198 protein-coding genes, 2 pseudogenes, 3 riboswitches and 2 other annotated features are annotated in these 218,824 nt (G+C 43.6%); of the genes and pseudogenes, 157 read left to right on the forward strand and 43 right to left on the reverse strand.

Annotation, left to right across the window (positions count from 1 at the left end):
- Positions 1–617: 617 nt before the first annotated feature.
- From ACFQ0C_RS20450 to ACFQ0C_RS20460, 3 genes are all read left to right on the forward strand, one after another.
- Positions 618–1,757 (forward strand): VanZ family protein, encoded by a 1,140-nt coding sequence (locus tag ACFQ0C_RS20450; protein WP_379369021.1) that lies wholly within the window; start codon positions 618–620, stop codon positions 1,755–1,757.
- A gap of 95 nt (positions 1,758–1,852) precedes the next feature.
- A complete protein-coding gene (locus ACFQ0C_RS20455; protein ID WP_379369023.1) occupies positions 1,853–2,053 on the forward strand; it encodes a copper ion binding protein in 201 nt (66 codons plus the stop codon).
- Positions 2,054–2,201: 148 nt separating this feature from the next.
- Positions 2,202–2,900 (forward strand): PIG-L deacetylase family protein, encoded by a 699-nt coding sequence (locus tag ACFQ0C_RS20460; RefSeq protein ID WP_379369025.1) that lies wholly within the window; start codon positions 2,202–2,204, stop codon positions 2,898–2,900.
- Positions 2,901–2,955: 55 nt separating this feature from the next.
- Here ACFQ0C_RS20460 and ant(6) read toward each other — a convergent pair whose 3' ends face one another.
- Positions 2,956–3,813: an aminoglycoside 6-adenylyltransferase gene (gene ant(6), locus ACFQ0C_RS20465; protein ID WP_379369027.1), complete on the reverse strand. Its 858-nt coding sequence runs from the start codon at positions 3,811–3,813 to the stop codon at positions 2,956–2,958.
- 273 nt (positions 3,814–4,086) lie between these two features.
- On the reverse strand, positions 4,087–5,154 hold the full coding sequence (locus ACFQ0C_RS20470) for a LacI family DNA-binding transcriptional regulator (RefSeq protein WP_379369029.1): 1,068 nt from the start codon (positions 5,152–5,154) through the stop codon (positions 4,087–4,089).
- Between the two features lie 447 nt (positions 5,155–5,601).
- On the opposite strand from ACFQ0C_RS20470, the gene ACFQ0C_RS20475 reads away from it, so the two are divergent.
- From ACFQ0C_RS20475 to ACFQ0C_RS20525, 11 genes are all read left to right on the forward strand, one after another.
- Positions 5,602–6,945: an ABC transporter substrate-binding protein gene (locus tag ACFQ0C_RS20475; RefSeq protein ID WP_258212133.1), complete on the forward strand. Its 1,344-nt coding sequence runs from the start codon at positions 5,602–5,604 to the stop codon at positions 6,943–6,945.
- Positions 6,946–7,007: 62 nt separating this feature from the next.
- Entirely contained in the window at positions 7,008–7,919 is a 912-nt protein-coding gene (locus tag ACFQ0C_RS20480; RefSeq protein ID WP_379369384.1) for a carbohydrate ABC transporter permease, read from the forward strand.
- A 1-nt stretch (position 7,920) separates the two neighbouring features.
- Positions 7,921–8,763, forward strand: a complete 843-nt coding sequence (locus tag ACFQ0C_RS20485; RefSeq protein WP_258212132.1) for a carbohydrate ABC transporter permease — start codon at positions 7,921–7,923, stop codon at positions 8,761–8,763.
- 23 nt (positions 8,764–8,786) lie between these two features.
- Positions 8,787–10,277: a DUF5605 domain-containing protein gene (locus ACFQ0C_RS20490; RefSeq protein WP_379369032.1), complete on the forward strand. Its 1,491-nt coding sequence runs from the start codon at positions 8,787–8,789 to the stop codon at positions 10,275–10,277.
- A gap of 4 nt (positions 10,278–10,281) precedes the next feature.
- Positions 10,282–11,721 (forward strand): L-fucose/L-arabinose isomerase family protein, encoded by a 1,440-nt coding sequence (locus ACFQ0C_RS20495; protein ID WP_379369034.1) that lies wholly within the window; start codon positions 10,282–10,284, stop codon positions 11,719–11,721.
- Between the two features lie 55 nt (positions 11,722–11,776).
- On the forward strand, positions 11,777–12,616 hold the full coding sequence (locus ACFQ0C_RS20500; RefSeq protein ID WP_379369036.1) for a transketolase: 840 nt from the start codon (positions 11,777–11,779) through the stop codon (positions 12,614–12,616).
- Positions 12,609–13,547 carry a transketolase family protein gene (locus ACFQ0C_RS20505; protein ID WP_379369038.1) on the forward strand — a complete coding sequence of 313 codons (939 nt, stop codon included), beginning with the start codon at positions 12,609–12,611 and terminating at the stop codon, positions 13,545–13,547. Before ACFQ0C_RS20500 ends, ACFQ0C_RS20505 begins: the two co-directional genes overlap by 8 nt.
- Before the next feature lie 12 nt (positions 13,548–13,559).
- On the forward strand, positions 13,560–15,050 hold the full coding sequence (gene glpK / locus ACFQ0C_RS20510; protein WP_379369041.1) for a glycerol kinase GlpK: 1,491 nt from the start codon (positions 13,560–13,562) through the stop codon (positions 15,048–15,050).
- A gap of 52 nt (positions 15,051–15,102) precedes the next feature.
- Positions 15,103–16,560, forward strand: coding sequence for a DUF5605 domain-containing protein (locus tag ACFQ0C_RS20515; protein ID WP_379369043.1), 1,458 nt, complete (start codon positions 15,103–15,105; stop codon positions 16,558–16,560).
- Positions 16,557–18,002 (forward strand): DUF5060 domain-containing protein, encoded by a 1,446-nt coding sequence (locus tag ACFQ0C_RS20520; RefSeq protein ID WP_379369045.1) that lies wholly within the window; start codon positions 16,557–16,559, stop codon positions 18,000–18,002. Before ACFQ0C_RS20515 ends, ACFQ0C_RS20520 begins: the two co-directional genes overlap by 4 nt.
- 50 nt (positions 18,003–18,052) lie before the next feature.
- The gene (locus ACFQ0C_RS20525; RefSeq protein ID WP_379369047.1) at positions 18,053–20,722 is read left to right on the forward strand and encodes a family 78 glycoside hydrolase catalytic domain; all 2,670 of its coding nucleotides are present in this window, start codon (positions 18,053–18,055) and stop codon (positions 20,720–20,722) included.
- A 165-nt stretch (positions 20,723–20,887) separates the two neighbouring features.
- Here the strand turns inward: ACFQ0C_RS20525 and ACFQ0C_RS20530 are convergent, their stop codons facing one another.
- Positions 20,888–21,184, reverse strand: a complete 297-nt coding sequence (locus tag ACFQ0C_RS20530; RefSeq protein ID WP_258212123.1) for a hypothetical protein — start codon at positions 21,182–21,184, stop codon at positions 20,888–20,890.
- 265 nt (positions 21,185–21,449) lie between these two features.
- On the opposite strand from ACFQ0C_RS20530, the gene ACFQ0C_RS20535 reads away from it, so the two are divergent.
- From ACFQ0C_RS20535 to ACFQ0C_RS20640, 22 genes are all read left to right on the forward strand, one after another.
- The gene (locus tag ACFQ0C_RS20535; RefSeq protein WP_379369050.1) at positions 21,450–21,746 is read left to right on the forward strand and encodes a Rieske (2Fe-2S) protein; all 297 of its coding nucleotides are present in this window, start codon (positions 21,450–21,452) and stop codon (positions 21,744–21,746) included.
- A gap of 35 nt (positions 21,747–21,781) precedes the next feature.
- Complete coding sequence (locus ACFQ0C_RS20540; RefSeq protein WP_379369052.1) at positions 21,782–22,996, forward strand: MFS transporter; 1,215 nt, start codon at positions 21,782–21,784, stop codon at positions 22,994–22,996.
- 81 nt (positions 22,997–23,077) lie between these two features.
- Complete coding sequence (locus ACFQ0C_RS20545; RefSeq protein WP_379369054.1) at positions 23,078–23,473, forward strand: ArsR/SmtB family transcription factor; 396 nt, start codon at positions 23,078–23,080, stop codon at positions 23,471–23,473.
- Between the two features lie 162 nt (positions 23,474–23,635).
- A complete protein-coding gene (locus tag ACFQ0C_RS20550) occupies positions 23,636–24,391 on the forward strand; it encodes a DUF2087 domain-containing protein (RefSeq protein WP_379369056.1) in 756 nt (251 codons plus the stop codon).
- Positions 24,392–24,437: 46 nt separating this feature from the next.
- The gene (locus tag ACFQ0C_RS20555) at positions 24,438–24,779 is read left to right on the forward strand and encodes a GIY-YIG nuclease family protein (protein ID WP_379369058.1); all 342 of its coding nucleotides are present in this window, start codon (positions 24,438–24,440) and stop codon (positions 24,777–24,779) included.
- A 203-nt stretch (positions 24,780–24,982) separates the two neighbouring features.
- The gene (locus ACFQ0C_RS20560) at positions 24,983–26,101 is read left to right on the forward strand and encodes a DNA alkylation repair protein (RefSeq protein ID WP_379369060.1); all 1,119 of its coding nucleotides are present in this window, start codon (positions 24,983–24,985) and stop codon (positions 26,099–26,101) included.
- A gap of 212 nt (positions 26,102–26,313) precedes the next feature.
- Positions 26,314–26,760: an NUDIX hydrolase gene (locus tag ACFQ0C_RS20565; protein WP_379369062.1), complete on the forward strand. Its 447-nt coding sequence runs from the start codon at positions 26,314–26,316 to the stop codon at positions 26,758–26,760.
- 147 nt (positions 26,761–26,907) lie between these two features.
- Positions 26,908–28,239 carry an ABC transporter substrate-binding protein gene (locus ACFQ0C_RS20570; protein ID WP_379369064.1) on the forward strand — a complete coding sequence of 444 codons (1,332 nt, stop codon included), beginning with the start codon at positions 26,908–26,910 and terminating at the stop codon, positions 28,237–28,239.
- An 86-nt stretch (positions 28,240–28,325) separates the two neighbouring features.
- The gene (locus tag ACFQ0C_RS20575) at positions 28,326–29,261 is read left to right on the forward strand and encodes a carbohydrate ABC transporter permease (protein ID WP_379369066.1); all 936 of its coding nucleotides are present in this window, start codon (positions 28,326–28,328) and stop codon (positions 29,259–29,261) included.
- A gap of 32 nt (positions 29,262–29,293) precedes the next feature.
- On the forward strand, positions 29,294–30,079 hold the full coding sequence (locus ACFQ0C_RS20580) for a carbohydrate ABC transporter permease (protein WP_379369386.1): 786 nt from the start codon (positions 29,294–29,296) through the stop codon (positions 30,077–30,079).
- Between the two features lie 131 nt (positions 30,080–30,210).
- Positions 30,211–31,944 carry a sensor histidine kinase gene (locus ACFQ0C_RS20585; protein ID WP_379369068.1) on the forward strand — a complete coding sequence of 578 codons (1,734 nt, stop codon included), beginning with the start codon at positions 30,211–30,213 and terminating at the stop codon, positions 31,942–31,944.
- A complete protein-coding gene (locus ACFQ0C_RS20590) occupies positions 31,941–33,434 on the forward strand; it encodes a response regulator transcription factor (RefSeq protein WP_379369070.1) in 1,494 nt (497 codons plus the stop codon). Before ACFQ0C_RS20585 ends, ACFQ0C_RS20590 begins: the two co-directional genes overlap by 4 nt.
- Before the next feature lie 189 nt (positions 33,435–33,623).
- The gene (locus ACFQ0C_RS20595; protein ID WP_258212110.1) at positions 33,624–34,121 is read left to right on the forward strand and encodes a PCYCGC domain-containing protein; all 498 of its coding nucleotides are present in this window, start codon (positions 33,624–33,626) and stop codon (positions 34,119–34,121) included.
- 182 nt (positions 34,122–34,303) lie between these two features.
- Positions 34,304–34,894: a TVP38/TMEM64 family protein gene (locus ACFQ0C_RS20600; protein WP_379369072.1), complete on the forward strand. Its 591-nt coding sequence runs from the start codon at positions 34,304–34,306 to the stop codon at positions 34,892–34,894.
- A gap of 44 nt (positions 34,895–34,938) precedes the next feature.
- Positions 34,939–36,828, forward strand: a complete 1,890-nt coding sequence (locus ACFQ0C_RS20605; protein WP_379369074.1) for an FAD-dependent oxidoreductase — start codon at positions 34,939–34,941, stop codon at positions 36,826–36,828.
- 13 nt (positions 36,829–36,841) lie between these two features.
- Entirely contained in the window at positions 36,842–37,648 is an 807-nt protein-coding gene (locus ACFQ0C_RS20610; RefSeq protein ID WP_379369076.1) for a GNAT family N-acetyltransferase, read from the forward strand.
- A gap of 4 nt (positions 37,649–37,652) precedes the next feature.
- Positions 37,653–38,069, forward strand: coding sequence for a GNAT family N-acetyltransferase (locus tag ACFQ0C_RS20615; RefSeq protein ID WP_379369078.1), 417 nt, complete (start codon positions 37,653–37,655; stop codon positions 38,067–38,069).
- Positions 38,070–38,128: 59 nt separating this feature from the next.
- Positions 38,129–38,209: riboswitch (ZMP/ZTP riboswitch) on the forward strand.
- 879 nt (positions 38,210–39,088) lie between these two features.
- Entirely contained in the window at positions 39,089–39,328 is a 240-nt protein-coding gene (locus ACFQ0C_RS20620) for an HAD family hydrolase (protein ID WP_379369388.1), read from the forward strand.
- A gap of 79 nt (positions 39,329–39,407) precedes the next feature.
- Positions 39,408–39,866 (forward strand): GNAT family N-acetyltransferase, encoded by a 459-nt coding sequence (locus ACFQ0C_RS20625; protein ID WP_379369080.1) that lies wholly within the window; start codon positions 39,408–39,410, stop codon positions 39,864–39,866.
- 26 nt (positions 39,867–39,892) lie between these two features.
- The gene (locus ACFQ0C_RS20630; RefSeq protein WP_379369082.1) at positions 39,893–40,333 is read left to right on the forward strand and encodes an NUDIX domain-containing protein; all 441 of its coding nucleotides are present in this window, start codon (positions 39,893–39,895) and stop codon (positions 40,331–40,333) included.
- 44 nt (positions 40,334–40,377) lie between these two features.
- Entirely contained in the window at positions 40,378–40,839 is a 462-nt protein-coding gene (locus ACFQ0C_RS20635) for a GNAT family N-acetyltransferase (protein ID WP_379369084.1), read from the forward strand.
- Between the two features lie 31 nt (positions 40,840–40,870).
- The gene (locus ACFQ0C_RS20640; protein ID WP_379369391.1) at positions 40,871–41,140 is read left to right on the forward strand and encodes a GNAT family N-acetyltransferase; all 270 of its coding nucleotides are present in this window, start codon (positions 40,871–40,873) and stop codon (positions 41,138–41,140) included.
- Positions 41,141–41,145: 5 nt separating this feature from the next.
- Here the strand turns inward: ACFQ0C_RS20640 and ACFQ0C_RS20645 are convergent, their stop codons facing one another.
- Both ACFQ0C_RS20645 and ACFQ0C_RS20650 read right to left on the reverse strand, forming a co-directional pair.
- The gene (locus ACFQ0C_RS20645; protein WP_379369086.1) at positions 41,146–42,603 is read right to left on the reverse strand and encodes an amidase family protein; all 1,458 of its coding nucleotides are present in this window, start codon (positions 42,601–42,603) and stop codon (positions 41,146–41,148) included.
- A gap of 179 nt (positions 42,604–42,782) precedes the next feature.
- Positions 42,783–44,162: an MFS transporter gene (locus tag ACFQ0C_RS20650; RefSeq protein WP_379369088.1), complete on the reverse strand. Its 1,380-nt coding sequence runs from the start codon at positions 44,160–44,162 to the stop codon at positions 42,783–42,785.
- 109 nt (positions 44,163–44,271) lie between these two features.
- On the opposite strand from ACFQ0C_RS20650, the gene ACFQ0C_RS20655 reads away from it, so the two are divergent.
- The 4 genes from ACFQ0C_RS20655 (at position 44,272) to ACFQ0C_RS20670 (ending at position 47,871) form a co-directional block, all read left to right on the forward strand.
- Positions 44,272–44,601 (forward strand): ArsR/SmtB family transcription factor, encoded by a 330-nt coding sequence (locus tag ACFQ0C_RS20655; RefSeq protein ID WP_258212098.1) that lies wholly within the window; start codon positions 44,272–44,274, stop codon positions 44,599–44,601.
- A 372-nt stretch (positions 44,602–44,973) separates the two neighbouring features.
- Positions 44,974–45,762 carry a squalene/phytoene synthase family protein gene (locus tag ACFQ0C_RS20660; protein ID WP_379369393.1) on the forward strand — a complete coding sequence of 263 codons (789 nt, stop codon included), beginning with the start codon at positions 44,974–44,976 and terminating at the stop codon, positions 45,760–45,762.
- A 246-nt stretch (positions 45,763–46,008) separates the two neighbouring features.
- The gene (locus ACFQ0C_RS20665; RefSeq protein ID WP_379369090.1) at positions 46,009–47,424 is read left to right on the forward strand and encodes a HEAT repeat domain-containing protein; all 1,416 of its coding nucleotides are present in this window, start codon (positions 46,009–46,011) and stop codon (positions 47,422–47,424) included.
- 174 nt (positions 47,425–47,598) lie between these two features.
- Complete coding sequence (locus tag ACFQ0C_RS20670; RefSeq protein WP_379369092.1) at positions 47,599–47,871, forward strand: hypothetical protein; 273 nt, start codon at positions 47,599–47,601, stop codon at positions 47,869–47,871.
- Between the two features lie 115 nt (positions 47,872–47,986).
- Here the strand turns inward: ACFQ0C_RS20670 and greA are convergent, their stop codons facing one another.
- Together greA and ACFQ0C_RS20680 are read right to left on the reverse strand one after the other, a co-directional pair.
- Positions 47,987–48,466, reverse strand: coding sequence for a transcription elongation factor GreA (greA, locus tag ACFQ0C_RS20675; protein ID WP_258212095.1), 480 nt, complete (start codon positions 48,464–48,466; stop codon positions 47,987–47,989).
- Between the two features lie 208 nt (positions 48,467–48,674).
- Positions 48,675–49,082, reverse strand: a complete 408-nt coding sequence (locus tag ACFQ0C_RS20680; RefSeq protein ID WP_379369095.1) for a hypothetical protein — start codon at positions 49,080–49,082, stop codon at positions 48,675–48,677.
- 362 nt (positions 49,083–49,444) lie between these two features.
- Here ACFQ0C_RS20680 and ACFQ0C_RS20685 point away from each other — a divergent pair, with 362 nt between their 5' ends.
- The gene (locus tag ACFQ0C_RS20685) at positions 49,445–50,053 is read left to right on the forward strand and encodes a zinc dependent phospholipase C family protein (protein ID WP_379369097.1); all 609 of its coding nucleotides are present in this window, start codon (positions 49,445–49,447) and stop codon (positions 50,051–50,053) included.
- A 133-nt stretch (positions 50,054–50,186) separates the two neighbouring features.
- Here the strand turns inward: ACFQ0C_RS20685 and ACFQ0C_RS20690 are convergent, their stop codons facing one another.
- Positions 50,187–50,492, reverse strand: coding sequence for a hypothetical protein (locus ACFQ0C_RS20690; protein WP_379369099.1), 306 nt, complete (start codon positions 50,490–50,492; stop codon positions 50,187–50,189).
- Positions 50,493–50,780: 288 nt separating this feature from the next.
- Here ACFQ0C_RS20690 and ACFQ0C_RS20695 point away from each other — a divergent pair, with 288 nt between their 5' ends.
- The 3 genes from ACFQ0C_RS20695 to ACFQ0C_RS20705 all read left to right on the forward strand — a co-directional run bounded on the left by ACFQ0C_RS20695 (position 50,781) and on the right by ACFQ0C_RS20705 (position 55,115).
- Positions 50,781–54,113, forward strand: coding sequence for a DEAD/DEAH box helicase (locus tag ACFQ0C_RS20695; RefSeq protein WP_379369101.1), 3,333 nt, complete (start codon positions 50,781–50,783; stop codon positions 54,111–54,113).
- Positions 54,114–54,189: 76 nt separating this feature from the next.
- Positions 54,190–54,333: riboswitch (cyclic di-AMP (ydaO/yuaA leader) on the forward strand.
- Positions 54,334–54,440: 107 nt separating this feature from the next.
- Positions 54,441–54,611 (forward strand): hypothetical protein, encoded by a 171-nt coding sequence (locus ACFQ0C_RS20700; protein WP_258212089.1) that lies wholly within the window; start codon positions 54,441–54,443, stop codon positions 54,609–54,611.
- Positions 54,612–54,746: 135 nt separating this feature from the next.
- The gene (locus tag ACFQ0C_RS20705; RefSeq protein ID WP_379369103.1) at positions 54,747–55,115 is read left to right on the forward strand and encodes a VOC family protein; all 369 of its coding nucleotides are present in this window, start codon (positions 54,747–54,749) and stop codon (positions 55,113–55,115) included.
- 97 nt (positions 55,116–55,212) lie between these two features.
- Here the strand turns inward: ACFQ0C_RS20705 and ACFQ0C_RS20710 are convergent, their stop codons facing one another.
- On the reverse strand, positions 55,213–55,458 hold the full coding sequence (locus tag ACFQ0C_RS20710) for a hypothetical protein (RefSeq protein ID WP_379369105.1): 246 nt from the start codon (positions 55,456–55,458) through the stop codon (positions 55,213–55,215).
- A gap of 117 nt (positions 55,459–55,575) precedes the next feature.
- On the opposite strand from ACFQ0C_RS20710, the gene ACFQ0C_RS20715 reads away from it, so the two are divergent.
- From ACFQ0C_RS20715 to ACFQ0C_RS20725, 3 genes are all read left to right on the forward strand, one after another.
- A complete protein-coding gene (locus tag ACFQ0C_RS20715; protein WP_379369107.1) occupies positions 55,576–56,553 on the forward strand; it encodes an aldo/keto reductase in 978 nt (325 codons plus the stop codon).
- Between the two features lie 434 nt (positions 56,554–56,987).
- Positions 56,988–57,218: a binding site (T-box leader), on the forward strand.
- Positions 57,219–57,268: 50 nt separating this feature from the next.
- Positions 57,269–59,185, forward strand: coding sequence for a threonine--tRNA ligase (gene thrS / locus ACFQ0C_RS20720; RefSeq protein ID WP_379369109.1), 1,917 nt, complete (start codon positions 57,269–57,271; stop codon positions 59,183–59,185).
- Between the two features lie 92 nt (positions 59,186–59,277).
- Positions 59,278–59,514: a binding site (T-box leader), on the forward strand.
- A 46-nt stretch (positions 59,515–59,560) separates the two neighbouring features.
- Positions 59,561–60,733: an aminotransferase class I/II-fold pyridoxal phosphate-dependent enzyme gene (locus tag ACFQ0C_RS20725; protein ID WP_379369111.1), complete on the forward strand. Its 1,173-nt coding sequence runs from the start codon at positions 59,561–59,563 to the stop codon at positions 60,731–60,733.
- A 70-nt stretch (positions 60,734–60,803) separates the two neighbouring features.
- Here the strand turns inward: ACFQ0C_RS20725 and ACFQ0C_RS20730 are convergent, their stop codons facing one another.
- A complete protein-coding gene (locus ACFQ0C_RS20730) occupies positions 60,804–61,115 on the reverse strand; it encodes a hypothetical protein (protein ID WP_379369113.1) in 312 nt (103 codons plus the stop codon).
- A 339-nt stretch (positions 61,116–61,454) separates the two neighbouring features.
- Here ACFQ0C_RS20730 and ACFQ0C_RS20735 point away from each other — a divergent pair, with 339 nt between their 5' ends.
- Positions 61,455–63,068, forward strand: a complete 1,614-nt coding sequence (locus tag ACFQ0C_RS20735) for a sensor histidine kinase (RefSeq protein WP_379369115.1) — start codon at positions 61,455–61,457, stop codon at positions 63,066–63,068.
- 42 nt (positions 63,069–63,110) lie between these two features.
- On the opposite strand, the gene ACFQ0C_RS20740 is transcribed toward ACFQ0C_RS20735, so the two are convergent.
- Positions 63,111–63,620: a C40 family peptidase gene (locus ACFQ0C_RS20740; RefSeq protein ID WP_379369117.1), complete on the reverse strand. Its 510-nt coding sequence runs from the start codon at positions 63,618–63,620 to the stop codon at positions 63,111–63,113.
- 319 nt (positions 63,621–63,939) lie between these two features.
- Here ACFQ0C_RS20740 and ACFQ0C_RS20745 point away from each other — a divergent pair, with 319 nt between their 5' ends.
- Both ACFQ0C_RS20745 and ACFQ0C_RS20750 read left to right on the forward strand, forming a co-directional pair.
- Positions 63,940–65,358, forward strand: coding sequence for a HAMP domain-containing sensor histidine kinase (locus ACFQ0C_RS20745; RefSeq protein ID WP_379369119.1), 1,419 nt, complete (start codon positions 63,940–63,942; stop codon positions 65,356–65,358).
- A gap of 20 nt (positions 65,359–65,378) precedes the next feature.
- On the forward strand, positions 65,379–66,026 hold the full coding sequence (locus tag ACFQ0C_RS20750) for a phosphatase PAP2 family protein (RefSeq protein ID WP_379369121.1): 648 nt from the start codon (positions 65,379–65,381) through the stop codon (positions 66,024–66,026).
- Positions 66,027–66,073: 47 nt separating this feature from the next.
- On the opposite strand, the gene ACFQ0C_RS20755 is transcribed toward ACFQ0C_RS20750, so the two are convergent.
- Both ACFQ0C_RS20755 and panD read right to left on the reverse strand, forming a co-directional pair.
- Complete coding sequence (locus tag ACFQ0C_RS20755; RefSeq protein WP_379369124.1) at positions 66,074–66,817, reverse strand: YheC/YheD family protein; 744 nt, start codon at positions 66,815–66,817, stop codon at positions 66,074–66,076.
- A 49-nt stretch (positions 66,818–66,866) separates the two neighbouring features.
- Complete coding sequence (gene panD / locus ACFQ0C_RS20760) at positions 66,867–67,280, reverse strand: aspartate 1-decarboxylase (RefSeq protein ID WP_379369126.1); 414 nt, start codon at positions 67,278–67,280, stop codon at positions 66,867–66,869.
- A gap of 179 nt (positions 67,281–67,459) precedes the next feature.
- Here panD and ACFQ0C_RS20765 point away from each other — a divergent pair, with 179 nt between their 5' ends.
- The 3 genes from ACFQ0C_RS20765 (at position 67,460) to ACFQ0C_RS20775 (ending at position 69,404) form a co-directional block, all read left to right on the forward strand.
- On the forward strand, positions 67,460–68,674 hold the full coding sequence (locus ACFQ0C_RS20765) for a threonine synthase (RefSeq protein WP_379369128.1): 1,215 nt from the start codon (positions 67,460–67,462) through the stop codon (positions 68,672–68,674).
- Positions 68,675–68,717: 43 nt separating this feature from the next.
- Complete coding sequence (locus ACFQ0C_RS20770) at positions 68,718–68,870, forward strand: hypothetical protein (RefSeq protein ID WP_379369130.1); 153 nt, start codon at positions 68,718–68,720, stop codon at positions 68,868–68,870.
- Positions 68,871–68,987: 117 nt separating this feature from the next.
- Positions 68,988–69,404 carry a VOC family protein gene (locus ACFQ0C_RS20775; RefSeq protein ID WP_379369132.1) on the forward strand — a complete coding sequence of 139 codons (417 nt, stop codon included), beginning with the start codon at positions 68,988–68,990 and terminating at the stop codon, positions 69,402–69,404.
- Between the two features lie 78 nt (positions 69,405–69,482).
- Here ACFQ0C_RS20775 and ACFQ0C_RS20780 read toward each other — a convergent pair whose 3' ends face one another.
- The gene (locus ACFQ0C_RS20780; protein ID WP_379369134.1) at positions 69,483–69,866 is read right to left on the reverse strand and encodes a DoxX family protein; all 384 of its coding nucleotides are present in this window, start codon (positions 69,864–69,866) and stop codon (positions 69,483–69,485) included.
- Positions 69,867–70,192: 326 nt separating this feature from the next.
- On the opposite strand from ACFQ0C_RS20780, the gene ACFQ0C_RS20785 reads away from it, so the two are divergent.
- From ACFQ0C_RS20785 to ACFQ0C_RS20825, 9 genes are all read left to right on the forward strand, one after another.
- Positions 70,193–70,954: a DeoR/GlpR family DNA-binding transcription regulator gene (locus ACFQ0C_RS20785; RefSeq protein ID WP_258212073.1), complete on the forward strand. Its 762-nt coding sequence runs from the start codon at positions 70,193–70,195 to the stop codon at positions 70,952–70,954.
- A gap of 85 nt (positions 70,955–71,039) precedes the next feature.
- Entirely contained in the window at positions 71,040–72,134 is a 1,095-nt protein-coding gene (locus tag ACFQ0C_RS20790; protein ID WP_379369136.1) for an alcohol dehydrogenase catalytic domain-containing protein, read from the forward strand.
- Positions 72,135–72,266: 132 nt separating this feature from the next.
- Positions 72,267–73,319 (forward strand): ABC transporter ATP-binding protein, encoded by a 1,053-nt coding sequence (locus ACFQ0C_RS20795; RefSeq protein ID WP_258212071.1) that lies wholly within the window; start codon positions 72,267–72,269, stop codon positions 73,317–73,319.
- A complete protein-coding gene (locus ACFQ0C_RS20800; RefSeq protein ID WP_379369138.1) occupies positions 73,312–74,190 on the forward strand; it encodes a carbohydrate ABC transporter permease in 879 nt (292 codons plus the stop codon). The genes ACFQ0C_RS20795 and ACFQ0C_RS20800 overlap by 8 nt, the downstream gene beginning before the upstream one ends.
- A 106-nt stretch (positions 74,191–74,296) precedes the next feature.
- Entirely contained in the window at positions 74,297–75,064 is a 768-nt protein-coding gene (locus ACFQ0C_RS20805) for a carbohydrate ABC transporter permease (protein WP_379369395.1), read from the forward strand.
- Between the two features lie 50 nt (positions 75,065–75,114).
- Positions 75,115–76,437 (forward strand): ABC transporter substrate-binding protein, encoded by a 1,323-nt coding sequence (locus tag ACFQ0C_RS20810; protein ID WP_379369140.1) that lies wholly within the window; start codon positions 75,115–75,117, stop codon positions 76,435–76,437.
- A 22-nt stretch (positions 76,438–76,459) separates the two neighbouring features.
- A complete protein-coding gene (locus ACFQ0C_RS20815) occupies positions 76,460–77,230 on the forward strand; it encodes a glycerophosphodiester phosphodiesterase family protein (protein ID WP_379369142.1) in 771 nt (256 codons plus the stop codon).
- Between the two features lie 3 nt (positions 77,231–77,233).
- Entirely contained in the window at positions 77,234–78,313 is a 1,080-nt protein-coding gene (locus tag ACFQ0C_RS20820) for a phage baseplate protein (protein WP_379369144.1), read from the forward strand.
- A gap of 214 nt (positions 78,314–78,527) precedes the next feature.
- On the forward strand, positions 78,528–79,049 hold the full coding sequence (locus tag ACFQ0C_RS20825; protein ID WP_379369146.1) for a GrpB family protein: 522 nt from the start codon (positions 78,528–78,530) through the stop codon (positions 79,047–79,049).
- A gap of 34 nt (positions 79,050–79,083) precedes the next feature.
- On the opposite strand, the gene ACFQ0C_RS20830 is transcribed toward ACFQ0C_RS20825, so the two are convergent.
- Positions 79,084–79,344: a sensor histidine kinase gene (locus ACFQ0C_RS20830; RefSeq protein WP_379369148.1), complete on the reverse strand. Its 261-nt coding sequence runs from the start codon at positions 79,342–79,344 to the stop codon at positions 79,084–79,086.
- Positions 79,345–79,382: 38 nt separating this feature from the next.
- Between ACFQ0C_RS20830 and ACFQ0C_RS20835 the strand changes: the two genes are divergently transcribed.
- The 3 genes from ACFQ0C_RS20835 to ACFQ0C_RS20845 are packed head-to-tail and all read left to right on the forward strand — an operon-like array spanning position 79,383 to position 80,504.
- The gene (locus ACFQ0C_RS20835; RefSeq protein ID WP_379369150.1) at positions 79,383–79,865 is read left to right on the forward strand and encodes an NUDIX domain-containing protein; all 483 of its coding nucleotides are present in this window, start codon (positions 79,383–79,385) and stop codon (positions 79,863–79,865) included.
- Positions 79,866–79,903: 38 nt separating this feature from the next.
- Complete coding sequence (locus tag ACFQ0C_RS20840; RefSeq protein ID WP_379369152.1) at positions 79,904–80,365, forward strand: GNAT family N-acetyltransferase; 462 nt, start codon at positions 79,904–79,906, stop codon at positions 80,363–80,365.
- Positions 80,349–80,504 (forward strand): hypothetical protein, encoded by a 156-nt coding sequence (locus ACFQ0C_RS20845; protein ID WP_379369155.1) that lies wholly within the window; start codon positions 80,349–80,351, stop codon positions 80,502–80,504. Before ACFQ0C_RS20840 ends, ACFQ0C_RS20845 begins: the two co-directional genes overlap by 17 nt.
- Positions 80,505–80,541: 37 nt before the next feature.
- Here ACFQ0C_RS20845 and ACFQ0C_RS20850 read toward each other — a convergent pair whose 3' ends face one another.
- Positions 80,542–82,047 (reverse strand): response regulator transcription factor, encoded by a 1,506-nt coding sequence (locus tag ACFQ0C_RS20850; RefSeq protein ID WP_379369157.1) that lies wholly within the window; start codon positions 82,045–82,047, stop codon positions 80,542–80,544.
- Positions 82,025–83,791 (reverse strand): cache domain-containing sensor histidine kinase, encoded by a 1,767-nt coding sequence (locus ACFQ0C_RS20855; protein ID WP_379369159.1) that lies wholly within the window; start codon positions 83,789–83,791, stop codon positions 82,025–82,027. Before ACFQ0C_RS20855 ends, ACFQ0C_RS20850 begins: the two co-directional genes overlap by 23 nt.
- Positions 83,792–84,014: 223 nt before the next feature.
- On the opposite strand from ACFQ0C_RS20855, the gene ACFQ0C_RS20860 reads away from it, so the two are divergent.
- From ACFQ0C_RS20860 to ACFQ0C_RS20875, 4 genes are read left to right on the forward strand one after another with little or no spacing between them, the layout of a single operon-like run.
- Complete coding sequence (locus ACFQ0C_RS20860) at positions 84,015–85,316, forward strand: ABC transporter substrate-binding protein (protein ID WP_379369161.1); 1,302 nt, start codon at positions 84,015–84,017, stop codon at positions 85,314–85,316.
- Between the two features lie 40 nt (positions 85,317–85,356).
- Positions 85,357–86,247: a carbohydrate ABC transporter permease gene (locus tag ACFQ0C_RS20865; RefSeq protein WP_379369163.1), complete on the forward strand. Its 891-nt coding sequence runs from the start codon at positions 85,357–85,359 to the stop codon at positions 86,245–86,247.
- Complete coding sequence (locus ACFQ0C_RS20870; protein WP_379369165.1) at positions 86,247–87,062, forward strand: carbohydrate ABC transporter permease; 816 nt, start codon at positions 86,247–86,249, stop codon at positions 87,060–87,062. The genes ACFQ0C_RS20865 and ACFQ0C_RS20870 overlap by 1 nt, the downstream gene beginning before the upstream one ends.
- Positions 87,063–87,119: 57 nt before the next feature.
- Positions 87,120–87,869, forward strand: coding sequence for a DUF1868 domain-containing protein (locus ACFQ0C_RS20875; RefSeq protein ID WP_379369167.1), 750 nt, complete (start codon positions 87,120–87,122; stop codon positions 87,867–87,869).
- A gap of 494 nt (positions 87,870–88,363) precedes the next feature.
- Here the strand turns inward: ACFQ0C_RS20875 and ACFQ0C_RS20880 are convergent, their stop codons facing one another.
- Positions 88,364–89,416 (reverse strand): LLM class flavin-dependent oxidoreductase, encoded by a 1,053-nt coding sequence (locus ACFQ0C_RS20880; protein WP_379369397.1) that lies wholly within the window; start codon positions 89,414–89,416, stop codon positions 88,364–88,366.
- A 592-nt stretch (positions 89,417–90,008) separates the two neighbouring features.
- On the opposite strand from ACFQ0C_RS20880, the gene ACFQ0C_RS20885 reads away from it, so the two are divergent.
- Entirely contained in the window at positions 90,009–90,734 is a 726-nt protein-coding gene (locus ACFQ0C_RS20885) for a sulfite exporter TauE/SafE family protein (protein ID WP_379369169.1), read from the forward strand.
- 107 nt (positions 90,735–90,841) lie between these two features.
- Here ACFQ0C_RS20885 and ACFQ0C_RS20890 read toward each other — a convergent pair whose 3' ends face one another.
- Positions 90,842–91,144 carry a putative quinol monooxygenase gene (locus ACFQ0C_RS20890; RefSeq protein WP_379369171.1) on the reverse strand — a complete coding sequence of 101 codons (303 nt, stop codon included), beginning with the start codon at positions 91,142–91,144 and terminating at the stop codon, positions 90,842–90,844.
- Between the two features lie 671 nt (positions 91,145–91,815).
- Between ACFQ0C_RS20890 and ACFQ0C_RS20895 the strand changes: the two genes are divergently transcribed.
- Positions 91,816–93,417 carry a glycosyl hydrolase family 18 protein gene (locus ACFQ0C_RS20895; RefSeq protein ID WP_379369173.1) on the forward strand — a complete coding sequence of 534 codons (1,602 nt, stop codon included), beginning with the start codon at positions 91,816–91,818 and terminating at the stop codon, positions 93,415–93,417.
- Positions 93,418–93,478: 61 nt separating this feature from the next.
- Here ACFQ0C_RS20895 and ACFQ0C_RS20900 read toward each other — a convergent pair whose 3' ends face one another.
- Positions 93,479–94,702: an MFS transporter gene (locus ACFQ0C_RS20900; RefSeq protein ID WP_379369175.1), complete on the reverse strand. Its 1,224-nt coding sequence runs from the start codon at positions 94,700–94,702 to the stop codon at positions 93,479–93,481.
- Between the two features lie 197 nt (positions 94,703–94,899).
- On the opposite strand from ACFQ0C_RS20900, the gene ACFQ0C_RS20905 reads away from it, so the two are divergent.
- Positions 94,900–95,481 carry a TetR/AcrR family transcriptional regulator gene (locus ACFQ0C_RS20905; RefSeq protein WP_379369177.1) on the forward strand — a complete coding sequence of 194 codons (582 nt, stop codon included), beginning with the start codon at positions 94,900–94,902 and terminating at the stop codon, positions 95,479–95,481.
- A gap of 272 nt (positions 95,482–95,753) precedes the next feature.
- A complete protein-coding gene (mle, locus tag ACFQ0C_RS20910; protein ID WP_379369179.1) occupies positions 95,754–96,608 on the forward strand; it encodes an alpha/beta fold macrolide esterase in 855 nt (284 codons plus the stop codon).
- A gap of 171 nt (positions 96,609–96,779) precedes the next feature.
- On the opposite strand, the gene ACFQ0C_RS20915 is transcribed toward mle, so the two are convergent.
- Positions 96,780–97,613 (reverse strand): DUF2935 domain-containing protein, encoded by an 834-nt coding sequence (locus ACFQ0C_RS20915; protein WP_379369181.1) that lies wholly within the window; start codon positions 97,611–97,613, stop codon positions 96,780–96,782.
- A gap of 141 nt (positions 97,614–97,754) precedes the next feature.
- Positions 97,755–98,537, reverse strand: a complete 783-nt coding sequence (locus ACFQ0C_RS20920) for a class I SAM-dependent methyltransferase (protein ID WP_379369183.1) — start codon at positions 98,535–98,537, stop codon at positions 97,755–97,757.
- 300 nt (positions 98,538–98,837) lie between these two features.
- Here ACFQ0C_RS20920 and ACFQ0C_RS20925 point away from each other — a divergent pair.
- The 9 genes and pseudogenes from ACFQ0C_RS20925 (at position 98,838) to ACFQ0C_RS20965 (ending at position 105,431) form a co-directional block, all read left to right on the forward strand.
- A pseudogene (locus ACFQ0C_RS20925) lies at positions 98,838–99,475 on the forward strand (HD domain-containing protein).
- Between the two features lie 73 nt (positions 99,476–99,548).
- Positions 99,549–100,439, forward strand: coding sequence for a LysR family transcriptional regulator (locus tag ACFQ0C_RS20930; protein WP_379369186.1), 891 nt, complete (start codon positions 99,549–99,551; stop codon positions 100,437–100,439).
- A 34-nt stretch (positions 100,440–100,473) separates the two neighbouring features.
- Positions 100,474–100,695, forward strand: coding sequence for a cyclase family protein (locus ACFQ0C_RS20935; RefSeq protein WP_379369188.1), 222 nt, complete (start codon positions 100,474–100,476; stop codon positions 100,693–100,695).
- Between the two features lie 9 nt (positions 100,696–100,704).
- Positions 100,705–101,160: a cyclase family protein gene (locus ACFQ0C_RS20940; protein WP_379369190.1), complete on the forward strand. Its 456-nt coding sequence runs from the start codon at positions 100,705–100,707 to the stop codon at positions 101,158–101,160.
- 224 nt (positions 101,161–101,384) lie between these two features.
- A complete protein-coding gene (locus ACFQ0C_RS20945) occupies positions 101,385–102,272 on the forward strand; it encodes a DUF6597 domain-containing transcriptional factor (RefSeq protein ID WP_379369192.1) in 888 nt (295 codons plus the stop codon).
- Positions 102,273–102,325: 53 nt separating this feature from the next.
- Positions 102,326–102,745: a VOC family protein gene (locus ACFQ0C_RS20950; RefSeq protein WP_379369194.1), complete on the forward strand. Its 420-nt coding sequence runs from the start codon at positions 102,326–102,328 to the stop codon at positions 102,743–102,745.
- Positions 102,746–102,984: 239 nt separating this feature from the next.
- Positions 102,985–103,818: an NAD-dependent epimerase/dehydratase family protein gene (locus tag ACFQ0C_RS20955; RefSeq protein WP_379369196.1), complete on the forward strand. Its 834-nt coding sequence runs from the start codon at positions 102,985–102,987 to the stop codon at positions 103,816–103,818.
- Between the two features lie 82 nt (positions 103,819–103,900).
- Positions 103,901–104,815, forward strand: a complete 915-nt coding sequence (locus ACFQ0C_RS20960) for a phosphotriesterase family protein (RefSeq protein ID WP_379369198.1) — start codon at positions 103,901–103,903, stop codon at positions 104,813–104,815.
- Positions 104,816–104,855: 40 nt separating this feature from the next.
- Positions 104,856–105,431, forward strand: coding sequence for a MepB family protein (locus ACFQ0C_RS20965; RefSeq protein ID WP_379369200.1), 576 nt, complete (start codon positions 104,856–104,858; stop codon positions 105,429–105,431).
- Positions 105,432–105,543: 112 nt separating this feature from the next.
- On the opposite strand, the gene ACFQ0C_RS20970 is transcribed toward ACFQ0C_RS20965, so the two are convergent.
- Positions 105,544–106,416 carry an AraC family transcriptional regulator gene (locus ACFQ0C_RS20970; protein ID WP_379369202.1) on the reverse strand — a complete coding sequence of 291 codons (873 nt, stop codon included), beginning with the start codon at positions 106,414–106,416 and terminating at the stop codon, positions 105,544–105,546.
- An 85-nt stretch (positions 106,417–106,501) separates the two neighbouring features.
- The gene (locus tag ACFQ0C_RS20975) at positions 106,502–106,828 is read right to left on the reverse strand and encodes a YnfA family protein (RefSeq protein ID WP_379369204.1); all 327 of its coding nucleotides are present in this window, start codon (positions 106,826–106,828) and stop codon (positions 106,502–106,504) included.
- 195 nt (positions 106,829–107,023) lie between these two features.
- Here ACFQ0C_RS20975 and ACFQ0C_RS20980 point away from each other — a divergent pair, with 195 nt between their 5' ends.
- From ACFQ0C_RS20980 to ACFQ0C_RS20990, 3 genes are read left to right on the forward strand one after another with little or no spacing between them, the layout of a single operon-like run.
- On the forward strand, positions 107,024–107,605 hold the full coding sequence (locus ACFQ0C_RS20980) for a bifunctional transcriptional activator/DNA repair enzyme AdaA (RefSeq protein WP_379369206.1): 582 nt from the start codon (positions 107,024–107,026) through the stop codon (positions 107,603–107,605).
- Positions 107,595–108,131, forward strand: coding sequence for a methylated-DNA--[protein]-cysteine S-methyltransferase (locus tag ACFQ0C_RS20985; protein ID WP_379369208.1), 537 nt, complete (start codon positions 107,595–107,597; stop codon positions 108,129–108,131). Before ACFQ0C_RS20980 ends, ACFQ0C_RS20985 begins: the two co-directional genes overlap by 11 nt.
- Positions 108,112–109,011: a DNA-3-methyladenine glycosylase 2 gene (locus ACFQ0C_RS20990; RefSeq protein ID WP_379369210.1), complete on the forward strand. Its 900-nt coding sequence runs from the start codon at positions 108,112–108,114 to the stop codon at positions 109,009–109,011. Before ACFQ0C_RS20985 ends, ACFQ0C_RS20990 begins: the two co-directional genes overlap by 20 nt.
- Positions 109,012–109,053: 42 nt before the next feature.
- Here the strand turns inward: ACFQ0C_RS20990 and ACFQ0C_RS20995 are convergent, their stop codons facing one another.
- Genes ACFQ0C_RS20995 through ACFQ0C_RS21010 form a run of 4 tightly spaced genes read right to left on the reverse strand, consistent with a single transcriptional unit; the run spans position 109,054 to position 114,702 of the window.
- Complete coding sequence (locus tag ACFQ0C_RS20995; protein ID WP_379369212.1) at positions 109,054–109,431, reverse strand: hypothetical protein; 378 nt, start codon at positions 109,429–109,431, stop codon at positions 109,054–109,056.
- A 38-nt stretch (positions 109,432–109,469) separates the two neighbouring features.
- Positions 109,470–109,697, reverse strand: coding sequence for a hypothetical protein (locus tag ACFQ0C_RS21000; protein ID WP_379369214.1), 228 nt, complete (start codon positions 109,695–109,697; stop codon positions 109,470–109,472).
- 13 nt (positions 109,698–109,710) lie between these two features.
- The gene (locus tag ACFQ0C_RS21005; protein ID WP_379369216.1) at positions 109,711–109,974 is read right to left on the reverse strand and encodes a DUF5132 domain-containing protein; all 264 of its coding nucleotides are present in this window, start codon (positions 109,972–109,974) and stop codon (positions 109,711–109,713) included.
- A gap of 39 nt (positions 109,975–110,013) precedes the next feature.
- Positions 110,014–114,702 (reverse strand): cation-translocating P-type ATPase, encoded by a 4,689-nt coding sequence (locus tag ACFQ0C_RS21010; RefSeq protein ID WP_379369218.1) that lies wholly within the window; start codon positions 114,700–114,702, stop codon positions 110,014–110,016.
- Positions 114,703–114,866: 164 nt separating this feature from the next.
- On the opposite strand from ACFQ0C_RS21010, the gene ACFQ0C_RS21015 reads away from it, so the two are divergent.
- From ACFQ0C_RS21015 to ppk1, 3 genes are all read left to right on the forward strand, one after another.
- Positions 114,867–115,076: a hypothetical protein gene (locus ACFQ0C_RS21015; protein WP_379369220.1), complete on the forward strand. Its 210-nt coding sequence runs from the start codon at positions 114,867–114,869 to the stop codon at positions 115,074–115,076.
- 103 nt (positions 115,077–115,179) lie between these two features.
- Positions 115,180–115,641 (forward strand): hypothetical protein, encoded by a 462-nt coding sequence (locus tag ACFQ0C_RS21020; RefSeq protein WP_379369222.1) that lies wholly within the window; start codon positions 115,180–115,182, stop codon positions 115,639–115,641.
- Positions 115,642–115,859: 218 nt separating this feature from the next.
- Positions 115,860–118,028, forward strand: coding sequence for a polyphosphate kinase 1 (gene ppk1, locus ACFQ0C_RS21025; RefSeq protein WP_379369224.1), 2,169 nt, complete (start codon positions 115,860–115,862; stop codon positions 118,026–118,028).
- On the opposite strand, the gene ytfJ is transcribed toward ppk1, so the two are convergent.
- Entirely contained in the window at positions 118,022–118,426 is a 405-nt protein-coding gene (ytfJ, locus tag ACFQ0C_RS21030) for a GerW family sporulation protein (protein WP_379369226.1), read from the reverse strand. The two genes, ppk1 and ytfJ, sit on opposite strands and share 7 nt — an antisense overlap.
- A 227-nt stretch (positions 118,427–118,653) precedes the next feature.
- Between ytfJ and ACFQ0C_RS21035 the strand changes: the two genes are divergently transcribed.
- Positions 118,654–120,348: a methyl-accepting chemotaxis protein gene (locus ACFQ0C_RS21035; RefSeq protein ID WP_379369228.1), complete on the forward strand. Its 1,695-nt coding sequence runs from the start codon at positions 118,654–118,656 to the stop codon at positions 120,346–120,348.
- A 95-nt stretch (positions 120,349–120,443) separates the two neighbouring features.
- Here ACFQ0C_RS21035 and ACFQ0C_RS21040 read toward each other — a convergent pair whose 3' ends face one another.
- Together ACFQ0C_RS21040 and ACFQ0C_RS21045 are read right to left on the reverse strand one after the other, a co-directional pair.
- The gene (locus tag ACFQ0C_RS21040; RefSeq protein WP_379369230.1) at positions 120,444–123,377 is read right to left on the reverse strand and encodes a DEAD/DEAH box helicase; all 2,934 of its coding nucleotides are present in this window, start codon (positions 123,375–123,377) and stop codon (positions 120,444–120,446) included.
- Positions 123,374–124,939, reverse strand: a complete 1,566-nt coding sequence (locus ACFQ0C_RS21045) for an SWIM zinc finger family protein (RefSeq protein ID WP_379369232.1) — start codon at positions 124,937–124,939, stop codon at positions 123,374–123,376. The genes ACFQ0C_RS21040 and ACFQ0C_RS21045 overlap by 4 nt, the downstream gene beginning before the upstream one ends.
- A gap of 167 nt (positions 124,940–125,106) precedes the next feature.
- On the opposite strand from ACFQ0C_RS21045, the gene ACFQ0C_RS21050 reads away from it, so the two are divergent.
- From ACFQ0C_RS21050 to ACFQ0C_RS21070, 5 genes are all read left to right on the forward strand, one after another.
- On the forward strand, positions 125,107–126,894 hold the full coding sequence (locus ACFQ0C_RS21050) for a hypothetical protein (protein WP_379369234.1): 1,788 nt from the start codon (positions 125,107–125,109) through the stop codon (positions 126,892–126,894).
- Between the two features lie 27 nt (positions 126,895–126,921).
- Complete coding sequence (locus tag ACFQ0C_RS21055; protein ID WP_379369236.1) at positions 126,922–127,425, forward strand: type III secretion system chaperone family protein; 504 nt, start codon at positions 126,922–126,924, stop codon at positions 127,423–127,425.
- A 136-nt stretch (positions 127,426–127,561) separates the two neighbouring features.
- Positions 127,562–127,984, forward strand: a complete 423-nt coding sequence (locus ACFQ0C_RS21060) for a VOC family protein (RefSeq protein ID WP_379369238.1) — start codon at positions 127,562–127,564, stop codon at positions 127,982–127,984.
- Between the two features lie 151 nt (positions 127,985–128,135).
- A complete protein-coding gene (locus ACFQ0C_RS21065) occupies positions 128,136–128,636 on the forward strand; it encodes a sigma-70 family RNA polymerase sigma factor (protein WP_379369240.1) in 501 nt (166 codons plus the stop codon).
- On the forward strand, positions 128,633–129,799 hold the full coding sequence (locus ACFQ0C_RS21070; protein ID WP_379369242.1) for an anti-sigma factor: 1,167 nt from the start codon (positions 128,633–128,635) through the stop codon (positions 129,797–129,799). Before ACFQ0C_RS21065 ends, ACFQ0C_RS21070 begins: the two co-directional genes overlap by 4 nt.
- A 12-nt stretch (positions 129,800–129,811) precedes the next feature.
- On the opposite strand, the gene ACFQ0C_RS21075 is transcribed toward ACFQ0C_RS21070, so the two are convergent.
- Positions 129,812–130,390, reverse strand: coding sequence for a P-loop nucleotide/nucleoside kinase family protein (locus ACFQ0C_RS21075; RefSeq protein WP_379369244.1), 579 nt, complete (start codon positions 130,388–130,390; stop codon positions 129,812–129,814).
- An 89-nt stretch (positions 130,391–130,479) separates the two neighbouring features.
- Here ACFQ0C_RS21075 and ACFQ0C_RS21080 point away from each other — a divergent pair, with 89 nt between their 5' ends.
- The 5 genes from ACFQ0C_RS21080 (at position 130,480) to ACFQ0C_RS21100 (ending at position 133,879) form a co-directional block, all read left to right on the forward strand.
- Positions 130,480–131,271, forward strand: a complete 792-nt coding sequence (locus ACFQ0C_RS21080; protein ID WP_379369246.1) for a sugar phosphate isomerase/epimerase family protein — start codon at positions 130,480–130,482, stop codon at positions 131,269–131,271.
- A 32-nt stretch (positions 131,272–131,303) separates the two neighbouring features.
- The gene (locus ACFQ0C_RS21085) at positions 131,304–131,855 is read left to right on the forward strand and encodes an ATP-binding protein (RefSeq protein WP_379369248.1); all 552 of its coding nucleotides are present in this window, start codon (positions 131,304–131,306) and stop codon (positions 131,853–131,855) included.
- 48 nt (positions 131,856–131,903) lie between these two features.
- Positions 131,904–132,206 carry a MazG nucleotide pyrophosphohydrolase domain-containing protein gene (locus ACFQ0C_RS21090; RefSeq protein ID WP_258212011.1) on the forward strand — a complete coding sequence of 101 codons (303 nt, stop codon included), beginning with the start codon at positions 131,904–131,906 and terminating at the stop codon, positions 132,204–132,206.
- Between the two features lie 64 nt (positions 132,207–132,270).
- Entirely contained in the window at positions 132,271–132,729 is a 459-nt protein-coding gene (locus ACFQ0C_RS21095; protein ID WP_379369251.1) for an acetyltransferase, read from the forward strand.
- A gap of 199 nt (positions 132,730–132,928) precedes the next feature.
- A complete protein-coding gene (locus tag ACFQ0C_RS21100) occupies positions 132,929–133,879 on the forward strand; it encodes an aldo/keto reductase (RefSeq protein ID WP_258212009.1) in 951 nt (316 codons plus the stop codon).
- 86 nt (positions 133,880–133,965) lie between these two features.
- On the opposite strand, the gene ACFQ0C_RS21105 is transcribed toward ACFQ0C_RS21100, so the two are convergent.
- Entirely contained in the window at positions 133,966–134,565 is a 600-nt protein-coding gene (locus ACFQ0C_RS21105; protein WP_258212008.1) for a DedA family protein, read from the reverse strand.
- Positions 134,566–135,382: 817 nt separating this feature from the next.
- Here ACFQ0C_RS21105 and ACFQ0C_RS21110 point away from each other — a divergent pair.
- From ACFQ0C_RS21110 to ACFQ0C_RS21190, 17 genes are all read left to right on the forward strand, one after another.
- A complete protein-coding gene (locus tag ACFQ0C_RS21110; RefSeq protein ID WP_379369254.1) occupies positions 135,383–136,747 on the forward strand; it encodes an amidohydrolase in 1,365 nt (454 codons plus the stop codon).
- A 29-nt stretch (positions 136,748–136,776) separates the two neighbouring features.
- Entirely contained in the window at positions 136,777–138,012 is a 1,236-nt protein-coding gene (locus ACFQ0C_RS21115; RefSeq protein WP_379369256.1) for an aromatic ring-hydroxylating oxygenase subunit alpha, read from the forward strand.
- Positions 137,981–138,820, forward strand: a complete 840-nt coding sequence (locus ACFQ0C_RS21120; protein ID WP_379369258.1) for an alpha/beta fold hydrolase — start codon at positions 137,981–137,983, stop codon at positions 138,818–138,820. Before ACFQ0C_RS21115 ends, ACFQ0C_RS21120 begins: the two co-directional genes overlap by 32 nt.
- The gene (locus ACFQ0C_RS21125) at positions 138,817–140,181 is read left to right on the forward strand and encodes a RidA family protein (protein WP_379369260.1); all 1,365 of its coding nucleotides are present in this window, start codon (positions 138,817–138,819) and stop codon (positions 140,179–140,181) included. Before ACFQ0C_RS21120 ends, ACFQ0C_RS21125 begins: the two co-directional genes overlap by 4 nt.
- A 24-nt stretch (positions 140,182–140,205) precedes the next feature.
- Positions 140,206–140,925, forward strand: coding sequence for a maleate cis-trans isomerase family protein (locus ACFQ0C_RS21130; protein ID WP_379369262.1), 720 nt, complete (start codon positions 140,206–140,208; stop codon positions 140,923–140,925).
- Positions 140,926–141,001: 76 nt separating this feature from the next.
- A complete protein-coding gene (locus ACFQ0C_RS21135; protein ID WP_379369264.1) occupies positions 141,002–141,883 on the forward strand; it encodes a hypothetical protein in 882 nt (293 codons plus the stop codon).
- A gap of 53 nt (positions 141,884–141,936) precedes the next feature.
- Entirely contained in the window at positions 141,937–142,338 is a 402-nt protein-coding gene (locus tag ACFQ0C_RS21140) for an NUDIX hydrolase (protein ID WP_379369266.1), read from the forward strand.
- Positions 142,339–142,425: 87 nt separating this feature from the next.
- Positions 142,426–144,402: an S-layer homology domain-containing protein gene (locus ACFQ0C_RS21145; RefSeq protein ID WP_379369268.1), complete on the forward strand. Its 1,977-nt coding sequence runs from the start codon at positions 142,426–142,428 to the stop codon at positions 144,400–144,402.
- A 195-nt stretch (positions 144,403–144,597) separates the two neighbouring features.
- Complete coding sequence (locus tag ACFQ0C_RS21150) at positions 144,598–145,974, forward strand: MFS transporter (RefSeq protein ID WP_379369270.1); 1,377 nt, start codon at positions 144,598–144,600, stop codon at positions 145,972–145,974.
- A gap of 95 nt (positions 145,975–146,069) precedes the next feature.
- Positions 146,070–146,489 (forward strand): NUDIX hydrolase, encoded by a 420-nt coding sequence (locus ACFQ0C_RS21155; RefSeq protein ID WP_379369272.1) that lies wholly within the window; start codon positions 146,070–146,072, stop codon positions 146,487–146,489.
- A gap of 107 nt (positions 146,490–146,596) precedes the next feature.
- The gene (locus tag ACFQ0C_RS21160) at positions 146,597–147,028 is read left to right on the forward strand and encodes a hypothetical protein (RefSeq protein ID WP_379369274.1); all 432 of its coding nucleotides are present in this window, start codon (positions 146,597–146,599) and stop codon (positions 147,026–147,028) included.
- A gap of 283 nt (positions 147,029–147,311) precedes the next feature.
- Entirely contained in the window at positions 147,312–149,984 is a 2,673-nt protein-coding gene (locus ACFQ0C_RS21165) for an S-layer homology domain-containing protein (RefSeq protein ID WP_379369276.1), read from the forward strand.
- A 296-nt stretch (positions 149,985–150,280) separates the two neighbouring features.
- Positions 150,281–150,907, forward strand: a complete 627-nt coding sequence (locus ACFQ0C_RS21170; RefSeq protein WP_379369278.1) for a kinase — start codon at positions 150,281–150,283, stop codon at positions 150,905–150,907.
- 191 nt (positions 150,908–151,098) lie between these two features.
- The gene (locus tag ACFQ0C_RS21175; protein ID WP_379369280.1) at positions 151,099–152,280 is read left to right on the forward strand and encodes an NAD(P)/FAD-dependent oxidoreductase; all 1,182 of its coding nucleotides are present in this window, start codon (positions 151,099–151,101) and stop codon (positions 152,278–152,280) included.
- 42 nt (positions 152,281–152,322) lie between these two features.
- A complete protein-coding gene (gene sigJ, locus ACFQ0C_RS21180; protein WP_379369282.1) occupies positions 152,323–153,186 on the forward strand; it encodes an RNA polymerase sigma factor SigJ in 864 nt (287 codons plus the stop codon).
- Positions 153,187–153,237: 51 nt separating this feature from the next.
- The gene (locus ACFQ0C_RS21185) at positions 153,238–153,549 is read left to right on the forward strand and encodes an ACT domain-containing protein (RefSeq protein WP_379369284.1); all 312 of its coding nucleotides are present in this window, start codon (positions 153,238–153,240) and stop codon (positions 153,547–153,549) included.
- Between the two features lie 314 nt (positions 153,550–153,863).
- Positions 153,864–160,712 (forward strand): InlB B-repeat-containing protein, encoded by a 6,849-nt coding sequence (locus ACFQ0C_RS21190; protein WP_445324360.1) that lies wholly within the window; start codon positions 153,864–153,866, stop codon positions 160,710–160,712.
- Positions 160,713–160,928: 216 nt separating this feature from the next.
- On the opposite strand, the gene ACFQ0C_RS21205 is transcribed toward ACFQ0C_RS21190, so the two are convergent.
- Entirely contained in the window at positions 160,929–161,798 is an 870-nt protein-coding gene (locus ACFQ0C_RS21205) for a helix-turn-helix domain-containing protein (RefSeq protein ID WP_379369286.1), read from the reverse strand.
- A 138-nt stretch (positions 161,799–161,936) separates the two neighbouring features.
- Between ACFQ0C_RS21205 and ACFQ0C_RS21210 the strand changes: the two genes are divergently transcribed.
- From ACFQ0C_RS21210 to ACFQ0C_RS21230, 5 genes are all read left to right on the forward strand, one after another.
- Entirely contained in the window at positions 161,937–163,358 is a 1,422-nt protein-coding gene (locus ACFQ0C_RS21210; RefSeq protein WP_379369288.1) for a family 4 glycosyl hydrolase, read from the forward strand.
- Positions 163,355–164,590: an oligogalacturonate lyase family protein gene (locus ACFQ0C_RS21215; protein ID WP_379369290.1), complete on the forward strand. Its 1,236-nt coding sequence runs from the start codon at positions 163,355–163,357 to the stop codon at positions 164,588–164,590. The genes ACFQ0C_RS21210 and ACFQ0C_RS21215 overlap by 4 nt, the downstream gene beginning before the upstream one ends.
- 307 nt (positions 164,591–164,897) lie before the next feature.
- Positions 164,898–165,800: a LysR family transcriptional regulator gene (locus ACFQ0C_RS21220; RefSeq protein WP_379369292.1), complete on the forward strand. Its 903-nt coding sequence runs from the start codon at positions 164,898–164,900 to the stop codon at positions 165,798–165,800.
- Positions 165,801–166,282: 482 nt separating this feature from the next.
- A complete protein-coding gene (locus ACFQ0C_RS21225; RefSeq protein WP_379369295.1) occupies positions 166,283–167,086 on the forward strand; it encodes a putative protein N(5)-glutamine methyltransferase in 804 nt (267 codons plus the stop codon).
- Between the two features lie 45 nt (positions 167,087–167,131).
- Positions 167,132–168,619 carry an MDR family MFS transporter gene (locus tag ACFQ0C_RS21230; RefSeq protein ID WP_379369297.1) on the forward strand — a complete coding sequence of 496 codons (1,488 nt, stop codon included), beginning with the start codon at positions 167,132–167,134 and terminating at the stop codon, positions 168,617–168,619.
- A gap of 110 nt (positions 168,620–168,729) precedes the next feature.
- Here the strand turns inward: ACFQ0C_RS21230 and ACFQ0C_RS21235 are convergent, their stop codons facing one another.
- Positions 168,730–170,469: an ABC transporter ATP-binding protein gene (locus ACFQ0C_RS21235; protein ID WP_379369299.1), complete on the reverse strand. Its 1,740-nt coding sequence runs from the start codon at positions 170,467–170,469 to the stop codon at positions 168,730–168,732.
- A gap of 458 nt (positions 170,470–170,927) precedes the next feature.
- On the opposite strand from ACFQ0C_RS21235, the gene ACFQ0C_RS21240 reads away from it, so the two are divergent.
- The 6 genes from ACFQ0C_RS21240 (at position 170,928) to ACFQ0C_RS21265 (ending at position 178,149) form a co-directional block, all read left to right on the forward strand.
- The gene (locus tag ACFQ0C_RS21240; RefSeq protein ID WP_379369301.1) at positions 170,928–172,223 is read left to right on the forward strand and encodes a stalk domain-containing protein; all 1,296 of its coding nucleotides are present in this window, start codon (positions 170,928–170,930) and stop codon (positions 172,221–172,223) included.
- Positions 172,224–172,451: 228 nt separating this feature from the next.
- Positions 172,452–174,395: a PAS domain S-box protein gene (locus ACFQ0C_RS21245; RefSeq protein WP_379369304.1), complete on the forward strand. Its 1,944-nt coding sequence runs from the start codon at positions 172,452–172,454 to the stop codon at positions 174,393–174,395.
- A 35-nt stretch (positions 174,396–174,430) separates the two neighbouring features.
- Positions 174,431–175,006 carry an HD domain-containing protein gene (locus ACFQ0C_RS21250; protein WP_379369306.1) on the forward strand — a complete coding sequence of 192 codons (576 nt, stop codon included), beginning with the start codon at positions 174,431–174,433 and terminating at the stop codon, positions 175,004–175,006.
- A 21-nt stretch (positions 175,007–175,027) separates the two neighbouring features.
- Positions 175,028–175,816, forward strand: coding sequence for a class I SAM-dependent methyltransferase (locus ACFQ0C_RS21255; protein ID WP_379369308.1), 789 nt, complete (start codon positions 175,028–175,030; stop codon positions 175,814–175,816).
- Between the two features lie 139 nt (positions 175,817–175,955).
- The gene (locus tag ACFQ0C_RS21260; protein WP_379369310.1) at positions 175,956–177,431 is read left to right on the forward strand and encodes a protein adenylyltransferase SelO; all 1,476 of its coding nucleotides are present in this window, start codon (positions 175,956–175,958) and stop codon (positions 177,429–177,431) included.
- Positions 177,432–177,717: 286 nt separating this feature from the next.
- Positions 177,718–178,149, forward strand: a complete 432-nt coding sequence (locus ACFQ0C_RS21265; RefSeq protein ID WP_379369312.1) for an NUDIX domain-containing protein — start codon at positions 177,718–177,720, stop codon at positions 178,147–178,149.
- A 67-nt stretch (positions 178,150–178,216) separates the two neighbouring features.
- Here the strand turns inward: ACFQ0C_RS21265 and ACFQ0C_RS21270 are convergent, their stop codons facing one another.
- Entirely contained in the window at positions 178,217–179,059 is an 843-nt protein-coding gene (locus tag ACFQ0C_RS21270; RefSeq protein ID WP_379369314.1) for a C40 family peptidase, read from the reverse strand.
- A 2-nt stretch (positions 179,060–179,061) separates the two neighbouring features.
- Positions 179,062–179,211, reverse strand: a riboswitch (cyclic di-AMP (ydaO/yuaA leader).
- Positions 179,212–179,360: 149 nt separating this feature from the next.
- Here ACFQ0C_RS21270 and ACFQ0C_RS21275 point away from each other — a divergent pair.
- The 5 genes from ACFQ0C_RS21275 (at position 179,361) to ACFQ0C_RS21295 (ending at position 182,393) form a co-directional block, all read left to right on the forward strand.
- Entirely contained in the window at positions 179,361–179,669 is a 309-nt protein-coding gene (locus tag ACFQ0C_RS21275; RefSeq protein WP_379369316.1) for a hypothetical protein, read from the forward strand.
- Positions 179,670–179,809: 140 nt separating this feature from the next.
- Complete coding sequence (locus ACFQ0C_RS21280; protein WP_379369318.1) at positions 179,810–180,754, forward strand: aminoglycoside phosphotransferase family protein; 945 nt, start codon at positions 179,810–179,812, stop codon at positions 180,752–180,754.
- Positions 180,755–180,993: 239 nt separating this feature from the next.
- On the forward strand, positions 180,994–181,305 hold the full coding sequence (locus tag ACFQ0C_RS21285) for a PadR family transcriptional regulator (protein WP_379369320.1): 312 nt from the start codon (positions 180,994–180,996) through the stop codon (positions 181,303–181,305).
- Positions 181,306–181,322: 17 nt separating this feature from the next.
- The gene (locus tag ACFQ0C_RS21290; protein WP_379369322.1) at positions 181,323–181,949 is read left to right on the forward strand and encodes a DUF2812 domain-containing protein; all 627 of its coding nucleotides are present in this window, start codon (positions 181,323–181,325) and stop codon (positions 181,947–181,949) included.
- A 225-nt stretch (positions 181,950–182,174) separates the two neighbouring features.
- The gene (locus ACFQ0C_RS21295; protein ID WP_379369324.1) at positions 182,175–182,393 is read left to right on the forward strand and encodes a hypothetical protein; all 219 of its coding nucleotides are present in this window, start codon (positions 182,175–182,177) and stop codon (positions 182,391–182,393) included.
- A gap of 99 nt (positions 182,394–182,492) precedes the next feature.
- Here the strand turns inward: ACFQ0C_RS21295 and qoxD are convergent, their stop codons facing one another.
- The 5 genes from qoxD to ACFQ0C_RS21320 form a co-directional block, all read right to left on the reverse strand.
- On the reverse strand, positions 182,493–182,777 hold the full coding sequence (qoxD, locus tag ACFQ0C_RS21300) for a cytochrome aa3 quinol oxidase subunit IV (RefSeq protein ID WP_379369326.1): 285 nt from the start codon (positions 182,775–182,777) through the stop codon (positions 182,493–182,495).
- A gap of 1 nt (position 182,778) precedes the next feature.
- The gene (gene qoxC, locus ACFQ0C_RS21305; RefSeq protein ID WP_258211969.1) at positions 182,779–183,375 is read right to left on the reverse strand and encodes a cytochrome aa3 quinol oxidase subunit III; all 597 of its coding nucleotides are present in this window, start codon (positions 183,373–183,375) and stop codon (positions 182,779–182,781) included.
- Positions 183,372–185,321, reverse strand: coding sequence for a cytochrome aa3 quinol oxidase subunit I (qoxB, locus tag ACFQ0C_RS21310; RefSeq protein ID WP_258211968.1), 1,950 nt, complete (start codon positions 185,319–185,321; stop codon positions 183,372–183,374). The genes qoxC and qoxB overlap by 4 nt, the downstream gene beginning before the upstream one ends.
- Before the next feature lie 3 nt (positions 185,322–185,324).
- Positions 185,325–186,251 (reverse strand): cytochrome aa3 quinol oxidase subunit II, encoded by a 927-nt coding sequence (qoxA, locus tag ACFQ0C_RS21315; RefSeq protein ID WP_379369329.1) that lies wholly within the window; start codon positions 186,249–186,251, stop codon positions 185,325–185,327.
- Between the two features lie 333 nt (positions 186,252–186,584).
- Positions 186,585–187,898, reverse strand: coding sequence for an MFS transporter (locus ACFQ0C_RS21320; protein ID WP_379369331.1), 1,314 nt, complete (start codon positions 187,896–187,898; stop codon positions 186,585–186,587).
- A 315-nt stretch (positions 187,899–188,213) separates the two neighbouring features.
- On the opposite strand from ACFQ0C_RS21320, the gene ACFQ0C_RS21325 reads away from it, so the two are divergent.
- From ACFQ0C_RS21325 to ACFQ0C_RS21340, 4 genes and pseudogenes are all read left to right on the forward strand, one after another.
- Entirely contained in the window at positions 188,214–188,948 is a 735-nt protein-coding gene (locus ACFQ0C_RS21325; protein ID WP_379369333.1) for an AAA family ATPase, read from the forward strand.
- A 316-nt stretch (positions 188,949–189,264) separates the two neighbouring features.
- A pseudogene (locus ACFQ0C_RS39150) lies at positions 189,265–189,447 on the forward strand (WecB/TagA/CpsF family glycosyltransferase); the annotation flags it as partial.
- Positions 189,448–189,630: 183 nt separating this feature from the next.
- Entirely contained in the window at positions 189,631–190,134 is a 504-nt protein-coding gene (locus ACFQ0C_RS21335) for a DinB family protein (RefSeq protein ID WP_379369337.1), read from the forward strand.
- Between the two features lie 21 nt (positions 190,135–190,155).
- Positions 190,156–190,539: a VOC family protein gene (locus ACFQ0C_RS21340; RefSeq protein ID WP_379369339.1), complete on the forward strand. Its 384-nt coding sequence runs from the start codon at positions 190,156–190,158 to the stop codon at positions 190,537–190,539.
- Between the two features lie 186 nt (positions 190,540–190,725).
- On the opposite strand, the gene ACFQ0C_RS21345 is transcribed toward ACFQ0C_RS21340, so the two are convergent.
- Positions 190,726–192,528 (reverse strand): stalk domain-containing protein, encoded by a 1,803-nt coding sequence (locus tag ACFQ0C_RS21345; protein WP_379369341.1) that lies wholly within the window; start codon positions 192,526–192,528, stop codon positions 190,726–190,728.
- 430 nt (positions 192,529–192,958) lie between these two features.
- Between ACFQ0C_RS21345 and ACFQ0C_RS21350 the strand changes: the two genes are divergently transcribed.
- Both ACFQ0C_RS21350 and ACFQ0C_RS21355 read left to right on the forward strand, forming a co-directional pair.
- Positions 192,959–193,432: a VOC family protein gene (locus ACFQ0C_RS21350; protein WP_379369343.1), complete on the forward strand. Its 474-nt coding sequence runs from the start codon at positions 192,959–192,961 to the stop codon at positions 193,430–193,432.
- Between the two features lie 183 nt (positions 193,433–193,615).
- Entirely contained in the window at positions 193,616–193,846 is a 231-nt protein-coding gene (locus ACFQ0C_RS21355) for a hypothetical protein (RefSeq protein ID WP_379369345.1), read from the forward strand.
- Positions 193,847–193,978: 132 nt separating this feature from the next.
- Here the strand turns inward: ACFQ0C_RS21355 and ACFQ0C_RS21360 are convergent, their stop codons facing one another.
- Complete coding sequence (locus ACFQ0C_RS21360) at positions 193,979–195,493, reverse strand: hypothetical protein (protein ID WP_379369347.1); 1,515 nt, start codon at positions 195,491–195,493, stop codon at positions 193,979–193,981.
- Between the two features lie 175 nt (positions 195,494–195,668).
- Here ACFQ0C_RS21360 and ACFQ0C_RS21365 point away from each other — a divergent pair, with 175 nt between their 5' ends.
- The 19 genes from ACFQ0C_RS21365 to ACFQ0C_RS21455 all read left to right on the forward strand — a co-directional run bounded on the left by ACFQ0C_RS21365 (position 195,669) and on the right by ACFQ0C_RS21455 (position 218,536).
- On the forward strand, positions 195,669–196,574 hold the full coding sequence (locus ACFQ0C_RS21365) for a GNAT family N-acetyltransferase (RefSeq protein ID WP_379369349.1): 906 nt from the start codon (positions 195,669–195,671) through the stop codon (positions 196,572–196,574).
- Between the two features lie 243 nt (positions 196,575–196,817).
- Positions 196,818–197,501, forward strand: coding sequence for a TetR/AcrR family transcriptional regulator (locus ACFQ0C_RS21370; protein ID WP_379369351.1), 684 nt, complete (start codon positions 196,818–196,820; stop codon positions 197,499–197,501).
- Positions 197,498–199,225 carry an ABC transporter ATP-binding protein gene (locus ACFQ0C_RS21375; RefSeq protein WP_379369353.1) on the forward strand — a complete coding sequence of 576 codons (1,728 nt, stop codon included), beginning with the start codon at positions 197,498–197,500 and terminating at the stop codon, positions 199,223–199,225. The genes ACFQ0C_RS21370 and ACFQ0C_RS21375 overlap by 4 nt, the downstream gene beginning before the upstream one ends.
- Entirely contained in the window at positions 199,222–201,126 is a 1,905-nt protein-coding gene (locus tag ACFQ0C_RS21380; RefSeq protein WP_379369355.1) for an ABC transporter ATP-binding protein, read from the forward strand. The genes ACFQ0C_RS21375 and ACFQ0C_RS21380 overlap by 4 nt, the downstream gene beginning before the upstream one ends.
- Before the next feature lie 363 nt (positions 201,127–201,489).
- The gene (locus ACFQ0C_RS21385) at positions 201,490–202,089 is read left to right on the forward strand and encodes a stalk domain-containing protein (protein WP_379369357.1); all 600 of its coding nucleotides are present in this window, start codon (positions 201,490–201,492) and stop codon (positions 202,087–202,089) included.
- Between the two features lie 146 nt (positions 202,090–202,235).
- Positions 202,236–203,387, forward strand: coding sequence for a serine hydrolase domain-containing protein (locus tag ACFQ0C_RS21390; RefSeq protein WP_379369359.1), 1,152 nt, complete (start codon positions 202,236–202,238; stop codon positions 203,385–203,387).
- 401 nt (positions 203,388–203,788) lie between these two features.
- Entirely contained in the window at positions 203,789–204,898 is a 1,110-nt protein-coding gene (locus ACFQ0C_RS21395) for a Gfo/Idh/MocA family protein (protein ID WP_379369361.1), read from the forward strand.
- Positions 204,899–204,950: 52 nt separating this feature from the next.
- The gene (locus ACFQ0C_RS21400; RefSeq protein ID WP_379369363.1) at positions 204,951–205,700 is read left to right on the forward strand and encodes a sugar phosphate isomerase/epimerase family protein; all 750 of its coding nucleotides are present in this window, start codon (positions 204,951–204,953) and stop codon (positions 205,698–205,700) included.
- Positions 205,697–206,752 (forward strand): oxidoreductase, encoded by a 1,056-nt coding sequence (locus ACFQ0C_RS21405; RefSeq protein WP_379369365.1) that lies wholly within the window; start codon positions 205,697–205,699, stop codon positions 206,750–206,752. The genes ACFQ0C_RS21400 and ACFQ0C_RS21405 overlap by 4 nt, the downstream gene beginning before the upstream one ends.
- A gap of 35 nt (positions 206,753–206,787) precedes the next feature.
- Positions 206,788–207,612 carry a sugar phosphate isomerase/epimerase family protein gene (locus ACFQ0C_RS21410; RefSeq protein WP_379369367.1) on the forward strand — a complete coding sequence of 275 codons (825 nt, stop codon included), beginning with the start codon at positions 206,788–206,790 and terminating at the stop codon, positions 207,610–207,612.
- Between the two features lie 207 nt (positions 207,613–207,819).
- Positions 207,820–208,590 (forward strand): SDR family NAD(P)-dependent oxidoreductase, encoded by a 771-nt coding sequence (locus ACFQ0C_RS21415; protein WP_379369369.1) that lies wholly within the window; start codon positions 207,820–207,822, stop codon positions 208,588–208,590.
- 49 nt (positions 208,591–208,639) lie between these two features.
- Complete coding sequence (locus ACFQ0C_RS21420; RefSeq protein WP_379369371.1) at positions 208,640–209,644, forward strand: sugar phosphate isomerase/epimerase family protein; 1,005 nt, start codon at positions 208,640–208,642, stop codon at positions 209,642–209,644.
- Positions 209,645–209,654: 10 nt separating this feature from the next.
- Complete coding sequence (locus tag ACFQ0C_RS21425; RefSeq protein ID WP_258211943.1) at positions 209,655–210,440, forward strand: SDR family NAD(P)-dependent oxidoreductase; 786 nt, start codon at positions 209,655–209,657, stop codon at positions 210,438–210,440.
- 90 nt (positions 210,441–210,530) lie between these two features.
- Entirely contained in the window at positions 210,531–211,388 is an 858-nt protein-coding gene (locus ACFQ0C_RS21430) for an MBL fold metallo-hydrolase (RefSeq protein ID WP_379369374.1), read from the forward strand.
- Positions 211,389–211,536: 148 nt separating this feature from the next.
- Positions 211,537–213,909, forward strand: coding sequence for an AraC family transcriptional regulator (locus tag ACFQ0C_RS21435; RefSeq protein ID WP_379369376.1), 2,373 nt, complete (start codon positions 211,537–211,539; stop codon positions 213,907–213,909).
- A 306-nt stretch (positions 213,910–214,215) separates the two neighbouring features.
- Complete coding sequence (locus ACFQ0C_RS21440) at positions 214,216–215,085, forward strand: ABC transporter permease subunit (protein ID WP_258212146.1); 870 nt, start codon at positions 214,216–214,218, stop codon at positions 215,083–215,085.
- A gap of 18 nt (positions 215,086–215,103) precedes the next feature.
- Positions 215,104–215,988: a carbohydrate ABC transporter permease gene (locus tag ACFQ0C_RS21445; protein WP_379369378.1), complete on the forward strand. Its 885-nt coding sequence runs from the start codon at positions 215,104–215,106 to the stop codon at positions 215,986–215,988.
- Between the two features lie 31 nt (positions 215,989–216,019).
- Positions 216,020–217,546, forward strand: coding sequence for an ABC transporter substrate-binding protein (locus ACFQ0C_RS21450; RefSeq protein ID WP_379369380.1), 1,527 nt, complete (start codon positions 216,020–216,022; stop codon positions 217,544–217,546).
- Positions 217,547–217,756: 210 nt separating this feature from the next.
- Positions 217,757–218,536 (forward strand): hypothetical protein, encoded by a 780-nt coding sequence (locus ACFQ0C_RS21455; protein ID WP_379369382.1) that lies wholly within the window; start codon positions 217,757–217,759, stop codon positions 218,534–218,536.
- Positions 218,537–218,824: the final 288 nt, after the last annotated feature.

The following is a 218,824-nucleotide window of genomic DNA, read 5'->3' on the forward strand; positions in this document are numbered from 1 at the left end:
TTTAACACCTAGATTGAGCTTTGCGAGAACACTATTGAGAAATAGGGTGTATGGATTAAAATTTGAGAGATATTGAAAGCGCTTAATTCGACAGCCTGAATTTCTGGAGCTAATTCTATTCATTTACCCTCTTGGTGAGCATATAACTGGAAAATGTACCGCTAAAATAGCTAATATTTAGAATATTGCTTATTTCCGTCGAAACTAACTGGAAGATTTCCTGTTAATTGGATCTAAAGACTTCAAAAGCTTGAATTAACAGGACGTTTTCCATCTAAACATAAAAGGGGTTATATGGCCGTCTGTTTTCATTAAAATGGTGTAGCGCCAATCACTATACTTAAATATTTACAGCACATAATAGAGCCTCCGCGTGGGGTTTGACCGACCGCCTCCATGTAACGCCATAACGCACAATCGGGATTACTTTACTTACTAGCGACTAGCAGTCACCTAGTGGGGATCAGAGCAACAAAAAGAGCCATCCGCTGATCGGATGGTTCTTTTTGTTGCTCCAATTCAATGAGTAGCTCTCATTGCGTTTGCGACATAATTCCCATAAAAAGATGAAATACTTAATAAGAACCTTATATTCCATAATGAGGAGGGAGCAAGTCTTGGGATCTCATCTGTTTCCCATCAAAGCCGCGCTGGTTACATTTCCACTAATTGCGCTGCTGCTGACCGTCCCTTTCTTAATATACAATTACCGATGTTATGGTTACGTGAATGTGTTCCGGATGATTCTCATGTATTCTTTCGTATTATTTATGATAACAGCCTACTATTTAGTCATTCTGCCTTTGCCTGAAACAAGAGATACGTGTTCGCAGCAGTTGCCTGGAACGAAGTATTATACGCTGCTTTTGTTCACATTTGTATTTGATTTTATAAAAGAGACCCACGTCGTCTGGGGGGATCCGTCCACTTATAGTAAGGCATTGCATGAAAGAGCCTTTCAGCAAGTTGTGTTTAACTTTATCCTGCTTCTGCCGCTGGGTGTCTACATACGTTATTATTTTAGAAAAAAGTGGCTGGTTGCTATTGGAGCGGGTTTTGTAGTTTCTTTGTTTTTTGAAGTTACGCAGCTTACGGGTCTATATGGCATATACAACTGCCCTTACCGGATTTTTGACGTGAATGATTTACTATTGAATACTTCCGGCGTGCTAGTCGGTTATTGGATAGCTCCCATGCTGCTATTCCTTTTTCCTCAGAAGGAAGCATTGGACCAAAAAATAGATTTGGGCATCAAGCCTGTAGGATATATTCATCGCTTGCTTGCTTTCTTGATCGACGTTTGGTTGGTTATGTGGATCGTTGTATTTATATCGCTGCCGCAATTCAGACCGGGTAAATTGGCTTTGCTTCTGGAATGTCCTCTTACGATGTTGGTTGTGGTTCTAGGCTACTTTATTGTTCTGCCATATATAACAAATGGACGCACGTTCGGATTATGGCTGCTGCAGCTTCGTATATCTGGCAGTCAACCGCAGCTGCGGTTCAAGGAGATTATCCTACGCAACGGTTCGCTGTTTTATGGATACGGTGGACTCAGCTATCTTATTGTTAGCGCGGCGATAACCGAGATGGCGATGAATCGTTATGCTGCCTATATTTTATTTCTATGCTTTGCTATAGTGCAGATTGTGTTCGTATCTCATTTTGTGTTGGTTGTTTTTCGAAGGAAACGGCACTTTTTTTATGAGAGGCTTAGTGAAACGTTTATCGTTCGAACCCTTGGCATAGATGTGTGAAATGGATAATATTAATTGATTATGAACATATAGATCTTGGAGTTAATGGATGTTTTGTATTAGTATTGCGTACGAATTAATAGGAGGAATCCACCGTGCAAAATATAACTCTAAAAGTAGCGGGGATGACATGCAGCCATTGCGCACAATCGGTTGAAGGAGCTGTTAAGCAAGTAGGGGCTTCCGCAAAAGTAGATCTTCACCGTAATTCGGTCACGGTTGCCTTTGATGAGAGTAAGCTATCACTGGAAACCATTAAAGAAGCAATCGAAGACCAAGGCTATGATGTCAAATAATATTTGAGTGAGTAAAACATATCATAAGTTAAGCTGACTTTCTTAGGAAGTCAGCTTTTTCTTGGTCGGACACTTTTAGGTGAAGGATGATGTAATATCGATCGACAGTATGCTACTATTAGGAAAACCTCGTAAGGAGACGAATCCATTGACACCTACCATCGGTTTTATTTATGCGCATCCAGATGATGAAACCTTTCTAAGTGCTTGTTTGATAAAGCAGCTTGTCCATGAAGGAGAGCAGCCGGTTCTTCTGCTAGCCACCAAAGGTGACGCGGGTAAGAAGAATGGTGATGTCTCTCGTTTGTCTAATGAGGAGCTCGCTGCATTGCGTGTTCAGGAAATGGAGGATGCTGCTCAAATATTAGGATTGACGGTTATTGAGCATTTGGGTCACCCGGACGGTAAATTGAATCAAGTGAACGAGACCCTCTTCATCGAACAAGTAGCTGAATTTATTAATAAATATCAGCTCAAGGTTATATTCAGCTTCCCGGAGGACGGCGGCAACTTTCATCCCGATCATATGGCTATTTCGAAAATGGCTACTTTAGCGGTACTCAGCGGTAAATGCCCATCTGTGCAAAAGTTATATTACTGCATCTCCAATACATTGCTTCAGCAAGGGCGTGAGCCTTCAATCAGCGTTGACACAATGCCTCAATGGGAAATAAAAGCAAAAGCATTACGGGCACACGCCTCACAAATATTGGCTATCGAACGTTACTTTGGTGATTTATCCTCATGTCCTGAGAACCGAAGATACGAATCATTTGTATTAGGGTGGGAAAGAGGAGTGCTGTGGCCGCAAAAGCGGGAATTGTCCGTGTTGGACGATTTAATCTGAAAGTAAATGCTGGGAATTCAATTGGCAAATATGATCTTCTGAATGAATGGCTATGTTAAGCCTTATAGGAATTATAAATATTTTCAGTATACTTAGTGATGGTTTCATCATAAACGGGATACTGAAATCCGAGGCTTTCTGCCACAGCTTTAGAGTATTTTCTGAATAATTTATAACAAGTTAATAGAGACTGCCACATGTTTGGGTAGCCATTCTCAGAATAAGTTAATAGCAAATCTTCCCAATCTTCATTTGGAAGGTAACGATCTATAAATTTATAGTTTTTTCCCACACTAAAGGAATAGCCTTGCTCTGATCCGATTTGCCAAGCCATCATTCTTAGCAAATTGGGTCGGGCAATCTCATTTAAGTGGTCAATAGCAAAGAGGATTTCTTTTCTCGCTAATCCTTTTACTACGTAAGTTGAAACCATCCAAAATTCATTACAACAATCATTGAATTCTCTTGCAGTTGGCTTTTTGATCCAATATTGACGGTCGTCTGCGATCACTTCGTTTTTCATTAGAGCGTCCTTATCGAGCAAGACTTCAACTAAACCGTCACAATCGGTGAAATAATCCTCTACCTCATTAATTGGAATAAGTGTCAGGTCTAATTTATTGCCATCTTCAAATAGAATTATATAGGAAAACCAATTCCCTAATTCTGACGGAAAAAGCTCCATATCCTCCGGTTTTTGCATCATAGAACGACTCCCGAAAATATGGAGCCATTGATCGTTTTCCTTGAAAGAATCCATATCTGTCACAAAATAAGAAATATCAAAATCTTGGTATGTATCAGGGATAATATTTTTGTTTGTACGTGATCCTTCCAAAGTTACCAATCGGATTCTATTATCGTTCATAGCAAAATCTACAAGCATATTCATCATTTCTTTCTCGTTTCTCAATGTGATAGTCCTCCATTCTAACCTTTGTCTTTGTGAAATTTAAAATAGGGCGGTTACAGTTGTTGTGTTTTTCATGCTCCTTGCTGTCTAAGTAACGGAACCGAGCCAAATAATGTTGCAAATACTTGTTTGCAGCACCATTAAAACGGTGAATCCAACGTTGAATATCAGTCGTGTATTTTAACAAAGTCAAATAAATAAAAGCTTGGCGGATATTCATTCCGTCAAGCTTTTTTCATGGTATGACCTTGTGGTGTTGAATGAAATTCGGTCTCAAAGACTAGGCAATGCTGGCTGAGCTTCAGCAGGCGCACCTACAGCTCGGCAGGATTGGCGTACAACCAATTGCGTATCGATGAACGATTTCATTTTAACCGTGTCCCCGTTTTCAATCATATCGAACAGCTTCGTTACAGCAAGCTCCGCTATTTTACCTTTTTCTACGTGAACGGTAGTTAATTCCGGTGTGATAATCGTCGATTCCTGAATATTATCGAAGCCGATTATGGAGATGTCCTGAGGGACACGGATTCCTAGTTCAATTAATGATTTGATAGTACTGATTGCTATATAGTCGCATTCGCAAAAGAGGGCGGTCGGAAGAGGAGTCTTCAGCGCCTTTATTTTCTGCATAAATTCATCCTGAGAGGACACTATGGTGGGAGCAACCGAGAAGAAGTGCTCGTCATCTACTGACAAGTGTTCCTCTGCCAACGCTTGCAAAAAGCCTTTCTTGCGGGAGTTGAAGTTGTACATGCGGGAATGCGACTGTACATACCCGATTTGCCGATGTCCAAGGTCGAGCAGATGACGTCCTGCTTGGTATGCACCCATTACGTTGTTCATGACGATGAAATTTGCATTGAATGTTTCCAGACATGTATCCAGGACAACCAAATTAATCTGTTTCTGGGCAATGAGCCGGATCTGCTCCTGGGTGAGATTCGTGCCTAGCAGAATAATCCCATTGGATTCATGCTCGGTTTCCATAGTATCGATGGCATCTTCAAGATTGTCGGTCTGGATTGAGGAGAAGAAGAGTGAGTAGCCGCGTGCGCGGCATTGTTCTTCAATATCATGAATTAACTCCATGAAAAACGGCTGCTTGTAATATTGCTCAAGTACGATCCCGGAATTGGTGCAAGCGACGAAACGAAGCGTTTTGGTCAGTCCATATACTTTGTCGGCTTTAATCATCGATCTTGGTAAATAACCACTTTCCTTAACAATCTTCAATATTTTAAAGCGGGTTTCCTCGCTAATACCCGGCTTGCCGCTAAGCGCCAAGGAAACAGCTGATTTAGAAACGTTGGCTAACTTCGCAATATCCTCCATCTTCATGATGCAAGTACACTCCTTTACCAAACACAAGATAAACGTACTAAACATATTTAGTTTACTATGGCCTTGTCTATTATTCAAGCGGATGTAAGCAAAATGAATGAATACACCCTAAATGACTGGAAACATGCGTCAATAGACCAGTTTTATAGGGGGATGAGATTAGTGAAAAGTAGATTAGTTTAGTTAAAATACAGTTTTTTATAAATTAATTTACTAAACTTGTTGACGTCTTCTGAATCATGATGATATGATTTAAACGAGCAATGAGCCTAAGTCTAAAGGTAATTGCATGGCGAAAACTATCGATTTTACATGAAAAAAGGGCGATTATGTTTTTCGGGGGGGGGTAATTTCGGCAGACGATGATAGCGTTTACATATTTTCATCATAATCAAAATGACAAATAAACAATTTTAGTAAACTAAATTATAGGAGGTTATTGCTATGAAAATGAACAAGAACTGGTCCTTGCTCGTTACATTTGCAACCGTAGCATCCATGTTGGCTGCTTGTACGCCTGGTGGAGGCGGATCATCACCGGCAGCAAGCACACCTGCTCCTGGCGGTGCGTCAGCGACCACTACTACACCGGCAGCAAGCAATCAGAAGGTCGAGCTTCGTATGACATGGTGGGGGTCGCAGGTGAGGCACGACGCTACCCTCAAAGTCATCGAGCTGTTCGAGAAGAAAAATCCTACTATCAAAATTAACGGAGAATACTTGGGAAGCGATGGGTACTGGGATAAATTAAATACACAAATCGCCGGAGGTAATGCTCCTGATTTAATCCAGCTAGGAAATAACTATCCGGACTATGTGGCGCGCAATGCACTTTTGGATATTAACCCTTACCTGGGCAAAGAAATTAATGTAGCTGATTTCGATAAAGCAACTGTCGAATCGGGAGCTATGGATGGGAAGTTATATGGAATTAATTTAGGCTCTAACGCATTTGGTATTGCTTATAATACAGAGCTGATTAAAAAATCGGGCTTGCAGCCTCCAACAGGCAACTGGACCTGGGATGAATTTGGCAAGTATGCTCAGGATCTTACGAAGGCATTGGGGAAAGGCTTTTATGGCGCTGTTGATGAATCGAAAGTTCCTTTGTACTTGAATTATATGGCAAGGCAAAGCAACAAGACGCTTTATAAGGATGGTAAGGTAGGGCTCGGCAAAGAAGAAATCGCCAAATGGTTTACTACCTGGGATAACTACCGCAAGCAGGGCAGCACGCCTCCCGCGGAAATTACTACCGCTTACACGGAAAATCCGGATAACTCAACCTTTGTAGAAGGAAAAACAGTAATGCATTTGATTTGGTCCAACCAAGTGAATGCTTACCAAAAAAGCATGAAGGATGAAATTAACATTGTGCTTCCACCGAACGGAGGAGCAGGTGCAGCGCAAGGTCTATGGCTGCAGCCGAGCCAATTCATGTCGGTGAATGCCAAGACCAAAAATCCGAAGGAAGCGGCTATGTTTATTAGCTTCATGGTTAACGACCCAGAAGCTACCATGATTCTGGGAAGTGAGCGCGGTGTACCAGGCTCGTCCAAGGTTCGTGAAGCGTTGAAAGCGCAAGCAACGCCTGTGGACAAGAAAGTATATGACTACATCGATCTGGCTGCTAAAAATTCACGGGTTTTGGACCGGGAAATTCCTAACGGCAAAGAATTCGAAACAACCATAGTGAACTTAAGTCAAAAAATCCTTTTTGGCAAAGAAACTGTCCCAAATGCTGCCCAAGAGCTGTTAAATGCTGCTGAGAAGGTTATCAAAAAGTAAGACGAACAGAAAGGGTTGTGCTTATGAACCGAATAGCATTGGAGAACAAGCGTACATCCAGAATGACGTTAGGCATTTACTTAGCCAAGCTTTGGAAGAAAAATGCTGTTGCTTACTTATTTCTGCTGCCTTGGTTTGTTGGTTTGCTTGCCCTGACGATCGGTCCGATGATTAATTCGTTCTATTATTCATTAACCAAGTTTGATGTTATTTCTCCTCCCAAGTATATCGGATTTGAAAACTACAAAACGATGTTCACTGGAGATCCAAGATTTTTTGCTTCATTAAAAGTGACCATTATCTATGTTTTTACCTCGGTGCCTTTGAAGCTGACGGCCGCATTAATGATTGCTACGCTCATGAATCGGGGATTGCGAGGGGTAAGCCTTTACAGGACGCTGTATTATTTGCCAACTCTTCTTGGTGGAAGTGTGGCAATTGCAGTACTGTGGCGCAAAATTTTCGGAGGCTCCGGTGTTGTAAATCAGTTTCTGCTTAATTTCGGCATACATGCTCCGGACTGGGTTGCTAATCCCGACTATGCCTTATATTCCATTGTGGCGCTGTCCGTATGGCAGTTTGGCTCGTCTATGATCATTTTTTTGGCAGGGCTTAAACAAATTCCGCAAGATTATTACGAGGCATCTCAAGTGGACGGTGCCAGCAAAATCAAGCAATTTTTCCATATCACCATTCCGCTGCTAACGCCTGTTATTTTCTTTAATTTAGTTATTCAATTGATAGGCGCTTTCCAGGCCTTTACTCAATCCTTCATTATAAGCGGAGGTACAGGAGGTCCTATGGATTCGACCCTGTTCTACACCTTGTACCTGTACATGAAAGGCTTCTCATTCTATGAGATGGGCTATGCATCGGCAATGGCTTGGGTACTGTTAGTTATTATAGGCATATTTACGGCCATCATTTTCGGTTCATCCAGATATTGGGTACATTATGCGGACGGGGGGAAGTAAGATGGCGCAGGCAAAAGGAGTCAATCGGCTGCTGCTTCATGTCTTGATCCTTGGAGTCGGGATGTTCATGTTGTACCCTATTATGTGGCTGGTTTCCAGCTCCTTCAAACCATCGAATCTGATATTCAGCGATTTGAGCCTTTGGCCCAAGGAAGTGACATTGGATAACTATTTGAAAGGCTGGTCGGGTATTGCACGAGTCAAGTTCTCAACCTTTTTCACGAATTCCTTTATCGTCTCTGCATTTTGTGTTGCTGGAAATTTGTTGTCCTGCTCAATGGCTGCCTACTCGTTCGGCCGGTTGGATTTTTCCTGGAAAAAGGTTTGGTTTGCTCTGATGCTGGTAACGATCATGCTGCCTCATCATGTCACGATCATACCTCAGTACATTTTATTTAAACAACTGAATTGGATTGATACGTATTATCCGTTGACTATTCCAAAGTGGCTTGCTACAGACGCGTTTTTCATTTTTCTAATGGTTCAATTTATTCGGGGATTGCCTAAAGAGCTGGATGAATCGGCAACTATTGACGGCTGCGGTAAAGCGCAGATTTACTGGCGGATTATTTTGCCGCTGGCGGTTCCGGCCCTCATTACGACGGCTATCTTCACCTTTATATGGACTTGGGATGACTTCTTCAGTCAACTGCTTTATATCAATACTGCCAAGCTTTATACGATTCCACTCGGGTTGAGGTTATTTATGGATTCATCGGGTGACTCGGCATGGGGCGTTATGTTTGCCATGTCTGTCCTGTCTTTAATACCAAGCTTAGTTATTTTCTTCAGCTGTCAGAAATATTTTGTCGAAGGAATTTCGACCTCAGGAATAAAAGGATAAATATAGATAAGGAGTGATTTTCAATGAGGGAAGCCATACAGAATGTTAATGAAGTAGAGCGTTGGGGATTATTTGAGCTTTCATTAAGAGGATCGGTTGAAGGGAATCCGTTCCAGGACGTTCAATTGGCAGCACAGTTTCAGCATAAACACCGGATCGTAAAAGTGGAAGGCTTCTATGACGGAAATGATATGTATAAGATTCGATTCATGCCTGATACCGAAGGAGTATGGACCTACTCAGTTAGCAGCAGCTCTGCTGAGCTTGATGGCGCGGCAGGAAGCTTCTCCTGTAAACCTGCTTCTTCCGGGAATCACGGTCCGGTGCGGATTAGGGATGCTTCCCACTTCGTATATGAGGATGGGACGGCCTACCGGCCTTTCGGCACTACCTGCTATGCATGGACTCATCAGGACGAGGAGTTGCAGCAGCAAACGTTGCAATCCTTAAGCGCCTCGCCATTTAACAAAATCCGGATGTGTGTATTTCCGAAAAATTACAGCTTCAATCTGAATGAGCCGGATTGTTTTCCGTTTGCTGGTTCTAGCGCCGAAGGTTTCGATTGGACTCGCTTTAACCCCGATTACTTTGCCAACCTGGAGCAAAAAATTACGGAGCTGCAGCAGCTAGGGATCGAAGCGGATTTAATTCTTTTTCATCCTTACGATAAAGGCCGTTGGGGATTTGACCGTATGGATGCGGAGACGGATGCATATTATTTGCGGTATATCATAGCCCGACTTGGAGCCTTCCGTAATATTTGGTGGTCCTTGGCGAATGAATTTGATTTTATGACGGAGAAAACAATGGATGACTGGGATCGTTCTTTCCGCATTGTACAGGAAAGTGACCCTTACCAGCACCTGAGATCGATACATAATGGTACGAAAATGTATGATCCCACAACGCTGATCGTCTACGATCACACCAAACCATGGGTAACGCATGTGAGCATGCAGTATTGGGAGCTAACCCCGACGAATACATGGCGCAAGTTATACGGCAAACCTGTTGTGGTTGATGAATGCTGCTATGAGGGCAATTTGCCGCAGCGCTGGGGGAATATTACCGGAGAGGATATGACGGCACGTTTCTGGGACGGATTTACCCGTGGCGGGTATGTCGGGCATGGAGAAACCTTTTTGCATCCAGATGAGGTGGTCTGGTGGTCCAAGGGTGGGCTGTTGTATGGGGAGAGCCCTGCACGAATTGCCTTTCTGCAGGAAATTCTTAATGAAGCTCCGGATTGTACGGAGCCGATTGACAGGCTGCGGGATGCACCGACTATTGGAGTTGAGGGAGAGTATTACCTCCAGTATTTTGGTATCCATCGTCCAGCTTACCGCGAACTCCCGCTGCCGGAAAATCGCAGCTTTCAGATTGATGTAATCGATACTTGGCGTATGACGGTCACTTCGCTGGAAGGAACCTTTAGCGGTATGACACGCATTGATATGCCGGGAACGCCTTATATTGCAATTAGAGCACGTGCAACAGAACAAGGGGAGGTTTGAAGCGATGGGAAAGCTAAAGCTCGGCTATGCGCCGACTAGACGATTTGTTTTCAGTGCAGAGGATGCATTTAAGTATAAGGTGCTAATTCGTGAAAAAATGGATAGCTTTGGGCTCGACATTGATATCGTTGATTTGGAAGGCTTGAACAAGGAGGGGCTGCTCTACGACGATTTGTATAATGCAGAAGAAATTGTCAAGCATTTTGCGCATCATGAGGTGGATGCCGTATTCTTCCCTCACTGTAATTTTGGAACGGAGGACATGGTCGGCCGTGTCGCCAAAGCGTTAGGAAAGCCGGTTCTTCTCTGGGGACCGCGAGATGAAGCGCCTCTGGAAGATGGCACGCGCTTGCGCGATACGCAGTGTGGATTGTTCGCTACCGGCAAGGTGCTCCGCCGTTTTAATGTGCCTTTTACTTATATCACAAACAGCCGCGTTGATGATCCCGTGTTTGAACGAGGCTTCCGTAACTTTGTAGCGGCTGCCAATGTAGTGAAGGAATTCCGCCGACTGCGCATTTTACAAATTGCTCCAAGACCCGCTTCTTTTTGGACCATGATGTGTAATGAAGGGGAACTTTTGGAAAAGTTCGGTATCGAAATTTACCCGATTACGTTGGAAGATATCAAGACGGCTGCGAAAAAGGTTGGTGCCAAAGGCGGACCTGAATTTGATGAAGCTGTTAACTATATAAAGGAGCATCTGGATTACTCGGAGGTTGGGGAAGAAGCCGTTAACAAAATTGCGGCGCTCAAAGTTGCGATGAAGCAATATGCCGAGAAAACGGCAAGTACTGCCATTGCCATTCAATGCTGGTCTTCGCTGCAGGATGCGATGGGCATCATGCCATGTTTAGCTAACGCGATTCTGACGGATGAGCAGATTCCGGTTACCTGCGAAACGGATATTCATGGTGCTATCACCTCTATCATGGTGCAAGCTGCGTCACTGAATACGAAGCCGACTTTCTTCGCTGATTTGACAATTCGTCATCCGGAAAATCCGAACGGCGAGCTGCTGTTCCATTGCGGGAATTTCCCGGTTTCATTAAGCGTAGAAGAAAAGCCTCAGCTGCGTAAGCATTTCCTGTTCGACGATCATTCACCAGGGACTCATGAAGGTGAGATACGCGGTGGGGAGATGACACTTGCCCGCTTTGACGGGGATCACGGGGAATATTCGATTTTTCTAGGCCGTGCCAAAGGCATCCAGGGACCTTATACAAGAGGCTCCTATGTTTGGGTTGAAGTTAATGATTGGCCATTATGGGAGGAAAAGCTGGTTAAAGGCCCTTATGTGCATCATTCCGTTGGTATTCATCAGGATGTCATTCCAGCCCTATATGAAGCCTGTACTTACATTCCAGGGCTTAAACCCGATCCTGTAGACCCGACGGAAAGTGAAATTCAAGCATGGCTAAGGGGGAAGGATTGGCAACGTTAAAACATTCTAGAGAGAAGCTCTGACAATAGAGCATTTAGATTAGGAGGAACCAGAGATGAACACTCATGCGAATGAGCTTAAACGTAAGGCTGCACAAATCAGAATGGACTTATTGCAAATGATACATCATGCGAAGACCGGCCATACAGGCTCTTCACTAAGCAATACCGACATACTGACCACTTTGTACTACGATGTAATGAAGCTGGATGTGAACAATCCCAAGTGGGTGGAACGAGATCGCTTTATTGCGAGTAAAGGTCATGCGGTGGAATCGCTATATTGCATACTGGCGGACAAAGGCTTCTTTCCGAAGGAAGAGCTGCAAACGTTCAGCCAATTTGGTTCGCGTTTAATCGGGCATCCGAATAACAAAATCCCTGGTGTCGAGATGAATACAGGTGCGCTTGGTCATGGTCTTTCTGTGGCTGTAGGCATGGGGCTTGCCGGGAAGATGGACGGTAAAAGCTATCGTGTATTCACATTAATGGGTGACGGAGAGCAAGCAGAGGGATCGATATGGGAAGCGGCGATGGCCGCCTCCCATTATAAGCTGGACAATGTTGTTGGTATCATTGACCGTAATAAGCTGCAAATTAGCGGCAGCACCGAAGATGTGATGGGGCTGGAGCCCTTGGAAGATAAATGGAGCAGCTTCGGTTGGCATGTTGTTCCTGTGAACGGTAACGATGTTGTTGAATTATCCGCTGCACTTCATTCAGCACCCGAAGTGTCCGGCAAGCCGACCTTGCTGATGGCCTATACAACAAAAGGAAAAGGTGTTTCCTTCGCAGAGAATGTTCCGCACTGGCACCATCATGTACCTAGTGACGCAGAGTTGGCTCAGGCTATTGAGGAATTATCGAAGGAAGCGCAGGTGATCATTCATGAATAAAATCGCCAACCGTCAAGTTCTTTGCGATACGTTGTTGGATTTAGCCAAAGAAGACAGCAGCATCCTGGTGCTGGCCAGTGATTCGAGAGGCTCGGCATCGATGCTGCCGTTTGTTAAGGAGCTACCGGAGCAATTCGTTGAAACAGGTATTGCTGAACAGAATATCGTTGGTATTGCAGCAGGCTTGGCTTCTTGCGGGAAAAAACCGTGGGTTACTTCACCGGCTTGCTTTCTAAGCATGCGTGCCATAGAGCAGGTTAAAGTAGATGTGGCTTATTCGGCCACTAATGTGAAACTTGTTGGCATCAGCGGAGGTGTAAGCTATGGTGCATTAGGAATGTCTCATCATTCCTTGCAGGACATAGCCGTTACTAGAGCAATCCCCGGCTTAACGGTTATATTGCCGGCAGACCGGCATGAGACGAAACGGATGACGGAAGCTCTGGTTGGGCATGAAGGTGGCGTCTATGTGCGAATCGGTCGAAATCCGGTCAGAGATGTATACCCGTCTGACGATTATCCGTTCGAAATTGGAAAAGCGGTCACTCTACGCGAGGGAACTGACCTTACGATTATAGCCGCAGGTGAAACGGTCCGAGTTGCACTGGATACAGCAGATGCATTGGAGCAGGATGGAATTCACTGCAGAGTGCTCAACATGCACACGATCAAGCCGTTGGACAATGAAGCGATTATTCGTGCTGCTGTTGAAACGGGCCATATCATTACTGTGGAGGAACACAGTATCCATGGGGGGCTTGGAGCCGCCGTAGCTGAGGTCATTATCCAAAGTCATCCGGTTCCGATGCGTATCGTTGGGATTCCGGATGAACCGGCCATCACTGGAAATTCAAGTGAAGTTTTTAATCATTATGGATTAAATGTAGAAAATATCCGCTCCATTGCTAATACCATGACAAGGTCATCGTGAGGAGCAGTCAATATGGAAACCAGTTATATTTTGGCAGTGGACCAGAGTACTTCCGGAACAAAAGCATTATTGATCGACAAGCTAGGTCAAATTAAGGGCCGCTACTCCATTGAACATCCACAAATATATCCGAAACCGGGATGGGTGGAGCATGATCCATTAGTCATCTACCGTAATGTAGTCCAAGCGATTCAACAGGTGCTTCGGACTACTGATACATCCCCTGGGCAAGTTGCGGTCATTACAATAACGAATCAAAGGGAAACGGCGGTTGTCTGGGACAAAGAGACCGGGCAGCCGGTATACAACGCCATTGTTTGGCAATGCCGCAGAACCGCGGAGCAATGTGCGGACTTGAAGGCCAAGGGATATGAATCCATAGTGAAGGATAAAACGGGACTCGTGCTGGACCCGTATTTCTCTGCGAGTAAGATTCGCTGGATTCTTGAACATATGGAGAGCGATACCGTGAACAATGGCGGACAAAATCAACTGCTGGCAGGCACAATAGATAGCTGGTTGATCTGGAAGCTGACTGGTGGTGCGGTGCACGCTACCGACTATACGAATGCAAGCCGGACTTCACTGTTTAACATTCACACCTTACAGTGGGATTCGGAATTAATCGAGATGTTCGGAGTTGATCGTGTAACCTTGCCGGAAGTTAAATCGAGTAATGACTTATTTGGCTATACTAATGAGCCGGCTTTGTTTTCGGAGCAAATTCCGATCTCAGGGGTTATTGGAGATTCCCAAGCGGCGTTGTTCGGACAGTTATGCCATCGGCCAGGTATGGCTAAAGCAACTTATGGCACCGGTACCTCCGTAATGATGAACATTGGCAGCAAGGCAGCGAAACCGGCTAATGGTTTAGTTACTGCAATTGCATGGGGGATTGACGGCAAAGTCGATTATGCGCTTGAAGGAATTATCCACTGTACAGGAGATTGTTTAAAATGGGTCCGGGATCAATTGGGGTTATTTAACGATTACTCTGAGGCGGAAGCACAAGCTAATGCTCTTCCCGATAACGAGGGCGTTTACTTGATTCCTGCATTTGTTGGTTTAGGAGCTCCTTACTGGGAGCCTAATGCCAAAGCGGCGGTTATTGGTTTGAGCCGAAGCAGCGATAAAAGGCATATTATCCGTGCGGCGTTGGAAAGTATAGCCTATCAAGTACGGGATACAGCGGAACTGATGGTATCCGAATCGGGTATTCGTATTCAAGGACTGCGGGTAGATGGAGGAGCCACTGAAAATCGGTTTCTAATGCAATTTCAAGCGGATATGCTGCAAATAGATGTAGTTAAACCTTCAATTTCAGAGTTATCTGCTGTTGGCTCGGCTTTTCTGGGAGGACTCTGTATTGGAACGTGGAATAACATAGAAGAACTATACGAACTGTTCTCATCTGAGATGGTTTACAGCCATCGGGCGGATGCCAATAGAATTGACGAGTATTACGAGGGATGGAAAAAAGCAGTCCATTCTATCATTTCCTGATTCAATTATTAAATGACTGGATTGGAATTAATAAAAGAAGGTGAAGGCTTCTATGAATAATCTGCATGAGGTTGAGCGATGGGGGACTTTCGAACTTGCTTTGACTTGTACGCATAAAGAAGGAGTTGCTATCGAGAATTATCCACTGGGAAATGCTCTGTTTAGAAAAGGAAGCCGCAAGATAGCAGCTGGATTCTTCCGAGATATCAACGGTATAACACGAGTACGCTTTATGCCTGATGAAGAGGGTGAATGGCATTACGAATTATATGGCGGCTTCATCGACACTATTACGGGCCAATCCAATGGTCGAATTCATTGCACCGCACCTGGCCCTAATAACCATGGACCTGTAGGCGTTGGCGGAAGCAAGCAGGATTTCTGTTATGCTGACGGCACAGCCTTTTTTCCATTTGGTACAGCCTGTTTGCAAGGCTATGCGGGGGATCAAGCTGAGCAAACTTTGTCTGCACTTGCTGGTTCCCCCTTTAACAAGGTCCGATTTTCTATGAGTTCAAGAGGTAATTCAACAGACTTTGCTTCTCTTGAACAAATGATTCTCAAGCTTATGAAGCTTGGTATAGAGGTCGACTTGCTGCTAAACCTTGGGAATGGGGAGTTCGATGAGGCGTTCTCCAATCTCTTCAGCCAAACCATTGCCCGCTTGGCGGCTTACCGCAATGTGTGGTGGTCTTTGCCCACTGAAGGAGACTGTTATAGATTTAACAAGGATGAAGTGCTGCGGCTTGTCCAGCAAAATGATCCATATGGCCATCTACTGACGGTGCATAGCTCGGATCCGTTATTCAATTTTGGACATAAAGCTATCACACATGTGAGCCTGCAGTGCAGTGATCCAAGTCAATTGGCTTATTTTGCGGGACTTCATCATAAACCGATTATTGTTGAAGAATGCGGCTGTGAAGGCGATTGGCCGACCCTGTGGGGAAGCTTGCCAGGTGAAGAGGTGGTCAATCGTATGTGGGCAAGCGCGTGCAGAAAAGGATTTGCAAGTTATGGTGAAATGTATATGCGAGATGGAGAGGGAACATGGCAGACGCATGGAGGCGCTTTAATTGGGTCTACTGTTCCAAGGATTGCATTTCTAAGAAGTATTCTGGAGGATGCACCGGCGGGCTTGCGTTTCATGCCTGAATACTATGATGCGGCAACGATCGGACTTGATGGTGAGTATTATCTTCAATTTTATGGGATCCACCGTTTTCCATCGAAGCAGCTTTTGCTGCCTGACGGAAGTTATGAAATTGATATTATAGATACATGGAACATGACAATAAACACGCTGCCTGGAACTTATAAAGGAGATGTTATCGTCATTCTGCCGTCTCTCATGTATCACGCTTTGCGGGTACGCCGGCTGGATAAGCAGCCATTTTCACAGGAACGGACTTCTAATATTCCATACTTGATCAGAAGTGCCGAAGCAGATGACAATTTTATAAGAAAAGCAGAAAAGCCCGGGGGCAGGAATGGAGGGGAAGCACAATGAGAGATAATGCTGCTTACGCCTCTCCGTATACTGTGGAGCTATGGGGCCGGTTTGAAAGAAGCTTTGAAGGTCCAAAGTCCGGTAATCCTTATGAGGACGTTACGTTTGGAGCTAAGTTCCGTTACCATAACAGGATAGTGGAGGCTGAAGGTTTTTATGATGGGAATGGAATTTATAAGATCCGCTTTATGCCTGATGTAGAGGGACACTGGTCCTACGTAACTTCTAGTAATTGTAAGGAGCTTGATGCTCTAGAAGGGGAATTTGAGGTTATTAGCCCAGCATCCGGGAATCATGGGCCTGTGCATGTCAAGGATAAATATCGGTTTAGATATGCGGATGGTACTGCTTATTTACCTTTCGGTACAACGTTATACCATTGGATACATCATGGAGACGAGGCAGAGGAACAGCTTACACTTGCTATGCTGGCTGCTTCTTCCTTCAATAAAGTTCGCATGTGTATTTTACCGACAGGAGATATGGATCCTTCCATGCTGGCTTTTGCAGGCAGCAGAGCGGAAGGAGTGGATCTACATCGATTTAATCCTGATTTCTTCGCGCATCTTGAGAGGCGGATTGATGATTTACAGAAGTTAGGTATTGAGGCTGATATCATTTTGTTTCATCCTTACGATCAAAATGTGTGGGGCTTCGAAAAACTCGAGCCTGAGGTGGAGGATGCCTATCTAAGATATACTGTGGCGAGACTCGCTTCCTTTAGAAACGTTTGGTGGTCGATTTCAAATGAGTACGATTTCAATATTTATAAATCAACCGAGGATTGGGACCGATTATGCCAAATTGTTCAGGAGTATGATCCGTACGGTCATTTATTATCTATACATAATGGAACCAAGATGTACGATTACAGTCGAACGTCCATGTATGATTATTCCAAGCCTTGGATCACCCATCAAAGTATTCAGCATTGGGAGCCTGCTCTAACATCAAGCTGGTTGAACAAGTGTAATAAACCGGTTGTTATCGATGAATGCTGCTACGAAGGAAACGCGGCTCGAAGATGGGGCAACATTTCTGGGGAGGAAATGTTGCGTCGATTCTGGGAATGCATGGTAAGGGGCGGCTATGCTGCTCACGGAGAAGTGTTTGAAGATCGCAGCTCCTGGATATCTCGCGGTGGTAATCTGGTTGGCGAAAGTCCGCAGCGGATTTCTTTTCTAAGGAGCCTCATGGAGCAAGGGCAGGCTGACTTGTGGAAGGATGAAGCTGACCGAAGCTGTTATTGGTTATATTTTGGCATAAGCCGTCCTGCATTCTGGGAATTGGATTTATCGAATGAACGAGATTATAACGTGGATCTTATAGATACATGGGAAATGACTGTTGAACGGCTGCCTGGAACATACAGGGGATCTTGCAAAGTTCTTTTGAACAGTAAATCGTATGTAGCGCTTCGAATTACTACAGCCGAGCTATAGCATCGGGTGAAACATGTGGAGCAAATAAAAGTGCACAAGGAGGATGAGTCATGGGTATTGTTATAAAAAGGCTGCGTGTTGAATCCTTGGATCAACCTTTAGGGCTAGAAACTAAACAGCCCCGATTTAGCTGGTTGCTGGATTCTGAAGAACAGGCGCAACAGCAAAGTGCTTATCGAATTCTAGTAGCATCGAATGCGGATCTGCTTCAGCAGGATATAGGTGATTGTTGGGATAGCGGAGAGGTTGTTTCTGATCGTTCCGTACAGGTTTCCTATCTTGGAAGTCTTCTGCAATCAGGACTACGTTATTATTGGAAAGTCCAAGTATGGGATGCCAAGGGAGCAGCTTCCGAATGGAGCTCTATTGGATATTGGACCATGGGCATCCTAGATCCCAATGAATGGAAAGGTGAATGGATAGGACAGGAGCTGGACCCCGCAATCGAATTTCCACCCGGCTTGTATCTGCGAAAGGAGTTTGTGATCGATCGGCCAGTTAGACAAGCCACTCTATATGCTACAGCATTAGGCGTCTATGAGCTGCATTTGAACGGTAGCCGGGTAGGTGATGAATATTTTGCTCCGGGCTGGACTGATTATGCTATAAGGACTCAGTATCAAACGTATGATATTACTGCTTCTCTACAAGCAGGAGGGAATGCGTTCGGAGCCATTCTAGGCACTGGATGGTATGCAGGGCAAGTAGGGATGATGGGTAGAGAAATATATGGAACAAGTCCCGCCTTGCTCTTGCAGCTGGACATTCAGTTTGAGGATGGCACCAATAGCCTCTTAATTACTGATGAGACATGGGCCATGAATACCGGTCCTATTCAATATTCGGATATGTTAAAAGGCGAAGCTTATGACGCTCGTAAAGAATTGCCGGATTGGGATCGAACAGGTTTTGATGATAGCGACTGGAAAAAAGTGAATCGATTCGAGCCGTACACAGGTAAGCTTGTTTCTCAGATCGATCCTCCTGTAAGGATAACTGAATCGATTAATCCAGTAAAAATGTGGCTTACGAAACAAGGGACTCATTTATTCGATATGGGGCAAAATATGGTCGGCTGGGTAAAGCTGCAGGTACAGGGGCAGTTGGGTACGCATATAACGGTTAGGCATGCGGAGATGCTTCAGGATGAAGATACGCTTTATATTGAAAACCTGCGCAGAGCAGACCAAAAGGAAATATATATATTAAAGGGCGAAGGATTAGAAACATTCGAGCCGCATTTCACATTTCATGGCTTTCGTTATGTAGAAATAGAGGGCGTAGCTGCTGGAGAATTAACTCTTGAAAGCATTATTGGGAGAGTTGTGCATTCAGACACGCCTGGCACAGGATCGCTGGAAACTTCAGATGATATGGTTAATCGTCTTATAAGCAATATTCGCTGGGGTCAACGCGGAAATTATTTGAGTGTTCCTACGGATTGTCCACAGCGGGATGAGCGGCTCGGATGGACCGGAGATGCTCAAATATTTATTCGCACGGCCTCGTATAATATGGATGTATCGCGCTTTTTTGCCAAATTCATGGAAGACATGACGGACGGCCAAACGCCGGATGGCGCGTTTCCTGATGTAGCACCTGATGCTGGGTGGTTCGAATTTAAACAAGAAGTCGTCAAATGGTTCGCACCTGATAATGCAGGTTGGGGCGATGCAGGAGTTATCATCCCTTGGACACTGTATTTGATGTATGAGGATAGAACCATACTTGAAACCAACTATGATGCTATGAAGCGTTGGGTGGAATATTTAAAAACCAATAGCACGGACAGGATTCGGCCCGACTATGCCAACTATGGAGATTGGTTGTCCATAAACGCAGATACACCGAAAGACGTGCTAGCCACGGCATATTTCGCTTATAGCACCGCCTTATTCGTCCGAATTGCTCGTGTTCTGGGATACACGGACGATGTAAGCGAATATAGTGCATTGTTCGAAGAAATCCGCACAGCCTTTGTCCATACTTATATGGATAAGAATGGTATCATCCAAGGGGATACTCAAACTGTATATGTGTTAGCTCTATATTTCGGGCTATTGTCTGAAGAGCAGAAGCCGCTTGCTGTTAAACGTCTCGAAGAGCTTATTAGGGAGAATGGAAATCATCTGTCTACCGGATTCTTGGGAGTAGGGTATTTGCTTCCAGTGCTGACGGAGAATGGGCTGGACGAGCTGGCATACTCACTTCTGCATCAAGATACGTTCCCTTCATGGCTGTACTCAGTCAAGCAAGGCGCGACTACAATCTGGGAGAGATGGGATGGTTGGACGGAGGAGGCTGGATTTCAAAACCCGGGCATGAATTCATTCAATCATTATTCGCTTGGATCGGTCGGGGAATGGATGTATCGATATATGGCAGGTATAGATGTCGATACTGAGCAGCCGGGATTCAAGCATATAGTCATTCATCCCCGTCCCGGAGGAAAGCTAACTTATGTCAAGGCAACTGTGGAGAGCAGCTATGGCGCTATTTCTTCCTCGTGGCAGCTTAATGGCGAACGCTTCTCGCTGCAGGTATCTATTCCTGTGAATACAACAGCAACAATTTACCTTGACGGAACAAATGTTCTTATACCGGACGGTGCCGTAGAAATCGGTCTGGAAAATGGTAAACATAAATATCGGATTGGATCCGGAAATTATGAATTTATTAGTCAAATTGAAGGAGCCGTTAAGGCGACGCAGCTTACTTAAAAGCTTTGATTCCTAATGCCTAATGCTATAACACTGCTAGTTCTTTCAACGGAAATGGTGGTGACAACAACAAAAAGCCGTTCTATTGTTAATTATGGCAATAGGGCGGTTTTGTTGTTTAAATACAGTCCCGCAAGCAGGTATATAGATTGATTTCCTAATAAATTATGCGCTTTGCAGAATTTTGGCTTCCAAATTTTCTCTGATCATTCTGATTCTTTGTTTAACATAGAAATCATAGGCTGCTCCTTTAAGATCATGTAGGGGAACTTGTAGCTCGGTGTGGTTATCAATGACAATCATCGACCCGTTATCAAAGCATTTAAAGGTTAAATCTAGCCAGTAATTGTCAGCTGTATCAAGAATTTTCTCAATTTGACTGTCAGTAATGAACTCGCTGTTCGTTACCATTAAATTTTTATAATAATCGCGTTCAATAAATCTTACATTCTTCACCTTCATCGTCTACACCCCTCTCAAAATAGGAACATTTGTTCTATGAATCTATTATACCAAACATTTGTTCGTAGTCAAGCGTTTGGCTGAATATTCTATCAATTCAAATTATTATTTGAAATTATGGACTCGTTTTGCATTCGATCAAAATACTAAGCAAGCCACTGATCTTCTTAAAAGAAGTCACTGGCTTTATTGATATAAACTTGTTATTCTGGATAAGACAATTTCTGGCAAGCAAATGCCATTACATGAATTGGAGGTATATCAGATGAAAGAGGTCTCACTTGGATTGGAAAAAGACTGGACTGACCTGCCCAGAGAGATTCATTTTGAACAAAAACTCTATTATTTGCTGAAGGATGGGAATACCTATCATCTGGTATCCCGGGTTTGCCCACATTCAGGGGGCTTAATTGAATTTGAAGATGGAGAATTGGTCTGCTTCGTGCATGGCTGGTCCTTTGACAAACATACAGGTGCCTGTATAAATATACCTGGCAAGCAATTGGCAGAGCATTCGGTTATTGCCAGGAACGGGGAATTAATTGTTCAGATATATAATTGATTGTTTACTCAAATGAATCGGTTGGAGGAAGTTGCATGAGCAGTAAGTCAGCAGTAGAGAGCAGCCTGCATATAAAGGCGGGGCAAAGCTTGTCTAAAGGTTTAATATTATTAATGGCAATTGCATGCGGTATGACAGTAGCAAATCTATATTATAATCAACCGCTTCTAGCGGATATAGGGCGAAGCTTTCATGTGAGCGATAATCAAATCGGAATCATTTCTATGTTAACTCAGATCGGATATGCAGTAGGTTTATTCCTATTTGTCCCTTTAGGCGATATGCGGGAAAGGAGACAGCTGCTATGCCTGCTGCTCATTGCCGTTTCCCTTTCGCTTGTCGGGATCGCCACGGCACAATCATTAATTTGGATTAGTATAGCAAGTCTGCTGGTTGGAGTTACAACGGTTATCCCGCAGATGATGGTTCCGCTTGCCGCCCAGCTTGCCGCTCCATCTGAAAGAGGCAAAGTAATAGGTACGGTTATGAGTGGTTTATTGATCGGCATCCTGTTGGCCAGAACGGTTTCCGGAATCGTCGGCGGAGCTTTAGGATGGCGTACGATGTTTGGAATAGCTGCAGTAATGATGCTTCTACTTGCGGTTATACTAAGATTATATTTGCCTAAAAGCTATCCGGAATCCAAAATAACATACCGTCAGTTAATGCTCTCGATCGGACAGTTAATTATCAAGCACCGCACTCTTCGAGAAGCCTCTCTAATTGCTGCAATGCTGTTCGGCAGCTTCAGTGTCTTTTGGACCACGCTTGTTTTTTACATAGAAGGTGCTCCATACAATTATGGCAGTGAAATTGCCGGCTTGTTCGGGCTGGTAGGGGTGGCCGGTGCTCTCGCAGCTCCTCTTGCAGGACGTTTGTCAGACCGTTATAACACCAAATACATTGTAGGCTTCGCTATTCTTATTACTTTACTCTCTTTTGTATTCTTTTGGCAGTTCGGCGACCACTTATGGGGTCTTGTTATCGGTGTAATTTTACTGGATTTGGGAGTTCAGGGGGGGCAAATCGCCAACCAATCGCGCATATACAGCTTAGCTCCGGAGGCCCGCGGCAGGCTGAATACCGTTTATATGGTATCTACTTTTTTGTTTGGTTCAGTAGGGTCTGCACTGGGAAGCTATGCATGGAGCTTGTGGCGTTGGAATGGTGTGAGCGCTGTGGGCGGCTGTATGGTCCTAATAGCTTTTGCTGTTTGGGGATGGCATCGAATGAAGGAGCGCCAGGGCTAGAGCCCTTTTAATGTATGAAATGCGGGTGGAAACTACCTAGTGATCCTCTTTCTGTTATAATATTTATATAAGTTGGACTTGATGCAGCTGTACATAGAGAAGGTGGTGCTTGATTTGGAAAAGGTGCTTCAGGATCAATGTGATGAGACATGTGAAGGTACTGTTAATGTTGTTACGCTAAAGCAAAATTTAATACCCGAAACAACAGCGGTAGGATTGGCCGATGTGTTTAAAGCGCTCGGGGACCCGACACGTGTCAAAATTATATACACTTTATTGCAAACAGAGTTATGCGTACATGATTTGACTGTCGTTTTGGACATGGGACAATCCGCTATATCTCATCAGCTTAGGTATTTGCGTAATTTGCGAATTGTTAAGCGCCGTAAAGTAGGGAAGACAGTATTTTATTCGCTGGATGACGAACATATCGAACAAATTTTTGTCCAAATGCTGCAGCATATTAAGCACGGATAATCGTTGTTTACCAATCAATTCAGAAGCGTTGAATGAAGGCAGAGTAAAGATTCTCTGTCTTTTTTTGTTGTATCCATACCTAGGTGTTGGAGATTGACTAAATATAAACGGTAATGTATTATGTCTGTTGTATGGTAAACATTATAAGGATGTGTTTGTTAATTGGAAGTATCGGAACGATTTTGGAATGCGACTCTTGAGGAGCTTAAAAGCGGCTGCTATGAAGAGGGAGAGCAGGTAATATGTTTATTATGCGGGAAGAAGCTTGAGAAGGGGATCATTTATCCTGACGATGGCATTTTATATGAGGCTAAGAGATTTATGCGTGTTCACATTGAGAAAGCTCATCATTCTGTGTTTGAGTACCTGATCCAGCTGGATAAAAAACTGACGGGTCTTACCGATCATCAAAATAATCTGCTAAAGCTGTTCCATCAGGGGAAAAGTGATGCGGAGGTTCAGAAGGAAATGGGGATCGGCAGCGCCTCAACCATACGGAATCATCGTTTTGCCTTGAAGGAGAAGGAGAGGCAGTCGAAAGTATTTTTGGCTATGATGGAGCTGCTGAAGGAAAAGGATAGTCATGCGCCTGCCTTCGTCGAGCTTCATAAATCAGCAAAAATGGTTGATGAGAGATACAATATTACGCATGACGAGAATGAAGCCATTTTGAAAAAATATTTTCCTGATGGAACAGACGGGCCTATAAAAGCCTTCTCCAAAAAGGAAAAGGATAAGCTTGTTGTGCTTCGTGAAGTAACCAAACGATTTAAAAGTGAGCAAATCTATACAGAAAAAGAGATAAATCACATACTTCAGGCTGTGTATCCTGATTATGTCACGTTGAGAAGATATTTAATCGAATATGGCTTCTTGGAGCGGAAGTCCGATGGCAGCGAGTATTGGATCAAGGAGTAATCGGAAAAAGTGGAAGATAAGATGAAAAAGTAAGGAGAGACTTTTTATGGATCGCAGAAAAGAACTCGTACAGCAATATAAAGAGATCAAAACAGAGGCTGGAATTTATCAAATTAAAAACAACATCAATCAGAAGATTCTTGTTGCCAGCACTAACAATTTAAGATCCTTGAATGGAAAAACGCTTATGCTGAAATTGGGCTCACACCGAAATCAACAGCTCCAAAAAGAATGGAATGAATTTGGTGAAGCCGCGTTTATGATTGAAGTATTAGAGGTTCTTGTTAAAAAAGAGGGATATTTTGACGAAAAGGATGAATTGAAAAAATTAGAAGAAAAGTGGCTCCAAGAGCTTAAACCCTATGGCGATAGAGGCTACAATAAATAAAAAGAAGGGGGAGTGAGTTTATTAAGTTGGTTGTGTGGATTTCCACTTTATCATTAGTTTTACTGTTATCGGGCTGCTTTCAAGCTGCAAATCCAAATGCAAGCGGGACCCCCGTGGTGACTATGAATTCCGAATCTTCTCCACCCCTAGCACAAACAAATTCTAACCTGCCTATAATCAGTCGGAAAAGAGGAGATTAACAGATGGCAGAGCCATTGAAAGCCATATATAGTGAGAAGTTCCTGCACCTGTTCGCACAGAGAGTTCATGAGGCATATGCCCCTTTCGACATGGAAGGATTCATTGCCAAGACGATGGATGAGAGTTGGGAGATTCTTGAGCTGAAGGCTCGTATGCGGCGTATTACTCAAACCCTTGGGGACTATTTGCCTGCTCAATATGAAGAAGCAATAGAGATTTTGTTTATGATTGATGAGGCCTGCACGGGCTTCCCATACTTGTTCTTTCCAGATTTCATCGAGGTATTCGGTCAGGAGGATAGGCACTGGTCGCTTTCCATGAAAGCATTGGAACGCTTTACACAAAGGTCCTCTGCTGAATTTGCTGTTAGACCATTTCTTCTTCGTGACCCCGAAAGAATGATGAGTCAGATGTTGGAATGGTCCAAGCATCCGAATGAACATGTCAGGCGGCTTGCAAGTGAAGGCAGCCGGCCGCGTCTTCCTTGGGGACAGGCGCTTCCCATGTTCAAGCGAGATCCTTCTCCGATTCTTCCATTGCTGGAGCAATTGAAGGAAGACCCTGCTCTATATGTACGTAAGAGCGTAGCTAACAATCTGAATGATATCGCAAAGGATCATCCTTCAGTTGTTCTTGACATCGCTCGTCGATGGAAAGGCACGCATCCCGACACTGACTGGATTGTACGTCATGGTTGCCGAACATTGATTAGAAAGGCCGATCCTGAGATTCTTGCGTTGTTTGGTTATGCGGAATCTGCAGAAGAGACTCCGCTAATAACCGCGGCTTCATTATCAATAGAACCCACGGTGCTGTCCATTGGTGAGAAATCCGAACTTCATTATGAGCTTCAAGTCCGTGAAGGAGAGCCGGTACGCATTCGGATAGAATATGGAATCGATTTTGTGAAAAGTAAACGGAATACATCACGCAAATTATTCCTGCTATCTGACAAAACAGTGTCCGGCGGCACTATGCTTAACGGCACACGCAACCACAGCTGGGCTAATCTGACTACTCGCCGCCATTATCCGGGTGAGCACAGGATTGCACTAGTGGTAAATGGACAAGAAGTTGCTAATACAGTTGTCAATCTTGCAGTCACTGATAGGATAGAATAGGTAAAAATAAAAACCGTACAGATGATCCTCAAGGCATTGCTGTTCCTTGCAGGATCTTTTTTTTTGTGCAACCATGTAAAATTAAGTAAATAATTTCTAAGACGATGATGATATAATGAGGAAATTCAAGTTTGGATATTATTGGAATGGGAAACAAACCAGAATCTACTCATTACAGGTACAAAGATAACTTAATTCGGGGGAGCATGAAAATGAACAATTTGCTGCAAGTACGTGTCACTGGAATATTAGTTGAGAACGAACAAATTCTGCTGGTAAAACAACAGGTGTCCAATTCCAGAGGATGGTCATTGCCTGGTGGAAGGGTAGAGCAAGGAGAGACGTTGGAAGATTCGATAGTGAGGGAACTGCTCGAAGAGACAGGATTACATACGAAAGTGGTCAAGCTGCTTTATCTCTGCGATGTTCCTCAGGCTAATCCATCATTAATACATATTTCGTTCTTAATGCAGCGAATTGATGGACAGCTTACTCTGCCTTCCAACGAATTTGATAAAAACCCGATTACGGATGTACGAATGATACCTTTTGAGGAATTAAGCGAGCTGGGGTTTTCAGATACTTTTGTTCATATCCTGAGAAATAACTTCCCGGAAAGTGGAGCCTACAAGGGGCTTAAAAGCAATATAGGACTGTAGCACATTAATAATGAGCGCGCCGAGTGTAGTTTTACTGTATATGAAAGTACAGTGATTTCGGCTATGATTTTCATGTAAGCGCAAACATCCAGACATTTCCATTATACAGGCAAGCGCTTTATAAAACATTATGGGAGGAATATGTAAATGAAAAGGTGGTTTATCAACTCACTCTCGTTTCTCCTCATGGCGATGCTCGTTGTATCCGGCTGTTCCAGCCGTACTGGCACAACGGCAACACCTGCGCCTGCCAATCCCGCACCTCCGGAGAAAAAGGACACAGCGAGCCCCGCACCCGCACCCGCTACAGGAACAGCGAAGATGAAGATCACCGTTTACAGCACAGTAAATGATCCGCCAATCCAAAACGTGTATAAAGAGATTGTCGAGGGGTTTAAGAAAGAAAACGCAGGCGTAGATGTGGAGCTTCAGTTCCCTGGCTCTGAATATGAAAATATTCTGAAGGTCAAGATGGCAGCGAATGATATGCCTGATGTGTTCGACACCCATGGCTGGGCACAAATCCGCTATGGTAAATATTTGGCTGATCTGCGCGACGAAAGCTGGGCATCGCAGCAGACCGATACGATCAAAAATGTAGTGACGGATAAAGATGGAAAGGTTCATGCTCTTGTCATGAGCGAAGCGAAGGACGGTATCACCTACAGTGAGGATATTCTGGCGAAATATAACATTGAACCTCCCAAGACCTATGACGCTCTAATTGCAGCTGCAGAAAAAATCAAAAATGAGAGTAAAGGGGATATCGTGCCTTTCTATTTCTCTGGCATTGATTCATGGATGTTCGGCAGCTACCTGGATATTTTTGCTACTTCCTTGTTCATCAGTCCAAAGGATAATCAAGCGGACGCATTCCTGAATAACACATTCGATTGGAATAAGTGGGGAGATCTTGCCCAGAAAATGCTCGACTTGCAGAAAAAAGGATTGATCAACAAGGATGCGCTAACAGCCAAATACAGTGATTTACCGAAAATGTTTGCGAACGGGAAATTGGCTTTTGCTCTTGGAAGTCCTTCTTTTGCAGATGAGGTTCACAAAATCACGCCTAACCTCAAGATCGGTTACATGCCAGTTCCTTCTATGGTAGCTGGAGATGAGCCCAACTTCTCCGGAGGCGAGCGCTACACAATGGGAGCCTGGAAAGACTCGAAGCACTTGCCTGAAGCGAAGAAGCTGATCGCCTATTTTGCCAAAAAAGAAAGCATGGAAAAGATCGCAAATGCAACCAAGCTTCCTCCCGGCTTGAAGGGTATAAGCTCTAATCATGAGTTCTCGGACTATTACAAAAAATACGAAAGCATCCGCGTGTTCCCATACTTCGATCGTGTCTATTTGCCAAATGGAATGTGGGACGTCATGTGTAAACAAGGCACCGAGCTGATAGCGGGTAGGATTACAACCCAGCAATTCTCTCAGATTATGAAGCAAGAAGTGGAACGGCTGCGCAAAAAATAAATGCCAGCAGGGGGGATTAACCGTTTCGTGTTGTCCCCCCTTTCTTCGATATAGGTTAACCGATCCAAGAGAATGGAGGAAAGGATATGCCGTTCACCGCCCCCGAAAAGACGAAGCCATATCAGAATGTGAAGCCAACGGCCATACGTAAGCTGCTAAATTCTCCTGCTATCCTGAATGTGATGTATATTCCAGCCTTAGTGCTTTTCGCCATCTTTATTTTCTTTCCTTTTATTGAAGGGATTAAGATCTCCTATACGAATTGGGACGGCTATAATCAGGATTACTCCTGGGTACAATGGGATAATTACAGACGGATGTTTTCGGACCCGCAAATTTTGAATGTAATCAAAAACACCTTTATTTATGGCATAGGCAGTACTGTTCTACAAAATATGATGGGGCTGCTCTACGCGCTGCTATTGAATCAGAGCTTTCGAAGCAAAGGGATTACAAGAACCATTATTTATTTACCTGTTATCATCAGTCCGTTAATTATGGGATATATTTGGTATTTTATTTTCCAATATTATGGTGGAGCTTTTAACGATATTATTCTTCTCTTCAGAGATGAGCCCATTAACCTTCTTGCCAACCCGGAAATTAATGTATGGCTGATTACGCTGGTGAACACCTACCAATACTTGGGGATTGCGATGATTATTTATTTGGCAGGATTGCAGGTTATTCCGAAGGACTATTATGAGGCGGCGCAAATCGACGGTGCAAGTAAGCTTTCTCAATTCCTGCATGTCACCTGGCCATTGCTTGCGCCTTCCGTAACGATAAATATTGTGTTGAATCTAATTGGAGGTCTTAAGCTGTTCGATGTCATTACATCATTGACGGGTGGAGGGCCAGGATACGCCTCTGCATCTTTATCCACCTTGATGTACCAGCTTTACTTTGCCAGACAGGATGCCGGCTATGCAGCAGCGCTTGGAAATCTGATGTTTGTAATTATATCAGTGATCAGCATAACCTCGTTGTATTTGTTGCGGCGGAAGGAAGTGGCACATTGAACCGTAACCGTCATTCGAAATGGCCGGTAGTGATGTCTATTGTGATTGCGCTCATTCACGTCATCCCTTTTTATATATTGATCACTACTTCATTAAAAGCAATCGACGACCCCAGCTCCAAATGGATTTTACCGGGGTATCTTTATCTGGACAATTTCCTGAATGCATGGAATCAAGCACGATTGAGCACTTCATTCAAGAACAATATTATCATCACTTTGGCCTCAGTAATTCTGGTTATTGTACTAGGCTCGATTTCGGCATACCCGCTGGCCAGATTCAGAACAGTGTGGAATAAATTGATGTATACGGTCTTTATATCCGCGCTTATCGTGCCTCCATTGACTATTCTCGTACCTTTGTACAAGGTATATGTAGATTTAGGCGCGCTGAACACACTGTGGGGAATTGTCCTGCTGCACGTTACCTTTAATCTTCCGATTACCATCTTCTTATACACCGGCTTTATTAGTACAATCCCAAGAGAGCTTGACGAGGCGGCTATGATGGACGGTTCATCGCGGCTCGGGCTTTTTTTTCGCATTATTTTACCTTTGTTAAAGCCTGCTACGGCCACAGTTATTATTCTTTCTGGCGTCGCGGTTTGGAATGACTACCAATTTTCTGTATTTTTCCTGCAAAAGACGGAGGTTCATACGATTACTGTTGCGTTAGCCGCATTTTTTGGACAATTCAATAATAATGTAGGCTGGGTTGCCGCAGGCTCCTTAATGGCAGCATTGCCTATCACGTTAGTTTACCTCTTTTTGCAAAAGTACTTTATTGAAGGTATGGCTGCTGGAGCTATTAAAGCTTGAGGATACCACATTTTACCAACTTATATTATAATAGAATATGACTTGCTCAGGGTGGCAACCAGATGGTCTGCTTTATTCGTAAAGGGTTGTGCCGAGGATGTGATGCCAGCAGATAGAGAAGGTGACTTCCGTTGAAATTATCCTATTCTCTGCGAATGAGGCTGTCGATCTTATTCTTCCTGACACTCATCGTGCCTCTGATTATTATCGTTTTTGTAATGCCCTCCTATTATCAAAAGCTCATCACAACCGATACGACAACATTGACTGAGAGCAGTTTAACTTCTTTAACACATAATATCGAAACGTATTTGGAGGATCTGGAGCGCCTCACCGTTACTCCTTATTGGAGTGAAGAGGTTATGCGTGCATTGAAAGCAAAGGCGAATGTTTCCTATGAGTCAACCGACGCTTATTCGCAGTTTTTAACGGATAAAGCACTGAATGTGACATTGCCTAATTTTTTGAAAAACCCCCGCAACGATATCTTAGGCACGATTTTACTTTCCTATGACGGTTCCGTATATGTCACTTCTGCTTTCAAAAATGAACCGGTGGACAATTATCCATTTACAGAACAGGGCTGGTATAAGCAGGCTGTAGAGGCTGACGGCAAGGTCAGCTTTATAAGTGCTCACGCACAGGACTATTTAAAAAAGCCTACTATTACCCAAGTGTTTTCCGTTGCTAGACTGATTAAGGATCCCGATTCTAAACAGCCGCTAGCAGTCATGAAGGCCGATGCGGATACGGTCATTCTCGAAAAAATTGCCAATGACATTAAATTTAATGTGAGGTCGATCGTTGCAATTTTTGATGAGCAGCATCATTTGATTTATTCCACAGCCAGCCTGCCGCAGGAGCTTCAGCAAAAGCTGCTTTTCCCAGCGCTGAACGGTCAAACCATAGATGAATACGTAGTCGTTTCGAAGAAGGTCACTCAAGCTAACTGGAATATTGTTGTGCTACTAGACAATTCAGAGCTCAAAGCCAAGCTGGAGGGCATTTATATTGTTGGCTTGCTGCTTGCTGGAGGCGGTATTGTTCTGACATTGCTTGTCTTTTTCACTTTGTCCCGATGGATTATTAAGCCTTTTAGAGAGATGACCTTTGTTATGAAAAGGGTGCAAAAAGGAGAGCTTCTTACTCGTGTTGCCGTTCGGGGAAAAGATGAGGTTGCGGAGCTTGGAAAAGCGCTTAATACGATGATCGACCAGCTTAAGGAATTAATAGAGAGTGAATATAAGGCGGTTTTAAATCAAAGGGATGCTGAGTACAGGGCATTGCAGTCACAAATTCAGCCCCATTTTCTATACAATACATTAAATGGCTTTATTGGATTAAACCGGGTGGGGGACCGGCGTTTGTTAGAAAAATCCATATTATCACTCAGCAGCATGCTTAGATATATATTGGAGCATAATGATTGGTCAACCGTCGCTGAAGAAATGCTATTTATAAAAAAATACGGTGAGCTTCAACAGCTTCGCTTTCAAGACCGCTTGACCTTGGATTTATATACGGACCCAGCTGCAACCGCATATCTTCTTCCCAAATTGCTGCTTCAGCCACTTGTTGAGAACGCAATCATTCATGGTATTGAGCCGTTAAATCGTTCATGTACGCTAACAGTGTCATGTCTCATAGATAATACTCAGAATGAAGAAGCACTTGTAATTACGATTAGGGATGATGGTGCGGGATTTGCCCCAGATAAGGTAGATGATTCAGTGGCTATAGGTCTAGCGAATGTAAGAAACCGGCTTCTGATTGCTTACGAGCATGCGGATATTCACATATGGAGTGAAAGCGACCAAGGTACCCTTGTTACGATCACCATACCATTACGGGAAGTGAGACTATGAGAATTGTCATTGCTGACGATGAAGTGCTGGTTCGTATAAGCTTGCGAAGTATGATCGAGGATATGGGCTCGACATGGACGGTTACCGGTGAGGCAACCAATGGGGTGGAGCTGCTGGAATTATTGAAAAGCGACGCTCCCGATATTGTGCTTATTGATATACGTATGCCCTTGATGAACGGTCTGCAAGCGATCCAACAAGCACATACGGTTTCTCCTCATACTTCCTTCATTGTTATCAGCGGCTATTCCGATTTCAGCTTCGCTCAGGAAGCTTTGAAGCTAGGCGCAGAGGATTACCTGTTAAAGCCGGTAAGTCCGGATGATCTGGAGTCTTCGTTGATCAAAGTAAGCAGAAGCGTAAGAGAGCAGCGTATTCTTCATAACAGGCAATTTGAGTCAACAATGCATTCTTTATTGCTTGGAATGACGACACTTGAATCTGAACCGTCCGGAGCTTTATTCTCAGAGTCTTGCTTTCAAGCCGTAATAGTATATACGGACAGCAGTTTATCCGCTGCTTCAAGAGCAAGCAAGCAGCGTGATATAGGTTCAATTATAAGAGACATAGTCGATGAGCAGACGCATGGAGGACTTCGCAAGGCTAAATTGGTTTTACCTCAAGGTGAACTCGCCTTTATTTGTTCTTGGAATTCGGATAATTATGAACGAGGGGCTGCAGAATCCTCTAACATAATTTATCAAATCAATAATTCGATTCAACAGTTCAAAACGGGGCAATATGCAATTACATCGGTTATTTTGGAGCCTTGCAGCAGTATCGCTGCTTTTCAAAGCAAGTGGATTTCACTTCATGAGCTTTCGGCACTGCGCTGCTTATATGAGCACGGAAAAACATTGGAGCTCCATTTTTTAGAGGAACTGGAACATAAGGGTTCATTAGCCGGGCTGGCGCGAAAAGCCTTCGAATTACTGGATCATTATACGAAGCAAGATCACACGGAATACATGAAAGTAGTGGCTATGTTCAAAATGCAGGTCGGAAGTCTCAATGAGACTTTGGCATCATCGCATAAAGCTCAGCTAAGCCACTTTCTGAACGTGTCTATGGATTGTCATCTGGATGCCTGTCAGCCGTTTCACGAATGGTATGAGGCGCTTGTTAAAAAGGGAGAAGAGCTGTTGTCCAAACATCAAGGAACTGACAATGCCACCTGCCTGGTTCAAGCTACGATAGCATTTATAGAACAAAACTATGACCAAGACATTAGTATTTCGCAAATAGCTGAACAATTGGATGTCACGCACAATTACTTAAGCACGCTCTTCCATAAGCGGATGGGAACGACGTTCATGAAATATTTAACCGAATATCGAATGATCCGGGCCAAGGAATGGCTGGCAATGCCGAGCATTCAGGTGCAGCAGGCTGCTGAGAGGGTTGGCTATTACAGCACAAGGCACTTCACGAAGCTGTTTACCGAATTTGTCGGTTGTTATCCATCTGAATATAAGAAACGGTTCAGTTAATTATTGCACTTACATGTATCGGTTGGATTGAGGATGCTATTCTGTTGAGAAAGACTAACAGAATAACATCCTTATTTGCGATTATGTGACTCATGTAAGGGTTACCTTCTTCTCAGATGGGAAAGATGAAATAATACTCTAAGCGTTATATAATACAAGTACTTACTATACATAAATTTGAGGTGGGCTATGAAGCTGTTATCAAAGTCATTGATTATTGGCGTTTCCTTGGCAGCCATGGTGGCCTGCAGCTCCAATAAAGAGGCTGCAACTAAAGTACACGAAGGTCATGAGGCTGCTGGGCATGTGGAAAAGGATTTACAGGAGAAAACATCTTCCCTGCAGGTTTTGCCTAAATTTTTGGCGAATCAGCGCGAAGAGATACGGATGATTTATCAAATAGCTGCCGCTAACGCCGACTTGCTGCAATGGATGCCTTGCTACTGCGGCTGCGGAGAGAGTGTCGGCCACCAAAGCAATAAGAATTGTTTTATTAAAGAGGTAAATAAAGACGGGTCCGTCGTATGGGATGATCATGGCACCAGATGTGGTGTATGTCTTAACATTGCTTTGGAATCTGCCAAGCTCAAGAAAGACGGTCTAGCTGATAAGGATATTCGTGCCTATATCGATGGAAAGTACAAAAGCGGGTTTGCCAAACCAACTTCAACACCTATGCCTTTATAAAATGATGTAGAGCTAAACAAAAATTTTAGATAGGCTGTATAGCAACCACAAACGATATTGTACGTATTACTAATTCAGTTTGGGAGAACATGATTAGTCTTGAGCCCGAATATGATTTTACTATGGCCAAGCAGCACGATCATTTAACTATAAAGAGCCGCTAAGAAAGGTGACTACTTCAAATGAGCTGGATAGACAAGCTTGCCGGTTTGACTTGGGAGGATATAGAACTTATTTTATTCCGGTACGAAGCACTCGGTCCAGTGCCGGGTATTCTTGCGACGTTTATCGAATCGTTTGTACCCATATTGCCTTTAATCGCAATTATCATTGCTAATGTGAATGCTTATGGGATTTGGGAAGGCGCTTTGTATTCGTGGATCGGTGTTGTTAGCGGTGCCGTATGTGTATTTCTGTTTTTCAGAAAATTCGGTGGACGTTTTCGCGGCTATATTGAACGTAAATATCCAAAGGCGCAGAAGTTCATTGTTTGGGTAGAACAGCACGGATTCACGCCGATTTTTGTATTGGCTTGTTTCCCGTTTACACCCTCTGCGTTTGTAAATATTGTAGCTGGAATTTCTAAGCTGCCTAAGAGAGTTTTTCTGATCGCTACTTCAATGGGGAAGGCTGTAATGATCCTAATTGTATCAATTGCGGGGCATGATCTTGGCAACCTGCTTAACCAGCCGTGGAAAATGATCGCTATCGTCATTCTCCTGGTATCAATCTGGTTCATGGGCCGTAAGCTGGAATCGAGATATACGAGATAACAACAAAGCATGGCCAATATCAGGAGAATGAACGGTGAGCAGAAGTGAACATAAATAATTGGTTACCCAGAACGTTCAATAGCATTTTATTAACCAGCACACTCCTTGCTGCTTCGGCAATTACTGCAGGTGTGTTTGGCTATTATGGCCTCCACCGTGACAGCGACGGCAGTTATACACTATATCCTAATTTCGCTCACGACCCGGATGTCGTTGTAATTGGCACTGAGCTTGAAGGGATGTATTTGGCTCAAAAGGCTAAGCAGGAAGGGCTTAATGTCCTCATTCTGGAACCGAAAAGCAGCTTGGGAGGACAGCTTCTTCAAGGTGAAATGCTCTATTTGGATGGAACCTATGATGATCAGGGCAACTCATTAGTACAAGGGGGCATGAAGGAGCTCTTTCATCAATATGAAACTGGAGCCATTCGGAATAAACCGCAGTTTGCCCAATATTTTCATCATTTGATCGATAGAATCCCGCTTGAAAAGAAGGTTGAATTGAAGAACGTGTATTCAGACGGGGGACAGGTTGTTTCCATCCAATATGTAAATCGGTTTGGAAAAACAAGAACCGTATATCCACATTATGTGGTCGATAATTCCGATGATGCCGCTCTGATCCGAAAGCTGAATTTGGAGCCGCTTCAAGGATTGGAAGCGCTTTACGGAGCTAGGGAAAAGGAATATATGAGCGCTACCTATATGATGCGGTTCAAGGGTGTCGATTGGCATAAATTTTACAGTCACTTCTGGAAAATGGATAAGGTGGAGCGGGCTCATAAGTACGGACCGGAAACGTATGTGGATTCCAATATCTCGTATGGCTTTCCTCCAGTGGTGTCAGCTTACAAGCTGAACAACAAGGAATGGCTTAATCTGCGTGGACTTAATATATTAAATCAAGGCAACGGTGAGATTGTCATTAACGCACTCCAGGTGTATGGGGTGGATCCCAGCAGAGAAGAAACGATTGATAGGGGAATGAGATTAGCCAAGGAGGAAATGGCTTCCATTAGGGATCATTTGCGCAAGCAGATCATCGGCTTCGAAGGCTTGGAGCTTAATGGGGATCCTAATTATTTGTATATCCGTGAATATAATCATTATCCTACCGAGTATGTGATGCAGGCGTCTGATCTGATGAGTGGCAGGATGTTCTGGGATAATGTCAGTATTGGCGGATATTTTCTGGACATTCAGGGATCTCGATCCAATAGGGAAGGCCTTGCAATTGGACGCCCTGATAAATATGGAATTCCGTTGCGCAGTTATTTATTGCAAGGCACTAGTAATGTTGTGACAGCGGGCAAATTGGTTGGCTCAACGGCGGTCGCTTATGGAAGTACGCGCATCCAACCGAATGGCGCGATTGCGGCCGAATCCATAGGAGTACTGATGGCGCAAATGCAGGGAAGAAGCTTAAGGACTGCAAGCAAGGAAGAGCTGGACCGGCTTCATCGGTATATGGAGAAAAAATATCATATCAAACTCCAGCCGCGGGAATCTAATAATAAAGTCGCACATCTTTCTGAGAGGGAAAAGACTCAACTGGATCAGGGAATCCTGACGCTCCTATCTGGGGAAACCGTAGCTCAGCATTTGCCGTTTATTCGTATGGTGGTTGATGGACGGGAGCTATCTTTTAGCGGAATCAAACCCATTCTCATTCAAGGGATACCCTGGGTGCCACTAAATCAGACATTTGAAATGCTGGGAGCCCAAAATGTACGATATGATGCTGAAAATAAGCGGATTTCCTTTACGTATGCGGGCATGAAGGAGACTATCGAATCGCCTCTAGTCCATGTATTGAATAATTTTGTTATGGTGGATTGGGAAACAGCAGTGAAGGCGCTTGGCTATCATTGGCAGTGGAGTGAAGCAGAGCGGGTAGTTACAGCACATAAGACACATCATTCGGATTATAATTAAAAGGGGCTGTCCTATGTCATTTCAAATACAAACGCATGAGTTTGCTGAGATTATGGAAAAAACAGAAATTGATTATATGATCGATCGAATGAATGCAATAAAAGAACGTCCTGGTAATCCGATGGGTATCGAAATCGTAAAGTTTGGCAGGGCAACAGCCTTTTACAGTAAAGAAATGCCCTGGCCTCAATTTAATACGGTGAAAGGAATTAGCCTTGATGATCTTCATGTCTTGGATGATATCCTGGAATTTTATAAGAGCAAAGGCAGCCGATTGCAATTTGAAATTATCCCAACCAAGGCCAAAAAAGAACTAATGAAGGCTCTGTTCGAGAGAGCTTACTATCAATCTGATTTTCACGCCACATTATATGGGCACCCTGCAGAAAAGAGCATCTCTGATGGCCCAGTTACAGTTCGCGAACTAGAAGCTGATGAGATTGATTTGTATGCAGAAATACATTGTCTCGGAACAGGCCTATCATTGTCTGGTAAAAGTCATGTTGCCGATAATAATAGGGTTCTTTTTAATAGAGAAGGCTGGAAATTTTTTGGCGGATTTGTTGACGGTACTCCTGCTGGCGTTGGGGTCATGTACATAAAAGATGGACTAGCCTCTCTAACCTTTGCAACAACTCTGCAGGAATTCAGAAATAAAGGGGTTCAAAAAGCTTTAATAGAAAGAAGAATAGGGGAAGCTTGCAAAAACAACTGTAATTTGGTCATTAGCCAAGCGGCGTATGCTTCAACAAGCTTCAGGAATATGGAAAGAGCAGGAATGAGACTGGGATATACAAGAGGGACATGGATAAGGGGATAACGAAATGTATGCATTAAGAGAAATGAACATACAAGATTATGATATGGCAATCGAACTATGGAAAAGAACGGAAGGAATGGCTCTAAGTAACGCTGATTCAAGGGAGTCCATCCACAATTATTTGATTAGAAATGCTGGAATGAGTTTTGTTTGTGTAGATAATCAACAAGTCATTGGAACGATACTATGCGGGCATGACGGACGAAGAGGCTACATTTATCATGTTGCTGTGGATCCGGAATATCGGGGGAATTCCATTGGTAAGCAATTAGTAGCTAGCAGTTTAGCTAAGCTTAGATTGGAAGGGATAGACAAATGCCATATCATGGTGATCGAAGATAATGAAATTGGAAATCATTTCTGGAACCGCTCGGGCTGGATGAAGAGAGACGGCATTTTATTGTACTCAAGTCATACATAAGAACTTATGGAATAAAAATATTGATTTTTCTAAATATTCAGATATGATTATAGTAAATATTTGACATGTGTAACTGGCGATAACGTAGATAACTACGAGGAAACACATGGATTATACAGCCGTTCGCCTGGGCAAAGTGTTTGGTCATTGATCAAATGCTTTTTATTATTTTAGGGAGATGATTAGATGGCTCGGGCGAGAAATGAAATGTTCGAAATCGAAGCAATAGGGAGGCTATATGATACCATTTCAAGTTTTCAGCACCTCTCTGTATAGAAATGCAAAAAGCGCCGACTAATTGTCAGCGCTCATTCTAAATCCATATTAACTACACGTGATAATTAATCTTTCCCCTAGTCTTAAATGAATGCGTCGGCGTGTAACAAACGAATGACAAGCAACAATTATTGTTCTTGGGCTTGCGTCACATGTTACGGTGACAAATTCTCCAGGTCTGAGCCTTATTCGACGAGTAACTAAGGCGATCCCGCAAAAAAGCGCTATTGACTGACCACGACGCAAAGTAATTGTGCGGTTACGTGAAAAAGTGAATCTGCGCATATTATCACCTCCTCTCATACTTATAAACTATGAGGAGGGGACATGTTTCGTGTCGGCGCTTATACTTATCCATCTATAGATGCAGCAGATCCCCAAGCACGTCCATAATTTGGAAAGTGAACACGCCACCTGTCGCTGCAGAGAGAATGTTCGTAAACATTTGGCTCCGCAGGGAAGTTTCCAGGAATAATTTATACCTGCACTAAAAGAGACTTTGAAATTTTCGGTGAGATTTTAGATAGCTGGGGACAGGATAAGTTGTGTTTAAGTAAAGCGATTGATTCGTTTTTTGGCTTCTTTCAACAAGGGACTGAACTATACAAGGATTCATTACCCATTCTCAAAAGTCTCAAAGAAAAGCAAATAAAAATTGGGATATTGACCGATGTCCCTTAAGGATTGAATAAGAATTTAGTTTTAAGAGATGTAGATCTAATAAGAGATTATATAGATGTCGTATTACTTCGGTTGATGTTGGCTATAGGAAGCCACGAACCGAAAGTTATATTAGGCTAGCAAATGAATTAGGTACTGATCCGAGTCGCATGATGTTCGTTGGTAATGAATTGAAAGATATAACGGGGGCTAACCAAAGTAAAATGAAGTCAGTTTTGATTAATAGAAGTGGAGCAGAGCGGAATTGGAATCAACAAGTAACCATCAGCGATTTGAATGAAATAGTAAGCCTTTTGAAGTGAAAAAGTAGAACTTTGTATAAGTATCAGATTTTTAAAACATAGTAACGGTTTCCTAGAGAACGAAGTGAGGAGAAATTTAATGATGAACAATTTCACGTATGCGCAAGCGACAATCCACGATTTAGAGGATGCAGTACCCTTGTTTGATCAATACAGAACTTTTTATGGACAAGAATCCGATGAGACAAGTGCAAGAGCATTTTTATTTGAAAGACTAGTTGCTAGGGAGTCAGTTATTTTTATTGCGAAGGATAGAACACACGAAAAAGCGGTAGGGTTTATGCAGCTATACCCTTCATTTTCTTCCATCTCCCTCAAACGTTCCTGGATACTCAATGATTTATATGTAGTTGAGGCATATAGGGGGAATGGGATCGCTCAGCAATTATTAGAGGAAGCGAGGAATTATGCTGGAGCTTGCGCTGTTAAAGGCATAGAGCTGGCAACGGCGCAAGATAATGTAAAAGCTCAAAGATTATATGAACGGAATGGATACAAGAAGGATGAGCAGTTTTATCATTATTATTTGACTCTATAAATGCAATCAGAAGGGGGAGAGTTGTTGTGCTAACCTTTATCCAGGAAATACCTGTCGATAAGCCAGTCAGTGGAGTTCACTGCATACCTGTTTTAGATAATGGAAACCTGATTATGGTTTGGGATAAGGAGGAACGAGTATTAACAACAATTGGTGGTAGGCTCGAAAAAAATGAATCATTAATAGAAGCATTGAGACGAGAAGCTGTTGAAGAAGCAGGAATACAAATAGAAGACGAGGTAATTCCTTTTGCTTGCTGGTATTGGGAAGAGTTTGGCTCCTACAGGCTGTATTTTTTGACAAAAGTTAAGAAATTCATTGAAATGCCTCAACAGTATGAAACGACGGGATATGTAATAACGAATTTTGAAACGGCAATAGACATGATACAAAAAATCGAGGGACGAGAAGAACGAATTGCAATCATTAGGAAAGCTGGTATCCTAGCAGGTCAATTGAAGGAGTAGGGGATCAGCAAGCCAAAAATAAAAGAAAAGGGATGGAAGCTGACATGCAAATCTTTCAAACCAAGGATTTTGAAGCTATCGCTCATTTGAATAAGACTGTGCAGGACGTGCATGTGGAGTTATATCCAGACCACTTTAAGGAATACAATTACGAGACGATCAAGGAGTTTTTCAAATCAATCATAGATAGACCTAATTACATATTTCTAATACTGGAGAATGATCAACAAAATATTGGATATGCTTGGATAGAAATCAAGGAATATGCGGAGAACCCATTTAAAAAGGCATATAAATCGATAAATATTCATCAACTGAGCATAAATTCAAGCGAGCAAAACAAAGGCTATGGAAGTCAAATAATGGCGAAGATAAACGAAATAGCGGAATTATATAAGATTGGAAAAATAGAGCTGGATTACTGGAATAATAATGGTGCTGCAAAAGATTTTTATAGAAAACATGGGTACAAAACTTATCGTGAATTCGTTTTTAAGGACTTATAAATAAAATGATTAACATCATGCGGACGAAATCATTACGGCAAGAGCCGATGGGAAAATCGTTGGTTTCTTAAGGGCCATTACGGATTATGCTTATTGCTGCTACATCTCAGATATTGCTGTCGATAAAGAGTATCAGGGATTAGGAATTGGAAAACAATTAATTAAAATGCTAAGGCACCGAGTAGGAGAAGAAGAAATTCAATATATACTCACCTCGGCGCCCAAAGCTGTAGGATTTTATGAGAAAATAGGGTTTGAAAGGGCAGATAAAGCTTTTGTAATTAAGAGAAAGATTCATTAGTTGAATTAAAGGAAGCTTTTTAAAGAAGGAGCTTTACGAAATTGGGAATGCTGTTCGAATGAATATGCGAGCTTAATGAGCATGGGTTCACAGTAGGCCCGGGCTGAGAAGGTGACACCAAAGGGTACGCCTGCCGCAGTGTAACCTGCCGGGACAACTATAGATGGATAACCGGCTCTTGAAGTAATTCTTGCTCCAAAATCAGCTGGAAAGAGCAGCGCATCCAAAATATGTTCTTTCATAACGGCGTCGATTCCATCCTGCTGACATAGCTTTAAATCCAAAGCACGATCATGAATATAATTGGGTTCGGTTAATGTACCTGAGGTGTTGTATTCGGCTTGGACCAGTAATGTTTGTCCGTATTTTAAAGTTTCCATTGGATGGTTGTTATTAAAATCAATAATGTCTTTTAGAGAGCGAATGGATGCATTAGGACCTAACTGGGATAAATATGCATTAAGAGAAGCTTTAAATTCATTGAGTATGACGGAGGAATACTTAATTTCACGAGCTGTTTTGATATTGGCAGGATCTACTATCACAGCGCCATGCTGCTTCATGATGTCAACGGCATTATTAAAGAGGTTGAGCTGCTCCTCCGTTAATTCTTCAAAATAATAATCCCTTGGAATGCCTATTCGGGCGCCCCGTAAACCATCCTTGTTCAAAAAATCTGTGTAGTCTGCACATTGCTTCCCTAAGCCGGTACCCATTGCGGGATCGCTCTCATCCACCCCTACAAGAACATTCAGCAGTAAAACAGCATCGGTAACTGTTCTAGCCATAGGTCCAGCCGTATCTTGACTACTGGAGAGAGGAAGAATGCCCGAGCGGCTGATTAATCCGACAGTAGGTTTGATACCAATTGTTAAGCTCAAATTCCCTGGATTCAGAATAGAGCCCGACGTTTCCGTACCAACAGAGACCGTACAAAAGTTACAAGCCACCGCTACACCGGACCCAGCACTAGAGCCGCCAGTCGGAGTTGAAATATTATAGGGATTCAGAACCTGTCCCCCGCGAGAGCTGTATCCAGAAGGCATATTATTGGTCATAAAATTGGCGAATTCCGTCATATTGGCTTTTCCTAAAATAATTGCCCCGGCCTCTCGCAGCTTTTGCACGATAAAAGCATCTTTCGTCGCATAAGAGTTGGCGAGAGCAAGGGAACCAGCACTTGTGTGCATTTTATCACCGGTGTTGATATTGTCCTTCAGCAAAACAGGGATTCCATGCATCGGACCTCTTGGACCTTGAACTGCCCGCTCTACATCTAACGACTCTGCGATAAATAAGGCATCCGGGTTTATTTCAAGCACGGAGTTGATAGTGAGTCCGAGCTTGTCAATATTAGCTATTCTATCGAGATACATAAGTACTAGACCCTTCGAAGTCATTTCACCTGAATCGAGAGCGGCCTGAATGTCAGGGATCGTTGCTTCTACTATTTCAAAACTCACAATATAATTCCTCCCTTTCAATCCAGCTTATGGATTTATCTACTTTAGTATAAACGGATTCACTAATATTTACATGACATGAGACTTATTCATCAAAAAAATAAATTAGCAGAATCAAAGATTATACGATGATGAGAATAATCAAGTAAGCTGGATAGGGAGGGTCCTTTGTAGAAATATTAAGCTTGCTGAACTGTCCTTGAAGTATAACGGAGATACAGATGGGAACAGCCTATTGAGGCTATAACGATGATTGCGAGTCCCCAATAAATATTCGCATAGGCTTGTGTAAGAGGCAGCTTTTGTTGCCACACAAGGGCGCTTGCCGTTGCTGCTACTCCGAACGCTCCACTGAAGAACTGCAGCAGCTGGAATAGACCTAGTCCGGAGCCGATTTGGGCTTTGGGCAGAATGCGGGACATTTCATTAGAGATACTGCTGGTAAGAAACGTAAATCCTACACTTAATATCATATAAATGAACAATATAGCTATATAAGAAGTGCCGGCAAACAGAGCAAACAGCAACACGGATGCGAGTACTAGCAGCGGAATATATCGAATGATAGAACCGTTGCCATACCGATCGATAGTTCTGCCTACTTTACGTGAGACAAACATAGCCAGTAAAGACCCTGGGAATATGATAAGTCCAGATGCGCTTGCGCTCAATCCATATTGATGTACGAGAATTTGAGGCATTAGGAATAATGTAGCGAAGCTGCATAAATAGGCTGCAATTCCAACGGAGCCTAGCGTTAAGTAGGAACGATTGCGGAACAGGGCAGGCTGCACGAATGGATCAGCTGCTCGGTGAATCCGAATCACAAACAGGATAAGAGATACCAATCCCGCTGCCAGGGCAATCCAGTATTGGTTTGTTAAGAAAAGTAGGATCCCCGTTGTTCCGATACCGGCTAATAGTGCTCCAAGTGCATCGAAAGAGCCTTTGGCAGGTGTTTCTTTAGGGATAAGTGCTGTATAGAAGGGTACCAGCAATAATGTTACTGCGGTTACGGCAAATAAATAATGCCAGCCCAAATATTCAACGATAACGCCACCTACAACAGGTCCGAGACCTAATCCGAGTGAAGCAGCCGACATAACCGTGGCCATGGCTTTACCACGCCGTTCCAGAGGTACATAACGGGTAATTAGCACAAGCGACAATGCAGGAATGGAGCCGGCTCCCGATGCTTGCAGAATACGAGCGATCAGCAGTGGTACGAAGCTATTGCTAAAGAAGCCGCCAATAGCGGCGATGCCAAGCGAGAGAATTCCAATAATGAATAGCCGGCGAATAGGAACAAAATCGGATAATCGGCTATACGTAATGGATGAGATCGCGAATACGATGGAGTAGCCAGTTACTACCCAGGAAGTAGATGAAGCTGACATACTGAATGCGCGAGATACGTCTGGGAGCGCCAGATTAAACATCATCGTATTCATAATTACCAATACAACTGAGATTCCCAGGAGGATAGCGACTCTTCCTTCGCGCAAGTTGGTCGGCTGTGGTTTACCGTCGGATTTGTGACTATCTAGCTTTGACATCATTTACACCTCACATATTTCTATTGTTCGATTATAATCGAACAATAGAAATATAACATGCAATATGGTAAAATGCAATCATAAGCTTTAACGTATGAAGGAGGCTTTTTTCATGAAAGTCCTACACCATCCAGACCGAGCGGATATCCAGTTGTCCTCCGTGCTGTATGCCCTAAGCGATCCCATTCGCTTGTATCTTGTTTCCGAGCTGTACAAAGCAGGAGAGCGAGCATGCGGCGAATTCGAAGTCCCCGTTGTTAAATCAACCGTTTCCCATCATGCTCGTACACTTAGGGAAGCGGGTGTTGTTAATGTTAGGATACACGGAACCATGAGATTCCTTTCTATTCGCATTGATGATCTCGAGGCTCGTTTTCCAGGATTGCTGATGTCGGTTTTGCAAGCTTATGATTCCTCAGGCGAACCAGCTTTTCCTTCATAATTTAAATAGAAAACCGCCGCTATGGCGGTTTTTTCTTCTCTCTTGAGACCTCTAAACAACGTACATGGTAAATACAACTTCACAAACCTATAATAAATGATATGCTTTTGGTAATAATAGGTTAATTCAAGTCAAAATAAAGCCGAATTTTACGTATTTAAATAATGAAATGCTTAATTTCATAAATATGTTATACTTAAAAGCTTTTTTTCTGTGTTTTTTTTTGCATATTGCGATAGAGGACAGTAAAATAAGAAAAGAACTAATAAAATAATTCCTGTTTTATGAAATTATATTTATGTTTACAAAAGAGAATCGATTTATGTTGGAGGGCATTTGGTGAATAAGACAAATGATTTATTAAGCGATGCGATGGATATGTTGGCGGAAACAAGCCGAACCTTTTTAATTCCGATTAGCCGTTTGGTACCTGGAATAAAGGAAGCGGTAGCGTCTGCATATCTTTGTATGCGTGCTATTGATGAGATCGAGGACCACACTGAACTACCTGCCGAGATAAAAGTTAAGCTGTTATTAGGGGTAAGCAAGCTCATCCAAGAGCCGTCAAGAGAAACGGAGCTGCGTACGCTGTTTCAACCCTATCAAGGTACGCTTTGTGATGTAACAGTACGTCTTAATGATTGGGTTAATCTTTGTCCTGCTTCAATTGCGCCTCGAGTCATTCAAAGTACGGCAACAATGGCTGAACAAATGGCTGAATGGGTTGAACGGGATTGGAAGATTAATACGGAAGAGGATCTTGATTATTACACCTATTGCGTTGCAGGGGCCGTTGGAGAACTTCTCTCCGACCTTTGGAAATGGTTTGATGGTACGGAAACCGATCGAGTCAAGGCGGTGGCCTTTGGGCGTGGTCTTCAAGCTGTAAATATTGTTCGCAACCGTATTGAGGATTCCACCAGAGGAGTTGATTTTTTCCCGCCTCATTGGGGGCTTGAAGAAATGTTTGCATACACCGAGCGCAATCTGGAGATGGCTACTGAATATATTGCGGATATTAAGTCTGGGCCAATTCTTGATTTCTGCAGTATTCCTCTGGCTTTGGCACATGGTACCCTTTATGCTTTGTCGAACGGTGAAAGCAAACTCAATAGAGATGCCGTGCTTGAAATTGTAAGTAGAATTACCGGTGAAGATTAAGTGTGATTGTGACTGGCAACAGGGACTAACCTGAGTTTGTGTACGTAATGCAATAGTCCTTTATATAAAAATGCAATTAACTGTTAAACAACCCATTATCTCTTAGGTATGGGTTATTTATTTGTTCAGCCTAATCATTTGATCGAAACACCTTACTTTTGTGCAAACTTGAATTAGCATTCTGCATATGATCTTACCTCCTGAATTATTATAATTTGAATCAAGTTCACATTAGGAGGTAGAGGCATGGGTCGCGAAGTTCCAGTATTATTAAATGATGAACAAATGAGAAAGTTTGTAACAGAAGGCTTTTTAATACTTCAAACTGATTTCTCGGAACAATTTCATCAAAAGCTTATGGAGCAATTAAATCAGGTATATGAGCAAGAAGGCAATCCAGGTAACAATTTGCTTCCACGTATTAGAGATTTGCAAAAGGTTTTTGATAATCCAATCATTACCGGTGCATTGACTAGTGTCCTGGGACCTAACTATTTAATGCATACTCATAGACATGGTCATTTTAATGCCTCTCCAAAAGCGGGAGGGTGGCATAAGGACAGCTATTGGGGTTACAAAAAAATGCGCAATCATCATCCATGGTGGGCGATGATCATGTATTTCCCGCAGGATACACCGGTAGAACTCGGCCCAACAGGCGTTATGCCTGGCACGCAAAACTATGAGAGCAGGACTTTCGAATCGGATGAGACGGAGGGAGAAGCAGTAGCCAGCGGCAATGCGGGAACCTTCGCATTAATTCATTATGATATATGGCATCGTTCAACACCTAATGTGCTGGGCCAGCCTAGATACATGCTGAAATTTGAATTCATGCGAACCGAAGCTCCTACAGCACCTAGCTGGGATTGCTTGGATCGGGAATGGAAACAGCCGGCAGCCTTCAGCACCAACATTAATGAGCATGAAATGATGTGGAAGGAAACCTGGAACTGGCTTTCTGGTCAAATAGGCAGTTTGGCTGATAGCGAGAAGGTTGATACGGCTAAGGTGCAAGAAGCCGCGGCGCAGCTCGAAGATAGTTTCGAGCCTAACGCATTGAATGCTGCATACAACCTCGCAGCAATGGGTGAAGCGGGTATACAGGCGCTGCTGCAAGGACTTCGTCACGAAAGCATTAAGGTTTCTCGTACTTCGGCTTATGGGCTAGTGGCAGCGGGTTCGGGAGCTGTGGCCGGTCTGGAAGCAGCACTTGCAGCAGAACGGGTTGAAACCGTGGTTCATGCAGTTTTTGCATTAGGCGAATTGAGGCATTTGGCTGCTTCGGCAATTCCGCAGCTATTAGAGCTGCTTGACCCGTCAACGGATGTAGTTATCCGACAAACTGTTGCAGAGGCTCTGGCGTTGATCGGAGCGCCAGTAGATCAGGTTGTTGAGGGACTTATCCGCTGTCTTAAGGACGAGGATGTACAGGTTCGTTTCATAGCTGGCCTTTCTCTGTGCCGAATGGGAGCTGCTGCCGATGAGGCGGTGCCGGCGCTTGAAATTGCGCTGGAGGATGATAATCGTTATGTTCGCGGGCATGCCGCGGAAGCGCTTCATTATATTGGCACAGATTCAGCCAAAAATGTGCTTATCGAGTTTCTGCTGAACTCACGTTGGTGCCCATCGACCACGCCTCAAAGTACATTTTATCCTTAAACTACGAATAATGAGAAAACCTCGTTCCTTGGAGAATTGCAAGGGATGAGGTTTTTTCTTAGGTTCTGGAATCATTCGCGTTAGTGTGATATGGTTAAGTGATATTTCGTTTACACGTTATTGCTGTCTTTAGAGTTCATTCACACCAAATAAACATAATAATGGAGTGTTAAGATGAGTAAAGGAAGAGTCTGGAACAAGGGCAAACGCAATGGTGGGGGAGGACCGCCAGGGGGAAGTAAGAATAAAGCAGCGACCTCTAAGGAGAATCCTCATCAGCAAGCTGGAGCAGTTCCTACTGAAAGCCACATAGTGGATATGGATAATCCGATAAATCGGGTAACTCGGATGAACCGCGAGAACTGGGTAGTCCGACCTGCTCGAATAATTCGCAAGGAATCTGGTATCGATGAAAGTAATGTGAAAGATGAAAAGGATGAAAGCTAAAATTACAGCTGTGTGATGCGCTAGATAGCAGATAAAGCTTGCATAAGTTGAAGTTAATAATGAGGGAAGCCAAGTCATTGGCTTCTCTTCTTAATTGAATACAGATTGTGTTAATTCACATCGCCTTAATTTCAAGCAACTCATATTTGATAAGCCCAACGGGCGCATTTACACTAATGATATCGCCAACTGATTTTCCCATGAGGGACTTTCCCAAAGGACTTTCATATGAAATTTTATTTTCCAGAACATCAGCTTCAGCCGCGCCTACGATCCTATATTCCAGCTTTTCCGAAACTTCTACATCATTCAGTATAACAATGGAACCAACACTGACGGTTGTTATGTCTAAGCTATCCAGATCAGCAACACGTACCTTATTTAACATTTTTTCTAATGTAAGGATCCTTGTTTCCATAAAAGACTGATCGTTTTTGGCAGAATGATATTCGCTATTTTCTTTCAAATCACCATAACTAATAGCTGTTTTAATGCGAGCGGCTATTTCTTTGCGCTTTACTGTTTTAAGATCTTCCAATTCAAGCTCTAATTTAGTTAATCCCTCTCGTGTTAAAACAATTTCATCTTTTGACATTTTGACAACTCCTAATTATGTGTACAATTTTTATGTGACATCCTATCCTGTATTTCTCTATTCTACACTATATCAGGGAATCATGCGAAAATGAGATGAAAGTAACCGAACATTTAGGATTTTACAATGAAGATTTGGCGTTACAGAAATGGAGTGAGTCTTTCTACAGCCCAAGTAGCACATAAACTTACAAGGACTCAAACCGTTTCTATGTATTTTTGTCTCCATAAACACTTCTCTTAATGATATCTGCGAACTCCTTTTTTTGCGATTGGTATACGGATGGAGGAATGCTTCCATTAGCGAATCGTATGTCCAATTGTTTGGTCAATTCAGTGATTTGCAGATTAATAATATGATTCACATCTTCATTATTGTTAACTGCAATATCCGCCAATGATTTACCTTCCAACAAAGAATGATAAACCTCCTCATTAGAAGAAGCGCCGAGCATTTGTAAAAAATCATCTTTCGCAGCAACTTGCAAGTTCTGAGCTTCATATTTCTCCGGTTGACCGTGTGAAGCTTTAGCACTCGTTTCCTCGCTCCACAACCCTCCGCTAATGGTTATGCCAAGCGTCATGGTGCTGATCATTAGAATTCGTTTTGGATTCATTGAGAACGTCCTCTTTTCATAAAAAATGCATGTCAAAATAATGAAATCTAGTAATCTAGTATTAGTTACATTCAGTTTAACATGGGTAAACAAATATAGCCTTGGACTCAAGCAGAGTTTTCCCCCCGTCTCAAGTCTAGTTTTATTGAAGAATAACCGTTGTTGTGGACAAAAAGACTCTCTAAATTGCTGGACCATCCATCTATAAACGGTATTGTATTTACTTTTAATGATATCTATATGAGATCAATTCGATCTTTTTTACATATTTTACATATTAAACGTCTGATTAGTACTATTAGAGTATTCCTTAATTGAAGTCCTCTTCAGCTACATAACAAATAGCAAAGGACGTGATAGTTTTGCCGTGGTCTATGATTCATCTCTCAATAGCTAATCAGATATATGGCGCTGAAGCAAATCCAAGTTTTCTACTAGGAAGCATTGCTCCGGACGCAGTACTTGTAAGAGAAAAAGGTAAAGTGAGCAAATCCAAATCCCATTTATTGAATAAAGCTACGGGTCAAACGGAAGATTTCGTTACCTTCTATGAATCGCAAAGTAAATTATCGACTGATGTAAATTTCAAGCCGTTTCTTTTGGGCTATATAAGTCATATCGTCGCCGATATTAATTGGGGAATGATTAAGAAAGCCATTTCTCAAATGCAGTCTAATCCAATAAACGACTTATTGTGGGATGAAGAGAACCAGAACGATTTTAATTTATTTCGTACAGTACCGTGGAAAGACAGTGTTATAGATCAAATTATGCATGCACCTATCTACGAATTAACAAGCCTATACACTTCGAATGAACTTCATAGATGGCGGAAGCAGGTTTTTGATTGGTTTGATGTGCCAAGTAACGAACCTCAAGTTCCTATAACCTATCTTACTAAGGACGTTGTAGAAGCCTTTATAGTAAATACAGCCGATGAGCTTAAGGAATTATTTATAAAGTTAAAATGATAGGTTCTGCTTTTGCGGACAAAAAAAGCCATCCCGCATAGATCGATGTCAAATAAAATGTGCATCTAAAGACCCTTTTAGGATCTGTAGATGCACATCAAATTTACTTCGATGAGTGGTTACGATGTGCTTTTTATTTTACATAATAAGCTCCAACGGGTAGGGCTATTGATTTATCGACAACAACCAAGCCTACGCCGCCTGGAATAAAGGCTACTTTTGAGTCTTTGCCGATCAAATAGTTGCCAGGAACATATGTACCATTAACCATGGTTTGGCCTACGGACCAGAAGATTAGAGGTGGAGGTGTGACATGGATCGTTGTGGGTGTTGGTGTTGATGTTGTTGAATCGGCTGCTGCCGCAACGCCAGCCGCGCTTGTAAGCATCAAAGCTGAACAGACCACAAGTGCAGAAAACTTCGTTTTTAGCAAATTCATTTGAACCACTCCTTTTATTTTATTGTTATGTAACTTTCAGATTCTGGTATAAATATCCAGCTGGCACTTATTACCCATCTTTTTTTTAAACGAAACATAAGCAGGGGGAATACCAGCATAGCTGTCATTACCGTAAAAGGTATGAATATATAGGGCTGATTATTCATATCTCTGATATATTTTCTTTATGTGGCTCCATTTATTTATTAGTATTTTTTCTGCTATCATTAAGGAATAAAACAAATCCGATATATTGAATGGATTGAACCAAGGAAGGATTGTAAGGCAATGAGCTTTCAGTTGACTCAGCGTGTCATTAAGTTGTTATGCGGCTCGTTTTCTTATGAAAAAGGAGAAGCTTATTATCGCGCACATAAAGTAACTTCAATAAATAATAATCCGAATTCATCACTATATGAAGCCATTGTCCAAGGTGGCAGCAGCTACCAGGTTACTGTTGAAATTGATCGAAACGGGGATGTGGATGCGGAATGCACTTGTCCTGCTTATTTAGCAAGTGACAAGTACTGTAAGCATATCGCCGCTGTACTACTGAACATCCATGATCTACAGCAGGAAGGTGAAGTACCGATTCGCTCTTACACTTCAATGCTGCAGCCGGAATACGAATCGCGAAACAGGCTCGGGCATGTCGAACCCCGTTTCGGAGGTTCCAGAGGTGGTCGATCTGCTGATCCGGCAGGAGATATTCAACTGACCAACGGAATTCTGAAGCTATTTGACCTCAGACCACAGCGTTCAAGCGGCACCCGTCCTCTATTCGATGCAAGAACTCCTCTTGAGGTGGAGTTTATTTGTAAAACCTTTCCCTATGGCTATCGGAAGTATTTGTTCGGCATTGAGATCAAGATTGGTCCCAAGCGACTATATATTGTTCAGAAAATAAGAGATTTTCTTGATCGATTCGACCACAGAGAATCCTATGTATTTTCTAAAAATTTCTCCTATGATCCGGAGCTCCATAGTTTTCAGAAGGAGAATGATGATGTAATTCGGCAGTTAGCCCAAATTTATAACAATGAGCAGATGTATCGTGAAACCTCTAATCCTTATTCTAGTCATGGCAATGGTATGAGCGGCGATAGAATGCTTCTGATTCCATCGTATTCATGGGAAGCGCTGCTTCCTTTGCTTATCAAGGCGCCATCCATACAGCTGGTGCATGAAGACCGGACATTCGATGGGCTTCATCTATCCGATGAATCGATCCCGCTTCTCTTTAAATTTGACGAGTCCTCACATTCTGCTGGGTATCAATTGGATGTTCAAGGTCTGGAGCAGATTACTATAATGGAATCTTATGGGATAGCCCTTTTTGAAGGAAGGCTTCTTAAGCTGCAGCCAGAACAATGTAAGCGATTAGTGGAGCTTAAGCAAATGCTGGAATCTTCACGCAAGCATCAAATCCAGATACCGCAGGAACAAATGGAGCCTTTTATGGAAAAGGTAGTACCCGGTTTGATGAAGCTGGGTAGCGTTAGTATCGCTCAATCCGTCTCAGAACGCATTGAGCATACTCCATTAAAGGCTAAGCTTTATTTGGATAGAGTAAGGGATCGTTTGCTGGCGGGATTAGAATTTCAATACGGCGATATTGTCATCAATCCATTGGAAGGAAACAGTCAAAAGCGCGGCAGCGATCGCATCCTCATGCGTGATGGTGACCAGGAACGACAAATCATGGAGCTAATGGAGCAAAGTCTCTTCACCAAAACAGAAGGTGGATACTTCATGGATGACGAAGAAGCGGAATACGATTTTCTGTATCATGTCGTACCTCAGCTGGAAAAGCTTCTAAAGGTATACGCCACATCGGCTGTTAAAGCAAGACTTTATATTGGCCATACACCTCCTAAAATATCCGTTGATGTGGATGAACGAACCGATTGGCTCGAATTCCAGTTTGATATGGAAGGTATTCCGGAATCGGAAATCCGCAATCTGTTGAAATCCCTTGAAGAGAAGCGCAACTATCATCGGATGCCTAACGGAGCTTTTTTACCACTAGAAGGTGCAGAGTTTCTAGAGATTATCCGCTTCATGAATGAAATGGGAATCAGTAAAGGAGATCTAAAAGGGACGAAATTTCATATTCCAGTAGTTCGCGGCCTCCATCTGATGGATTCTCAGAGACAAGGCAATGCGGTTAAATTAGGCAAATCGTTCCGAAGGCTATTGGAAAATATAAGAAATCCAGATAATCTGGATTTTGCAGTACCTGAAAGTCTTATACCTATTCTACGGGACTATCAGAAGTATGGCTTCCAATGGATGAAGACACTGGCGCATTACCATTTTGGCGGTATACTGGCCGATGATATGGGTCTTGGCAAAACATTGCAGAGCATCGCCTTCATCGTTTCGGAACTACCGGAGATAAGAAATCGAGAGCAGCCGGCGATTATCGTATCACCAGCTTCACTTGTTTACAATTGGCGGAATGAGCTGAAGAAATTTGCGCCGCAGATCCGGTCTATCATCGCCGATGGCAGTAGAGCGGAGCGCAGCAGTGCTCTGAAGAATCTATCTCAAGTCGATGTAATTATTACTTCATACCCGCTATTGCGCAGGGATATCGATCTATATGTTACGCAATCGTTCCACACCCTTATTTTGGATGAAGCTCAGGTTTTTAAGAATCACGCTACTCAGACAGCACAGGCTGTAAAGTTGCTGCAGGCCCAGTATCGATTTGCCCTTACCGGAACACCGGTAGAAAACAGGCTGGAGGAATTATGGTCTATATTCGATGCGGTGTTCCCTGAGTTGTTCCCAGGTAGAAAGGCATTTAATGATTTATCTCGCGAAATCGTTGCCAAACGATTACGTCCGTTTCTACTTCGTCGCCTGAAGACAGAAGTACTAAAGGAGCTGCCGGAGAAGATCGAATCGCTGCAAGCCTCCGAGCTGCTGCCTGATCAGAAGAAGCTGTATGTGGCTTATTTGGCCAAACTCCAGAAGGAAACATTGAAGCATCTGAATGAGGAGGGCTTTCAGAAAAACCGGATCAAAATATTGGCCGGCTTGACTCGACTTCGCCAGCTGTGCTGCCATCCTGTGCTGTTCGTTGAAGACTATACTGGAAGCTCGGCTAAATTTGAGCAGTTAATGGAGATTATCGATGAATGCAGAAGTGCAGGTAAACGGATGCTGATTTTCTCACAATTTACTGAAATGTTAGGCCTGATTGGAAGAGAGCTCGGCTATCAAGGTGTACCTCACTTTTATTTGGATGGGAATACCCCAACTTCCGAGCGTGTTGAGCTATGCAGCCGATTTAATGATGGTGAAAGAGACTTATTCCTTATCTCGCTTAAGGCGGGCGGGACCGGGTTGAACTTGACTGGGGCGGACACGGTTATCCTGTATGACTTATGGTGGAACCCCGCAGTGGAGCAGCAGGCAGCCGATCGGGCACACCGAATTGGACAGAAGAATGTAGTGCAAGTGATCCGGCTTGTAACCCAAGGGACCGTTGAAGATAAAATGTACGAGCTTCAGCAAAAAAAGAAGAACCTGATCGATGAAGTGATCCAGCCCGGACAGGAAGCATTAACGGCTCTGACGGAGCATGAAATTCGAGAAATTCTAATGATTTAGTAATATTGCCTTATTTTTAATAAATGGGGTTTACAAAATATGCAATTAGGGGTTAGAATATAGTACAACTTAATATCACTTTAGCACGCTGAGTTTTCTTTAAGAAAAACGGGGGAACCAAGTTTATTGGGGTGAATCGACGTATCTCATATACGTTGTAGGGCGAATTCTCACCGCCCAAATCCGACAGCTAACCTCGTAAGCGCAAGTGGGAAGGATAGATTTGCTTTTTTTAAGCACAAGGTCTAGCCTTGTGTTTATTGTGTTTTAAGGAGCAAAAAAATCTTTCCGTCTCTACTTTTTTTAATTTGAGAGGAGGATTTATTTATGGTCAGCAAAGAAAAATTATTTAACCTGTTGGACGGATTAAACGAACTTGATCAAAGAGCAGCTTATGATTTCATTCAGTATCTGGCTCATCGGAATGGCGGCAATAAATTAAAGTCTGAAGATGTAGTCGATTTATTTGGTAGAAATTATTTCATAGTGCCAGATTAATCATTCAATAGAGTTAACTTCAAGCAACGATAGGGACAGCTGTTTCATTACAGCTAGTCCCTTTTTTGTTTGAAGAAAAAAGAGGGAAATATCGATTCCAGATCGAATTTTACTTTTAATGGCATATGGGGAGGGATGACGCTGGAGACACAGCTTATTAAGAGTAAAGTCGGAGCTATTTTTATACCTGTAAATGACATTGAAAAAGCAAGAAATTGGTATTGCTTATTACTTGGTCTTAAACCTGACTTTGATATTATTGCGGGTCATCTGTGTTGTATTCCGATGGATAATAACGGTTTGAACGTTGTTTTGGACAGCAAAATCTATACGGAGGATGCGTATTTTAGAACACCGATGTTTCATTTTAATACGGATGATATACAAAAATCTTTTGACTTCATGAAGGGTCTAGGGGTTGAATTGGTTACGGATATTGAGCATGGTCACTGGTTTAACTTTAAAGATCCAGATGGGAATATGTTAATGATTTGCAAGTGTTAGAACTTGGTAATAGAAATGCAAAAGAGGTTCGATAAGCCATTCAAGAGACTAAAAGACCAATCTTATGACTGGTCTTTCAATCGGGGCTTGATTTTTGCTATTGTTGTTGTTGTTGTTGTTGCTGCTTCTGATCCTCTGAATTTTCTGAATCTTGCAAGGTTTTCTGGAGCTCCTGAAGCTGCTGAGAGCTTTCTTCGACTTGTTGTTGGATTTGCTGCAATTGCTGCTCGTTAACTTGTTGAGCTATTTTCTCGGTTTGTTGGGCGAGCTGCTGCGCCTCTTGTGCTGCCTGCTCGATTTGCTGCTGTACTTGCTTTTGCTTGGATGCTTCTTGCTCAGCCATGTCGTCACACCTTTCTAAATAAGTCCTCCTTCAAAGGATTTGTAAAATACCTTACAGGTATACCTTTACAATGAATAAAATGAACTAAAATTTTTATTACGAATGGAGAGGGTAAGAATGGAATACGGTAAATTGGGTAAAAGTGGTTTGAAAATTTCGAAAATTAGCTTAGGCTGCTGGAATTTCGGCAGCTCGAACCCTGCTTTTGGTATTCCGGGTCGAGTGTCGCCTGAGGATTCGATTCGCCTTATTCACCAAGCTTATGACCTAGGTATTAATCTGATCGATAATGCTAACCGGTATACAGGTGGAGAAGCGGAAGAAATCCAAGGCCGCGCCATGAAAGGTCGTCGTTCTGATTTCGTGGTTGCAACCAAGCTGATGAAAAGAGTAGGCAACCGCCCCAATGACGAGGGTTTATCCCGCATACATATTATGCAAGAGGTTGATAATATTTTAAGACGGCTTGATACGGACTATATTGATTTATTGCAAGCACATGATGTTGATTGGGGGACGCCTCTTGAGGAAACGCTTCGTGCTTTTGATGATCTGATTCGTCAAGGCAAGATTAGATATATTGGCAGTTCCAATTTCCCTGCTTGGCTGCTCACAAAGTCGCTATGGATCAGTGATGTTAAAAACCTGGTCAGCTTCAGCTCCGCACAACCCAAATATAATTTGATCAGCCGTGAGGTAGAGAAGGAGCTTCAGCCATTATGCGTTGACCAAGGGATTGGAATGATAATTTACAGTCCGTTGGAAGGCGGTATTTTAACGGGGAAATATGATCAAGGAATACCTACGGATAGCCGTGTTGGCGATAATAACCCACTAACGCTTGATAGAGCAGTCCGGATGAAATCACAAGTTGAGAGGGTTCAACATGGACTTTCAGTACTAAGAGAGGTAGCTCAGGAGCTTGGAAAAACACCGTCCCAGGTTAGCTTGAATTGGCTCATTAACCGTCCAGCTGTTTCTTCGGCTATTATTGGTGCAACACGTCCGGAACAAATAGTAGAAAATGCCGGAGCGACGGGGTGGAAATTGTCTGATGAGCTAGTGCTTAAGCTGGAGCAGGCATTTGCCTTGTAAAAAACAACGGGATAACCCCTACCTGCTCTAACACTCACGCAATCTCATTGATACCCCGGCTCTATAATCGAATGTTCGAGGCAAATTCCTCATTCAAAAATTTTATGCTGCTTGACAAGTAATATTCATTTAGTTATTATAATCTACAAATAATAGCTACTATCAAGGACATGAATACTTATAGATACCGAGCAGAGAGAGGGGCCACCGGCTGAAAACCCCTTCGGAAAGTGTAAGCTGTTTACCCCCTTGTAGCTGCGATATCGAAATCGTCATGAGAAATTCGTGATGACTGTAAACTTCGCCGGGAATTCCCGTTACAGAAATCAATGAGGACCCGTCATTAATGAGGGTCAGAATCAGGGTGGAACCACGAGCCAAGCGCACTCGTCCCTTTTAGGACTTGTGTGCTTTTTTGCGTCTATATTCATACATTAAAAGCTACAACCAAGGACATGAACGCTTATAGATACCGGACAGAGAGAGGGGTCACCGGCTGAAAGCCCCTTCGGAGATCGTAAGCTGTTTACCCCCTTGCAGCTGCGATATTGAAATCGTCATGAGAGTAAACTTCGCCGGGAATTCCCGTTACAGAAAATTAATGAGGACCCTCTCTTTTTGGGGGTCAAAATTAGGGTGGAACCACGAGCACATTCGTCCCTTTGGATGAACTGTGCTTTTTGTGTTTCAAAAATTTAATTTTGGAGGAATGGACATGGAAATCAAGATCAAACTGCCTGATGGATCTATACGGAATTATGGTTATGGTGTGACAGTTGAGATGGTGGCAGAATCCATTAGCAGCGGATTAAAGAAAACGGCAGTGGCAGGGAAAATTAATGGGGAAATGGTTGATTTAAGCCGAAGAATCGTGGAGGATTGTGAAGTTGAAATTGTAACGCTTGAAAGCAAGGATGGCGTACAAGTTTACCGTCATAGTACAGCGCATTTGATGGCTCAGGCCATTAAGCGCATTTATGGGCAGCAAGCCGTCAAGCTCGGTATCGGACCTGTCATTGAAGACGGCTTTTACTACGATATCGATATTGAAAAGCCTTTTTCAAGTGATGACCTGGCTGCTATTGAAAAAGAAATGGAGAGGATAGTTCAAGAGAACATTCCCATAGTACGACGTGAAGTAAGCCGCGAAGAAGCCATAAAGATTTTTGAGAGGCTGGGAGACACGCTTAAACTGGAGCTAATCAATGATCTGCCGGAGAATGCTGTAATTTCGATATATGATCAGGGAGAGTTTCTTGATCTATGTCGCGGACCGCATCTTCCATCAACAGGGAGGATTAAGGTATTCAAGCTTTTGAATGTAGCGGGTGCCTATTGGCGCGGCAATTCAAACAATAAGATGCTGCAGCGCATATACGGAACTTCCTTCCCGAAGAAGGCTCAGCTTGATGAGCATTTGCTGTTAATGGAGGAGGCCAAGAAACGGGATCATCGTAAGCTCGGCAAAGAGCTTGGGCTGTTCATGTTTTCAGAAGAAGCTCCAGGTATGCCGTTCTACCTGCCTAAGGGGATGTCGATACGTACAGAGCTCGTGAACTTTTCCCGTGAGCAGCAGATAAAGCAAAGCTATCAAGAAGTGCTCACTCCTCTTATGATGAACCAGAGAGTATGGGAACAGTCCGGACATTGGGGGCATTATCATGAAAACATGTACTTTACAGATGTGGATGAAACTAAATATGCGCTTAAACCAATGAATTGTCCGGGACATATGCTTATATTCAAAAGCACCCTCCGCTCTTACCGGGAGCTTCCAATTCGTATATCCGAATTAGGCCAAGTACACCGTCATGAATTTTCTGGCGCTTTAAACGGAATGATGCGTGTACGGACATTTTGTCAGGACGATGCTCATCTATTTGTGAGACCTGATCAGATACAAGAGGAGATTGGTCGAGTTATTGATTTTATCGATCAGATATACAGCGTATTTGGATTTAAATATACAATCGAGCTATCTACACGACCCGAAGATTCAATGGGCACTGAAGAGCTATGGGACCAAGCAGAAGCGGCTCTTCAGAATGTATTGGAAGTGAGGGGGATTAAATACCGCATAAATGAAGGGGATGGGGCATTCTACGGACCTAAAATCGATTTCCATATTCTTGATGCACTTAAACGCAGCTGGCAGTGTGGGACTATTCAGCTTGATTTTCAAATGCCCGAAAAATTTGACCTGTCCTACATCGGAGAAGATAACCAAAAGCACCGTCCTGTCGTTATTCATCGCGCAGCCTATGGGTCTATAGACCGCTTTATAGGGATATTAACAGAGCATTTCAGTGGAGCTTTCCCCGTCTGGCTTGCACCTGTGCAAGCCAAAGTATTGCCGGTATCTGATAATTACATCGACTACGCACTTCAAGTGAAACAAACATTAGAGGATGCAGGTATCCGCGTGGAGGTCGATATAAGGAGCGAGAAGCTTGGCTATAAAATCCGTGAGGCGCAGCTAGAAAAAGTACCTTACATGCTGGTAGTAGGCGAAAATGAAAAAAATACAAGCACGGTAGCTGTCCGCAATCGGGGGGATGGTGACCTCGGTACTATCGGTCTAAATGAGATAACAGAGCAAATCGCTCACGAAATTCGTGTTAAAAGAAAATGATAAGGAACCAGAATCCGCAGCATTATTTTGAAATTTCTATTGACAGAATTTTAAAGTATGTTTATCATTACCTTTAATTTCATATTAGTACCATAAATTCATTGAAGAGAAAAAGTAGGTTGCAGGTCTGATCTTACAGAGAGTTGGGGTAGCTGAAAACCAACGTTCAGATGATAACCGAAAGCCGTCTCCGAGAAGCGAGCTGAAATGAAGTAAGCCCCGCCGCATTTCCTGCGTTAGAAGGAACACGTATTGATGGATACGTGAGCAGAGTGTCACTTTTTTAAGTGAAACTAGGGTGGTAACACGGGTTAAAACTCGTCCCTTGACAAGGGGCGGGTTTTTTTGTTTTTTCAAAAAGAGGAGGAATTGTTTATGACACATCATTCAATAGCTGATTTTATTTCGCCATCCGTACGTGAAATGCCGCCATCCGGAATTCGAAAGTTCTTTGATTTAACCAATGGAAGGGCGGATATTATATCACTTGGGATAGGAGAGCCGGATTTCGTTACTCCCATGAATGTTAGAGAAGCGTGTATACAAGCGCTGAAGAAAGGAAAAACAACCTATACTCCGAATTCAGGACTTCTTGAGCTTAGAGAGGGGATTGCCGAGTATCTGTTCACTAACTTTAATGTCAAATATGAGCCATCCAATGAAGTGCTGGTCACGGTCGGAAGCAGTGAAGCTATTGATCTTGCATTGCGTACAATTATTACAGCCGATGACGAGATATTAGTGCCAGTTCCTTGCTACATTTCATATTCCCCTCTTACTTTTCTTGGCGGCGGAAAGCCTGTGGAGATTGAAACATTTGCCCAAGATGATTTCAAGCTCACTGCAGAGGCTCTGATCAATAAATTAACACCCCGCTCAAAGGTGCTTATGCTTTGCTATCCGAACAATCCGACTGGGGGCATCATGACCTATGAGGACTGGCTTCCAATCGCCAAAATAGTAGAGGAAAGAAATCTTATTGTCATTTCCGATGAAATTTATGCAGAGCTTACGTATAAGGGCAAACATGTCAGCTTCGCTTCTCTGCCTGGAATGAAGGAAAGGACCTTGCTGGTCAGCGGTTTTTCCAAAGGATTTGCAATGACTGGATGGAGAGTGGGCTATGTATGCGGCCATCCGGAACTAATTGCGGCTATGCTGAAAATTCATCAATATACCGTGATGTGTGCGCCTATTTTGGGACAGATAGCAGCTTTTGAATCATTGAAAAACGGAATGGAAGAAAAGGACTCCATGATGGAGTCGTACAATCAACGCCGGCGAATGATAGTACAGAATCTACGCCAGATTGGCTTGCCTTGTCACGAACCTCTTGGCTCCTTTTATGTATTTCCGTCTATCTCGCACACGGGTTTAAGCTCTGAACAATTTGCTCAGAGGCTGCTTGATGAGGCGAAAGTGGCTACGGTTCCAGGCAATGTCTTCGGGGCTGGTGGCGAAGGATTTGTCCGATGCTCGTATGCTACATCGTTAACACAGCTTGATAAGGCATTGGATAGAATTCAAACCTTTTTGAAAAACATTTGAATCATCTCAATCCATAAAGGTACACTAAACCAAGTCGTTGGAGAGCTATTTTTCACACTGCAGCGACTGGTTAGTCATACTTTTCGTCGTCGATTCTATGCCTATTTTCAATAATAAGCTCGGCTTCGGTTTCAAAATTCAAATACAAAGGACCAGGAAGCCTGTCGATAATATCTTTGACCACGGATAATTCTATGAACTCCTCCAATGTTTGCGGCCGCTGATCTAGCTCTTGGTACCATTCGCGAACCGCATCAATGAACAAGTAAAATGAAGCTTCAAATCCATTCGCAACTTCTTCTGCCTCAGCATTTTCCGCTCCCGACATAGACTTCCAGTTTTTTAGAGTGGTGATTAAAGCCTGCTCAACCTTATCATTCATGTTAAACCTCCCGAATTGGAAATGACTTTTTTCTGCTTTTTCTACAAAGTTACATTATAACAGTATTGCGTAAAAACAGCAGATTTTCAGCAAAATTGGGTCTTTTTTACTTTATTATTTGCTGTATTCATTTCTTATTTTCGACAAAATAATACAATTATTTCAAATCCTTGCTATAATGAAAATAAGAATGAGAATGAAGAAAAGGTGATCCATATGGGTTTGTTAAAACATATACCTCTAAAAACATCTCTATTGTTTATAATAATACTAATTTTGTTGAATACATCCTATTATATGCATTATAAGGAGCTGCTCATAGAGAACCAGAAGGGAGTGATGAATCTTCTATATAAAAGCATTAAATCGAACCTTGAACATACTGTGGATGGAGAGTCGGTTGTCGAGGAATTGCTGGGGAAAAATCTTAGAACGGTTGCGATTGCAGCCAAGCAAAAGTTAGATCCCGATTACAATAAAATCGATAATAATGAACTAAAGGCATTGGCGGGCGATCTTGGAGTTGATGAGATTACGTTATTCGCCAAAACCAATGACGATATTATAGGAGTGAGATCGTCAGATCCGAAAGAGATCAATGTTAGCTCCAAAGGCTGGGATACGATCTACATTGCTTTTAATCAATTGTTTAAGCTGCAGGATGTTAATGTGGGCATGGGCCAAACTTTACCACATTATTGGAGCTATCCCATCGACACTGCCACGACAAGCCCTAATGAAATCAATAAATGGGGGTACTATTACGATGGTACTACTAATTATATAATTAATCCCTTTTTGCATAAAAAGAGTTTTCGTGAATATCAAGAAATTACAAGAATAGAAGATGCGATTCAAATATTAATGAAGGAAAATAGCCCTACTATAATGGAAGTGTGCGTCTTAAACTCCAATACATTTCTTGATCGCAAGCTTCCGGGCGATAATCCGACCCCTAGCAGTTGGTTTTCAGAAAGAGAAGTTTTTTTTGGAACTTATCAGCTTAGAGACCCTCGTGAGAAGCAGCATGCTGCATTGTCTATGGTAACAAATGAAATGGTTTTCTATACTACAGAAATAAACGGTAAATCTGTGATGAAAAGCTTCGCTCCTATCCCGACGGATTACTTAAAATATAATCCTTCCGGAAGTGCACCGTTAATAGCAATTACATCCGACTATGCCGAAATCAATAGGGTGCTTAACAAACAATTGATGAACACCGTGTGGTTTATGGGACTATGTACCTTACTAGCGATAGTTATTGTGAGTTCCATTTTGTGGATATTTAGACGAAATAAGAAGCTTGCGCTTCAAAATGTTCAAGAAGCTTATGTTGGAAATATTGAAATGCTGTTTCAATCGGTTAGAGAGCAGAGGCATGATTTTATAAACCATATACAAACCATTCATGCATTCCTAACTTTAAAACGTTATGATGACTTGCAGAAATACACCAATTCTCTCGTGGGAGAGATACGAATTATTAATGATCTAATAAATATTAATGATCCCGCTCTTATAGCGCTAATGCAGGCAAAAATAACGCAAGCGGAGTCTTTGCATATCCTGTGTGAGTACGATTTCAAACATATGGATCAATTGAAGTTAAGCCCGATTAAAGCTACGGATGTCGTGAAAATACTAAGCAACTTAATAGATAATGCTTTTGACGCAACGATGGAGCTCGAAAAAAAATATCGCCATGTCAAAGTTAAAGGGGATATAGTGAACAACCAGTTGCATTTTACAATAAGCAATACAGGCCCAGCTATTCCCGAGCAATTACATACCCGAATATTCGAATCCGGCTTTTCTTCCAAAGTCAGCGGTAAAAATTGCGGACTAGGGCTGCATATAGTGAAGCAGCTAATTATTCGTTATAAAGGATCGATTCAAGTGAAAAGCAACGAAGGCTTTACCGAATTTGTAGTAGTAATCTCCTTATCCTGATGTTAAAGAGAAAAGCCCCGAATTTGGGGCTTTTTTGACGTGCTACTTAATGACGCGGCGGGCTGTCACGAATGTCCGATCCCATGTGCTTCCGGCAAAATTGGAAATCGTAACGCCAATTCCGACTCTATAGGTATGAAGTATTTTCCCATTGCCCATATAAATACCTACATGATTAATAACGCCATCACGGTTAGTGTCAGAGAAAATTAAATCTCCCGGCTGCAGCTTGCTTTTGGATACAGGGGTACCGACTCCAGCTTGCTGTCTGGAGGAACGTGGCAGGTTGATTCCATTTTGTTTAAAAACATATTGGGTGAACGATGAACAATCAAAAACATTCGTTTTTCCTGAAGGAGCTCCAAATTGATAACGGACGCCAAGAAAATGTTTTCCCGTTGCAATAACATTATTTGCCACAGACGTACTGGACACAGTAGCCGCGTGAGCGGATTGAGGTGCCACCAGCGTACTTCCTGTAAAAGCAACCGCTAGGGTGAGGCTGATTCCCACTACAGCTTTACCAAGATGGTTTTTCTTCGTGTTGTTCATAACTCTTCCTCCTATGGTTTTGTCTGGTGTAGGCTTTGGCCTAACAACAACATACCACAAGAAAAATAGCCACTATTTACCTGAGGAGGGGAAAACCCTTACGCCGTTTGATTTTGACCGGTGTTATTAGAAATTCATTAGAAATAATTAATGTAAATAGTCTTGACATGAAAGAGCAATTAAGTAAAACATTCTCATTAATGATGAATTTGTGAGAGAAGTGGAATACTTATAAAGAAATAAACAACTTATGCTATGAATTTGAGGGATTCGGGATGGTAATAATTTTTATCGTTGAGGATGTAATGAGCATGATACCATGGGGATAAAATATTCTAGAATCCCGATAAAATGGAAATTAATGCTCTGGTCGTTTATACTGTTATTTATCATATTTTTCGTTTATAACACGGCCCAATACATAGTTATTTACCATTGGCATATGAACCAAACCTATGAAGAAATTCGCAAGGACATGAATTCCATACAAGATTATTTTATTGCAGAGAAGTCAGATCAAGAGCAGATAGCAGACGCGACCCTTATTGTTGAAAAAATCGTCAAAAACAATCAGTTAATACGTGTTATAAACAATAGTGGTGACCCAGTTCTAATAGTTAGCAATGATTTGCCTGAGCAGGGGGTAGCCCCTAAGCCTGTAACAAAGCCGGAAATGGAAACAAAATGGTACCTTGAAGATCATTTGCTTATTATACGAAGTCCATTAAATACGGGCAGTTTTACTGGAACTGTTGAGATCATTAACAATCTGGAGTCATTGGATAACCTCAACCAAACCCTTATAGTTATCATGCTATCAGGAGCGGGGATTGCTGTTATTCTTAGTGGTTTAGGTGGATTGCTCATATCCCGTCAGCTTCTCAAGCCTATACAATCCATTACAGAAACGATGAAGAAAATAATGGAAAATGGTTTGCAGGAACGTGTCCCCTTTCATGATAATAAGGATGAGTTGTCTTACTTGGCTATAATGTTCAATGAAATGATGGAGCAGCTTGAGAAATCGTTCCGGCAGCAGAAGCAGTTCGTTGAGGACGCATCACATGAGCTTCGTACACCTATTTCTATAATTGAGGGGCATCTGTCCTTACTGAACCGTTGGGGGAAAACTAATACAGACATATTGGATGAATCGCTGACATCCTCATTAGAGGAAATTGTCCGACTTAAAGAGCTTGTACAAGAATTATTGGAGCTTTCACGAGCGGAATCCATCCATGAGAATGCAATTGAAGATTGGGCCGATGCGCGATCGATTATTCAACAGGTCGTTAATGATCTCTCCGTGCTTCATCCGGATGTTGAATTTATCGTACGATTGGCCAAAGAAGAATGCCTGCTGCAAATTTCTACGCATCATTTGAAACAAATTATTTTGATCATACTTGATAATGCCGTTAAATACTCACTTAATCAGAAAACGATAGAGATTAATATGGATCTAGTTCAACCCAATACAGCAAGTATTCAAATTATGGACCATGGTGTAGGTATTCCCAAAGAAGACATTCCGTTTGTATTTGACCGGTTTTACAGAGTGGATAAGGCTCGGAATCGAAAGCTGGGGGGCAGCGGCTTAGGACTTGCAATTGCCAAACGTATTATAAATAAATATCACGGCGATATTCTAATCGAAAGCAATGAAAATGAAGGTACAAGCGTGACTATATGGCTTCCTTGCAGAGAGGAGTACATAGACCGTGGTTCTAAAAGCTAGAGTAGCAAGGAGGCTGCGTGTTGAATCTTAAGCTACGGTTAATCCCGGCTTTCATTATTAGCTTTATTTGTGTAAGTGGCTTCGGTGTTATAGCCATGTTAATTCATGAAACTACGATTGATCATTTTGATCAATCCATTATCCATTTTGTTCAAAATTTGGAATCTCCCTTGATGACAATGATTATGAATGGCTTCTCATTTATTGGGTCGAGCAAAGTCATTGCCATACTCATCCCAATCATTGCTGTTTACTTATATAAAGTTTTAGGGCATCGCAGGGAGCTTGTTCTATTTATTGGGGTTAACATTGGGTCAGGCTTTTTGAACTTAGGACTTAAAACTTTATTTAGGCGGGCTCGTCCAACGATTCACCAGATCGTACAAGAAACCGGGTTTAGCTTTCCCAGCGGTCATTCTATGGCAGCCTTTACTTTATATGGAGTGACAGCTTTTTTACTATGGCGACATACCTCTCATGCAATAAATAGAATGATATTAATTGCTATAAGTATTGGAATGATCATTGCGATCGGGGGAAGCAGGATCTATCTGGGCGTTCATTATCCCAGTGATGTGTTAGGCGGTTATTTAGCAAGCGGCTTTTGGCTGGCAGTTGCCATATGGTTATTTCAGAGATTTGGGCAGCAGAAGCAGCAAATCAAGTAATATAGCCTGAGCCCCTGCTTAGATAGAGGAGCTTGGGCTTAGTTTTGTTATGGTCTGCGTTTTTTGGCATAAGACATAATTTGCCGGTATATGGATTTATCCTTCAAATGTAAAAATAGAGCTTTGGATGGCTCGAAATTCGCTTCAATAATCCAAACATTTCCTTTGCTATCCAACCCAATATCCAATCCCACCATTCGGATCCATCGATATGAGGAATGCAGCTGTCTAACTGCTTTTAGTGCAATTCGATCTATTTCTTGCTGAATCTTTTCTTCAGAAATACCAGAAATAGTCGAATTCCGGATGGCTGTTGAAATAGGAACGACCTTGCCTTTGCTGCGAGCCGTGTTGGTAATAATGTAGCCGGAACCGGCTATTTTTGCCAATTTACCTGTAATCGTCCAATTCGACTTAATAGTCCTTTGAACCATAACACGAACGTCAAACGGTTTCCCGTTTACTTGGGCAAGCGGGATTTTCTGTTGAACAATCTTCAAAGTTCGCTTGGATTGGCTGCGTACGAAGTTGTAAGTAGATCGAAGTCCTACAATCGTTTTTTTGCTTTTCCCATAATGAACCTCGTATTGCCTATCTCCCTTCGAAGAAACCTGGATTACTCCCAATCCTCCACAAGCCCCTGATGGTTTGACTATGACTTTGTTATACTGATCTAAGAGAGTGGAAAAAGATTGATATCCCAAAACACGTGTAGCAGGAAGTGCGGACGCCAGTTCAGAGGATTCGATCATGATCTTATGTTTGGTCCATTTATCCAAATGATAAGCCATATTTTATTGTTCCCCCCTCTATCGTATTAGTGAACCATAATCCTGCACTTTACTCTGGCTGTAAGTCACGCCAATTCACATCCCCGGCATCATTAAATAATGGATGCTCTTCACAGCTTGTAAGTTGATTATTTTTATCCACAAAAACGACTCTCGGTGCCAGTGCCTGCAGCTCGGCTTCGTTAAATAATCCGAGACTGAGTATAATAACCAAATCTCCAGGTTGAAAGAGATGAGCAGGCGGTCCGTTTAAGCATATTTGGCCTGAGCCTTCTTGTCCTGGCAGTGCATAGGTCTTCCAACGGGTTGCGTTGCGTAAACTGGTGATTTGAACCATTTCATATGGGTGAATATTGGTGGCTTTCAGAAGGAGAGCGTCTATCGTTATGCTTCCTACGTAGTCCAAATTCGCTTCGGTTACGGTGGCTCTATGAATTTTCCCTTTACACATCAATCTTTGCATGGAGCATCATTCCTCTTTCCTTATTGGAAAAAAAGACTCTCATTCACCTTATGAGCGAAATTAAAAAAAGGATTGGACGTTGGTGTAAAATAAAACAGGCTCCCTATAGATGCCCTTGCGGAATAAGCAAATCCTCATATGCTGTTAAAGAAACCTGACGACAGGAGGGCGAACAGCTTATGAGATTTTGGTTAGAGTGCAGAAAATGCGGGAAACAAATCTCTTTTCATATAAATGCTGGAGCATGCTCATGCGGAGGCGCATTGCGGGTCGAATATGATTTGGAGCTTGTTAAACATACCTTGTCAAAGGAAAGCTTAAATAATCGTATAGCATCGATGTGGCGATATGCTGAGCTTCTGCCCATTGAGAAGAAAGAAAGTATTATCACAATGGGTGAAGGCTTTACGCCACTAGTTCCATTGACAAAAGCTGAACAAGCTCTCCCTCTTGGAAAGCTTTGGGTCAAGAGAGAGGAACAGAATCCTACAGGAAGCTTCAAGGCCAGAGGATTTTCAGTCGCATTGTCTATTGCTAATGAATATGGGATCCACAAGGTGGCGGTTAATTCTAATGGCAACGCTGCCTCTGCATTAGCGGCCTATGCAGGCTACGCGGGAATGGAGGCGTATGTGTTCCTTCCCAAGGATTGTCCATGGCTGATTATAGAAGAATGCATTCAATATGGAGCTCATACTTACTTGGTAGATGGGTTAATACAGGATGCGGGCAAATTGATCAGAGAAGGAGAGCAAGAACAGAATTGGTACAATGTCGGTACCATGAAGGAGCCGGGGAGAGCGGAGGGCAAGAAGACCATGGGGCTGGAAATTGCCGAGCAGTTACATTGGAAGCTGCCTGAAGTTATTATTTACCCGACAGGTGGTGGCTCTGGAGTTATCGGCATGTGGACTGCATTTCAGCAGTTGAAGCAACTAGGTTTTATTCAAGGAGAACTCCCTCGCATAGTTTGCATACAAGAGACAGGCTGCCAACCATTAGTCACAGCTCTGCAGAACAATGACTTATTTTCACCTCAGAGTGAAGATGTGAATTCAAGCCCTACGGGCATGAGAGTGCCGTATCCGCCTGACGGTCAGCTCCTCGTTTCGATAATACGTCAATCGGGAGGCACCGCTTTGGCTGTATCACAGGAAGAAATACGCCAAGCGCAGCTCGCTTTGGGTAAGCTGGGAATATCCTCATCACCAGAAGGCGCGGCCACATGGGCCGGCTTAATTCGTTTGCTTGATCAAGGGGGGATTGGCCGGCATGACGAGGTAGTTTTATTTAATACTTCCCATGCGATGAAATATAGGCAATTCAGCCACCGCATACTGCCTGTTGTGAAATCATATAAGGAGTGGGTTGGCTTAAATCCATCCTATATGTAATGATAGGCTGCCATCTGGTAACATATCTTGGGAGGTTGTGAATATGCAGGAGCTTGTTGGTCATTGTATAAAATGTAACAAACCGATTATGTGCGAGGATGGATTTCTTAACGGTATCGTAGTTGAGGATAAAACATTGATCTGCTTCGAATGTTCAGAAGAGGAGCAGTCGCAGTCGACATTTGCTCTTGAATAGCATGTTGCAATTCGATGCAATCAGCCAAAACAGCAATCCATAAGAAATCACTGATCTTGCTCTCTGCTATAATAGGGAGAGTGTACAAGTTAAAACTAGAAGAAGAGGTGTTAGTTTATGGGAGTTAAGGCTGACAAAATTTTTGTTAATTTACCGGTCAAAGATCTAAACAAAACCGTCGATTTTTTTACTACTATAGGCTTTGAATTTAACCCCCAATTTACCGATGAAAATGCTACATGTATGGTTATCAGTGAACACATATTTGTCATGCTGCTAGTTGAACCCTTTTTCAAAACATTTACCCAAAAAGATATTATTGATGCAACAAAAAGTACAGAAGCTATTATAGCTTTATCTGCTGACAGCAGGGAAAAAGTTGACGAGATTGTAAATAAAGCTTTGGCAGCTGGAGGAACACCTTCCAAAGAACCTATGGACCATGGGTTTATGTATTCATGGAGTTTTCAGGATATAGACGGTCATCTTTGGGAATTAGTATATATGGATGAAAGTGCGGTTAATCAAAATTAATTGCTAGGATAACAAGCTAAAAGCCATCGCATTGTTCAATGCGATGGCTTTTAGCTTGTTAATGAACTGCATTTATTTTCATTGGCCCGATAGCTTGCGGCTGGGCGGACGCAAAGCCCACGACGCGATGACTAGTGCAAGGAAGACTACCGGCTGGGAGATTAATGCCAGGCTATCCCCCGAGAAAGCGTGAGATGCTGCCGCCCCTGTGAGTTCAAAGAAAAATCCCGCGTAGGCCCATTCCTTTAGGAGCGGAAAACGAGGTATTACGATAGCTACCACGCCTAGTAACTTCCACAAACCTAGAATAGTAAGGAGGTAAGAAGGATAGCCAAGATGGTTCATTACTTCCACTTGCTGCTCTCCGTGAGTGAAGAAGAGGAAGCCGCCTATAACGAAGCTTGCCGGACCTAATAGGGTGGTTACCCAGTATGCGATTGTTTTAATTCTATTGGTTTTCATGTCAGATCTCCTATCTTTAGTTCATGCTTTCACTTCAATTACAGGGTATATTCTAGCATATAACCGGTTCTGGGAATTCTTATAGATTGCTATTCTAAAGTTAATAACAACAATAATAATAACATGTTTAAACATATCATTGAAATAAAATAATCATTAATGAACATATATAAACATTTATATTCCCATTTCTATATTGAAAGATAAAGGATTATCTAATAAAGTATTGACAGAAATGTTTACCAATGATAATTTAAAAGAGCAAATATAAACATTAATAAACAATTTAGTGCAAAACCGTGTTTGTCTGAGAGGGAGCGTAAACCATGTTGGCTGCGGAAAGAAAAATGAGAATCGTAGAATATGTAAGACAGCATCGTGTTGCTTCAGTCGCGGCATTAGCCTTGGAATTTGATGTTCATGAGGCAACTATTCGCAGGGATTTGGCGGAGGTTGAACAGGAAGGCTTGCTAAAGAGAACTCACGGTGGAGTCATAGTGGAGCAATTGACTCACAATGAGCCCTCTTTTAACGACAGGTTCAATGTGCAGCTTGAACAGAAAATGCGCATCGGTAAGATGGCCGCAAGTATGGTGGAAGACGGGGATCATATCATTATTGATTCGGGTACAACTACACTTCACATTGCGAAGAACTTGCTCTACCATTCGAACATTACTGTAGTGACGAATGATATTAATATTGCTGCCGAGCTGAGAGATGCCCCAGGTGTGAAGGTTACAGTAACCGGTGGAGATCTGTATCCATCAAGCTTTATGCTTAATGGTATGTTTACGGATCAAGCGCTTCGTTCCCTTCATGTGTCCAAAGCTTTCATTGGTACACCTGCCATTCATCCCAAACATGGATTGATGCATCCGGAGGCGCAGCTGGTACTCGCAAAACAAGGTATGATTAATGCGGCACAGGAAGTGATTGTGGTTGCTGATGATACCAAAATAGGCAAGTTGTCTCTTCATACGGTCGCTCCAAACTCAGCCATTCAAACTTTAATTACGGCTAAGGAGATTACAGAATACGATAAAAAGCAATTTCAGGATTCTGGTGTGAACGTAATTCTTGTTTAATTCACGATGATATTTTCATGGATGCTTCATGCTTCCTTGAAATTTCATATAGATTGAATAGGTTTAAACGGAGGTGTTCTTATTAGTGGACAGAAGTAAAGCCGGCACAGTCAAATCACGTACTCTACGCTTAACTAAGCCGAGTGAAATTCAAGAGCTGGAAGTAGCCAGGGAGCTTCGGAAGGATGAAGTTGCAGTTGAACCAACTATTGCCAGTATTTGTCACGCTGATCTGCGTTACTTCAGCGGTCAGAGAAAACCTGAGGTATTAGCCAAAAAACTGCCGATGGCCTTACTGCATGAGGGAATCGGTATCGTGGTCGAGAGCAGCTCATCTAAGCTCTCTGAAGGTCAGCGAGTGCTCATTGTTCCGAACTTACCGGGGTACCTGCTTCGGGGAATCGAACCTGAGCTTTGTTGTCCCGCTTGCAGAAATGAAATTGAAGATAACTATTGTTATCATTCCAAGTTTTTGGGAAGCGGTACCGATGGGATAGCTCAAAGCAGGCTGGTGCTACCTGATATGTGTGCGATTCCGATTCCTGAATCAATACCTGATGAGATCGCCGTTTTAGCGGAATTATGCAGTGTTTCGTACAGAGCAATAAGAGGAATAAGTCATTTATTGGATCGGTCTCGGATCGCAGTATTTGGAGATGGACCTGTCGGATACTTGACCGCAGCTATGTTGCATCACGGATATAAGATTGGCAGGGATCGTTTAATTGTCTTCGGTGCAATAAAAGAGAAGCTGGATCAATTCACCTTTGCAACAACTGAACTGGTGCAGAATTACGATTTCTTAGCTAGTGAGAAGGTTGATATCGTGATGGAATGTACAGGAGGGCGGTTTAGTGAAAGTGCTATCAATCAAGGGATTGATATTCTAAAACCCGGAGGCCATCTTATTGCAATGGGGGTAAGTGAGGATCTGGTGCCGATCAATACGCGCGATGTGTTGGAGAAAGGGATCACACTCCATGGAAGCAGCCGCAGCTCGGCAAAGGATTTCCAACAAGTGTTGAAGGTTATGGAAAGCACAGATTGTCAGGACACATTAAGAAAATTACTTCCCGAGAAATATACGGTTGTGAGCACGGCAGAAGACCTCGCTGGCGCTATGGAATCTGCCATGACTCACAGGGACTGGAAAAAAACAATCCTGGACTTTCACTGGTGACACAGTGAAAGTCGTAAATGGATTGTACCATAAATCCATTCAATTGTTAATAACCGCGAATTGTACAGCTGCACGAAAATGTAAACGCAATCATTTAAGGATTCTGGGAATAATTGGTGAGGAGGGTTGCTCTTGGCATCCATTGAATTCGTTCAAGTAACACAATCATTTGATAAAAACATAATAATTGAAGGCTTGGATTTAAAGATAGAGGACGGCAAATTCACGGTATTGGTAGGTCCATCAGGCTGCGGGAAGACTACGCTCCTCAGAATGATCGCCGGGCTTGATCCACATACTTCAGGCTCGGTTCTTATTAACGGGAAAGATGTGACACGAGTAGCTCCCGGTCAAAGAGGGGTTGCCATGGTTTTTCAAAACTATGCGATTTACCCGACCATGTCTGTAAGAGAAAACATTGAATTTGGGTTGAAAAATAATAAAGTAGCCAAGGAAGAAAGAACCCGTCTGGTAGAGGGAATTAGTGAAACAGTCGGATTATTTGAATACCTGGATCGTAAACCCTCCACATTATCCGGAGGCCAACGTCAACGTGTAGCATTGGCCCGTGCCATGGTGAAGAAACCGTCCGTATTTCTAATGGATGAGCCGCTGTCCAATCTCGATGCAAAGCTCAGGGTACAGATGCGCATTGAACTCATTGAAATGCACAAAAAACTCGGAACGACATTTGTATATGTCACACATGATCAGGTAGAAGCGATGTCGATGGCGGACACTATTGTTCTTATGAATCGTGGACGGATTCAACAGGAGGCGCCCCCTGAGGTCATCTACCGTCAACCGAATAATCTTTTTGCGGCTCAGTTTATCGGAGTACCGCCAATGAATGTCGGTGAATTAGGGGCAGACGGGGTGAAATTCGGTTTCCGCCCAGAGAGTGCAGTACTGTCTGCCGAACCTAACAATTGTCATTTTTCCATGCGCGGAGTGATCGCCACAAGAGAAATGCTAGGTTCTGAAACGATTTATCAGGTGAGATCCGGCGAGCATGCGTTTATGATCAAATGCACCGAAGATTTATTTTCCTTCGATCAGGAGGTTTATGTTGGAGTGGAAGCGGCTAAAATCTTTTTCTTTGGTGCGGATGAGAACCGAATAAGTCAGGAAGACGAACGATTTGGAACTTATTTAAGAATGCTGAAAGGGCAGCAGTATGGATAAAAAACGACTGTGGGAAGCGATTCGACCCTATATTATGGTCTTACCTGCTATGACGGGCATTTTTCTTTTTGTCATATATCCAGTTATCTATTTAATTAAATTAAGCTTTTATAAATACAACCTGATGAATAAGGATAAAAGCAAGTTCATTGGATTTGATAATTACACAGAAATTTTTACCCGTGAGGATTTCTACGGCGCTCTGACCAATACGGTTGTTTACACGATAGGGGTAGTTGTACTCACTATGCTGCTATCTCTGTTGATTGCCATTTGGCTTAATAAAAAGACACGCTTCAATGCGGTTGTGCAAGCAGGCATCTTTACTCCACACATTATTTCCATTGTGTCTGTTGCGCTCGTCTGGATGTGGCTTATGGAGCCCAACCACGGCATGCTTAATTTTCTGCTTAAGGCAATTGGACTTCCATCCTCACCATGGCTGCAGAGCTCTAGTACTGCAATGGTCTCAGTCATCATCGTTTCGGTATGGCAAAATATTGGCTACTACACTTTAATCATTGTAGCTGCACTTCAAAGCGTACCGCCAAACATCTATGAGGCTGCCGCACTGGATAACGCAAGCCGGTTTAAGATGTTTTACAAGATCACTTTGCCGCTAATTTCACCGCAGTTGTTTTTCATATTGATCATTATGACGATCGGTTCGTTCAAAGTATTTGATACTGTAAAAATCATGACCGCAGGTGGGCCTAATAACGCAACGACTACTCTTGTTTACTATATTTATGAATTCAGAACCAATAGCATTGGGTATGCTTCAGCGACTGGAGTGGTTTTGATGGGGATCATCGCGATCCTGACGTTTATTTACTTCCGATTGCTGTCCAAAAAAGTACATTATCAATGATCTGTCGAGACGAGATGACTCACATAGAGGGGGTGTGAAAAAGGTGACATTCGATTTAAAATCCATCAAGAATACATTAGGATTTTTATGCAAAGCGGCTATTTTGATGGTGTTTGTATTCCCGTTTTTATGGATGATTTCAACCTCGCTGCAGACCTTTCAGGAAACATTGGCGTTTCCGCCTACGTGGATTCCCGCATGGCCGCAATGGATTAACTTTGTGGCGGCTATGAGAGCAGGTCCCTTTTTGACCTATGCCGGGAACTCGCTTATCGTTACATTTTCCGTTATCATTCTGCAAATAATTGTGATGATTCCAGCAGCATATGCCTTTGCCAAGTACAGGTTTGTGGGGAAAGAAATATTGTTTTCATTGGTTTTGCTCGCATTCATGATTCCTGGACAGGTGACCTTCATTCCAGTCTACTTAATGCTTGCGGATTGGGGAGTGATCAACTCACTGCTTCCCCAAATCATTCCATTCATGGCAAATGCATTCGGTATATTTCTGCTGCGCCAATATTTTATGCAAATTCCGCAGGAAATTATAGAATCAGGGAGATTGGATAATGCCAGTGAATTAAAAATTATTATGAAAATCATGGTACCAATGTCCATGCCGGCTTTAGCAACCATCGCATTATTTAGTTTTGTCAGCCATTGGAACGACTATTTCTGGCCGCTTGTTATGACCGATTCCGCTCAGGTCCGACCTTTAACAATGGGAATTGCCATGCTAAGGGAGACCGAGGGGATAAGCAACTGGCACATTATCATGGCCGGTAATGTTGTATTAGTTGTCCCCATCTTGATTGTATATCTTTTTACTTCAAAACAAATCGTCAAAGCTTTCGTTTATTCCGGAATTAAATAAATCCGGGTGTCTTACCAGAAAAACTATAATCTATTTGGAGGTCATCGAATATGAAGAAAACGCTTTCAGTTACAGTGTTGTCAGCGACTTTGCTATCCACTCTGCTCGCAGGGTGCTCGGGCGGTCAGTCCCAACAGACTGTAGATCCAAAAACCAATCCTCAATCTACTGCAACTCCAGCGCCAGCTAGCTCGGGAGGGAAAACTACCGTACAATTTTGGCATTCTCTGGGAGGCAAGAATGGCGAATATACAGACGCCATGATCAAACGCTTCAACGCATCTCAAAATAAAATTGAAGTGGTCGGCACCTTCCAGGGGACTTACGATGAAACGGTTACGAAGGTGCAGCAAGCGGTTGCTGCTAAAACCGGGCCGGATGTAGCAATGCTGGAGCGCGCCTATGTACAGCTGTTTGCTGATTCGGATGTATTGGAGGACATGAACCCTTTTCTCAAGAAATCAGGGTTAAGCATCAATGACTTTACGCAAGGTCTTTTGGGTCACTCTACCTTCGATAATAAATTGGTATCCTTGCCATTGAACCGCTCTACTCCAATTTTACATGTAAACAAGACGATGCTGGACGAGAAAGGGCTCGCTATTCCGAAAACATGGGATGAATTGAGTAAAGTAGCCAATGCACTTGTGATTAAGGAGAATGGCGAATACAAGCGCTACGGGTACAGTATGCCCTATGACACCTGGTATCCTATTGCCATGATCACACAAGCAAAGGGTAAGTTTTTTAATGATGCCACTACTTCAATTGGATTTAATAACGGTGAAGGTGTGAAAACCTTTAAATTCCTGAAGGATATGCAGAGCACAGGCGCCTTGTATTATCCTCCAGCTCAGGACTCTGGAAATATAGTCAACCAGATGTTTACAAGCGGTAAGATCGGTATGATGTACCAGTCCACCGGCGTCATCGGAAGTCTTATGGACACGGTTAAATTCGATTATGTTACAGCCTATTTGCCAATGGACCAAGTATATGCAAACCCTACAGGAGGGGCGAATGTTTCTTTGATGGCCAATTCGAAAAATAAAGAAGCGGCGTGGGAGTTTATTCGTTGGACGATGACGGACCCTCAGGGCGGCTTGCAATTCATTCTCGATACAGGGTATCTTCCGTTTACTAAAAAAATGGTTGAGTCCCAACAGATGAAGGATCTTTGGGCCAAACAACCGAATCGTAAAGTAGCCTATTATCAGCTTCAATATGCAGTTGACACGAATAAGCATGTAGCTTGGACACAAGTTATGCAAGAATTTAACAAAGCAATACAAGCGATTATGTATGACAACAAAAATATTGAAACCACACTGGACACGTTTAAGAAAGAAACGGAGCGAATTATTAAAAAATAAATGGAAAGGAAGGTAGGACTACATGATAGGACGTCTTGAAAACAATAACTCGATCGTTGTTGCAGCACATAGAGGTTTAAAATGCGATTATCCGGAAAACACTCTGCTTGCTTTTCAAAAAGCTATGGAGTCAAAGGTGGATATGCTAGAGCTCGACCTTCGGCTGTCCAAGGATGGCGTGGTCATGGTCATCCATGATGAGACATTGGAGCGTACGACGAATGGTTCCGGTAAGGTGATGGACCATACTTTGGCAGAGCTTAAACAATTGGATGCGGGAGGTTGGTTTGACCCTGTTTTTGAGGGATTGAAAATCCCGACCTTTGAGGAGCTGTGCAGCTTGATTGCCTCTTACCCCGAGATGCTGTTAAATGTAGAAATTAAGCCTAGCCCTCATGCGAAATGGGTCGTGGATAAGGCTGTCGCCATGCTTGACGAATTCGGCTATCTTCCACGCTGCGTATTCACCAGCTTTGATGCGGTCATAATCGCCTATATCCATGATACTTATCAGCTAAAGACGCAGGGTTTCCCGGCAGAGCTGATGCATAATTTTGATTCAGGCCCCGAAGGTACTTATTCTAAGATGTGGGCTGTAGGCATCAGTATGAAGCTGTTGACACCGAAGCTGGTTCAGGAGTTTCGGGATAAGGATATTCTGCCTTGGTGTTATTGCCCGGATGTCGATCAGCAAGTCTATTATGCGCTTGGATGCGGCTCTACTCTAATGACCTGCAACAATCCGAGGCCGGCTCAAGAAATTCGATATGTGATCGAGCATAATGGGAGGTGAAGTATGAGTATGTTTCAAATAAGACGGAAGAAGACGATCCGGCAGTCATTTGGCCGAAGTCAATTATTGAAAATTGTAATTGGGGCAGCCATTATTAGTCTTCTCCCATGGTCAGCTGCTCCTATCCAAGCCAAACGCGATGTTTTGAAATCCAAGATGTTTGCCCTTTCGGAGCCGGCTGCTGAACTGATTAATGAAAAAGCGCTGCAAAATGGGACGGTATTGCAATCATTCGCTTTCGATAATGTGAATCAACACATTTATGTGGTTCAATTGATGGCAGGCGGACAGCAGCTGCCAGGGGAGGCAGGGACAGTTAGCGGAGCAAGCAGGGATCTCAACGGCGATCTGGCATTAACCCAGCTTGATATGTCGGGAAATAAGCTCGGCTACATGTACCTGAAAGGGTTTGGCCATGGTGTCCAGATCGGTGTGGAAACAGTGGGAGAAACAGCCTATTTATGGACGGAAACGGATTCCGTCACGGAGGGGAGCAGTGGCTGGGGAACGCAGCTTGCAAGATTTCCGTTTGAAAATGGTAAAATTTTGACCCCCGAGTCGCCTGAGCTTGAAAAATACCGTCTTGTGGAAGGTGCAGATCGAACGACTGTCAATATTGATGCAGCGAACGGCTTGTTAACTATGCGTTACCGTTTAGACGGTGCATTCCGTTTCGGCGTATATTCGCTGGAAGAAGTTAAGCAGAATAATTACACACCATTGGCTGACGTGCCTCAACCTACAGTTGGTACTTTTCAAGGCTTCGCTTCCTATGGAGGTTATTTATACCTGTTGGAAGGTACCGCTTACGGCACGAACGGATCCGTTGCACCCGTAGGAAATACTTATATCACTGCTGTAGAATTAAAAACCGGTGAAGTTATAGATAAGCAGCTGATGACCGCAGGAGATACGCTCACTTTCAGAGAACCGGAAGGGTTAGCTATTCATTTGCCGGATAGTAAACATCCGCATAAAGCTCAGTTAAGCTTCGGCTTTGCATCGAATTTCACCCCCAACAGGTTGGCGAATATTTATTACCTGGATCGATTGCTTCCATCAAAGGCTATTGAAGCGGATTGATGGATGTCCAGCCTTAAGCGCTTTGAAACTAAGGCTTGCTGATAAAAAGTGCATAAAGCAATTGAAAAATACAACATCAGGTTTAACATCTTGATGTTGTATTTTGTTGTAAAAACTTGGTAGTATTACAAAGCAGGCCTTACATAGGAGAGAAGCTTATGAAAAATAGGCCCAATCTATTTAAATCATAATTACTGAAAGGGCTGAGCTGCTGATGGAAGAAGTTGTTGTTTGCGAATACAATCCGGAGTGGGTTACTGAGTATAATATTGAAAAGGTAAAAATAGTCCAGCTCCTGCAGGACTTGATTCAAGGAATAGAGCATATTGGAAGCACAGCTATTCCTGGTCTGGCAGCCAAGCCTGTAATTGACATGATGGTTGGAATAAATAACTTGCAAGACTTGACTAAGCTGCATTGTGAACAATTAAAAACGATCGGCTATGAGTTTGTTGATCATCCCCATTTTCCCGAAAGAAGGTTTTTTCGAAAGGGGCAGTGGCGTGCAGGAACTCATCATTTGCATATATACGAGCACAAGGCGGATAATTGGAATTCCAACTTATTATTTAGAGACTATTTAATTAATCACCCTGATTTACTGAGGGAATATAACGTTTTAAAGAAAGAACTTGAAATTGTTTATAAGAATGATAGAGTTGCGTATACGAAGGCAAAAGCTCCATTTATTGAATCCGTGATAAGGAAAGCAAAAGGAGCAGCCACAACTAAATAGATGATTTCGTAGCTATGCGGCTGTCTCTGTTGGACTAATTAGGGATATTCAGATCGATAACAGTTCCAAATCCTGGCTTGCTGCGAATTTGAATGCCGTATGCTTCCCCATATGTAAGGGTCATCCGTTTATTCGTATTAAATAATCCGATGTGGTCATGGATCTCAGTATTTTGACGGAAATGCTTACTAATCCTCTCCAGCTGTTCTTTGTTCATACCTACCCCGTTATCTGTCACCGTAATCCTCATACAGGAGGGATGGCAACGCAGCACCTTGATTTTGATACAGCCCAATAAGAATAATTAATACGACAATAAATGGAGGCGATACTTTGTCACATATTAGGATAAGACCAACAGCGCTAATTATAAAAGATAATTCAATCTTGCTTGTAGAATATGAAGACAATGGAATCCATTATAATCTTCCTGGCGGAGGTGCAGAGCCGGGTGAGACCGTTATTGATGGAGTAATCAGAGAGGTGTACGAAGAAACTGCCGCAGAAGTTGAAGTTGGACCGTTAGCATTAGTGTATGAATTTGCTCCGCACAAACAATCAGGTGAATACTTACCGACTGATAAACATGGAATTCATTTAATTTTCGAATGTACGTTAAAGGATCATTCAAAGCCTCAAATGCCTCAGCATCCAGACCCGAATCAATCTGCAGTAAAATGGATCGCATTAGATGAGTTGGATTCGATTTTGCTGATTCCTAATATTAAGGAACAAATCAAAACGTATGTAAAACACAAAAAAAATATAGAATTAATAGAGGATTACCGTCTCGACAGATTTACCACAATGCTTTAAGAGAAAGAAAATTAGGCTATATTGAAAGGGGAAATAAAATGTCTATACGAATCAGACAGTATCAACCAAGCGATCATGAATTTGTTATGAAGCTGCACGTGGAAGGACTAAATCAATTCAACGCAAGTATAGGGAACCCCGGTTTAGATATAGACATGGAGCGGATCGAGGAGATTTACCTAAATAATAACGGAGAATTTATAGTTGGATTAATTAATGATCAAATAGTTAGCATGGGTGCTTATAGAAAGTATGATAGTGAAACAGCAGAAATAAAGAGAATTAGAATTGATCAGAACTATCAGAAAAGAGGAATAGGTCAGTTGATTTTAACGGCTCTAGAGAGCTCGGCAAAAGATAAAGGCTACCAAAAACTCATTCTAGATACAACCGTCAAACAATTGCCGGCCCAAAAATTATTCGAGCGGAATGGATATATAGAAATAAATCGAAGGCTGTATAAAGAGATGGAGATTATCTACTATGAGAAGATATTATAACCGGCTGTCGGATCGACCGACAGCCTTATTTTATAATATTAGCCTTTATAAGTTTTCAGCGGAGCTGAAGAAGTCTGATATTGCAAGAAAAGCTACCTTTAAGACACGAATGTATCTTCATCTAATGGGCTTCGAATAGAAGCTTTTCTTATAGTTTTACGATGATAAAGACAAATTTACTCAGGTAAAGCAGGGGGCTGCGAACGATTAGAGCCCGCATTTCTTTTATATTCTTGGGGGGAGACACTGTAATGTTTGGTGAACAGTTTACTGAAATGGCTTGTGCTATAAAGTCCGACTTTCCTTGTAATCTCATGTATGGATAAATCAGTCTCCAGAAGCAGTTTTCGCGCCTCCTTCATCCTCAACTCCGCTATATACTCAACAAATCGATTTCCCGTTTCTTTATGAAATAATGTGCTTAAATAATTGGGGCTAATATCGAACAGGTCAGCCACCTTGGCGACGCTTATTTCATCTGCGTAATGGGAATTGGCGTAAGCGACGATAGACCGAATGATGTGACTCCGATCCGTTTGGGAACCTATTAAACGTTTGCTATAGTCCAACAGCTCACTTTTCAAGCTAGAATACCCGCCATCAGCCTCCACAGACAGCCCAATCGAACAACGTAAAAACAATCCTATGGCGGAAATCACTCGAATGTTTTCATGCAGTCGTTGATCTTCTACAAGAGGGATGAGCCGCTGCTCGATCGCGCTGCCGAATTCAATAGGGCTTTGAAGCTCCTTATACCTTGCCAACTCGACAAGTAAAGTGCAAACAGTGAGATAATGAGGTTTATCCTGAATAACTGCTTTTAGAAACGACTGGGAATAATCAACGGAAATACCGAGTAAAGCTCTCAGGCAGGTCATCTGCAGAAGCTCCCCATATGTGGATAAGAACAACCTGAAGGGGATGGTGTTGCTCGTAATCTGGGTTAGGTCACCCTGCTCCTTGCGCCAGGCTGCCGTCATGTGTCGGATCTCCGACAGGCAAGACAACAGTTTCTCATTGCCGGTTTCCCAGGTCTTCTCGATGCCAAGCACAAGAATCCATTCATTATCGCGCGGCTTCATGATGGTCATGTGAAATTGTCGGCTCATGTATGGCTTGGCGCAGCTTCTGGCTCGATCTAGCCATGCTTCGGCGCTCGAACGATTCGTTTCTTTCAATCCGTCAAAACATAGGGCAACCAGCTTGAAGTTCATTCCATCCAGTGGTAAACGGCTATCCTCTGCAGGCTTCGTTGTAGTAATGATTTCAGCGATCTGCAGGCTGAACAGCCGGTTTCTTTCCTCAGCTTTGCGTTCAAGAAGCTCCATTATGTTGTGGATGACCGCTTTCAGCTGGTCAAGGCTGGCTGGCTTCAACAAATATTCGTTGATCCGAAGAGCGATTGCCTTGCGGGCATAGTCAAATTCAGAGAATCCGGTCAGAATGATGAACTCCGTGTGTGGTGAAACCAGCTTGCCTTGCTCGATGGCTTCCAAACCGCCAAGCGAAGGCATTTTGATATCTACAAAAGCAACATCGGGCTGCAGTCGTTCCAACTCGTGAAGGAGCTCGCAGCCATCGGTTGCTTCGTGAATACTTAGCGCAGGAATATTCAGTTTGTCCAGGTTATGCCGGATTGACAGCCGAATCAGATGTTCATCATCCGCTATTAGGATTTTCATGGAAATTGGCCTCCGGTATCATGATAGTAATTTGTGTTCCTTCACCAATAGAGCTCTTCAGCTGAAACAGACTGTCAGGAAAGCACAGCCGCAACCGTTCAATGGTATTGGTCAGGCCTATTTTGCCATGTTCTTCCGGAAACTCCGGGTCGAAGCCGGTGCCGTCATCCTCGATACGGATACGTACATACATGACTTCATTCTCAACCACCATATCGGCTGCAATCACAAGGCTGCAAGGAGCGTTCATGGGTTCGATTCCGTGGATGATTGCATTCTCAACCAAGGGCTGGAGCAGCAGCTTGGGCACCTTGTAAGAACGAACACCATCTTCGTACGACACGTGGACTTGCAGGCGTTGGCCGAAGCGCAGCTGCTGGAGGGAACCATATTTTTGTATAAGCTGCAGTTCTTCCTCGAGAGTAGTCATATCCGGATGATTCAAAATATACCGCAGCAGCAGAGTAAGATCGATAATCGATGTTTCCAGCAGTTCCCGCTCACCTAGTTGGTTAAGCGCGACAAAACCGTTCAGCATGTTGAATAAAAAATGCGGCTGAATCTGCGACTGAAGCGCTTTGTACTCGGAATTACGCTGCTTCAGCACCAGTACATATTCCATCTCGATTTTCTGCTTCAGCTCATCGATCATGGAATTGAGTGATTGCCCGATCACATCGAATTCGTCTTTTGAATGGGAACGATAGCGGGCTGTAAAATCACCTTGCTCGACCTTGCGCATCGTCTTAATGATCTCCTTGACCGGACCCATCACTTTACGAGATAGTATTTGATAGAACAAGAAAGCCACGACAAGACAAACGATATAGAGCAGAGCGGAGTTTAGGTAGATCCATAGTGTTTTTTGCTCCAGATGCTTGTAGGAGAGAAGCACGACTAGCTCCCAGTTGTACGGGGCCACCGTTCTTCTCACCACCAGATAGGAATTGCTGCCATCGCGTATAACGGAACGATTTTCGGGCATCGGCCTGAACAATGTCGGAGATAGCTCGTGATTTGAATAAACGAAATTACGTTCCTCATCGAGGAGTGCGATATAGGAAGGGACATGGAAATCGATGTCCTGAAACATTTTTTGTAAAACAACGGTATTAGCATCAGCGATAATGACGCTGATTGGTCGTTGGGATGGGATTTCCCGGATCGTGCGTGCAACAGAGAACACCGTTTCATTTTTAGTGCGAGTAAAATAGTCCTGCTTGTGTGGATTAATGAAAACGGCGTTTCCGCCTGCGAGCAGAGCTTTGCGGTACCAATCTGTTTCAGAAAACTCATAATCGGATGCCACATCATTTAGCGGGTTGTTGGTTGAATAAAACAATGGCTTATTGTCCGAAACGATCAGGGTACTCATAATATCCTTGCGTGTATTCCTAACAAACCTTAGCTGTGAATCCAACATATTAGTAATGCTCAGGACCTGGTATTTGCTCATGCTTTCGTAAGATTCGGAGGCTTTAACCTTAAGTGCATAAATAAAGTCATCGTTGTAGTAAGGAATAAGCGTAAGCTGGTCCAACTCGTTGAGGTAGCTGGATAAGCTCTTGGACAGAGAGATCAATGTGTTGTCAATCAGTATTCCTGTATCGTTGCTGTTCTTATCGATATAAACTCGTGCGACTATATAGGTGGTAAGCAGCATCGGCATCAGCGTGCTGATCATGAAAATAAGGACAAGCTTCTTATTAAGCGGCCGATACAGTTTGATCCCGAAGCCTTTCATGAGTGAATCAACCTTTCCTGCCCTGATGGGATTCTTCTTGAGACAACGTATTCGACATGCTCAAGGATCTTCCTTCCTTCAGAACGATCAACCCTGACTCTAAAAAGCAGTATCATAGAAAGCAGCACGGTTAGTGTAGTTTTGAGCGGATTTGAGACCGTTTTATTCCGTTATACTGACGATGTGACACACCAATTAACCGATGAAGGGGATAAAACGATTCATGAGAAAAATGACGAAGCTTTGTACAATCGGCCTATCGGCACTGATCATGGCAACAGGATGCTCGAACGGTGGAAACAGCAATACGTCAGTGGGAGCAAGTAACGGAGCAAACACAGGCACGCTTCCTACTAAGGAGGCAAAGGCGGTCAAGCTTACGATGATGACTAACGCAACAGGTATGACATTTGATGCAATACAGACGATAATAGACGGATTTACAAAGGAAAATCCAGGCATTCAGGTCGATTTCAGCACACAGGGAAAGGACTATGAGCAGCTGATGAAGGCTAAGATGGCTTCCAATGATCTGCCGGACCTGTTTGCAACGCATGGCTGGTCCGTGAATCGGTACAGCGAATATTTGCGTCCTCTTAACGATCAGCCATGGTTTGGCAACCTTACGGATACGATCAAACCGACCATTTCCGATAAAAAAGGCAATGTTTATGTGCTGCCGTTAAATATCGACCAATCCGGTATCGTGTACAACAAAAAAGTACTCAAGGATTTGAACCTGGAAATTCCGAAGACATGGGAAGAGCTGATGGCAGCCTGCAAGGTGATCAAAAACGCCAACATCACTCCGATCCACATCGGGGGCAAAGACACGACAAAACTGGCAGGCTTTTTCAACAAGCTGGCTCCAACCGTTCTTGTATCGGATAAATCGCATAATTACGGAGATTCACTGAAAGACGGTACTTTTGACTGGAGCGGGTGGAATTTGGTTTCGCAGCAGTTGGTAAATTTGAAGAAGGAAGGCTACTTGAACAAGGATGTCGTCACAGCCGACCCGTTAAGTGCAGCCGAGAAGATTGCCACCGGTAAAGCGGCTTTCTTGTTTGAAAACAATGCTATTGTTGCCGAAGTGATGAAGATCAATCCTGATGCGCAGGTTGGGATGATGCCTGTGCCCGCCTTTTACAAAGGGGATGAACCGATACTGAATGGCGGAGAACGGGAGGCGTTCGGCGTATGGAATAAATCGAAAAACATAGATGCAGCGCTGCTGCTCTTGAGTTATTTGGCTAAAAGCGACAATATCGCTAAAGTGGCTGCGGCTACAGGGATGCCTGCCGGACTTAAGAACGTCAAATATGATTTGGGCGGTTTGACCGCAGACTTTAGTAAGTACGGAAGCCTGCGGACGATTCCGGTTTTCGACCGGGAATATTTGCCCAATGGCATGTGGAGCACATTAAAGATAATCGGACCTGCGCTGCTGACTGGCGATATGACGGTGGAAGAATCCTCGCGGATGATGAACGATGATTATAAAAAACTCCGTTCGCAAAAATAACGGTGGAGCACGACCGTAATTTCTTCGAGGAGAGAGCGCAATGAGACGGAAAATAGCAATAATGATTAACTCAGACAAGGGGTTATCCTTGATGTATGCGCCTGCTTTATGTTTGTTTTTACTGTTCGTGGCTTACCCCCTTGTCTCGGGCATTCAAATTTCATTCACAAACTGGAACGGCTATTCGCAAAAGTACAGCTATATCGGCTTTGATAATTACAGTAAGCTGATGACAGATGTACGCTTTACAAAGTCGCTGTTGAATACGCTTATATATGGTTTCGGAAGCGCGATTCTGCAAAACTTTTTCGGAATTTTGTATGCACTGCTGCTCAATATGAAGTTTCGAAGTCGGATACTGGTGCGTACCATCGTCTACATGCCGGTCATCGTGGCTCAGCTGATTATGGGCTATATCTGGTATTTCCTTGTCCAGTATGATGGAGGGGCGATTAATGATATGCTCGCGTCACTCGGCTTTGAGCCAGTGGACTGGATGGCTGAAGGCTCGCGCGCTGTGTGGATCATTACAGGCATCAACGCTTTTCAGTATGTCGGCACTTCGATGATCATTTATTTGGCCGGTATACAGAGCATTCCACAATCGCTGCAGGAGGCAGCTACCATCGATGGAGCCAATGGTCTGAGCCGGTTCCGCCATATTACACTGCCCCTTCTGATACCAGCCATTACTACGAGTTTTATGCTTAATTTGATTGGAGGTCTGGAGCTATTCGCTATTGTTATCTCGCTAACCTCAGGGGGACCGGGATTTGAATCACATTCGATGTCTTCCTTGATCAATTACTTTTATTTTGAAAATCAGAACGCTGGCTATGCAGCGGCGATTGGGCTCATTACATTTGTATTGGTCATATCGGTCAGTTATGTGATGCTGAAAATTTTCAGGAAGAGAGAGGTGGAGTATTGATGAAGCACTATGCAGGTCTTCTAAAAAATACCGTAGGGCTCATCATCATGGCTATCCATTTTGTGCCTTTCTATATCCTGATCACTATGGCTTTCAAAAAAACGAATGATTATACATCCCGGTGGACTTTGCCGGATTACTTCTTTCTGGACAACTTTCGTCTGGCTTTGGGAGGCGGCAAGCTGCTGCAAGCAATGATGAACAGCATGGTTGTGACTATATGTTCGGTGCTGCTGATTGCTCTGCTCGGCGCGATGGCGGCTTATCCTCTGGCGCGTGTCAAAAACCGTTTCAATCTGACCATGATTAGCTTCATTTTGGCTGTCATGATGGTACCCAAGCTGACAATATTGGTTCCTTTGTACAGCTTGGTGGCAGGGCTCGGAGGCGTCAGCACGTTTTGGGGGATCATATTGCTGATTACTACCTATAAGCTGCCGGCTTGTATCTTTCTGTATTCGAATTTTATCGCTACGATTCCTAAAGCGCTTGACGAAGCCGCAACTATCGATGGCTGCAGCAAATTCAGTGTATTTTACCGCATTCTGCTTCCCTCCATGATGCCGGTTACTGCAACTGTGATCATTATGAACAGCGTGTCGATCTGGAATGATTATTCATTCTCGCTATACTTTATGCAGTCACCTCTCAAACGCACTGTTACACTGGCGATTTCATCTTTTTTCAGCCAAAACAACACGAACCTGAACGCTGCAGCAGCTGCAGCACTGCTCGCGATCATTCCCGCCACTGTATTGTATTTGTCACTGCAGAAGCATTTTGTTAAGGGAATGGTCGATGGCTCAGTGAAGTAGATGGTACAATTGTAGTAATGGCCTAAGCTATTCTAAAAGGAAGGGGATTATATTTCTATGAATTATTCGAATGGCAGTGATTATTTGGGCGGTGAAAGGTTGAACAGCACTAGTCTTGATTCAAGCAGCAATACGGTTTCCCATCGCGTATTCACGAAGGCGGTTGGCCGTAAATTCCACGAGGATGGGTCCGTACGTTATTTTCCAGGCAACACGGTCATCTGTCCGATTGATCCGAATCATGCGGTATACCCAAAATTGGTCAAGCTGGCAGAAAACTTCCACAAGCTTTCCTGCTCACAGAAATTCACGATGCTGCCGCCATCAAGCTACCATATGACCATCATTCAGGGCGTTTGCGACGAGGATCGGAAACAAGAGCTTTGGTCGCGCTATTTGCCGCTGGATGCACCATTGGAGGAAGTGGACCGCTTTTTTCGGGAGAAGTGGGCAAAGGTTCGTGTACCGGAAGGTTTTAACATGAAGTTTAACTACTTGAACACTAACGGACTTGCTTTGACCGTCAATCTGCTGCCGCTGGCGGTTGATGACACCAGAAAGCTGAAAGAGTTCCGAGACGAAGTCTCGAACGAGCTAGGGCTGCGGTTTCCTGATCACGATGACTATCGCTTCCATATTTCAATTGGCTATCGAATTATGGAGCTGACGGTGGAGGAGGAGAGCGAGCTGCTATCCTTCAAGGAGCAGATCGAGCTGGAGCTTATGGAACATTTCGGAGTATATGAGTCGGTGCCTCCACAGCTCGTCTTTTTCAAGGATATGTTTAAATTTTCCGATATTCGTTAAGCTGGAGGGTTAGAGCAAGGATGGATTGATGGTTCAATCAAACCTTATTCTGCTGTAGGGAAGGATATAAAAGAAAGTGTGGACCCACGAGTTTCTATATCTGGATAGCGGGGTAGTAGCGATGTGCTCCGAAGGTACTAAACGGAACTGAAAGTTCCGTTATTTAATCATCCGCCTCCAATTTAAGACGATAGCGGAAGTCGGGTTTCCGCTATTTGGAGCGAATGATGAATACTATGCACAAAAACGAGAGATAACGGAAGTAGTTCTTCCGTTATCTCTCTGTTTTTTGTGCTTTCCGTTCAATAGCGGAACGAATACGTCCGCTATTGCTTCGACTGATCATTCTTTATGGAAAGAAGTAGCTGCCTGAAAAGAAAAGTATTTGACAGCTTCATATAAGTAATAGGTGTTAGCGGGTACGGGCTTAGTTAATATCAGCGCACAGATGTTCAATTTCAATTGTGGTGCAAGCTTAATAAGTTTTTCTCTATTTAATCCTTCGACTCGCTTCGAGCAAGCTCTTTACGTACGATTGGTGCGACCCTTGTCCCGAGCAGCTCGATGGCGCGCATAACCTCACGATGCGGCATCGTACCTACATTTACATGCAGGAAGAAACGAGTAACCCCCAAATTTTTGCGCAGCAGAATAATCTTTTCAGCAACATATTCCGGATCGCCGACATAGAGAGCGCCTCGTAGACTGCGTGCGGCATCATAAGTGGTGCGATTGTAGGGCTGCCCCCAACCCCGTTCCCGACCAATGACGTTCATTTGAGCCTGCGTTGAAGGGAAAAATAAATCAGCTGCCTGCTCGGTGGATTCTCCTACAAATCCGTGAGAATGCGTTGCAATCGGCAGTGTTTCAGGATCATGCCCAGCTCGTGCCGCAGCTTTCTTATAGAGCTCGACTAAAGGAGCGAAGCTCTCAGGCATTCCGCCGATAATGGCGAATGCTATAGGAAGGCCGAGCATTCCGGCCCGAACAGCTGATTGGGCATTCCCGCCGCTTGCGATCCAAACAGGGAGAGGGCTCTGAACGGATCGTGGATAGACGCCCAGGTTATCAATTGCCGGACGATGACCGCCGCGCCAAGTCACTTTCTCTGAGGAGCGAACAGCAAGAAGAAGCTCCAGATTTTCTTCGAACAATTCGTCATAATCATCCAGACTATAACCGAATAGCGGGAAGGATTCAATGAACGAACCTCGGCCTGCCATAATTTCGGCGCGTCCGTTTGAGATGCCATCCAGAGTGGAGAAGGCTTGATAAACACGAACCGGATCGTCAGAGGAAAGTACGGTGACGGCGCTCGTGAGCCTGATCCGCTTGGTCATGGCAGCAGCTGCCGCAAGTACAACAGCTGGTGCAGTACCTGCATAATCGGCTCGATGATGCTCCCCAATTCCATAGACATCCAGACCAACCTGATCGGCTAATACGATCTCCTCAACTGCATGACGCAGCCGTTCGGCGTGGCTGATGACCTCACCTGTCACTGGGTCTGGCGTAGTTTCCAAAAAAGTGCTGATTCCAATTTCCATATTTTTTATTTGATTAGCCAAGTGGATTCGCCTCCTTAATACCTATATTTTACTCGTTTTTATATAGTTTCTCAACTTTAGTAAGTATGATTCGCATTGTTTCTATAAATCTATTAAATAAGCCCTCTCTGTTATGAAGGATATGAATAGAGTATATCATCACACAGAAAGAGAGGTGATATATATGAACCTTATAGTCAACCGGTTCTATGGTATTGTCTTCAGAACTAACACTGGTACCACTATCGTTTTTAATGCAAGAGTAATAGCGTGAGTGGGAAGTCTTACCACAACAATCAAGTTTATGAATTCAAGAGGAATTATCGTTACAAGAGTATTGAGAAATGCTCAAATTATTAGAGCTGTCCTTATCTAATTTAGAATCACATAATCCCGGAGATGAATTTGATCCTACCGGGATTTCTTTTAGTTTTCCCACCAAAAACAACATCAATTTCAGAGAGACGATATTTCCAGCAAACCTGTTGAAATTTTCTCTGATCGCTCATCAATAGTCTTTGTGTTAAAATCTTATCAGATCCTTCATAATTTATTGCTATCTTTTTAGATGGTTCAATTAGGAGTGCTATAGTTGGGACAATATTTATTTGTATTATTTGTAGGACTGTTAGCAGGAGCTATCAGCGGTGTTATTGGAACAGGCTCATCCATCATGTTATTGCCCGTACTTGTGTTTACCTTTGGTCCCAAGCAAGCAGTACCGATTATGGCAGTAGCTGCTGTCATGGCGAATATTTCAAGAGTTATTGCCTGGTGGCGTGAGATCGATTGGAAAGCATTTGCCGCTTACTCAATAACAGGTATACCTGCCGCAGCGATAGGTGCACAAACTTTGTGGGTATTACCCGTACATATTGTCGATATCGGACTAGGCATTTTTTTTCTGGTTATTATTCCTATAAGGCATTGGCTTGATGCAAAAAAATTACATATTCGTTTATGGCAGCTATCTATTATTGGGGGGATCATTGGTTTTTTGACCGGCTTAGTTCTATCTACTGGCCCCCTCAGTGTTCCGGCATTCACTTCTTACGGATTAATGAAGGGAGCCTTTCTTTCTACGGAAGCTGCCAGCTCACTTGCACTATATATAAGTAAAGTTGTAACTTTCCGTGAGCTAGGAGCTCTTCCAATAGAATTAATATTACAAGGAGTTACTGTAGGTGTATCTCTTATGCTGGGCACGTTTATAGCGAAAAGTGTTGTGCAGCGTATGAGTATTGTTTCATTCAAGTATGTGCTAGATTTTCTCTTGTTATGTTCCGGAATTTCTATGTTGTGGACGGCGTTCCATTAACTACAAATAAGCCGTGATACTCTACATTTAGTAGAATAATACGGCTTCCTATAGTTTAATGGGTCGTCTGCTGTGAAGCAATTCACACTCTGAACGCGGCTGCCCAACTAAAGTCCTTTGCCACCAATAGGCCTTACCTTGGTTGCTTCCACTCCTGCTATTAACGGCATGGCCAGTTGAATAGAAGCTTTTGTTTCTTCTTGAGCAAGGGACGCCTCATGTGCTTCTGGATCGCTCCACACCTCTGTCACCCATATGGTATCGGGTTCGGTGTCAGAGATATTGACGATGTATAACTCGCATTCCTTAAGCGATTGTGCAGAAGCCGCACTGTCTAACAAGATGTTTGCCAGAGCGTCCCGCTGACCGGATTTAGCTGTGAATTTCACGTACATTCCAAATTTGCTCATTATTGTCACCTTTTCATTGTTATTTTTGACCCTATTGTACCCCTTTGAGGCTCCAACTCAAAATCAGTGCTTGACCCTCCTCCGACTATTTCTCCTCATAAAAGCCTGCTAACATGCAGTTATTTTCTACCGAAATCGCGATTGGGATAAAAGACCTGTGAAAGTACATCAATTTCCATGGAAAACGCACCGATTCAGTTAAGAATGAAAAAATAAATGCACATTCGCATGAATTCAAGAATCTGCCGATATACAAGTCAAATAACTGTATAGATGAAGGTTTTTGAGGATGAGGCAGTGGCTTCGAATCGAATCATTCGAATAAAGTTGTGTGAGTTGTCGTTGCAATTCTTAAGGTTTTGTCTAGAGCTGAGCTGGGCACGGCAACAGAGACAAATCGAATGACTTCGTTAAACTCTGATTTCGGTTTTGAGCGACTTTTGATGATAAATATGATTATAGTATTCCTCGAAAACTTCGTATTGTAAAAATGCGACAAGTCTTGTGATGCAAATAGTGAGTATGGAGGACTAGTATAAGGCTAATTATCAGTATTTCATCAGTCTTATATTATTGAATTCAACGGAATAGTAAAGGAAGATATGAATCTAGCAACCTTTCTCTGTTTAGGCACGTCTAAAAAGGTTGACGTCATAGAGAAGGAGTGTAATATGTACAATAAGATTACAGGATTTATGATTTTACTTCTGTTCGTAGCAGCCGGAAATGCATATGCCTACGACGTACCAATGGCTAAATATAAAGATATAATGGAGCAGTCTTGGGAAAAAGATTACGTATATACGTTATCGGCGCTCGGTATTATTGAAGGGTATCCAGATTCCAAATATCATTCTGAAGAAGCATTGTCACGGGAAGCTTTTATTAAGCTGTTGGTTACTGCGGCCAAGCTGGATATTTCCCAAACTTCGGGAACGGTGCCTGCGGATGCGGTCAGCCGATGGTCGGCTCCATACATTGCAGCTGCCTCGGAGCGGCACTGGATCGAATTTATGGTGAACGAGGCAGACGAATTTAAGCCGGAGCAGCCGATTTCACGTGAAGAAGTGGCAGCCGTCGTCGGTATGTATCTATTGGACAAGGATGAATCCGTTGGCCCACAGTGGATATCGGGGGATTGGTCGAAAGAACGGGATGCACGTGCGTATAGCGATAGCCAGATAATTAGCAACAAGCTTGCACCCTATGTGTTCTATACAGTAAAACGGACCGTCATGGAAGGTGATAACCAGGGCTTTCGGCCGAAAAGCGGATTAATTCGCAGTGAAGCCGCCGCTGTGATTAATCGTCTGATTGATATTGAAACGGTTGGACAGGAATTGGAAGTAACCGGATTCTACGCGATCAAATCGAGCCCCGCCATCACGCGTATGTCTCTAGTCGACAATGTTGCGATGGGCTGGTCCCATCTCGAATACGATACAGCGGGCACAGCCAAATTGGGGACAAATACAACTACCTATCAAGTTCCAGACGGGTTCGAGGAAGTGTTGAAGGCCGCCGACAAAGCGAATGTGAATAAAGACTTAATGGTTTTTTTCAACGATAGGGAGAAGCTGTCGGCATTTTTGAAGGATGCTCTGGCGCAGAAGATATTTATCAGCCAACTTGTAGCTAAGCTTAGCGATCCGGTATTTGGATTTTCCGGTGTCTCTCTTGATTTAGAAGGATTGATTGAGGGATCGGACGCCCCGAATTATACGCAGTTTGTGAGGGATGTAAAAGCCGCCATTGGAAGCAAGACACTCTCTGTTTGCGTACCGACCGATCATTATTATAAAGGCTATAATTATAAAGACCTCAGCGCAGCGGCGGACTCTCTTATTCTCATGGCTTACGATTTTACGCATGATGATTCACATCTTCCTTCTGCCCCTTTACCTTTAGTCAGGGATGGGGTGGAGAGAGCTCTCAAGCAGGGGGTGCCGGCTAGTAAGTTGGTGCTGGGCATTTCAAAGCAGGCCAATCAGTGGATCACAACGAACAGCAAGACAACAACGGCCAAGCCTGCTATTGAGCTGGTGGAGAAACGAATTGCCGATCCTAATGCTTCCAAAACGTGGAGTATGCCGTATTTCCTGAAGCTGGTCCAATACCAGGACGGCAGTAATATAAATGAAATCTATTATGAAGATACTCAAAGTATTGCCAAAAAAATCTGGCTCGCCAAAGTCTATGGTCTCAAAGGCATTTCTCTCTGGCATATGGGGAATTTCACTGCATCCGATTGGGATATCATTGCCACAAAATAGCACAAAGGAAAACGTCACTTTCTTGAAAAGGAAGATGGCGTTTTTCTTTGTGTTATTAATATTATTTAATGGGGTTAATGTAACGTCCTGTGCTACGAGTTAATGACCAGAATAGTAGAGCGAGAGCACTGACACTTGCTCCTAACAAGCACACGCCATTCCAGCCTAGGAAATGATAAATACGGGTAGATGCGATGGATCCGATGGCGCTGCCAATGGAATAGAAAATCATATAACCGGCGGTAAGCCTGCTGCGTGATTCAGGGCGCACAGTAAAGATCATGCTTTGGTTGGTGACATGTACGGCTTGTACCGCCAGGTCAAGGAGGATAATACCAACAATTAAAGCGAGAAGCGAATGTTCGGTATAACTAATCGGCAGCCATGAAACTAGCAATAGAACCAAGGCTACGCCTGTGGTCTTTTGCCCTAAGCCGCGATCAGCAAGTCGGCCTGCTCGTGCTGCCGCTAACGCTCCTGTAACTCCAGCGAGACCAAACGCTCCAATCGCGGTATGCGAAAGAGAAATTGGCGGGGCACTGAGGGGCAGCACCAGGGAAGTCCATAATATACTGAATGCGGTGAAAATCAACAGAGCTAACACAGCACGAATTCGCAGGATTCGTTCTTGCACGAACAACATAAACACTGATCGCAGCAGCTGTAGGTAGGATAATGATTTCCTTTCTCTTTCTTGCTCATCATGCGGAAGCACCCGAATCAACGCGCCTGCCATTATTAGCGTCAATACCGCAGATACAAGATACACCGAACGCCAACCGGCTAGATCCGTCAAAACACCGGCGAAAGCTCGGGCAAGTAAAATGCCGACAACTATCCCGCTTGTCACCATACCAACAACACGTCCACGATCTGCTGAAGCAGCCAAAGTTGCCGCAAACGCAACGAGTGCTTGGGTTACGACTGCTAGAAGCCCAACCGCAGCTATGCCTATGAACAATATCGTACTAGTACGGGCTGTGCTGACAACAATCAGAGCCAGCACAGATATAAGCATCTGCCCAGCGATTAGCCGACGTCGATTGACGAAATCGCCGAGCGGCACTAACAGCAGCAATCCCAGCGCGTAACAAACCTGAGTAATAGTTATAATAATGCCAACGGATGAATGAGTAATGCCGAACTCGCTCGAAATAGCGTCCAGAAGGGGCTGAGCGTAATAGATGTTGGCAACAAACAATCCGCAGGCTATTGCAAATAAGTATGCCACATATCGAGACATTAAAGAGGGCGATTCGATTGGTTTTTCAACAAACTTCTCCATAAAACAATGACACCTCCTCAACAATTAGTTTGGTCAAATTTTATAACATACTGATCAGTACAATAAGATTCCTGATTAATATACTACCCAAAATATAAACTGTCAATGCATTACAAAAAAAGAACGATTTTGTTGACAAAACCGCCTTCTAACAATAAAATCATAACATACTGTTCGATACGAAAAGGGGCTCTGTTATGGTTCGACTACGCGAATTTGACGAGGAAAAGGCATTGGATGCAGCTATGCAACTATTTTGGGAAAAGGGGTTTGAAGCTACCTCTTTAAGCGATTTGACATCAAAAATGGGCATTCAGCGACCAAGCATATACTCGGCCTTTGGAGATAAAAAAGAACTGTTTGAAGCTGCCTTGCGCAAATATACGCAATTCCATGCTGCCTATGTACGATCGAGTCTTCAGAACCATCCTTCTGTCAAAGAAGCATTCCGTGCTTTTTTTGAAACTATAGTGGCGAAAGAATATGAAAAAAGTGCCAACCGGGGATGCTTTTGCATCAATACGATGGTGGAGCTTGCGCCTCATGATGAGAAATTTGAAATCCTAACAAGGGAACATCAGATGTATCTTTCGGTACTATTTCAAGAAGCGGTTGAACGAGGTATGCGCTCAGGTGAGCTTAGTCACGATGTAAAGGCAAAAGAATTAGCACAGACATTAGTCGTATCGTTAATAGGGCTTACCGTGATGATGAAATCTCGTCCCGAACGATCATTTGTAGATAATTTTGTGGAAGTAATCCTTACTTTGCTTAAGTAGAATCGAAGATGATTTATGTTAAACGAGAAGGAGGGCCTGCACGTTGCAGCTCCTCTTTTTGATTAAAGAGAAAAATGTTATAATCGGAAGTGGGTTAAACCCCTTATTGAGATATGTATAGGAGAGTGCTTATCGTGATTATCAAATTCATTCGTTTACGTTAATTGAGGTGCAGTTCAAATAAGCTCATCCATTTTTTCGGAAAATGTGTTGGGTATTATTTAAGTGTGCATGTTTACATTTAACAAAATCGAATGAAATGAGGAATAACCATGAGCGAAGAGATATTTAATATTAACGGAATTGATATATGCGCAGAAAGCTTTGGGGACCCCCGAAATCCAGCGGTGTTACTCATTATGGGAGCCACGTGTTCAATGGTTTATTGGGATGAAGAATTTTGTCAACGGCTTGCGGATACGGGGCGATATGTGATTCGATATGATAACCGAGATGTCGGCCGCTCAATTGCCTATGAGCCGGGAAGTTCTCATTATACGGTAGCAGACATGGCTGATGATGCGGTTGGGGTACTTGAAGCATACCATATTGAGCAAGCACATATTGTCGGCCTGTCGTTAGGGGGGATGATAGCTCAAATTATAGCATTGCGCCATCCTGACAAGATTCTAACAATGACATTGATAGCCTCAACTATTTTCGGGTCAGATGACAACGACCGGGGTTTACCTCCAATGGATGAGAGGATATTGGCTTTTCATGCTAATGGAGCTGCTTTAAATTGGTCAGATGAAGAAATGGTTGCCAATTACCTGGTTGCAGGGTCGGGCTTGCTCAGTGGTTCAAAACATAAATTCGATGAGATGAGAGCCTATAAGCAGGTAAGAAAAGAAATAAAAAGAGCCAATAACCTACTAAGTATGTTTAATCATGCACTTCTTAAAGGTGATGATTCTTTTGAGGGGAAATTAAAGAGAATCAAGGTACCTGTATTGGTTATTCACGGTACAGAAGACATCATACTTCCATATGAACATGGTCTAGCTCTTGTCAATGAAATTCCCGATGCAACGCTGCTATCCCTCGAAGGAACTGGCCACGAAATACATTTCAACGATTGGGATACTATTATTAATGCTATTATGAACCATACGTCGGTCGTATAAGTTTTATGGAACTCAAATAACTGCAAACTAACAATACAAAAAAGGGTTACATATCCGGTTATGCCGGTTTGTAACCCTTTTTCTAGTGCCCGTAAGTATCTGGTTGGTATCGTTACTAATATTGAAGGGCTTGCTTCGTGACAGCTCCTCTATTTGATTACACGGTGAAATTCATCCATCTACTCGAGATGTGGTCGGATTACAGGCTGGTGTGGTAATTTCTCCGGATTGTGCGAGCTTTTGCAAATAATAGCATTCCTCCCGATACATATGATCAGGAAGTAGTGGACTCATGCTGCCAAGCAGTTCCTTGCTTAAATCGAGCTGCTCCAATTCTTTTAGAAAAGCCATAAACATAGTCATTTCCATGTTAATGTCTCGATGAAAGCGGATAAACGCGGGATACTGATTTCTCATCGTTCGCAAATATCCGGCCAGTTCAATAGCCTTTAAATAATATTCGCTAAAATGCTGCTCGAACATTTTACTTCGGGCGATCAACCGCCTCTCCACGAAGTCCAGCGACGTTGAAATGGCTGAGGAATGAAAGGCAGCATCCGACAGCCATAGTAGATCATGGTGGATGGGAGGGTAATTCGGTATAGCTTTCCCTGCCAGCAGCTCATCAAGTATACGAATATATTCCTCTAGCTCATTAACCATATGATTCAGGAAGGAAGGCGATATACCGATTTTGACCGCGCCTAGCAGAGATCTATCCAGCAGGTTTAATTTATAGGCGCGCAAGCTGATTGTCTCCCGATGGGCTGCATGATTCAATTCCGAAAGCTGCGCAGGATTTAACGACCCGCGTGATCGTTCGAGCAGCCAATCAAATTGCCGAATGAATTGTCCGGAAGCTTCGATATCCTTGTGTTCGGTTGGATACAAAGTGTTATGAATAAAACGGGAATGATCCCCCAAAATTTGCAGCCAAAATTGATGCTCGTATTGCGCTCCCCGATCCAGCATAGCAATCAGCTCCCCATAGTTCGTATGTTCCAATGTATGAGAGGCATCTCCAGGCTATACATATCGAGCGAGCGGTACAATTTGATGCTTCAGCTCACGCCGGCATTTTGTATATGGAAGTCATATCTTGCTGTTATGTCAACACTTAAAGTAAGTTGAGCTAACTTAATAAAGTTAAGATGGACGAATGGCTTGGAAATAAACAACTTCACCTGTGAAGCTTGACAGTCCGCCTGATTCATCGGTTTGAATTGAGAAGAACTGCTGCATCTCCTCTGAGACTTGCAGCATCTTGGCCTCCAACAAAGCTGTTTCCTCCACCGGGAGTGCTGATCGCTCGCACCAGTCATGAAACTGGAATGGTTTCGGGAAACAAACGATCGTTTCGATGCGGAAGCCTACGCTCTCCAGAAGGTTGATCCATTCTGATTTTTTCCATGCACGAACATGACTAGGATCTCTTTGCTTCTCTATCTCATTGTAGAATTGATCGAAACCATCTTTCTCAGGAGCTACATTGTCAATAAGGAGCAGCTTGCCCCCAGGTTTGACGACTTGGAAGGCTCCTTTCGCGAAAGCAGGGATATCCGGAAAATGATGTGCTGCAATTCTGCAAGTAACAAGATCGAAAGAAGCGTCGGAAAAAGGAAGCTGTTCTGCGTCACCCTTAACAAATTCGACGTTTGAATGACCGTTCCCGCGGATAAATTTAGCAGCAGTCGTTAACATTTCTTCAGTCAAATCATAGGCTGTAACCCGATGAACCAAAGGGGCGAGAGCGTTCGCCACATGTCCGCCGCCCGTTGCAATGTCAAGTACATCCATATTCTTATCGGCTTTGGAAAATGAGACGAGTAACGACAAATCTTCGCCTTTGGCATGTCGCTTGCTAGTGACATATTTTTCAGCGTTTTTACCAAATTGCTGCTGCACTTTGTTCTTAACCGAATCTTCCATTGTTGTTTCCTCCTTATTAACTTGCTAGAATTACACTAATTTCATCTAGTGAAACATGTTATCGTGAAGTGAAACTAAAATCAATTTACCATATATTCTTTTAGCTGTAAATAGGGGAAGTACTGACGCAAGCTGTCACCAGATAGGGCATAAATGGATCAAAAAGCTGCATGGATGAAGCTTATCACGGCTTATCATGCGCAAAATCTATTGTTACTATAGAAATGATAATATTGATCAATTATTTCTGTACAGTTACAATCAGGGAGCATATAAATCCAAATTAGGAGGGTGAACTTTATGTCTACAATCATTGCAGATATCAAAATTCCCGATAGTAAATTAGCCATTGGAGCAGCTGAGTTGCTGCGTGAGCATGGTAATGATTTATTGTGGAACCATTCCCATCGTGTTTTTCTTTTTGGTGTCCTTCAAGGTCAGAAGGCAGCGGTTAAGTTCGATCCTGAGTTGCTTTATATTAGTGCCCTATTCCACGATTTGGGACTTACCAAGCATTATAGCAGCGCGGATAAACGTTTCGAGGTAGATGGTGCCAATGCAGCCCGCAGTTATCTTCAGCAACACGGGGTACCCGATGATTCTATCCGTTTAGTTTGGGATGCGATTGCTTTTCACACAACGATTGGAATTGCACAATATAAAGAACCTGAGGTTGCTCTCATTTATTCGGGAGTTGGTTACGATGTGATGGGTGAGAATTTTGACAGTATCACAGAAGAAGTGCGTGAAAAGGTTGTATCTGCATTTCCGCGTAATAATTTAAAAATAAGATATTGCCAGCATTCCTCGAAGGCTTCAAACATAAACCAGAAACGACATTTGGTAATATAAAAGCAGATGTTTGTGCTCGTTTGCTCCCAGGATTTCAAGGGATAAACTTTTGCGATTGCGTATTACATTCACCCTGGAAAGAATAATAACCAAGTTAGAACTAACAACCATTTCTATTTTGATTATTAGTATTCATGGCTTATGGAGGGCAAATATAATATGGAATTAAGACAACTAGAATACTTTATGGCAGTATGCAAGGAGCTGCATTTCACTCGTGCGTCCGAAAAGTTAGGGGTGACCCAACCCACATTAAGTCATCAAATAAAGGCATTAGAAATTGAAATCGGAATGCCGCTATTCGATCGAATCGGAAAGAAGACTGCACTGACGGAAGCAGGAGAAATCCTTTTAAAGCATAGTAACCAAGTATTTAATAGCCTGCAAAATGCCCAAGAAGAAATCGAAGAATTGCAGGAAGTTAAATGTGGCCGGCTTTCAATCGGCGTTTTGACGGGAGAACTGAACCAATTGGTTTCCAAAGTACTTTTCAATTTTCATAACAATTACCCATACATTCAAATCGCAGTGATTGGCCGTGATGATGTTACAGAAGGAATCATTCGTAATGAGATTGATATAGGTTTAACAATTATTCCGATTCATGATGAAAGAATTACGACAGAGCTCTTATACGAAGAAGATTTGTATTTGACCGTTTCGAACAATCATCCTTTGGCTGCAAAGAAAACCATTGATTTAGAGCAAGTGAAGGATCAGCATTTCATCTTATTTCCAGAAAAATATCAGTGTCGACAACAAATTAATGCCGCTTTTAAAACCATAGAAGCTCAAATAAATCCCATCATTGAAACCGATGCAACGGAATCGATTCTCACTTTAGTGCAAGCCCAAGCCGGAGTATCCATCCTGTCAAAAACTCTCTTGACAATATGGACAAATGATAATATTAGAATGATCAAACTTGAGAAGCCGCCTGTTCGCAGGCAGATTGGACTCGCTTACCACAAAGAAAAATATATAGGCTTTGCTGCACAAAAATTTATAGGATTATTAAGAGAAACAATTGCAGATCAGAAGTTGGACTAAACTACAAATAACTATTAAAAAGGAAGATTTAGTTATGCCTGATAATACGTCAGCAATGGATAAACGTGTAATAGACCTCAGCCACACGATCGTTAACGGAATGGAAACGTACCCTGGCTTTCCGAAACCACAGGTATCGGATTATTTGAGTCATGAGAATTCTGAAGGGCATTACGCTCCAGGAGTTACCTTTCACATTGGCCGGGTTGATATGGTGGCTAACGCAGGAACTTCTATTGACAGTCCTGCTCATTGATTTGCCGGTATGCCCGATATTGCTGAATTGCCAATTGATTCGATAGCTGACCTCAATGGCATCGTCATCCGTTTCGAAGGGAAGAATGGGAGAGCAATCTCGAGACAAGTTCTAGCTGCGAGTGATGTTCGTGACCGAGCTGTACTTATCGAGACGGGGCATTGGAAATCGTGGGGGACATCTGTCTATTTTAAGGAGCATCCCTACCTAACAAGAGATGCCGCGGAATATTTGCGCGATGAGGGGGCTTTACTCGTTGCGATCGATAGCCATAATATAGATGACACGGGTGACCCCGAGCGTCCTGTTCATTCGATCCTGCTCGAAGCAGGAATTCTGATCGTGGAGAACATTTGCAACCTGGAGCAGCTTCCGGCTGAAGGGTTTCGATTCTCTGCAGTCCCTATGAAGCTTCAAGGTATGAGCGCATTTCCTATTCGCGCATGGGCAAGAGTATCCATATAATCTGACACGGCCTTAGGGTCGTTTTTTTTGATTGAAGAAAAAGCATGACCACAAAGGGTATACCACTGAGCCAAGCTCGATGGTAATATTAACGTTACAGCCGAGCCGTTCATTGTAATAGTTTTTATAGGGGTATGTAACAGTGTGCTGAAATCAAAAGAGACCAGGCCCTAAATAAGTCATTAATAGTAGTGAATCATACAGTCAAATGGGGGACGAACGTCATGCAAGTACAGATGCATTCGCTTTTTCGGCCAAAACAAGCAAGCGGCAGAGTTGCAGCGTACAAATATACGGAAATATCCCCCTCGCTGTTACTAGCTCCATATGTATCTTGTTATTGGCTAACTGAACCGGTGACGGAAAAACAGCACCTAGATGCTTCCCAATCCTTCAATGTGATACGTGAAGAATCAGTCGACAGGGTATTGCCGGACGGCTGCAATGACATTTTATTTGTACATGACCTCAAGCGAAATACATTCAGGATTGTTTTTTGCGGATTTTTTGATAGTTCCTTTACAATTGCTTACGATAAGAATTTCCCGGTGAGAAAGTTTGGCGTACGATTTTTTCCAGGTGGAGCGCATTTTTTGTTAGGTTTGCCACTGCATGAGCTGGCTAATTCTCATTTTGACATAGATTTGGTTTGGCCCGGATTCGCAAGTGAAATTGGATATCGGATTTTCGAAGAGCCGTCTTTCGAGAATAGGGCTCAGATTATGGAGCAATATCTACTCTCTAGCATGAGGACTAAAAACAACATGAACGACAGCATAATAAATAATCTGCTCTATCACATTTTTGTAGCTAAAGGAAAAACGAGCGTAAAGGAATTAGCTGATAAAGAAGTGATTAGCTCACGTCATATGAATCGGATATTTTATCAATGGATCGGTACGAGCCCAAAAAGATTTTGTGATGTTGTTCGATTCCAAGCGATTATAGACTGCATACAAAGCTCACGAAGAATAGACGGAGTTGCCCTTGCGTTAGATCATGGTTATTTTGATCAAGCCCATATGATACGAGATTTCAAACGCTTTTACGGTGATTCTCCGCTTACTGCGCTCAGAGAGTTTGGAAGCATGTCCGATTTCTACAATCCTTAATTATTAGAAACCGTTAGGATATTAAGGAACACAATGATAGGGAGGTATTTACTTTGAAACCACGTATTACAGTTATTACATTGGGTGTAGATGACTTGGAGCGATCTTTGGAGTTTTATCGCAATGGTCTAGGGCTCCCGACAAAAGGGATTATAGGCCAAGAATTTGAGCATGGTGCTGTTGCCTTCTTCGACTTGGAAGCGGGTTTAAGGCTTGCCCTATTTAGTCGTAAAAATCTCGCCTATGACGCGAAGATCAATCAGACCGAAGCAAGCCCTACTGAATTCAGCATCGGTCACAATGTAAACAGCCAAGAAGAGGTTGATAAGGTGATGGAAGAAGTGAAGAAGGCCGGTGCTATTATTAAAGTACCTGCTCATGAAACTTTTTGGGGAGGGTATTCAGGCTACTTCCAAGATCCGGATGGTCATTTGTGGGAAGTAGTTTATAATCCAGAGTGGGATACAGAATAAGTAAGGGTAAAGATTATCGAAATAAACAGGCTGCCGAAGTATTCAATCGGCAGCCTGTTCGTATAGAGCAGAGAAAAGGATGCTTCAAAATGGAACAAATTGAGTTATATTAACTTATGTGAAAGTGCTTTTTCCTAACAAAACCTATCCACTTTTTGCTATAATGATTTCATGAAATCGCTTCCAGTAAGGTGTTTCAACGAATATGGTTTTATAATATAACCAAGAGGTGATAGATTATGGGAAAAATCGCACTTATCATAGGTGGCAGCGGATTTCTCGGCGGCGCGATAACTACACAACTGATCGAGGACGGTTGGGACACACATGTGCTTAGCCGAGGTAACAAGCCAGTTACTAAGGGCGGTACCATTATTCAGGCAGATCGTTCCATTCGGGAGGAGCTGCAAGCGGCATTGGAGGGTCGTCATTACGACCTTGTTGTCGATTGCGCCGGTTATAAGGAGCTTGATTCATTGAACTCCTTACACAGCTTGAACGGACGTTGCGGGCATTATGTTTTTATCAGTACCGATTATGTATACGCGTCCACTACGCGGACGGTATTTCCAATAGCGGAGTCGGCTGAAACGCAGCGTGACACAGCATATGCGGTAGGGAAGCTTGATTGTGAGCGGTTGTTTCTGGAGGCCTGGGAGAAAGAGCGTTTCCCTGTGACGATTCTTCGGCCGCCTCATATTTTGGGTGCGGGAAAGGAGCTAGGAAGCGACCAGGTGCTCGGTCGAGATACGGGGCTGTTGGATAAAATCCGCAGCGGAGATGGCCTGAAGCTGCTGAACGATGGGCTGATGCTTATCCAGCCGGTATGGACTCGCGAAATTGCGCTCTGCATCGCACATATAGCCGGGATGGAGCAGAGCTTCGGACATATTTTTAATTGTGCAGGGCCTGATGCGATAACGGCAAAGCGATACTACGAGATCGTTGCCGGATTATTGGACGTAGAGCTGCAATTCAGCTCCGTGCTGCTTCACTCATTTTTGCAAAATAAGCCAAACGATGTCCATCATGCAAGGCATCGCATTTATGACACTTCACGGTTAACTGAGTAACCGGATATAAGCCGCAGTTGAAGCTGGAGGATGCTCTGAAAGAAACATTTGATTGGATGCTGACAAAGGAAGGCTCACTACTATGATACATACGGTGCTTGGTCCGATCGAAGAAAGGGAGCTTGGTGTTACCCTGCCGCATGAGCATATTTTGGTTGGCTTTATCGAAGACGGGAAGCTGACGCGAGATGATTATGATCGACAAGAAGTAGTCGACCATATTTTACCTTATTTGTTGGAGCTTAAGAGTGTGGGCTGTAGGTCGTTTGTCGATTGCTCTCCGGAATATTTGGGACGGGATCCCCATTTATTACGCGAGTTGGCCGAAAAGTCGGGCTTGCATATCATCACGAATACTGGATTTTATCAAGCTCCATATTTGTCGCCATTTGTGTACGAAATACCGGAACCGGAGCTTGCCAAGCTGTGGATTCACGAATATGACGATGGAATCGGAGATAGCGGGGTCAAGCCGGGCTTTATTAAGATCGCGCTGAACAAAGGCCGGCTTAACCCGGTACAGGAGAAGATCGTCCGTGCTGCACTGACCACATCGCTAGAAACCGGTCTGCCAATCCAAGCCCATACGAACGATGGCTTAGCGGTCATGCATGTGCTGGAAATTATGGCAGAGCGCCACTTTGATCCGTCTCGATTCATCTGGGTTCACGCCCAGAACGAAAAAGATTTAGACATGCATGAATTGGCATTCAAGCAGGGGATGTGGATTGAGCTTGATTCCATCATGCGTTGGCCTCATGAGGATAACTGCAGGCTGCTCCAAGCTTTTCTCGATCGCGGAATGAAAGAGAAGCTGCTGCTGTCTCAGGACCTGGGCTGGTACACGGTTGGAAAAGAGCAAGGCGGTGATATTCGGCCATATCATAAGCTGTTCACGGAGTTTATTCCATTTGCTGAGGAATGGGGAATTGATCGCAGCGTGCTGGATAGTTTAATGTCCTGCAACCCGGCTATCGCCCTGCGTAACCGATCGTAGATAAGCAACCAACTTATATGGAAACAGGAGATTTAAGTATATGGATAGGAACAACCGTACTTTAACGGAAGCAGGCTCTAACAATCAAAGTTCTCGGGCTTTTTCAGATACCATTCATAGTGATCTGCTAGCCACCAGGGAGCTTGTCTATAAGGTATGCGGGTTTGAATGCTCTCAACCAATCTTGGAAGCACAAAACGCTGAATATGGGGCTTATTTATTTAATATGAATTCTATGTCCATTAGATTTCGTGCTGCTAAAATTACTCCTACTAAGGTCGGGCAATTTGTGACGCTATGGCAGAGAGTGGGGGATGGGTCAACCCAACCGTTTGATGGATCAGATCCAGTCGACTTTTTCGTTATTAGTACACGCCAAGGTAATAACTTTGGTCAATTTGTATTCCCGAAAACCGTCTTATTTCAACAGAATATAGTATCAAATAATGGTGAGGGGGGTAAACGGGCAATACGTGTATACCCACCTTGGGACAAGCCAAAAAGCAGCCAGGCTCTTAAAACTCAGAGATGGCAGTTGGAATATTTCCTGGATATACCTATAAATGAACCAATAAACGTTGTTCGTGCTCGAATGCTTTATGGCCCGCTAAGTTAGCAGAAACATCATGATGGATGGTAAACTTCACAATAAAATTAAGACCCCCATCCTGTCGATGTGGGTCTCTTTCTGCCGTTTAATTATAAACATAAGTGTTGTTGGGTCAGATTTACAATTTCGAAATGGGTATCCATATTTCGCTTTGGAAAGTAGGCGATGTTACATCTTTATCTTTATTCCACAGTATTTCAGGACCTTCAATTTGCTCATAGTTAGAGGATGGAAACCATTCGGAATAGATGCGTCCCCATACGTTTTGTAATGTATCAGGAAATGGCCCGACTGCTTCGAATACAGCCCATGTTGAGGCAGAAACTTCAAGTTGGGTTAGATTATCTGGACAGTCCAAAGTTGTAGCCACACCAATAAAGTGATCAAGCTCCCCTTTTTCCTCCATTCTGCCTTCAGAAAAGTTCGTGGAGGCACTTAGCAATCCCACAGGTTTGACATTTGAAAGTGATTTAAGTTTATGAATCGTTTCAACATCTAAACTTTCCCACATGGAGGCAATTGCCGGGTTAACTCCGTTAAAAATGATAGGAACTCTTTTCATAATGCCTACAATTTGAAAAGCCTCTTTTTCTTCAATACGATAATTCATTTCCATTCCTCCTCTAATTGATAACTGGAAGGTCATTTGAGGATAGGCTTTCAGTGAATGGCCATTATTTCTGGCTTCTGAAGGAGTTAAGCCATGCATATTTTGAAAGGCTCTTGTAAAAGAATCGGGTGAGTTGTATCCGTATTTCAAAGCAATATCAATGACCTTTACGTTGCTGTCTTTGAGCTCAAAGGCTGCAAGAGTAAGTCGTCTGCGGCGGATATATTCCGAAAGTGTAATACCCGCAAGGAAGGAAAACATCCTTTTAAAATGATATTCGGAGCAAAAAGCCAGCCTCGCCGCTTCTTTATAATCAATATCGCAAGTAAGATTTTCCTCCATATACTTTATTGCTCCATTCATATGTTTAAGCATATCCACTAATATGACCTCCTTTATCAACAGAATAGCAGAAGCTGAATGTATGCATCCGACATCTTGTGCACAATAATGTAGGTGGGATAAGTTAGCTTCTTGGAGCCCAAAGCATTATGGAGACTCCTAAAACGCAAACAGCAGCACCTATCCAATCGTACATGTCAGGTGTTTTCTTATCGACAAACCAACCCCATAACACAGCCAGCACAACAAAAACTCCGCCATAGGCTGCATATACGCGTCCAAACGCAGGGAAGCTCTGTAATGTTGGAATAATCCCATATAAAACAAGGATTAAACTTCCGACAACACCGTACCAATGCGGCTTAGACTCTCGGATCCAGAGCCATACCATATAGCCTCCGCCGATTTCAGCAAGTCCGGAAGCGATGAAAATTAATATAGCTAACAACATTAAAGGAATCCCCTTTCCAAGAACAATTGCCAAGATCAGGCATTGATTTTACCTACTAAATTATAGTACCTGGGAGTGAGTGGAGCAAATGAAGCTAATAACTGAGCTACCCACTGTCGAAATGTTGCTATCCTATTGTGGTGCACTACTACTGGAATAAAGATTGCCTTATACTGTGTGTATGAGGTGAATGATGTGGATCAAAAATTATTTGACCTTGTTTACGAAGCTGTAGTTAACCGAGAGTCAACCTATGAGGGTGTATATTATACGGGGGTAAGGACAACGAAGATCGTATGCCGACCCACTTGCCGCGCCAAAATCCCACTTGCAATGAATGTGACGTTCTATCCCTCGCTGGAGGATGCACTTCATGCTGGCTTTCGGCCTTGCAAACGGTGTAAGCCTGATGAGAACGGAGCACTTCGACCGGATGCGGCTTTGGCCATGCAGGTGGATGCCATCATTGAAACGCAATATAAAGACAAACTGACTTTACCACAGTTGGCTGCTTCACTTGCTGTAAGTCCCTATCATTTGCAGCGAACCTACAAGCAAGTGAGAGGATACTCACCTGCAGAAAAAACCGAGCGCGTTCGTTTAACCCATGCGCAGAGGCTGTTATTAGAATCTAACATTACCATTTCGGAGATTGGAACAGCTGTAGGCTACGGCAGTCCATCCCATTTCACGTCTTGGTTTTATCGGAGAACGGGTGTTTCTCCTACAGCGTATCGGAATGGACAAAGAGAAGGAGATTCCTTGGATGACCAGTAAATTATATCGACAAACGATAATAGGCTTTAACCAGCCATGGACACTTATAGCCAGCGAGAACGGAATTAGTCAGCTGATATATCCTCCGCATCTCGCATTGTTAGCCGGTTTGGATCCAAATATCGCTCAAGATGAAAATCGCAGTCTGTTCGTTGAATTCGGCATCATTGATCTGTTGGAGCAGTATTTTGCCGGAATTCCCGTCAGCTTTGATAAGGTGCCGATGGACTTAGCAGGAACAGCGTTTCAACAATGCGTATGGATGGCCTTGAGTCAAATCCCTATTGGTGAAACGTGGACATATAAGCAGCTTGCATGCACAATTGGAAAACCGTCTGCGATACGTGCTGTAGGCACAGCGATTGGGCGAAATCCGCTGCCAATTGTTTTACCTTGTCATCGGGTCGTTGGTTCTAATGGTACGTTAACCGGGTTTAGAGGGGGACTCCAAATGAAGAAAGACCTCCTTTCATTGGAAGGGGTAACCGATAAGGAGGCCATTGGACATGAAAGATTCCGGTTTTGAGCTGCCGCTGCCGCATCCGTTTGACTTCCAGTTATGCTTGAATTACATGGCCCGTTCTCCATTCGAATGCTTGTATACGACAGATGCACTGGGGGTCAATCGTCTAGTGAGGGTGGGAGTTGCTAAGCGATTAATTAGGGTGACCTGTCCCCAAGGCAGTATGATGCAGGTTCAATTGCTGCAAGGGGCTCCTCTTGCTAAGGAGGAGTTGGAGGAGTTAACAAATTATATCAGAAATTGGTTTGATTTGGATCGAGACTTGGAGCCTTTCATTCAGATGTCCAAGGGAGATCCGCTGTTAGGTTCGCTGATAGAAAGCTTCTCGGGGCTGCGTATAGTCGGAATTCCAGATCTTTTTGAAGCCCTCTGCTGGGCAATTGTCGGTCAACAAGTGAATCTTACTTTTGCCTATAAGCTCAAACAACGGTTGACGGAGCACTATGGGGATGCTGTTGAATGGGAGGGTGTTGTCTATAGAATGTTCCCCTCGCCTGAGCAGTTTGCCGGCGTTTCTACAGAATCTTTGCTCAGCCTTCAGCTCACAAGAAACAAAGCGATGACTATATTGGATGTAGCATCGCGCATGACTAGCGGAGAATTAAGTAGGGAGAAGCTGCTTAAGCTAAGCGATTCTGAATCCATTGATAAGGAACTCACGAAAATACGGGGAATCGGCCCATGGACAGCCCAGTATGTGAGAATGAGATGCTTGGGTGATCAAACAGCTCTCCCTATTGGCGATGTGGGGCTCCAAAATGCTGTAAAGAAAATGTTGGGGTTGCACCAAAAGCCAACTCCATCTGAACTACGTGCATTATTCGAGCAGTGGCCCGGATGGGAGTCTTATGTTACTTTTTATTTATGGAGAACATTATATTAGCTGACTTATGCAAAAAAAGATTCACATTTATGACCGTAATAATCAGTTCTGGTCATACCAAGCTTTTGCTTCATCGCTGTTAAGTCTCCACAAAACGATTAGAGGCAGGATGAGGCCGAGTAAAAATCCTAGGTTATGCCAAACGGCGAACTCGATTAATCTTAATGCGATAAGAATCCAAGAGAGACCAATGGCAACCTTGCGTCCAGACACGGCAGGAAGTGCTAAGCGGGTTGCTGCCCAAATTGCAGCCGCTCCAAAAATAATCATTGCAACGGCTAGTGCTTTCTTTAAGACTTCTTCGTTACCAAACGAGTAGAAGCCATTAACTAGGTTCATAACCGCAGCAAAATTAAGCAGAATTTGGGCAAACGTTACAACGGCCGGTTTCTTTGAATTAGCCCGCAATCCATTTGACATAATAATGTCTCCTTTTCGATCCAGCTCGAATATGTCCTTTAACGTACTCGTGGAAAAGTAATCCAGCTCAATAAATTTAATCTGGATTTTTTTCCTTTATCTCGAACTTGACCCATAAATTCTCCAAGAAATCTTTCCCACTTCAAACCGATTTCTTTTTTCGAGCTATCATTCTCAAGTACACATTTTACGCTTTGGTTTATTGCTAATTCCAGATGGGATAAAGCTTCCTGTAAATGAATATCTATATTTTGTTGTTCCGTCATAAATAATGTCTCCTCACTTTTCGTCATCATCAAGTAATGCAATTTCTTTGTCCAGCTGCTTTTTCATCCTTTCAAACTGGGCTTCGGCAATAATATCCTCCACTTCTTGCCGCGCTATCTGGATAAAGGATCTGCCACGATTGAACAAGTTGGCACCGCCTTGCATTCCTGTTTTGGCGATAGGGCGAAGGGTGGATTTGGCTATTGGAAGTAAAGTGGAGGCCGCTATCGCAAGTGCAGATCCAATAATAATTTTGTCTAAATTCTTTCGAAGCATTATGTACCTCCTACTTGTACAATGGGGTTACTGCGGCATTTACGCCGCAGTAAAGGTATGGCTTGCATGGAAAGCTTTCAATTCCTGCTTTTTTGAAATCAGGGCTAGAATCGGTTTGGATAAGATCGATATCGATCCGGCTACCCCGAGTATTGGAATCCAATATTTTAACGGCAGAGGAGCGGTATGGAAAAAGACAGCTAACGGTGGAAAGTACAAGGCCCCTATTAAAGCTAACCAGGAAATACATAGAGCGCCAAGTAAAAACCGGTCCTTAGTCCAATCCCGTACGGTTTCCTCAGAGCCTTCTTGCCGCCAAGAAAAGGTTTGGATCAGCTGTCCTGCAACCAAAGTTGCAAATGCAATGCTTTGGGCTACGGGCATAGGGATTCCAGCAGCAAGACTTGCAGCAAATAAACCTAGTGATCCTAATCCCAACAGAACTCCCTTTGTAATTACCTTCTGGTAAAGCTCCTTATCCACGATATCTGTCCGGTTCGTTTGCTTCGTTTTATTCCCGGGGTTGACGGCCAGAACCATCGCTGGTAATGCATCGGTTAATAAATTCATTAAAAGAATTTGTATGGGGACCAATGGAATAGGTAATCCGACCATCACAGCAGCACTCGTTACGATAATTTCGGCCAAATTGCCGGTTAATAAACAGCCGAGAGCCTTGCGGATATTGCCGATTATCGTTCGACCTTCTTTAACCCCATCGACAATCGTACCAAAATGATCTTCTGTCAGTACCATATCCGCCGTTTCCTTCGTTACTTCCGTCCCCGTTCGGCCCATAGCGATTCCTACATTGGCTTGTTTGATGGCAGGGGTATCGTTGACTCCATCACCAGTCATAGCTACGATATGTCCCCGTTTTTGAAAAGCCGTTACAATTCGAAGCTTATGTTCCGGTGTTACCCTCGCAAAGATGGATACTTCATCTACAATTTCATTCAGCTCTTCATCGGTCCATCTATCGAGCTCGTAGCCGGATACTATCTTTTGCGTGCCATTGTAAATTCCGAGCTGCTTCGCAATGGCAAGAGCAGTAATAGGATGATCACCGGTAATCATTACGGGTTTTACACCTAATGCAAAAGCCTCCCGGATATTTTGTTCAACTTCCGATCTGGGAGGATCAATCATTCCGGCGATACCTACATAAATGAGCTCTTGTTCGTCATCGATAGATTGGTGCTCAACGTTCCCATCAATAGGGCGGTAGGCGAAAGCAAGAACGCGCAGCGCATCAGCTGAAAATTTCTCATTCTGCTGCAAAACTTGCTGTTTCTGTTCTTCGGAAAGAGGCAAGATCTCCCCGTTACTCTGGTATCGATTGCAACGGCGAAGAATAGTTTCAACGGCTCCTTTGGAAAAGAGGTAGCATTCCTGCTCCATCTTAAGATCCTTGCAAACCACGCTCATTTTTGCAGTATTGGAGTCGAATGGTATTTCAAGTCCTCGATGCCAATGAGCCATATCCTTAAGCCACATCCCGTTTTTGGCTGCTAACGTTAGAAGCGCACCTTCGGTTGGGTCACCCTTGGTGATCCATTGTCCTTCCTGTTGTTCCAGCTTGCTGTTATTGCATAGTACACAGATCTGCAGCAATCTATTCAAATCCGGATGGTTCAGGGAGCCTCCGCCAGCATTCTTAGTTTCTATTTGTGCCGCGGCTGAGGCAGCAATCTCTGGTGTTAATTCATTTAATGTTCCCAATGGTTCATAGCCGTTGCCAGTAACGGTCCACATACGATCTACTGTGGAAAGTGCTTTTACGGTCATTTCATTTTTGGTTAAAGTGCCCGTCTTATCTGTACAGATGATGGTTGTTCTCCCTAATGTTTCCAAGGAAGAGAGCTTGCGTATTAGAGCGTTTTTCTTGGCCATTCGGAATATACCTGCACTTAGGGCAATGGTTATAGTTACTGGAAGTCCTTCCGGTATGGCAGAAGCGGCCAAAGTTATGGAAGTCGAAATCATTTGTGGTATAGGGATGCCGCGAAGCAAGCCTACTACGAAAACTAATCCTCCAGCTACAAGAGCACCTTTTACAAATTTTTTGCTTATGGACGTTACCTTTTCCTGCAAGGGGGTAACATCTTTTTCTTGCTGCTTCAAAAGGGACATTAAATGGCCCATTTCGGTATTCATCCCCGTATGCACCACAATCCCTTTACCTTTGCCTCCGCATACATCGGTACCCATAAAAAGCATATTGGTGCGCTCGGTCAGAGGACAATCCTCTTTCAGTGAGGAATCATTCTTTTCGATGGGAAGAGATTCTCCGGTTAAGGTGGCCTCGTTGACACGCAAATTCCAAGAACTTATTAATCGGATATCTGCCGGAACACGGTCCCCCGCCTCCATACAAATAATATCTCCCGGTACTAATTCCGCAGCACTTAGCTCCATTTGTTGTCCATCTCTAATGCACTTACACATGGGAGGCTGAAATTGGTTAAGCATTTGCACAACTTTCTCAGCTTTACGTTCTTGGATCGTTCCAATTGCAGCATTAGCGAGCAGAATAGCACCCATAGCAATTCCATCGAATAACCCACCCGTTAATAGAGCCAATGCGGTTGTTCCTAGGAGTATCAGGGTTGTAAATTCCTTGAATTGTCCCATATAGGATATGATCCAGGGTGTCGGTTTTTTGCTGTCAAGTCGATTCAACCCATACTGGTTTTGTAGGGAGAGGACCTGATCCGCTGCTAGTCCATCCTGCTGATTGGCTTGAAGCCTCTTAATAACCTGATCACTGGGAAGGGCATGCCATACTAATGCTTCGGCAGCGGCTGCAATCTCAGCCTCATGCGTCATCACGGGAATAGGTGTTAAAGCTTCACTAATTTTTTTGGTTCTGGACATAAATACAAGCGATAATGCATCTCCGGCCAAATTGACGACAGGTGCGCTAATCATCCCCAATGTTGCTAAAACGGACCCGAAAATATTCCATTTTTTAGTGATTTGAACATGCTGGTTTACGGTGTGATCCATTTTCTCAGCGAACAGGGCGCTATCTCGGATACGTGTTAGTTCGTGCACCGCAATCGAGGGTACTCCGGCTTCTTTATAAAACTGATTCGTCGGATTATGCTCTTGATCGGCCACAAATAAAACTTCTTCTCCATGCTGCTGGAGAACGGCGATTCGTTCGATAACCTCACCTTGTTCTAAAGATGACCAGCTAGTATCCATATGAAATTGAGAAATCGCGGCATCGCTAATATTCAAACTATTATGTAGTAGCCCGAGCTGCCAGCCTTTTTCGATAAAAGCTTCTGCGGCAGAGCCGTACTCGTTAATTGTTGATTGTTGATGCCTGACCATGATCCCAAGGCATTGGCCTCTGATCGTTCCTTGTTTGCCTGCAAAAAGAACCTCATATCCATTTCTTGCAAGTCTTTTAGCTTTAAGTTCATAGGAGTGGCAATCGATTCCGTGATCCTGCAAGTACTTACAGCTTCCAATGAATACCCGGCTATCATTTACTTTCCCTTGTAATCCTTGCTCTTCTTCTTCCAGGTGAAAAGCGGTACGGATGGTTCGACATGTTTGTTTCGCTTTGAGGCGAATATCTTCTTTCCAGGGGTGGTTACTCTTTTCCATTAAGGAAGCTGCCAAACAGACAATTTTGTCCGCCTCTTCTTCCTTTTCTGTAATGCATTGAATTTCTTCAATCTCCTGGCTATTAAACAAGAGTGATGAGTCTTCAAACAACATAGTTTTCGTCCGAGCAAGCTGAGCTAAAGACCCTTTTTCAGGCACGATGTACTTTCTCTCAGAAGATACAAGCTCAGCCTGATTCCATGCATACTGTGCAGGTACGGTCATCGGTCGCGGATTGGCTGCCAATAGAACGGCGATCGCACGCAGTGGATTTCGGGTAACAGCCCAAGTAATTGCTGCGGCTATAATCCCAAGCTTACCTGCCTTTTCACTATATCTTCGAATCTCCGGTGATAAAGAAACCTCTTGATTACCGTTTAGTACAGTGTGACTTCGCTTCCAATTAACGTATTGCAAAATGCTGAGACCGGCAAGCACTACCAAATTTTCGCGCATTAGCGCCAGGGCAAGCGCACTTGTACCTAGAAGGAGATCCGAGTTTATTTTTTTGTTATTCGAATAGGTTTGAATCCCCCTTCTTATAAAGGGATAACCGGTTATTACAGAGACGAACGCCGATAAATAGAAGGGAGCCGGACTTCGCGCTAACGAGGAACGTCCCATTATCAGCTGCTTGATTCCCAGAAAAGCTAAACCACCCATGGACAAAGCCAGTGAAATAGGTACTTTTTCCTTAGGCTCGGTTGTACCTGGATTGAGAATATTAGGAACAACCCGCATGTTATAAGGGAGCTCAGATTTAGCGTCAACAATGGCCGCGGCTGCAACTTCCAGCTTAACTTCCTCTAATTCGGTTGCGGCAGACAGTACATCAGGTTGTTTAGATGGATTTGGTAAACAGATTTGTTCTTCAATATTCTGGATTAACTCGAAAATATGAAGTTCTGTAACCTGATTTTGATCATAAAGAAGCAGTAACCTGCCTGTAATTAGACAGGGCTCCACTTTGTGAACTGCCTTGCAAGCAGACAAGCTTACAATTAGAAGCTTAGCAACATGTTTGTTGCCTTGCAGACCGCAGATTTCCATGCGTATTCTTCCTGGCAAGACGCGGAGAAATCTGTTTTTGTATAGAGATGCTGTCATTCTTTAATCTCCTTACCCCATGTTAAAGTCATAAAAATGTATTTGGTATTATTCACAATGGTTACTGAAATATGCATATTTATTATTTGCGAATTTTTTAGTCAAGTATAAAAAAATTCAAATTATGGAATTATTTCATTAATAATCTTTTTAAGGAGGTAGCTATGATTAAATCACCAATCGGCATTATTTTTGCAGCTGCAGCTGTTGTTCTTGCTGTATCTCCGGAGGCCAGAAAGGCAGTACGCAGATTTGCTGTTAAAGGAACAGAAGTGTTGCTCGATGCTGCAGATCAAATAAAGACAAGGACATCAGAACTTAATTCAGAATCGACAGATGACGAGAAGAATACAGAACATCCGATGCTGGGGTGATACTGGGAAATGTGTGCAAAATGCTTAATGATGATTTTTTGAAATTACAATAGGGAACAATTCAATTTGTAGAACATTATAAAATGACCAAGGAGAGATTAATATGCTGCAAGGTGGTTCTTTATGGGGCGGTCTTATAGCCGGAGGAATAACTCAAATCAAAGATACATTGAGCTTAAGTAAGGGAGAAATGGATAAAAAAGAATTTACTGTCCAAACGACGGGGAATGTATCAGGTGCTATAGGTGTAATGGCAGGTATTGAATATGGAGCTGTACTTGGAACCACATTATTACCGGGGGTAGGAACAGTCATAGGATCCGTTGTTGGAGGGCTTTTGGGAAATAAATTGGGTCACACGGTTGGAATACAAGCAGGCAATGCTCTTGTTAACAACCGTTTGGTAAGTGACGTAAAGCAATGTGTGGCTAATGTGACGGAGTCCGTGACCGAATCTATGGCAAACGCAACTCACTCAGTTACGGAGTCTGTGGCAAATGCAGCTCAGTCTGTAACGAAGTCAGTGACGGATTCTGTTCATCATGCAACACAATCGGCAACGTAATAAGGATTATTTACAGGATTTTATACAATTTATTGGTAACATCTACTCGCTAGCATTTAGCGGGTTTTACAGTGAAAGGAAGAAACAGCATGCAAAATAATGAAAAAGAAAATAGCCCTAACACTATTACATTTCGGTCCAGTGCCACATGGCAGTTGTTTCAAAAATTAGGAACATTATTGTTTAGAAAAAAATAATGAAGCAGGTGGGGGCGCGCCATGAAATTTGTTACAGAAGGTAATACTGACTTGAACTATATAAACCGTGAAATAAGCTGGCTTCAATTTAACAGGCGCGTCCTTCAAGAAGCTCAAGACGAGAACACTCCGCTGTTGGAACGGATCAAATTTATATCTATTGTGTCTACCAATCTGGATGAGTTTGTGAGCGTTAGGGCTGCAGGAATTATGGATAAAATTAGAACGGGAAGCAGTGATGCGGATTTCACAGGCCATACACCTCAACAACTGCTTGAGCAACTAGTAGTCATGATAGAGCAATTAGTAGCGGATCAGTATCAAATAAATGAACGGATAACTTGGCTTCTTGAAAATGAAGGTATTGCTTTCACATCTTTTGAGCAATTAGATGCTGGTCAGAAAAAGACTTTAGAAGCCTATTATTTTCAAAATATATTTCCTTTGTTGACACCTTTGGCAATTGATAAAAGTCGTCCTTTTCCTTTACTTCGCACTAAAAGTGTGTATTTGGCTATTGTTCTGAAGCACTCGTCTGAACAATCGGATAACGAAGCTCATGTTGCCTTGGTTGAAATGCCGTCCAATTTACCTCGTTATATTGAGGTTTCGCCATTAATGAACACCGAGCAACGGCAGTACATTTTGCTTGAAAATTTAATAAAAGAGTATATCCACACTTTGTTTACGATGTATTCTCCAATTTCCTTCCATACCTTCCGTTTAACCCGCAATGCTGATTTTGATTTAAACGAGGAGGAGGCAGAAGATTTGCTTGATGAAGTGGAGAAGGTGCTGCTATCCAGAAAATGGGGGGCTCCGATTCGCTTGGAAATAGAGAAGGGGTTTGATCCGTTTGCATTGGAGCTGCTAAAAAAAGAACTGGAACTTGATAAACATATATTAATAATGAATGACGGACCTATTGATTTGAGTTATTTAATGACTTTTTCACTTTCCATGCAAGGCTTCGAGCATCTTAAATATCCGAGGCTTGAACCTGTATATCCGCGGGAACTTACGTATTCGGACGATTTTTTTTCAATATTGCGCAACAAGGATGTTATGTTATTTCATCCCTATGAGCCGTTTGACGTTGTCAATTATTTTATTCAGCAGTCTGCTATGGATCCTTCAGTTATGGCTATTAAAATGACACTTTATCGCGTAAACGGCAATTCCCGAATTATTCAGTCTCTTAGTCGTGCAGCCGAAGCAGGAAAACAGGTTACAGTTGTAGTTGAACTGAAAGCCCGTTTTGATGAAGCAAGAAATATTGAGTGGGCGAAGGAATTGGAGAAGGCTGGATGTCATGTCGTGTATGGACTGGCGGGGTTGAAAATTCATGCCAAAATGATCCTGGTTGTACGTAGGGAGGCGGATATACTTAGACGTTATATTCATGTCGCTACCGGAAATTACAATGAAATATCAGCTCAAATATTTACAGATATAGGTCTGTTCTCAGCAGACCCGAATATTGGGGAAGATGTCTCCAATCTATTCAATCAAATAACGGGCTTTTCTGCCCCCAGTCATTGGCATTTGCTTAAAGTGGCTCCTACCCATCTAAAACAGGGGTTGTTCAGCTTCATTCAGCGCGAATCAGAGAATGCTGCATTAGGGAAACCGGCAAGAATCATTGCCAAGATGAATGCTTTGTCAAATAAAGAATTGGTGGATGAACTATATGCGGCTTCACAGGCAGGTGTTCGTATTGATCTGATTGTTCGCGGCATATGCTGCTTACGTCCGGGAGTACCCGGTTTGAGTGACAATATTACGGTTCGCAGCATTGTAGACCGATTTTTGGAGCATTCCCGGATTTTTTATTTTGAAAATGAAGGTACTCCACAAGTATGGTTATCCAGTGCGGACTGGATGACTAGAAATATGGATAAACGGATTGAATTAATGTGTCCTATATTGAATGAATCCCTTAGATCCAACATCATTCAATATTTAACTCTGCTGCTTGAAGATAATGTAAAGGCCCGGCAGCTGCTTCCCGATGGGCAATACATAAGAGTGGAAAATGAACTGCCGGCTTGCCGCAGTCAGTATGAAGCCAGAGAGATTGTAATTGAAAAAAATAGTCCATTACATGTTCAGAACGACAATTTAGCCCCCTTGCTTGCCGCGGAACATCAATTAGAGCAATACCCTAACGAATCGGGCATAGTTCACTGAACGTTTCCCGATCCCGTTTGGTATTGCTGGAGTAAAACCTGTAATTTATCAAAGAGCTGAGGCGCCATATCGAGTATTTTGTGATACACATTGGCAGAATCTTCAAGAGATATCGTTTGAACACCCGATTTGCCTATTATTAAAAAAGCTAGCGGTGTTACGGATACGCCTCCGCCTGTACCACCGCCAAATGGCAGTATAGGTATGGAAGGCTCTTGGCCATACTTACCCTGGTCACTTCCCCCCGCAGCAAAGCCGTAGCTTATTTTGCAAACCGGTAGGATAAAGGTGCCATCAGGTGCTACAACCGGTTCTCCAATAGTCGTATTCACATTCACCATATCTTTTAAATTTTCCATGGCTGTTTTGACGAAGGATTGTAAGGGGTGCTCTATCATTAGATTCACCTTCCGTTATAATAGTTTTCTTCCTTCATTGTGGTCATGATTGAAATAGAATAAACGGTTCACTAAAAAGGCTGCTTGAAATCAACTATCCCAACTGTGAATCTTAACAATAAATTAATATAAAATAGGCATTTTTACCCACTATTGATATTGAAGGTATGGGTCTATCGTGGCAAAGTCGAATTATGTCTTATTTTATCGGAAAAAGGGGGAATATGATGAATTTTACAATTGGTAAAAAAATTATAAGTGGATTTTTAGTTATTGCTATGTTATTTGGAATCGTAAGCGTTTTATCTTTGTTTTATTTTAAAAGAATAGACGATTCCTTTAGAGATTTGATTGATAGGCGAGGATATATCCTTTCTAATACGAAGGATATGAGAGCTAGCACGCTACAGCAAATGAGTAGTTTGCGCGATTATCTATTGACCCAAAACGAAGTCGGATTGGCTAAGTATAATCAAGCGAATAAGAACTTAACGGAACTAATTAATACAACCTCGAATTTGGTTAGACGCGATTCGGACAAAATCGATTTAAACAAACTGAATGAGCTAGGTCAACAATTTAAGAAGGGCGCAGACCAAGTAATTTCATTAATAAAAACAAACAAAGAAGCTGCAATAAAATTGGCCGATTCTGAGGTTATCCCGATTGGACGAGAAATGGAAAATTTGGCTAACGGGATTGCAATCGGGCAGCAGAAGCTCGTTGATGAAGGTAGTAGAGAGAATTCATTGATGATTCTATCCATCAGAGCAACGATTCTGATTTTAAGTATATTCGCAATTATAATGGCTATTGTAATAGGACTCTTTATTTCTCGAATCATATCCAAACCTATCGTTGGTATAGCCAAAGCGGCACAACGAATTGCTTCAGGTGATCTAACATTAGAAGAAATTAAAGTGAAAAGTCGGGATGAAGTTAGTCAATTGGCTGATTCCTTTAACCAAATGGTCGTTAATCTCCGGAATTTGATTCTCCAAGTTAGCACTAGTGTTGCACATGTAGCTGCATCTTCAGAACAATTAACAGCAAGTGCTGAACAAACTAATAATGCAGCAGAACAAATTTCTTGTGCCATTCAGCAAGTCGTCACAGGAACCGATAAGCAAGTTCACATTGTGAAAGAAAGTGTGCAAGCCGTCAGCGAAATGTCAGAAGGGTCTCAACAGATTGCCGTTAATGCACAAAGTGTTTCATCTTCTGCTTCCGATGCTCAGGAAAAGTCGCAAGAGGGGAATCAAGCGATCATAAAGGTTGTACATCAAATGAATTTTATTCATGAAACCATTGAAGGCTTATCAAATGTGATTAAAGGATTGGGGGAACGATCTCAAGATATTGGTGAGATTGTTGGAATTATGGCTGGTATCGCAGCACAAACCAATTTATTGGCATTAAATGCTTCTATTGAAGCAGCACGCGCTGGGGAACAGGGAAAAGGATTTGCGGTAGTAGCAAGTGAGATTAGAAAGCTAGCCGAACAATCAAGCCAATCATCTCAACAAATCGCTGAATTAATAGCAACCATTCAAGATGAAACAAGCACGGCTGCACAATCAATGGAAGCCGGCACGAAAGAAGTGGCCGAAGGAATTCGTGTTGTAAATGTCGCCGGGACATCATTTGACCATATTGAACAGTCCATTTATAAGGTGGTAACCCAAATTCAAGAGGTTGCAGCAGCAGCTCAACAGATGTCAGCCAGTACGGAGCAAATTGGTAGCTTCATGAAAAACATTTCTAATATTGTTGAGGAATCTGCTTCGGGGATACAACATGTATCCGCTTCAACGGAAGAGCAATTAGCCTCAATGGAGGAGGTGTTCTCCTCTTCTGCTTCCTTGACCAAAATGGCTGAAGAATTGCAACAACAAATTGGCAAGTTCAAGGTAATCCAATAGGGCTCATTTATCATAGGGGATCAAGCTCTTGTCATCGGTTGTTGACAAGGACTTGATCCCATATGTATTTTGTGGCATTAGGCATGCCGATATAATTACCAAGCTTGCCGAAGCGCGAATAAATTATGAAGCTCCTCGTTGGATAGTTCAGTAATCCAATTTTCAGAGGTGGAGATTACATTCTCACTTAAGCTCATCTTGCTCTCCAGCATTTCGTCAATTTTCTCCTCAAGCGTGCCAAGCGATATGAATTTATGCACCTGTACGTTTCGCTTCTGTCCCATCCGATAGGCTCGGTCAGTAGCCTGATTCTCTACGGCAGGATTCCACCAGCGGTCATAATGGAACACATGGTTGGCTGCAGTCAGATTGAGTCCGACTCCACCGGCTTTCAAAGACAGAATAAAAATACCCGGACCTGTTCCGTCAGCGGTCTGGAACGCGTCAATCATTTTATCACGCTCCGCCTTGGGGGTACTGCCGTTCAGGTACAATACAGGCTCACCCTGCTGGGCTTGCAGTACGTCGGCCAGCAAACGGCCCATGCCTACGTATTGGGTGAAGATCAAGCAGGAATCTCCCTCATCCCGGAGCTCGCCGACCATGGCTGCGATTCGTTCGAGCTTCGCAGACCGCGAGATGAACGCTTCGCGATGTTCTTCGAGCTGAAGAGCTTGTCCAGTCGGCATAACTTCCTTCATAAGCAGCGAAGGATGGTCACATAGCTGCTTAAGCTGTGTCAATACAGCGAGAATCGCTCCTTTTCGCTCAATGCCTTCGAGATTCTTCATACGTTCCATAAGATCCTTGACCACACGTTCATAGTGTGCCCCTTGTTCGGCTGTCAGATTGATATATACTTTCATTTCCTGTTTATCCGGCAAATCTAACTGAATAGCTGGATCTTTCTTTTTACGACGCAGCATGAAAGGCTTGATAAGCTTCTGAAGCTGAGCTGTTAGCTCTGCGTCATGATGCTTCTCGATCGGATTGGCGAATCGATGTTGAAACCCGCGCTGGGTACCCAAGTAACCTGGGTTAAGGAAGTCGTAGATGGACCACAGCTCAGATAATCTGTTCTCAATGGGCGTTCCTGTCAGCGCAATGCGATGCCGCGCATTGAGCGATCGGACAGCTGCTGATTGTTTGTTTTGCGCATTCTTGATGTTCTGTGCTTCGTCCAGGCAAAGAGAGCTCCAAGTAGTCTCCTGCAAAGTTTCTTGATCCAGCAAAGCGGTAGTGTAAGAGGTGATCACTATATCGATATTTTTCAGCACGCTGGAAAGCGCCTCGCCGTTTAATCGTCCTCTACCGTAATGAAGCAAAACTCTTAAATCGGGAGCAAAGCGTGCCAGCTCCTTCTGCCAGTTGCCAAGAACAGAAGTTGGACAGACGAGTAGGGAAGGGCTCCCGGACTCTTTCTTGTGATGGAGTAAATAAGTGATGTACTGAACGGTTTTGCCGAGCCCCATGTCATCGGCTAAACAAGCACCAAGCCCGAAAGTTCTAAGGAAACTAAGCCATATGAAGCCTTCGCGCTGGTAACCGCGCAGCTCTGCACGCAATCCGCCGGGTATCGCAAGCTCCTGTAAGCCTGATGGCTGTCCTAACTGTCGAAGCAGAGCCAATAGATGCGAGTTTAACTCAACTTCCATCTTAATACGTTTTTCTTCTTCCTCAGCATCGGTTTCAGTTGTTGGGCCGTGCTCAGATGGCTTCTGTGGTTCCGATTCATTTAACAAATGCAATTGAAGAACATCCTGCAATGTTAACCCTTCTTCCGGATCCACGCTTTCCATGAGCCTGCGGATTTGCTCCAGCAGAGCAGGATCCAGGTAGACCCATTCTCCGCGGAAGCGAATAAGCCTCTCTTTGCGGCTAAGCAGCTCTGCGAATTCGGCTGCGCTCAAGTCTGAATCGCCGATGGCTATTCGCCAGTCGAAGTCTACTAGGGAGTTTAGCCCGAATAACGACTTCCTTGTGCCACCTGATTCTGGCGAAATCTGAGCGCGCAGCCGAGGCTTCCGTTTCGAAGCAGCCTCCCACCAGCCTGGCAGCATAACGTTCCAGCCGTCACTAAGCAATTGACGGCTGTCGGTGGTCAGGAAGTGCCATGCGGATTCATCGGTTAATGGCTCAGAGAAGAGCTCCTTGTCGGTATCTTCGCTTGGAAGCGCCGCTGCGATCCTTGCAGCCCATCCGGGAGATCGTTCACGGATGTAAGGGGTCCAATCGCTAGCCCATGCTCCGGCAGCATAACCGTCTGAAGCAAGGCGAATAGGCACAAGCGCTGAGCCTTCTTTCTTATCCTGCAGCACCAATCGGAGGCGCCAGCCGTGCTGCTCTTCATCCGGCTCCAGCAGCTGCAAAGCGGGGCGGAAGGGCGCTGTGTCCGGCTTCCAGCCAAGTGCTGCGAGCCACTCTTCCTCCGTAAACGTATTGGCAGCGGTGGCTGCTGCCTGGGCTCCAGCAAACAATGCGGGATAATCCCGTCGAAGATCGGACATAGAAACTTCGTCCGCATAGTGCTCTATGGACACAATGGCGGAAAAGGCTGAGCGCAAGCCTCTCATTTCCTCGCCTAAAAAGTCCATGCTCAATAGGGATTCCCAATTCAGAGCTTTTAGCTCTTCAGAACCGGCCTCCCATATCCATTGCAATGTTCCATCGCGAAATGAGCTGTAGCTTGGTATATAACGTCCTGCCTTAGCTTCTCTGTACAGGACCGGTGCTACCTCAAGCAATTGTTCGGCAGCTTCATTTCCAGAGTCCCAGCGAACAACATCCATGAAGTTCGGCTCTGCGAAGAAAGGGAGTACCATTTCCGCTGGGAGGACCGTCAATGTCAGTTCACCAGCTTCACGCAGCTCCAGAGTTGTTCCATAGCAGGATGGCTCGTGCCAAGCAAATAATATTTTCCGGAATTTATCGCCCGGGATATCATATCCATCCTGAATGCCCCATAATAAAGCATCGCCACTATCCGTTAAAACTACATGCAGGGTCATATCATACAATTTTGTACTCATTCCAACAGCTTTCCTTTCTTCATTTCCTCCTGCAGCGCACGCAGTCGGCTGTGTCGTTCCAAAAACCCAATTAAGAAGCGATCCCAGCGATCAGTCTGCTTCATTTTTTTATATACTTTATCTAATCTTTTCAGCAGCTTGACCGCTATTTTATAATCATGCCGGTTTTTGAGGGCGACATAACGCTCGATGGCCTGATGATAATAAGGCAGCAGAAGCTCTGGCGATTCCTTCTCGATCGGCTGCAGGACACTGACCCGATGCGAAGTGGGATCATCCCCTTGAAGAATCTGCAGCTCCAACCAAGGCTTCCATTTTCTCTGCTCATATAGCAAATCCTTAATAATGAGGATAGAGTGGGGAAGCATTCCTTCCAGTACGTCCCACAAATGCTTATCAGCTTCAGGTACATATGCGGCCGTTTCTTTCCAGTAACTTATATAGGCATCGAGTTCCCTTGTTTTCTTGCCATAAAAGTAACCGGCCGTCTTTAGCAACCAATCAAGCAGTTGATCCCATTCACGAGCGGCATAAAGCTGATTAAGGAAGGATAAAAGTAGACTTGATGGTGCCTTTTTTAAAGTACCGCTTGCTTCTAAGACTGCCCATGCCTCTGTGCTTTTGGATTGATGAAGGAACAAAAACGCCTTCGCTGCAATTAGAGATGGGGATGAAGAATCGGTCGTTTGCTTCTCTATGTAGTTAATCTCCTGCGACACCCAATGGTCGGCTTCAGGATATGGGTCTATCCAATATTTCCACAGTGACGTATATAGACCGTAATTCAAATACTTCTGATCGGTTTCTTCGGCCAATTGCTGTCTAATATAGCTTAATGTTTGCTGAAGACGCTCTTCTGCGAGGGTGAAATTGAAAGCAGTTGATTTTTGCTGCAGCCAGGCATGAACTTCATCGAACACCCGGTACAATGCAGAAGAAGTGTAATAGTTTACACTGCCCTGGGCAGCCAGTTCTTTTAACTTTCCAAGAATAAATAACTCTTGATGCAATTCAAAAAAGAGCCAGTCCATTGCTGAAAAAGGTATAGGTGCCTTTCTAATATTTTGCATCTCATGCCTCAGCAGATTTGCAAAAGCTCCGTGGTCGTAAGTTGCTTTAACATGAGCTGTATATTGGTGCAGAAACTTGTGCCAGTTGAAAATATCCATGTCGGACAAGGAAGTAAGCGACGAATCTGATGAGGCATTCAAACTGGATCGCTTAAGGTGATAAGCTGCATTCACAACTTGGGAGGCTGGGTAGCCCAGCCGGTCGGCAAGCTCCATAATAACTGCTGCCAGATGCTTGCAATAGGTTTGGACTGGGCAGCTACAGGAGCTGGATATGAAGTTGTCCAAATTCAGTGTAACCGTGTCCGTGTGGTCTTCCGGGCCTGTTACCTTTGCTTGAACTATGCGGTTCTCAGAAATGACCAGGCTTGTCACATGCTGCTGTTTAAAAGAATTAAACCCTCGGCTGAGGGTAACCTCATTAAAGGATTTAGCTACTTGCTCAAGCAGGTTCAACCATTGCTCGTCGTTTAAAGCGGGAAAAGAACTCATAGCAGTACTCCTTGATTATAAATAAAAGATGGTAAACTCTATTATAAAGCGATACGAAAATAAATACGAATCAAAGAGTCGGACAAAATATTTTTTTGATAAAATCCCCATATTTTCACCTTGAAATGCTAATATAAAAAGAGGTGTATACTGGGGGAGGATATCTTATGTTTGAACATTCCAAAACGAATAGCGCCGCAAAAAATACTGCAACCGACCGGACCTCCAATCACAAACGACCCGAAGAAATGACTGCTATGCAAGGAAGCGCTACAGGATTGAAGACATCAGGACTATCCATGGTAAATGTTTTACAAATGCATCGCGTTATCGGCAATCAGGCTGTGCAGCGAATGTTATCCCCTACGTATCGAGCGGACAAGCCCGTCATTCAACGAAATCCCGATGCTGTGGCAGCCCCATCGGCAGTGGCTGCTGCCGAGGAAGCTCCGATCTCCGTTCCGGTTAGCGCTGGGCCTGCACCCGGTTCTGCCGTACCGGCAGCCCCGGCAGCACTGGCAGCACCGGCAGCGCAATCATTGGCCGGACCAGCCGCACCTGAAGCGGCAGGCGGGATAGCAGCGCCGGCAGTGGCTGGGCCTGTGGCTGAGGGACCTGCCGGAGCCGCGCCGCTAGGAGCTGCCCCTGCCCCTCCCAAAGCCCGACAGGAGAGAAAGGATCTGAACAATTATTCCAACTATAATGTTGTTTATAAATGGTTGAAGGCTCGGGCAGAAACTGAAAAGAAGAGTGGTTTATTCGGATTTTTTGACGATCTTACTGCCGGGCAAAAAATGTCGGCGATTAAAACGATGTGCAATAATGAGCGTTCTCCCACTATTGAAAAGGTAAAAGACACGATGCTGACCGGTGTATTCACAAAGACAGTAGATTGGGACCGGTTCTCCGAAATCAGCCGTGAAGCCAAAGCCAAAAACATTAAAAATTATAACGCCGATGGGTCGCGTGATTATGCCTCATATACTGCGATTGGAACCTCCGCGACAGCGGGTGGAGTGTCGGGCAGCGCGACCATAAGCTCTGGCCTCGGAGCTGGGGGGGCCTTAAGTGTAGCCAACTCGGTTGCTCCTGCGGCAGGTGTTCTTAGCGGCTTAGCTTCCGTTTCACAAATTTATAACGCTTCACAAAACTATGATTCCAGCCTGTCGGCAGTCGATAAAGCCCAGTTGGCCGGTACCGAAGCTTCCGGGGGCGTGGCTGATCTAACCCGTTTTTCTGCAGGCACGGTTAATAGTGTAAGAACGTTGGGCAATATGGCTACCAGCGGAGCGGCCACTATTGCGGCAGGTACTGCCGGTGTTGTCGGTGGCGCTGCTTATCTGGCCGGTGGAGTTGCGGGTTACATCGAGAGCGGCAAAAACCAGAAAAACCTGAATAAGCTTGAAAACAAATTCAATACCAGGGCTGAGGCCGACCAGCATCAGCGGGATCTTGGTTTGGCCGCGCACCTCGGCGGCTCCACTCAAGGTATGAATAAGAACAAGAGCGCCACTACTGCGGCGAAAGGAGCTCTTATGATCGCAGGGGGAGCTGTGCTTCTGGCGGCAGCAGCATCTCCGGTCGGGCCCATCCTGTTGGCGGCAGCGGCTATTATTGGCGGCATCGGGGCGCTCATCAAATTTTACAAGAAGTCGAAACGTAAGGAAACCTTTGTCGACAAAGCGCTGAATCTGGACAAAGAAGTGGCCAAGCCTGAGAATGCAGGGTTGAAAAAAGAACAAGTTCGGCAAAAAATGCTGGAAGCACAGGGATTCAACAATGTCGACCAATGCTATACGCAGCTTGTAACAGATCTTGCCTCAATGCTGTATGAAGGAGGCGTTGTCGGTCAGGATGAAGAGTGCCAATCCGTTATAGAAAGTATCGGACTTAAGGTCGATAAGGCTAAAAGAAAACCGGGTAAAGATCTGATTGCCAAAAAATTGCATACTTAACATAAGATTTGGATGGAGGCATCTCCCATGACGTCCTTTAACGATTTTACGAACTCCTTTCTCCGTCAATTTCAGCAGTACTACAGCCAAAGGGATATTGTTAATCATTGGGCTGAACCAACCGAAGAATCGCCTTATCCTTCTCTGATCTTACGCTTTGATGAGATAGGCGAGCAAAATGCCCTTATTGATTTGGAGCTTTGCTTTTTGCCTGGGCTGGAATCTTTCTCCCAAGAGGGAATTTATATTTTACAATCCTTTGCTGTGATCAAAAACAACGTCTCTCCTCGTGCCTATGCGAAATTGTTAGAGGAGATAGCAAAAATTAACATCCAGCTGCCGCTTGGAGGGTTTGGCTTGTTTACAGACACAGGCGTTCTCTATTTTAAGCATAATACGATTCAAAACCTCGATTGGCTTAGCAGTCCGATCGCTCTTGAACATTTTGATCGCCAAAACGCCCTTATCGTTCATCAATTTTACCAATTCACCGATGCTTTGCTGGACTTGGCCAGGGATTCCCAACATTAACGAAAGTTGCTCGGCTTATATCCTGTTTCCTTACAAACAGACCTGCGCATGACCCGAATGATTGGGTGCAGGTCTGTTTGTTGCAGTTTGGATTCTGGATGCAGAAGTTGTAAAATAAGCAAAGGAGGCGAATATAGTGAATAATTCTAATCACAATCAGAAGATTACTACATTTCTAATGTTCGAAGGAAAAGCCGAAGAGGCTATGAATTTCTATACCTCTTTATTTGAACAATCAGAAATCTTGAGCATTGAACGTTATGGTGCTAATGAAGCCGGTGCTGAAGGAACCGTAGTAAAAGCAGCTTTTGCTCTAAATGGACAAGTGTTTATGTGTATAGATAGCAGCGTGAAGCATGGCTTTACATTCACCCCTGCAATATCCTTGTATGTAAGCTGTGATACTGAAGAGGAAATAAGTAAAGTCTATGAGCGATTGTCTCATGACGGCGCAGTTTTAATGCCATTAGGGAAGTATCCATTCTCGAATAAGTTTGGCTGGGTTCAAGATAAATATGGGGTTTCATGGCAATTAAACCTTGTTGAGTCTGCCATATAAGTTTTTTATCTAACAATGGTTGAGGAGCTGGTTGGGCTAACAGCTCCTTTTTTTGCTGTTTCATGGGATATGCCGTTATGTTTTTCAGACCAATAGAAATATCTGTAACTATTGAAGGCTTCATACGTGAATAGAGTGAAGGGGGGATGTAATGAGAAGACATACACTGGATAGCTTGTATCAATTATATGTAAAAGACGTCTATCGTTACTTGCTCTCCCTTTGTCGAAATCATCATGCAGCCGAAGATTTAGTTCAGGAAACATTCTACCGAGCTTACCTTTATTTGGACAATTGCAAGGATGATAAGGTGAAGCCCTGGCTGTTCCGTGTTGCTTATAATGCATTCGTGGATTCTTATCGTAAGGAAAGGCGCAGCATTCCAATAGGATCAGAGTTTTTTGCTAAGCTTCCAGATACACGGACACCTGATCAATATTTACTCAATCAGGAGTTATGGGAGCATATTGGAGATATCATACATAAGTTGCCTCACAATCAGATGCAAGCAATACTACTGCATGACTTTCATGGGCTGTCCTATCAGGAATCTGCCGACATTATGGAAATCAGACTGTCTCATTTTAAAATATTGCTCTACCGTGCAAGGCAAGCCATAAGACAGACCGAGGAAAGGAAGGAGCATCTATGAGTGAGGAATTCAAACGACAGCTGCAAGATTATGCGGAAGGCAAATTAAAGGGAAGTGAGAAAGAAGAGCTGGAGAATGAGTTGAATAAAATGGAGACTTATCAGAATTATTTGAGTGAGCTTCTCGGTAGTGAGGAGAGCCGGCAACCGCTTAAAGAAGGCTTGACTCCATCCTTCACAGAAGCTTCTTTGTTGCGCAGAAGCAAATGGAAGGCACGGCTTCAGACGGCCTTGACCGCTATAGGGATTGTCATATCCATTAGCATGGTAAGCGCAATATTTACCGGGTTCTACTATGGGCTTGGCAATCGAGCAGCCATCTACCAAGATGTCATCGCCTCGGCCATTGCTCTTACGCGGCCTAATTTGAGTGTAAGCGGAGGTACCAATTCGAATGCCTTCCTTACTATGGATTACAAAGGAACGATAAGGAAGAAAATTGGGTCCGAGATATCATCCATCGGGGATTTTCAATTTTCATTTCTGCTAGGCTTGCCGGGTCTGGAGCAAACAACTTGGCGAAATGAAACATCTTCTTCCAGCTCTTCTTTATTTCAATTACCTGGAGCAAGTCAGACGTCAAGCCAGAATTTAGAGTGGGCTAAACTGGAGAAATTACATGAGGGAACCGTTTCGGAAGTATTCATTTCATTGGATCGGATGTATACGACGAATGAGCTGTTGAAGCTTCTTGAGAGCAAGAACATGGACCCAGTCTGGTTCGCAGCCTACACGGATCAAGAGGCTAAGCCTGGAGATGGTGGGGCAGTGATATCTCCGGTAGGCTTTCCTTTCTACCCCATCTGGCACGCGAATGATATGAAAGTAACCAGCCGCTCGGAGCAAAAAACAGGTTGGTTCAGCAAAATCGTAACTACAAGCTCCTCTTCGCCGGGGATTGAGAGTTACGGAGACGGAGAGGTAAGGGAGCAAAATTTCCTGGATACGCTGCATCTCCTGCAAAAATATGCTAGCATCAGCAAGCGGCTTGCCCCCTGGCTTGAGCTCGATTCCGCCGTTCAATATATAGAAGCTCATGGTGTGAAGCTTTATGGTGTTGTATTAACTGGCCCGACCAAAGAGCTGCTAAAGCTGAAAGAAGAATCTTGGGTTTCCGGTATCCGGATAGGTGAAGTGCGCTTTTGGAATTGGCATGAACGATGATTAGGAAGGACCTTAATCTGTTCGATCATTTTGGAATTCGCGAATCACTTCCAATACCGCTGCATAATCGATGCTGCCGGGATCGGTCGTATCCAAGTTTAATATGGGGCCATCCAAGGTAAGGGGAGGCAGCGTTCCTTGCAGCAGGCGTTCCCTGTTTTGCTCCAACCACACCAGATCCTGATGTCCCTCATGCCGATCTGCTCTTCCTGTGCGGGTTAGATAACGTTCCAGCAGTACTTGTCCATCTGCCTGACAAAGTATTTGAACGGGCTTGAAATCATGCTTCTGCTGCAGCTGAAGAAACTCTGCGGTTCTCAGCTCCGGCCTGCCGAAGAAACCCTCCACGACGAGAGATTGGCCTGCTGCCAGCAGATTTCCCGCCACGGAATAAAGAAAAGCAAATGATGCTGCACCTAGCTGGGGCGGAACTCCCGCCATCCTGCAATCAAGGGAGTCATAGAGTGTCTCGTAGATCCCGTCTCTGGAGAAGTGGGGAAGTCTTGCCTCAACTGCAAGCCATTTCCCGAGGGTAGTTTTCCCGCTGCCGGGTAGTCCATTGATAATGACTAATAAAGGTTTATCCTTCACAATATCAACTCCTTCAGTGCTTAAACTGTTATCCATTTTATGGTATTATCATAGTCGGTACGGATAATAAAGCGAATCGAGGATGTTGTATGAAGCTTGGAATGCCTACTTTGATAGAATATACATCCATTATTGAAAATGTTCAATTATGTAATGAGCTTGGACTGGACTTTATTGAATTGAATATGAATCTTCCTATCTGCATTCCTGAAACTTTAAGTTACTCAGAAATAAAATACTACAAAGACCAATTTGGAATAAATTTTACAATCCATCTTCCAGAAGAAATGGATTTATCCTCTTATCATCCTTCAATAAGGATGGGGCATTTAGAACGGTGCAAACAAGTGATGGAATGGGCAAATTTATCAGGGATTACAACATTGAATATGCACTTGAATAATGGGATTTATTTCACCCTTCCACAAACAAGGGTATGGATAAATGAACAGTATGAAACGCAGTTTTTAAAATTGCTTTATGAATCGTATATGGAACTTTATCAGTTAGCCCAAACGTTTGATGTTGAATTATGTATTGAGAATACAGGTAATTTTCATATTCCTTATATTCGTAGAGCTCTTGATAAATTAAGTGTTTTTTCTAACTTTTATCTTACTTGGGATGCTGGACACGATGCGAAGGCTGGTTTCGTTGAAGAATCGACATTCACTTATTTTAATAAACGTATTAGACATATGCATCTTCATGATTATAATGGAAAGTCAGACCATCAATCATTATTTACAGGGATCGTACCCATAAATGACAGATTAGCATTGGCCCAGAAGAATGATTTGTCTGTTGTTATTGAAATTAAAACCAGGGAGTCATTAGCGGATTCTGTAGCTGCTCTTAAGGAAAATGGTTTTCTCGGCTAACGGAAACTATACGGGATATCATGGAGGTTAGGATGAATAACAAAATACATATCCTTGGTGCTTCAGGTTCAGGAGCATCTACTCTTGGGAAAGACTTATCTTCGATATTACCACATGTAAATTTAGATGGTGATGATTATTTTTGGATCGAGAAATTTACTGAGAAAAGGGGATTGAAGGATAGAGTTCGTTTGTTAAAAGAAGACCTCTCGTATTATAAGCAATGGATTTTATCTGGTTCTGTATGTGGTTGGGGGGATGAATTAAAGTCAGCCTTCGATCTAGTTATTTTTATTTATATTCCCAAAGACATTAGACTCCAAAGATTAGAAAAACGAGAGTATCAAAGATATGGCGATGAAATATTGCCTGGTGGCAGTATGTATGAGCAATCAAAAGCCTTTTTAGAATGGGCGTCACTATACGATGAAGCTGGTTTAGAGGTTAGAAGCAAATTTTTGCACGAGCATTGGATGTCAGATTTAACATGTCCGATATTGAGAATTGAGGGTGATTTATCAGCTACAGAAAGAGTGAATATTGTTTTGGACTATCTCAAAGCGAATGATATTTTTCTCAACTAATGGATTACGGACAGTCGTCAGTTAGTTTACAAAAGGAAGGGGTTCAAGATGTCGGGGAATTTAACGGTAAGAGGCTTGCAGCAATATATAAGAAGTTTCGATCACCAGCCGGAGAAGAAAAATGATTATTTTCTTAAGCTTATTGAGGAAGTCGGCGAACTGGCAGATGTACTAAGGAAAGATGTAAGATTAAATCAAACCGGGAACATAAAAGGTACGGTTGAAGAAGAGCTATACGACATCCTTTACTATGTCTCTGCATTGGCGAATATATATGAGGTTGATTTGGAACAGTGTTATGAATTGAAAGAAGCGTTAAATAGGGAAAAATACAAAAAAATGAGTAATTAAACTAAAAAATCTACAGTTTATACCATGAGGACTAACGAGATGAAGCTTGGTGGATGAATGAATTATGCAAAACGAAATTGTCACATATGAAGAAATGTACCATGACAGGCTGGTAAATATATGGTATCGGGCTGTGTGTCAGACCCATACTTTTTTGACGGAACAGGATATTCAATATTATCACAACATGGTACAAAATGGAGCATTAAAAGAAGTCGAGATTTGGGTGGAATTGAATGGAAATAATGAACCGATAGGGTTTATTGGAGTAGATGGAACTAAAATAGAGATGTTATTCGTTGACCCAGATTACCACGGACAGGGGATAGGCAGTCGCTTAATAAAACATATTGAAAAAATAAAAGGAACAAATCTTAAAGTAGATGTCAATGAGCAAAACGAGGGTGCTCACGCTTTCTACAAACGTTATGGTTTTGTTCAGACAGGGCGATCCGAACTAGATGGATCAGGAAGACCATTTCCTTTACTTCATTTAGAACTAAACAAGCAGACCAGACATTAAACTACAAATGCGCTTTTTTCAATTGATGATAAATCATAGTTAAAACAATTGCGCGGCTTCAATTGCGCGATCCAACTCTATTGCCGTTTTTGCAGCTATTAACCTAAAGGTAACTAAGTGAACTGAATTACAGTTCTTACCAACCTCGTTAAGATTGATTATAATTAAAATGTTCATTAATAAAGGAGTGGTTATATTCATGAAATATCGTAAACTTGGAAAAAACGGCCCTGAGCTATCCGTTATCGGCTTCGGATCATGGGCAATCGGCGGGGGAGGCTGGGCTAGCGCTTGGGGCGAGCAAGACGACCAGTTGTCACTGGACAGCGTTCGAGCTGCACTTGATGCTGGCATCACTTTTTACGATACCGCAGCAGTATATGGCCTGGGCCATTCAGAAGAAATTATCGGCAAAGCATTGAAGGGCGATCGGGACAAGGTTGTTCTGGCGACAAAATGCGGCTTGGTTTGGAATGATGAGAAGCAGGTATCCAAGAACGGAACTTTCGACTCCGTTATCCGTGAAGCTGAAGCATCATTGCGCCGTCTGGGCACAGATTATATCGATTTATACCAAATGCATTGGCCGGATACTGATCAGAATGCTCCTGCAGAAGAAACGATGCGTGCGATGGACAAGTTGGTGCAAGATGGAAAAGTGCGTTATGTCGGGGTAAGTAACTATAACATTCCTTTACTTGAGCAATCGCTTACTGTTAGACATGTGGATTCCCTGCAGCCTCCTTATTCGATTCTAAGACCCGCTATTGAGAAGGAGTTGCTGCCATATTGCCTTGAGAAAGGCATCGGAGTAGTCGGGTATAGCTCTTTAACTTCAGGACTGCTTTCAGGTAACTATACGTATGATACGAAATTTGATGAAGGCGATTGGCGTTCCCGTAACGCTGCGCATACTGGTGAAGGCCTAAGAAAGAACGTGGACCGGGTCGAGAAGCTTAAGGAAATAGCCGCGAGATTCAATATTACAATGCCGCAGCTAGCCATTGCTTATGTATTAGCGCATCCGGCGCTAACCAGTGCAATTGTTGGGGTGCGTAAGCCTAGCCATATTACGAGTGTTTTGCCTGCTATCGATGTTACGTTAGACGAAGCAACATTGATAGAAATTCGCGCAATTGCCGCTAGCTAATAGCTGACGGCCACCAGCAAATAGGGGCATTCCCGAGTGATTTCTCACTTGGGGAATGCCCCTTTGCGTGTAATAAACGATTAAAGTTACTGTTTTGGCTTTTTGAAGTAAACAAAATATATCAAAATAACAACTATTGAAATAAATATGAGCGGTGGAAGATACACGCGATAAAGGAATATATAGTTTCTTATTATATGCCATTTCTCACCGAATCCGCGTCCGATGAATATAAAAAATGCACACCACAGCAGTGCTCCCGTATATGAAAATAATGCAAATTTCCGATAATTCATATTGGAAGTACCAGCGGTTATAGCTATAATATGCCGGAGACCAGGTACGAAATATCCAAACACTAATAGCATGCTGCCGTACTTGTTCATTTTGTGTTGTGTCTTTTCTATGCGTTCAGCAGTAATATGTATTTTTCGCCCATACTTTATTAATAGGGGAAGGCCGAGTTTCTGTCCAATGAAATAACTTAATGTAATTCCTGTGATTCCACCCAAAAATGCGCTTCCTAATGCAAATAGTAAAACCAGTTTCCCTTGTGCCACTTTATTACCAATAAAGGTTAGCAATAATTCATCTGGAATAGGTAGTCCGACTACACCGAGTGCCAATGCTAAAAATATGCCTATGTAGCCGTATTGACTCAGTAGCAAATCCAAGTGTTTCTCCACAACAATCCTCCCGTATTGGTATTATTATAATAGTATTACCTTATTCATAACTTTGTAAAATTAAGAACTATCTTCAATGTTAGAAAGTTAAGTTCATTATAAATGATCCATTTTATGTGCAGCTATTGCAACTTTAACGATTTAACTATCGTATCCTATTATATATAGATTTGGAGGTGTAGGGATGGATTGGGAAATTCTAATCGTCATTATTTTGCTTATTATCAATTACCCTGTATACAAACTTCTGTATAAATTATTTTTTTATGACTCTGATGATTTTAATGAATCCGTGAGATATTCGTTCACTCCCAATTTTATCTCATTTTTTAGAGGTGAATATTGGGAGGATAAAGTTAGCACTTTTAAATTACAGATGTATATTTTTTCATGTATCGTTGTAATTTTTCTCGAGTTTATACTCTTCAATAAACTAATTGGTTATATATAGTGATGGCTGCCGGAAGAAAAGTAACCGGCAGCCTTTGCTGTGTTAAGGGATAGAATCAAAATTAAATTAAGGTATTTGTACGTGGCGATGAATCGAGAAGTGGTGAGGAGTGAATCGCTTTAAGCAGCAACATAATAAATTTCGAATCATCATTTATGTTTGGGTGTGTCAGGTTTGTGGAATGTATAACAACATATATTTTGTAAAAATAACGAAAAAACAGTGGAAAATTCAGAAAATTAACAATTATTCGATAAAATACTTGAAGTGACTCGATTATTTTATCATACTGAACATATATTGTTATAAAATATTACATAAATGAATGGACATCTGCTTATATCTGTAGAAAAGCGAGGTTATAAAATGGATGACCGATATTTAATATCAGGCGGAATCGTATTGACCTTAAATCAACAGGATGAAATGCTGGTAAACGGTGCGATATTCATTGAAAAAGGTCGGATCGCCGATATAGGGCCTGCTGCGGTTTTCCAGGACAAATATCGCGGCGTTCCCGTTATTGACGCATCGGGTCAAGTGATCATGCCGGGTCTCGTGAATCTCCATATGCACTCGGGATTAATTAGGGGGACAGCGGAGGATTTGCCCGTATTCGAATGGTTGACCCGGTATGTCGATCCGAAGCACCGGGCGCTGCAGAAGGAGGAAGCATACGCTGCGGCAAGGCTCAGCTACGCAGAAGGCATCAAATCAGGTACTACTTGCGTGCTGGATATGTACCGGTTCGTCCACCGGTGTGCGGATGCCGCTGAAGAAACGGGCATTCGTGCTGTATTTGCACCTTATGTTGCTGATCGTCCGGGCTATGATTATTTCGAAACTCTCCATGATAACATCTGCCTTATCGAAGACCGGCATGGCAGCGTTAACGACCGCATTCATATATGGGTTGGACTGGAGCATCTTGCCTACTGCACCGAGGGCGCTTACCGTGAGGCTGCGAGAATTTCAGATAAATATGATACAGGCATTCACACCCACGGGGAAGAATCTTTGGCTATGAGCCAAAAAGTATACGAGAAATACGGAAGATGGCCGGTGGAATTGTTCTATGATAGGGGAATTCTTAGTTCCCGGACTGTACTTGCTCACTGTGTCTGGATGCAGGAAAGTGAGCTGGACCTGCTGGCTAAGACGAAAACATCTGTGGCTCATTGCCCCGTCAGCAATTTGAAGCTAGCCTCCGGTATCGCTCCGGTTATCGAAATGCAGGAACGGGGGATAACCGTTGGGATTGGAACGGATGGAGTAAAAGAGAACAATAACCTCGATATGATGGAAGAAATGAAATTCGTACCTCTGCTCCAAAAGGTTCGTACCTATGACGCCCGTGTTATGAAAGCGGAGAAGGTTTTGAGGATGGCAACTATCGAAGGAGCAAAGGCACTAGGTTTGGATAGGGAAATTGGTTCAATTGAGCTTGGTAAAAAGGCAGATATGATTACGATTGATTTCCGCAAGCTTCATCTGACACCGGTCCTCACCGAAGCCTACAATAATATCGTAAGCAATCTCGTTTATTCCGCACAGGGGAGTGATGTCCGCAACGTATTGGTTGACGGCAAGCTGATAATGGAAAACCGTAAGCTGATTACCGTTGATGAGGAAGAAGTAAGGGAGCAGGGCCAACAGGCCGCTGAACAGCTGCTTGCCCGCAGGGAAGCCTACATTCCAGAAATGTACAGGTTTCAAGGGGAAACGGTTTAATAATCAATTAAACATACGGAGGGATTATTATGACATCCAAACCTACGAATGAAGTGCTTAATATCCTCAAACAGCTAGCCCCCTCATTGCTTGAAACGAAAGAAGCTCGCTCACTTCCCGCCGAATGCTACACCTCCGATGAATTTTACCATTTTGAAAAAGAAGCCATCTTCTATCGAAATTGGTTATGTGTGGGTAGGCAGGAGCAAATTCCGAATGCAGGTGATTATTTTACAATTACAATCCACGATGATCCGTTAATTGTTACTCGAAATGAAGCTGGCCAAGTCTACGTATTCTCTGCGGTTTGTCAGCACCGGGGCCATCTTGTGGCGGAGGGTAGCGGAAACTGCAAGCATTTTCGATGTCCGCTTCATTGGTGGACCTATAATCATGAAGGAGCACTGATTCAAGCGCCGGAAATGATCAGGATTGAGCCATTCGATATTTTACGGCATGATCACAGTCTTCCGCGATTAAAAACGGAAATTTGGAATGGTTTTATTTTCTGCCATTTCGATCCGAATGCGGAACCTTTGGCGCCAACTTTACAAAAACTCGATGAAGAAATGAATAATTACCGAGTCCATGAAATGCTGACGATGCCGATGGTTAATATAGAAAACTGTAAATGGAATTGGAAAATCATGATCGAAAGCTCATTGGAGCCTTATCATACCAGCTATTTGCATAATGGACCGCATGATTTTGCTCCGGGTAAGCTTGCAGGATTTATCGAGTTTGATGAAGATGACGGACAGGTTATGCATCCTACCGGTTTTCTGCACGAAGGTGCGGGCTTCTCACCAGACCAGAATGCTATATTTCCGATTATACCTGAACTATCACAGGAACAGCGTAAACGGATGACTATTGCTGCCATCCCTCCGATGTTGACATTAGGGCTACTGCCGGATCAAATGTTCTGGAACATTATTTTGCCACAAGCTGCGGGTGAGATCGAGTTTCGTGCCGGATTATGTTATCCTCCGGATACATTGGCACTGCCGGACTTTGAAGAGCGTTATCGGCTAGCTAACGACAGTGTCATGGAAATTAACGAGCAGGATTTGTCAGCCAATGCTTCGATTCAAAGAGGCATGTATGCCCGGCTGTCCAGCCGCGGGCGTTATGCGGAATTAGAGCGTACGCTGCCACAACTAAACAAGTGGCTGGCCAAACGTTACCGATCGTATCTGAACGAATTGGGAGAGAGTGTGGAGGAGCTTGGTCATGCCGGAACTACAGAAAAGCAGCTCGGATGATGCGAACCGCTTCATTGATATAACGGTGAAAACACGCGAGGGCGATATACATCTGATAGCTAGCGGAAATGAGGCAGGAAGACCCGTTTTATTCATGCATGGGATTACTGAGTATGCACGATCTTTTGTACCGGTCATGAAGCTTCTCCCTGCATCTTATTATGCGGTGTCGATGGACTTGCGAGGCAGGGGTGAGTCCTTCAAACCGGAATCGGGTTACTGGCTTCAGGATTATATGGCTGACCTGTTGTCGGTGTGGAATCTGTTTTCCGGATTTTCAGGTTCACCTATATTAGTAGGGCATTCGCTAAGCGGGCGAATTGCTGCCGCATTTGCCGCGCAGTACCCGGAGCTTGTTGGTACCCTTATTCTGATAGATCCGCCAATCAGTGGTCCTGGCAGACGGGAATTTCCTATGCCGTTAAGCCGTTTTACAGGGCCGAAGGTAGCGTTAGAGAAAGGGAACATGGAGGAATTCGCTGCATTTTATGCAAATACTAGGTTGGATACCGGAGTAAAAGCGGAAGAGTTGAAGCTATGCTCGCTGCAGTCGATCGAACAGTCCTATAATTCCATAATGTATGAACCGTTTCATAGCTACTATCGCCTGATCCGAAGCCGGACGCTGCTTCTGGCAGCGGGTCTCTCGCCACTCATTACAGAGGAGGAGCTTGACGAATTGAAACGGATGAATCCTGTGGTTCTGACGAAACGGATTGTGGGAATCGGTCATGAAATTTTCAAGGAAGATCCCAAGCTTTTTGTCGATGAGCTGCTTCGTTTTGTGGAAGGAGACAAGAAAGTATGATGAAATCGACAATTGAAGAAATATGGCCGGAGGGAATGCCACGTCCTGATATCCCTTATAGTCCTGCAGTGCGAGCGGGTAAATGGTTGTTTGTATCCGCTCAATCTGCATCGGATTTAACATCGGGGCTTGCAGAAGAAGCAAAGGTTCATCCTTCGTTTCCCTATTATACAGATCCGATAGCAAGGCAAGCGGATTACCTGTACAGACGGGCAGAACAAATTATCGAAGCTGCTGGTGCGCGGCCGGAACAAGTTGTGAGGGTGAATCAGTGGTATGTGACCGATATGAAGAAGCCGGGCTACCAAACAGGCGATCTAACAGTCAACAACAAACGTTATGTGGAACGTAAAAATCGCTATTTTGAAACATTGAGTCCGCCAAGTACGGGGATCGGTATCAGCGAATTACTCGTTGAAGGCGCGCTTGTAGAAGCGGATTTTACGGCAATTGTTGCAATTAATGGACAGCTCCCTGAGCTGATATCAGCGCCTGATGTGCCGAAGCCGGGCCCAGGATTTGCTGAAGGAGTGAGATTGGGCAACTGGGTATTTTTGTCCGGTGATCTGGCTACTGATTGGAAGGGCAACTGGGGTACAGCGGAGAATGAAGAAAATATCCATTCATTAGCATTGGAAGCAAGGACGAACGGTTTATTCTGGGGTGATCTGCCGATTCGCAAGCAGACGGAGTATGTGTTGACCAAGCTGGAGCGCATCGCTTATGCAGCAGGAACAAGCCTGGATATGGCGGTTAAAGCTCATGTGTATCTGGCTGATCCCAATGATTTCACCGGCTTTGAGGATATATGGAAGAATTGGTTTCCCGATCCTTACGAGGCTCCATCACGCACAATCGTACCGAATGTGGAGCTGGGAGCGAAAGGCTGCCGGGTGGAGATTTCATTGGATCTGCTTATTCCGGAAGCCAAACATCTTCGTAAAGCTATACGTGGAGGATGGATACCGAAAAGCCATGAGTCAGCAGCTATGCGTGCTGAGGATTTGATTTATATTAGTGGACTGATGGCTACAGCGGAGAATGGTCTTGCAGTAGAAGCCTCTTTGCTGCCTGGGCTGCCCTATTTTGGCTTGTCAGGTAAAAAGCAAATGGAATACATCCTGATGAAAGCCCGCCGCATCTGTGATGCTGCCGGTGTTGCAATCGGCCAAACGGTCAAGGCTAATCTCTATTTTAGCGACTTAAATTTGTACGCGGGTGCTATGGAAGCATGGGGAGAGATGTTTGGAGGCAATCATAGACCCGCAGTTTCGGTTGTGGAGATTAATCGTGGATTGTGGGTGCCGGGATGCGGTATTTTGGTTGATTTTGTTATCTATGATCCGAAGGAAGCATTATGAATAAGGATGTTGGGAGAATAAGCTATGCCCAAAATTGGAATGTTGACTCCGTCTTCGAATACAGTGCTGGAGCCGGTTACCTATAAAATATTATCGGATATGCCTGGGGTAAGCGCTCATTTTTCACGGTTTACGGTTCGGGAAATAACACTAACGGATAAGTCCGACAGTCAATTTCAAGATGAATCCATGTTGAACGCGGCTTCTTTACTCGCAGATGCTGGAGTTGATTTAATTGTCTGGAATGGAACTTCCGCCAGTTGGTTAGGTTTAGAAAAGGACCGAAAACTGTGCGAGAGCATTGAAGAGGCTTTCGGAATTCCTGCGACTACATCCGTGTTCGCGATTACCGAGGCTTTTCAGGCTCTCGGTGTAAGCTCTATTGGACTTGTTACGCCGTACACGCAGGATGTCAACGCAAAAATACGGCAAAATTACCTTGCGATGGGGTACAAATGCCCGGTGGATCGTGGATGTGGAATTAGCGTCAATAAAGATTTTGCTGATGTACCTGCACAAACGATCGCTGAAATGTTGGAAATGACAGCAAGTGAGTCAGCCGTAGAGGTTGTGACGGTTGTATGTACCAACTTTAATGCGGCTTCCTTCGTCAAAGATATCGAGTTTAAATACAACATCCCGGTGATCGATTCAGTTTCTGCCACGCTTTGGCATTCGCTGCATAGATTGGGGATCAATCCGGGCCTGTTAGCAGAAAAATGGGGAAGGTTGTTCCTTTGTTAATAAGAACAGCAGTATAGGCTGCCGAATATTCCGTTTCGAAAAATGCTAGTAATAACTGATTAGAGGTGTTCGACCTATGTGCACAACAGGCGCGGTAGTTATCAAAGATCGCAGCGGAAGCAAGCGGATATTCGGGTTTAAAACGTCAGACTCGCCTTTGACCGGCTTTTGGCATGGGCAAGTGAACAACCCTGGACGCTATGATGCATTAGGATACGGCTTGACCCAGCAGCAAGGGATTAATGCAGGCATGAATGAAAAGGGGCTGATCGTGATCAGCTCCTACTTCGGTTATAAAGAGCACATGCCTGGTGTAGCCTCCGAACAGAAACAATCAAGTAAAAATTCTTATTGGAGCGGTGACTTAAGAGGGATTGTACAAGCGGAAGTGCTGGCTGGATGCTCCGCAGCGGCTGAGGCGGCTGCGTTGTTTGTAGAGCGATTTTCCGAAGGGAGGGCTCCAATAGGCGGAAACCATGTTATTGTAGACGGAACAGGTGAACTGCTCGTCTTTGAGCACTGTCAAGGATTATATGGTCTGCAAAATGCAACAAAGCAGCATTTCATCGTTCGGAGCAATCAGGCGTTCACCTTGTTTCAGTCCGAGCAGAATCAACTACCGGAGGAAATCCGGGAAGATCGCGGGATACGACAGCGGTTAGCCGAGCAAATATTGTCGGACATCAAGCGAGAAGAAATGAATCTGGATGCCGTTGAGGTAATTAAACGCTTGAAGCAAATGACTGCCCTGCATGATGGAAGCGGTGAGAGCTCAGGCAGTATTTGCGCGCATGGTGTTTCGAAAGGTCGCTCCAATTCCCCTGAGCCACATGAGACCCTAAGCGCCATGATCTGGGATATCAGTTCGAAGAAGATGCATTTCACTGTGGGGCATCCCTGCAAAGGAGAATGGCATGAAATGGATTTTTCTGGTCGAAACAATAGGTGTAATTTTTAAGTTCGAGGAAATAGTGCTATAATTTTCAGAAAAATGAAATGAGGAAACATTAAATGACGCCAATGATTGATAAGATTGCATGGATTTATATGGTTGATGGCCAAATATTAAGCGCTCGCTCCAGAGGGAAACATATATGTTACATACCTGGAGGAAAAAGAGATCCTGGCGAATCGGATGCCGACACCCTCGTTCGAGAGGTAGGGGAGGAATTATCAGTACGAATTAAGCCTGAGACCATCTCGCATTTTGGAACATTCGAAGCTCAAGCCCATGATAAATCCGAAGGTGTTCTGGTGAAAATGGCTTGTTATACTGCGGATTTTGAAGGGGAATTGAGTCCAGCTTCTGAAATAGAGGAATTGGTCTGGTTAACCTATCATGACCGAAATCGTGTATCTCCGGTTAGCCAAATCATTTTCGACAAATTACATGAGATGAAGTTGCTTTCATAAGACTAGAACTTTTTATTGTAAGAAACCCAATTTCCAAAATCGACCACTTATGTAATAATAAACGAAAAGGATTTTAGGAGTGGTAGATTGCAAACCCCAGTTAAATTAATCGTGTTATGTTTAATCGGAATGCTTATTCCAAACGCGGCTATAGCTTCAGTTCCTTCTACAAAATTATTTACAGATGTCCCCGAAAGCTTACCCAACGCACCCTATATTTATGAACTTGTAGAGAAACAGATTTTGGATGGGACAGGAGCTCATTTATTTACACCCGAAGGGTCGTTAACTAGAGAACAATTCGCCAAAATATTATCAACAGCTTTTCAATTGAAGGTTAAAGATAATGCGTATAAGTTGCCATTTACGGATATCCATAATGAGTGGTCCAAACCTTACATCGCTATAGCGTACAATGAAAAACTAATGGATGGTGTTAGTGCTGACCTATTTGCTCCAACCGAACCTATTACCCGTCAAGCTGCCGCTTTGATCGTATGGCGTTGGCTTCAAAATTCTGGTGTCACCAATCATTCAATTGCCAACTTTCAAGTTTCTGCTGAGGATACAGATTCCTGGGCCAAGGAAGCCGTTTCGATGGTTCTACAAAATGGTCTGAGAACAGAAGGGCTAAGTAAAGAGCCTTATCGCTCTAAGGAAATCATGACTCGTGGTGATGCAGCCGCATTGATTGCCCTTTCATTAAAGCTAGCTGAAGCTCATAACCAGCATGCAGCTAAAGATAAAAACTTCCAGCTGGATCAGCCTAAAAGGAAGGAACTTCCTCCTTCTGGCAGCGGTATAAGTTTGGAGCAGGCCAAATATTACGAGACAAGCGAGACGGCCCGGGTGACAAATACAATTACGTGGTATCGATTGGATTGCGAAACACTGCACTCGCTAATATTTCAAACTACTGGAATAGAACGAATAGAAATAAGAGATGCTCAAGGAAAATATGTGTCTGCCCATACTTCTAATCAGACTTCTTCCAGTTTTATATTCGATCCTAAACAAACCGGTTTTTATTATTTGGAAATTAAGGCTGATCCGAGTAAGCAGGCAGAATTCAAAGCTGTGAATGGTGCTTCTGCCTCTAAGGCCATCGATTATAATATTATGGATCAAGTAGGCGCTTCTCTCCAGCTTCCAGCTAATCAAGAAGTTTACTTTGCTTTTCCTATGACTAACGGATCTGACTACATGATTGAAGCGGCATTAAAAAATGGGAACTTAGAAAAAATGACTATTTTAAATCAGAAAGGAGATCTGTTGGAAGATAGGCAAGGAATCAATTTCATAGCATTGAAACCCACTCAAACCGAAACGTACTTATTAAAGGTGAGGTCTGCTGATCAACCTGCTACGTATAAATTAAAGGTTCAGGAAAAGGGTGTAACTAAAGAAACGGCTATTTCTATTGGCAGCGGAATACGAGAAGTAGCTATTACGCATACAGGTGTTACGTGGCTAAATTTAACTTTTCCGCGTGACAAAAATTATGATTTTAAGGCTGAAAACGTTACCACTTATGATCTAAGTCTTCAAGGTATAGATCGATTGTTTGGACAAACTATTTTTACAAGTGAACGAGACCCGTCCTTCAATGACAAACAAGTATTACGCTTAATTGGAACTCCTGGGAGCATGGCAAAAGTAACCTTTCTCGATGGAAAATCCATAAATGCAGCAATGGAATTAAACATCAATGGTGCCAACGTTGGGAGAACATTGAGACCGGCTGTGAAATTCGGAAGCGAGCGCACGGTTCTATACAAAGTGAGGCTTGAGGCAGGTAAAAGCTATCGGTTTTGGTCGGAGGATGCTGCGCCTAACGATGCTCCATCATCCGCCAACGACGATACTTATTCAATTAATGACACTGAACGGAATAAAAAAATATATGTAACCGATATTGTAATAATGAATCAAGACCGTCAAGAGTTTGCGAAGTCTGAAGACAGACCCCTTATATATAAACCTGAGGTAACAGGTGATTATTATATTGATTTTAAACCCGGCTCGAACAGTAAAGGATATTACTTGAATGTAGCTGTACAATAGATTTAATCATGAGAAAATGGGAGTCTTCCTTATGCGGAAGGCTCCTTTTTGTTAGCTGGAATTAAAATAACATTGTAAACAAAAATGTTGACTAAGTAAAATTAGGATATTATACTTTGTAAAGTAAAATGTTTACAAAGTAATCCGGATGCGATGTATACATAAATCAGGCACAATATATGGAGGTTAAGCATTATGTCGTCAACTCAAAGTATTTTTGGACCGAAATACCTTGCTTTGTCTATTGGGATCATTTTGGCTGTAATGGCAGTCGGGTTTGAAGGATTGGCAGTAACCACAGTCGCTCCAGCTATAGCTAATGATTTAAAAGGAATAAAGCTTTATGGTTGGATTTTCAGCGCTTATTTGCTTGCTCAAATTATTGGAACCTTAGTCGTAGGACGACTTATCGATAGAAAAGGGCCTGCATTGCCATTTACGGTAGCTATTATTTTATTTGTAATTGGATTGATCGCTGCGGCAGTTGCTAACGATATGATTGTTTTAATAGCTTCACGGGCATTGCAGGGGTTTGGAGCGGGAGCGATGATGACTTGCGTTTATACTGCAATTTCCTTAAGTTACCCGGATGAGCTTCGCCCCAAAATATTAGGTGCTTTTGGAACAGCTTATGTTCTGCCCTCTATGATCGGTCCTTATGTTGCCGGTGTGATTGCACAACAATTTTCGTGGAGGTTCGTATTCTGGGGAGTGCTGCCATTTTTAGTACTTGCAGCTTTTCTGAGCTTACCCGTCTTCCGTAAATTAAAATTTCCTAACGTAGAAAAGAAGAGTGGAGCAGGAGCGACATGGCTATCCATTCTGCTTGCTATCGGTACCGGAATTTTCTTGAGCGGTCTTGGTATGCTTCCGAAAGCAATAGGAATTGTATTAGTACTCGTTGGCTTGGGTCTCATGGTTCAGCCACTCCGTAAATTGCTTCCTGCAGGTACGATGAAATTTCGCTTGGGCTTGCCTTCGTTAATTGCTTCGAGAGGATTATTTTTCGCTGCTTATGTGAGTACTCAAAACTTTTTAGTACTTGCACTGACAGAAACAAAAGGACTAACAGCGGATTTGGCTGGATTAATTGTGGCAAGTGCGGCACTTAGTTGGTGCGTTGTGTCCTATATGCAATCTCACTGGGACGCTGCGGATCAAGGGCGAGGTAGGAATAAACGAATTAAAATGGGTGTTTCCCTCATGATTATTGGTATTGGAATTGTCGTTTGGGTGCCTGCCATCAATATTGCTTTGTCGATCATCGGTCAAATGATAACAGGAATTGGGATCGGATTGGCTCATCCTACTAGCGGTGCTGTAGCTTTTGCTAATGCCAAAGAAGGAGAGTCAGGTGAGGTTTCAGCAAACCTTCAGTTCGCAGATTCCTTTACACCCGGTATCGTTATTGGTATTGGGGGTGCGATCATTGCTTTCAGTCAAGCATCCGGATTATTGATGGAAGTTGGAATTTCCGGCGCTATGGTACTTAATCTTGGATTAATTATCTTTAGCTTGTTTGCAAGCACACGGTTGAAGATGGGGAAAGCAGTAGGGAAATCCGTTGTATAATAGAAAGTAACACGGAAGTTCATTAGCTATATATTGTATGTTTAAAGGAAAATATCGAAGTAGAGGTTATATGGACAATACAAGGAGGTCATGCAATGCAAGGATATAACGTTCTTATGATATACAACAAAGACATGGATCGACTGCTAATGTGCAAACGATTAAAAAATCCCTACATAGGATTAAGCAATCTGGTTGGTGGAAAAATCGAAGTTGGAGAGACGGGAATTGAAGCTGCTTACAGAGAATTATTGGAAGAAACCGGCATTTCAAAAGAGGATGTTAGATTGAATCATTTAATGGATTTTAAATACTATTTGCAGCATTGCTATGTTGAAGTTTATGTTGGGAAATTAAAGCGCGATGTAATGATCTCAGGGGATGAAAATGAATTGTATTGGTCTGAGCTGAATAAAGACTTTTTTGATATGTCTTTGTATGCAGGTGAAGGAAACATTGGTCATATGATTGAGCAAGTGAATATGAGCAAAGATATACTTCTAATTGATTCGTAATAAATCCGCAAATTGGCATCATTTGGCACCCAATTGTATGGTGTTGGCAGTCTTTTCTTGCTTATATTGAACGTGTGAAATCAATTCTGCTAAGAGAGGTGCTTATCATGACACTGCAACAAAATGGGGCAAAGTCGGTGACAGGGGATTTTCTGATCCGAAAGGTTCTATTGACGAATGCCGTTTCATCAGGGGCTTGTGGACTTCTACTGCTTTTATTTCCGAAGTATGTTACAGATTGGACAGGACTGGACAACCGGTCAGCCTTGATAGGGACGGGGATTTTCCTGCTCATTGTCGTTTCCTTTCTAGTATGGGCGGCTACCAAGAAAGTTGTTCCTTATAGGGGGGTACTCATTTTTTCCATCGTGGACTTACTTTGGGTGGTCGACAGCATACTTTTGCTGGGGGCTAACGGTTCCGTTGTTACATTAACAGTTTTCGGTATATGGGCGATAATACTGGTTGCTGTGGTAGTCGGTATTTTTGCTATATTTGAGGCGTCTTACTGTTGGCGCAACCGTCTTTACAGCAAATAGAGATGATCAGGTGAACAGCATATATGCGATGACGAGCCATAGAAGTGATTCTAGAGGCTCGTTTTTTTCTGGAAATTATAGGGTTGAAATAGCGGTAACTACGGATGTTTAGAATTTGTTGAGAGCCGGTGTGATAAAAAGAAGTGTCTATTTATTATGATTTTTGTCGAAAATTAGTACTTTATTCACAAAGGAGGCAATACATTTAACTTTTGTCATTTAGAGATACCTGCACTATTCATCTTCGTATTTTAATCTACTAACAAGGAGGCTTTTCACTAGTATGCAAGGTAAAAAAGCTCTAATTATCGTAATGATCTTAACTATGATTCTCAGTATGATTCCGCTCTCCTCGGTCGGGGCTGCAAGCCCGGCTGATTCGATCACCATTAGCGACCCCAGATCTATGGCCTACTATAACGGCTATATCTATGTAGCCCAACGGGGTCCTGGTAAAATCTCTCGTATTTCAACAACTACCGGACAGGTAAGCGATGTATTGGTCATGAGTACCGGTAGCTCCCCGATGGCTGTGGCCATCAACAGCCAAGGAGACTTATTCTATACAAAGGACAGCAACAAAAACGTTTTTAAGATTTCGGCGGCCTCGCTAACGAGTCTACCGTTGAATGCGAGTCAGGTAAACACTCTAAGTCAATCCTATTTTTTAGGAGACCTTAATTATATCTATGGGCTAACTTTTGACGCAAATGACAATCTGTTTATGACTGATTATATAACGAAAGGCATCTACAGGCTGGATCTAGGGCAGACGGTTCCAACAGCAGTCATTACCGGCGCGTCGCAAGCGATTAATGGTATAGCATTTAACACAAACGGTGACCTTTATTTTGTTGATGATTGGGAAAAAGCTTACAAAATCGATAAAGCGGACCTTACCGTAAAATCGGCTACTGATCCTACCAAAATTAAATTTTTAGAGTCGACGAGCAATCCGGCGGCGAACGGTGTGATCTTTCTTCCAGATGGAACACACTATATCTCCTCTTTATCCTCGGGTGTGATCGTTAAACATACTTTTGCTAGTGAAAGTGCTATCACAGTTGCTAAAAATTTGCTGCCGTCAAGCCTCACGGTTACAGAAGGCACAATTACGAATCTCTTGACCTACTTAAATGGACTAAGCGGGATGAGTGCAACGGGGGTAACGTTGAGCTTAACGTCCTCCAACGCAAACGTAGCCAATAACGGAGCCATTACTTTTACAAGCACTGCAGTAACTGGAAATGTATCGGTAATCATCACCAAAGCAGGCGAAACTCAAGATACTAAAACCATTGCCGTTACCGTACCGGCGCACACGCCAACGCCAGCTGAGCTTGCCAATGCATCGATAGCAGCAGCCAAAGCTTTGCTGCCATCAAGCCTCACGGTTACAGAAGGAACGTATACGAATCTTTTGACCTACTTAAATGGGTTAAGCGGGATGAGCGCAACGGGGGTAACGTTGAGCTTGACGTCCTCCAACGCAAACGTAGCCAATGACGGAACCATCACTTATACAAGCGCTGCAGTAACCGGAAATGTCACAGTACTGATTAACAAAGCCAACGGTACTCAAGCTACTAAAACGATTGCCGTTACTGTAGCGGCGCACACGCTAACGCCAGCTGAGCTTGCCAATGCATCGATTGCTTCAGCTAAAGCTTTGCTGCCATCAAGCCTCACGGTTACAGAAGGAACGTATACGAATCTTTTGACCTACTTGAACGGGTTAAGTGGGATGAGCGATACGGGAGTAACTTTGACTTTGGTATCTTCCAACGCAAACGTAGCCAACAACGGAGCCATCACTCATACAAGTGCAGCTGTAACAGGAAATGTAACGGTAATGATTAACAAAGCTAACGGAGCTCAAGAGACTAGAACTATTGCAGTAAATGTATCTCCATTACCTGTTCAGGTGACAGTAACTTCGCTTTCCGTTGATGCTGCCAACGCCAACATCACCATAAATGGAGTGAAACAGCTTGCCGTCTCAGCGGCATACAGCAATAATACAACAGCTGATGTCACTGCAACGGCTTCATACAGTACCTCAAATGGGAATGTGGCGATCGTAAGCGCAGCCGGTGCAATAACGGCAGTAGGTTTCGGCTCGGCCGATATTACCGTTTCCTACTCAGGCCAGTCCAAAGTGGTAGCGGTCACCGTACCTAGACCGGCCAGCCACAGTAGCAGTAGCACCGGAGCTTCTACTCCAGCAGCGCCTGCTACTGATGCGAAACAGCCTGAGGATAAAGCCGCGCCGACGGTGCCTTCAACTCAGCCCGCGATTACGGACGTGTTTAAAAGCGATGCTGTAAAAACGGACAGCAGTGTGGTTAACCGCATTTCAACAAGGGTTGAAAATGCCAATAGAGCTGAAGTTAAAATACAATTCTCTGACATCCAGCAGCATTGGGCCAATAAAACGATAGACACCTTCATTAAATTGAACATCATTGAAGGCTATAACGATGGAAAATTCAGACCGGATGGCGCAATCACACGCGCTGAATTTGCAGTGATTATCGACAGAGTATTCGGTATCAACAACGACCTCAAGCAATCGGTTGTAATGAACGATATCAGGAACCACTGGGCCAAAGATACCCTGGAAAAGCTTTCTAATGCCGGGATATTGAACGGTTATGGGCAAGAGTTCCGTCCAGACCAAACCGTCACCCGAGCTGAAATGGTCACTATTATTAGCAGGATCGTGAATATGAACACCGTGAAGAAGAACGAATCTAACGGAGCGTTTTCCGACACTAGCAATTCATTTGCCTCCAGCCAAATCCAAGAAGCAGCACAAACGGGGATTGTTACAGGTAAGGAAGGGAATAATTTTAAACCAGATGCCCAATCTACCAGAGCAGAAGCGTTGACGATCATCATGAATACACTAAATCTGAGCCCACAAATCAAGACTTTATTGGATAGCTTAAAATAAGTCGGCGTGGCGTGGCAGATGCAACCAGTAACAATCTCATTAAGGGCGGTTCCTCTAGAAGTAGAGGAGCCGCTTTTATTTGGCATTTTTCCTGATTATTATTGCACTTTGGCTAAGGAAGGATATCCATGATCGGTTAAAGAAATAAAGAGGAGAGATAAATGGAGGGGGGACTTGCAGAAAGGAAGGGGCGGATTTTGATAAATCACCTTCTTGATCCTCGACAGAGGAAGCCCACTTTTGCAACATTTCGACAAATAACCGGAATTCACTTAAATATAAGGGGACGGATAATTATGAGTTCTTTTCAGGCAGAAGAAAACAATGAAGTGGCCAAGCTAGTGAATACTGTCACAAGATTGCACGTTAATAACCGATTCCTGTTAGGAATAGATGGCTTAAGCCGCTCTGGAAAAACAACATTTACAGCAAAAATAAAGGAAAAGTTACAACATCAGCAGATGGATGTCGTTATTTTTCACATTGACGACCACATAGTAGAGCGGGAAAAAAGATATGGCACGGGTCAGGAGGAATGGTACGAGTACTACAATCTCCAATGGGATATTAACTACTTAAGGGACAACTTATTCGATAAAGTGCGCTTTCATGATGAGGTAGAACCTCCTTTCTACAGTAGTGAGTCCGATGAGCAGAATATAAAAACCGTGTTGATTCCTGAGGAATGTATTATTGTAGTTGAGGGTGTTTTTCTTCAACGAGAAGAGTGGCGAGAGTTTTTTGATTACATGGTTTATCTGGACTGCTCTAAAGATGAACGCTTTCTTCGTGAAGGGGCCAGCACTCAAAGGGATATACAGAAATTTAAAAGAAGGTACTGGGAAGCAGAAGAATATTATTTAGAAACACTAAGACCTTTATTGAAGGCAGATATGATAATTGTAACGGATGGAGCTAACTGAACACTATAGGTGAATTATTTTCAAAGAGCATGTAGCCGCCGCGGCTACTTTTCTAATTCATGTAACAAGCAGCACAGCTTATTAGAGGCAAAATAGGCTTGAATATTCGGTAATCATCTGCTTAATCGTTGTTGTCACAAATCGACCCCTTACCTCGTTTTATGTGCAAACGAGATAAAGGAGTGGTTGTAATGAAAGAATTGACATGTATAGTCGTTGGCGGAGGATATGCGGGCATTAATGCAGTTAAGGCGATTCGAAAAACATTTAGCAGTGAGGCACACCAGTTTCTAATTCGAATTGTATTAATTGATAAGAACTCCTATCATTTGCGTAAAGTATTGCTTTTTAAGCCTGCAGCCGGGAACGATGATATTATCATCCCACTGATAAGGTTGTTTCCGGAAGGAATTGAGCTCATTCAGGCTACTGTAACGAAAATCGAAAGAGAAGCTAGAAGGCTGCATTATAAGGATTCAGAAGGAAATGAAAACTCTATAAACTATAATGTTCTTGTTATGGCGTTAGGCAGCATCGTACGGCAGCCCGATACTCAACAGGGTGGGGTGGCATTGGCAAGCTTGGAGGAAGCACAGAAGATCAGAGAGACGTGGCGCACGAAATTAAAGAAAGCTGTTAATGAAATAAATACGCAAGAACGCCAGAGACTAATGACCATTGCCATTGCGGGTGCAGGTATAAGCGGCATCGAAACTTCTGCCGAGCTGGCTCATTTTGTTCGAGAAGATGCGCAGCAGTTAGGACTTAATCCGGGTGATGTGAAGATATATTTATTTAATACGAACAAGAGACTTTTTCCGGAAGGCCCGGCCAAAGTAGGTATTAAACTGGAGCGTGCAATAGAAGCTTGCGGAGTAACCGTCATCCATGATTGTAAAGTTTTAGAGGAAAAAGAGGGAGCGCTAACCTTATCTTCTGGCGAAACGATGTCCGTCGGCCTATGTATCTGGACACTAGGGTTATTACCTAATCCAATGCTGAGGAATATAGGGATGCCGGTCAATTCGGATGGCTATGTGATTGTAGATGAAAGCTATCGGGTTCAGGATGCTCAGGATGTATACAGTATCGGCGACTGCGCGCGAATCGTAGATCCTAGTGGAAGAGCGGACGGGAAGACGTGTAAGGAGGCGACCGCTCAAGCGGCAAGGCTCGCCAAGATTATAGCAGCGGATCTTGCAGGGCGTCCTGCACCCGTGCATAAGGGTTTTATAGATTTTTTCTGCTTTGGTTTAGGTCCGGAGCAGGGAATAGCGTGGACGCGCAAATGGGGAATAGATGTTATTTTTACAGGGAAGCTGGGTTGGCGAATGAGAAAGGTTACATGGGACTTGGCAAGTCTGTTAAAATAACACATGAATAATGGGTCAATGGATATGAATAGGGGTGGTTAGATGCAAGAGTTATATGAACAGTATAAGGGACTGCTGTTTACGCTTGCCTACCAATTGACTGGTTCGGTCTCCGATGCGGAGGATGCTGTACAGGACGTATTTCTGAAGATGTATGACGTTAATCCCGAGCGTCTGGTTGAACCGAAAGCCTATCTGTGCAAGATGGTGACAAATCGCTGTCTGGATTTACTGAAATCAGCGCGTAAGCGAAGGGAACAATATTTCGGACAATGGCTTCCAGAGCCCATTCTTACTCCTGAAGATGAATCAATCGATTCGATTGTTCGTAGCGAACTATTGTCTTATGCCATGCTTGTGCTGCTTGAAAGGCTATCGATTGCAGAACGAGTTGTGTTCGTGCTTCGTGAAGCGCTCGGCTTTGAATATACCGTTATAGCCGAGCTGGTTGGAAAAAGCGAGACTAATTGCCGCAAACTGCTCAGTCGAGCGAGAGGAAAGATGGGGATTGGCATGGAAGAGCCGATCCTTCCAGAAGCTGGGAGTGAAGAATGGGTTCGTAGGTTCCTGTCGGCTCTCGAACGAGGCAACGTGGATACGATAGTATCTATTCTCGCCAAAGATGTCGTGTTGGTCTCAGATGGAGGGGGCAAAACATCCGCCGCCGTTCACCCTATTAAATCCAGTGATTTGGTTGCCCGGTTCCTGCTCGGTGTAATTCGTAAAGTTCCTCATTATGAAGAAGGCTTGCAAGTTGAAATGACATATTTAAATGGTCAAGCTGGGCTTATAATCCGCTCAGATGAGTTGATTGATACAGTTGTGATGTTACATGTCGAGAGAAATGCAATTCAAAATGTATACTTTGTCAGAAACCCTGATAAAATGAGACATTTATTGAGATGAAACCATGTAACGAATCATGTATAATTCCAATATGCGTTAAGGGGGGACAACATGAATTTAACTATACTGGACGCTCTGTTTACTGTTGTGAGATTAGCTCCGACAGATACGGTACCATCATGGGCCAGCGGCGGTGAATTTTTTTCTATCACATGTACAAATGAAGAGCTGTCTATTGTATGCCCTACTTCCAATATTCCACATCACGTTCTAAACGATGTTGAAAATGATTGGAAATGCATAAAAGTAGACGGCGTGTTGGATTTCGGATTAACAGGAATATTAGCATCTCTAGCCAATCCGTTAGCGGAGAATAACATAAGTATTTTTGCTATTTCTCTTTCAACACGGATTACTTGTTAGTTAAAGTTCATTTCATAGAAAAAGCAAAATCGGTGTTGGAAAATGCAGGGCATACATTTAACTAAAATTTATAGAACAAGTACATTAGTTCAGGGGCTGCTTAATTGCAGCTCTTTTTTTTCGCAAAATAACTTGGCTAGCCGTTCTTGAGAAAGCTTTTTCCCAGAATAACTTTACTTTCTACAAACGTTAAAAAATATCAAAAAGTTAACTTTAGTTAATATTGTAAACTATTTATTTTTGCTAACATGGTCACTAGGCTCGAAATCATAAGAGGATTGGAGCGGTAATGTTACAAACTGGAGGGGAGAACAGTGAAGCAATTAGTGAGATTCTGTCTTTGTCTAATGTTCATCATAGGCGGTTTTCCTATGTTGTTCGAGAACGTGGCGCATGCAGATGATGCGGTCGTTCCTCAAATAGCTGCAGGGTATTACCATAGCGTAGGGCTGGTTAGTGATGGAACGGTCTGGTCGTGGGGACGAGGAAGTAATGGTCAATTGGGTAACGGAGAGTCAGTCAGTAGAGCCGTTCCGAGAAAAGCAACCGGTCTAAGTAGTGTTAAGTCGATTACCGGAGGGGTTCGAAGCAGCTTCGCGATCTTAAAGGATGGAACTGTAATGGGATGGGGCGCTAATGGAAACGGTCAACTGGGAGATGGTACTACAACAGATCGACTCAGTCCTGTGCAGGTATCTGCTTTAAGTAACATTAAGGCGATTTCTGGAGGCACCTCTTATCACACTCTTGCTCTGGACGGTAATGGTAATGTATGGGCTTGGGGAAGAAATGATAATGGTGATCTTGGTGACGGAACGACCATTCAGCGAAACACGCCGGTCCAGGTAACCACGTTGAGTAACGTAAAGGCAATAGCCGCGGGTGGATATTTCAGTCTTGCGCTTAAAGAGGACGGTACGGTTTGGTCATGGGGATGGAATGGTGCGGGTCAGTTAGGGAATGGAACGACAGATCAACGGATCTTGCCTGAACAAGTGCCTGGTCTCAGTCACATAACAGCGATTGCTGCAGGAGGTAATCATAGTCTTGCATTGGATGCTAATGGAAGGATTTGGGCTTGGGGTGAGAACAGATACGGTGCGTTAGGTGATGGGACGACAACGAATCGAACGGCTCCCGTACAAGTATCTGGTTTAACAAACGCTACGACGATTGCCGGAGGAAACTATCATAGTCTCGCATTGGATGCAGAGGGGCAGGTTTACGCTTGGGGGTACAACAATTATGGCCAATTGGGAGACGGCACGACAACTCAACGTAACATACCTGTGCTAGTGCCTGAATTGAGCAAAATGACGGCAATTGCTGGGGGAGGTTTTCATAGTTTTGCTATGAGAAGCGATGGAATGGTTTGGTCATGGGGGTATAACGCTGATGGAGAGTTGGGAGACAATACAGCCATCAGTCGATCATTGCCCGTGAAAAGCGGTGCAGTTATGGACGCAACAGCGCCATCCATAAACAACGGAACGATCACTGCCTCGTCTATTACTTCAACAAGCATGACTATGACTTGGGTAAAAGCGACGGATAATATGAGTGATCAGAGTGCTCTTCAATATTTGGTTTATCAGTCCGAAAGCAACAATATTCAGACTGTAGCTCAGATGGAAAGGTATGGAAAACCTTTAGGAGCTTATACTCAAGATATCGAGAAGCTGGATATTACAAGTTTAAAGCCCGGTACCAAATACTATTTTAACATCATTGTCAAAGACCAGGCAGGATATAAAAGTGCTTATGGGATTAAGCAGATAACGACCAATTCGGTTTATTCTATTTCCTATATTGACAACGGTAGTACTGGGGGGAGCGTGCCTGTTGACAGTAATACCTACGAGCAGGGTACATCGATCACCATAAAGGAAAACAGTGGCAATTTAATTAAAGAGGGTCACACATTTATCGGTTGGAACACACAAGCAGATGGAAAAGGAACTAGCTACGCTGCCAACACAAGCTTCACCATGGGAGTGGCCAATGTAAAGTTATATGCAAATTGGGAAGCAAAAAACTATACCGTGTCGTATGCAGCAGGCATGAACGGAACGATCAGCGCTGCAAGCGAGACGGTAGCGTATGGAAACAGTCCTGCAGCGGTACCGATAGTAACGCCGAATATTGGCTACACGTTCGCTGGCTGGAGCAGCGACGGGGGAACGACCAAGTTGACCAGCGCGCAAGTAGCCGCAACCACAGTGACGGCAGATATCACATACACAGCGTACTATACACAAATTAGCTACACTGTCAGTTACGCGGCAGGAGCAAATGGAACGATCAGCGCTACAAGTGAAACAGTAGCCCATGGAAACAGTCCTGCAGCGGTACCGATGGTAACGCCAAATATTGGCTATACCTTCACTGGCTGGAACAGCGACGGGGGAACAACCAAGCTGACCAGTACGCAAGTAGCCGCAACAACTGTGACGGCAGATATCACGTACACAGCGTACTATACACAAAATAGCTACACTGTCAGTTACGCGGCAGGAGCTAACGGAACGATCAGCGCTACAAGCGAGACGGTAGCGTATGGACACAGTCCTGCAGCGGTACCTACGGTAACGCCGAATACTGGCTACACGTTCGCTGGCTGGAGCAGCGACGGAGGAACAACCAAGCTGACCAGTATGCAAATAGCAGCGAGCACGGTGACGGCAGATATTACATACACAGCGTACTATACACAAAATAGCTACACTATCAGTTACGCGGCAGGAGCAAACGGAACGATCAGCGCTACAAGTGAGACTGTAGTGTATGGAAACAGTCCTGCAGCGGTACCGACAGTAACGCCGAATATTGGCTACACGTTCGCTGGCTGGAGCAGCGACGGAGGCATAACGAAGCTGACCAGTCCGCAAGTAGCCGCAACAACTGTGACGGCAGATATCGCATACACAGCGTACTATACGCAAAATAGTTACACAGTTAGTTATGGGGCAGGAGCAAATGGAACGATCAGCGCTACAAGTGAAACAGTAGCTCATGGAAACAGTCCTGCAGCGGTACCGACGGTAACGCCAACTACGGGCTACACTTTCGCTGGCTGGAGCAGCGATGGAGGAACGACCAAGCTGACCAGTACACAAGTAGCTGTAACCACAGTGACGGCAGATATTACGTACACAGCGTACTATACGCAAAATAGCTACACTGTCAGTTACGCGGCAGGAGCAAATGGAACGATCAGCGCTACAAGTGAAACAGTTGCGTATGGAAACAGTCCGGCAGCGGTACCTACGGTAACGCCAAATACTGGCTACTCGTTCGTTGGCTGGAGCAGCGACGGAGGCATCACGAAGCTGACCAGTACGCAAGTAGCCCTAACCACGGTGACGGCAGATATCGCGTACACAGCGTACTATACGCAAAATAGCTATACTGTCAGTTACGTGGCAGGAGCAAACGGAACGATCAGCGCTACAAGTGAAACAGTAGCTCATGGAAACAGTCCTGCAGCGGTACCGATGGTAACGCCTAATATTGGCTACACGTTCGCTGGCTGGAGCAGCGATGGAGGCAGCACGAAGCTGACCAGCGCGCAAGTAGGCGCAACCATAGTGACGGCAGATATTACGTACACAGCGTACTATACGCAAAATAGTTACACAGTCAGTTACGTGGCAGGAGCAAACGGAACGATCAGCGCTACAAGTGAAACAGTAGCTCATGGAAACAGTCCTGCAGCGGTACCGACGGTAACGCCAACTACGGGCTACACTTTCGCTGGCTGGAGCAGCGATGGAGGCACAACCAAGCTGACCAGCGCGCAAGTAGCCGCAACCACAGTGACGGCAGATATCGCATACACAGCGTACTATACGCAAAATAGTTACACAGTCAGTTACGTGGCAGGAGCAAATGGAACGATCAGCGCTACAAGTGAAACAGTAGCGTATGGACAAAGTCCTGCAGCAGTACCGACGGTAACGCCGACTACGGGCTACACGTTCGCTGGCTGGAGCAGCGATGGAGGCACAACCAAGCTGACCAGTACACAAGTAGCTGTAACCACAGTGACGGTAGATATTACGTACACAGCGTACTATACGCAAAATAGTTACACAGTCAGTTACGTGGCAGGAGCAAATGGAACGATCAGCGCTACAAGCGAGACGGTAGCGTATGGACACAGTCCTGCAGCGGTACCTACGGTAACGCCGAATACTGGCTACACGTTCGCTGGCTGGAGCAGCGATGGAGGAACAACCAAGCTGACCAGTATGCAAATAGCAGCGAGCACGGTGACGGCAGATATTACATACACAGCGTACTATACACAAAATAGCTACACTATCAGTTACGCGGCAGGAGCAAATGGAACGATCAGCGCTACAAGCGAAACAGTAGCGTATGGAAACAGTCCTGCAGCGGTACCGACAGTAACGCCAAGTATTGGCTACACGTTCGCTGGCTGGAGCAGCGATGGAGGCACTACGAAGTTGACCAGCGCGCAAGTAGCCGCAACCACAGTGATGGTAGATATTACGTACACAGCATACTATACACAAAATAGCTACACTATAAGTTACGCAGCAGGAGCAAATGGAAAGATCATCGGCAACACTTCGCAGACCGTAATTAGCGGCGCAGATGGCACAGAAGTCACAGCGGTGCCGGATGCTGGGTATAATTTCGTAAAATGGAGCGATGATGTAGCAACACCTACACGAAGGGACGTCAATGTTACCGCGAACGTCTATGTCACTGCGTCCTTTGATCAAATGGTGCAAGTGGCAGTACCGACAGCGAATCCGACAAGTGGAGAGGTAACATCCGGCACCACTATAGCATTGAGTACATCCACCGCAGGAGCGAGCATCTACTTTACGACAGATGGCAGTACCCCAACGATCGGTAGCATGACCTATAGCAAGCCGATTAGTGTGATGAGTGCGATGACGATTAGAGCAATAGCGCTCAAAGCAGGCATGGCGGATAGCTCTATAATGAGAGAAAGCTATATGATCGTAGAACCAGAACCACTTAATAGTACAATCAGCCCGAGGACGGGAAGTTTTGATAAAATGACCACTGCCCAGGCGGATGTCACTACCACGCTGACGCTAAACGGAAACAATCTGAGCAGTATTGTCAATGATACAACTAAACTGGTGCCAGGAATAGACTACACGATGTCGGGCAACATGGTAACGATCAAGAAGAGTTACCTTGCCAACAAACCGGTAGGAACGACAAGTTTGACGTTCAACTTCAGCGCGGGGACGTCCCAAACTCTTGCGATTACCGTAAGAGATACGACTATTGCTATACCTGGAGTTCCCCTCTTGGAGCCTGCTGTTGCTGGAAATGCACAAATAAGTCTAAAGTGGAATCCAGTAGTAGGATCAACAGGGTATAAAGTTTACCAAAGTGTAACTTCCAGCACTTATGGAGCAGAAGTAGCCAATGTTAGCGGTTCAGTTTACAGCTATGATGTGACAGGCTTGAAGAATGGAACAACTTATTATTTCGTAGTTAAAGCAGTGAATCCGGGAGGAGACAGTGCCACTTCCAACGAAGTTAGCGCAATCCCCCAAACGGTTCCAGGAGCACCCACGGATATAATAGCTATTGCAGGAAATGGTCAAGTAAACGTTACTTTTACAGCACCTGTAGATAATGGCGGCAGCGAAATATTACGCTATAAGGTCACAGCTTCACCAGGCAATGTTACTGTAACAGGAATGGCAAGCCCGATTATAATAACGAATCTATCGAATGGGACGCCATACACCATTACGGTAAACGCGATCAATAGTATGGGCAGTAGTGCAACATCCACGTTCTCTAATGTCGTTACGCCAAGGTCGTCGTCTAGAAATGGAACCAGCACAACTCCGACACAGCCGACAACTCCATCTACAGTAGACACACCCAATGAGAAAATATATGTGCTCATTGATGGAATAGTAGAAGATTTAGGCGTAACGACAACAATTACGATAAACAACCAAACGATAACAACCACAGTGTTGGATGAGAAAAAGCTGGATGATAAGCTCACGGAAATAGGTCAACATGCTGTCGTTGCGATTCGCGCCAAGACGATTTCGGATATCGTTGTTTTTGAATTGAACGGTCAGATGGTCAGAAGCATGGAGCAGAAGCAGGCGGTCATTGAAATTAAGATGGACAATGCCTCTTACACTATTCCTGCTCAGCAGATCAACATCAACACTATATTGGATCAGCTTGCAAAAACTGCGGCCCTTAAAGACATCAAGGTTGAAATTGAAATCGCAACGCCGTCAACAGAGACAGCGAAGATTGCTGAGAATTCAGCAGCTAAAGGAGAATTCGTCATCGTGGCCCCGCCGCTCAATTTTTCGGTAAGAGCAACGTATGGCGATAACAAGCTTGACGTATCACAGTTCACTGCCTATGTGGAACGAACTATTGCAATTCCGGATGGAGTTGACCCAAACAAAATCACAACCGGGGTCATTATTGAACCTGAAGGAACTGTGCGTCATGTACCAACAAAGATTACCATCATTGATGGTAAGTACTACGCCATTATGAACAGCATGACCAACAGCACCTATGCCATTGTATGGCATCCGCTTGTGTTCACCGATGCAGCTCAACACTGGGCGAAGGATACCATCAACGACATGGGATCGAGAATGGTCATCAGTGGCGTCGGTAACGGCATGTTCAATCCAGACAAAGATATTACTCGTGCGGAGTTTGCGGCGATTATCGTTCGTGGATTAGGATTGAAGCTGGATAACGGAACTGCATCATTTTCGGACATGAATAGCTCCGATTGGTATAGCGGTGCAATACAAACAGCATATGGTTACAAGCTAATAAACGGATTTGAAGACGGAACCTTCCGGCCTATGGAAAAGATTAATCGGGAACAAGCTATGTCAATCGTTGCCAAAGCGATGACGCTCACTGGCCTGAAGGCGAAGCTTCCATCTCAGGAAGACGGAAAGCAACTGGTTCTATTTGCAGATGCAAATAATATTGCAGAATGGGCGAGAAGCAGTGTCGCTGATTGCTTGCAGGCGGGACTTGTTTCCGGCAGAAGCTCTACGCAATTAGCATCGGATGCATTCATTACAAGAGCAGAAGTTGCCGTAATTATTCAGAAACTATTACAAAAGTCTGAGCTCATTCACTGAAAAGAGCTTAAATCGTTATCCCTCACTCAATGGCTTATACTCCTGGGCACGCCCAAGGATATAAGCTTTTTGACATTGCTTTCAGTTTGTTCCACAATTCCACTGTCAGTTTCTTGGGTGATGAGTTAATGGCCATGTGTTAATGACGGCTCCAGTCTGCTTCCTGCCTGAAGTTTTTCCTTATTTGGCATTCGGCGGCCGTGAAGTGGCGGTTTGTTATTGTTGAAGGCTGAAATCCTGAACCACTAGCTTGCGGAACTGCAGCGGCGACTGCCCGGTTACTGTCCTAAATACGCGATGAAAATGCTGAGCGTTCTGAAACCCGCATTCCAGACCAATGTCCAGAACCTGCCTGTTCGTTTGTTTAAGCTTGATTTGAGCCTCGATTACTCGTCTTTGTTGTATATATTCTACAATGGTGAAATGAGTAGCGTTCTTAAACAATCGGCTAATATGATAACGACTCATACCGCTTATCCGCTCTAAATCCTCTAGCTTAATTGGATCTGAGTAACAACGGTCGATATAAGAGATCAATTCTTTAACAACATCCTTTTTAGGGGCATATTTCGATTGATTAGCCATTGCAAACTCACGATATTTAATTAATAGAAGTAACAGATTGAGCTTTAATTCTGAGGAGCCAAGTGGGTCCTCTTTTTGCTGCAGCTGAGAGTATAAGGTATTTATTCGGCGAAATCGATCTTCTATTTCCAACCGCTGCTTGGAGGACAACTCCAGCTTACGGCGTGGATAGGAGACAATCCACTCTAAAGTGTCTACAAGTCCCGCTTCATTAAGTAACGATGAGATGTAGCTTTTTTTGAAATTAATAACGTATCTGGTGTAGTGATGCCTAGGATTATAGAAGATGCGATGGACCTCGTATTCATTAATAAAAAGATAATCTCCATTGGTAACTTGGTATTTTGTATCTTTAATAAAAAGCTGGATATCCGCATTTACGAAATAGGCTAGCTCGAAGGAGTCATGGTAATGCTCCAGCATTCGGAGTTGTTCTTCTTTATGACTTCTAAAGTTTGAGAGCAGCATCCCTGTTGGGGTATAAGGTGGCTGGGAGTTCATAAATGTACCGCCTCCTTTATTTTTCTAAAATCATTATAGCAAGATAGGTTAGTTTTGAATAGAATCACATAATGAGCGAAGTGGGCATCCCCAGGCTATGCTATGCTGATCATGAAAAAGTTAATAGGGGTGTGAGAGATGGCTATTCACCGTATGATTATGACGGTTATTGGTGGAGGCAGTGTGAATTGGATGCCGGGGTTGATGAAAGACATTTACTTAATGGATGAGATTGAAGGTGGAGAAATTAGATTGGTTGATCCCAACCACGAACATGTTTCAGCAGTCGCATCTATGCTTCATCGTTTCAATGAATTGAAGAGAAAGGACTACCGCATCACAGTATTTGAGAATAGAACTGAGGCATTGAAGGATACGAATTTCGTTCTGACAACATTCAGTCCGGGGGCTATGGACGCATTCTGGAACGACCTCGAGCTTCCGATCAAATATGGGATTCGGCTCCCGGTGTCCATGACTGTCGGCCCTAGCGGTATTTCTGCATCCCTGCGCACTGCCCCGGAAGCTTTCGATTTGGTCAAAGAGATGGAAATCTATTGTCCGGGAGCCTGGCTATTGAATGTAACCAACCCGATGAGTGTAGTTACGCGGGCAATGAATATGGCGGCAAAGCAAACCCGTGTGATCGGACTCTGCCATGAATTCCATTGTCTGCCGGAATATTTGGGGCCGATGCTTGGTCTGAACAAACCTGTGGGGATGAATGTACTGGATTATTTGTATCACTGGCTTCAGGAACAGGGCTTCGATTATTCAGTTGCCGGCGTCAACCACTTCATATGGCTTACAAAGGCGAATTACCAAGGCAATGATATGCTGCCTATGATTCGCGAATATTGCCGGACGCATGAGCAATTACCGGATGATGAGAAACGGAGTGGGTCACAGGCAATCGGCATGTATCATAACAATGGTGCGGCTAAATTTGCTTTATGCAGGCAATTCGGGTATTTACCGCTTGCAGGAGATCGTCATCTTGTTGAATTTCATCCGGCTCTCTGCAATATCCGTAACGGCTACGGGATGAAATACGGAGTCATTAAGACTACAGTGGACAGCAGGCGTCTAAGTAAAATCAACAAGCTCAGTCATATTTTAAGGATGACCCATGAAGATGATGCCATTTCGTGGCACAGGTCGGGCGAGGAACTAACCGAAATAATTCGGGCTATTGTGACCGATTCCAGCACAACCGCTATTGTGAATATGCCTAATCAAGGCCAAATTCCCAATCTTCCTAACGAAATTGTGGTGGAAACATTAGCCGATGTGTCGAAGCTTGGGGTGTCGCCAAGAGAAGCAGGCCCTCTTCCTGGCTCAATAGCCAGTATGGTCAGGCTTCATGTAGATATCCATGAACTCACCGTCCGGGCTGCTCTGGAAGGAAACCGAGATCTATTCGTACAGGCACTGAGTCTGGATCCTCTTAGTGCTTCCGCTGATTTCAGCGAGCTGGTTCAGTTGGCTGATGAGCTTCTTTCAGCTAACCGCCAATGGCTTCCGCGATTTTATACAAACGGGAAGAAGGTAGCACAATGATGATGAAAGGCAATATTACTAAGCATACGATGAGCATGGCGGAGGAGAATGAAACAGGTCGTCTTGTGACGCGCCTCACTTCCTTACCTGGCAACCATCACCATTTGTATTTTACAAGCAGCAGCTTTACGGCAAACAACCGACAAGTTCTTTTCATCAGCGATATGATGCAAGGAAACCCAAATCTATACAAGCTTAGCTTAGAAGATGGAGAGACGGTACAGCTGTCAGACAATAGGAACGGGATTATGAAAAGCTATGTCTATTATGACGGGAAAGCGTACCAAGGTCTGGCCAAAGCAAGTCCTAGCTACAGCGCGGCTACCAATCGCCTCCTGTACATTCAGGATCATAAAGTGATACTTATTGACGTGGAGACACTGGAGTCGGAAATTGTGTACGCGTTGCCGGCTCATGTGATGACAGGGTTTACTCATTTGTCCGCTTGTGGACGTTACGCATGTATTCCTTATGTTTCAAGCGAAGCGTTTGAAGTGGGCCCCGGCAATCCATTCACATTGATTCGTGATAGAGTAGCCGATCGTCGACTTGAGTCTAAGGTTCTTGTCATTGACATACAAACAGGTGTAGCAGAACCGTATTTCTCTCACCAAGGCTGGATCACCCATGTGCAATTTCATCCGGAAGATCACCATACCATCTTATTTAATCATGAAGGAGGGATGGTGGATCAACGGATATGGCTGTACCGTAACGGGAGAATCGAGAAAGTTCGCGATCAGTCGAATCAATCGAATTCTCTATGGGTATGTCATGAAATGTGGTCCAAAGATGGCTCCACCATCCTCTATCATGGGACGAGGGGTATTCCAAACGACCCTTCAATGAAAAGAAACGAATCAACTGAGCGTGCGGCCAGCTTTGTAGGTACGGCTAACCTAAGTGACGGAGCCTATTCAGAAATTGAATTTCCGCAGCATATGACGGCATATGGGCATTTCACCGTAGGGAATGATCCTGATTTACTGCTCACTGACGGAATTATCGATGCACAGTCCATTCACTTATGCCGGACCGATTGGCCAAGCGGTCAATTAACCTATGAACGGATTTGCCATCATCATAGCAGCTTTACGGTTCAGGATGTACATCCCCATCCTATATTCAGCCACGATGATCGATATGTACTATTTTCATCAGATGCGCATAATGAGAGAGAGAAGGGACATCTTTATTTGGTTGAGCTGGATGAAGCAGGGAAGAAAATATAGTCTTTTATGATTGGATAAGAGTTCCATTTGAAGGATGATGTTAATATGTCTCCACAGATGTCGAGGGACAAAACAAATACATCTTTAGAGCCGTGCGCTGCACGGTTCTTTCGTTTTAATCCAGCAATTGACGGGACTAAGGCTGACTGGGGCCAATGACTAATGACCAATGATGTGGAAGGATTTTTACCGGACATGTCGAAAGTAAAAGGCGATATATTAACAGCAAGCGGCAGGTAAGCCGAGTATATAAGTCATCTCTGGGAGGTTAAATAATTAACCATTCTAAGTTATTGGGAGGATTCAATTGACATTACAACAATTAAAGTACGTTATAGAAGTCGCAAATTGTGGATCTATTAATGAAGCTGCCAAGAAACTGTTTATTTCTCAGCCTAGTCTATCAAATGCGATTAGAGATCTGGAAGAAGAAATGCAGCTTGCGATATTCGAAAGATCCAATAAAGGAATATCGCTTTCTAAGGAGGGTGTTGAATTCTTAAGCTACGCGCGGCAGGTAGTCGAGCAGGCGGAATTATTGGAAAGCCGGTACCTCAATGCTAAACCTTCCCCGCAGCATTTTTCAGTTTCCACTCAGCATTATGCTTTTGCGGTCAATGCATTTGTGACTTTGGTCCGCGAATATGGCCAGGATGAGTATGAATTATCATTGCGCGAGACCAAAACGTATGAAATTATCGAAGATGTCAAAGGTATGCGCAGCGAGATCGGGATTTTATATCTGAATGAGTTTAACGGGAAGGTCATCAACAAATTGCTTAAAAGCGCGAATTTGCAATTCAACAGCTTATTAACGGCCAAACCGCATATTTTTATCAGTATTAACAACCCGCTGGCCAAGCAATCCATCGTGACCATTGACCAGCTTCAGAACTATCCGTATCTGTCCTTTGACCAAGGAGAGTATAATTCCTTTCATTTTTCCGAAGAAATCCTTAGTACGATGACACATAAGAAAAGTATTCGTGTTAATGACAGAGCGACGCTATTCAATTTGCTGATCGGATTGAACGGATACACCATATCGACTGGAGTCCTTAGCGCCGATTTGAATGGAAATGAAATTATTCCCGTACCTTTGGATTGTGAGGAAACCATCAATGTCGGTTGGATTTCCCATAAAAATGTTTCGTTATCCAAGCTAGGAGAAGCGTATATACAAGCTTTAACGCAGGCTATAACCAAATAAAGCTTTGACATAGTTTAATACGGTTACTTTATATTTACGGCCTGTTTGATGAGGAGGCGGTTCGCGAAGGACTGCCGATCAAGGAAGAGAAGCAGGCCCAATTATGTTACATGGGCAGTCAAAGCACTCCGTTTAGCAACCTGCACGCCTAGGCAAAGTATTTGATCTTTGGATCGAATACTTTTTTTGAGTTTCTGGGAGGGATGTTTGTATGGACTGCCTAATAAGCGAGCATCGATTTATCTTAATTTTTATAAATTCATGCTTTTTGACCTGGGAAGGCGCTGCTCTTATTTATGGCAACTTGAACGGGCAGAATAGTTCCTTATAGTCAATTTATACCTGTCCACTAATCAAATGCAGGGCTAAAATGATTTATATCACTAGGTACTTTGAAACTGATGAAAAGATAATTCATTTGGAAATGAGGGGAATTTTTGAACTCAAGGAAACTAACTTGTGGCAACCTTCATGGGGATGCCATGTTTACATTCATCGTTACCAGACTTCAGGCCGCCGGTTGTGTTTTCGCTGAAGATGAGACTCGGCTGCTTATTTCTGCGGCAGGAACGCCGGCTGAACTCACTGCTATGGTGGACCAACGAGTCACTGGTTTGCCTCTCGAACATATCATCGGATGGGCTGAGTTCTGCGGTTTGCGTATAGCTGTGGACCCGGGGGTTTTCGTGCCCCGGCGCCGCACCGAGTTCCTTGTCCGTGAGGCAGCAGCCCTCGCGCGCCGCGGAGCCGTCGTAGTGGACTTATGCTGCGGCTCTGGTGCGCTGGGTGCTGCATTGGCCGCTGCTGTGGGGCACGTCGAATTGTATGCTGCCGATATCGATCCTGCGGCAGTGAAGTGCGCCCGTCGCAACATCGTTTCAGCAGGAGGCCACGTGTATGAAGGTGACCTATACGAGCCGCTGCCCGCTGCACTAAGAGGCCGCGTTGACGTACTGCTGGCAAATGTACCCTACGTTCCTACCGATGCGATCGGGCTGCTTCCACCGGAAGCCCGATTACATGAGGCGAGGATGGCGCTCGATGGTGGTGCAGACGGGCTTGATGTTCTGCGGAGAGTAGTGGCTGCTGCACCGTTATGGTTGGCACCCGGCGGCTACCTGCTAGTCGAAACTAGCGAGCGGCAGGTACCGCAGACCCTCGATATCTTTGAGCGTAGCGGGCTAATTCCTCAGGTTGCGTGTTCCGCTGAGCTGGACGCCACAGTTGTCATCGGAACGAATACTCGGCAACGAAATGAGCAATCCATAAGAAATCCAAAAAACTAGTTTATGATACACTATGCTTCTAAGACATACGAGAGGAGAAAAGTTGTGGAAAACCATACTAAATTAAAAGCAAACGGAGGGACATTTGGGAGCAGGGATCATTTTTTAGTAGTCATGGTTATGATTCTTGGCGTATTTGTAGCCATTTTGAATGAAACGCTGCTTAACGTGGCTTTGTCCAAAATTATGGATGATATTGGAATTTTACCAAGCACCGCGCAATGGCTGACTACCGGCTATCTGCTCGTTATAGGTGTACTCATACCGGTCACCGCATTTCTAATCCAACGGTACACAACCAGAGGCTTGTTCCTTGCGGCCATGGGTTTGTTTACTGCCGGAACCTTGATAGCGGCCATCGCTCCCGGGTTTGCAGTACTTTTAACAGGAAGGATGCTTCAGGCGGCTGGGACCGGACTTCTGTTCCCGCTGCTTACCAATGTTGTCTTCTCCATTGTAGCTATTGATAAGCGGGGCTCGGCCATGGGCACGATCGGGATCGTCATCACATTCGCTCCAGCGATCGGACCTACTTTGTCAGGGATTATTGTGGAGCATTATAGCTGGCGTGTTCTCTTCTACAGCGTTCTGCCTGTCGCGTTGTTTGTCATTTTATTTGCATTAGTGAAGCTCAAAAATGTAACGGAAACGACTAATCCGAAGATAGACCTGTTGTCTTTGCTTCTTTCAACTATCGGATTCGGCGGAATCGTGTATGGCTTCAGCAATGCAGGAGATGGGCATGGGGGCTGGTCTAGCAACAGGGTTCTGATTCCCATTGTGGTCGGTGTAATTTCCATAGGGCTGTTTACATGGCGCCAATTAAGGATGTCACAACCTTTGCTGGACCTAAGAGCATTTAAATACAATGTTTTCAGAATGTCGACACTGATTATGATGATCGTCATGATGGCGATGTTTTCGGCAATGATGCTTCTGCCGATATTCCTCCAGAATGCACTAAATTACAGTCCGCTGAAGGCAGGTCTTGTGATGCTGCCGGGAGGCATTGTCATGGGAATTATGTCGCCGATAACAGGCAGGTTATTCGATAAATTTGGGGCCAAATGGCTCGCAATAATCGGGCTAGCACTTATGGCGAATTCGTTGTGGCAATTTGCTTTTATCAACTTGGCAACTTCATACAGTATGATTGTTGTTCTAAATACGGTGTTAATGCTGGGCATATCCATGTTAATGATGCCGGTTATGACCAATGCTTTGAATGAGCTTCCGCCTCCGTTATATCCGCATGGCACAGCAATTATAAGCACGCTGCAGCAGGTAGCGGGTGCAGTAGGGACGGCGCTGCTTGTAACTATTATGACAAACAGCTCGAAACGTTTTATAGAAGCTGCCGCAGGCATGAAGGATGAGTCCGGACTCCAAATACTCGGCATGATGGCTGGAATGAAAAGCGCGTTCCTGCTGGCGTTCTTTCTGGTAGCCCTCGCTTGGATCGTCTCGTTTTTCCTCAAGGCCGCTGTGCCGCCGGAAGGGGAACTGGAGAATAACCGCGTGTCCGCGCATTGATGGACATTAGCAAACATATTAGCTCAAATTAAAAAGAGACATCTGACCAAGCAGATTGTCTCTTTTTTGTGCCCTTTATATTGCAATGAACAGGGGCACTGCTGTCATTCTTATAGTGTTACTGGATTAAACTGCATGTTATATAACTTGGCATATACCCCATCTATTTTTATAAGATTTGCATGTGTTCCTTCCTCTGCAATCCCCTGATCCGAAAGCACAATAATCCTTTGCGCATTTCTGATGGTGGACAACCTATGTGCAATTACAAAGGTAGTGCGGTTCTTCGCCAGCTTCTCAAGGCTTTGCTGAACCAAACTTTCACTCTCATTATCCAGGGCGGAAGTGGCTTCATCCAATATAAGTATGGCAGGGTTTTTCAAAAACACACGAGCGATACTTATTCGTTGTTTCTGCCCGCCTGAAAGCATCACACCCCTTTGCCCGATATAAGCATTGTAGCCGCCTGGCAGACTCATTATAAATTCATGAGCATTTGCGTTTCTGGCGGCGGTTATTATTTCCTCATCCGTAGCCCCAGGCTTCCCATATAATATATTTTCTTTTACAGTACCTGAAAATAAATAGACATCTTGTTGTACGATCCCAATATGGTCGCGTAATGACTTTAGCTTTAAGGTATTAATATTCTTGTCGTCAATTTTGATTAACCCTTCACTGGTTTCATAAAACCGCGGGATCAAACTGCAAAGCGTTGTTTTTCCAACTCCGGATGAACCTACAAGCGCTACATATTCGCCTGGATTTACCGTAATGTTGATATGGCTAAACACATAATTCGATTCGCTGCTGTACTGGAAGCTTACATTTACAAATTCGACTTTACCTATTACATCGTTTAACACAGTGACATTTTTCGTATCCATTATATCCGGCTTAACCGCCAAAATTTCCATAAAACGTTCAAACCCAGCCACTCCATTCTGAAGATTGTTAGTAAAGTTCACCAACCTTTTCACTGGGTCAATGAGAGTGTTTATGTATAGTAAAAAGGTGATCAACTCTGTTAGAAGCAGCTGGTTATAGCTTATAAGAATGGCACCCACTATAACAACCGAAATATTAATAAAAGAAATAAAGCCGGTCAAGCCGTTGAAAAACAATGCCTCAACCCGATACCCGCTTTTCCTGCTTTCTAAAATACGATGGTTACTGCTTCTAAACTTATCCATTTCGATTTCTTCATTGGCAAACGATTGAACAACTCTAATCCCTGACAGGCTGTCTTCAATTTGCGAGTTTATGTCGGCTATACGTTCCTTATTCTTTTTAAGAGCGTTTTTCATCTTTATGCTGTAGTGATAGGCAAAAATAAGCATTAAAGGCAAAATTAAAAAAATAACTAAAGTGAGCATCCAATTAATATTTACCAAAATAAAGAATGAACCCATTATTCTTACCATAGAAATAACCGTATCTTCCGGTCCATGATGCGCAAGCTCTGATACGTCGAATAAGTCTGTAGTTATACGTGACATCAATTGGCCTGTTCTAGTATTGTCGTGATACTGAAACGAAAGCTTCTGAATATGCTCAAACAAATCGTTGCGCATGTCGGACTCTATCTTTGCCCCCATCACATGACCAAAATAGTCCGTATAGAAGTTGCTGGCATACTCCACCACCATTAATAGCCCAAAAATCAAGACCATTTTTACAACTAACTCTATAGCGATTCCCTCATCACTTATTGCATTATTGGTAATTTGATTGACCAGCATGGGATAAGCAAGTACGGTCACCGAAGCCAGTGATGCAAAGAACAAATCTGCAAACAATACCTTCTTATAAGGCTTGTAGTAAGCAACAAACTTTTTTAATATATCCACGAAATACATACCTCCAAGCTATGCTTCCTTTAACTTTTTTTATGTTTTCTTCAATAAGATTGTTGTTCATATTTACAGCTACTGTATATGTTTTCATCTCAATCACTCCATTCGTTTTATATACATGGTAGCATCCCAATATTAAGCCAACAAATTAACAATTCATTATAATTAATTGTTATCAATTCAAAGAGATCCGCTGTTTGGCGAACCGTTGCTTGGGTAAATGTAATTATAAGGCTAATAGCAAAATGTTCCAGATGTGATAGAAAGTAGAACATCGGTAAACGTCCAGTTACATATTTGTGAATTTTTTTTGATTTTGTAATTATTTTGTATAAATGACACCCGGAAAGAATTTAAGAGCATCGAATATAATTATCATAGCACCTTATTATTGGAACGGGTGAATTTAACCAAAACGGGATTTTTACGTCCCAAATTGAGGAGTGTCATGTATGAAAAAGACGATTTTTACTTGTATAGCGGCAGCTGTACTCACTTTGACTTTTGTTCCGGCAGGAATAACATCAAGCCCGCAGAAAGCTTATGCCTGCTCGAAAGGCGAGTATACCACTCCTGAATATGATTACTCTGTGGCGAGCAATGTGTTTTCAGGCGCCCCGATAAAAGTGGACAACGTTTATTTGGACGGTAAGCTGTATCGTATGGGTACATTTGTGACTGATACGATCTATAAGGGCAGCGGAGTCCGTACTTTGCTTACACCTCTGGATAGCGACCAGTGCGGGGCTACCTTTGAACTCGGACATAATTATTTGGTGTATGCGAACAATAGCCTCGACTATCCATCGGCAAACGTATTTAACATCTTTGAAGGAGATGAAGCAAAGGAACGTATCGAGCAGCTTAAGAACTTGGATCAAGTGCCAGTGCCTACACCAGGAGTACATATTGAAACCTTATATCCAGGACATAACATAACACTTACGTTGGATGGCCATACGATCCCGGTTACACCAGCCCCTGTCTTTTTTAAAAATTCGCTTTATGTGCCAATGACCTTCTTCCGAGATGTTCTCGGCTACGTGACCATATGGAATTCCGAGTCCGGGCGTTATGAAATTATGCTCAAGTCTGACTGGGCAGGAATATTTGCCAAAGGCGATTCTACCAAATCGGAATTTACCGGGAGTGCTTCCGGTATACCGGAGGGAACCGCGCCTTTCGAAGCAGGCGTAACCTATTCAGATGTTCGTGTGAAGGTAGATGGGAAGTTATATGCCCCGGAGCACCTACCGTTTACCTATGATGGCGTCGTATATGTGGCACTACGGAGCACAGCAGAAAAGCTTGGGCTTCAGGTGAGCTGGCTTCCTGAAACTTATACGGCTCAATTGAGAGATATCCGGCCAATCGACGAGGTGCAGCATCCTATCCTCGTGATGAAGCTTTCCTCCAATAATGCTGGTGAAGCCGATCTGATCATAGATAAGATCAATAACGACCAAGCCCTCTACCGGATTGACCGGCCGCTTGGGTTTGGGGAGAAGGCAGAGCAGCTGACGGCTCCGTTCACGGAGTTGATCAAGGAGACGAACAGCGAGGAGTACCGTAAAATTCGTTTATTTTTACATACGAATGAACGGGAGAAGGAAATGATGGTGACGGAAGCTTTGAGGGATGCTCTGCTTCGTGATCCCGATATGCGCGCAAGAGCTAGTCTGGTTCTCAGCAATGATCATTACATGTGGCCGACTTCAGATGTGTTTGGATTAGCCAATATTCGATAGTTATTTGAAAAGGAACCCGGCATTGGATACAAAAGTCGGGTTCCTTTGATTTTGTTGCTGAGTGCGCATTTTTCATCTACAGTTCCATTGGGTAAAGCATCTGATCCTAGATCAAATGCTTTTTTTGCTTCCATCCATAAAATGGGTAGTTGTTAGCCGCATGATTGGATTTTTATGTTAAACTATTGAAGTAATATGGGATGGAATAACGAGTAGGAGGGATGATGATTGCAGGATTTGAATGAATACAATCCCCAAACCTTATTTGAACATATATATAGAAATGCTCCGATTGGTATAGCCTTAATATCGATGGAACGAAAGTGGATCAAGGTTAATCCTGCCGTGTGCAATATCTTTGGGTATCCAGAGGAACAGTTAATGGAGTTGACGGCAGATCAGATCAGTTATCCAGAGGATGCAGGCAATACCGAACAGTTGATACAAAAATTATTGGCTGGAAATATTTCTTTCTTTGAATTAGAAAAGCGATACTTTCATAAAAAGGGTCATATTGTTTGGACTTCCTTACATATTTCACTAATCCGAGATGAAAACGATGGACAACCTCTGTATTTCATTGCCCAAATTATCGACGTAACGAAAAATAAGATTGCAGAAATAAAACTGCAGGAAAGTATTGAACGGTATACTTCATTAAAGAAATATAACCATGATGCCATTATTTCCTTTGGTTTGGACGGCATTATTATAAATGGTAACAATATGGCGCAGCATCTGACCGGATATCGTATTGAAGATCTGATTGGAGGGAGCATTTCCAAATTAGTTGGTGATAGAAGTGTTAGCCGTTTACTTATTGCTTTGACAGATCATGCGCTTATTGAAAAAATTGAAAAAGAAATCAATTTTATTCAGCACAAAGACGGGCACACAGTTGAAGTACTCGTTACATTAGCTCCTATTATCATACAAAGTAAGGTGACGGGCTTTTATATCATTGTGAAAGACATGACTGAACAGAAGAAGCTATTTATTCAGAAAGAAGCCGCCGAAAAGACGAACAAGGCGAAGAGCGATTTTTTGGCGATGATGAGCCATGAGATTCGTACCCCTATGAACGGTGTAATCGGAATGACCGATGTACTCCTGGAAACGAATTTGGATCAAGAGCAAATTGAATACGTTCAAGTTATTAAACAAAGTGGCGATACTCTCCTTACCATCATCAACGATATTCTGGATTTTTCCAAAATTGAGTCAGGAAAAACCGAATTAATAGAAGAACCTTTTAATGTAAGAACTGTTATTTCAGAAACACTATATATGATTATGTCAAAAGCTCTTGAAAAGAATTTGGAAATTACTACATCGGTCTGCCCTGAAGTTCCCAACATGGTTTATGGGGATGCTACCAAGCTGCGGCAAGTTCTGATGAATTTACTTAGCAATGCTATTAAATTTACTCCTAATGGGGCTATTGCCGTATCTGTGGAGAATGTCTCGCAAGAACTGGATAAGGTACGTCTTAAATTTGGAGTTAGAGACACAGGAATTGGTGTGCCACAAGAAAAGGTCGCCCATTTATTCGAACCTTTTTATCAGGTAGATCATTTTATGACACGTAAGACTGAAGGAACCGGATTAGGATTAGCTATTTGTAAAAAGCTTATAAAGCTAATGAATGGGGAAATTTGGCATGAACCTGCTTTGGATCATGCGGGCTCTTCATTTCTATTCACAGTCAGCTTTCAAAAACAGCTGCATCCGGAATCATCGTACTTTGGTATGGCGACCCAGGAGGATCATTTAAAAGAAAATAGTAGCCGGCCTTCCATAAAGATTTTGATAGCTGAAGATAATGAAGTGAATCAAATTGTATTGAAAAAGATGATTGAGAAGCTTGGTTACACAGCAACAATAGTCCAAAATGGAAAAGAAGCGGTTGAGACTGTCAAACGAAATCCTTACGATATTATTTTTATGGATATTCAAATGCCGTGGCTGGATGGATTAGAAGCCACTAAGATCATTAAGGAAATGGTAGCTTTTAATAAAAGACCTTATATCGTGGCAGTGACTGCCCATGCGATAAAAGGTGATAGCCAGAAATATTTATCCGAAGGTATGGATGACTATGTAAGCAAGCCTGTCAGTATGCAGGCCATATCCAATATAATTAATAATTTCAAATTAATAAAAAATAGATGAAAAAGTATAATTCATCCTTGTGAGGTGTTTAAACTATGACTGGTAATAAAGAGAGCATCGGTAATATTATTGCTTTCATTAAGGAGCTCGAGCTTTTAAAAGATGTTACGAGGACCGCTTGGACACGAGGAGGAAGACAGGAAAGCGTTGCTGAGCATTCATGGCGGCTGTCTTTATTCGCATTTGCGCTGGAAGAATATTTCCCTGACATTGACATGAACAAAGCGATACGGATGTCTCTAATACACGACCTCGGGGAAGCTTATGGCGGAGATATTTCAGCAACAATAGAGGTGAATGAGAAGGACAAGCTAAAACGTGAGGAAGAAGCATTGCAGCAGTTATTAACGCCGCTGCCTCAGAGCATGCGTGATAAATTTATCGAATTATGGCAGGAATATAATGAATGTCAAACTAAAGAAGCAAGATTAGTTAAAGCTATTGATAAAATGGAAACCATCATACAGCATAATCAAGGCAGTAATCCAGCAGATTTTGATTATAGTTTTAATCTGGAATATGGCAAGAAGCACTCCCTGTATGAACCTGTACTGCAATCATTAAGAGAAATGATTGATGGAGAAACGATCATTAATATAAACAAGCCTTAGATGAATCCGGGAGGTATGTGTGTGCAAAGAGAACTGGCAAATGCGAACAAGGCTGCTTGGGAAAACAAAGCGTATCAAGCTTGGGTTCAAACTTATGGAACACCAAATGAGCTAGCCGTAGAATTGAAGCTGAATCACAGCAAAAATTTGCGTTATTGGTTAAAGTACATTGGTGATCCTGCAGGAAAGCGAATTATTAACCTTCTTGGCTCGCATGGTCGAAAGGCGATCTCTTTGGCATTACTGGGAGCTGATGTTACCGTAGTGGACATATCTGAAGAAAATAAGTTGTATGCGATGCAAGTCGCAGCTGCCGCGGGTGTGGATCTCAAGTATATATGTTCTGACGTCTTGAATATTCCTGATGAAGAGACACTAGGAGAATTTGATATTGTGTTGATGGAATTTGGTGTCCTACATTATTTTACAGACCTGAATTCCATATTCTCAGTGGTTAATCGCAGGCTAGGGTTAAATGGCCGGTTTATATTGACTGACTTTCATCCGTTTGCTCGCGCATGGATGAACACCAACAACCTGAAACACCCAACAGGTGATTACTTTGATGATAGCATTAAGGAAGGTGAAGTAGCTTTTGCCAAGTTGCTTCCCGAGGAAGAACGCTCTGAATTGGGTAAGGTTTTAGTTCGAAGCTGGACAATCGGTGATATTTTAAGCGCAATTGGTGAGATAGGATTAGTTATTAGGTCTTTTGAAGAAATACCCAGTCCTGCAGATCCGAGATTTCCAGAGTTTTACACCCTGATTGCCGATAAATTGGATATACAACTATCCCCGCTGCATCCCTAACTCGAGAATTTCCCTTGACTTGGTCATCTAGAAGTGGAAAGGGTATAATAAGTTCGCTAAGTAAACAATATAAAGGGTTGATTTGTGATAATAAAATAGTAGAGAACTAAAAACAAGCCAAAAGAAACCAGGTGATACAATGACAGAGAAAAAAGCATTCATCGAAACTGGATGGAACTTCGACAACAGTTATGCTCGTTTGCCGAAATCAGTTTTTACCCCTCTAACCCCACCTCCTGTAAGCTCGCCAGAGTTGATCATTCTTAATGGTCCTTTGGCGGCATCACTGGGGTTGAACGCCGATGCGCTGCAAAGCAGGGAGGGCGTAGCAGTGCTTGCTGGCAACCGGATTCCCGAAGGGGCCATGCCCCTTGCTCAAGCCTATGCAGGGCATCAATTCGGACATTTCACTATGTTAGGGGATGGCCGGGCACTGCTGCTGGGCGAACAGATCACTCCCTTGGGTGAACGGGTTGATATTCAGCTTAAGGGTTCAGGTAGAACGCCATATTCCCGCGGAGGAGATGGTCGTGCGGCGTTAGGACCGATGCTGCGTGAATACATAATTAGCGAAGCCATGCATGCGCTTGGTATTGCTACGACCCGCAGTCTTGCGGTGGTGACAACCGGTGAGTCAATATACCGCGAAACCGAGCAGCCTGGTGCAATTTTGACCCGTGTGGCTGCCAGTCATCTGCGCGTGGGCACCTTTCAATACGTCGCAAAATGGGGCACTGATGAGGATCTCCGGGCCATGGCGGAATACACCTTGCGAAGACATTTTCCGGAAGTTAACACCGATGAGAATCGCTATCTATTACTGCTTCAGGAAGTGATCAAGCGTCAAGCTACACTGATTGCCAAATGGCAGCTCGTCGGTTTTATTCATGGGGTGATGAATACCGATAACATGGCACTTAGCGGGGAAACGATTGATTATGGTCCTTGCGCTTTCATGGATGGTTATGATCCAGCAACGGTGTTCAGTTCCATTGACGCTCAAGGCCGTTATGCCTATGCCAATCAGCCGCATATTGCTGCGTGGAATCTGGCGAGATTTGCTGAAACTCTATTGCCGCTGCTGCATGCCGATGAGGCTCAGGCAATCAAATTGGCCGAGGCTGCAATTTCAGGTTTTGCTGATTTGTACCGCCGTAATTGGCTCGCGGGAATGAGGGCAAAACTGGGAATATTTAACGAAGAGCTGCAGGATGAATCGCTTATCGAAGACCTACTTAGTATGATGCAGAAAAATCATGCGGACTTCACGAATACATTCCGCGCTTTAACTTTTGAGAAGCCGGAAGATACGATCCTGTTTGGCACCTCTGGATTTACTCAGTGGTATGAGCTGTGGCAGGCGAGACTGGGAAGGCAGCAGGAACCCAAATCTTCCTCCCATCAGTTAATGCGGGACAGCAATCCCGCGCTAATCCCACGTAATCATCGGGTAGAGGAAGCGCTGGAAGCAGCGGTGAAACAAGGAGATTACAGCGTAATGGAACGGCTTCTTGCTGCTCTTTCGAGCCCCTATGCGCACTCCCCCGAACAAGCTGAATACTCTACATTGCCCGCGATGTCAAGTCGTCCTTACCGAACCTATTGCGGTACCTAATATAGAAGCTTCGGAGTAACTAATGAATAGTTACGGATATATGTTTAAAGAAAGGGACCTATTAATGGGTCCCTTTTTTGTTTGCAGGGGGAAAATAACAATCAAACAAAATTATCTTAATCCTCATTCAGAAATAAATCAGCTGCCAAAGAAATCTGCATCTGCTGCCATACTTGCTTGACGATTAGTTAATTATTAGTCATTTATCATTGGTAACTGGAAATATAAAGGAATATATTATTTATCAGGATAGTTAAGATGAGATCAAGAATAGGAGGTTAGGAGCATGGAGAGAACAGCTGACGCCGCTGGGTGCACAATTTTTGATAAGTCAGGGAGGATTTTACTCGTTCATCAAGTTTACGGCAAAAAAAAGTGGGCACTGCCGGGCGGTGTTGTGGAGAACGGAGAGTCTTCATGGGAAGCTGCAGTTCGGGAATGTAAGGAGGAAATTCAGATAGAAGTTACAGATATGTCACTCAGTGGACTTTACTTTTTATCTCATCGAAATGCCTATGTTTTTATTTTTCGAGCGAATTCTTTCAGCGGAATCCCTACGCCTGACGGTATAGAAATTGATGAATGTGCCTATTTTGATTTGCATGATTTGCCCAAACCAATGTCTAATTTTACTATTCAAAGAATCCAAGATGTCGCTTTATTTGAAAAGAACGTATATATGAGAGAGCAGCATGTAAATACGTATGTGATTGAATAAGCTGGTTCTCAAATATTTTAGTCTGCCCGAGGCATTCGGAGAAGTGACTCAGGCAGACTAAATAAATTTATATGTTTTTAGCACCTATGTATCTGGATCCCCAATAAGGGCTGAATAGTGAATCGATTTGAACCCCGTGTGATGACGTAGCTGAGATGAATTGACCGTTACCCATATAGATTCCTACGTGAGATACGCCGCTTTTAGAAAAAAAGACCAAATCCCCCTGAGTAGGATAAGCTACTGCGGTTCCCACATTATCGTACATTTCAATAGATGTTCGAGGTAAATCAATTCCCCGATTATGAGTAAATACATACCGTACAAACCCTGAACAATCGAATCCGTTAGGTGTACTGCCTCCCCATTTATAAGGTACGCCAAGATACTCTTTGGCGAATTGGAGGATAGTATCCTGCTTCTTTGATTTATACCACGCTGGGGCATGGTATTTCCCATCCGCGTCTACGATGGCGAGCTGATTCTCGTCATCCCATTGAACTTTGTTTCCGAGAGTTTCGGATACGAACCGGAGAGGTAAATATACACTTCCTTGGTCCATACCGATCATGGATTTCACTTCGACTTGTTTCCCGTTGACTTGTACGAACGTATCTCCAGTTTTCAAGGTTAAGGTTTGATCGTCCTTTTTCATAGAGACTTTAACCTCTCTACCTTCCTTTGACCAGCTGATCTGGTAACCGAGCGCTTCCATCAGAGGACGAAACGGTACTTGGAGCTGAGAATTGGTATCCACGACAGGTTGTACTTCGGGAAAATTGAGGAGCGTATCATTGACTTGAATTTTGACTCCTTCATTCGGGGTTGAGGCATGAGCACTGACCGTAGAAAAGAATGCGCAAGAAAGAAATGCACTAAAAAACACAAACGATTTGCCTGAAAGCTTCAAACTATTTTCCTCCTAATAGCCTCCGAGGTTAGTTGACGGGTTAGGGAAGAGGTTTTCCCTTATTCGCAGCTCAAAGCAGTCGAATATTCACCCCGAGAATAGATGTCCCCCGTACTAGCACTTATGCTGTGCAGATTCGGCATATTTTACTAAAAACCACCCTTACAATATATTCGTGTCCCAATTGATATATCAGTGGGTGTCAGCGTGTTATAACGAGTTTGGATATCTCTGATATATCTCTTTTGCACTAAGATGTGATATATTTTCTTATATCCATTTTACGCTAGGAGGCATTTCAATGAGTCAGCGCTATCGAATTACAAGAGCATTTCAGGAAAATGACAGTTCAGACCTAACCATTTCTTTGGAAGAGTGTAAACAGTATTTTGCATCCAAACCTGATTTTACTTATACGTCAGTGTTTACGGTGACAGGCTCTACCAGCATGTCTATTGAAGGAGACTTCTTCATGTGGAGCTACGGCGATACAAAGATCCCATTCCGTCATTATCAAGGCGATATCTACGTATCTGGCACCAATGAAGCAGTCATTCCCAAAATAATTGAGGTTGCAGGTGAATTAAGGGCGGATGTGTCGGAGGGGTAATCTTTTCGACTGAAGAAGGTTCTATTTGCAACCTGGTTGCTGTGATAGAGGAATATTAATGGAGTGGCTGTTACTTATGTCGGAAGCCAGATTGTATATCTCAAATATGGTGCAATGGCCTAGTTACATAGGGGGACATAATGATCAAGATCAGGAACATCTTGAAAGATCACTATGATCTAGATATCATAAACGTTTTACCACAGAAGGGTGGTTGGGCGGCACTTGCATATAAAGTTTATGACAACAAGGCTGCCTACTTTTTGAAGGTTTATGAAAAGAGCAGAGCATCCACCGCCAAATGGACGGCACATATAGATCAATATGTTCCTATTCTGGTGTGGCTCATGCATAATAGCAGCTTGAAAGGTAAAATTCCGGTACCCATTTTAACTAAAAAAGGTGACTATAAATGTGAGGATGATGCTGGAGTTTATTTGCTTTATGAATATATAGATGGAGAAACAATTGGTGATAAAGATTTGAACAAGGAGCAAATTTACCATCTATCGGTAATAGTGACAGAGCTTCATGCCTATGGAGAAGAAATACCTATTCAAACGGATATGGTCAAAGAAAATTTTCATGTTCCGTTTTTGCCAGAGCTTAGAAACTCGTTGGATGAAGAGAATAACCTTATTCCTGTTGATCTAAGAGAAGTGATGAACCCTCACATTGAACAAATTAGGGATATGATCGATACCGTTGAACAATTGTCTGTGAGGTTAAAGACCGGTAATGTAAGAATGGCTCTGTGCCACTCAGATCTCCACAATTGGAATCTGATGCAATCCGAACCACATCTGATGTTAATTGACTGGGAAGGGTTGAAATTGGCCCCCGTTGAAGCGGATATGATGTTCTTGGTTGACAAGCCGTACTTTGCTGAATTTTTAAGCATCTATCAGAATCTTCATAAGGATTTTGTAATGAATCCTGATGTCTTGCAGTTTTATAAGGGCAGGCGCAAGCTGGAAGATGTCTGGGAATTTATGGAGCAACTCCTATTCGACAAACAAGATGGTGAAGAAAGAGTTACTACTATTAGCCTCTTAGCGACAGAACTGCGCGATATAGACGTATAATGATCCAGCACAGAGGACACCTTGTATCTGAAATAAACGATCCCTAATAGGTTGGAAATTTTAATTACATATTGCGGAGATTGATGGTTGCATCCGCAGGCTGGGCCGTGTAGCAGAAAAATATGCTAAACGGCTTTTTTACTGTTGCTATATACAGTCTCATTGTGTATAGTGTAACTATACAGTTTTACTATATATAGTCTGACGATATATGTGCCGTTGATTCAAGGAGGGGAAACATGAGCAGAGATAAAAATTTGCCGCTTACGGAAACCGTTTATTATATTCTATTGGCCTTGATGGAACCGGCACATGGATATTTGATTATGCAAAAGGTTGAGGAGCTAAGCGGCGGACAGGTAAGAATGGCTGCTGGGACGCTGTATGGAGCTGTTGAGAATTTGGTGAAGCTAAAATTTATACAGCCTGTCAAAAGTGAGGACAGCAGGCGTAAGGTTTATGCCATTACTGATAGAGGACTGGAAATTTTGCGTCTCGACTTTGAAAGAATGAAACATATGATTGAGGTTACGAAAGATACCTTCAGATAAGAAATGGGGGAATAGTGGTGAAAAAATTTAAGTTCTTTATTAATTTTGAGAAAGAAGAGCAATGGCTGAATAAGATGGCCCAGCAAGGTTACAGATTCACAAAAAAAACGATGGGTTATGAATTTCAACCCGACAAACCCGACAATGCAGTTATAAAAATGGATTACCGAACATTTAAAAAGCAGGAGGATTTTGCAGATTACTGTGCTCTTTTCGAAGACTGTGGTTGGCAACATATTACGGGGACCAAAAGTTCGGGTTATCAATATTTTAGGAAGATACACGAAAATGGATACGATGATATTTTTTCAGATGCTGATTCCAAAGCCGGAAGATATAAAAGAATATCTGAAATGTGGAGCACCTTGGCTACTACCTTCATCCCTATTTTTGTAGTACTAATCTCCACCGACTCTATTGATACGGCAGCATTTCTAAATCCCAAATTATTGTATTATACTCCCGGGCTATGGGAAGAAACAGGATCGGCCTTTTGGAAAGCCTTTCTCTTTGAAACGCCATTTGCCTTTTTCAGAGGGTTTCTCTGGTTACTTATTCCTATTATGATTGTTTTATATTTAATATTTGCATTCAAAGCGAATAAGCAATATAGCAAAATACAAGCAGATAAGTATGGGAAATGAGAAATGCTAACTATCAAAAAAACTATCAGCAAGGCTGTCGATTGCAAATGGATCGGCAGCTTTTCTGCGTAATTGGTACAATTAGCTGTTTTCTAAGTGTTCTTTTGAAATTGGCCAATGATCCGAGCGAGAAATTCAATCGGATTATTTGTGAACATTTTAATAAAAAAGATTGACGTTTCTGTGAACAAAGTGAATAATATAGCGTATAAGGAGTGAGCTGACTTGAAGAATAATACGCCAATACTGAATGCGGTGAAGGTTGTAGGTATTTCGCTACTTGCAATAGGATTTATTATGTTGATATTAGGTATTTTCGATAATAATTATAGCAGTATGATTCCCATTGGTATGGGCACAATTGCGGGAGCTGTTCTTATATTCATAATGGGCGTGTTCTTTGTTGCAACGGAAGAGATGCTAGCGAAGACCGGGAGAAGTTAATAATTTGAATAGCTCGCAAAAGAACCCTCAAGTTAACTTGAAGGTTCTTTTACTCATTTTATAGGACAATAGGGTTTACCCTTGTGAGACAGCCCCTGATCAGACAAAACCCCAGACCATACATAGTAACGTACCAAAGACGGTAACTAATGCAATGGCTAACGCATAATAGATGTTTGTGTAGATGGCTCCTTTATCCCCCGTTTCACCGGCATGCATAAATACCACGAGTTGAAGGCCCGCTTGTATAAATGCTGTTACAAGAAGCACAGTCATGCCGAAGGCAAATGACATGTCGAAGAAGTAAACGGAAAGAGCTGCTGCAGTAAGGATCATCGAGAATACAAAACCCATGACTTGTTTGCGCGGAAATAACTCTTTCATGCTACATCATTCCTTTCAAGTAGACAAAGCTGAATATGAATATCCAGACTACGTCCAGGAAATGCCAGTAAAGAGAGAAGATGAAGGACTTATTAGCTGTTTCAGGGGTCAGACCGTCTCTCTTTACTTGTAAAATAATAAATAATCCCCAGAAAAGACCAAATGTAACGTGTGCTCCGTGTGTGCCCAATGTGGTTAACAGGATGGCTGTAAATGCACTTGTTTGAAGCCCTGCCCCGATGTGAACATAGTGAGTGAACTCATAAATTTCTACACCCAAGAAACCTGCTCCAAGAAGGAGGGTGATCCCGAAGAATATCATCATGGCCTTCTTATTGCCAAGCCGCATGGCATGAATGCCAAGACCAATGATAAAACTACTTGTTAGTAGCAGAATGGTTTCTATAAGTACGGGTGTGATTTCGAACATTTCTTTCCCTGTAGGACCGAGCGCTGTACGATCAGCTAATGTGAAATAGGAAGAGAAAAGCGTGCCAAACAACATAATCTCGGCTCCGAGAAAAATCCAGAAACCTAAAATATTGATTTGATTTTGTTCTGTGCTGTATTCAAGCGGCAGCGAGTGATCGATTTTCATAGACTAGCACCTCGCAGTTTGTTTTCTGTTTCTTCAATTTCTTTTACGGAAATATAATGGCCGTGATCCTTCTGAAACGATCGATAAGTCAGACATGCAAAAATAGCAACCGTAGAGAGAATGACAGCAATCCAAATACCAAATACAAATGAAAATCCCCATACGAAGAAGATGCAGCTCATGATAAATGGAGCGCCGGTGTTATTAGGCATATGAATTTTGGTATATTCGCCTGGAAATAAGTCGTGACCTTTTTTCTTGAAATCCCAAAATGCTTCAATGGATTGAGTTTTGGGAGTAATAGCAAAGTTATAAGATGGAACAGGACTATGAGTAGCCCATTCAAGAGACCGCGCATCCCATGGATCTGAACCAATATCTCTTGAAGCGTAACGAATGCTGTAGTAGATGTTGTATACAATTAATCCAAAGCCTATGGCCAGACCAATCGCTCCGACAAATGAAAGCATATTGAGCGGCCCAAATCCAGTTGATTCGGAATAGGTGTACATACGACGAGCTTGGCCATCTAACCCCGTAAAGAACATTGGGAAGAAGGTGACATTAAAGCTGATTGCAATAAACCAGAATGCCCATTTGCCGATTCGTTCATTAAGCATGAAGCCGAACATTTTGGGCCACCAATAGGTGAGTCCTGCTATCATGGCGAATACAACTCCTGGGATAATAGTGTAATGGAAATGAGCTACGAGAAACATCGTATTATGGTACTGATAATCAGCCGCTGACATAGCGAGCATGACCCCGGTAACTCCACCAATTGTGAAAATTGGAATGAAGCCTATTGCATAAAGCATGGGTACGGTAAATACGATTTTCCCTTTCCAAAGTGTAAACAACCAGTTAAATATTTTAATTCCGGTTGGAACAGCAATAGCCATGGTTGTGATGGAGAAGATACTATTCGTAAGTGCTCCTTGACCCATTGTAAAGAAATGATGTGTCCATACTAAGAAGGACAGGAAAGAGATGATCACCATTGATGCTACCATTGACTTATAACCATATAGGTTACGGCGTGCAAAGGTAGAGATAATCTCACTATAAACACCGAATGCTGGGAGAATTAAGATATAAACCTCAGGATGACCCCAAACCCAGAACAGGTTCGCCCATAGCATATCCATACCGCCATTTGTCGTTGAAAAGAAGTGTGTTCCGAATAACCGATCCATGGTCATCATAATTAGCGCCACAGTTAATACAGGGAAAGCAAATACAACGATTACGTTTGCGGTTAAGGCAGACCATGTGAACATTGGCATTTTCATTAATTTCAAACCAGGTGCTCTCATTTTTAAGATGGTCACAATGAAGTTAATACCTGATATTAAAGTACCAATACCGGATATTTGCAGAGCAAGCGCATAATAGTTTGTTCCTACAGATTCACTGAACTCATTGCCTGATAGCGGGAAGTAAGCCGTCCAGCCTGAATCAGGGGAACCGCCTATGACGAATGAAATGTTAAGCAGCATGGCCCCCATGAAGAATAGCCAGAAGCTTAATGCATTCAAGCGTGGAAACGCTACGTCACGTGCTCCAATTTGCAAGGGAACAACGAAATTCATTAAGGCATAGATGAAAGGCATAGCCATAAAGATAATCATAACAATCCCATGCGTTGAAAAAACTTCGTTATAATGTTGGGCATCTAACAGTGCATTATCCGGTACGGCCGTTTGTGCACGCATCATTAATGCATCTACACCGCCACGAAAAAGCATAATAAGAGCGGATATCAAATACATGATACCAATTCGTTTATGGTCAACAGTTGTTAGCCATTCTCTCCAAAGATAACCCCATTTTTTGAAATAAGTTAAGCCAGCGATGATCGCAATGGTTGTAAGTGCAATGGCGACCATTGATGCATAAATAGCTGGACTTGGATGAGGCACAGCAAATCGTTCAAAGAAGTCCATGCTTTAATGTCTCCCTTCATGTGCATGTTCTGAACCCTTATCAATATTAGTGATAGTATCAGTAGCCGTATTAGTATCAGTCTCTATACCAGCTGACCCATGATGTCCGTGTTCTGGCGGCGGCAAAAAGTCTAAATGAGTCCCTGTGAACGTTAACTGCCCAAGATGGCCTGGTTTCAACAGCTCATCGAATTTTGCTTTTGTTAGAGGTTTGGCAGTTTGCTTAACCTCATCAACCCATTCCTTAAACTTGGCTTCAGGTATGGCTTTGACATTAAATGTATTTTCAGCGAAGCCTTTACCGCTGAAGTTTGCATTACGGCCCATGTATTCACCTGGAACGTCCGCTGCCAAATGCAGCGTGTTAACCATGTCAGCCATCGCATACTTTTGCCCACCTAGCTGTGGAATCCAGAAGCTGGTGATCGGCCCGTAAGAATACAGCTTAAATTCAAGGGGGCGATTAGTTGGAATATACAAGTAGTTTACGGTTTCTATATTTTCTTCGGGATAACTAAAATGCCACTTCCAATTAGATGATGAGGCGTAGACAACTAATGGTTTCTGACCCTCATACCCTTGAGGTGTCGCCTCAACGATATAATTACTCCGAACAGAGACCACCGAAAGGAAAATGATGATGAGAATGGGAATTCCAACAACAATCGATTCTACAACCTTGCTTCCTTCAATATGAGGAGGTTCATAATCATCGGCTTGTTTGGACGCACGGTATTTAACTAACATAAATACTAAAATTATGAACACAATAATGACAATAGCTGACATTAGCCCGATAGATAGCATAATGTCATCAGCTTGTCTTTGAGCTTGCGGTCCTTTAGGATCCAACACCGCTAATTTCCCGCAACCAGTTAAACTTGTGACGATGGTAAAAAGTACTGCCAGTAAAGTCCATTTGAATTTCATTGATGAGCTCCTTTCCTGGGATCGATACTTTCAGCATAGTTGCGCATAACCAATAAAACAATCGAGTTTGAAGGATGTCACAAATTTATGTGAATTCTGTCACATAGTTGTTTCAAGGACGCCATCATTTGTTCAAGAAGCAGCAAAAATTACTGATTTCAATAACAAAAGTGGCAGTTTTATGACAGCCATTTAGCCCTCACAGGTTGATATCTGATGACTCGAAGCGTGGTGAACCATCCAACATTTCAACAAAAATATGCGAAAAAACAGCCGCGGTACATGTACCACGGCTGTTTTTATGATATTACCAATAACAAAGATAAACCAGCGCTAACTTTTTCTGTATGCCATAGTGTATATGACTCCACCAATTACGATGAAGACAATAAGAAGCAGTATCAAATTACTAAATAGAAATGCCGCGGAAAGGGTTACTGTTGGAAGTAATGGGAAGTCCAGCAAGCGTTGGGAGAGCAAACCTCCAACCATTGCTATACCTACTCCTTCTGCCATAAAACAAGCGAAGTTGAGCATTCCCATTCCGGCCCCAGCTTCATTGGACTCCAGAGCCTCTGCAACTGTGGTTGATATCACCGTTTTAACAAATGAAAGACCGCCAAAAGTCAGAATTAGTGCAGCAGACATCAACCAAGGTGTTGTATCTAAAAATAACGCTATAACTAAAAAACTCGTGACGATTAGAATTATCCCAAGATACCATACAAGATTTATTCCTCTTTTATCGACCAAGGTGCCACCAACAATACCGAAGAGAACGACGCTGATGGTGCCGGGAAATATAATCCCGCCTCCAATCATGCTTGTAGTTAGTTGATGAACATCTCGCATCAAGTAAGGTATCATTGAGACAAAACCAGCTACAGTGCCTAATAATACGCATCCCGTCAGGACACCGGCCATAAACTTTCGGTTCAAAAATAAGGACGTCAAGGTGAATGTCATTATTCCGGTTGACAATTGCGATACCTCTACAACATCCAATTTCCCTTTAGGCGTAATCTCATTAGGCAATACTTTAAGGAAGAACGGGATAGACACAAGTGTCATCATGGGAAGTAAGAATAGGAAGGACCAATGGATATAATCTGCAATTATCCCTCCAATTACCGGACCAATGCCCTCGCCTAGAGCGACCATCGACCCGATCAAACCGAATGCTTTGCCTCGATCTTTTGATCCGATGTATTTTGCCACGATGACCATAATAAGTCCGGGAACTGCCGATGCTCCGATCCCCTGAATAATCCGAGCGGCTATTACTGATGGGAAAGAGAATTGTGCAAGAAAGCCGAGCAACGATCCTCCGCTATAGATCAACAGGCCAGCCACAAGCAACCTTTTAACACCATAAGTATCGGATATTTTACTAAATATAAGCGTCCCGATTGCGAAAAAAATGATGAAACCTGTATTAACCCAATTAGCCGTCGAAGGTGGGATCTTAAACTGATTGGCGATATCCGGTAATGATACATTAAAGACCGTTTCGTTCAGTACGCTGAAAAAAGCAAGAAAACTAAGCCATGCAAATGCACTCTTTAAATTACCATGTGTAAAAATTAATTCTTTAACTTCTTCATCGGCTGTTTGAGTGCTATTTAATTCATTAAAATCTTTCTCCATTAAAATGATAACCCTCCATATTTAAGGGAAATCACGCAGTTTACAGGGCTTAATATGCGCTTTTTTCCCGAATTTGGGCCCTAATCATCATTTTGCACTTCATAAAAACGCCTCCTATTTATTATTGCTTAATACTATACACGAATAGAAATACACGTTCAATAATGACCGTTAAACGTCCTTGTTGATCATCAAGCATGCGAAAACAGGCTCAAATGCAACCAAAGAAATAACCCCAGTGTCTCCATTAACGGGCAAAGGCTATGTTAAAATAACAACAGGTATTTACGTTGATGAAATCGGAGTTGAAAATTAATGTACTTGCGAAGCCTTGAGATTCTAAGAAATGAACATACGGATACGAAATTATATCCATTTACCATACCTGCTGTGAAAACTTTAACATCGATTTCTTTTCGAACGAATGTCACCTTTCTTGTTGGGGAAAATGGTTCGGGGAAATCAACTCTCCTAGAGGCAATTGCCTTTCAAAGTGGGTTTAATACGGCTGGAGGAGGCAGGAACAACAATTACGATGTGGATGCTTCTCATTCAATTTTAGGAGAACACATTCGTCTTTCATGGATGCCCAAAATCACAAATGGCTTTTTCTTAAGAGCCGAGACGTTTTATCACTTTGCATCACATTTGGATACTATACCCGAAAGTCTGAAGTATTACGGTGGTCGTTCTTTACATGAGCAATCGCATGGTGAAGCATTTCTTTCTCTTTTTAATCATCGTTTTGGGAAAAAGGCGATTTACTTGCTCGATGAACCCGAAGCGGCGTTATCCCCTGCAAGGCAGTTGGCCTTATTGCGGGTAATTAAGGATTTAGAGAATGAAGCTCAGTTCATCATTGCCACACATTCTCCGATACTTCTCGGATTTCCAGATGCACAGATAATAAACTTCGATGTTCATCCAGTAGGGGAAATACGGTATGAGGACACGTTGCACTACATCATAACGAGACGTTTTCTTGAAAATAGAAAGTCGGTCTTGCAGGAGCTATTCAGTGATTCTGATATTCATAATGATGAGAATTAGCCAAAAACGAAGGACGGCGATCGTAATAGTCTAATAATAACCTTTATGTTAAAATATGGATAAATTAATTAAAGGTGGATGTACTCAAATGGAGAACTGCTCGAAAATCATGGGGATACCGGTTCCAAAAATAACTATGACGGATACAATTGAAGTCATTAGCAAGGTAATAATTGAGAGAAGATCTGAACTGTTCCATGTCGTGACGCTCAACCCGGAAATTACGATGTCTTGTCAACATGACCAACAGCTACGTTCGATTATTGATGATGCAGGTCTCCTTACCGCTGATGGAATCGGAATCGTCATGCCAGTTGCTATCGGAGTATGCGGAAGTCTTGATATCATTGCTGGAAAAGTAAAAAGAGCGCCGGCCAATTGGCAAAAATTAAATATGGAATGGTTGTTTCGATTAATAAATCAACCTTCCAGATGGAGAAGACAATTGATTTTACCTCGCTTTGCTATAAAGGCATTGTTATTTAAAGAAAAAAACTGAGATACGGGACTACTTCCTGATGAAGAAATCAAACCGAAAAAATCTATTGGACTCATAAGTGAATTCCATGTAATTAAGGTTCGATAAATAGCAATTGGTAAGAACTCATAGATTGAGCTAAGTGATAGAATAAAAGGAAAGTAATTGATCCACGTTGGAGATTAACGTTAAAGGAGTGTTTCGATGAGTGATCAGAGATTGATTGAAGCTTACAAAAGTTGTTTGCTAAGTTATTCTATGGAGCAACTAAGGCATATAACCGCGAATGGCGTTTGGTCACTTGGCCAAATGTACAACCATTTGATCCTCGCTGCTCTTGACTACATTGACCAAGTGGATATTTGTGCGGGGTCGGTTGAAGAGCAAAAGCTCGGGTTGACGGAAGCGGGCAAGCATTTGTTCAAAATCGGCGGATTTCCTCCAATAAAAATTAAGCTGCCGGACGGCCCTCAAAATGCACCTAGCAACTCGGAAAGTAAAGAGGATTTATTGGGTGGACTCGATCAAGTATTGCTTAAAATGAGAGAATGGGAAGGGAAAGTAGATACCATAAACCCAAACTACAAAGCTAAGCATGATGGCTTTGGTTGGCTGAACGCTCGGGAGTGGTTCGAGCTTGTCGGCATGCATTTCCGCCATCACCTTCGTCAGAAGAGTGAGCTGGAACAAGCTTGGATTCACAAATAATAGATTAAGCGGAGGGATAACTTGAGAATTTCTCATGTGCGATTAATTGTGCCCAATGTTCGGGAATGCTTTTTGTTTTACAGAGACATCCTGGGACTTAAAGTGCTCCACGGAAATGAAGAGACTCCTTATGCTGAGTTTCAAACGGGAGACATCAATATAGCATTAGAACCTCCGATAGTACGCGAACCTATTGAGGCCCAGCGTAAGCCGAATGAATTCAGTGTCAATGATCAGGTTGCTATCATTTTTAGAGTGGATGACGTTGACGCAACGTACGATCAATTGAAGACAAGAAATGTTGTATTTGTTAAGGAACCACATGACACGCCTGAGTGGGGGCACCGTGTAGCTTACTTTAGAGACCCTGCCGGAAATTTGATCGAAATTAATAGAGGGATTTAATTCTACTTAATATAGAAAAAAACCAGCAAAATTTAGGAACGATAGCGATAAAAACAGCAGCAGTTTTGGACTTGTTTCCCCCGTCCAAGGCTGCTGCTGTTTCATTTATTTCTTTTCTGCCGAATTTAAGAACTTTTCACTTTACTGCCTGACAAAATAGAGAATGAAGGGTGGCTTCTCGGGTTACTACGGTTTGACTTCAAACTCGTTTTGATAAATGGATATTTCCATAGGATCTTCGAACTCGAATTCAAGAGTTTGAACAAATTTACCAGTACCATTTATTCGTAACAGCATAGGTTTAGGATTATGCCCCTCAGGCATCCATCTGGCGGTCACTTTGTACCGGCCTATCGGCAGCTCTTTCACACCAAGGCCACCTGGAATCCGGCCTGCTTGTTGAGTTATAGTTTGGCCTGCGCTGCCGTCAAGCAACGGGCCTACAGGTACGAATGTCAATTCCAGATCGCTCATTTGGAATTCGGGCATGCTTTCATCGAACGAATAAATGTCAGGATATATGAAGATGTGCCCATCGAATTTCGTCCAGGTAAAATCCCGAACAGCCCCTGTACTCCCAGCGAATGGCAGATCGGTGTTTAAATTGAACTTGAACCTTTTGCCGTTATATTGACGGATGATATCAGCGCTCATATTCCATGTGGTAGCAATGTGTGCCAATTCTAACCGATAATGTCCATTCTCATCGGAGACTCCTATAATGTTGCTGTCATAGAGCAAGGTATTATCCGCGTACACCTTAACTCCCGGCAATGGGCGACCTTTCGCGTCACGTACATAGCCTTTCACGATGTAAGGCTCAACTTCTTCTACCGATGGCGCTGGTATTGGAGTTGGTGTTGGTGTCGGAACTGGAGTTGGTTCCGGTGTTGGCGTCGGTGTCGGTACCGGATTAGTGACTACTGCGTCTTCGATTCGAATTGTCCAAACGTTGCCCGAACTAGTGAAGGAGACCTTATATCCACTGCTCTCCGATACAAAACGCAGAGGTACCATCGTGTTTCCGTCAATGATCTGGGCAGGTACATCCAAAGTGACATCTTTTCCGTTTACGATCGCTTTAGTACTATTAATCGTCAATTCAATGGTTAAACCTTCCTTCGTTCCGAGTGCCTTCCGAACATTTCCTTCTTCAACCCATTTAACGGTAAAACCAAGCGTTTCAAATAGCTTACGGAACGGGACAAGCGACTGACCGTCCTTAATTACAGGCTGTATTTCATCAAACTGAAGCTCAGTACCCTTGAAAAATACATGGATTGCTATATCTTTCGAACCGTCCGCAGGAGCAGGTGCTGGTGTCGGAGCTGGTGTCGGACCTGGTGTTGGAGCAGGTACTGGTGCTGGACTCGGCGTTGGAGCCGGAGCGGATGTACCCTCTGATATCATTGGTTTCTTAAATTTAATAGGCTTGGATAATACCGTACCCTGTGGCGTCTCGATTTCCAGTACATAATGCTGAGTTTCCTTGATCGTTCCATTGTTGCTGGCGTACAAATCGAATGTAAGCTCGCCTTCGAACTCACCGACCGGTTCCTTGACATCTTTTCTAAAGCCGGGGTTAATAATTACACGTTCTCGTGTGGTGGTACCATTAGTTGTTGTTACCATTTTTTCTTGCACAATCCCAAGCAACCAGCCAGTAGTGACACGGTTCGTTCTCCATACTCCCTGCTGATTATCTTTGCCGTAATCATCCGTTGAACGTAGAATTACTGCATTAATAGTTGTTTTTTGTTTTAAGCTAAGCAACAGCCTGAAATGACCGTCTTTGTTGCCCTCCGGTGTGAAATCGGCTGCACCAACAACATCAGACGCTGTGTCCAGCAAACTGAACTCCTTGATTTGAACATCGGCAGATGGTGTCTCGCCAAAAGCAGATACGATGCTGCCAAACGATAAACAGCCCGTCAAAACAAGGGATAAAACTGATTTCGAAATTATTTTTCGGAAAAATGTAAACATCATAATTCCTCTCCTTTTTCTAGTATTGATATAAGTCGAACGAATTTCAATCCGATTCGCACAGCAGGTGAAATAACGCTTTTGGGTCAGCTGGCTTTTTGAAATGAAATAGGTTACTCCATCATGATATATAGAAACAGAAGGTTCTTCTATCGGTAAGAATACGTATTTTTCAATTGTTCCTTACTCAATCACCATTCAAAGGACGAGGCTATTCAAAGATCGAGTTTTAATGAAAAATTGTTTAAAAAAGGAAAATGAGAAATCATCATAGAATTAATAAAGATGGTTTGAATATTTATCTTATATTAATACAGCAGAGGTTTTGCTTTTGATTTTGAAGTACTGAGCATTGCTTTTCGCACACAAGTTTTGTTCTGCAAATCCGTTTATTCGATTGTGAGATATAAAAACAGTTGAAGGGATGATCTAGATGACAAATATTTTGCGTGAATTTCAGGGCAATGCTCTGAGTGCTGTTTGCTCGATATATGTACCGGTTAGAAACCCGATTAACTCGGCACAATGGTGGCAACGAAATTTTGGATTGGAGTATGCGGTACCGTTTAATGCTGCGGAAGCTCAAGTGATCTTGAAGCTTTCAGATGGACAGTGGCTGCATTTGGTGGAAACGGATGGGCACTTCGATAACCAGTTCACCAACAAAGCAGGTTATGAAATGTTCAGGTTCACCTTTGAAGTAAGGAGAATAGAGGTACTTTATGACCATTTGCAATCAAATGGCGTAAAGGTTGAACAACTTAAGGATCGCGGCAGCTGTGGCATTAACTTCATATTCTACGACCTGGACGGAAATAAGTTTGACGTAAACGAAGTAATCAACATTCATCGAAGGCCCGAGGAAGTAGATAAATTAAAGACTCGTTTACTTGATCTTGTCCAATAGAGAGGATTAAGGGGCAGCCTCATTTGGGGGTAAATATTTGAAAAGATCATTAGGTAGAATATCACAAAAGAAAAGAGTTATTTGTATCATATTTAGGAACCGTTCACTAGTGTGTTGTTATCTGTAAAAACCGAAAAGGAACTTGCCACAGTAATACGATGTGGCAAGTTCCTTTTTATATTTTTGACTAGAACTGACATTAAGCCGATCGATGGGACTATTACTGCAAACGGAGGCAATGGATCGGATGGGTATTCCGGAAAAGGAACGATTTTAGGAGGAGGAGGAGGGGGCGGCGCGAGCGGAGGTGATGGAGGCAACGGGGGAGTTACAGGCAATTCGAGTAAACCCGGGGGAGCCGGATATATTATACAAACCGTAGCAGCGGTGCCGGAAAATATATTCGTTAAATAGAAGCATGTCATTTATTCGTCGGTTGTGATTGAAAAGATTCACATGGTATTCGGAGCAACTCCAAAATATAAAAGCAAAAAATCACAGCATGGAAGCCTATGCTGTGATTTGTATTTTTCAGGGAAAAGTTATTTATTGGTTGACAAGTAGTTGGTCGTCGTACCACATGATGGATGTGTTATCGGTATAGTTGGCGAGATCGTTGTTCTTACGAATCAGATAGAGCTTTCCGTCGATCCCCCTATATACCGGCCATTCTGAAAAAGAGGTTGGCAGGAATGATGTCTCTGCAGCGAGCGGGTCCAACGCATCTACCTTTTTCATTTGGAAGCTCGTATCGATTAAGTAGTAGCCCCTTTTTGGTGGAGTCTTGGGATCATAACTGATCTGATGGATGTAAATCAAGAGGTTCCCCTCGGCGTCCAATACATTTGTAAACCCTGGATTAGTGATTCCGGGCACAAGGATATCATAATCGCCCAACGTAGCATTGACTAATCGGATTTCTCCTTGAAGAGTCACGAGCGCCAGCTTGCGGCTGCCGGGAACAATTCTGCCGCGCATCATACTCGTGCCGTTCGAAGCCAGCCAGTAGCTTCCATCCGAATTCGGGATGATCCGGTCCGGTCGTTGAGGAAATTCGGTTACATTCTTCGCTCGTCCGTTTTCAATGAGAAACGAATAAGAAGTGCTAATATTATTGCCGTAGTTATAGGCAGTTACCTTGGTTACGGACAAGAACGCACGCTCCGAGCCTAATGGGAATAAAACACCGGATAGCTGGCTGATGAAGGGATTGCCGGGAGCGTTGGAGTCGACCGAAATCTCCTCCTGCGGCAGGAGGTTCATATTTCCGTAGTAGAGACCGTCGTTCTTTTGTGTTAAGGTCACTGTTTCACCCGCAAGCCGGCTTTGCTCCTGCTGCAGACGCTTATTCAGAGTATCCGTTTCTTCAACAGTCATCCATACAGGCGGTTCGTCCAGCGATTTTTTCACCTTCAAGCTGCCTTGCCCTTTTTCAGTAATAAGCGTGGGGTATATATACAAGTACTCTGCATCATCATAATAGATTCGTTCAAGCACCTGCTGCTGACCACCGACGATATCAAGAACTTGCTCCTTCTTCCACAGGAGAGCTAGCTCCAAAAAGTCATGCGCATATTTCCATGTGAGTGGCATGTAGGTAACATCGTTCCATACGAGAAAAGGATACGGCTCATTCCCATTATCAATGTAGCTGTCGTTGACCGCCAGTCCGAAGCTTGGCATCGTTGCTGTGTAGCTTTGCCTTGAATTATTCGAGCCGGACAGGTCCAGCGGGAAACGTTCCTTCTTCCAGCCGATCCAACCGCCGCTCCGCTGACCTCCTCCTTTAAAAATGGTTAACCCTCCTTCATTGGCAACGAGGCTCAAGCCCAAAGATTGAGTCACCTCCCAGGTTAGAGGCATGTAAGTGATGTCATTATATACGAAAAAGGGGTACTTCATATGCGTATTATCGACAAGCTGCCCGTTGATTTGAATTGAAAAAGAGGGCAATGTCACATTCTTTTGGGAGCCTGCTGCAGCCTCTGCTGCTATTATAGGTAAGCAAGTGAACAACAGACAAACCAGGGAAAAGCAGATAAGGCTTTTTTTCCAAATCATAAAGAACACATCCTTGCCTTCATATTTACTTTTACTTGTTAGACGTGCCAAATTGTGAAAGGTTGCCTCATTAGGACCCAAAAAGATTGAAAAACATGACAGAAAATATCCAAACCATGCGAAGTTAAGATTTTATGGTAAAGTTGAGGACATACAGCCAATAGGGAGGATTATTGTGATTTCTAATGAAAATATAGAGGTTGGAATAGACCTGGTTTACGATTATAAAGATAATAAAGCTTACAGAAAAAGTTTTAACCAGCTTGCTACATTAGTTTTTCATATAGATTTTGAAGCTTGGTATCAGAATGGATTTTGGGATGATCGTTATATCTGCTATTCATTTATGAAGGATAATGTAGTTATTGCCAATGTTTCTGTTAGTAAAATGGACTTGGTGATAAATGGGTTAAAGAAGAAGGCGATTCAAATTGGAACGGTTATGACTCATCCTGATTTTAGAGGGAAAGGGCTTTCAGGCATATTGATGAGACAGGTTCTAAATATTTATGAGCATGACTGCGATATATTTTTCTTATTCGCCAATAGCTCTGTCATTGATTTTTATCCAAAATTTGGATTTGAATCCTTTCGCGAGTCACAATTTAAACTTAAATTTCATCCCAGCCCTGAAGCTCATACCACATTACGCAAGCTGAATTGTTCTATATTAGAAGACTTGGAATTTATCCAACGAATGGTTTTATCCCGAAGACCTGTATCACAACAATTTGGTGTTAGCAATAACCAGGGACTCTTCATGTTTTACGCTGCAAACGTATTTTCAGAATCCATATATTACTCGCAAGAGGACGAAGCTATTATCGTCTTTCAGCATGAAGGTCATACTCTGAACTTATATGATGTAGTGAGTCAAGGGGATGTTAATTTAGATCGTTTACTTTCTCGTATTGCTAATGAGCAAACAGAAATTATACAATTTCATTTCACACCAGATCAACTCACTGACAAAGCAGAATATACCCCAATAAATGAAGATGCAGACACGCTTTTTATTAAAGCTAACTTTAGGTTAGATAAAAATTCAACATTTTGTGTACCTATATTAGCACATGCGTAGTGTTATAAATGGAATCCCCTTACACGAGACCACTTCGGTGGTCTTTTTTCAATGTCAGGACTGTTTTTTTTGTTTATTAGAATCGAATAATCCTATAACTTATTTTTCAAAGATAGATTAAAAGTCACGGCAAACGCGCAAGTTAGTTATTAACTGGGTAGGTGAGCAATACTTGACAAACGTTTTGTCTCTGCGATATATTTTGGTTGACATGAAAGTCAATGAAAGATGGGTGATGAACGGTTGCCACGCAATAAGGAACAGAACGAAGAGATCCGTAAACAGCGTCAAGAATCGATTATAAAGGGCGCCTTAAAGGTGTATGTGGAAAAAGGGTACACCGCTGCTGAAATCGGTGATGTGGCAGAACGAGCAGGAGTTGCAAGAGGACTAGTTTATTATTATTTCAAAGATAAGCAGACGTTATTTAAGGAACTGTGTAATTTTATGTTCGATCAATCGAGAAAGCATGTACAATCGCATTTTTCCGGAAGTGGCTCTATAAGCAAGATGCTGGAGAATTTCGTCCGTTCCATGTACAAAACCATGTTGATACAGTCGGATAGTGTTTTATTTTTTATACGGATGCGCCATGACTTACGCGAATTGTTCACACCGGAAGAGTTGAAACACTGGAGCTGGCATCTCGATAATATGAACGTGATCGGCAGCATCGTGAAAAGAGGTATGGAGAACGGTGAGCTCAGACAAATGTCGCCACCGATGCTGACGGCACAATTTTGGGGAGCGATGTCACATGGTTTGATGCATTTGCGGCAATCTCACCAGGAGCTTCAGGAACAGGGTATGGATCAAAAAGATATTGCGCAAGCACTCCAACAAGATATGGAGGATGGTGTTGCTTGTTGTATGTCTCTTATTGCTCCGCCATTACCCAACCATTCAAATGGAGGTGAAGGATCTTGATAAAATTATTTAAGAACTTACAGCCATATCGGTGGACGATCGGATTGGTGCTGGTGCTCATCTTTTTACAATCACTGTCCGAGCTGTATTTGCCAACCTTGATGGCAGACATCGTTGATAAAGGAATCGTTACAGGAGATAACGGCTATATATGGCGCATCGGCGGGCTAATGCTGCTGGTGACTGCCGCAAGTGGGCTGTTCTCTATATTTGCAAGTTATCATTCTTCTAAAATATCTGCCGGATTCGGCAGAATCATGCGTGGCAAAACATTCGCGCATGTCGAGAGCTTCTCACTGCAGGAATTCGATAAGCTCGGTACGGCATCGCTCATTACCCGCACAACCAATGACATTACGCAAGTACAGCAGGTGCTATTGATGATGATGCGCATGATGGTATCAGCGCCGATGATGTGTATCGGCGGGATAATCATGGCTTTTTCCAAGGACCCTGCACTGGCGATGGTCATCGTTTGTGTCATGCCCGTATTGGCTCTAATTATTTATTTGATCGCAAGGAAAGCTATTCCGTTGTTTAAATCTATGCAAACTAAGATCGACAAATTAAACCTGGTATTGCGTGAGAACTTGACGGGGGTTCGCGTCATTCGGGCATTTAACCGTATTGAGCATGAAAAGAAGCGTTTTGATGAAGCGAATCTCGATTTGACTGACACGGCCGTGAGAGCGAACAAAATTATGGCTGCAATGATGCCCATGATGATGCTGATCATGAACTTCACGTCCATTGCAATTATTTGGTTCGGTGGAGGAAGGATTAGCACTGGACACATGCAAGTCGGCGATCTTATGGCGTTTCTGCAATACGCCATGCAGATCATGTTCTCGCTCATCATGGTGTCTATGATGTTTGTTATGGTGCCGCGAGCTTCTGCCTCGGCAGTAAGGATTAATCAGGTACTGGACACCGTACCTGAAATTCTGGATCGTCCCGCAGCAAAGGTTGCAGCCAAAAGAGGTGGTCACGTTGTATTTGAAAACGTGACATTCAGCTACCCGGGTGCCGAGAAGCCGGCCGTATCCAACATTTCCTTCGAGGTGAAGCCTGGTGAAATAACGGCTATTATCGGCGGCACCGGTTCAGGGAAGTCTACGCTGCTCAGTCTTATTGCAAGGTTTTATGATATTGACAGCGGCAGCCTAATGGTGGACGGAATTGATGTGCGTGACATGACTCAAGAGAGCTTGCGTTCCAAAATCGGATTCGTCCCACAGAAAGCCGTGCTTTTTACAGGTACGGTGCGGGATAACATCGGGTACGGGAAGGAGGGCGTGTCGGATGAAGAAATCCGGCATGCGGCTGAAATAGCACAAGCCGCTTCGTTCATAGCCGAGAAACAAGAAGGGTATGAAGCGGTCATCTCACAGGGAGGTGCTAACTTATCGGGTGGTCAGAGACAGCGGTTATCTATCGCAAGGGCACTCGTTAGAAGACCGGAAATCTACGTATTCGACGACAGCTTTTCGGCTTTGGATTACAAGACCGACGCCAATCTGCGTGCAGCGCTTAAGCAGGAAACAGCGGATTCCTCGGTTATCATAGTTGCACAGAGGGTCAGCACGATCATGGATGCGGATCGTATTATCGTATTGGATGAAGGAGAAGTTGCTGGAATCGGTACACATCGTGAGCTTATGGAGACATCCAATGTATACCGAGAAATCGTATCCTCACAGCTGGCAGAGGGGGAAATTGCATGAGTGAGTCCAACAAATCTCAAGGAAATAGGGGAGGCTCGGGCAGAGGTCCCATGGGCGGATCCGGGCGGGGCCCAATGGGTGGCGGCTTCGGAATGCCAATGGGTATGCCTGGACAGAAGGCCAAGGATGCCAAACGAACATTCCGGCGGCTTCTAGGTTATTTGAAGCCGTTCAGGGTGCAACTGCTGGCCGTATTGTTTACGGCAGTACTGAGTACCATCTTCAGTATCGTTAGTCCGAAGATTATGGGGAAGATTACAACTAAGCTGTTTGAAGGCTTGATGGCAAAGACGAATGGTGTTGTGGGAGCGGCGATTGATTTTCCGTACATCCTGAATATTGTACTAACTTTGATCGGATTATATATATTCAGCTCATTGTTCGCCTACATCCAACAATACTTGATGGCAGGAGTCGCTCAAAAAACGGTGTACAATCTGCGGAAAGAAGTTAATGGGAAGCTGTCCCGTCTTCCGCTCAAATATTTTGATTCACAAACCCATGGAGAAATATTGAGTCGTGCCGTAAATGATATGGATAACATCAGCGGTACACTACAGCAAAGCTTGACTCAAGTGATTACATCCGTAATTACCCTTATTGGGATCATCGTGATGATGTTAACTATCAGCCCGCTGTTGACCTTGATTCTCGTGCTGACTCTCCCGTTGAGCTTTCTTGTTATCAGAGCAATTGCTTCTCGGTCGCAGACTTATTTTATGGGCCAACAGAAAGCGCTCGGCGAGCTGAACGGTCATGTGGAAGAAATGTATACGGGGCATAAAATCGTCAAAGCATTCGGATTTGAAAAGAAGTCTGTTCATAAGTTCGACTCCATTAATGACCGACTATACGAGTCAGGATGGCGAGCGCAGTTTGTCAGCGGTGTAATGATGCCTCTTATGACGGTAATCAACAACATCGGCTATGTGTTCATCTGTGTCGTTGGCGGAGTGTTGATGACAAAAAGAATGATAGAAATTGGCGATATTCAAGCATTCATTCAATATGCGCGCCAGTTTTCAATGCCGATTGTCCAGACTGCGAACATCGCCAATATTATTCAATCTACGCTGGCTTCTTCGGAGCGGGTATTTGAGATTCTAGACGAGCAAGAGGAGATACCGGAAGCTGTGGAAGGAATTGCTATGAGTGGGCAGCAGGGCAATGTTCGCTTCGAGAACGTCAGCTTCGGCTATAAGGAAGACGCGATATTGATCCAAAATATGAACATCGACGTGAAACAAGGACAAACGATAGCTATAGTTGGTCCGACAGGTGCGGGGAAAACGACGCTTGTCAATTTGTTGATGCGCTTCTACGAAATTAATGAGGGTGCGATCACAATAGACGGCACGAATATCACTGGAATGAAGCGGGGACAGCTGCGTCGTCTGTTTGGCATGGTGCTGCAGGATACGTGGCTGTTCAACGGTACGATTCGTGACAATATCGGCTACGGACGGATGGGTGCGACTGAGGCGGAAATTATCGAAGCGGCACAAGCGGCGCAAGCCGATCATTTCATCCGAACGTTACCCGACGGGTATGATACCCTGTTGAATGAGGAAGCATCCAATATCTCACAAGGCCAAAAGCAGCTGCTAACGATTGCGAGAGCTATTTTGGCAGATCCGACAATTCTTATTCTGGACGAGGCGACCAGCAGCGTTGATACACGGACGGAAATTTATATTCAGAAGGCAATGCGTCAGCTTATGCAGGGTCGAACGAACTTCGTTATAGCCCACCGTTTATCCACTATCCGCGATGCTGATATGATTCTAGTTATGAATAACGGCAGCGTCATTGAGCAAGGTAACCATGAAGAGTTATTGGCGCGCGGTGGTTTTTATGCTGAGTTGTATAACAGCCAATTTTCCGACGGATCCGTAGCATAGCGAAGAACATTAAACTATAATTAATTCAGCACTTTAAAACATGTATCCAATAAAGAAGAATCCTGATAAGGTGGAGGAGCAGCTAATGCTTCTTGCCCAACAAGGATTCTTTTTTTAAGAGATAAGAAAGTATAAGTTTGAACCGGAGGTTCACCTTTCTTATCTCGCAAGAAAAGCTACCGCTAAGACACGAATGTATCTTCCTCGAAAGGGCTTCGATCAGAAGCTTTTCTTATATAAGGCAGGTGTTGTTGAGTTTGAGATTGTGAAGGAAGAGTGGAAAGCACAGACGATTATCACTTTGCTTTTTGTAAGTACATAAAATATTAATAAAAAGACTCAGTTGAACGAGGTGTTTGATTAATGAAAAAGCTCATTATTGCATTTGTAAGCGGCATTGTTATCTCCCTATCTTCGGTAGCAGTGGCCGCCAACGAATTTAACGTTACATTGTTTCCTTCAGAATTCATTTTCAATGGAAAAACGAAGAGCGTACCAAGTGAATATCAAGTTTTTAATTATAACGGTCAAGTGTATGTACCTCTCCGATTTGTTACAGAAAGCATGGGAGCAACTGTTGGAATCATTGCAAGTCCCGATTATAAACCAAACCAAATTACGATTGATTATAAAGAAAATAGAGATAAGGAATTTCCCTACTCAGACCAGGATAAGAACATAAGTGTTGCCCTAACATCCGCTAATCAAACTCAAAGAGAAACATACATAACCGGGCAGGTTCAGCTGAACGAGGCATTATTTAACAGAAATATTATAGGTTTTACTATCGATATAACCTTAGACAATGAAACCTCAGTGCCAACCATACATGCTTTTGCAATAGATATTGGAAAAGACGAGCTAAAATCGTTTCGAGTTAAAGCTAATGGATTCTTTGATTTGGATAATATTGCCAAAGTCGAAATAAAGAGTGTGGAGATGGTGGAATATACGTCAGAATAAGCAATAAAACAGGACAATCTTTGCGTGAAGAACGTGGAAGGGGTGTGGTATAATATGGAAGTAATTATGCTTGCCAGCAAGAAGGGAACTGCACACAACGAGCGATGGACTCAGATATTAGATGATGAAAGGAGATGGATAGACTAATGAAACTCTTACAAGAACGCTTAACTCCGCTGCTTAAGGGATGGGTGGAAAAAGGACCTGCTGGATGTGCTTGCATTGTTGTCAGAAATGGAGAACTAATGTATCAGGAAAGCTTTGGGTATGCAGATTTGGAAAAGAAAAAAAAGCTCGAACCTGACACCATTTACCGAATTTATTCTATGACTAAAGTGGTTACATGCGCTGCAGCGCTAATGCTGTATGAAAAGGGACTGTTTCTTCTAAACGATCCCCTCGAGGAGTATTTGCCTGAGTTTAAAAATCCGCAGGTTTACCGATATAACGATTTCGGTGTAAGATCTGCATCTCCCGCATCAGCTTCCATTCGGATCAAAGATTTGTTCACCATGACTTCAGGGCTTACATACGGTGGGGACAGTTTAGAAACCGAGCGATTGACCCGAATCATTATGGAGGATGCTTTTACGAAGGATATTCGAGCTCTATCTAAAGCTCTTGCTACCATTCCACTTGCATTCGATCCAGGTACACACTGGAAGTATGGTACGAGTCATGATGTACTTGCCGCTTTAATTGAGGTGCTGTCTGGCGAATCATTCGGAGACTTTTTGAAGAAGCAAATATTTGAACCATTGGGTATGAACGATACCTCATTCCGTATATCCGAGGATAAACGTGACAGGCTTTGTAAAATGTATAACCGTTCAGAGGACGGTGTACTGATCCCTAATGTTTCTATGGACGCCCCTTATCAGCCGGGATGTAACCATGAGAGCGGCGGATCGGGCCTCCTGTCAACGATCAGTGATTACAGTCGATTTGCGCAGGCGCTTGCGAGAGGCGGCGAGCTGGATGGCGTACGGATACTAAGTAGGAAGACGGTGCAATTGATGGCCACTAATCATTTGGGGCCACAACAGCTAAATGATTACAATTGGCCGCAGCAGAAAGGCTATGGCTATGGATTGGGAGTTCGTGTCATGATGAACCCCGCAGATGGTGGTATCAACGGATCGGCAGGCGAATTTGGCTGGGCAGGTCTCGCAGGATCGTGGGTATTGATCGATCCTCAGGAACAGCTATCCGTCGTTTATATGCAGCAGATGCTGCCTAGTCTTGAACCTTATATTCACCCGCGATTACGTGCCGTCATCTATGGATCGATCGAATAGATATTATAGTGAGATCTGCTTCTCTATGCTGCAGATCTCTTTGTAGTCTGAAATTACAGTAAAAACAACGCAAGCGACGGATATATGAGCATGGCTCCAGTGCATGCCTTTCCACCGAAAGGTTATCGTTTGTATCAAACTGCCTGGTTCACTCGAGCCTCGCCAAATTAACTGGAGATAAGTTAAAAGGATGCTGGAATGAGGATGAACTATGAGAACAGACAGTAATGTTTAAAAATGATACTTGCAATTGCGTCAAACTATACAACTGGCAGTAGTCATGGGGACGATGACCGTATTATGCTGGGGGAGTCGGCAGTCATGCTGACTGCAGCAATGTTCTTTTCATAACGATGCATTTATTCAAAAGGACTAATGTCAGAAAGGAAGCGATCATGGGAATGAAAAAAGTGAAGATTGGCTTGATCGGCTGCGGCCAGATCAGTGGCATTTATTTGAAAAACTGCACACAAACGTTTGACATTTTGGAGGTAACCGCGTGTGCGGATTTGGTCCCTGAGCTAGCCCGACAACAGGCTGACGAATTCGGGGTCCCGAGAGCTTGCTCGGTAGAGGAGCTGCTGGCCGATCCCGAAATTGAAATCGTTATGAACTTGACTGCTCCTAAGGTTCATGCGCTGATCAATATGAAAGCGCTTGAAGCCGGCAAGCATGTATATACGGAGAAGCCGTTTGCCTTGAATCGGGAAGAAGCGGATCAAGTGCTTGCCCTTGCCGAAGCCAAGGGTCTTCGTGTCGGGTGTGCACCGGATACTTTTCTCGGTGGAGGTCTACAGACATGCAGGAAGCTGATTGATGATGGTTGGATAGGTACCCCGTATGCCGCAAATGGGACGATTTTTATGGGGGGAGGATCCGGTGGACTGCATCCGAACTTTCAAAACTTCCTTCGCTTGGGCGGTGACCCCTTGTTCGATATGGGACCGTACTATCTTACGGCCATGGTATTTTTGCTCGGTCCTATCGGTAGTGTAAGCGGGTTTGCAGCTCAATTGAAGCAGCAAATTACAGTCGACAATCCGTTATCCCCGCACTATGGCATAACAGTGCCTGTAGAAGCACCGACGAACATAGCTGCCTCGCTGCAATTTGACAATGGAGTCATTGCCGGACTTCAAGCAGCGAAGGAAGGTTTCAAATATACGCCGCGTATGGAAATTTACGGAACGGAAGGCATTCTTTATGTCCCCGACCCGAATAATTTCAGCGGCCCGCTTATGATTAAGCAGCAGAACGGCGAAGTCAAGGAATTTCCATATTCGCATGGATTCACCGAAAACAGCAGAGGAATCGGTGTTGCCGATATGGCTTATGCTATCCGCTCGGGAAGGGCTCACCGCGCTAGCGGCACTTTGGCACGGCATGTGCTCGATGTGATGATCGGCATCCATGAATCCGCAGAAACAGGAAGGCATATTGCCGTGAAGGCTTCTTGCGATCGCCCGGCACCACTGCCGCTCGGTTTGAAATACAATCTTCTGGATGCATAGACCAAGATAGCTGAATTTAATAAACCATAATAATGAAAGGATGTGCGCGATCATGAAATTTCCGGTTGCGGTACAGCCGTATACGATACGGGAAGAAATGAAGCAGGATTACTTGGGTTCGTTGGAAAAGGTGGCGGAGATCGGTTATCGCGGCATTGAATTGGGTCCTCCCCCGGAAGGCATGACGATCGGCCAACAGAAAGCACATCTGGAAAGACTGGGGCTTCAGGTTATCAGTGCACACGCAAGAATCGATGTGCTGACCGACGGTCTTGACGCTTTAATCGATTATTTGCAGGAAGTGGGCGGGGGCTGGATCGCGCATTCCTCCAAGTTTGATTCCAAGCAAGCGGTTATCGAGTCGGCGGCGATTTTTAATCGAATCGGCGAAAATTGCCGGCAGCGGGGCATCCAATTTTTGTATCACAACCATAACTGGGAATTTACAAGATATGATGGTGAATATGCATACGATATATTACTTCGCGAAACCGATCCCGAGCTGGTTAAGATGGAACTGGATACATACTGGGTGAAAAGAGGTGGAGAAGATCCGGCAGAATACTTGCGCAGACTGCCGAATCGATGCCCGCTCCTCCACATCAAGGATATGGAGCCAGGTGAGGAACAGTTTTTTGCGGAAATCGGAGAAGGTATTCTTGACTTTACGGACATTGTAAATGCTGCGGAAGAAATCGGCACGGAATGGCTGGTGGTCGAGCAGGACGGCTCCCGTCGGTCGGCTTTTGAAAGTCTGGCTATCAGCTTCAGTAATTTGAAGAAAATGGGGTTTGTGGAATGAACGAGCGCATTCGAGTCGGATTGATCGGATACGGCTTCGCCGGCCGGACTTTCCATGCTCCAGTCATTACCTGCGTTCCCGATTTAAAGCTGTCCGTAGTGGTTGAACGGCGAACAGAGGCCTCTAAAGAGAGGTACCCTTGGGTCAATGTAGTTCCCGACGTACAGCAATTATATGAGGATGACACTATTGACTTGGTCGTCGTCACGACGCCAAGCACCGATCATTATCGGTTTGTGAAGGACGCTCTTTTAGCGGGAAAGCATGTTATTGTAGAAAAGCCGTTTACAACGAATTCTGCAGAAGCCGACGAACTGATCGATCTGGCAAAGGAACAAGGCAAAGTATTAAGCGTTTTCCATAACCGCCGCTGGGACGGTGATTTTTTGACAATCCGGGAGCTGCTCAAGCAGGAGTTGATTGGCAGCTTGACTGAATGTGAGTTTCACTGGGACCGCTACAATCCGATTGCTGCGACAGGCAGATGGCGTAACAGCGATGCACTCGGTGCAGGTGTATTTTACGATCTCGGCGTACATTTTCTTGATCAAGCGCTTTGCTTATTTGGGATCCCGCAGACGATACGTGCTGACATTCGAATTCAGCGGGAAGGCTCATTAGCAGATGATTATTTCGACGTGACGCTTGGCTACGAAAGCGGGCTGAAGGTGAATCTGCATTCTTCTCAGCTTGTCCGGGAGCCAGGTCCACGCTACATTCTGCACGGAACGAAAGGTTCTTTCGTCAAATACGGCATCGATCCGCAGGAGGAAGCGTTGAAGCGTGGATTGACACCAGCGTCTCCCGGCTGGGGGATGGAGGCTGCGGAGCTTTGGGGCAAGCTGAATACATCCATAGGAGGCCTTCATATAGAAGGCCGTATTGAGACACTTAACGGCGCTTATGCATCATATTTCCAAAATATCGCGGATCACATCAGGGGAAATGCTGAGCTTGAGGTAAAGCCGGAACAAGCACGAACGGCCATTCGATTGATAGAGCTGGCTCTGCAAAGCAGCCAGGAACAAAAGACGATACAGGTTGAATTATAAAATCATGAATTTCAAACATAGAAAGGACTAGGCCGATGTTTCCATTTAAAACAGCATTAAATGCCTCGACCTTAATCCCTTTCAAGCTGGATATCAGAGAGCAAGTAAGGATTGCCGCCGAGGCCGGCTATGAAGGCATTGAAATTTGGATCCGGGACGTTGAAGCCTATTTGTCCAATGGAGGAATGATTCAGGAACTGAAACGGTATATTGCGGACACGGGTATCCCGCTTGTTAATGCAATTGCTTTTTTTAAATGGGCCGATACGGATGATGCAATAAGAGCACAAGGTCTGAAGCAGGCAGAACGGGAGATGATCATGCTGGCCGAGCTGGGCTGCCAAGCTGTTGCAGCGCCGCCGTTTGGAAACGTGGGGCCTGTTTCATTGGAGCGGATGGCTGCACATTATGCGGAGCTATCCGATATGGCGAAGCGGATTGGCGTTGAGCCCTACTTGGAATTTTGGGGGAGGGCGAAGAAGCTTTCTACACTTAGTGAAGCTGTATATGTGGCTATGGAAAGTAAGGTACCCGATGCCAGGCTGTTGATCGATCCGTTTCATATGTATACCGGAGGAAGCAGCATTAGCGGGCTAACCTATTTGAATGGGGAGAGAATCGGTATTGTGCACGTGAATGATTACCCTGTGGAGCCGGCAAGAGAGACAATCGCTGATCGGGACCGCGTATTTCCAGGTGAAGGCAGCGCCCCATCGCGGCAGCTTGCAGCCTCTTTGCACGATATCGGCTACAACGGATACTTGTCGCTGGAATTGTTTATCGAGAGCTACGGTGAGAAGAGTGCCCTCGAGGTTGCCAAGTCAGGTTTGGATTCGATTTTCAATACGTACCGTTTGTAAGAGTTGTTCAAAAAGTCACCATTTGATCACGAAGCAGCATAGGAAGATTACTCGACATCGAATCTTGCATTCACCTTCGAAGTCCGGTGCTCATTTAGGTTTGCCTAAACTCCGCTCCTCCTTCTTCAGGTTCAGGCAACCTTCTCGGTGCTGAAATGTCGACTTTTTGAACTCACACTATTTAATCAGGAAAGGGGCATAAAATCGATGGCTAACCGGTTAGCGGGAAAGGTTGTAATCGTGACAGGAGGAACGAAGGGAATAGGAGCAGGCGTAGCGCTGATGGCGGCCAGTGAAGGGGCGCGCGTCGTCATTAACGGAAGAAATGAGCAGGACGGGGAGCGAGTTGTTCATGATATCCGGGAGAAATATGGAGCGGAGGCTTTATTTATAAAGGGAGATATCAGCAGGGAGCCGGTTTGCAAACAGCTGATTGATGAAACGGAAGCTCGATTCGGAAGGGTTGACGGTCTTGTCAACAATGCCGGCATATTTCCGCGCGGAACTATGACCGATACGCCGGAGGAGATGTTCGACTCCATTTTTGCAGTCAATATTAAAGGCGCTTTTTTCTGCTCGATGTATGCGATTCAGTCCATGATGAAGACAGGTGGAGGCTCGATTGTTCAAATGGGTTCCACGAACGGCTACAAGGGCGGGAAGGAGCTTGCTGCTTATTCATGCTCTAAGGGAGCAATGCTGACCTTAAACCGTCATATCGCCGGTCATTATGGAAGAGACCGTATCCGTTCGAATTGGATCACAGTAGGCTGGGTTGCCTCTGAGGGGGAGATCGAACTGCATCAAAGCAGAGGTTTAAGTCCCGATGAATTGCGAAAAAGGGCTGAGTCATACATTCCAAGCGGTCGTATGCAGACACCGGAGGATATAGCTCATGGAACGGTCTTCCTGCTATCCGACGAAGCGAGTCAAATAACAGGTACTGAGCTTCACATCAACGGTGGACTCGGGTTATGAACGTCTAGCTGAACAACCGAAGACAATGAATCAGGAGGAGGCGGTTGTGATGAGATTTGGACTTACGGTTAACGGAACCGTTTATGCCATGGGGCTTCATAAGAATGCGAACCGGGAGCGAATTACAGCGTTGGAGCTTTTGCATACGGCTGAGTCGTATGGGCTTCAGGGAGCTGAGATACCATATGGGATGGTACAAAGCAGTGATCCCGATGAAATCGCCGATTACGCTCAGCAGAAAGGAATGTTCATCAACATAGGAGCGGGAGGCTACGATCCGACGAGCTTGATCGAAGCCATGAAGCTTGCGAAGCGTATTGGGGCACTGACGGTGAGAACAGTTGTTGGCGGAGCCAAGCTCGGCGGAGACCGCCGACATATGGCAGGGACTTGGCAGCCATTCCTTCAAACCATACTGAGCTCATTCCAAGAAGTGATGGATTCGGTCGACCCTTCGGGTCCGTCTCTTAGCGTGGAAAACCATCAGGATTTGGCATCGGAAGAGCTGATCTGGCTTTGCGAAACGATCGGCTCAGACCGCTTCGGAATCACGCTCGATACGGGCAATCCCTTGGCTACGGCTGAAGAGCCGGTCGACTTCTTCCGCCGAATTGCTCCTTATGTAAAAAACGTACATTTGAAAGAATATGCCGTTTATTGGTCGGAGGAAGGATATCGGCTGGTTCGCAAGCCGCTTGGGCAGGGAGTAATTAATTTTCCAGAGTTGCTTAGCATCTTTAGCGTTGTTAACCCGCAGATCACTATGTCGGTCGAACACGGCGCATTGGAAGCCAGACATGTAAGGGTTCTGGAGGAGGATTTCTGGACGGAATATCCAGAGCGTTCCGCCCGCCAGTTGACCCGCCTGCTCCGCTTTGTCGAAGACACAGCCAGGAATAAGGGAGATTGGAGAACACCCTTCGAGAAAGGTGCTTCACCGGAGGAAATCGCCGATTACGAGATCAGGGAATTGGATGCTGGGCTCGCGTATTTATTCAATCTGATAAAGCCGTATACACAAGCACATCCGCAAGTTATACCAATAATCCGATGAGGTGATGAATATGACAGCGATGGATTTAAAAGGTAAAAATGCGATTGTAACCGGTTCCAGCCGGGGGCTCGGAAGACAATACGCTCATGTGCTGGCTAGTGCGGGGGCGAATGTAATTATTCATGATATAAATGAAGAAGCAGCGGCGCGATTCAACGAAGCGGCATCGGGTAGTGCTGTAGCGGAAGACATCGCTTCTACGTACGGCATCCAAACCAAATTTATTGCAGCCGATATGGGCGATCCGGATCAGGTGGAAGCGCTAATCCGCCAATCAATCGATACGCTTGGATCGATCGATATATTGATCAATAATGCCGGCGGGGATATCGGACTTCATACGCCACGCCCGGAGCCTAATGATGCACTGGACATTTCCGTTGAAGATATTCGAGCTGTGGTGGATCGCAACTTGCTGTCCACCATGTTCGCGTGCAAATTTGCAGGGCTGCACATGCGTGAGCGCCGCTCCGGCAAAATCGTCAATGTCGGGTCGACTGCCGCTCATATGCCTGTTCGCGGAGGCATTATTTACGCAGCGGCGAAATCGGGAATTACCCATTATACGCGCTGTCTGGCTGAACAGCTCAGGCCATTTGACGTCAATGTCAACTGTATTTCTCCAGCTCCAACCTATACAGCCCGCTTTTTGGCGACGAGAACCGTTGCGAGCCAAGAAGGACGGTCTAGGCTGCAGCAGATTGCACAACCGGAGGACATGTCAAAAATCATATTGTTCCTCTGCGGGCCTCAATCCGAAATATTGACTGGTGAAACTATCGTCTGCTGGAATTAATTGGTTAAACCCGTTTTTGTTGGAAGGAGTCTAGATACCGATCGTCGAATAAGTGAGAAGTTGTTACATTTGGAAGGAGGAGTTAGATCCATGACCAACCAAACCGATGAAAGACGCACCGGTGCGGCAATGATCCGTGAAATGGACGAAACCTATGTGCCTTACGGCATGCTAGCCATTTGGTTTCTCGGCCAGGAGAGCGTCGTCATCAAGGGTGGGAATACCATCATTTATATTGACCCTTATTTGGCAGCGCAGAAGTCCAGGGTTTTCCAAGCGCCGTTCCGACCAGAGGACGTAACTAACGCAGCTTATTGTTTAATTACACATGAGCATAGCGACCATCTGGATCCTTCAACCCTCTCCGTATTGGCTCAAACCGGCAGCGACACGATGTTTGTAGCTCCAGGTTTTTGCCGTGGACAAATGCTGGAGTTGGGAGTACGACCTGAACGGCTGCTGGATGCGGCAACCGGGCAATGGTGGGAGGGCGAAGGCGTTAGGATCAAGCCGGTGCCAGCCGCCCATGAGGAGTTGGACTACGACCCGGTACGAGATCACCGGTTTGTAGGATACTTATTGGAGCTTAACGGCGTCACCCTGTATCATGCTGGGGATACCGTAATTTATCCCGGTTTGATTGAGAGCCTCAAGGCCGAGCACATTGATATTGGTATGCTGCCAATTAATGGTCGTGATGCTTTTCGATGGGCAAGAGGCCTGATTGGCAATATGAACTATCGTGAGGCCGCTGAGCTGGCGGTTGCCGCCGAAATGGAGACTGTGATTCCGCTGCATTACGATATGTTTGCCGGAAACAGTGAGAAGCCCGGCTATTTCGTTGATTACTTATACGAGCATTATCCGGAGCAAAAGTTCCATGTACTGGCCAGATTTGAACGCTTCGTTTATGTATCTGCTGCAGCCTTAACAAAGAAGGGCGAATAAGAACTTTTGAAAAGTTGATTCATGAATGTCAGACATGCAATATGCTTGAACATCGATTAAAAGTTGGGGGTTGTCATAAGCGGTAAGTTAAACTGCTTGAGGCAGCCCTTTCAAGCATCAAAGGATGCTTTGAATGTGAGGTGGGCAAATGAAATTTTTTCAAATGTACAAGTCGCGAAAATATTTTCAACGAATGCTGCTTTCCATCACCTTATTGATGATTATGTTCATGGCTTTTTTTTCGTCTGCGTTTTACTATAATTCGGAATCCGTCGTACTTGACATGCAGGAAGAAGCCAACAAAAAAGTACTGACTCAAATGAATTTCAACATTCAGTATATGAACGAACTGGTTAAAAATTTGGCAACGTCGACCTTCTCCGATAACCAGATCCTGCCTTTAATGACCCATAAGGAAATCGAGACGTTCGAGCTGGTGAACAAACTGCGTAGGCTGGAGAAGATTGTTGATTCTACAACCTTCCTGAAATCGATCGTCATCTATAACGGCATATGCGGCTGTTATTATTCTACGGCATCCGGTTTGGCAGCAAGTACCGATCCCGATGTCCTGTTGTTAAAAGATTATATCGGTTCGACAACAGTAGTCCCCAAGCTGAAACTAATTCCTATGCGCATGAGCCGGGGAGCAGACGATCCTGATGAAATCAACGCTTTTTCTTTTTTTATTTACGACGAGAAGACTGTTCAAAATTCCGGTCAAGGTGGAATCGAGAATGCACTTATATTCAATGTAAAGACGGAATGGCTGTTCGATAATATGAAGACAGTAAACGGGATTGGCAATGAGCCGGGAAACCATATTTTTATTATGGATAACAATGGAAACATCCTTACTCCTAACCGTGAACCGAAGAGCTACAGCAATGCACTGTCAGCGGTTTTAGATGAAAAAGGGGCCGCAAACCGTTTGTCCAGCAATATGTCTTCCACCTTCATCGGTACGTTTAACGGTAAAAAAACAATCGTCACCCATTTGAATTTCGACACCTATCAATGGAAGCTGGTCATCGTTCAGCCTTATGAGCATATAGTCGGCAAGCTAGATCGTATGCGCAATACCTCGATTATCGTAACCCTATTGTTTCTTCCGCTTACGGCGCTCCTTTCGCTGTTCATTTCGCATAAGCTGTACCGTCCAATCGAAGCGATGATGGAGCAATTCCGCAAAAATACAAGACGTGAGGACAAAGTTTCGTTCAGTGAAAAGGACGAACTGCTTTATATGTCTTCGGTCTATACGCAGGTTCTGGAAAAAATGCGGGGGATTGAGCGCGACTCACAAGCCAAAATGTCCTTGGTGAAGCATTATTACGTGCGTAAGCTGATTATGGACAGCACCTCGATTACATCATCGGAAATGAAGGAATACATCGATCAGAACCATCTTCAATTAAAGTCAGACGGCCCGTACCTGCTGGCTGTTCTTCACATTGAACATTATTCGGCACTGTCTCACAAGGCCAAGGTGGCCGACCTCAGACTTTACAAGTTTGCAATAAGAAATATCACGAAAGAAATTATGGACAAATCATTCTGTAACGAGACAGTCGATATGCGCGGCGACCATTTGGCGGTGCTAATCTCGGTCGACAGCTCTGATTGGGATTCCATACTGAAGACGGCAGCCATCCGACTGCAGGAAATTCAGGATACGATTCTCGCGTTTTATCGGATTTCCTACACCGCAACAATAAGTGATCCGATCCTCAGCTATGAGGACATTACACGCCACTATGGCTCGGCATTAAGCCTTGTCCGGTACCGGATGGTTTGTGGAACAAGGCAGATTATTACGACGGATCGGGTGAAGCGCAATATGAATAACCGGGAGCTTCACCTGCCGGAGAAGGTCGAGGAGAAATTTATCGAGGAGCTTAAGGCAGGCAACCGGCAGCAAATCGCCGCAGTACTGGACCGGATTTTCGGTTGTGTCTCCAGCCTGCATGCGGATCATGTGCTGTTCAATATGCTGCGGCTTTCCTTGATTATCTCAAACACGATGCGTGAAATGAATCAGCATCGGCTTATCCCTATTGACCTGGATTTGCAGGAATTTAACAGAACGATCATGGAAATGGAACAGCTGGACGAGATCAGAGAAGCTTTCGATTCGCTTATAGAGCGGCTACTTGATCAGATGAAGCAGGGAGACGAAAATAAAAATACGATTTTGATCGACGCCATCAAGGAAATTATTGAAGAACATTATGCCGACAAAAATTTAAACCTCCAACAGATTGCCTCGATGGTCAAGATGTCACCGGTTTACTTGGGGCGCATGTTTAGAAACTGCGTTGGCATGTCAGTGGCGGACTATATCAACGGAGTTCGGTTGAACATTACGCTGGAGATGTTAGGCAAAGAGCAATACAACATCACCGACATTATGGATCGGGTTGGTTTCAGCAATCAAAGCTCGTATTTCCGGCAGTTTAAGAAGAAGTTCGGCGTCACGCCTAAGGAATACCGGGTCAAACAGCTGCTGGATTTCAACTGAAAGTTCACATATCGGCGCCGTGATGCGCAATCATGTATCCGTCAGGCAGTAAAGTTTAAAAATGGTATCGGCTACTGCATGAATCTATACAACTGACAGTAGCCCCCAGACGTTCGGCTGTATTATGTTGAAGAAGCGGTGTAAGTACTCCAGGCTTGATACAATCCAATTTATGGGAAAGAGGTGAATCGGTTGAACCCGGAGAATACGGCTCTATCCACCAGTCAGTCAAGCGCTGCGGCTACGGCACATTATACGGGCAAAGCGCCGGGAAAGCGCGGGGCATTCAAAAAAAACCGGGAGCTACTGGCTCTATCGCTTCCGGGAGTTTTGTTCAAGCTTATTTTTTCATATTTGCCGTTGATAGGTCTGATTCTGGCATTTAAAGATTTTCGCTATGACAAAGGTATTCTTGGAAGCAACTGGATTGGCTTTAAAAACTTCGAGTTTTTTTTCACCTCGGAGGATGCTTTCCGGATTACGAGAAATACCATTTTGTACAATGTGGGCTTTATTTTGCTGACAACTATCATCGCCCTGGCGCTTGCTATCGCTTTGAACGAGGTAACGAAACGGTTTATGAAAGTTTACCAGACAGCTTTGTTTTTGCCCCATTTTCTCTCGTGGGTAGTTGTCGGGTACATCGCGCTCGCTTTTCTCGATCATGAGAAAGGATTTATTAACCAGTGGTTGATACAGTTCGGCGTGGATCCGGTCAAATGGTATCAGGAGGCACAGTATTGGCCGGTCATTTTAAACCTCGTGCATTTATGGAAAAACATTGGTTTTGCAACGCTTATCTATTACGCCGGCATTATCGGACTTGACTCCAGCTATTATGAGGCCGCAAAAATCGACGGCGCAGGACGATGGCAGATGATTACCCGAATTACAATTCCTCTGCTTACACCACTTATCTTGATTTTATTTATACTTGATATCGGCAAAATATTCCGCGCTGATTTCGGATTGTTTTACTTTATTCCTAACAACTCGGGCATGATTTACTCCTCCACAGATGTCATCGATACGTACGTGTTCCGTTCATTGAAAGTTGTGGGAGACCTCGGCATGTCAACGGCGGTTGGTCTTTATCAATCGGTGATCGGATTCATACTGGTGCTTTGTACCAACGCTATCATCAAAAAAATCAACCACGAAAATGCCTTGTGGTAGGAAGGGGGCAACGCTGACGTGCTTTCCAAAATTTCGCCGTTGCAGTGGCTGATTCATGCTTATTTTGCCGCGCTTACCCTGGTTATGCTGCTTCCGCTAATCCTTATCATCTCGGTATCGTTTACTAATGAGCTGACCCTCAGCACCGAAGGCTACCGGTTTATACCAAGCCAATTCAGCTTAGCTGCCTATAAGACTTTGTTCGAAGCGCCGGGCATTCTGCTTAATGCTTACGGGGTCACGATCCTCGTTACTGTTCTTGGCACCGCTTGCGGACTGCTGCTGACTTCTATGCTGGCCTATACGATCTCGCGGCCCGATTACCGCTATAGACGGATAACAACGCTTTTCGTATTTTTCACGATGCTGTTTAACGGAGGACTCGTACCGTTCTACATTTTGATAACGCAATATTTGCATCTTAAAGACACGCTCGGTGCGCTTATTCTGCCTTATTTGATCAGCCCGTTTCTAGTAATGGTGATGAAAGGCTTTCTCGAAAAAATTCCACTGGAAATTATCGAATCAGCCAAGATGGACGGAGCGAGCGAGTTTCGGATATTTTTTACACTCATTTTACCGCTGTCCACGCCGGCTTTGGCTACTGTTGGGCTGTTTATTTCATTCACTTACTGGAATGATTGGTGGTTGGGGCTCCTATTTATCGATGCGGAGAAGCTGGTGCCTTTGCAATTGTTGTTATACAGAGTCATGAACTCAATCGAATTTTTGCGGTCGAATACCGAATTTATGTCCACTATGACTATCGATATGTCGCAGTTCCCGAATTTGTCAGCACGCATGGCGATGGCCATATTAGGAGCAGGGCCGATGCTGTTTATTTTCCCTTTTTTCCAAAAATATTTTGTCAGGGGATTGACGGTAGGCTCTTTAAAGGGTTGATTCTATAATGAGGGCGGAGGTTTCGATAAAAATGAGAGCGCTATCAAAAAGTAAGCAATTGCGGGTTACAATGGCTGGCCTGCTCTGCGTTGCAATGTTGAGCGCATGTAGCGGCGGAGGGGGAGGCGGGGCGGCCAAGCCAGGAGATCAGCCGGGAAAAGCGGGGGAAACCGGCAATTCAAATTTGAAACCGGTAGAGCTGATCTGGTATTACCCCATGAACAAAATGCAGCAGGATCAAAAGACGATCGAAGAAGAAGTTAACAAAATTACTAAAGCGAAGCTGAACGCGACGGTCAAGATGGGGCCGATCGATATAGGCAGCTACGAACAAAAGATGAATACGATGGTTGCAGCCAATGAACCGATGGACATCATCTGGACATCGCACTGGAACTTTAAAATGGACCAGAATGTAGCTAAAGGTGCCTTTCTCCAGCTGGATGAATTGATTGACAAATATGCTCCCAAGCTGAAAAAAAGTCGTCCGGAATCGGTATGGAACTTCTCCAAAATCGATGGAAAAACGTATGCCGTTCTCAGCTATCAGACGGTTACGGAGCGTTCAGGCTTTTTGGTGCAAAAGCGGTATGCGGATAAATACGGTTTGAATCCTGCGGATATTAAAAATCCTTTCGATATGGAGTCGTTTTTTGCCAAGCTTAAGGCGGGCGAAAAGGATGTTATCCCTTACGGAATCAGTCGGCTTGGTGCAACGGGCGGGATGCTGAATCCAATTTTGGAAGGCGTTACGTCAGGAGTATCGATATACAGAGGAGACAAATCGCTGAAGCTGGTACCGACCTACGAAACGCCAGAATATAAGGACCTGCTGCCAAAGCTGCACGACTGGTTTAAAAAAGGTTATATCAACCAGGACGCAGCGACCCTGAAGTCGATTACCGAGCTGCAAATCACGGGCAAAGTCGCAGCGATCTTCCATAACGTGCTTAAGCCGGGACGGGAAGGTGAGGAAAGGGTGACGATGGGTGGTAACGATGTCATTGCTTTGTATACTTCTGGCGTCACGCTGCCGGCAATTAACCTGTCCTCTGCGATGGGGATCAGCCGCAACTCGAAAAATCCAGACCGTGCTATGATGTTCCTGGAGCTGTTGAACTCGGATAAAGAGCTGTTTAACTTGATCAGCTACGGGATCGAAGGCAAGCATTACAGCAAAGTGGATGCGGATCACGTAAAAAGTATTGCGAACGGCGGCTACGCCCCGAATCAGTCTTGGGTGTTCGGCAATGTCTTTAACTCGTATTTGCAAGAAGGGCAGCCTTCGGGAACATGGGAAGAAACGCAAAAGCTTAACGAATCGGCTGTTCCTTCCGTGCTGACAGGCTTCGTGTTTAATCTCGATCCGGTCAAGACCGAAATAGCCAATATGAAAGCAGTGGAGGATGAATATTTGCCGTCATTAAGTACTGGCACCGTCGACCCTGCGCAAAAATATAACGAATTTATCGATAAATACAAGAAGGCGGGCCAGCCTAAAGTGATGGCCGAAGTACAGAAGCAGTTGGACGCTTGGAAGGCTAAGCAGGGGAAATAAGCGGCTGATCAGCGTCAGGATGGAGTTAACTGGAGCCCAAATTAGTAAATATTAAAAGCCGCTTAGCTTGCGGCTTTTTTTAATTTGTGAGAGGATCATTATCCTAATATTTTTTCTTGAATGGAGATAAAAAATGGTATAGTAATAACAATAGTTTGTTCCCGGGTTAGGAGACAGAGTCCCACATCCATTCACAGAAGGAGGGAGGATATGGCACGGCAGAGTAAGAAGAAAAAGTCCATATTGCAGGAAATTAGAGAGACGATTCATTTGCTTACTAAACCCAAACGCAGCACCAAAAAAGTAACCCGTCGAAAGGCTGCGACTCCTAAACAATTGAAACACAATACTGAAAGTACACAGGAACTCCAGGAGAAGCTAGAGCAGAAATTAACTAAAAAAATGTCTGAAGACATGCAAAAGATGAAGCTGCAAGTGAAACAAGAGCTATTGGAGAAGCTGGCCAAGCCAAAACCTATATTAAAAAACAATAAAAATGATTCTATTAAGAAAAAGAAAAAAGAGGTTACTGTCAGAAAAAAAGTAAATGAAACGGGTAAACGATTATCCAAGCAGGATAAGGGAACATATAAACCGCTAACGGACTGTACTTTTCTTAGAATATTGATTTTATCAGATAGTGTAAAAGGTGAAGTTATTGTGGGATATGAGATCCTGGATAACAGCAGTCAAGAAGTTTGGGGAATTGGGATTCATGAAGGTACCAGGCTGGGAAGATCCAAATTGATTTTGAATACAAAAGTTAAGAGCCGTCAAGTAGAGTCGGAACGTCAATATTATCTGGCGAACGATAAGGATGATACTCTGTATTTCTCAGAAAATTACAAAAAGCCAGCTCTGTTGAATGGCAAAGTAACAATCGCGAATTACACAAACGGACTTGCCGAAGCCATTCAACAAGCTTATAGGGCAGGATATCAAAGCAATAGTAAAATACCGAGGTTGCGAATGATGAAAACAGGTAACTAAAACTGGGTAAAAACCGAAATAAGCGCTTGACAAAGTCATTCAATTTCGACTCCCGTGCTTACCTCAGCTCTAGATATGACTCTAAGACAGACAATGGCAGCAAGCACAAGATATTATTCGATTCGAAGCTGTAGCCTACCTAAACCTGCAATTATACGTCCTTTTAGCAAGTTTATCGTAGAATTCTTGAATTCATGCAAATGAAGTCAATTTCATAATTCGAACCCCTTGCTACGACTGGTTTTTTTCGCACACAAAAAAGGAGTACCTCCCCACAATCTCGAAGTT

It is taken from the genome of Paenibacillus sp. GCM10027630, assembly GCF_042676305.1.
GTDB lineage: Bacteria > Bacillota > Bacilli > Paenibacillales > NBRC-103111 > Paenibacillus_S.

Excerpts from the sequence above, each read along its gene's own strand:
- ACFQ0C_RS20470 (WP_379369029.1), bottom strand. The coding sequence starts at position 5,154 with ATGAAGATGGAGGATATTGCGAAGTTAGCCAACGTTTCTAAATCAGCT.
- ACFQ0C_RS20475 (WP_258212133.1), top strand. The coding sequence starts at position 5,602 with ATGAAAATGAACAAGAACTGGTCCTTGCTCGTTACATTTGCAACCGTA.
- ACFQ0C_RS20480 (WP_379369384.1), top strand. The coding sequence starts at position 7,008 with ATGACGTTAGGCATTTACTTAGCCAAGCTTTGGAAGAAAAATGCTGTT.
- ACFQ0C_RS20485 (WP_258212132.1), top strand. The coding sequence starts at position 7,921 with ATGGCGCAGGCAAAAGGAGTCAATCGGCTGCTGCTTCATGTCTTGATC.
- ACFQ0C_RS20490 (WP_379369032.1), top strand. The coding sequence starts at position 8,787 with ATGAGGGAAGCCATACAGAATGTTAATGAAGTAGAGCGTTGGGGATTA.
- ACFQ0C_RS20495 (WP_379369034.1), top strand. The coding sequence starts at position 10,282 with ATGGGAAAGCTAAAGCTCGGCTATGCGCCGACTAGACGATTTGTTTTC.
- ACFQ0C_RS20500 (WP_379369036.1), top strand. The coding sequence starts at position 11,777 with ATGAACACTCATGCGAATGAGCTTAAACGTAAGGCTGCACAAATCAGA.
- ACFQ0C_RS20505 (WP_379369038.1), top strand. The coding sequence starts at position 12,609 with ATGAATAAAATCGCCAACCGTCAAGTTCTTTGCGATACGTTGTTGGAT.
- glpK (WP_379369041.1), top strand. The coding sequence starts at position 13,560 with ATGGAAACCAGTTATATTTTGGCAGTGGACCAGAGTACTTCCGGAACA.
- ACFQ0C_RS20515 (WP_379369043.1), top strand. The coding sequence starts at position 15,103 with ATGAATAATCTGCATGAGGTTGAGCGATGGGGGACTTTCGAACTTGCT.
- ACFQ0C_RS20520 (WP_379369045.1), top strand. The coding sequence starts at position 16,557 with ATGAGAGATAATGCTGCTTACGCCTCTCCGTATACTGTGGAGCTATGG.
- ACFQ0C_RS20525 (WP_379369047.1), top strand. The coding sequence starts at position 18,053 with ATGGGTATTGTTATAAAAAGGCTGCGTGTTGAATCCTTGGATCAACCT.
- ACFQ0C_RS20530 (WP_258212123.1), bottom strand. The coding sequence starts at position 21,184 with ATGAAGGTGAAGAATGTAAGATTTATTGAACGCGATTATTATAAAAAT.
- ACFQ0C_RS20535 (WP_379369050.1), top strand. The coding sequence starts at position 21,450 with ATGAAAGAGGTCTCACTTGGATTGGAAAAAGACTGGACTGACCTGCCC.
- ACFQ0C_RS20540 (WP_379369052.1), top strand. The coding sequence starts at position 21,782 with ATGAGCAGTAAGTCAGCAGTAGAGAGCAGCCTGCATATAAAGGCGGGG.
- ACFQ0C_RS20545 (WP_379369054.1), top strand. The coding sequence starts at position 23,078 with ATGCAGCTGTACATAGAGAAGGTGGTGCTTGATTTGGAAAAGGTGCTT.
- ACFQ0C_RS20555 (WP_379369058.1), top strand. The coding sequence starts at position 24,438 with ATGGATCGCAGAAAAGAACTCGTACAGCAATATAAAGAGATCAAAACA.
- ACFQ0C_RS20560 (WP_379369060.1), top strand. The coding sequence starts at position 24,983 with ATGGCAGAGCCATTGAAAGCCATATATAGTGAGAAGTTCCTGCACCTG.
- ACFQ0C_RS20565 (WP_379369062.1), top strand. The coding sequence starts at position 26,314 with ATGAACAATTTGCTGCAAGTACGTGTCACTGGAATATTAGTTGAGAAC.
- ACFQ0C_RS20570 (WP_379369064.1), top strand. The coding sequence starts at position 26,908 with ATGAAAAGGTGGTTTATCAACTCACTCTCGTTTCTCCTCATGGCGATG.
- ACFQ0C_RS20575 (WP_379369066.1), top strand. The coding sequence starts at position 28,326 with ATGCCGTTCACCGCCCCCGAAAAGACGAAGCCATATCAGAATGTGAAG.
- ACFQ0C_RS20580 (WP_379369386.1), top strand. The coding sequence starts at position 29,294 with ATGTCTATTGTGATTGCGCTCATTCACGTCATCCCTTTTTATATATTG.
- ACFQ0C_RS20590 (WP_379369070.1), top strand. The coding sequence starts at position 31,941 with ATGAGAATTGTCATTGCTGACGATGAAGTGCTGGTTCGTATAAGCTTG.
- ACFQ0C_RS20595 (WP_258212110.1), top strand. The coding sequence starts at position 33,624 with ATGAAGCTGTTATCAAAGTCATTGATTATTGGCGTTTCCTTGGCAGCC.
- ACFQ0C_RS20600 (WP_379369072.1), top strand. The coding sequence starts at position 34,304 with ATGAGCTGGATAGACAAGCTTGCCGGTTTGACTTGGGAGGATATAGAA.
- ACFQ0C_RS20610 (WP_379369076.1), top strand. The coding sequence starts at position 36,842 with ATGTCATTTCAAATACAAACGCATGAGTTTGCTGAGATTATGGAAAAA.
- ACFQ0C_RS20615 (WP_379369078.1), top strand. The coding sequence starts at position 37,653 with ATGTATGCATTAAGAGAAATGAACATACAAGATTATGATATGGCAATC.
- ACFQ0C_RS20625 (WP_379369080.1), top strand. The coding sequence starts at position 39,408 with ATGATGAACAATTTCACGTATGCGCAAGCGACAATCCACGATTTAGAG.
- ACFQ0C_RS20635 (WP_379369084.1), top strand. The coding sequence starts at position 40,378 with ATGCAAATCTTTCAAACCAAGGATTTTGAAGCTATCGCTCATTTGAAT.
- ACFQ0C_RS20650 (WP_379369088.1), bottom strand. The coding sequence starts at position 44,162 with ATGATGTCAAAGCTAGATAGTCACAAATCCGACGGTAAACCACAGCCG.
- ACFQ0C_RS20655 (WP_258212098.1), top strand. The coding sequence starts at position 44,272 with ATGAAAGTCCTACACCATCCAGACCGAGCGGATATCCAGTTGTCCTCC.
- ACFQ0C_RS20660 (WP_379369393.1), top strand. The coding sequence starts at position 44,974 with ATGGATATGTTGGCGGAAACAAGCCGAACCTTTTTAATTCCGATTAGC.
- ACFQ0C_RS20665 (WP_379369090.1), top strand. The coding sequence starts at position 46,009 with ATGGGTCGCGAAGTTCCAGTATTATTAAATGATGAACAAATGAGAAAG.
- ACFQ0C_RS20670 (WP_379369092.1), top strand. The coding sequence starts at position 47,599 with ATGAGTAAAGGAAGAGTCTGGAACAAGGGCAAACGCAATGGTGGGGGA.
- greA (WP_258212095.1), bottom strand. The coding sequence starts at position 48,466 with ATGTCAAAAGATGAAATTGTTTTAACACGAGAGGGATTAACTAAATTA.
- ACFQ0C_RS20680 (WP_379369095.1), bottom strand. The coding sequence starts at position 49,082 with ATGAATCCAAAACGAATTCTAATGATCAGCACCATGACGCTTGGCATA.
- ACFQ0C_RS20690 (WP_379369099.1), bottom strand. The coding sequence starts at position 50,492 with ATGAATTTGCTAAAAACGAAGTTTTCTGCACTTGTGGTCTGTTCAGCT.
- ACFQ0C_RS20695 (WP_379369101.1), top strand. The coding sequence starts at position 50,781 with ATGAGCTTTCAGTTGACTCAGCGTGTCATTAAGTTGTTATGCGGCTCG.
- ACFQ0C_RS20700 (WP_258212089.1), top strand. The coding sequence starts at position 54,441 with ATGGTCAGCAAAGAAAAATTATTTAACCTGTTGGACGGATTAAACGAA.
- ACFQ0C_RS20705 (WP_379369103.1), top strand. The coding sequence starts at position 54,747 with ATGACGCTGGAGACACAGCTTATTAAGAGTAAAGTCGGAGCTATTTTT.
- ACFQ0C_RS20710 (WP_379369105.1), bottom strand. The coding sequence starts at position 55,458 with ATGGCTGAGCAAGAAGCATCCAAGCAAAAGCAAGTACAGCAGCAAATC.
- ACFQ0C_RS20715 (WP_379369107.1), top strand. The coding sequence starts at position 55,576 with ATGGAATACGGTAAATTGGGTAAAAGTGGTTTGAAAATTTCGAAAATT.
- thrS (WP_379369109.1), top strand. The coding sequence starts at position 57,269 with ATGGAAATCAAGATCAAACTGCCTGATGGATCTATACGGAATTATGGT.
- ACFQ0C_RS20725 (WP_379369111.1), top strand. The coding sequence starts at position 59,561 with ATGACACATCATTCAATAGCTGATTTTATTTCGCCATCCGTACGTGAA.
- ACFQ0C_RS20730 (WP_379369113.1), bottom strand. The coding sequence starts at position 61,115 with ATGAATGATAAGGTTGAGCAGGCTTTAATCACCACTCTAAAAAACTGG.
- ACFQ0C_RS20735 (WP_379369115.1), top strand. The coding sequence starts at position 61,455 with ATGAATCTTCTATATAAAAGCATTAAATCGAACCTTGAACATACTGTG.
- ACFQ0C_RS20740 (WP_379369117.1), bottom strand. The coding sequence starts at position 63,620 with ATGAACAACACGAAGAAAAACCATCTTGGTAAAGCTGTAGTGGGAATC.
- ACFQ0C_RS20745 (WP_379369119.1), top strand. The coding sequence starts at position 63,940 with ATGGGGATAAAATATTCTAGAATCCCGATAAAATGGAAATTAATGCTC.
- ACFQ0C_RS20755 (WP_379369124.1), bottom strand. The coding sequence starts at position 66,817 with ATGGCTTATCATTTGGATAAATGGACCAAACATAAGATCATGATCGAA.
- panD (WP_379369126.1), bottom strand. The coding sequence starts at position 67,280 with ATGCAAAGATTGATGTGTAAAGGGAAAATTCATAGAGCCACCGTAACC.
- ACFQ0C_RS20765 (WP_379369128.1), top strand. The coding sequence starts at position 67,460 with ATGAGATTTTGGTTAGAGTGCAGAAAATGCGGGAAACAAATCTCTTTT.
- ACFQ0C_RS20770 (WP_379369130.1), top strand. The coding sequence starts at position 68,718 with ATGCAGGAGCTTGTTGGTCATTGTATAAAATGTAACAAACCGATTATG.
- ACFQ0C_RS20775 (WP_379369132.1), top strand. The coding sequence starts at position 68,988 with ATGGGAGTTAAGGCTGACAAAATTTTTGTTAATTTACCGGTCAAAGAT.
- ACFQ0C_RS20780 (WP_379369134.1), bottom strand. The coding sequence starts at position 69,866 with ATGAAAACCAATAGAATTAAAACAATCGCATACTGGGTAACCACCCTA.
- ACFQ0C_RS20785 (WP_258212073.1), top strand. The coding sequence starts at position 70,193 with ATGTTGGCTGCGGAAAGAAAAATGAGAATCGTAGAATATGTAAGACAG.
- ACFQ0C_RS20800 (WP_379369138.1), top strand. The coding sequence starts at position 73,312 with ATGGATAAAAAACGACTGTGGGAAGCGATTCGACCCTATATTATGGTC.
- ACFQ0C_RS20805 (WP_379369395.1), top strand. The coding sequence starts at position 74,297 with ATGGTGTTTGTATTCCCGTTTTTATGGATGATTTCAACCTCGCTGCAG.
- ACFQ0C_RS20810 (WP_379369140.1), top strand. The coding sequence starts at position 75,115 with ATGAAGAAAACGCTTTCAGTTACAGTGTTGTCAGCGACTTTGCTATCC.
- ACFQ0C_RS20815 (WP_379369142.1), top strand. The coding sequence starts at position 76,460 with ATGATAGGACGTCTTGAAAACAATAACTCGATCGTTGTTGCAGCACAT.
- ACFQ0C_RS20820 (WP_379369144.1), top strand. The coding sequence starts at position 77,234 with ATGAGTATGTTTCAAATAAGACGGAAGAAGACGATCCGGCAGTCATTT.
- ACFQ0C_RS20825 (WP_379369146.1), top strand. The coding sequence starts at position 78,528 with ATGGAAGAAGTTGTTGTTTGCGAATACAATCCGGAGTGGGTTACTGAG.
- ACFQ0C_RS20840 (WP_379369152.1), top strand. The coding sequence starts at position 79,904 with ATGTCTATACGAATCAGACAGTATCAACCAAGCGATCATGAATTTGTT.
- ACFQ0C_RS20845 (WP_379369155.1), top strand. The coding sequence starts at position 80,349 with ATGAGAAGATATTATAACCGGCTGTCGGATCGACCGACAGCCTTATTT.
- ACFQ0C_RS20850 (WP_379369157.1), bottom strand. The coding sequence starts at position 82,047 with ATGAAAATCCTAATAGCGGATGATGAACATCTGATTCGGCTGTCAATC.
- ACFQ0C_RS20855 (WP_379369159.1), bottom strand. The coding sequence starts at position 83,791 with ATGAAAGGCTTCGGGATCAAACTGTATCGGCCGCTTAATAAGAAGCTT.
- ACFQ0C_RS20860 (WP_379369161.1), top strand. The coding sequence starts at position 84,015 with ATGAGAAAAATGACGAAGCTTTGTACAATCGGCCTATCGGCACTGATC.
- ACFQ0C_RS20865 (WP_379369163.1), top strand. The coding sequence starts at position 85,357 with ATGAGACGGAAAATAGCAATAATGATTAACTCAGACAAGGGGTTATCC.
- ACFQ0C_RS20870 (WP_379369165.1), top strand. The coding sequence starts at position 86,247 with ATGAAGCACTATGCAGGTCTTCTAAAAAATACCGTAGGGCTCATCATC.
- ACFQ0C_RS20875 (WP_379369167.1), top strand. The coding sequence starts at position 87,120 with ATGAATTATTCGAATGGCAGTGATTATTTGGGCGGTGAAAGGTTGAAC.
- ACFQ0C_RS20880 (WP_379369397.1), bottom strand. The coding sequence starts at position 89,416 with ATGGAAATTGGAATCAGCACTTTTTTGGAAACTACGCCAGACCCAGTG.
- ACFQ0C_RS20890 (WP_379369171.1), bottom strand. The coding sequence starts at position 91,144 with ATGAGCAAATTTGGAATGTACGTGAAATTCACAGCTAAATCCGGTCAG.
- ACFQ0C_RS20895 (WP_379369173.1), top strand. The coding sequence starts at position 91,816 with ATGTACAATAAGATTACAGGATTTATGATTTTACTTCTGTTCGTAGCA.
- ACFQ0C_RS20900 (WP_379369175.1), bottom strand. The coding sequence starts at position 94,702 with ATGGAGAAGTTTGTTGAAAAACCAATCGAATCGCCCTCTTTAATGTCT.
- ACFQ0C_RS20905 (WP_379369177.1), top strand. The coding sequence starts at position 94,900 with ATGGTTCGACTACGCGAATTTGACGAGGAAAAGGCATTGGATGCAGCT.
- mle (WP_379369179.1), top strand. The coding sequence starts at position 95,754 with ATGAGCGAAGAGATATTTAATATTAACGGAATTGATATATGCGCAGAA.
- ACFQ0C_RS20920 (WP_379369183.1), bottom strand. The coding sequence starts at position 98,537 with ATGGAAGATTCGGTTAAGAACAAAGTGCAGCAGCAATTTGGTAAAAAC.
- ACFQ0C_RS20930 (WP_379369186.1), top strand. The coding sequence starts at position 99,549 with ATGGAATTAAGACAACTAGAATACTTTATGGCAGTATGCAAGGAGCTG.
- ACFQ0C_RS20935 (WP_379369188.1), top strand. The coding sequence starts at position 100,474 with ATGCCTGATAATACGTCAGCAATGGATAAACGTGTAATAGACCTCAGC.
- ACFQ0C_RS20940 (WP_379369190.1), top strand. The coding sequence starts at position 100,705 with ATGCCCGATATTGCTGAATTGCCAATTGATTCGATAGCTGACCTCAAT.
- ACFQ0C_RS20945 (WP_379369192.1), top strand. The coding sequence starts at position 101,385 with ATGCAAGTACAGATGCATTCGCTTTTTCGGCCAAAACAAGCAAGCGGC.
- ACFQ0C_RS20955 (WP_379369196.1), top strand. The coding sequence starts at position 102,985 with ATGGGAAAAATCGCACTTATCATAGGTGGCAGCGGATTTCTCGGCGGC.
- ACFQ0C_RS20960 (WP_379369198.1), top strand. The coding sequence starts at position 103,901 with ATGATACATACGGTGCTTGGTCCGATCGAAGAAAGGGAGCTTGGTGTT.
- ACFQ0C_RS20965 (WP_379369200.1), top strand. The coding sequence starts at position 104,856 with ATGGATAGGAACAACCGTACTTTAACGGAAGCAGGCTCTAACAATCAA.
- ACFQ0C_RS20975 (WP_379369204.1), bottom strand. The coding sequence starts at position 106,828 with ATGTTGTTAGCTATATTAATTTTCATCGCTTCCGGACTTGCTGAAATC.
- ACFQ0C_RS20985 (WP_379369208.1), top strand. The coding sequence starts at position 107,595 with ATGACCAGTAAATTATATCGACAAACGATAATAGGCTTTAACCAGCCA.
- ACFQ0C_RS20990 (WP_379369210.1), top strand. The coding sequence starts at position 108,112 with ATGAAAGATTCCGGTTTTGAGCTGCCGCTGCCGCATCCGTTTGACTTC.
- ACFQ0C_RS20995 (WP_379369212.1), bottom strand. The coding sequence starts at position 109,431 with ATGTCAAATGGATTGCGGGCTAATTCAAAGAAACCGGCCGTTGTAACG.
- ACFQ0C_RS21000 (WP_379369214.1), bottom strand. The coding sequence starts at position 109,697 with ATGACGGAACAACAAAATATAGATATTCATTTACAGGAAGCTTTATCC.
- ACFQ0C_RS21005 (WP_379369216.1), bottom strand. The coding sequence starts at position 109,974 with ATGCTTCGAAAGAATTTAGACAAAATTATTATTGGATCTGCACTTGCG.
- ACFQ0C_RS21010 (WP_379369218.1), bottom strand. The coding sequence starts at position 114,702 with ATGACAGCATCTCTATACAAAAACAGATTTCTCCGCGTCTTGCCAGGA.
- ACFQ0C_RS21015 (WP_379369220.1), top strand. The coding sequence starts at position 114,867 with ATGATTAAATCACCAATCGGCATTATTTTTGCAGCTGCAGCTGTTGTT.
- ACFQ0C_RS21020 (WP_379369222.1), top strand. The coding sequence starts at position 115,180 with ATGCTGCAAGGTGGTTCTTTATGGGGCGGTCTTATAGCCGGAGGAATA.
- ppk1 (WP_379369224.1), top strand. The coding sequence starts at position 115,860 with ATGAAATTTGTTACAGAAGGTAATACTGACTTGAACTATATAAACCGT.
- ytfJ (WP_379369226.1), bottom strand. The coding sequence starts at position 118,426 with ATGATAGAGCACCCCTTACAATCCTTCGTCAAAACAGCCATGGAAAAT.
- ACFQ0C_RS21035 (WP_379369228.1), top strand. The coding sequence starts at position 118,654 with ATGAATTTTACAATTGGTAAAAAAATTATAAGTGGATTTTTAGTTATT.
- ACFQ0C_RS21040 (WP_379369230.1), bottom strand. The coding sequence starts at position 123,377 with ATGAGTACAAAATTGTATGATATGACCCTGCATGTAGTTTTAACGGAT.
- ACFQ0C_RS21045 (WP_379369232.1), bottom strand. The coding sequence starts at position 124,939 with ATGAGTTCTTTTCCCGCTTTAAACGACGAGCAATGGTTGAACCTGCTT.
- ACFQ0C_RS21050 (WP_379369234.1), top strand. The coding sequence starts at position 125,107 with ATGTTTGAACATTCCAAAACGAATAGCGCCGCAAAAAATACTGCAACC.
- ACFQ0C_RS21055 (WP_379369236.1), top strand. The coding sequence starts at position 126,922 with ATGACGTCCTTTAACGATTTTACGAACTCCTTTCTCCGTCAATTTCAG.
- ACFQ0C_RS21065 (WP_379369240.1), top strand. The coding sequence starts at position 128,136 with ATGAGAAGACATACACTGGATAGCTTGTATCAATTATATGTAAAAGAC.
- ACFQ0C_RS21070 (WP_379369242.1), top strand. The coding sequence starts at position 128,633 with ATGAGTGAGGAATTCAAACGACAGCTGCAAGATTATGCGGAAGGCAAA.
- ACFQ0C_RS21080 (WP_379369246.1), top strand. The coding sequence starts at position 130,480 with ATGAAGCTTGGAATGCCTACTTTGATAGAATATACATCCATTATTGAA.
- ACFQ0C_RS21085 (WP_379369248.1), top strand. The coding sequence starts at position 131,304 with ATGAATAACAAAATACATATCCTTGGTGCTTCAGGTTCAGGAGCATCT.
- ACFQ0C_RS21090 (WP_258212011.1), top strand. The coding sequence starts at position 131,904 with ATGTCGGGGAATTTAACGGTAAGAGGCTTGCAGCAATATATAAGAAGT.
- ACFQ0C_RS21095 (WP_379369251.1), top strand. The coding sequence starts at position 132,271 with ATGCAAAACGAAATTGTCACATATGAAGAAATGTACCATGACAGGCTG.
- ACFQ0C_RS21100 (WP_258212009.1), top strand. The coding sequence starts at position 132,929 with ATGAAATATCGTAAACTTGGAAAAAACGGCCCTGAGCTATCCGTTATC.
- ACFQ0C_RS21110 (WP_379369254.1), top strand. The coding sequence starts at position 135,383 with ATGGATGACCGATATTTAATATCAGGCGGAATCGTATTGACCTTAAAT.
- ACFQ0C_RS21115 (WP_379369256.1), top strand. The coding sequence starts at position 136,777 with ATGACATCCAAACCTACGAATGAAGTGCTTAATATCCTCAAACAGCTA.
- ACFQ0C_RS21120 (WP_379369258.1), top strand. The coding sequence starts at position 137,981 with ATGCCGGAACTACAGAAAAGCAGCTCGGATGATGCGAACCGCTTCATT.
- ACFQ0C_RS21125 (WP_379369260.1), top strand. The coding sequence starts at position 138,817 with ATGATGAAATCGACAATTGAAGAAATATGGCCGGAGGGAATGCCACGT.
- ACFQ0C_RS21130 (WP_379369262.1), top strand. The coding sequence starts at position 140,206 with ATGCCCAAAATTGGAATGTTGACTCCGTCTTCGAATACAGTGCTGGAG.
- ACFQ0C_RS21135 (WP_379369264.1), top strand. The coding sequence starts at position 141,002 with ATGTGCACAACAGGCGCGGTAGTTATCAAAGATCGCAGCGGAAGCAAG.
- ACFQ0C_RS21140 (WP_379369266.1), top strand. The coding sequence starts at position 141,937 with ATGACGCCAATGATTGATAAGATTGCATGGATTTATATGGTTGATGGC.
- ACFQ0C_RS21150 (WP_379369270.1), top strand. The coding sequence starts at position 144,598 with ATGTCGTCAACTCAAAGTATTTTTGGACCGAAATACCTTGCTTTGTCT.
- ACFQ0C_RS21155 (WP_379369272.1), top strand. The coding sequence starts at position 146,070 with ATGCAAGGATATAACGTTCTTATGATATACAACAAAGACATGGATCGA.
- ACFQ0C_RS21160 (WP_379369274.1), top strand. The coding sequence starts at position 146,597 with ATGACACTGCAACAAAATGGGGCAAAGTCGGTGACAGGGGATTTTCTG.
- ACFQ0C_RS21165 (WP_379369276.1), top strand. The coding sequence starts at position 147,312 with ATGCAAGGTAAAAAAGCTCTAATTATCGTAATGATCTTAACTATGATT.
- ACFQ0C_RS21170 (WP_379369278.1), top strand. The coding sequence starts at position 150,281 with ATGAGTTCTTTTCAGGCAGAAGAAAACAATGAAGTGGCCAAGCTAGTG.
- ACFQ0C_RS21175 (WP_379369280.1), top strand. The coding sequence starts at position 151,099 with ATGAAAGAATTGACATGTATAGTCGTTGGCGGAGGATATGCGGGCATT.
- sigJ (WP_379369282.1), top strand. The coding sequence starts at position 152,323 with ATGCAAGAGTTATATGAACAGTATAAGGGACTGCTGTTTACGCTTGCC.
- ACFQ0C_RS21185 (WP_379369284.1), top strand. The coding sequence starts at position 153,238 with ATGAATTTAACTATACTGGACGCTCTGTTTACTGTTGTGAGATTAGCT.
- ACFQ0C_RS21205 (WP_379369286.1), bottom strand. The coding sequence starts at position 161,798 with ATGAACTCCCAGCCACCTTATACCCCAACAGGGATGCTGCTCTCAAAC.
- ACFQ0C_RS21210 (WP_379369288.1), top strand. The coding sequence starts at position 161,937 with ATGGCTATTCACCGTATGATTATGACGGTTATTGGTGGAGGCAGTGTG.
- ACFQ0C_RS21215 (WP_379369290.1), top strand. The coding sequence starts at position 163,355 with ATGATGATGAAAGGCAATATTACTAAGCATACGATGAGCATGGCGGAG.
- ACFQ0C_RS21225 (WP_379369295.1), top strand. The coding sequence starts at position 166,283 with ATGTTTACATTCATCGTTACCAGACTTCAGGCCGCCGGTTGTGTTTTC.
- ACFQ0C_RS21240 (WP_379369301.1), top strand. The coding sequence starts at position 170,928 with ATGAAAAAGACGATTTTTACTTGTATAGCGGCAGCTGTACTCACTTTG.
- ACFQ0C_RS21250 (WP_379369306.1), top strand. The coding sequence starts at position 174,431 with ATGACTGGTAATAAAGAGAGCATCGGTAATATTATTGCTTTCATTAAG.
- ACFQ0C_RS21260 (WP_379369310.1), top strand. The coding sequence starts at position 175,956 with ATGACAGAGAAAAAAGCATTCATCGAAACTGGATGGAACTTCGACAAC.
- ACFQ0C_RS21265 (WP_379369312.1), top strand. The coding sequence starts at position 177,718 with ATGGAGAGAACAGCTGACGCCGCTGGGTGCACAATTTTTGATAAGTCA.
- ACFQ0C_RS21275 (WP_379369316.1), top strand. The coding sequence starts at position 179,361 with ATGAGTCAGCGCTATCGAATTACAAGAGCATTTCAGGAAAATGACAGT.
- ACFQ0C_RS21280 (WP_379369318.1), top strand. The coding sequence starts at position 179,810 with ATGATCAAGATCAGGAACATCTTGAAAGATCACTATGATCTAGATATC.
- ACFQ0C_RS21285 (WP_379369320.1), top strand. The coding sequence starts at position 180,994 with ATGAGCAGAGATAAAAATTTGCCGCTTACGGAAACCGTTTATTATATT.
- qoxD (WP_379369326.1), bottom strand. The coding sequence starts at position 182,777 with ATGAAAGAGTTATTTCCGCGCAAACAAGTCATGGGTTTTGTATTCTCG.
- qoxC (WP_258211969.1), bottom strand. The coding sequence starts at position 183,375 with ATGAAAATCGATCACTCGCTGCCGCTTGAATACAGCACAGAACAAAAT.
- qoxB (WP_258211968.1), bottom strand. The coding sequence starts at position 185,321 with ATGGACTTCTTTGAACGATTTGCTGTGCCTCATCCAAGTCCAGCTATT.
- qoxA (WP_379369329.1), bottom strand. The coding sequence starts at position 186,251 with ATGAAATTCAAATGGACTTTACTGGCAGTACTTTTTACCATCGTCACA.
- ACFQ0C_RS21320 (WP_379369331.1), bottom strand. The coding sequence starts at position 187,898 with ATGGAGAAAGATTTTAATGAATTAAATAGCACTCAAACAGCCGATGAA.
- ACFQ0C_RS21325 (WP_379369333.1), top strand. The coding sequence starts at position 188,214 with ATGTACTTGCGAAGCCTTGAGATTCTAAGAAATGAACATACGGATACG.
- ACFQ0C_RS21335 (WP_379369337.1), top strand. The coding sequence starts at position 189,631 with ATGAGTGATCAGAGATTGATTGAAGCTTACAAAAGTTGTTTGCTAAGT.
- ACFQ0C_RS21345 (WP_379369341.1), bottom strand. The coding sequence starts at position 192,528 with ATGATGTTTACATTTTTCCGAAAAATAATTTCGAAATCAGTTTTATCC.
- ACFQ0C_RS21350 (WP_379369343.1), top strand. The coding sequence starts at position 192,959 with ATGACAAATATTTTGCGTGAATTTCAGGGCAATGCTCTGAGTGCTGTT.
- ACFQ0C_RS21360 (WP_379369347.1), bottom strand. The coding sequence starts at position 195,493 with ATGATTTGGAAAAAAAGCCTTATCTGCTTTTCCCTGGTTTGTCTGTTG.
- ACFQ0C_RS21380 (WP_379369355.1), top strand. The coding sequence starts at position 199,222 with ATGAGTGAGTCCAACAAATCTCAAGGAAATAGGGGAGGCTCGGGCAGA.
- ACFQ0C_RS21385 (WP_379369357.1), top strand. The coding sequence starts at position 201,490 with ATGAAAAAGCTCATTATTGCATTTGTAAGCGGCATTGTTATCTCCCTA.
- ACFQ0C_RS21390 (WP_379369359.1), top strand. The coding sequence starts at position 202,236 with ATGAAACTCTTACAAGAACGCTTAACTCCGCTGCTTAAGGGATGGGTG.
- ACFQ0C_RS21395 (WP_379369361.1), top strand. The coding sequence starts at position 203,789 with ATGAAAAAAGTGAAGATTGGCTTGATCGGCTGCGGCCAGATCAGTGGC.
- ACFQ0C_RS21400 (WP_379369363.1), top strand. The coding sequence starts at position 204,951 with ATGAAATTTCCGGTTGCGGTACAGCCGTATACGATACGGGAAGAAATG.
- ACFQ0C_RS21405 (WP_379369365.1), top strand. The coding sequence starts at position 205,697 with ATGAACGAGCGCATTCGAGTCGGATTGATCGGATACGGCTTCGCCGGC.
- ACFQ0C_RS21410 (WP_379369367.1), top strand. The coding sequence starts at position 206,788 with ATGTTTCCATTTAAAACAGCATTAAATGCCTCGACCTTAATCCCTTTC.
- ACFQ0C_RS21415 (WP_379369369.1), top strand. The coding sequence starts at position 207,820 with ATGGCTAACCGGTTAGCGGGAAAGGTTGTAATCGTGACAGGAGGAACG.
- ACFQ0C_RS21420 (WP_379369371.1), top strand. The coding sequence starts at position 208,640 with ATGAGATTTGGACTTACGGTTAACGGAACCGTTTATGCCATGGGGCTT.
- ACFQ0C_RS21425 (WP_258211943.1), top strand. The coding sequence starts at position 209,655 with ATGACAGCGATGGATTTAAAAGGTAAAAATGCGATTGTAACCGGTTCC.
- ACFQ0C_RS21430 (WP_379369374.1), top strand. The coding sequence starts at position 210,531 with ATGACCAACCAAACCGATGAAAGACGCACCGGTGCGGCAATGATCCGT.
- ACFQ0C_RS21435 (WP_379369376.1), top strand. The coding sequence starts at position 211,537 with ATGAAATTTTTTCAAATGTACAAGTCGCGAAAATATTTTCAACGAATG.
- ACFQ0C_RS21450 (WP_379369380.1), top strand. The coding sequence starts at position 216,020 with ATGAGAGCGCTATCAAAAAGTAAGCAATTGCGGGTTACAATGGCTGGC.
- ACFQ0C_RS21455 (WP_379369382.1), top strand. The coding sequence starts at position 217,757 with ATGGCACGGCAGAGTAAGAAGAAAAAGTCCATATTGCAGGAAATTAGA.